The organism is Arthrobacter sp. Hor0625 (assembly GCF_052567525.1).
Genome location: NZ_CP199586.1, coordinates 2,318,304 through 2,547,379, shown reverse-complemented (window position 1 = coordinate 2,547,379; position 229,076 = coordinate 2,318,304). Strand labels below are relative to the sequence as shown.

Sequence of the window (229,076 nt, the reverse complement as noted above, 5' to 3'; positions counted from 1 at the left end):
CCGGCGGCCGGCGCCGGCGCCTGAGGGCAACGGCGGCGGCGGGTCAGGCAGTTCGGGTCCGGGTATACAAATTGCCACAGCTGGCCGCGGCCCGGGGGGCAGCTTTAAGCAGAGTGGCCAGCGATTCCTGAACTGATTGCCCACCGTGCAAACCGTGACTAGGGTCACAGCCATGGATACACTTCCCCTTGCGGTCTCCGGCGGGGACGCCGGGCCGCTCAGCGCCGCGGAGCTCCGCCGGCTGTACTCCTTGATGGTTGCCGTGCGGCACCTGGACACCTCGGCGATCGCCTGGCAGCGCCAGGGCATCATCCCCGGCTACGCCCCGGAACTGGGCCAGGAAGCGGCGCAGGTCGGCAGCGCCTACGCCGTGGACACCACCCGCGACTTTGTCTTCCCGACCTACCGCGAGATGGGCGTCGCCCGGACCATGGGTGTGGACATGGTGGGCTACATGTCCACGCACAAGGCCACCTGGCACGGCGGGCTCTACGACCCGGCGGCGTCCCGGCTCGCCCCGATCCAGGCCGTGGTCGGCGGCTCCGTACTGCATGCCGTCGGCTGGGCGCACGGCCAGACCCTGGCCGGCGCCGCCGACGGCAAGCTCGGGGTCGCCTTGACCTACTTCGGGGACGGCGCCTCCTCCCAGGGCGACGTTCACGAGGCGATGAACTTCGCCGCCGTGATGAAGGCCCCCGTGGTCTTCTTCGTCCAGAACAACGGCTGGGCCATCTCGGTCCCCACCGAACGGCAGGTCGCCGGCGGCTCGGTCGCCGCACGCGCCGCCGGCTACGGCATGCCGGCGCTGCAGGTGGACGGCAACGACGTCGTCGCCGTCGTCGATGCCACCCGCCGCGCCTTTGCCCACGCCCGCGCCGGACACGGCCCCGTGCTGATCGAAGCCATGACCTACCGCCGCGGCCCGCACTCAACCTCGGACGATCCAGGCCGCTACCGCTCGCTCGACGAGGAGCGCGACGGCGCCGGCGTTGACCCGCTGGAGCGGCTCAAGCAGCGGCTGCTGGCGGACGGCACCGCAGACGAAGCCTTCTTCGCCGAGGCCCTTGCCGCCGCCAAGGCCGAGGAGGAGCAGATCCGTACCGGCATCCAGGCCCTGGGACCCCGGCCCGGTGCCGAAATGTTTGACCTGGTCTTCCAGGAAACCACCCCTGCCCTGCAGGCCCAGGCCGCCCACTGGCGCGAGGAGTCCGAACATGTCTAACTCAATCCTGGAAAGCGGCACGGCCGGCACCGAGGCCGCGGCCACCGTGATGTCCATGCAGCAGGCCCTCAACCGGGCCCTGGACGAGGTCCTCGCGGAGAACCCGAAAACCGTCATCTTCGGCGAGGACTGCGGCCGGCTCGGCGGGGTCTTTCGGATCACGGACGGGCTGCAGGCCAAGCACGGCGCGCAGCGGGTCTTCGACACCCCGCTGGCGGAGTCCGGCATCCTGGGCATGTCGGTGGGCCTGGCCATGGCCGGGTTCCACCCCATCCCCGAGGTCCAGTTCGACGGCTTCGCGTACCCGGCGGTCAACCAGATCGTCTGCCAGATCGCCCGGATGAATTACCGCAGCCGTGGCACCCTGCCGATGCCGATCACCCTGCGCGTGCCCAGCTTCGGCGGCATCCGCGCTCCCGAACACCACGGCGAAAGCCTCGAGGCGCTCTTTGCGCACGTTCCCGGGCTGAAGGTTGTCTCGCCGTCGAACCCGCACGAGGCGTACCACCTGCTCAAGTACGCGGCCACCCGGCAGGATCCGGTGATCTTCATGGAACCGAAGTCCCGCTACTGGCAAAAGGGCGAGGTCGACACGGACAGTGCCGACGCCGGCGGCGGCGCCCCGACCGGAGCCAAGGTCATGCGCGAGGGCCGGCACCTGACGCTCGTGGCGTGGGGCGCCATGGTGGCCCGCTGCCTGCAGGTGGCCGAGCTCGCCGCCGAGGACGGCATCGAGCTCGAAGTCCTGGACCTGCGCTGGCTCAAGCCGATCGACGCCGCGTCGCTGGCCGCCTCCGTGCGCAAGACGCGCCGCGCCGTCGTCGTCCATGAAGCGCCGCTGACCTCGGGACTGGGCGCCGAGGTGGCACAGCTCATCACCCAGGCATGCTTCGACACGCTCAGGGCGCCGGTGGAGCGCGTCACCGGCTTCGACGTCCCGTATCCCTCGGGCGACCTCGAGGACGAATACATCCCGAACATTGACCGGATCCTCTTCGGCATCCAGCGAGTATTGGAGTACAAGCGTGGCTGAAATTTCCTTCCCGCTGCCCGACCTTGGCGAGGGCCTGATCGAGGCGACCGTGCTGGAATGGCTCGTCGCCCCCGGCGACCAGGTGGAGCGGAACCAGCCGCTCGTGGAGGTCGAAACCACGAAATCGGCGGTGGAATTGCCCAGCCCGCAGGCAGGTAAGGTAGTGCGTATCCACGGCGGGCCCGGCGACAAGATCAATGTCGGCGAGCCCCTGATCGTGTTCGAGGTGCCGGACAACACCGCCGGCATCGTGGGCACGGTCCCGACGGAAGAGGCACCGAAGCGCCGGGTCCGCCTGAGCGCCGTACTTGATGAGGACTGACACCATGAGCGGCAGGCATACCGGCGAGCAGCATTCCCACACGGTCGAGGGCACCGACCCGCAGCTGTATGTGGCGGTGCACGAACCCAAGACCGACGCCGGGCTGCGACCGGTGCTGCTGCTGCACGGTTTTTCCTCCTCCTCCAAGCTCAACTGGGAGGACACCGGCTGGATTACCGCCCTCACCGAGGCCGGCCGCCGCGTCATCACCGTGGACTTGCCCGGCCACGGCCGCAGCGGTGCGCCGGAGGACCGGGACTCCTACTCCCCCAGCCGGATCCGTGCGGACCTGCTGCAGATCGCGTTCGACGCCGGCGCGCGCCCGCTGCGCGACGGCGACCCGGCGACCGGCCTGGACGTGATCGGCTACTCCCTGGGGTCGCGGCTGGCCTGGGAGTTCGGCGCGACCCAGCACGAGCTGGTCCACCGCCTGGTGCTGGGCGGCCCGAACGTGGCGGACCCGCTGGCGGAGTTCGACCTGGTCGCGGCGCAGCGCTATCTCGCCGACGGTACGCCGATCGCCGATGCCTCCACCGCGGGGCTGCTGAGGATGGCGCAGCTGCTGCCGAGCAACAACATCTTTGCCCTGTTGTCCCTGGTTGAGGCGATCAAGGACGAACCTTTCGACCCGGCCGAGGCCATCCCGCCGATGCCGATGTTGCTGGTCGCCGGCGAGAAGGATGAGCGGGCCGCCTCCATGCCCGACCTGGCTGCGCTCGGCGCGAAGGCCGGAGCCATGGTGGAACAGCTCATCCTGCCGGCCCGGAACCACACCAACGCCGTCACCAGCCGGGCCTTCAAGCAGGGGGCCATCGACTTCCTGGCCGTCTAGGCGGCGGCAGCCGAACCGGTAGAACGCAGAAGAGGCACGGACGAGCGTCCGTGCCTCTTCTGCGTTCTGGCCTTGCCGGCCGGCAGCCGCCTAGTGGTGGCTGCTGACGCCCAGCGGGCGGCCCTTGGTTTCCTTGGCCAGCACCACGCCGACGGCGGAGATGACGCAGAGGATCATGATGTAGATGCCGATCGAACCGGTCCACTTGGTGCTCTGCAGCAGGGCCTCAGCGATGGTCGCCGCGAAGGCTCCGCCAAGGATGGCGCCGAAGGCGTAGCCGATCGAGATGCCGGAGTAGCGGACGTTTGCCGGGAACATCTCGGCGTACATCGCGGACATCGGGCCGTAGGACAGGCCGAGGCCGACGGTGAGGACGAACAGCGCCACGCCGTAGAGCAGGATGTTCTTGGTGTCGATCAGGGCGAACATCGGGATCATCCAGGCAAAGACGATCGCGTAACCCAGCAGGAAGGTCTTGACCCGGCCGATCTTGTCGGAGAGCCAGCCGCCGACGAGGGTGAAGATGAGCCAGCCGAAGGACGCCAGCGTGGTGGCCAGCAGGATCTGCGGGGTGGGCATCTTCAGGGTCTTGGTGGCGTAGGAGATGAAGAAGGCGATCAGCAGGTAGCCGGCGGCGTTGTTGCCGATGAAGATCAGCGTCGAGTAGAGGACGGCCTTCTTGTGCTTGCGGATCAGCTCGCCGAGCGGGGCCTTGCTTTCTTCCTTGCGCTCCTGCATCTCCTTGAAGACCGGGCTCTCGGCCACGGCACGTCGGATGAGGTAACCGACGACGATCAGCACGATCGAGAGCAGGAACGGCACCCGCCAGCCCCACGCGCCGAAGTCTTCCTTGGACATGGACGTGTTCAGGAAGTACAGCAGGCCGGTGGCCAGGATCATGCCGACCGGAACACCGATCTGCGGGTAGGCGCCGAACAGGCCGCGGCGGCCCACGGGAGCGTGCTCCACGGCCATCAGGGCAGCGCCGCCCCATTCGCCACCGGCAGAGAAGCCCTGGATGACGCGCAGCAGGATGAGCAGGACCGGGGCCCAGAAACCGATCTGGGCGTAGGTCGGCAGCATGCCGATCAGCGCCGTCGCGGCACCCATCATGACAAGGGTGAAGACCAGCATGGCCTTGCGGCCCAGGCGGTCGCCGAGGTGGCCGGCGATGATGGCACCGAGCGGGCGGAACAGGAAGCTGATGCCGATCAGGGCGAAGGACAGGATCTGCGCCAGGCCGGGGTTGGACGCGTTCAGCGGGGCCAGGAACAGCGGCGAAAGCAGGGTCGCCGTCAGCTGCGCGAAGATGAAGAAGTCGTACCACTCGATGGTGGTGCCGACCAGCGTCCCGGCGAGGACCTTTCGTTCCTCGTGCTTGCTGCTGGGGCCCGCCGCTGAATCGACGGTTGAACTTGCGGTCATTGGAACTCCATGGCTGGGGGCAGTGGTCCTGCCCGGTGGGTGCGAAGGTAAAACTTGATGCCTCGTGAATTACTGATCGAACGGTCAGTTAGTACCGGTGATCTTACTACGGAACGTGGGATAAATCACACACCCCGGGGAAATCGCCACGCCGCCGCGCCGGGCGGGGGCTGGCCTGCGGTAAGCGGACAACGACTATCCCGGCCTGGGTGGCGCCGGATGCCGGGGGCTGCCGCTCTTGCCGGCCGCCTCCTTGTGTTCTATAATCGAACACACCGTTCCCATATAGAACGCTACTGTACTGTGAGCCGGAACACAAGACTCCGGCCGCGGTCGCAGGCCGCGCCGTGCGGCCCCGGCCTGGCCCCAGGAGGGACCCCATGACCCCGAACACCGGCACCCAGGCGTCGCCGTCGCAAACGCTATCCCGCGGCATCCGGGCCCTCGAAATCCTGGCCGACGCCGCCGAACCACTCACCATTGCCGAACTGGCGGACGCCATGGGCGTGCACCGCTCGGTCGCCTACCGCATCCTGCGCACGCTCGAGGACCACTCGCTCCTGGTGCGCGACGACGGCGGCCGGGTCCAGCCAGGTCCGGGCCTGGCCGTGCTGGCCCGGGGCGTGGCCCGCAATCTGCAGACCGCGGCCCTGCCGGAACTGACCCAGCTGGCGAACACCCTGGCCATGAGCGCCTTCATCGCCGTCTGGGACCGCGAGGACTGCGTCACCCTGGTTACCGTCGATCCGCGCCACACGGGCGCCGCCGTGGTCCAGCATCCAGGCTCCCGGCACCCCGTCAGCGCCGGCGCCCCCGGCATCGCGATCCAGTCCGCGCACTCGGAACAGGACTGGCACCGGCTGGCCCCGGGCATCCCCTACCGGCCGGAGGCCGCCGAGGCCCGCCGCCTCGGCTTCGCAGCAAGCCACGACGAGGTAATACCGGGCGTGTCGTCGCTGGCGGTACCGGTCCGGGTGCCCGGCGGCCGTCCCGCGGCCCTGGCCGTGGTCTACATCCGGGCCGCCCAGGACCCGGACGAAGTCGCGGCGGCCCTGGTGGCGGCCGCGGCCCGGATCGAAGCCCAGCTGGGCTGACCGGCCCCTGGCCCGCGGCTCAGGCGGCGGCCCGGGCCGCCCGGCGGCGAAGGACGACGGCGGCTGCCGCGCCGAGCAGGAACAGCGCCCCCGCGGCGCATACCGGAACCAGGAACGCCGTCGAATACCCCTGGTCCTGGGCGAGCCGGCCGGCCAGGGACGAGCCCACCGCGGTGCCCGCGACAATGCCGCTGGCCAGCGCCGTCATGACGGTGCCAAGCTTGCCCTCCGGCGCCACCATGCCGCCGATCGCGAAGACGGTGACCATGAGCGGCCCCACCGGAAGACCCAGCACCAGCAGCACCAGGATCATCGGCAGCGCCGTCGCCGGCAGGAGCAGCAGGGCCGCGAGTCCGGCCATCAGCGCGGCGCACGCCAGCCAGCGGACGTGGACGCTGACCGAGGCGGGCCAGTAGGCCACCGACAGGGCCGCCGCGGCCGAGCTCAGGCCCATCACCGCGTACAGCAGCCCGGCGAGTTCCGCCGTGGCGAAGCCCGCGGCGAACGAACTCAGCGAGGTCTGGGTCGAGCCGAAGAAGGTGCCCATGCAGACCATCGCCAGGACCGGAAGCCCCACGGCGGCGAAGCCGGCCACGCGCTGCCCTGGTGCCGGCCGCTGCCTCGCCGGCGCGGCGCGGCGGTCACGGGCCGGGGTCCGCGGCACCGAGCGGTGCGTGGGGTGGACAGCAAAGGCCGGGACCAGTGTGAGGGTGAGGGCGCCGGCGAGGGCGAGCGGGAGCCAGGGGCTGACCAGGCTGGCGAGGATCCCCACCAGCGCCGGGCCGAGGACGAACGTAATTTCGTCGGCGGTGCTCTCGTAGGACAGGGCCGTGTCCAGGTCACCGGGGCGTCCGGCTCCTCCGCCGTCCGAGCTCAGGGCCATCCAGCGCACCCGGGCGAGCGGGCCGACCTGCGGGCAGCTCGCCCCGGCGGCGAACGCCGCGGCGAGGACGGGAACGGCGTCGGCCAGGTCCGGTCCGCCCGGCACCAGATAGGCCGCGAGGATCAGCGCGGCCACGGCCGCCGTGTTGAGCAGCGCGGAGACGAGCAGGACCGGACGCTGGCCCAGCCGGTCGGCCAGCGCACCGAGCACCGGGGCGCCCAGCGCGGAGCCGATGCCGACGGCACCGGCGGCGGCACCGCCCACGGCGTAGGAGCCGCTGACCGCGGTGACGAGGGTCAGGGCACCGACCGTAAGCATGGCCAGCGGGAGCCGGGCGAAGAGGCCCAAGGGGATGAAACCGCGGCCGGCCAGCGCCGGCAGCCGGGCGAAGCGGCCGCCGCGTGGTGCGGGGGGTGCCGGCGCGGGGGCCGGAGAAACGGGGGATGTCGTCGACGACGGGAAAGGGTTCATGGTTCCGGGTTCGCTCAGTGGTGCGCATCGTCCCTCCTCCCGATGCGCGCGACCCGGTAACCCTTCGATTGTACCCGAGCCTGCCCCGCTCAGGCCGGGACGTCGTCGGAGATGTGGAGGGTCGAACCGTTGCGTCCCTTGACCACCTGCAGCTGCGTGGTGATCCGCTGCTTCATCTCGGCCACGTGGCTGACCAGGCCCACCACCCGGCCGCCGTCGCGCAGGCCCTCGAGCGCGTCCATGACCTGTTCGAGGGACTGTTCATCGAGGCTGCCGAAACCCTCGTCCACGAAGAGGGTTTCGATGTCCACCCCGCCGGACTCCATCTGCACGACGTCCGCGAGGCCCAGCGCCAGCGCGAGCGAGGCCATGAAGGATTCGCCGCCGGAGAGGGTAGCGGTGTCGCGCCGCTGCCCGGTCCATTGGTCCACCACCTCCAGGCCGAGGCCGGACTTCTGGTTGCGGGCCGCCCTGGCGTCGGTGTGCTGCAGGGTGTACCGGCCGTCGCTCATCCCGATCAGCCGCTCGGTGGCGGCCGCCGCGACCTGTTCCAGCCGCGCGGCCAGCACGTAGCTGTTCAGGCTCATGCGGTAGGTGTTCTCCCCGCCGCCGCGGGCGGACTCGGCGACGGCGGTCCACAACTCCGCACGCTCCCGCGGTTCCCGTCCGGCCGCGGCCTGCCCGGCGTATTCGGCGCTGATCCGGTCCAGGGCCAGGACTGACTTAGCGGCGAGTCCGGCGGCCAGGGCGGCCTCCCGGGCGGAGCGGTCGGCGCCGGCTGACTCGGCCCGGAGCTGATCCAGGCCCGCCTCGTCCACGGCGCCGCCGTCGGCGAGTTCCTGCGCCGCCAGGACCAGGTCCTCGCTGGCGAAGAGCTCCTCCAGCCGCGCAATTTCGTCGCGGCCGGCCCGGACCGCGGCCTCCAGCTGCGCGGCTTCCGGTGCCGGGAGCAGCACCGCGCGCGCCGCGGCGGCTGACTCGAAGCCGGACTCGGGCAGGGCCAGCTCCAGCCGGGTGCGGGCCTCGGCGGCGCGTTCCCGTGCCTGTTCCAGGCTGCCGGCGGCCGCGTCGGCACGCTCCAGCAGCGCCGTCGTGCCGCGGACCGAATCCAGCCGCGCGGCGAGGCTTTCATGGCCGGCGCGCAGGGCGGCCAGCGCCGCATCGAGTCCGTCAGCCTGGCCGGTGACCTCGATGAGGCTGGACTCGGCCTGGGCCAGTTGTTCACCGGCTTGCGCGCGTTCCCGCTCCGCGGCGGAGATTTCCTCCTCCAGGGCGGCGCGGCGGGCGCGGTTGCTGTCCAGGTCCGCGGCCGCCAGGGCGGCTTCGGCAGCGCGTTCCTGCGCCCGGTCGGCGTCGCTGCGCGCCACGCCGGGATCGGTGTCGCCGCCCTGGGCGGCAAGGACGGCGAGGTTCTGCTCCGCCTCGCGCAGCACGCGCTCGAGGTCCGCCAGCTCGGCTTCGGCCGCTTCGGCGGCTTCCTGCGCGGCCTGTTCGGCATCGGCGATGGCCAGGGCGGAGGCCGCGGCCTGCGCCGGGGCCGGATGCTCGGCGCTGCCGCAGACCGGGCACGGTTCATCGGTCCGGAGCTGGGCGGCCAGTTCGGCCGCGGCGTTGGCCAGGCGCTCCTCGCGCAGGTCCAGCCAGTGCTGGCGGCGGTCCTGGTAGCTGTCCCGGGCCACCCGGTGGCGTTCGGTGATCCGCGCGCAGTCGGCGGCGGCGGCAGTGTGGCGGCCCACAACGGCGACCAGCTCCTCGGCGGCTGCGGCTTCCTTGGCGCGCAGCTGGGCCTCGGCAGCCATCGCCTCGAGCGGCCCCACGGCGGAGGCAAGCGCGAGCGACTCGGACCGGAGAGCGTCGAGCACCGCGGACCCGGCGCGCCGGGTCTCCTGCAGCGTTGCGACGCCGGTCCGCAGCGCGGCGCAGCGCGCGGTGAGCGCGGCCAGCTTTTCCTCGTCCGGGAGCCGTTCCTCCAGGACGGCCCGGAGGGAGCGCAGCCGTGCGAGTTCACCGCGCAGGGCCGTCCCGTCGACCAGGCCGGCGTCCGGACCGGCTCCCCCGGCCGCCGGCGGCAGCGCGGCCAGCTCCGGATCGGTGAGCGCTGCTGCCAGCAGTTCCGCGGCCGCGCCGGCGGCATCCGCGGCAGCGCGCTCGGCCGCTGCGTCCGCGCTGTCCAGGGCCTGCAACTGGCCACCGAGCACCTCGGCTTTGCGGTGCCGCTGCAGCCGGGCAGCCGTGGCGTCCAGCTCCGGGGCTGCGGCCTCGGCGCCGGCCCGGCGCTGATGGGCCGCGGCGAGTTTGGCCTGCCGCGCGGCGCGGGCGGCGAGGTCCTCCAGCCGGCCCGCGAGCACGGCGGCCCGCTGCTCCGCCTCGCCCGCCGCCGCCTGGCGTTCGGCCGCGGCCGCCTGCGTGCCGGCTCCCAGCCAGGCCAGCAAGGCATCGGCGTCGTCCCGGTCGGGGGCGCCGTCGAGGTCCAGGCCGAGGCCGGCGGCTTCCGCCTCGGCCTGGGCCAGCAGCAGGCCCAGGCTGCCGTTCAGGGTCTCCACCTCGGCGCGGGCGGCAGCCGCCCGGCGGCCAAGTTCCTGTTCCACCGCCTCAAAGCGCTGGGTGCCGAACAGGCTTTGCAGCAGCACGAGCCGGTCGGAGGCCTTGGAGCGGAGGAACGCCGCAAAGTCGCCCTGGGGCAGCATCACGACCCGGGTGAACTGGTCCCGATCCATGCCCAGCAGGGCGGTGATCTCCGCGCCTGCCTCGTCGTTGCGGCCGGACTTTTCCAGCCACTGCCCGTCCACCCGTTCCCGCAGCAGGGTGTTGGCCTTCTGCTCGGTGAATCCGTTCTTGCCCCGCGCGCTGGGCTTGTTCCACGCGGGCGACCGCGAGACCTCGAAGTGCCGGCCCTGGGCGGAGAACTCACAGGTGACGCGCGGCTCCGTGCCGGCGTCGGCGTGGTCGCTCCGCAGCCGCTTGCCCTCCTGGCGGGCGCCGGGCACCGACCCGTAGAGGGCAAAGCAGATGGCGTCCAGGACGCTGGTCTTGCCGGCTCCGGTGGCGCCGTTGAGCAGGAACAGCCCGTGGGCGCTGAGCCGGTCGAAGTCGATCCGCTCGGTGCCCGCGAACGGGCCAAAGGCGGTAATTTCCAGGCGGTGGATCCTCACCGGGACACCCCTTCCAGCCGGACGGCTTCCAGTGCTTCGGCCAGGATGCCGGATTCCGCCTCGTCGGCGCCGCGGCCGCGGACGTGTTCGAGGAAACCGCAGCAGACCGACAGGTCGTCCACGGCCTCGGCCAGCCTGCTGCTGTAGCTGGTCCTGGCGGCGGCCTCGGCCCCTTCGGGGTCAAAGCCCAGGACCAGGGTGTCCGGGAACCTGGCGCGCAGCCGTTCCATGGCCTGGTTCGGCCGCTGCGGGTCGGTCAGCGTGACCTGGCAGTAGGCGCCTTCGGCCCAGGCCAGGCCGGCGTCGTCGAGGAGTTCGTCCAGTTTCCCGCGGAGCACGGCGAGGCGGCGCGGGGCCTCCCAGTGCACCTCGGTGACCGCCGTAACCCCGGAGGCATCCACGTCCACAAGCCAGCCGCCCTTTTGGTGCTTTGCTTCGGAGAAGGAATAGGCCAGCGGTGAGCCGGAATAACGGACGGCTTCAGAAAGCGACTGCCGGCCGTGCAGGTGCCCCAGTGCGGTGTAGCTGAACCCGTCGAAGAGGTCCAGCGGGACGGCACCGACGCCGCCGATGCTCAGGTCCCGTTCGCTGTCCGAGCTGATGCCGCCGCTGGCAAAGGTGTGGGCGAGCACCACGGAGTGGACGGTCCGGTCCCTGGACCGGACCGCGAGGTCGGCACGGATGCGTTCCGTGGCGGCGCGCGTCACCTCGAAGTGGCTTGCCGTCTCAACGCCGAGCTGAGCAGCGACCAGCCGCGGTTCCAGCCACGGGATGCCGTAAATCGCCAGCACGGGCCCGTCGTCGGCGTGCCCGCCGCCGGGCGCTCCGGCGTCGGAGAGCGGCAGGAGCAGCGGCGCATCCAGGCTGTTCAGCCGGGTGCGCAGGTGTACTCCCCCGCGCTCCAGCAGCCGGGACGCGAAGCCCAGCCTGATGGCCGAATCATGGTTGCCGCTGGTCAGCACGACCTTCGCCCCGGCGCTGCTGAGCCGAACCAGGGCGTCATCGAGCAGGCCCACGACGTCGACGCCGGGCAGCGCGCGGTCGTAAACATCGCCGGCGATGAGGACGACGTCGACCGCCTGGTCGCGGACGACGGCGACGAGCTGGTCGATGAACGAACGCTGCGCGTCGAGCATCCCGACGCCGTGGAACGACCGGCCCAGGTGCCAGTCCGAGGTGTGCAATAACCGCATGCCTCTACGCTATCGGCTGCCACCGACACTCTTGTGCAGCGCCCCGGGGCGCCGGGGTGACGGGCGTTACGGGGTGCGCTTGTCGAAGAAGTCCCGCGCTTCATCGGCCGGTGCCGCGGCTGCCCGGCCGGCGGCCGCCGGACGGCCGGCATCCTGCTCCGGTCCCGCGCCGGCGGCTTCGGTTTCGGCCTCCGCCGTAACGGTTTCGGTGGCTGCAGCTTCGGTGCCTGCCGCTTCGGTGCCAGTCCGGGCGAAGCCGCGGAAGACCAGCCCGGCGACCGCCGCGCCGGCCAGCGGCGCCACCCAGAACAGCCAGAGCTGGCCGAGCGCCTCGGGGCTGCTGAAGAGCGCGGAGGCCGTGGCGCGGGCGGGGTTGAAGGGGGCGTTGCCGATGCTTTGGCCAAGTTGCAGCAGCACGGCCATGCTCAGTCCCACGGCAAACGGCGCGGCAGCGCGGAGCGGGTTCCGGCGCGCGGTGGTGCCCAGGTAGACGGCCACAAGCAGGGCGGCGCCGAGCACCTCGACCAGCAGCACGCCGGCCACCGGCGCCTGGATGACGGAGCGGGCGTCGAAGCCCGCGGCGACGGTATCGAACGCCGCCCGGGTGCCGTTGAGCTTGGGCACGGTGCGCAGCACCCCGAACAGGGTCAGCCCGCCCAGCAGGGCCCCTGCCAGCTGTGCCCCGAGGTAGGCTGCCGCAGCCGCCGGGGTGATCCTGCCCGCAATCGCATTGCCCACCGTGACGGCGGGGTTGAAGTGCCCGCCGGAGAGGTACCCGAAGGCCAGCATGGCTGCGGTGAGGGCCAGTCCGGCCGCCAGCGACGCCGGCAGCGGGTTGTACTGCGGCACGGCGAACAGCGGCACACCCAGTCCTGCCACCACCACAAAGAGAGTGCCCAGCGCCTCGGCGGCAAGCCGGGCCGGAAGGGCCGGCTGCCGGTCGGCCGGGTATATGGACGGCCGGGCGCCCTCGGTCCCCGGGGTGGTCGCTGGCGTGGTCATGGCGCGGTACATCCTTCGTTTTGGGTGCAGGGTCTTTCTGGAGTCTTCCAGCGGAGTCTGGGCGTTCGCTGGGGTTCGGCCGTCAGCCGCCGAGCGCGATCGCGGCCACGGTGCTTCCGGCGAGCGCGACGACGGCCGCGGTCGCCGCGAGCATCAGCGCCGCCGGGGCAGGCGCGGTGGAGCCGCGCAGCTGCCGCGCCCGCAGCCGGACACAGATAAAGAGGACGACGGTGGACCCGGCGGCTGCCGCCGAGCACAGTCCGAGGAAGTCGAAGCCGCCCGCCGGGGACTCCCCCGCCCCGGAGCCGTTCAACGCCCAGGTCCGCCAGATGAACAGGTCGGCGACCAGCAGGGCCAGCAGCGTCCGCCCCCAGGCCAGGGTGGTGCGTTCCGGCTGCAGCCCCGGGTCCCGGGCCGGCATGCTCACCGGGCCAGGAAGATCAGCAGGGCGATGGTCAGCGCGGCAATGGCAACGCCGACGGTCATGACGAGCATCAGCCCCGAGTACGGCAGTTCCTGGTTGTTGCGCATCGCCGCCTCCATCCTGGCCCAGCGGCGGTAGGACAGCGAGGCGAGTCCGGCCCCGATGATCGCCAGCACCACGCAGATCGCGATCCGGACCGGGGCAGGTGCGATGTTCGGCGCCAGCTGGTCGATCGCCAGGGCGCCGGCGATCAGCGCGAGCGAGGTCCGCACCCAGGCAAGGAAGGTCCGTTCGTTGGCCATGGAAAACCTGTAGTCGGGGGTGCTGCCCGTCTTCCGCCACGCAGGTTCGCGCATCCGTCTCCCTCTCGTGCTGTGTTCGTGCCGACGGCCCCTTCTTTGGCCCCGTCTGCGGACCCGTCATCGTCCCGCTCGCGGCATGCGGATCCACGGTAGCGCCAACAGCACCCTACCGGGCACCGCCCCGACCGTCCCGCCGGCGGGGCGGCGGGGCGGCGGGCCGGGGTAAATTTGAAGGCATGAGCATTGATCCTGCGACGTCCCCTGCGGCGGCCCCCGCCCCGTCCCATGCCTCCCGCATCCATGGTTGTCTGCTTGGCGGCGCGCTCGGCGATTCGCTGGGCTACGCCGTCGAGTTCGAGACGATCGAATCGATCCGGGCAACGTACGGACCCGGCGGCCTGCGGGACTTCGCCGCGCTCGGAGACGGCAGCCACTTCTCCGACGACACGCAGATGACCCTGTACACCGTGGACGGCCTGCTGGAAGCGCTCGAGTGGGCCAACTCCGGCGTGGCGGCGGACACGAACGCCTGCCTCTGGCTCGCCTACCTGCGGTGGCTCGGCAGCCAGGGCGTCGCCCTGCCGGAGTCGGCGCCGTTCCAGCCACCGCGCTGGATCGACGGCCACGACGTGCTCCGGGCCCGGCGCGCCCCGGGTAACGCCTGCCTCAGTGGACTCGCGACCGGAGAGATGGGAACCGTACAGCGGCCGGTCAACCCGGATTCGAAGGGCTGCGGCACGGTGATGCGGTCCGCTCCCTTTGGCCTGATCCCCCACATCGACGCCGACGCGGTCTACAAGCTGAGCGCGGACGCGGCATCCCTGACCCACGGCCATCCTTCGGCCCGGCAAAGCGCGGCGGCGTTCAGCCTGGTCATCCATGCCGTGGCCGGCGGCCGGAGCCTCGCCGCAGCGGCCGGCACTGCGCTCTCCCGGCTGCAGGATGGCCCGCTGCCCAAGGGCGAGGAAGCCGATCCGGCCCTGCTGGAGCGGCTGGCGACGGCGCTGCGGCATGCCGAGGCGGCCGCGGCGGGCAGCGCGGACCTGCTGGGCGCGGAGGACCTGGTGCGTGAACTTGGCGAAGGCTGGGTGGCCGAGGAGGCACTCGCCGTCGGGCTGTACGCGGTGCTCGCCACCGCGCCGGCGGCGGCCGCGGCACCAATGCCAGCAGCGGAAACGACGACGCCGGGCCCAGCCGGCGCGCAGGAGCACTTCCGGGCGGCGATGGCGGTGGCGGTGAACCACAGTGGCGACAGCGATTCCACGGCCTCCATCGCCGGGAACATCCTGGGCGCGTACTACGGTGAGGACTGCCTGCCGGCGGACTGGCTGGCAGCGCTGGAGGCGCCGGGCGTGATCCGGGGCATGGCCGAACGGCTGGCGGAGCTTACGGGCGCCTGAGCGAAATGTTGTTGCACGCTTCGCAGACATCCTCCGGGATGATGCCGCGGCGCTGCAGCAGCCCGAAGACAGCACAGCCCAGGCAGAAGCCGGCAAAGGCTTCCAGCGATGCCGCGACAATCAGGACCGCGAGCAGGGTCCAGGCGGCCGGTGCGAGCCCGGCGGCGGACAGGACGGCGGCGGTCGTGGAAAGCGCCGCGCCGATGCCCTGGGCGAAGCGCTTCGGCGGGCCGGGAACCAGCCGCGTCCTGCCGAGCAGCGGCGTGAGGACCTTGACCGAGAGCAGGCCGAACGGCGAAATCCGCGGGCCGAACAGCACGCGCAGCCAGAAACCGGCGGCAATCACCGCCAGCCCCCAGCCAAAGCCGGTCAGGAGCGTCGCTGCCGAGAGCAGCACCACCAGCGCGGCGGTGATCCGGGCGGAGTACTCGTTGACCGGGTTCGGGAAGGCGAACACCCGGGCCCAGTCGATGCCGTGCCGCGCGCCGGCGGCCGGGGCCTGCACCGGAGCCTCCACCGGTGCCTCCGGGCGGACGGGCGGGGAGATCAGTTTGCTCATCGGTTAAGGCTAGGAGCGGCCGGACGCCGGACGAAATGATTGTTGCGCCGTATGACCGCGGGCGGACTACCCCGCCTGGGCCGCGGCCACGTGGCCGCCCACCATTTGCAGGAACTCCCCCTCGGAGAGGACCTCGATCCGCTGGCCGCGTTCATGCAGTTCCAGGACCCGCCGGGCTTTCCCGGTCAACCGGCCCGAGCGGAGGTCCGCCGCGACGAACCCGTTGCCGACCACCAGGACGGTGGTCCGTGCCGTGACGCGGCTCTCGGGCCGCGCGCCGAGCTCGGCGGAACGCAGTTTGGCCTCCGGCCGCGGAATGGCCAGTTCGCCGGTGAAGACGACGGTCTGCCCGAAGAGCGGGTGGCCAGGTTCGGCGCCGGGGTTCGGGTCCGGATTGGCCCCTTCCTCCGGCCAGCCCGGGCGGAACGGGCGGGTCACCGCGGCGGGGCCGTTGCCGCCGGCGAGGGCCTCGAGCGCGGCGCGGGTGGCCTTGGACAGCGGGTCGCGGCGCGGGTCGAAGGCCGGCTGGCGGGACACCGCGAGCCCCAGCGACAGGTACAGTTCGGCGATGCTCGCAGCTCCGTTGCGCGCCGCGATGTCGATCAGAATGCCGGCGCAGGCCCGGGCGTCTTCGGCGGCGTCGTGGTGGTTGACCAGCGGCACCCCGGCCTCCTCCGCGGCGTAGGGCAGCGAGTTGGACACCAGCGAATAGCAGCGGCGGGAGAGCATGACCGTGCAGACGTAGTCGTAGGCCGGCCCGGGCAGGCCGGAGACCTCGAGGCCGGAACGGATCACGCCCAGGTCGAATGCGGCATTGTGCGCGGCCAGCACGTCCCCGCCGATGAACGCGCCGATCTCGGGAAACAGTTCGCCGAAGCGCGGCAGGCCGGCGACCTGTTCGGGCCGGATCCCGTGGATCCGGACGTTGTGGTGGTCGAAGGCGTCGTGGTTCGCGGGCGGACGCATCAGCCAGGAGGCCTCTTCGACGACGACGCCGTTACGGACCTTGCTCAGGCCCACGGCGCACGGCGATCCACGGAAGCCGTTGGCCGTCTCAAAGTCGATCGCCGTAAAGTCCAAACCCACGCCCCAACTTTACCGCCGGATCCGGCCGCGGCCGGTCAAGTACCCTTTAAGGGTGAACCCTTACACCTTGCACGACTTTGCCGTGTCCACTTTCGGCGGCGCCGGACCGGTCCAGCCGCACCTGGCCTCGTTCCTGCCCGACTGGCTCAATCCCCAGGTCTTCCTGGCCGATCCGGCCCTGGCACCCTGGGTTGTCGTGCTGGTCTGCGGCATCATCTTCGCCGAAACGGGCCTGCTGGTCGGATTCTTCCTGCCCGGGGATTCGATGCTGTTCACCGCCGGCCTGCTGGTCGCGACGGGGACCATCCAGTTCAACATCTGGGCGTTCGCGGCGCTGATCATCGCCTCCGCGATCGTGGGCAACCAGACCGGCTACCTGATCGGCTCCAAGGCCGGTCCGGCGATCTTCAACAAGCCGGATTCAAAGCTGTTCAAGCGGGAAAACGTCGAAAGCGCCCACGCCTTCTTCGAAAAGCACGGCGGCAAGGCGCTGATCCTCGCCCGCTTCGTCCCGATCATCCGCACCTTCGTCCCGGTGATCGTCGGCGTGGCGCAGATGAGCAAGCGGAAGTTCTTCCTCTACAACGTCGTCGGTGCCGTGCTCTGGGGCGGCGGCGTCACCCTGCTCGGCTACCTGCTCGGCGACACGGTGCCGTGGGTGCGCGACAACCTGGACATCATCTTCATCGCGATCGTGCTCGTCTCGGTCATCCCGATCGGCATCGAGGTCATCCGCGGCCTCATTGCCAAGCGCCAGTCCGAGAAGTACGGCACCGGCCTGGTCGAGGAGTTCATCGAGGAGCACGAGCCGGAGGAAGAGCGCAAGACGCCCTGACCCCGCGCCGCGGTTACTAGGTCATCACGCCCAAAAGGATGGCGCCCCACACAGATGGGGCGCCATCCTTTTTTGAGCCGTCGGCTACCTGGCCGCCAGTGCCTCCACGATCGCCGGCAGCAGCGCACGGAAGGCGTGCCCGCGGTGGCTGATCGCGTTCTTTTCCGCCTGGCTGAGTTCGGCGCAGCTGCGGTCCAGGCCGCTCGGCTGCAGCACCGGGTCGTAGCCGAAACCGCCCGCCCCGCGTGGTTCCCGCAGCAGCGTGCCCTCCAGCTGGCCGTACTCCACCACTTCGCGCGCCTCCCCGCCGGCGGTGGCGGGAACAGCCAGGGCCGCGGCGCACACGAATGCCGCGCCGCGGTATTCGTCGGGCACGTCGGAGAGCTGGTCCAGCAGCAGCTGCAGGTTTGCCGCGTCGTCGCCGTGCCGGCCCGCCCAGCGGGCAGAGAAGATCCCGGGCGCACCGCCCAGGACGTCCACGGCGAGGCCGGAGTCGTCGGCGATCGCGACCAGCCCGGTGGCCTCTGCAACCGCCCGGGCCTTGAGCAGTGAGTTCTCGGCGAAGGTGACACCGGATTCGACGACGTCGGGCGCGCCGACCGCGCCGGCATCCACCACCTGGGTGTCGACGTCGAGGCCGGGCAGCTGCCCGCGCAGCAGCTCGCGGAGTTCCTTCAGCTTGCCCTGGTTGTGGGTGGCTAGGACGAGGACCGGCCCGCCGTGCCCGACGGCCGGATTCCCGGCGGGGTTGCCGCTCACGGGGCCTCGGCCAGGGTGTCGCGCTGGATCGCGGCGAGCTGCCCGGTGCCGATCAGGGCCAGGTCCAGGAGCTTGTTCAGTTCATCACGGTCGAACGGGGCCCCCTCGGCCGTGCCCTGGACCTCGACGAACTTGCCCGAACCGGTCACGACGACGTTCATGTCGGTCTCGGCGCGGACGTCTTCGACGTAGGGCAGGTCCAGCATCGGAACGCCGTCGATGATGCCGACCGAGACGGCCGCGATGGTGTCCACGAGGGGCTCGGCGTTGCGCGCGATCAGTTTGTTGTCCCGGGCGAAGCGGATCGCCTCGGCGAGCGCGACGTAGGCGCCGGTGATCGCGGCGGTGCGGGTGCCGCCGTCGGCCTGCAGCACATCGCAGTCCAGCACAATGGTGTTCTCGCCCAGGGCCTTGGTGTCGATGATGGAGCGCAGCGAGCGGCCGATCAGCCGGGAGATCTCGTGGGTGCGGCCGCCGATCTTGCCCTTGACCGATTCCCGTGCCGAGCGGGTGTTGGTGGCCCGCGGCAGCATCGCGTACTCGGCGGTGACCCAGCCGCGGCCTTCGCCCTTGAGCCAGCGCGGAACCCCTTCGGTCAGCGACGCCGTGCACAGCACCCGGGTGTTGCCGAACTCGATCAGGGCCGAACCCTCGGCCTGCTTGGACCAGCCGCGGGTAATGCTGATCGGGCGGAGCTGGTCGGGCGTGCGGCCGTCGGCACGGAGAACGGGGGCGGTAAGGGCTTCGGAAGTCATGCCTTCCAGCATATCGATCCCGGGCGCCGCCGGCCTCCCGCGGGGCACAGCACCGGGGACCGTGGGGCCGCGGCGCGGCTCAGACGGTGTAGTGCACGCCGGCGACGGCGACGGCCACCTGCGGGCCAAAGACCTCGCGGGCCTCCGCCATCACGGTGGTCGGGGACGTCCAGACCGGGATGTGAGTGAGCAGGAGCCGCCGGGCGCCGGCGGCCACGGCCGCTTCGGCGGCCCGTTTGCCGGTCAGGTGCACGTCCTTGATGCCGTCGTCGCGGCCTTCCTCGAACGCGGCCTCGCAGAGGAACAGGTCCGCGTCCCGGGCGGCGTCCTCAAGCCCGGTGCAGGAGTCGGTGTCGCCCGAGTAGCTCAGTACCCGGGTGGCGGGGACCCCGTCCTTGTCCGGTTCGGTGACCTCCACCCGGAGGGCGTAGGCCTCCTCCACCGGGTGGTTCACCGCGTAGGGGGTGACGGTGAACGGACCCATGGTGACCGGCTTACGCTCGGACCAGTTGCTGAAGTCGAATTCCTCGTGCATGCCCGGGTCCAGCTCCAGCCCGTAGGCGGTCGCCATCCGGTCCGCCGTGGCCGCCGGTCCCCAGACCGGGATCCGGCCCCGACCCCAGCCACCCGGCTTCCAGCGCACCGCGACGTGCAGGCCGCACAGGTCCATGCAGTGGTCCGGGTGCAGGTGCGTGAGGAAAATCGCGTCGATGTCCTCGAGGTCGGTGTAGCGCTGGATGGCGCCCAGGGCGCCGCTGCCCAGGTCCAGCACGATCTTCCAGCTCCGCTCGCCGTCGTGTGCGGTCAGCAGGTAGCAGGACGCCGGCGAGCCCGGGCCCGGGAAGGACCCGGTGCAGCCCACGATGGTCAGCTTCACAGGCCGGACCCCCGGAGGCCGGCCGCAGGCACGGCAATTTCCTGAGGCGCATTGTCCGGGGCGTCAAAAGCGGAGACGAAGTTGGAGGTCCGCGGCCGCCGCGAACCGGCCTGCGCGGCGGCGATCATCTCCGGGGTGATCCGGGCCAGGCTCCCGGTGGGGTACTGCGCGGCGACGTGGTCCACGTGCCGGACGCTGAGGACCTCGGGCCCGAGGAACCGCCGGGCCAGGTGCTCGAACTGCGCGGCGTCGCCGGTGGCGATGAAGTGGTGTTCCGGTGCGGTCGCACCGCTGCGCTCCAGGCCGCGGGATGCGAGCGCACGGTAGACGTCCTTGGCGGTTTCCTCCGCGCTGGAGACGAGGGTGACGTCCTCCCCCATGACATAGGAGATCACTCCGGTCAGCAGCGGGTAGTGGGTGCAGCCCAGCACCACGGTGTCCACGCCGGCGGCTTTCAGCGGGGCCAGGTAGTCGCGGGCCACGGCGAGCAGCTCCGGCCCGGTGGTGATGCCGGCCTCGACATAGGACACGAACGCCGGGCAGGCCGCGGAGGTGATCTGCAGGTCCGGGGCGGCTGCGAAGGTGTCCTCGTAGGCGCGGGAGCCGACGGTCGCGGACGTGCCGATCACCCCGATCCGGCCGCTGCGGGTGGCCGAGACGGCACGCCGGACGGCGGGCTGGATCACCTCGATCACCGGAATCCCGTACCGCGCGGTATAGCGTTCCCGGGCGTCCCGCAGCACGGCAGCCGACGCGGAGTTGCAGGCGATCGTCAGCAGCTTGACCCCGGAATCCACCAGTTCATCCATCACGCCGAGCGCGTTGGCGCGGACCTCGGCGATGGGCAGCGGCCCGTATGGCCCGTTGGCGGTGTCGCCCACGTAGAGGATGGACTCGTTGGGAAGCTGGTCGATGATCGACCGTGCCACCGTGAGGCCGCCGACGCCGGAGTCGAACACGCCGATCGGGCGCTCCCCCGGCAGCGCATTTCCGGCGCCGCCCGTTGCGGTCTCCGCCGGGGCCTGGGCTGACGGATCCGTGCTGGATGCTGAAGTCATGATTATTCGAGGATAGGGCAACGCCCAGTCCCGGCCAGCACATTGTGTCCGAGACCTCGTGTCTGATGGGTCACAGGAAAACGGGAGGTCTACGCCTCGAGCGAGGCGAGCATGGCCTGGACCAGGGATTCCTGCAGCCACGTCGTGAAGTTGTACACCAGCGCCAGGTAGCTCTCGACGTCCTCGGCCTGGGACCAGTCCTGCATCCGGTGCACGTGCTCGGCGTCGGCGTCGTCGCGGATGTCGAGCCGTTCGGCCAGCACCAGCCGGACGTCGTTGAGCGCGGTGGACCAGTGCCGGGCGTCCGCGGCGGTGAGCACCAGCTCGTCCTTGTCCAGGCCCAGCGACGCCGCCTTCAACGCCCCGATCTTGTTCTCCCGCAGGGAGCGCTCGGTGTAGCGGCGGAACTCCAGGGACGCCTCGTCGTCGTCACGCGAGACGTTCGGCAGCAGGCGCCGCACGGCACGGTCCGACGGTTCGCGCGCCTCGCTGTCCAGCCCGACGAGGGCAGCCAACGGGTCCTGGCTGGCGGCCTCGGCGGGCTCCAGCATGGAGATGACGTCGTCGAACAGGCTGCGCAGCAGTTCCCGCTCGGCCGGTTCCAGGTAACCGGTGATGCCCTTGAGCCCGTACTTGAATGCCTTAGCCACGTTTTCCTTTGCCCTTGCCGGAACCGGCGCCGCCCTCGGCCTTCTCCACCGTGGCCCACAGCCCGAAGCCGTGCATCGCCACCGCGTGCTGTTCCACCTGCTCCTTGCTTCCGTGCGCCACGATCGACCGGCCCTTCTTGTGGACCTCCAGCATCAGCTTGTTGGCCTTGGCCTCGGAGTAGCCGAAGTAGCTGCGGAAGACGTAGCTGACGTAGCTCATCAGGTTCACCGGATCATTCCAGATCACGAGGTTCCACGGGATGTCCGGGGCGGTAAGCACGTCGGTCGACGCCGCCGTTCCGGTCTGGGTGCCGGCCTGGGTGTCAGGGCCGAGCGCAACGCTGAGAGTCATCTGTCCATTCTAGGGCGAGGGTGGGGCCCCGAAGCGAGACGAGGGAGCCGGTGGGTGGGCCCACACCGGCGAGGGCCCCGCGGCGAAGCGAAGCGAGACGAGGGAGCCGGTGGGTGGGCCCACACCGGCGAGGGCCCCGCGGCGAAGCGAAGCGAGACGAGGGAGCCGGTGGGGACTAGAGTAAATTTCGTGAGTACCTCAGCTGGCTGGGACCATCCCCGCACGTCCCTGTACACCGACCACTACGAGCTGACCATGCTGCAGGCCGCGCTGCACTCCGGCGCCGCCCACCGGAAGTCGGTATTCGAGGCCTTCGCCCGGCGGCTGCCGGACGGCCGCCGGTACGGCATCGTTGCCGGCACCGGCCGGCTGCTGGAGGGTATCGCCGCCTTCCGCTTCGGCGACGAGGAGATCGAGTTCCTGCGCCGGACCCAGGTGGTTAACGACGAAACCCTGGAGTACCTGGCCAACTTCTCGTTCTCGGGTGACATCTGGGGCTACGCGGAGGGCGAGGCCTACTTCCCCAACTCCCCCATCCTGATCGTCGAATCCACCTTCGCCGAGGCCTGCATCCTCGAGACGTACATCCTCTCGATCCTGAACCACGACAGCGCGATCGCCTCCGCCGCGTCCCGGATGATCTCCGCCGCCGGCACCCGCCCGTGCGTGGAAATGGGTTCCCGCCGGACCCAGGAGGAATCCGCCGTCGCCGCGGCCCGGGCCGCCGTGATCGCCGGCTTCGCCAGCACCTCGAACCTTGAGGCCGGCCGGCGCTACGGGATCAAGACGGTCGGGACCGCCGCCCACTCATTCACCCTTTTGCATGACACCGAGCGGGACGCCTTCGAGGCGCAGCTCGCCTCGATGGGCGCCTCCACCGCACTGCTGGTGGATACCTACGACGTCGAGGCGGCGGTCCGCACCGCCGTCGAACTGGCTGGCGACAAGCTCGGGGCGGTGCGCCTGGACTCCGGGGACCTCGTGGCGCAGGCGCAGTGGGTCCGCCAACTGCTGGATGACCTGGGCAACGTCAACACCCGGATCATCGTCACCTCCGACCTGGACGAGTTCGCCATCGCCGCCCTGCAGTCGGCGCCGGTGGACTCCTACGGGGTCGGGACCTCGCTCGTCACCGGCTCCGGGGCGCCCACGGCCAGCATGGTCTACAAGCTGGTCAGCCGCACCAACGACGACGGCGAATTCGTCGCCGTAGCCAAGGCTGCCAAGAACAAGGCCAGCAAGGGCGGCCGGAAGTACGCCCTCCGCCGGCTCAACGAGCGCGGCACGGCGACCCAGGAAATCGTCGGCATCGGGCACCGGCCGGAGGACGACGGCAATGACCGGCCGCTACTGCACCAGTTCATCAAGAACGGCGAACTGCTGCCCGGCTGGACCGGCCCCGAGGGCGTGGTCCGGGCCCGGCAGCGGCACGCGGACAGCATGACGGAACTGCCCGCGGTGGTCAACCGGCTGCAGCGCGGCGAAGCGGCCATCCCCACCATCTACGAGGAGGACTGAATGTCACGCGCCCTGATCATCGTTGACGTGCAGAACGATTTCTGCGAGGGCGGCGCGCTCCCGGTGGAGGGCGGGGCCGCGCTGGCTGCCGAAATCAGCGAGTACGTCGACGCCCACCACGGGCAGTTCGACCACGTCGTGGCCACCCAGGACTGGCACATCGAACCCGGGGCCCATTTCTCCGACGAGCCCGACTTCGTCGACAGCTGGCCGCCGCACTGCGTCGCCGGCACCCGCGGCGCCGAACTGCACCCGGACCTGGACACCGAATACATCCAGGCGTATTTCCGCAAAGGCCAGTTCACCGCGGCCTACTCCGGCTTCGAGGGGCTGCTCGCCCCGGACGACGCTGTGCCCACCGGCGACCGCGCCCCCGGTTCGCTGCCGGTTGCCGGCCCGGCCGGCAGCCAGGAGGCGGACGACGACGCCATCGGCCTGGACGACTGGCTGCAGAGCCACGACGTCGAGGAGGTGGTGGTCGTGGGCATCGCCACCGACCACTGCGTGAAGGCGACCGCCCTGGACGCGGTGCAGGCCGGGTATTCCGTGACCGTCCCTCGCGGGCTGACGGTGGGGATCGCCGAAGATCTCGACGACGCCTTCGCCGAGATGGAACTCGGCGGCGTCGACATCGTCTGAGCCCGCCGGCCCGAACCACAGTAGACTCGGAATCCTTGCCAGTAACGCCTGACCGTATAACCCGGAGTACACCATGAAAAAGACCCTGTCCGTCCTGATCGCTGCCGGGACCCTGCTCGGCGCAGCCGCCTGCTCGGCTCCGCAGATGACCAGCGAGGAGACCTGCTCCCGCGTCAAGGCGATCACCACCTCGCCGACCTCCAGCTCGGACAAGTTCGGCATGACGCGGCTGGCCAACCAGATCCGTCCGATTGAGGCGACCGCTTCGGAAGAGCTGCAGGATCCGCTGCAGTCGATCGTGGACTATCTGGACGAGGCCGCCAAGAAGGAACCGGACACGGCCAAGCTCGATGAACTGAAGGCCGGGTACACCGCGGCGGGCCAGAAGCTCTCGCAGACCTGCGGCGCCGCCCAGTAGCGGCAGGCGCCAGCCGACGAAAAAGGGACCGGTCACCCGGTCCCTTTTTCGTGCCCATTACTATTTCCGGCCGATAAACCAGTCTTGGAGTTTGCGGAGCCGGCTCTGCAGCTGCTCCTCGTTCGCCTGGGCCACGGGCGGGCCGCCGCAGACCGTGCGGAGCTTGGTGTGGATGACCCCGTGCGGGGTGCCGGTGCGCGCGGACCAGGCGGCGACGTTCTTGGCCAGTTCGGTCCGCAGGTCCATCAGCATCCGGTGGTCCGGCACCGCGGGCGCCGGCTCGGCTGCCGCTGCAGACTGCGGGGAGCGCTTGTTCTTGCGGCTGAGCTGTTCGTGCTGGCGCTGGCGCAACAGGGTGCCGACCTGTTCGGCGTCGAGCAGGCCGGGGATGCCGAGGAAGTCCAGCTCGTCCTCGGAGCCGACCTCGCCGCCGGTGCCGAATTCGCCGCCGTCGAACAGTACCCGGTCAAAGGACGCCTGGGAGTCCAGGGCTTCGAACTTACCCTTCATCAGGGTGTCGGAGGCCTTCTCCTCCCGGTTGGCCTCGTCCATCAGCGAGTCCTCCGGGTTAAACAGCCCGTCGGCGTCCTCCTTTTCCGGGCGGTCCAAGGCGTGGTCGCGTTCGGCCTCCATCGAGTTGGCCAGCGCCATCAGCTGCGGCACGGAGGGCAGGAACACCGACGCCGTCTCGCCGCGCTTGCGGGCACGCACGAAGCGGCCGACGGCCTGGGCGAAGAACAGCGGGGTCGAGGTGGACGTCGCGTAGACGCCGACGGAGAGACGCGGAACGTCCACGCCTTCGGAGACCATCCGGACGGCGACCATCCAGCGCTTGTCGCCGGCGGAGAACTCCTCGATCTTGGACGAGGCCTTGGCGTCGTCGGAGAGGATCACGGTCGGTGATTCACCGGTGATCCTCTTCAACTGCCCGGCGTAGGCGCGCGCGTCCTCGTGGTCGGTGGCGATGACCAGGCCACCGGCGTCGGGCACGGTGCGCCGGACCTCGCTCAGGCGCTTGTCGGCCCCGGCCAGCACCGCCGGGATCCACTCCCCCGCCGGGTTCAGCGCGGTGCGCCAGGCCTGGGACGTAATGTCCTTGGTGACGGCGGCCTCGCCCAGGGAGGCGGCCATCTCATCCCCGGCGCTGGTCCGCCAGCGCATCTGGCCGGAGTAGGCCATGAACATCACCGGGCGGACCACGTGGTCCCGCAGGGCCTTGCCGTAGCCGTAGGTGTAGTCGGCCTTGGAGCGGCGGATGCCGTCGCGGTCCTCGGCGTATTCGACGAACGGGATCGGGGAGGTGTCCGAGCGGAAGGGCGTTCCGGTCAGCGCGAGCCGGCGCGCCGCGGGGTCGAAGGCCTCGCGGAGCCCATCGCCCCAGGACAGGGCCTCGCCTCCGTGGTGGATCTCATCCAGGATCACCAGCGTGCGGGCGGCCTCGGTCTTGGCCCGGTGCAGCATGGGCTTGCTGGCCACCTGGGCGTAGGTGACCGCGACGCCGATGAAGCCCCGGCCGTGCTGGCCGTCGGCGTTCTTGAAGTTGGGGTCGATGGCAATGCCCACACGCGCCGCAGCATCCGCCCACTGGCGCTTGAGGTGGTCTGTCGGGGCCACGATCGTCACCCGGTTGACCGTGCCGGCCTCGATCAGCATCGAGGCGACCCGCAGCGCGAAGGTGGTCTTACCGGCACCCGGCGTCGCGACCGCCAGGAAGTCCCTGGGGTGGGTGCTGAAGTAGCTGTCCAGCGCCTCCTGCTGCCAGGCGCGCAGCTTCGGCGCCGTGCCCCAGGCGGCCCGCTCGGGGTACGCCGGGGGCAGGACGGGTCCGCCAAAGAGTGTCTCTGTCACCTAGGGGCCCTCCGTCCCGCGCACCGCAGCCGGTCCCGGAGAAACCCAAATAAGCACAAAAACACCAATCTTCGTCGGATGAACGGGTCATCAGGAATGCAGGACCGCCGCCGGCCAGGGCCGCGGGCGCTACTGCAGAAAAACGTGGCCGGGCGTGCCCGGCTGCGGGCTACTCGCCGCCGTCGCCGCCCGGGCGGAGGCCCTCGTAGACCTCTTTGCACTCAGGGCAGACGGGGAACTTCTTCGGATCCCGGCCGGGCGTCCAGACCTTGCCGCACAGGGCGATGACGGGTTCGCCGGAGAGGGCCGATTCCATGATCTTTTCCTTGCGCACGTAGTGCGCGAAGCGCTCCCGGTCGCCCGGTTCCACTTCCTGGCGCAGCTCCTCGCGCTCGATCGTGGCCGTCGATGTGCCTGCTCCGGAGAGCTCGCGCATCGGGTCGGTGTCCGGGTTGTTGTCCAGGCTGTTTCGCATGTTGTTCTCCGGGTTGTTTCCCAGGGCGCTTTCCGGTGCTTCTTCCGGTGTCGTTTCCGGGGCGCTCATCACGGGATGCGTCTTGCTGGTCATGACACCCATCTTAGCCGCTGGCGCGGACAGAATCTCGACGCCGGACGCCGGCGCCGCCGCTAAAGCCCCTGCCAGCTGGGCTTGTGCTCGTAACTGTGCCGGTAGTAGTCGGCGAGTCGCAGGGAGGAAGCCGCCGCCTCGTCCAGCAGCACGGTGACGTGCGGATGCAGCTGCAGCACCGACGCCGGGCAGAGCGCCGCCACCGGGCCCTCGGCGAGATCGTGGACCGGCTGGGCCTTCCGCGCCCCGGTGGCCAGGAGGACAAGGTGCCGGGCCTCCAAAATGGTGCCGAGGCCCTGGGTGAGCACGTGCTGCGGGACCTCGGCCAGGGACCCGAAGAAGCGCGCATTGTCCCGGCGGGTCTGCTCGACGAGGGTCTTGATCCGGGTCCGGGACGCCAGCGAGGAACCGGGCTCGTTGAAGCCGACATGGCCGTCGGTGCCGAGCCCGAGCAGCTGCAGGTCCACTCCCCCGGCGTCCCGGATGGCGTCCTCGTAGGCGCTGCACGCCGCCGGTATGTCCGCCGCCTGGCCGTCGGGGCCGTGCACGTTCGCCGGGTCGATGTTCACGCGGGCGGTGAATTCCCGGCCGATCACGGACCTGAAGGATCCGGGATGTCCGGCGGGGAGCCCGGCATATTCATCCAGGATGAACGCCGTCGCCCGGCTGAAATCCAGGCCGCTGCCGGCGTGCCGCCGCCCGAGTTCCGCGTAGACCGGCAGCGGCGAGGTTCCGGCGGCAAGGCCCAGCACGGCGTCGGGCTTGCGCCGGAGCAGGGACTCGACGGCGTCCGCGGCGAGGTCGGCGACGGCTTTGGCGCCCGGAAGGATGACGACTTCCATGCAGAGCAGGCTACCCCCGGACCGGCCGGGCGGCCCGGGCCCTCGGACCCGGTCAGCGGTTGATGGCCAGCTGCGCCAGCAGTTCCGGGCTGCGGGCATCAAACCATCTGCCGCCCAGCCGCACGCCCACCGCGAAGAGGGCCAGGCCCAGGACCGGTCCCAGGATCAGGCAGGCCCAGCCGAAGACAGGGCCGCCGCCGGCCAGCTGCAACGCCACCAGCACCACCTCGGGGCTTACCAGCAGCAGCAGGACGGCCATGCCGCCGAACTGCACCGCCAGGGTCTGGGCCACGTTGCCCGGAGGCTTCTTGAACGGGCTGTCGCCGGGCAGCGGCACCGGCACGGTGTAGCGGGCGGACACCACCGAGGACAGCCCCAGCCCGCTGAACAGCACGCCCAGGGACAGGCCCACCAGGCCGGGCAGCAACTGCCACTGCCCGGTCAGGAACATCGGCGCGACGCTGAAGAGCAGCACGACGGGGAGGGCAAAGACCAGGCAGGCAGCGGCCCGTCCCAGCCGGTCGTCGACCCCGCGCACGCCGGTGGAGACGTGCAGCGCGAACGCGGTGCTGTCGTAGGAGACGTCCGAGGCGATCGACCACGCCAGCAGGAAGGCCGTCAACGGCCCGACAGCCTGCAGGATCCCGTAGAACCCGGTCTGGCTGGCTTGGAAGAACAGCAGGACCGGAAGCAGCGGCACCACCACCAGCGCGCCGGCGTAGCGCGGGTCCCGCAGCCAGTAGCTGAGGGAACGAGCCGCGACGGCGCCGGCCGGAGTGGCCGGGACCAGCCCGAAAACCCCCAGGCCGGAAGACTTTTTCTTCGCAGTGCCGGCGTAGGGCGGGGTCACGAGGGCCCGCAGCAGCAGCAGCTTCCACACCCAGGCCAGGGCGGCCAGGGTGGCGGCGGCGATCAGGAACTTCAGCGCCGCCTGCCAGTAGTTGCCGGCCGCGAGGTCGCCGCCGAGGGCCCAGGCGGCGCCGGCGGGGGTCCAGGCCAGGATCCGGGCCAGTTCAGCCAGGAAACCGGTGGAGGCAGCGATCTCCCGGCTGAGTCCGGCCAGGATCGGCCCCATCAGCACCAGCGGGATCAGGAAGGCGATCGCACTGGCGTCCTTGAACCGCCGCGAGCTCGCCAGGCCCGCCGTGCCGGCAGTGGCGACCTTGGAGACCACCACGCAGGTCAGCACGCCGAGCACCGCGCCGGCGAGGGCGCCGGCCGCAGCCGGAACGCCCCGCGACCAGGTGGCCACCGTGGCCAGGGCGACCAGCGACGTCGCGGCCCCCGGGATGCCGATCAGCCCGGCGAGTGCCAGGCCGGCCAGCAACTGCGGCATTGGCACCGCAAAGGTCGTGAAACGGGCCGGATCCAGGGTCATGTCGGCCGCGGAGGCAATGATCGGAACGATGGCCCAGCCCAGGACCGCGGCCGCGCCGCCCAGCACCACCACCGTCTGGGCGGTGGCGGCGTCGGCGGAGCGCAGCAGCACCAGCCCGGCGATGCCGGTTCCCACCAGCCCCAGGGCATAGAGCGTGCCGATCGCCAGGCCCACCAGCTGCCAGGGGCTGCGCCGCAGGCCGTTGCGCAGCAGGGTGAGCTTGAGCCTTAGAAGGTGCGCAACCATTCCAGCCCTTCCGCGTGGCTGCGGCCGCCCACCAGCTGGACGAAGCGGTCCTCCAGGGTTGCCCCGGCGCGCACCTCGTCGACGGTGCCGGCGGCCAGCACCCGCCCGTTGGCGACGACGGCGACGTGGTCGCACATGCGCTGCACCAGGTCCATGACGTGGCTGGAGACAATGACCGTGCCGCCCGAGGCCACGTAGCGGTCCAGGATGTCCCGGATGTTGGCGGCCGAGACCGGGTCGACGGACTCGAACGGCTCGTCCAGCACCAGGAGCCGGGGCGCGTGGATGAGTGCGGAGGCGAGGGCAATTTTCTTGGTCATGCCGGCGGAGTAGTCCACCACGAGGGTTCCGGCGTCCTGGCTGAGGTCCAGGGCCGCGAGCAGTTCCGCCACCCGGGACGCCACAATCTCCCGGTCCATGCCGCGCAGCAGGCCCGCATAGCTCACCAGCTGGGCGCCGGTCAGGCGGTCGAAGAGCCGGACGCCGTCGGGAAGGACACCCATCAGCTTCTTGGCCTCCAGCGGCCGGCGCCACACGTCCACCCCGTGGACCAGGGCGGTGCCGAAGTCCGGCCGGAGCAGCCCGGTGGCCATCGACAGGGTCGTCGTCTTGCCGGCGCCATTCGGTCCGACAATGCCGTAGAAGGAGCCCGCCGGAACGTCGAGGCTGATGCCGTCAACGGCGATCTTCGGGCCGAAGCGCTTGGCCAGTCCGCGCAGCGCCAATGCCGGGACCGGCCCGGACGGTTGATCGAAAGTCATGACGTTAGACTAACTGCCCACCGCCGCGAAACGGGTCGTCCGGAAGGGGTACTTCAGGCGTTCATCCCAGCGGACTACCCCGGCCCGGCCGGACCGCTAATACACGTGCCGCGGGATGGCGCGCTCGTACTGCGGCGGCCAGGCCAGCTCGTGCCCCAGTTCGAAGGCGGCGCGCAGCCACCAGTGCGGGTCCCGGAGCGCGGCCCGGGCGATGAACACCCCGTCCGCCTGTCCGGTGGCGACGGCGTGCTCGGCCTGCCCGGCCGAGGTCAGCAGGCCAACGGTGCCGGTCCGGACGCCGGCCTCGCGCCGGATCCGGGCACTGAAACCGGTCTGGTACCCCGGGCCCACCGGGATCGACTGGTGGGCCACGGCCCCGCCGCTGGACACGTCCACGAGGTCCACCCCGTGTTCCCCGGCGGCGCGTGCCAGCCGGACCGAGGTCTCGGCATCGATGCCCCCTTCGGCCCAGTCCGAGGCGGAGATACGCAGCAGCAGCGGCATGGAGTCGGGCATGACGTCCCGCACGGCGTCGACCACGGCGAGGGTCAGCCGGTTCCGGCCCGCCTCGCTGCCGCCCCAGCCATCCGTGCGGTCGTTGACGAGCGGGCTCTGGAACTGGTGTAGCAGGTACCCGTGCGCACCGTGGATCTCGATGGTGTCGAAGCCGGCGTCGACCGCCCGGACCGCGGCGGCGGCGAAGTCGGCGATCACGCCGTCGATCTCGGCCTCGGTCATCGCCGACGGCGGCGCGTAGCCGTCGAAAGCCCCGGTGCCCGGGCCCACGGTTTCCCAGCCGCCCTCGTCGGCCGGGACGGTGCCGGCTTTGCCGGAGAACGGCCAATAGGACGAGGCCTTGCGGCCGGCGTGCGCGAGCTGGGTGCCGATCTTGGCGCCGGCGCTGCCGTGCCGGTGCACGAAGGCGACGATCCGCTGCCAGGCTTCGGCCTGGCTGTCGTTGTACAGGCCGGCGTCGCGCGGGCTGATCCGACCGGCGGCGTTGACGGCGGCGGCCTCGGTCAGGATCAGGGCGGCGCCGCCGGTGGCGAAGGACCCGAGGTGCATCAGGTGCCAGTCGTTGGGTACGCCCTCACCGGTCTCCGGTTCGCAGCTGTACTGGCACATCGGCGACACCCAGCCGCGGTGCTCCAGCCGGAGCGAACGCAGCTCGAGGGGGCTGAAGAGAGCCGACCCCATCAGAACAGCACCCGCGCGAGGTTCTGGCGGGCCTTGGCGACCCGCGGATCGGAGGTGCCGACGACGTCGAACAGCTCAAGCAGGCGCACCCGGGCGGTTTCGCGTTCGGGGCCGAAGTTCCGGCCGATGAAGGCCACGATCCGGCCCAGGCCGTCCTCCACGTGGCCGCCGGCGACGTCCAGGTCGGCGACGGCGAGCTGTGCCTCCAGGTTGTCCGGTTCCTGCGCAGCGCGGCTGCGCACTGCCTCCGTCTCGGCGGCGGAGAGCGATTCCAGGCGGCCCATGAGCTCCACCTGCGCAAGCCCCGCCTTGGCTTCGGCGTCCGAGGGCATTTCGGTGAGCGCCTGGCGGTAGGCTGCCGCCGCGCCGGCATAGTCGCCGGCCTCGATGGCGTCGAAGGCTTTCTGGTGCAGCGGCGGCAGCGGCGGGGCCTCGGGCTCGGCGGTACCGGGGCCGCCCGCGCCGATCCGGCCGGTCACCCCGTTGGCCGCGGCGACCTTGAGCAGTTCATCGAACAGGCTGCGCACCTGCTGTTCGTCGGCGCCGCCCTGGAACAGCGGCACGGGCTGCCCCTTGACCACGGCGACGGCGGTGGGAACCGCCTGGACCTGGAAGGCCTGCGCGAGTGCGGGGAATGCTTCGATGTCGGCGGCGCCCAGGACGAGGCGCCCGGCGTAGCCTTCGACGATCTGTTCCAGCGCGTCCACCAGCTGCGCGGAGCCCGGGGAGTAACCGGCCCACAGCGCGATGACGACGGGGACCTGGGCGGAGAGGTCGACAAGTTCCTGGAAGTTGCCCTCGGTGACGTCGACCCGCAGCGGCGTGCCGGCGCTTCCCTCCGACGGGCCACCCTGGCCGCCGGGGCCGCCGGGGCCACCGGGGCCGGGCTGGCCCGGGGCGGCCGGCGCCGGCGGCGCGGGCCGCTGTTTGAGCGAGGAAAGGTCGACGGCGCCCCGCAGGTTCAGCGGGTTTGCGGCAGCTGGCGGGACCGGGCGGGAGGCTGGCGAAGTCATGACTCCACTCTATCCACTACGCCTGACGCGGCAACGACCGGGCCGCGGTTGCGGCCCGGTCGTTGGGGTGCTGTCCTATGCTGCGGTGCCGGTGCGGTACCGGCCCTGTCCTACGTGAACCGGTGCTACTTGAACTTGGCTCCCACCAGCCCGCGGGTGGCGGCAACCAGCTTCATCGGATCCTGGGAGCCGGCCGGCGGGACGTACACGGCCACGGACTCGGCGAAGCTCAGGACCATGCCGGTGCTGGTTTCCTTGCCCCCGGCCAGGGCCGCCGCGTCGCTGCCGATGGTGAGCTTGTCCCCGGAGTTCTTCGGCGTGCCGTCCAGCGCGAAGTTCAGCCGGCCCAGGACCAGTGCGCCGCCGTCGGCGGTCCGGAACACCACGGTGCTGGCCGGATCAACCTTGTGGCTGAAGGCGAACTTGCCGTTCTTGCCGGACGCCACGACGTCCTTCTGGTAGGCCAGGGTGTCCGCAATGTAGGGCGAGGACTTGCCCTCGGCCAGCTTGTCCTTGAAGCTCGAATCCGCCTTGGTGAGCCGGTCGGCGAGGCCGGACAGGGCCTCCTCGCCGCTGTACAGCAGACCGGACTTATCCGAGGCGGCCGGCGTTTCGGTGCCGCCGCGGTTGATGCCGGGGAAGGTGGTGCCCGGCTGCAGCGGTGTGGCGCCGACGAGCTTATAGTTCTCGCGGGCGGAGGCCTGGACCAGGGTCAGCAGCTGCGGCACGACGTTGCCGTCGCCCTGGGTGACGGCCATGACCTGGCGCGGCCATTCGCGGTTGTTGCTGACGACCGTGGTGAGCAGCTTCGTGGCGCGGACCGGCATGCGGGGTTCATAGCTGCCCACGCTGGACCGGATCTTATAGTTCTGCTTGCGCACCTCAAGCTCGGTCGAGCCGACGCGCGGCGCCAGCTTGGCGGCGTCCTTGGCCGCGTCGCCGGCGTTCACGGCGCTGGCAACCTGTTCGAGGATGCGGCGGAACTGGGCGTCGACCAGGACCGGCGTACCGGACTCCTGTGCGGCGGCGGAGGTTGCAGACGGCGAGGGTGCCGGGCTCTGGCTCGCCTGGGCGGCGACGCCGGTGCCGCCGACCGCGGCAGCGGTCAGCAGGGCGACCGCCGCTCCGGCACTGCCGGCCCGGGTGCGCTGGCTGGTGTGCCCGGTCTTGGCCTCGGGCCCCTCAGGAGCCGGGCTGGCGGGCAGGCCGTCCTTGGCCCCGCCGGCGGCCGTGCCGCCGCCCTTGCCGTTGCGCGCCTTGGGCTTGAGGACCAGCAGGGCAACCCCGGCCAGCACCAGCAGTCCGCCGAGCACCATCAGGGGGATGGCCCAGGGGGTGGCCGTGTCATTGGGGAACGTCATCGAGATGGAGGCGGGGGCGGGCTTCTTACCGTCCGCCGCCAGGAGGAGCGACCAGTCGCCGTCTGCTGGGGCGGTCCACGAGTAGTCGAGCTCACCGTTGGCGTTTTCCGTGGTCACCCACAGGTCCGAGCCGGCGGGCGAGGGCGCGCTGTCCTCTCCGTCAGTGTGGTCGAGCTGCAGTGACTTACCGTCCTCGGAGACGCCGGAGACCGTGTTGTGGGCGGTCTTGCCGACCCAGGCGTCGACGTCGTCCGGCCGGCCGGAGGCCAGCATGAAGCTGCCTTCGCCCTTGATGTGGATCTTCACCGTGCCGCCATGCAGGGTGCGCAGTTTCTCGTCAAAGACGGTCAGCGGGGCGGCGCTGCCGCCCGAGGGCGCGGTGGCGATGACGGTCTCGGCCGGAGCCCAGAACGTCTTCTGCCCGATCCCGGCCAGCAGTGTCAGGAGGCCGAGCAGCACAAGTGCAACTGCAGTCTTGAAACGCAAAATATTACCTATCATCAGCGGACACGTAGGTTTAAGAGTAACCGTTTTGTTACCTGCGAGTCAGATCGGGGCTGCCGCCTGTCGCCGGCGCGTGCCGTCAAAGACCCCGCCAACCCGCCAGTTCACGGGGCTGCTGATAGTGTTTGCGGTGATCATCACACCCTGCCCGCAACCGCGGTTCCGCAGGGAAACCGCAGACCAAAAAGGCATTCAACGCAGTGACTGAACCCACGGATTCCTCCCCCGCCGGACCAGCAGCCAGTCGGGAATCCGGTGGCCAGCCGCGCAGCCCGCAGGCGTCCGCCGCTCCGCTTCCCGCTCCGGGTGTTTCCGCCCCGGCTGTTTCCGCCCCGCGTGTGTCCCATCCGCGGGCGGCGGCGGCCGGGTTCCTGGTCTCCCTCGCCCGCCGGCTGCGGCAGCCGTTGCCCGGTGCCCAGCCGCGGCTGCGCTTCGAGATGCCCCCCGAGCATGAGGAGGAGCCCGGAACCGGGTCGGAGACCGGGGACACGGCGAAATTCGGCAACCCGGGCCCGCGGATGTCCGCCCAGCATCCGCTGTACGTCGGTTTCATGGGGACGGTCGGCGTCGGCGCCGCCCTGCTGGTGTACTGGATCGGTTCGAACACCACGCAGCTGCTGCTCTGGATCGTGACCGCCCTGTTCATCGCGCTGGGCCTTGATCCTGTGGTGCGCTGGCTCGAGGCCAAAAAGGTGCCCCGGCCCGCGGGCATCGTGGTCTCCGTGGCGGTCCTGGCCCTCGCGGTCACCGGATTCTTCGCCACCCTGATCCCCACCATCGTGCAGCAGGTCACCCAGATCGTGCGGGAGGCGCCGCACTGGATCCAGGACTTCATCGACTCCGATTTCTTCCGCTCGCTGGACAGCCAGTTCGGGGTCCGGGAGCGGATTACCCAGGAGCTGGAGAAGTTCGTCAACAACCCGGAGGCCATGGGCGGGATCTTCGGCGGCGTCGTCGGCTTCGGCTCGACCGTGGCCAACGGCCTGTTCGGTGCGCTGATTGTGCTGGTCCTCAGCCTGTACTTCCTCTCGGCCATGCCGTCCATGAAGAAGTGGGGCTACCGGCTGGCGCCGCGTTCGCGCCGGGCCAGGGTCGAGGCCCTGTCCGAGGAGATCACCGGCTCGGTCGGCAACTACGTCATCGGCCAGGTGTGCGTGGCGCTGCTCAACGCCACCTTCGCCTTCATCGTGATGTCGATCGTCGGCGTCCCGTTCGCGGTCCTGCTCGCCTTCGTCGTGGCCCTGCTGGCTTTCATTCCGCTGGTGGGCGGGATGATCGCCGGCGTCCTGGTGACGCTGATTTCGCTGACCGCCGGTTGGCAGACGGCCGTGGTGTACGCGATCTGCTACTTCGCCTACCTGCAGTTCGAGGCGTACTTCATCTCCCCGCGCATCATGCAGAAGGCCGTCGCGGTGCCCGGGGCGGTGGCCGTGATCTCGGTCATCGCCGGCGGCAGCGTGCTCGGCGTGCTGGGCGCCCTGATCGCCATTCCGACGGCGGCTGCCGTGATGCTGCTGGTGAAGGAAATCTTCATCGTCCGCCAGGACAAGCACTAGCGTTTCCGCGCCGGAAACGGACAGCCGCTGCGTGGGCCCACGCAGCGGCTGTCTGTTTTCCCCGCGGTTGTCCGGAACGGGTGCGCTCAGGCGTGCGCCGTGGCCACCGGTCCGCTCCAGTGCCCCGGCAGCTCGGCCGCGCTGCCGCCCGGAAGCACCTCGGCGACGATCTCGTTGAGCACCCGGCCGGCGTACTTCTCCCCCACCCAGAGGTGCTTGGCGCCGTCGACGCCCACGACGTCGGCGTGCGGCACCAGGGCGAAGCGCTCAGCGGCGGCTGCCGGCTGCAGGTAATCGTCGTGTTCCGGGACCAGGACCTTCAGCGGTTTGCCGAACGCCGCCCATTCCTTCAAATGGACGTCCGTGGCGCGGTGCAGCGGGGGTGAGAGGAGGATGGCGCCCTCGATCGCCCCGGCCACCGCCCCGGTGGCGCCGTACATCAGCGCCAGTTCCGTTCCGAACGACCAGCCGACCAGCCAGCGGTTGGGCAGCCCGCGGTCGACGGCGAACTGTACCGCTGCCTCGACGTCGTAGCGTTCCCCGATGCCCTCCTCGAAGGAGCCCTGGCTGGTGCCTCGCGGCGAGGAGGTGCCGCGGGTATTGAAGCGCAGCACCGCGATGCCGGCGAGCGCCGGCAGCCGGTAGGAGGCCTTGCGGTAGACGTGGGAATCCATGAAACCGCCGTGCGTCGGCAGCGGGTGCAGCGTGATGAGGGTGGCCTTGATCTCGCCCGATTCCGGCAGCGCCAGCTCACCGACCAGCCGGTGCCCGTCCGCGGTGCGGAGCTCCACGTTCTCGCGGTGCGCCGGAAGCACGGTCGAGGCCCGGATCGCGGTGGGCTCGGTGGGCTGGCTGAATACGTAGGACGCCGGGTCGAAAGTCATGCCCTCCAGCTTAGCGACCGGGTTGCCTGCGGGCGTTCAGCGGTACCGGTAGCGCCGGGAGGTCCAGCAGTTGGAGTGCCAGTGCCGCCGCTCGGCAAGGCCGGCGGCCGCACCGAAGAGGTGGTCCTCGGCCCAGACCACCAGGTGCGCGGTGCCCGGGGGGACCGCCGTGGAGCAGCCGGGGCAGACATAGGTCTTGCCGGCCCGGTCGGCGGAGATCAGGCGGACCATCCATTCGCCGTCGGGCGCGCTCTCCCGCCGGGCAATCCCGGTGCGCGCACGCTCCAGGTCCAGTTCGGGGGCCGGGCCGGCGGCGTGCTTGCCGCCGCCCGTCCTGCCGGATCCCCGCCCGGAGGGGGCTTTGCCCGCGGCACGGCGGGGTCGGTTGGAACGCGGCATGCTTCCATTCTGCCCCAGCCGCCGGCGGCCGGGGACGAACGCGACGGCACCCTGGCATCAGACGGTAGTGTTGACCGGGTGCGTTTAGTCATAGCCCGTTGCTCCGTTGATTATGTCGGCCGGCTCAAGGCCCACCTCCCGCTCGCCACCCGGCTGCTGCTCGTCAAAGCCGACGGCTCCGTACTGGTCCACTCGGACGGCGGATCCTACAAGCCGCTGAACTGGATGAGTCCCCCCGCCCGCCTGCGCATCTCCACCCCGGAGGAGGTCGACGTCGAGGCCGGCGTGATCGAGCAGTGGACCGTGCAGTCCACCAAGACCGATGACCGCCTGATCATCAACATCCACGAGCAACTGCACGACACCTCGCACGAACTGGGCCAGGACCCCGGACTGATCAAGGACGGAGTCGAGGCGGACCTGCAGCGGCTGCTGGCGGACCAGATCGAAACCCTCGGCACCGGCTTCTCACTGATCCGCCGCGAGTACTTCACCGCGATCGGCCCGGTGGACATCCTGGCGCGGGACGCCAGCGGCGGCACCGTCGCCATCGAGCTCAAGCGCCGCGGCGACATCGACGGCGTCGAACAGCTCACCCGCTACCTCGAACTGCTCAACCGGGATCCCCTGCTGGCCCCGGTACGCGGCATCTTCGCCGCCCAGCAGATCAAGCCCCAGGCCAGGGTGCTGGCCAACGACCGCGGCATCGATTGCGTCACCCTGGACTACGACGCCATGCGCGGCGTCGATGACAGCGAATCCCGGCTCTTCTAACCGCACAGGCCGCGGCTCCCGCCTAGACTCGGCACATGGACCCCGCCGCTAACGCCCGCCAGCTGCTCACCGGCACGCTGGTCAGCGGCGGCACCGTCGTTGAGGACGGAGTGCTGGCCGTGGCGGAAGGCCGGATTGCCTACGCCGGGCCCGCAGCCGGATTCGACCGCGCCGGGTTCGACAGCGCCGGGTTCGATAAAGCCGTGTTCGATAGAACAGCGCCTGCCGCCGATTCCGGACCGGTACGCGAGCTGCACCTGCCGCCCGGCGCGCTGATCCTTCCCGGACTCGTGGACCTGCACTGCCACGGGTCGGCCGGCGGCGATTTCACCGCCGGCGACGAGGCGGGCTCCCGCCGCGCCCTCGACTTCCTGCACCGCTCCGGCACCACCACCGTGCTCGCCGGCCTCGTCACCGCCCCGCGCGGGACGCTGCTGCGCGGACTCCGGCTGCATGCCCGGCTCTGCGACGAGGGTCTGCTGGCCGGCATGCTGCTGGAAGGGCCCTTCCTGGCCGCGGCCCGCTGCGGAGCCCAGGACCCGGCATTCCTGTGCGACCCGGACCCCGGGCTGCTGGCCGAGCTGCTGGCGGCTGCCGGCGGTGCGCTCGCTTCAATGACCTTCGCGCCGGAGCTGCCGGGCGCGGGGGCGCTGGTGCGGGAACTGGCCCGGCACGGCGTGATCCCCTCGCTTGGCCACACCGACTGCGACGACGCGACCGCCGCCGCAGCGCTGCTGGAGGCCGGGGCTGCGCTCACCGCTGAGGCCCCCGGCCGCGGCGGCCGGCCCACCGTAACGCACCTCTTCAACGGCATGCCCCCGCTGCACCACCGGAACCCGGGGCCGGTTGCCGCCTGCCTGCGCAGCGCTGCGGCCGGGCACACCGTGCTTGAGCTGGTGGCTGACGGCGTCCACCTGGACCCGGCCGTCGTCGCCACCGTCTTCGCGTTGGCCGGCGCCGCCAACATCGCCCTGGTCACCGACTCCATGGCCGCCGCCGGGCTGCCCGACGGCGGCTACGCCCTGGGCCGCGCCGCTGTCACCGTCGCGGACGGCGTCGCCCGCTTGGCCGACGGCGGTGCCCTGGCCGGCGGGACCGCCACCTTGCTGGAGGTCGTGCGCCGCACCGTGGCTGCCGGGGTTCCGCTGCCCGACGCCGTCCGATCGGCCTCCGAGGTTCCGGCGGCGGTCCTCGGCCTCGGCGCCGAGCTCGGGGCACTGCGGCCGGGGTTGTCCGCGGACGCCGTCGTGGTCAATTCCGGGCTGGAACTGCACCGGGTAATGCGGCGCGGAGAATGGCTTGAGCCGCTTTCCTAATGCTGCCTTTTGCGCGCGCCGCTATTCTCCACCGGACGTCTCCCGCGGCCTCTTTGACCGGGTTCCGGCCGTTCATCAACGCTTTAGCTAAAATTTCTGCCAATTCTGCGCGGACCCGTTGACCAGACGCGGGCGGCATGGAATTCTGGTATCAGTCTTTGTGTAGGTGTTTTTCATGCTCGCAAGACATGTTGCGAGCGCGAAGCGCCTGCCGCCGAAATTCCGGCCCGTCCGGTAGAAGCCAGGGTTCTTCTCGCAGAGTGACCAAGCCCGGTGCACAGTGCACCGGACTTCTTCAAGATCCATCAATGAGGAGAATTAAATGGCACAGGGAACCGTCAAGTGGTTCAACGCTGAAAAGGGCTTCGGCTTTATCACCCCGGACGACTCCGAGGGTGACGTCTTCGTTCACTACTCCGAGATCCAGACCGGCGGCTTCAAGACCCTCGACGAGAACCAGCGCGTTCAGTTCGAGATCGGTCAGGGCGCCAAGGGCCCGCAGGCCACCGGCGTCACCGTCGTCTAGTTTGATCTGCCGGCTGCCTCGGCAGCCTGTCAGGAAATGGTCCCCGGCATTTATGCCGGGGGCCATTTCTTTGTCCGGCGCAGCAATTGTCCGGTCTATTTATGCCGACCAGGAATGCGCGTGCCGTGTCGAATTAGCGCACCAGTGTCCGCAGCAGCCGTGCGCTCTGGCGGACCGAAAGATCGGGCAGGTACGCCCGGCTCAGGGCCCGGCCAATCGCGGGCAGCTGGAGGGGGTCCTGGTAGTACAGGTAGAGGGTGCGGTATTCCGGCTTGAAGCGGGACTTGAAGGCCGCCAGGGAACGGAAGCCGTAGACGGGCTCCAGCGCCCGTCCCACCACGTCCAGAATTCCTGCCAGGCCCTCCCTCTCCCCGTCCGCTCCGGCAGGGCGCTCCTCCGGGGCCGCCGCCCCAGCCTCTTCCCGGGCCAGCGGGGAACCCGACAGCGAGATGACCTCCACGCTGCGGCGCAGCTCCTGGACCGCGGAGGCGATCAGGAACTCCATCACGCCGGGGAAGGCGTCGCCGCGGCGGCGCATGAAATCCAGGGTCCAGCTCACCAGTTTCCCGTCCTCGTGGACCGGCAGCCAGCTGGTCACGCCGAGGACGCGGTCCGCCGGGTCGACAGCCAGGCAGCACAGGACGTCCTCGTCGTCGAGTTCATCGAGTCCGCCCAGTGTGAATCCCATCTCCGGCACGGGCTTCCGGGCCGCCCACTCTTCGGAGATCTCGCTCAGTTGCGCCCGCAGCGGGGCGGGGATGTCGCGGTAGCGGGCCCAGACCGCCCGGACGCCGGTACGGGCGGCGCGGTTCAGCGCCGTGCGGACGTTCTGCCACTCCTTGCCTTTGAAGTCCAGCTCGCGGACCGCCAGACGGGTTTCCAGCGCGACGGCGACGCGCCGGAATCCCCGGCTCCGGAGCAACGGCCACAGCTCGTCCGTGCAGGAGTAGAGGGCCGGGATCAGGGCGTGTTCGGTGCAGTAGGCCAGAAACTGCACTGCGGTGTCCCCGCGGTGCGCGGCCGGCCCGAACGGTCCGGCGACCGTCAGCGCGACGTTCCCGTGTTGCTGGTAGGCCACTCCCCCACGGCCGCCGGGAGCAAACCAGTAGCTGTTCGGCTCCCACAGCGCCATCCAGGACAGGGAATCCCCGCCCTGCCGGATCAGCCGCCGCGCCACATCGCGGTCTCCGGTCCCGGCGTCCGAGCCGTGGTGGCGGCGGAGCAGGACCAGCCAGACGCCCGCCAGTGCCACAACCCAGAACACGATGCCGGAATAGCCGAACAGGAAGCCCTCCACCGCGTTCCGGTCCTGGAAGACGCGGCTGTAGGTGCCGGGAATCGGCAGCGGTAGGTACTGCCGCGCAAGCTCGGCCGCGAGCCCGAACCAGCCGCCGTCGCGCACCAGGCCGCCCGCGGCGAACCAGGCCACCGTGTAGGCCCCTGCCAGCACCAGGAACGTTCCCGCCACGCTCAGCCCCAGGGCGCGCCGGGCGTTCCGGGTGGTTTCCACCCGGAACAGCCGCCGGTTGGCGAGCAGCAGGAGCACCAGGGCCAGCGGCACGGCCACCAGCGGCAGCACATGGACCAGGCCGGACCCCAGCACCGCGGTGTGCGGCCTGCCGGGGAAGTGCGGGATCCGCGCCAGCAGGGCCAGGTACACCGCGGCCAGGGCCGTCACACCCAACTGCACCAGGACAGCGATCCGCAACGCGAGCCGGCGGCCGTGCCGCATACCGTCGGCGCAGATCAGCAGCAACACCACGGGGACCACTGCCAGGGCGACGCCGAGCGGTCCGGCGTAGCCCTCCCGGCCGGCACCGAGGCAGCTGATATCGACGCCGCCGCTGCAGTTCTGCTCCAGCTCGCTCAGCGTGGGCAGCGGGTTCAGCACCACGTCCCGCAGCAGCGCAAGCGGTCCGACCGGGCTGCGCACCGCCGCGGTGATGATCGGGCCGACGGCGAAGATGGCCACCGTCAGCGCGAGGAGGTTGCGGGTTTCCCGGCCGGTGGAGCGGTGCCGGTGCAGGGTTCCGGACCCGCCCTGCAGCCACCAGCCTGCCAACAGCCCAACTGCGGCTCCGGCCAGGCCGACGACCGTTTCGGGGTGTCCGACATACAGCACCAGCAGCAGCGAGGCGGACAGCACCGCCGTCCTCAGCCGCCGCTGCCACAGCGCCGGCAGCAGGGCGGATGCGGCCAGGACAACGGCCAGGACCGCCGCGTAGGGACCGATCAGCCGCGCGTCCACCATGGCCCCGAGCCAGGTGTCGCCGGCAAACTGGGCGAGCTGGGCGGCCAGGAGGAACAGGGTGACCGCGGCGAACTGTCCGGCGAAAAAGAACACGGCCGTCCGCAGCGGCCCGAGCAGCCGCTCGGCCAGGCCCACCAGGCCCAGGATCATCAGGGAAGCGGCAAAGTACGCGAGTGGGTTGGTGGCGAAGAACAGCGAGCTGAACAGCGTCCACCACAGGCCGCCCTGCAGCCCGGGGGCGCTGACCGAGGCGGCCTCCAGCAGGGCCGCGGGCGGCCCGCCCAGGAAGCTTCCGGTCACCGCCCCGACCACCAGGAACACCGTCAGGAACGCCAGGGAGAACGGGATCCTGCGCAGGTGCCGGGCGATCCGGCGCAGCCAGCCGGTCACGGCGCGATCCCCCACCGGGCCGCCAAGAAGTCAAGGCCCGACGGCAGCGCGCGGGCCGCGACTTCCCAGGAGTGGCCCACGCCGGGGACGAGCTGCCGGCGGACGGAGAAACCGGCCCGCTGTGCGGCGGCGGAGAGCACGTCCAGGTAGCGGACGAACTGGGTGTCCCGTTCACCGGCGGCGAAGTAGGCCGCGCCGTCGTACCGGCGTTCCTCCAGCAGCCGCAGCGGTATCTGGCGTTCGAACGCCGCGGTGTCGCCGCCGAATGCCGCCTCGATGGTCCGGTGCCGCTCCTTGGCGAGGGCCGGTTCCTCCTCGCTTGAGAAAGCCAGCGCCGCGCTGTAGATGTCGGGGTGGCGGGTCGCCAGCTGTACGGCACAGGTGGCGCCGAAGGAGAACCCGCCGGCAGCCCACTGCCGCGGGTTCGGATCGACGTCGAGCGTGCCGCGGATCCAGGCGGGCACATCCGTGGCCAGGAAGGTGTCGGCGCGCGCGAGCCTGCTGTCCATGCAGAGCGTGTTCGCCTCGGGGGCGCCGTTGGGGTCGACCACCACCACGACGGGCGCAACCCCGTGGTGGGCCCTGGCGAAGGCGTCCATCCGGCTGCGCAGGGCGCCGCCGGTGAGCCAGTCGGACGGCCCGCCGGGCTGGCCCGAAACCAGCACCAGCACCGGCAGCGCGGGCCGGGGACTGGCCTGATAGGCCGGCGGCAGGTAGACGTACGCATCGCGGCTCCGGAAGCCGGAGGCGGTCCCGGGGATCGCGGCCTTCCGGACCAGGCCCGCTGCGGGCAGCCCCGGCGGCGGTGTCCACCCGGCAAGGCCGACGGGCCGCTCCCCCGGACGGCGCTGCAGCTCCTGTTCGAGCGGCTGGACCCGGGCAACCGCGGTGCCGGCCAGGTCGCCGAGCGTGTGGTTCAGGCCGAAGTAGGCGTTGATCTGCACCGCGCTCAGGCCCAGAAGGCAGGCGACGGCGGCCGCCGATGCCGCGGCCGGAACCCAGCGGCGCGACGGCTGCGGCCGGCGGCGGGCGGACCGGATCCGGAAGAGGGCCAGCAGCAGCGCGCCGACGGCGGCGACGCTCCAGGCGAGCACCTCGGGCGGGAGCACGTCGGGGAAGGCGTAGAGGGCGTACACCAGGAGCCAGTGCGCGGCCAATACGACGGCGGCCGCCAGGAGCACCGCGGCAAGGGCGGGGAGGCAGGCGGCCAGGAGGGTGGCGGGCGTGCGCCGGCGCCGCCAGCCGCCCGGCGGCAGGAGCAGGTAGAACGCCCCCGCGAGGCCGGCGGCCCAGGCTGCCCAGAGGACGGGCCCGTCCACGATCCGGAGGTCTTCGGCAAATCCCACCGGGATTAGCGCCAGGTGCCGACGCCGATGACCGGGCCGGCTTCCAGCCAGGAGGACAGGCCGGTGTACGCATCGAACCGCATCGCCAGCAGGACGTCCCGGCCTTCATAGCGCAGTTCGACGATCACGGTCTCGGGCTGCACCTTGACCAGTTCGGATTCGGTGGGTTCCCGGCGGCCGGTCAGTTCCAGCGAGCTGCGCCGGAAGGTGTGCTTGGGCCGCACGCTGAGCGAGGCCAGCCGGAACCACTCGAGGTCATTGTCCTGATAACGACAAACCCCCATCTGCCAGCTGTTTCCAGCCACGCAGATGGAGGCGTCCACCGTGCCCAGGGCGCGCCGCAAGTTGAAACGGCGCACCCCGGAGAGGCACAGTGCAAAAACCAGCAACGCAAAGACAGTTGCCAGGATGATGAACGGAAGACCAATAGCGTTCATCAAGGTAGGGCTAGCGGATCCCCGCAGTAGCTGAGTCGCCCAGCTGGGCGTTGTCAGCAACAATGACGACCCGGTTGTTGTCGACGGAGAAGAACCCGCCGTCGACAACTACGGCAATACGGTCACCGGACACCGGCTCGATCGCGAGTTCACCTTCGGCCAGAATCGCCAGCAGGGGCGAGTGGCCGGGCAGGATTCCGATCTCACCATCGCTGGTGCGGGCCTTGACCATCTTGGCCGCTCCGGACCACACGAAGTGGTCCGCTGCGACAATCTCAACCTCAAGCTCAGCCATATTACTTGGTCTGTTCCTGGATCTTGGCCCACTGGCGCTCAACGTCATCCAGGCCGCCGACGTTGAAGAACGCCTGCTCTGCGATGTGGTCGAGGTCGCCGTCGCAGATAGCGGTGAAGCCTTCAACGGTGTCCTTGATGGACACGGTGGAGCCCTCGACGCCGGTGAACTGCTTGGCGGTGTAGGTGTTCTGCGAGAGGAACTGCTGGATGCGGCGTGCACGCGACACGACGATCTTGTCCTCTTCGGAGAGTTCATCGACACCGAGGATGGCGATGATGTCCTGGAGTTCCTTGTTCTTCTGCAGGATCTGTTTGACGCGCACGGCCGTGTTGTAGTGGTCGTGGCCGATGTACTGCGGATCCAGGATGCGCGAGGTCGACGTCAGCGGGTCAACGGCCGGGTACAGACCACGGGAAGCGATTTCACGGGACAGTTCCGTGGTCGCGTCGAGGTGTGCGAAGGTCGTTGCCGGGGCCGGGTCGGTGTAGTCATCGGCGGGAACGTAGATGGCCTGCATCGAGGTGATGGAGTGGCCCTTGGTCGAGGTGATGCGCTCTTGCAGCAGGCCCATCTCGTCAGCCAGGTTGGGCTGGTAGCCCACAGCAGACGGCATGCGGCCGAGCAGGGTGGAAACCTCGGAACCGGCCTGGGTGAACCGGAAGATGTTGTCGATGAACAGCAGCACGTCCTGGTTCTGCACGTCGCGGAAGTACTCCGCCATGGTCAGCGCGGACAGGGCCACGCGCAGACGCGTTCCCGGCGGCTCATCCATCTGGCCGAACACCAGGGCCGTGTCCTTGAGGACGCCGGCCTCTTCCATTTCAACCCAGAGGTCGTTGCCCTCACGGGTACGCTCGCCCACGCCAGCGAACACCGAGGTGCCGCCGAAGTTGCGGGCAACACGGGTGATCATTTCCTGGATCAGCACGGTCTTGCCGACGCCGGCGCCGCCGAACAGGCCGATCTTGCCGCCCTTGATGTACGGGGTGAGGAGGTCGATCACCTTGATGCCGGTTTCCAGCATCTCGGTGGAGCCTTCCAAGGTCGCGAAGGCGGGTGCCTTGCGGTGGATCGGCCAGCGTTCGCTGACCTGCAGCTCGGACTCGGCCACGTCCAGCGGCTGGCCCAGCACGTTGAAGATGTGGCCCTTGACGCCGTCGCCGACGGGGACGGAGATCGGGGCACCGGTGTCGACGACGGTGGTGCCGCGGACCAGGCCGTCGGTCGCCTGCAGGGAGATGGCGCGGATGAGGTTGTCGCCAAGGTGCAGCGCAACTTCGAAGGTGATGGTCTTGGTCTCACCGTTGAGAGTAATCTCCGTGGTGAGTGCGTTGTAAATCGAGGGGATTGCGTCAGCCGGGAATTCGACGTCGACAACCGGGCCAATAACACGTGCAATACGGCCGGTGGCACCGGACGTTGCGGCTACGTGTTCGGTAGCAGTGGCAGTCATCTCTCTCACTTCACTCAGTAGATGGCGTGGGCGGTTACGTTTGTTCTTTGGTGCAGGTACAGCTGGGTCCGCAACGGACCGGCTAGGACGCGCTCAGGGCGTCGGCGCCGGCCACGATTTCGGAAAGCTCCTGCGTAATCTCAGCCTGGCGGGCAGTGTTGCGCAGACGCGTGTACTTCTTGATGAGTTCCGTGGCGTTGTCGCCGGCGGATTTCATCGCCCGCTGGCGGGCGGCGAGCTCGGAAGCCGCTGCCTGGAGCATCGCGGCGAAGATCCGGGACTCGATGTAGCGCGGCAGCAGCGCATCCAGGACCCGCTCCGCCTCCGGTTCGAACTCGTACAGCGGCAGCAGCTCCGACTCGGAGGCAGCCTGCTCTTCGACGACCTCAAGCGGGAGCAGGCGGATAACCGTCGGCTCCTGGGTCACCATCGACTTGAAGCGGGTGTACACGACGTGGATTTCGTCGACGCCGCCCTCTTCGTAGGCGGTGGCGAAGTCTTCCAGCAGTGCCTCGCCGATTTCGCGCGCCGTCTCGAAGCGGGGTGAGTCCGTGTTGCCGGTCCACACACGCTCGTAGGGACGGTTCCGGAAGTCGAAGTAGGCCTGTGCCTTGCGGCCCACGACATACGTCTTGACTTCCTTGCCCTCCTCATGGAGCAGCTCGGTGATGCCTTCCGCCTGCTTGAGCACGGTTGCCGAGTAGGACCCTGCAAGGCCGCGGTCGGAGGTGATCACCAGCACGGCGGCCCGGCGGATCTGCTCCGGCTCGGTCACCAGCGGGTGGTCGATTTCGCTCTGGCTTGCGACAGCAGAAACGGCACGCGTGATCGCGTTTGCGTAAGGCAGTGAAGCCGCTACGCGGGCGCGGGCCTTGCCGATGCGCGAGGTAGCGATCAGTTCCATCGCCTTGAAGATCTTGCGCATCGACGTCGTCGAGCTGATCTTCTGGCGGTAGACCCGAATCTGGGCTCCCATACTTATCCTTTCCTAAGATCCCGGTGGCCGGGACTGCCGGAACCCGCGGGGGTCCCGGCAGTCCCTGCCATCGGAACTAGCGCTTCTGCTTGACGATTTTTTCCTGGTCGACCTGGTCCTCGTCGATCGGGGCGTACTCCTCGTGCCCCGCACCGACCAGGAGGTTGTCGCCCTCGCCGAAGAAGCCCTTCTTGAAGTCCACGATCGCGGTCTTCAGCGCCTCAGCGGTGTCGTCGTCCATCACGTTGGTCTGCGCCAGCGTGGTCAGGATCGAGGACTTGTGCTTGAGGTGCTCCAGGAACTCGGTCTCGAAGCGGCTGATGTCCTCAACCGGAACGTCGTCGAGGTAGCCGTTGGTGCCGGCCCAGATCGAAACAACCTGGTCCTCGACCGGGAACGGCGCGTACTGGCCCTGCTTGAGCAGTTCCATCAGGCGTGCACCGCGGGTCAGCTGCTGGCGGGATGCCGCATCCAGGTCGGAGGCGAACATCGCGAAGGCCTGCATGTCGCGGTACTGGGCCAGTTCCAGCTTCAACGTGCCGGAGACCTTCTTCATCGACTTCACCTGTGCGGCACCACCGACGCGGGACACGGAGACACCCACGTCGACGGCGGGACGCTGGTTGGCGTTGAAGAGGTCCGACTGCAGGAAGATCTGGCCGTCGGTGATGGAGATGACGTTGGTCGGGATGTAGGCGGACACGTCGTTCGCCTTGGTCTCGATCAGCGGCAGGCCCGTCATCGAGCCGGCACCGAGCTCGTCGGAGAGCTTGGCACAACGCTCCAGCAGGCGGGAGTGCAAGTAGAACACGTCGCCCGGGTAGGCTTCGCGGCCCGGCGGGCGGCGCAGCAGCAGCGATACGGCACGGTAGGCTTCGGCCTGCTTGGACAGGTCATCGAACACGATCAGGACGTGCTTGCCGCCGTACATCCAGTGCTGGCCGATGGCCGAGCCGGCGTACGGTGCCAGGTACTTGAAGCCTGCCGGGTCGGATGCCGGGGACGCCACGATGGTGGTGTACTCCAGCGCGCCGTTGTCCTCAAGGGTCTGGCGCACGGCCGCGATCGTGGACGCCTTCTGGCCGATGGCGACGTAGATGCAGCGGACCTGCTTGTTCACATCGCCCGAAGCCCAGTTGGCCTTCTGGTTGATGATCGTGTCGATCGCGATGGCAGACTTGCCGGTCTGGCGGTCGCCGATGATCAGCTGGCGCTGGCCGCGGCCGATCGGAATCATCGCGTCGATGGCCTTGAGGCCGGTCTGCATCGGCTCGTGGACCGACTTGCGCTGGGTCACGCCGGGCGCCTGGAGTTCCAGGGCACGGGTGGTCTCGGCCTTGATCTCGCCGAGGTCGTCGATGGGCTGGCCCAGCGGGTCAACCACGCGGCCGAGGAAGGCGTCGCCGACCGGAACAGACAGAACCTGTCCGGTGCGGTGCACTTCCTGGCCTTCTTCGATGCCGTTGAAGTCACCGAGGATGATGACGCCGATCTCGCGGACGTCAAGGTTCTGGGCCAGGCCCAGCGTGCCGTCTTCGAAGCGAAGCAGCTCGTTCGCCATGACCGAGGGAAGGCCCTCAACACGGGCGATGCCGTCACCTGCGGTCGTTACACGGCCAACCTCTACGCGCTCAGCGTTTCCGGGTTCGTAGGACGCCGCGAACTCGTTCAACGCATTACGGACGTCGTCGGCGTTGATGGTCAATTCGGCCATCTGCAGTCCCTGCTCTCCTGTTTCGTGATCATCGTTGCTCACGATGACCGGGGTTTCTTGTCGTTAAGTTGTGCTTGTCCGGCAGCCTAGGCAAGCTGACGCTGCAGCTGGCCCAGCCGGGCGAGGACCGAAGCGTCGAGCACTTCGTCGCCCACCTGGATCCGGATACCGCCGATCAGCGCCGGATCAACGTTCATGTTGATCTTCAGCTCGCGGCCGTAGAGGGCGTTCAGGCCCGCCTGCAGGCGGTCGGCCTGCGCCGCCGTCAGCGGACGGGTGACGCCGACCGTGGCGATCCAGCGCTGCTGGCGCTTCGCCGCAAGTTCGGCGAAGCGGCCGACGAGCCGGGTGACCTTGAGCCCGCGCGGCTGCGACACTGCCTGGTTGATCAGGACCTTCGCTTCCTCGCTGGCACCGGGAACGAGCTTGTCGGCGAGGGCGGCCTTGGCCGCCGGGCTCGCCTGCGGCTCGGACAGTGCACGCTGTACCTCGTGGCTGGAGTCCACGGCCTGGTTGAAGGAGAACAGGTCGTTCTCCAGCGCTTCCAGTCCGGTGATCCCTGAGGCAGAGACGGCCGACTTGTTTTCAGCAACGGCAATTACCACCGAAGCGGCAAGAGTCTCGAGTGCATCGCCGATGTCACGGGCAGATGCCCAGCGCGAGCTGGCCAGTCCCGCCGCGATTTCCACAGCGTCGGCGGAGACTTTCCCGCCGAAGAGCTGCTTCATCAGCGCCGACTTTTCGTCACCGTTGCGGGAGGGGTCGGTCAGCGCCCGGCGCAAGCCGGCCGAGCTGTCAACCGTTCCCAGGATCCCGAAGAGTTCCTTTGCCAACTGCAGCGAGGCGTTGGGAAGCTTGGCTTCCAACGCGGCCAGTGCCGCCGTCAGCGATTCGCTCGATACACCTGCCATTACTTAGCTGCACCTGCGTTCTGGTTCTCCAGATCTGCCAGGAAGCGGTCAACCACACGGGCAGCCCGCGCGTCGTCGCTCAGCGATTCGCCGACAATGCGGCTCGCCAGCGTGGTCGCCAGCGTGCCGACCTCCGAGCGGAGGGACACGACGGCGGCCTGGCGCTCGGATTCGATCTGCGCGTGGGCCTGGGCGGTGATGCGTGCCGACTCTGCGGCCGCCTTCTCCTTCAGGTCCGCGAGGATCTGGGCGCCTTCGGCCCGGGCTTCCTCGCGGATGCGGTTGGCCTCGGTGCGGGCATCGGTGAGCTGCTGCTTGTACTCTTCGAGGGCGGCGGACGCCTCGGCCTGGGCCTGCTCGGCCTTGGCAATGCCGCCTTCGATGGCCTCGGCACGCTCAGCGAAGGTCTTCTCGAACATCGGGACCACAAGCTTGATCACGATGCCCATGAGGACAGCAAAGCTGATGATGACAACGAGCATTTCCCAGACATTGGGGACCAGAGGGTTAGCCTCTGTGGCGGCTGAGACAATCAGCTGCTTCATAATTCCCGTCCTTATCTACTAGGTTCTGGATGTTCGCTTGTTCTGAAGCTCAGACTAGAGAACGAAAGCGAAGACCAGGCCCAGGATGGCGAGGGCTTCAGTCAGCGCGAGGCCAAGGAATGCGATCGGCTGCAGGACGCGCTGGGCCTCCGGCTGGCGTGCCACACCGTTGATGTAAGCGGCGAACACGAGACCAACACCGATACCACCGCCGATTGCGGACAGACCGTAACCTACGAGGTTGAGATTGCCTTCCATTTTTTTCCTTTCAAGATGCCACCGTTGTGGCAGGTTGTTTGGTTTGCTACATCCCCGCGGGGGGAAGATTTGGGAGCCTAGTGGCTGTCCGCGTGCAGAGCGCCTTCGATGTAGATGGCGGTCAGCAGGGTAAAGACGTAAGCCTGCAGCGCCATGATCAGCGCTTCGAGCATGTACATGGCGATCGCACCGACCAGCACGAGCACGGAGGTGCCCTTCAGGAGCACGCTCTCCTGCATGACCAGGTATTCGATACCCGATCCGGCGATCATGACGATGAGGTGGCCGGCCAGCATGGTGGCGAACAGACGGAGGCTGTGCGTGACCGGGCGGACCAGGAAGTTGGAGATGATCTCGATCGGGATGACGATCGGAAGGATGTAGACCGGAACGCCGCTCGGCACGGTGGCCAGCTTGAAGTAGCGCAGGCCGTTCTTCTTGATGCCGATCGCAATCCAGGTGACGTAGACAATGCCGGCGAGCACGTAGGCGCCGCCGACGTGCGAGAAGCTCGGCAGCTGGATCAGCGGGATGGCGCCGTAGATGTTGTTCACGAGGATGAAGAAGAACAGGCTGAACAGCAGCGGGACGTACTTCATGAAGTCTTTGCCGCCGATGATGTCCTTGGCGATGCCGTTGCGGACGAAGCCGTAGGCGGCCTCACCAGCGAACTGCAGCTTGCCGGGAACCAGCTGCTGCTTCCGCGCAGCGAGCACAAAGAAGGTGGCAATAATGACGACCGAGAGGATCACCAGCAGCATCTGCTTGGAGAACCCTTCGGCCTCGCCCCAGGGCAGGATAGCCGGCAGGTGCATTTCTTCGATTCCAGGGGGCGTGAAAGTTCCTGAATCTTGGGCCGGGAGCGCAAGCGCGATCAACGCGTTTCCTCTCTGCAGTGTCCATCATTGGGCGTCGGTCGGGGACCGGCGACACGTACGTCGGCCTGTCCCCCTGTGAAATTATTTGGCATTACTGTTCCTCGTCCTGGGACGGGCCACCTGCAGGATTGTCTCCGCCAGTCGATGTTCCGTTACTGGTGAGGCCGTGCATATGAGAAAGATAGAACCCGCCCGCAGCTCCAAGCAGGGCGCCTGCGAGCACAATCCAGCGGGTTCCCCACAGATTATCCAGACCCCACCCTATCAAACTCCAGACGATGATTCCGCCAACGATGTAGCTGAAGACGGCGATCCCGGCGTTGTATCCGCCGTCCTCGCCGCCGCTCGATACACCGGGTGCGCCGTCGCTGGTTTTGGGGGTGCGGGCGGACTTTTTGGGCGTGTTCCCGCGTCCGTTGTCGCGGCTAGGCATGGGTGCCGCCTCCGGGGGTCTCGGGGTCGTTGTAGATCTGCAGCCGCGCCTTGGCGAAGCCGTACAGTTCGGCAGCCTGCCAGAGCACCACGGCCACGACGGCTCCGATCAGGAACCACCGGCCCGAGAGCCAGGCCGGGGCGCCGATGGCGAACAGCACCACGGCGAACCCGACGACTTTGATGAAGTAGGTGGCCACGAAGAGCCCGATCGCGCCGGAGGAATGGTTCCGGCCGCCGAAGTGCCCGACGAGGAGGCTGATGGCGAAGAATGCCATCACCAGGGCCCCGCCAAAGAGGGCCGAGAAGGCAGCCGCCGGGCCGTCGAGCAGGCCGGCCGCGAGGCAAACCAGCGCCAGTCCCGCGCCGGCGGCTGCGGAGCTGAGGGCCAGCAGCCTCAGCCACAGCGACGTGGTGGGGCCGGAGCCGCCAACGGATCCGCTGCCGGAACGGTGTCCGGAGTCGGCGCTGGAGGTCATGGGAACCCGATCGTCGAGGATGGCAAGGGTGGAGGGCGCGGCGACAGGCCGCCCCTGAATTCTACACGAGATAGAACACGCTTAGGCCACCGGGATCCTCGTGACCTTGCTGCGCCGACGGAAGCGGCGGATCAGGTCAGGGGATGCCAGGTACAGCCCGAGTACCAGCAGACTGCCGGCCACGCACAGCGCGACCACCGGCAACGTGGCCGTCGCCGCGGTGAAGCCGAGGACAATGACTGCGGCGGTGCAGACCGTAACCGCGACTGCCGACTGCAGGTGGGAGAACCCGACGTCGGTGAGCCGCTGGTAGACGTGCTCGCGGTGCGAGGCGTACCACCGCTCCCCCGCCTTGATCCGGCGCAGCAGCGTGTACCCGGTGTCCGCGACATAAACCAGGATCGGCGAGAGGACGTATTCGACGTAGACCCCGCTCAGGAAGCCCGCCACGGCCAGGGCCGCAATCGAGGCACCGAGCAGGTAGCTGCCCACGTCGCCGAGGAAGACCGAGCCGCGGCCGAGGTTCCAGGGCAGGAAGCCGAGGAAGGCCATCGCCAGCACGGCACCGCCCGCGGTCAGCCAGGGCTGCCCGGACAAGGATCCGGCCACGGCGTAGGCCGCCCCCGCGGTCACGCCGTGGAGGCCGGAAATGCCGTTGACGCCGTCCATAAAGTTGGCGATGTTGACGTAGGCGGCGATAGCGACCGCGCCCAGTGGCAGCCACCAGAAGGACTGCCCTGTGAGCACGATCAGCGCCGCGGTTCCGGCTGCCCCGATGCCCAGCTGGGCGGCGGCGCGCCCGCGGATGGACATGCCGCGCAGGTCTTCAGTCCAGCCGACCGCGGCGCAGGCCGCGATGATGGCGAGCACGACGGCGAACACCGAGCGGTCCACGGTGACCAGGCCCGTGAGCACCGCGGCCAGGTAGCCGACCGCGGTGGCCAGGGCGGCGGCGAGGCCCATCCCGCGGATAGTGGCCTTCCGGTGTGAGGAGCGGGCCGAAGGGATATCCACGACACCCAGCCGGACCAGCCACGGCTTCACCGCAAACGGCAGCAGCAGGCTCGCCAGCAGGGTGGTGCCGGTCACCAGGACCAGGGGCGTCACAGCGCCACCCGGAGCGCGGACGCTTCGTCCGCTTCGTCGTCGGGGATTTCGGCGATGTTGGCGCCCTGTTCGGCCTCGCAGCGGGCCAGCCAGACGTTAAGGTCCAGCTTCTCCGGGTCCTGCTGGTTGGCCTTGGTGTGCGAGATCTTCGGGTGCAGGGGCCGCTGGTCCAGCTCGCCGGTGCCCACGAGTTCCTCGTGCAGCTTCTCCCCCGGGCGCAGGCCCGTGTAGATGATTTCGATGTCCTTGCCGGACATGGCGATCATCCGCTGGGCGACGTCCAGGATCTTCACCGGTTCGCCCATGTCCAGGATCATCACATCGCCGCCGGCGCCGATGGCTCCGGCCTGGATCACCAGCTGGCAGGCCTCGGGAATCGTCATGAAGAAGCGGGTGACCTCGGGGTCGGTGACCGTGACCGGGCCGCCCACCCGGATCTGCTCGGTGAACAGCGGCAGCATCGAGCCGCGGCTGCCCATGACGTTGCCGAAGCGGACGGAGACATAGGTGTCCCCGGTCTGGCCGGCCATCCAGGCGGTGAGCTTTTCCGCGACGCGCTTGGAGTGGCCCAGGGCCGTGGTGGGGTTGGCGGCTTTGTCGGTGGAAATGTTCACGAAGTGCGAGACGCCGGCAATCCGGGCGGCGCGGAGTACATTCAGGGTGCCGCAGACGTTGGTCTTCCACGCCTCCACGGGGTACTGCTGCAACAGCGGCGCGTGTTTCAGGGCGGCCGCGTGGAAGACCACCTCGGGCTTCCGGTCCGCGAAGATCTCCTGCAGGGCTTCGCCGTCGCGGATGTTGGCCAGCACGGTGTCCCGCCCGGCCAGCAGGCCGCGGCCGGTGATGGAAATCTGGGTCTGCTGCAGACCGGTTTCGTCATGGTCGAGCATGATCAGTTCGGCCGGGTTGTACTGCACGATCTGTCGGCACAGTTCCGAGCCGATGGACCCGCCGGCGCCGGTCACCAGCACCCGTTTGCCCTTGATGTACCCGGCAATCTCGTCGACCTTGATGTCGACCGGCCGGCGGCCGATCAGGTCCTCGACCGCGACGTCGCGGAAATCCGAGAACCCCTCGGGCGCCCCGCCGCCCAGCATGTCGCGCAACGGCGGGAGCACCAGCACGCGGATGTTCAGCCCCGCCACGGCGTCGGAGATGCGACGCACGACGGCGGCCTCGACGTTGGCGAAGGCCAACACCAGGACCCTCGCCCGGGTCCGGCGGATGACGGCGGGAAGATCCTCGCCCTTGCCCATGACCTGGACGCCGGAGAGCCGGAGGTGCTTCTTGGCGGGGTCGTCGTCGATCAGGCCGACCGGGAAGTACGGGGAATCCTGGTCCTGCAGCATGCGGGTGAGCAGCGAGTTGCCGAGGAAGCCGGCGCCGTAGATCAGCGTGTTCTGGGCCTCGTCGCCGGGCCGGGTCCGGCTTTCGACGTAGAGTCGCTTGGCGTAGCGTGCCGCGCCCATGAAGAGGCAGGCGAACGGGAACGCGATCAGGCCGACGCTGCGCCCGATGTTGATGGCGCCGTAGAGCACCAGCAGGGTCCCGGTGATGGAGGCCGCCACGATAACGGTGACGAAGACCAGCGCGCGGGCCTCCTGGAAACTGCCGAAGGGGTACCGCCCCCGGTAGAGGGCCAGGGCGTAGCCGGCCAGGATCTGGACCACGACGGCGATCGCGGCGATGAAGAAGGCGCCGAGGAACTGCTCGGCGCGGATGCCCATCTCGTAGCGGAGCAGCAGCGCCAGGACGATCGCCACGATCCAGGACATGGAGTCCAGGAACAGCTGGATCCAGATCCAGAGGGCGGGCTTCTCCTCCCGTGCTGCGCCGGATGCGCTCGCTTCAGATTTCGTAGTCAACAGAGATTGCAACCGACTTCCACTACCACGGCGGCCAGGCGCCTGTTTCAAAAAATATCCCCGCCGCACAACCGTCGGACAGTGGCGGGGCCTAAAACGATACTAATCTCTTTCGCTTTCAGCGCCGGGGTTTGACGTCCACGGCCGGCATCGGCCGCCAGCCGCGGTCCGCCAGGATGGCCCGCGATTCCCGCCAGCCCCGCCAGAGCTGGCCGGTGCCTTTGAGGGTGCGTTCGACGGCGATAAGCCGGAAAAGTTCCTTCAGGAACGTCAGGGCGGTCCCGGCGCCGAAACCAATGCGGTGGTACTTGCCGTGCGCCCGGAGGTACTGCGCAACGTGCCCGCGGTTGCGCATGACGTAGCGGCGGCTGAGGTCTGACGAGTCGTTGAGGTGGCGCAGGACCAGGTCCACCTGCCGCTGTTCGCGGACCTTTTTGATCACGAAGGCGTTGACGTAGACGACCGGTGTCTGCTGCGCGGCCAGCCAGCCGTAGATTAGGTCGTCCCAGGTGATGAAGAACCGCGGGTCCGGCAGTCCGATGCTGCGGGCCACGGAAGCCTTGATCAGCATGCCTTCGAAGTTGCCCACGTTGGTCCGGAACACGTCCGAGTGCCGGAATACATCGCGGGAGACCGGCAGGAACACGCCGAGGGCCTCGACGAAGTGGTGCTGCCAGAAGAAGGGCTTGCCGTTGGCGTCGTAGCGGCGGCCGATCAGGCAGGAGTACTCCGGCGTGAATTTTGCCAGCGCGTCCACTGCCCCGGGCAGCACTTCGACGTCGTCGTCCATCAGCCACAGCCATTCGGCGCCCGCGGCCAGGGCGAGCTCCACGCCGCGGGAGAAGCCCCCGGCGCCGCCGACGTTCTCCGGCAGCCGCTCGTACTGGATCGGCGTGCTGCCCGCGGCGGCGGCCCGGGTGACGACGTCGGCGGTGTGGTCCGTGCTGGCGTTATCCACCACGATGATCCGCGCCGGGCGGGTGCCGAGCCGGTCGAAGGAGTCCAGCAGGTTTTGCAGGAAGCCGGCCCGGTTGAAGGTGACAACGACGGCGTACAGGTTTTCCACGGCGGCCTAGCTGTTGGTGGACATCAGCTGCGCCGGCGAGCCGAAGCCCTTGCCGCGGAAGCCGGTGGAGTAGGCGTTGAACCAGTGGGCCAGGCCCTTGAGGTCGCCGGTTTTCAGGAAGTAGTAGGGGAAGCCGACGATGTCCGCCCCGAACCAGCGCAGGTTCCGGTACTTCCGGGTCAGGTAGCCCCGGTTGCGGAAGTAGCAGTAGCGCTTGAAGTCGCCCTCCGGGATGACCGGGGTGATGAAGCCGCCGAAGACGGGTTTCATCTCGGTCCAGGTGGCGGGGTGCTGCACGGCGACGGTGGCCAGGGTCCCGTATTTGAGCCCGGCCTTCTTGACCCGGGAGAGGAAGTCGACTTCGTCGCCGCGGATGAAGAACTTCACGTCGGGGATGCCGATTTTGTAGAAGACCTCGGTGCGGATCAGGGCACCGTTGAAGAAGTGCACCATGTCCGGCAGGTAGCCCATCGGCGCCAGCCGGGAGCGGTCGTTGGTCAGCAGCCCGTTGATCCTGAAGTTGAACGAGAGCCGGTTGGGGTCCGCCGTGGCGGCGACGAGCGGGCTGACGATGTCCAGCCCGTGCTCCTCCGCGGCCGCCAGCAGCGCGGCCAGGCAGTCCGCGTCCTCCGGGTGGCCGTCGTCGTCCATCAGCCAGATCCACTCCGCGCCGCTGGCCATGGCCGCCAGGATGGCGTAGGCGAAGCCTCCCGCTCCCCCGAGGTTCGCCTCGGAGCGCAGGTAGTTGATGTTGGTTCCGCCCGCGGCCACGACGTCGGTGGCCGGAACGGTGCCGGAGTCCACGAGCGCGATGGAGTGGATGGGTGCGGTCTGCGCGGCGAGGCCCTTCAGGAGCAGGCCAAGTTCTTCGTGGCGGTCGAAGGTGACGGCGGCGACGGCGACTTTCGGCTGCATCTTCAGTTCCTCGGGGAGTCGTCGTCGGAGGGGTCCGCGGCGGGCGCGGGGGGTTCCTGGGGCGCTTCGGCGGGTTCCTCGGCGGCGGGTTCCTCGGCGGCGGCTTCCTCACCCAGGCCCAGCACGTCCGGGACGACGCCGCGCAGGCGTTCGAGGCTGATGGCGCCCTGACGCACGACGCGCAGCGGCACCGCGGTGGCGTCGACGATCGTGGACGGCTCGGAGCCTTCCCCCTCGGACGGGCGGTGGCCGCCCTCCAGGTAGACCTCGACGGACTCCGCCAGCTGCGCCTGGGCGCTGGCGGCGGTCTGCGCGGCCGCCTGGCCGGTGCGGTTGGCGGAGGACACCGCCAGCGGACCGGTGAGGGTGAGCAGATCCTGTGCGATGTCGTCGGCCGGGATGCGCAGGGCCACCGTGCCCTTGGTTTCGCCCAGGTCCCAGTCGAGCGAGGGCTGGGCGTGCAGGATGAGGGTCAGGCCGCCGGGCCAGAAGGCCTCGGCCAGCCGGCGGGCTTCTGCCGGGACGTCCGTGGCGAGTCCGTCCAGGGCGTTCAGCCGCGGGATCAGCACCGGCGGGGGCATCTGCCGGCTGCGCCCCTTGGCGGCGAGCAGGAGCGTCACGGCCTGCGGCGAGAACGCATCCGCGCCGATCCCGTAGACGGTGTCGGTGGGAAGGACCACGCACTGGTGGGCCCGGATGGCCCGCTGGGCGTGTTCAAGTCCTGCGGCACGCTGGTCCGCGTCCGCGCAATCGTAGCTAGTCGTCACTGGCCTATCCTTTCATTGCTGCCGGCCTCCGGCTTACGGAAGGCGCTCGTGGCGCGCTCCCGGCCGTTGAGGTCCAGGTGGGTGGCGATCCCGGTCCAGAGGCCGGAGCGCTCCAGCATCGCGGCGATCCAGCCGGCCTGCACCTCGGCGTGCTCCATGACAAAGTAGCCCCCGGGAACCAGCAGCCGGGCCGCGGAGGCCGCGGCCGCCGTCGGCAGTTCCATGCCGTCCGCTCCACCGCCGTAGAGCGCTTCGGGCGGATCGTGCAGCGCCACCTCGGGTTCGTTGGGCACGGCTTCGGCGGGGATGTACGGCGGGTTGGACACGACGACGTCGAAGCTGCCGTCCTGGTCGGCCAGCGCGGTCCGCAGGTCGCCGCGGACCAGCCGGACGCCCAGGGGCAGGAGGTTTTTCGCAGCCCAGGCATGTGCGAATTCGCTGTACTCGACGGCGTGGACCTCGGCGTCCGGGACCTCGTGGGCGATCGACCCGGCGATGGCTCCCGAGCCGGTACCAAGGTCCGCGACCTTGGGTCCGCGCCCGGTGCGTGGCAGGTCCCGCAGGTGGTCGATCACCAGTTGCACGACGGATTCGGTCTCCGGCCGCGGGATGAACACCCCGGGGCCGACGGCGAGGTCGAGGTAGCGGAAGTGCGCGACGCCGGTGATGTGCTGCAGCGGGATCCGCCGGGCACGCTCGGCCACGAGCTCGGCATAGTCCGCCGGCGCCGGTGTGTCGCCGAGGACCAGGGCACGGAGCCGGCCGGGGCCGACGCCGAGCAGGTGCCCGGCGAGGAGTTCAGCGTCGAGCCTGGGGCTGGGCACGCCCGCTGCGGCGAGCACTCCCGTGGCCTCGCGGACGGCGTCGGCCAGGCTCAGGCCGGTCTCAGGTGTCATCAACGCGCAGGGTCCGAACTAGTCGCCGATGGCGTCGAGGCGGGCCTGCTCGTCCATCTCGATGGCGGACTGGATCACCGGCTCCAGGTCGCCGTTCATGACCTGGTCCAGGTTGTAGGCCTTGTAGCCCGTCCGGTGGTCGGCGATCCGGTTTTCCGGGTAGTTATATGTGCGGATGCGCTCGGAGCGGTCCATGGTGCGGATCTGCGACTTGCGCTGGGCCGAGTTCTCAGCGTCGATCTGCTCCTGCTGGTGCGCAAGGATCCGGGCACGCAGCACGCGCATGCCGGCCTCGCGGTTCTGCAGCTGCGACTTCTCGTTCTGCATCGCCACGACGATGCCGGTGGGAAGGTGCGTGATGCGCACGGCCGAGTCGGTGGTGTTGACCGACTGCCCGCCCGGACCGGACGAGCGGTAGACGTCGATCTTGAGGTCGTTCTGGTTGATTTCCAGTTCCTCGGGCTCGTCGACCTCGGGAAGCACCAGCACGCCGGCGGCCGAGGTGTGGATGCGGCCCTGGGACTCGGTCACCGGGACGCGCTGGACCCGGTGGACGCCGCCTTCGAACTTGAGCCGGGCGTAGACGCCCTCCGCAGGGTCGTTGGAGTTGCCCTTGACGGCAACCTGGACGTCCTTGTAACCGCCCAGGTCAGACTCGGTGGCGGAGATGATCTCGGTCTTCCAGCCGCGGGATTCCGCGTAACGGGTGTACATGCGCAGCAGGTCGCCCGCGAACAGGGCTGCCTCGTCGCCGCCTTCGCCGCCCTTGACCTCAAGGATCACGTTGCGGGCGTCGTCCGGGTCGCGCGGGATGAGCAGCCGGCGCAGCTTGGCCGCCGACGTCTCCAGCGCGGCCTCCAGCTCGGGCACCTCGGCAGCGAACTCCGGGTCCTCGGCCGCCATTTCCTTCGCGGCCGCCAGGTCGTCGCGGATGCCCTCCCAGCGGTGGTAGGCCTCCACAATGCCATTCAACTGAGCCGAACGCCGCCCCAGCTTCCGGGCCAGCTTCTGATCAGCATAAACAGCAGGATCCCCAAGCTGCGCCTGAATAGCAGCATGCTCATCCAACAGCCCCTGTACGGACTCAAACATTTCAAAACCTCTTTCGACTTCTACAAGTCTAGTGACTGCGGGCAGGTCCCTTTAAACCAACAGCCGCTCAAAATATGCCGGCCAGGGAGTGGCTTCGGGCCTGCCGGAGCCGGGTGGCTGACGATCGTAGATCGTCAGCCACCCGGCGTAGGGGCGGGGCCGGCATATTTTGAGCGGCTAAACCCAGCTACTTGTCGTTATCGGACTTCGCACCAAGCGTCGTCTTCTGCACCTGCATGAGGAACTCGACGTTGCTCTGGGTCTCCCGGATCTTGTTGGTCAGGAGCTCAAGGCTCTGCTGCGTTTCGAGACCGGAAAGGACGCGGCGCAGCTTCCACATGATCTTGACTTCCTCGGGCGAGAGCAGGTTCTCTTCGCGGCGGGTGCCGGACGCGTTGACGTCCACGGCCGGGAAGATGCGCTTGTCCGCGAGCTGGCGGGACAGGCGCAGTTCCATGTTGCCGGTGCCCTTGAACTCTTCGAAGATGACCTCGTCCATCTTGGAGCCGGTCTCGACGAGAGCGGTGGCCAGGATGGTGAGCGAGCCGCCGTTTTCAATGTTGCGGGCTGCACCAAAGAAGCGCTTCGGCGGGTACAGGGCAGCGGAGTCGACGCCACCGGACAGGATGCGGCCCGAGGCCGGTGCTGCCAGGTTGTAGGCACGGCCCAGGCGGGTCATCGAGTCCAGCAGGACCACAACGTCCATGCCCATTTCCACGAGGCGCTTGGCACGCTCGATGGAGAGTTCGGCCACGGTGGTGTGGTCATCGGCGGGACGGTCGAAGGTGGAGGCAATGACCTCGCCCTTGACGGTGCGCTGCATGTCCGTGACTTCTTCGGGGCGTTCGTCAACGAGCACCATCATGAGGTGGACCTCAGGATTGTTGGTGGTGATGGCGTTGGCGATGGACTGCAGGATGAGCGTCTTGCCGGCCTTCGGCGGCGAGACGATCAGGCCGCGCTGGCCCTTGCCGATCGGGGCGACCAGGTCGATGACACGGGGGCCGATCTTCTTGGGGTCCGTCTCGAGGCGCAGGCGCTCGGAGGGGTACAGCGGGACGAGCTTCGCGAACTCGACGCGGTCCTTGAGCTCCTCCGGAGTCTTGCCGTTGACCGAGGTGACGCGGACCAGGGCGTTGAACTTCTGGCGGGTGGACTGCTGGCTGCGGTCCTCGCCCTCGCGGGGAGCGCGGATGGCGCCGACGACGGCGTCGCCCTTGCGCAGGTTGTACTTCTTGACCTGGGCCAGGGAGACATAGACGTCGTTCGGGCCGGGCAGGTAACCGGAGGTGCGGATGAAGGCGTAGTTCTCCAGCACGTCAAGGATGCCGGCGACCGGGAGCAGGACGTCGTCCTCGGTGACCTCGACGTCGTCGACGTCCGGTCCCTGGGAGCGGCCGCGGCGGCGTTCGTTGCGGTCGCGGAACCGGTCGTTGCGCGCGTTGTCGCGGTTGTCCTGGCCGCCGGAGCGGTCGTTGCGGTCACGGCGGTTGCGGCGGTTGCGGCGGCTGCCGCCCTCGTTGTCGTCATTGTCGCGGTTGTCGCGGTTGTCCTCACGGCCGCCGCGGCCACGGCCGGACTCGCGGCGCTGGCCGTCTTCGCGGCGCTGGCCCTCGTCGTTGCCCTGCTCCGCCTGGCGCGGCTCTGCCTGGCGTTCCTGGCGCTGCTCGGCGGGGGCCTCGGCGGTCTCGGCGCCCTGCGCGGCGGCTTCGCCGCGGCGGCGGTTGCGGGTCCGCGGCTGGCGGGTCCGGTCGCTGCCTTCGGTCGCGGCTTCGGCCGGGGCCTGCTCGGCGGGAGCGGCGACAGCCTCGGCCGGGGCGGCGGGCGCCTCGGCGGCGGGGGTGCTGACGACGCCGTCGCTGCCGGCGCGGCGGCTGCGGCCGCGGCGGGCGCGCGGGTTTTCCTGGCCTTCGGCCGGGGGCGCGGCGGGCGCGGCTTCGGTAGCCGGAGCCGGGGCAGCCTGGGCCACGGTGCCGTTATCGCTGGCCTTGTCGGCGCGCGCCGGGGCTTTGCTGACCGGGGTGCCGGCGCGGTGGGCGGAGATGGCGGACACCAGGTCGCCCTTGCGCATCCGGGAACCCCCGGAGATCCCCAGCTGGCTGGCCAGGGCCTGGAGCTGGGCGAGCTTCAGGCCGGCGAGGCCGCTGCTCTTGGCGGGCGCTGCCGTATCGGCAGCAGAAGATGATGTTTCCACAGCTGGAGACAGCTCAGTGGTTTCGGTCACGAAGGATCCTTCCCCCTCGACGGCACCCAGGCTAGGAGCTGGGCGCGGTGATTTGATCTGGGCTGCAGTTCAGATCTGCAGCCGGGATTTCGGCCCCGCCGGTTGGATTTCGGCCGGCACGGCCGGTTACTGCTACACCGCAACACGCCCCGCTGATGGGGGGACGGCCGGCTGACGGTTCAGGGGCGCAGAGGAACTCTGCAGAATCCTGCGTCAGACCGAAAGCAGGTGGCACCGGAAAATATTGCGCAGTGAAAGATGAGAGAGGGCAACTGGGCCAACATCGCGGTCTTAGAAAAAACTTGCGTGATTACCGCCGGTGCACTTCCACTTTAGCACCCTCCGTGTCCACAGCCAGCTTCATCACGCGCCAGCCGGTCTCCGGCGTGTTGGCCGCGGTGAACGCCTCGATGAATCCGACGACGTCGGCCGCCTCCTGTTCACCGGCGGCCAGCACCAGCACAGTGGGTCCGGCGCCGGACACCACGGCGGCGTGCCCGGCCCGCCGGAGCGCTGCGATCAGTTCGGCGCTGGGCCGCATGGCCTGCGCGCGGTAGCTCTGGTGCAGGTAGTCCTCGGTTCCTGCGAGCAGGAAGTCGGGCTGCTGCGTGAGGGCATGGATCAGCAGGGCCGCCCGGCCGGAGTTCATCGCGGCAGCATGGTGGCCGACGGAGGCCGGCAGCAGCGCCCGGGCCGCTTCGGTGGAGAGTTCGAAGTCAGGCACCGCGACGACCGGGATGATCGCGCCGTGCACGGTCGCGCAGGTGCTGCTGTACTGGTCACTGTCCTGCCAGGACAGCGCCAGTCCGCCGAAAATCGCGGGTGCGACGTTGTCCGGGTGGCCTTCGAGCCGGGACGTGAACTGCAGGACCCAGTCCCTGCCGCGGCGCGATTCTTCGGGCACCAGGGCGTTGGCTGCGGTCGCAGCGGCCACCACGGCCGCCGCCGAGGAGCCGAGTCCGCGGCCGTGCGGGTTGACGTTGTCCGCGGTGATCCGCAGCCCCTCGTGCCGGAAGCCCAGCGCGTGCAGGGCCTCGGTCAGCGCCCTCGCCACGAGGTGGCTGGCGTCGCGGGGCAGCGTGTCCGCACCTTCCCCGCTCAGCTCGAACTCGAGTTCGCCGCTGTCGAGGGTCTCGACCGTCAGGGTGTCGTACAGGGACAGGGCCAGGCCCAGGCTGTCGTAGCCGGGGCCGAGGTTGGCGCTCGTGGCGGGGACCCGGACGGTGACCGTCTGGCCGGCCGCGACCGCCGGTGCGCCGGCAGCGGATTCGGCCGGCACGGTGAGGGTGGTTTCCACGGCTATTTTTCTTCCAGTCCCAGTTCCGCGGCCACGGTGACGACGTCGTTGGCCACCTTGACGGGCTGCACGTCGCTACCGTCCTCGGTGCGCAGGGCCCACTGCGGGTCCTTGAGTCCGTGGCCAGTGACCGTGATGACGATGGTCTTGCCCGCCGGGACCTGGCCGGCGGCGTGCTTCTTGATCAGCCCGGCGACCCCGGCGGCGGAGCCGGGTTCGACGAACACGCCTTCACGGGCGGAGAGCCAGCGGTGCGCGGAGAGGATTTCCTCGTCGGTGACGGCCTCGATCACGCCGCCGGATTCGTCCCGGGCCGCGACGGCGGTGTCCCAGGACGCCGGGTTGCCGATCCGGATGGCGGTGGCGATGGTGTCCGGCTCCGTGATCGGGTGGCCGGCGACGAACGGCGCGGCTCCGGCGGCCTGGAAGCCCCACATCACCGGGGTCTTCGTGGCCACGGCGGGCAATTCGCCGGCGGTGGCGGACGCGTAGGGCGCAGCGTACTCCTTGTAGCCCTTCCAGTAGGCGCTGATGTTGCCGGCGTTGCCGACCGGGAGCACGTGGATGTCCGGGGCGTCGCCGAGGGCGTCAACGACTTCGAACGCGCCGGTCTTCTGGCCCTCGATGCGTGCCGGGTTGACCGAGTTGACCAGGAACACCGGGTAGGACTCCCCCAGCTTCCGGGCGATGTCCAGGCAGTCGTCGAAGTTGCCGTCGACCTGCAGCAAGGTGGCGCCGTGGGCGATCGCCTGGCTGAGCTTGCCCATCGAGATCTTGCCTTCGGGCACCAGGACCGCGCACTGCAGCCCGGCCGAGGTGGCGTAGGCCGCGGCGGAGGCGGAAGTGTTGCCGGTGGACGCGCAGACCACGGCCTTCGCTCCGGAGGCGACGGCGGCGGTCATGGCCATGGTCATGCCGCGGTCCTTGAACGAACCGGTCGGGTTCATCCCTTCGACCTTGAGGTAGACGGTGCTGCCGGTGAGCTCGGAGAGCTTCTGCGCGTGCACGAGCGGGGTGCCGCCCTCGCCCAGGGTGATGACCTTGGTGGCCTCGGTGACCGGCAGGCGTTCAGCGTATTCGCGGATGACCCCGCGCCATTGGTGAGCCACTTAGACCCCTTCTACCCGCAGTACGGATGTGACGGAATTGATGACGTCCAGGCCCTTGACGGCCTGGACGGTTGCCGACAGGGCGGCTTCGCTCGCGCGGTGCGTGACGATCCGCAGCTCCGCGGACTCCGAGTCGGAGGCCGGGTCGCGGTGGACGGTCTGCCGCATGGTTTCGATGGAGACGCCGTGCTCGGCGAAGAGCTGCGCGATCCGGGCCAGGACACCGGGCTGGTCCGCGACGTCGAGGCCGATGTAGTAGCTCGTGACGGCGGCGTCGATGGGCAGCGCGGGGACGTGCCCGGTGGTGGTTTCGGTGCGTCCGGGGCCGCCCAGGACGATCCGGCGGGCAGCCGACACCAGGTCGCCCAGCACGGCCGAGGCCGTCGGAGTGCCGCCGGCTCCCTGGCCGTAGAACATCAGCTCGCCGGCGTTTTCGGCCTCGATGAACACGGCGTTGAACGCCCCGTGCACCGCGGCCAGCGGGTGCTCGCGGGGCAGCAGGGTGGGGTGGACGCGGACGGAGACGCCTTCTTTGCCTTCGGAATCACTGAGCTTCTCGGCGATCGCCAGCAGCTTGATGACGAACCCGGCGTCCTTGGCCGCGGCGATGTCGGCCGCGGTGACGGAGCTGATGCCCTCGCAGTAGACGTCTTCCAGGGCGAACCGCGTGTGGAAGGACAGCGAGGCAAGGATGGCCGCCTTCGCAGCGGCGTCGTGGCCCTCGACGTCGGCGGTGGGGTCCGCCTCCGCGTAGCCGAGCCGCTGGGCTTCGGCGAGGGCGTCGGCAAACTGCGCACCCGTGGTGTCCATCTGGTCCAGGATGAAGTTGGTGGTGCCGTTGACGATCCCCAGCACGCGGGTTATCCGGTCCCCGGAGAGGCTGTCGCGGATCGGGCGCAGGATGGGGATGGCGCCGGCGACGGCGGCCTCGTAGGAGAGCTGCACCCGGGCCTTGTCCGCCTCTTCGTAGAGGGTGGGCCCGTCCTGGGCGAGGAGGGCCTTGTTGCCGGTGACGACGGACGCGCCGTTCCGGATGGCGGTGAGGATCAGGGTGCGAGCCGGTTCGATCCCGCCCATCAGCTCGATGACGAGGTCGGCGTCCTTGGCCAGGGCCTCGGCGTCGGTGGTGAACAGGCCAGCGGGGAGCTCGACGTCGCGTTCGGCGTCGGGGTTGCGCACGGCGATGCCGCTGAGCTCCAGGCGGGCGCCGGTCCGGGCAGCCAGCGCGTCGGCGTCGTCAATGAGGATCCGCGCAACCTGGGCTCCGACGTTGCCACAGCCCAGCAGGGCCACTTTCAAGGTTCGCATTTCGCTCATTCAGGCTCCCATGTCGCGGTTCAGCAGGTCTTCTTCGGTCTCCCCGCGGACGATGAGCCGGGCAGATCCGTCGCGCACCGCGACAACGCCCGGCCGGGCCAGATAGTTGTAGTTGCTTGACAGGGCCCAGCAGTAGGCGCCGGTCCCCGGTACAGCGAGCAGATCACCGGCTGCCACGTCCTCGGGCAGATATACATCTCTAACAACTATGTCGCCGCTCTCGCAATGTTTGCCCACCACGCGGGACAGCTGCGGCGCCGCGGTGGAACTGCGGGAGGCCAGAACCGCCGAATAATCCGCGTCGTACAGCACCGGGCGGGCGTTATCGCTCATCCCGCCGTCCACCGACACATACCGGCGCGGGTACGTAACGTTTTCCGCACCCATTTCCGGGGAGTCCACCCGCACGGTCTTCAGGGTTCCCACCTCGTAGAGGGTGAAGGTGCTGCTGCCCACGATCGCCCGTCCCGGCTCGATCGAGATCCGGGGCGCGGTGATGCCGAGTTCGGCCACCTTGGCGCGGACGACGGCGGCCATCGCCTGGGCGATTTCGGCCGGCGGGCGCGGCGTGTCGACGGGCGTGTAGGCGATGCCGTAGCCGCCGCCAAGGTCCAGCTCGGGCAGCACGATCGAGTACTTCGCCTGCATGGCGGCCAGGAAGTCGAGGAGCTTTTCCGCGGCGAGGGCGAAGCCGTCGGGTTCGAAAATCTGCGAGCCGATGTGGCAGTGCAGGCCCAGCAGTTCGATGCTGTCGTGCCCGGCGGCGGCGGCGACGGCTTCCTCCGCGGCGGAGAGCCCGGCCTGGTCGGTGGAGTCCCCGGCCATGGAGAGGCCGAACTTCTGGTCCTCGTGTGCGGTGGCAATGAATTCGTGGGTGTGCGCGTGCACGCCCGGGGTCAGCCGCAGCATGACCTTCGCCGTCTCGCCGCGGTTCTGTGCGATCGCGGCGACCCGTTCGAGTTCGGCGAGGCTGTCCACGACGATGCGGCCCAGCTTCATGTCCAGGGCGCGGTGGATCTCGGCGTCGGATTTGTTGTTCCCGTGCAGCGCGACGGCAGCGCCGGGGATGCCGGCGCGGGCCGCGACGGCGAGCTCCCCGCCGGAGGCGGTGTCCAGGCGCAGGCCTTCCTCCTCGACCCAGCGGACGACGGCGGTGCACAGGAACGACTTGCCGGCGTAGTAGACGTCGACTCCCCCGCAGATGTCCGCGAACGCTTCGTTGAACGCGTCCTGGAACGCCCGGGCGCGGGCCCGGAAGTCGGTCTCGCTCATGACGAACAGCGGCGTGCCGAACTGGCGCTGGAGTTCACTGACGGGGATGCCGTCGATGGCGAGTTCGCCGGCGTCGTTGCGCGCCACCCCGGCGGCCCACATCGGGGCGTGCAGGGCGTTCAGGTCCGCCGGGACGGCGAGCCAGTCCGGGGCGAGCGGGGACGCCGGGGCGCTGGCGTTCGGGTTCGCGGTCATGGCGGTCACATCCGTTCCGGCGCCGAGACGCCCAGCAGTTCCAGTCCGTTGGCGAGCACCTGGCTGGTGGCATCGTTGAGCCAGAGCCGGGTGCGGTTCAGGTCCGTGATCGCTTCCTCGCCGAGCGGCGCGACGCGGCAGGCGTCGTACCAGCGGTGGTAGGCGCCGGCGATGACCTCCAGGTGGCGGGCCACCCGGTGCGGTTCGCGCAGCTCGGCGGCCTTGGCCACGATCGAGGGGTAGCTGCCCAGGTGCGAGAGCAGCTCGTTTTCGGTCGCGTGGTCCAGCAGGGCGGCGTCGAAAGCGTCCCGGCCGTCCACGTGGCGTTCGACGCCGGCGGCCACCGCGTTGCGGGCGGCGCCGCGGGAGCGGGCGTGCGCGTACTGGACGTAGAAGACCGGGTTTTCGTTGCTGTGCTTCTTCAGCAGCTCCGGGTCCAGGGTCAGCGGCGAGTCGGCCGGGAAGCGCGCCAGCGAGTAGCGGACGGCGTCCTTGCCCAGCCAGGAGATCAGGTCCTTGAGCTCGATGATGTTGCCGGCGCGTTTGGACAGCTTGGCGCCGTTGACCGAGACGAGCTGGCCGATGAGCACCTCGATGTTGACCTCGGGATCGTCGCCGGCCGCGGCGGCGATCGCCTTGAGCCGGTTGATGTAGCCGTGGTGGTCGGCGCCCAGCAGGTAGATCTTCTCGGTGAAGCCGCGGTCCTTCTTGGAGAGGTAGTAGGCGGCGTCGGCGGCGAAGTAGGTCGGCTCGCCGTTCGCGCGGATCAGCACGCGGTCCTTGTCGTCGCCGAAGTCGGTGGTGCGCAGCCAGACGGCGCCGCCGTCGTCGTACACGTGGCCCTGCTCGCGGAGCCGGGCGACGGCGTCGGCGATCGCGCCGGCGTCGTGCAGCTCCTGCTCGGAGAAGAAGACGTCGAACGCGACGCCGAACTCCGCGAGGGTCTGCTTGATGTCGTGCAGCTGCGCCCGGTAGGCCGCGCCGCGGATCACCGGCAGGGCAGCGACGTCGGTGAGTTCCCGGATGTCGGGGTGGTCGGCGAGGACCTCATGGCCGAGGTCGGCAATGTACTCGCCCGGGTAGCCGCCCTCCGGCACGTCGCGGCCGTGCAGCCGGGACAGGACCGAGTTGGCGAAGACGTCCATCTGCGACCCGGCGTCGTTGATGTAGTACTCGGCCGTGACATCCGCCCCGGAGGCCCGCAGCACCCGGGCAATCGAGTCGCCCAGGGCGGCCCAGCGGGTGTGGCCGATGTGCAGCGGCCCGGTGGGGTTGGCGGAGACGAACTCCATGTTGACCGTCCGGCCCGCGAGCGCCGCGTTGGTGCCGTACGCGGTTCCGGCCTCGACGATGGCCTTGGCGAGCGCCCCGGCGGCGGCGGCGTCCACGGTGATGTTCAGGAACCCCGGGCCGGCGATGTCCACGCCGGACACGCCGCTGATCGCCGCGAGGCGATCGCTGAGCACGCCGGCGAGCTGCCGCGGGTTGGTGCCGGCCGCTTTGGCCAGCTGCAGCGCAATGTTGGTGGCCCAGTCGCCGTGGTCCCGGTTCTTGGGCCGCTCCACCCGCACCGCGTCGGGAATGTCGGCGGGGGCAAGGGCGATCTCACCGGCGGAGACGGCGTCCTTGAGGCAGGCGGATATGGCGAGGGACAGTTCTTCTGGGGTCACGCTTCCAGCCTACCGGGGGGCCTGCAGCAGCGCGGAATTCTGACGCCCCGGTGACCGGCCGGGGGCGTGACCGCCGGCCTGCGGTGGCCCGCTTCGGCGGCCGGATCGGCGGCGCCCGCCGGGCTGCGGGGCGGCGGTTTTTCTTTGCGGCCCATCTTCCTGCTAAGCTCTAGGACGTCCCGCCGGTAACGGCAGGATCCCTGAATGCCCTCGTAGCTCAGGGGATAGAGCGTCTGCCTCCGGAGCAGAAGGCCGTAGGTTCGAATCCTACCGAGGGCACCGAAAAAACCCCGCAGCTTCCCAGGAAGCGGCGGGGTTTTTGCGTTGTCCGGGTCACGCGCCGGCGGGAGCGTCCGCGGCGCCGAAGGCCAGGGCCTTCTCATCCGGCGTCGCCAGGGTCAGGACGGCTTCCTCCACGGTCTCGTGGTCCTCGAGCTCGCGTTCGATCCGGCGCAGCACCACGGCCACCTCGTGCTCCGGATGGTCACCCTCCAGGTCCACGGCCGCGACCAGATAGAGCTTGCGCGGGCCGACGAATTCCAGGTGCAGGTACGTCAGCCGGGCGATCTCCGCGTGCTCCAGCACCCGCCGGCCCATCGAGCGTTCAATGTCGGGGGTGACGCCCTGGCCCACCAGGAACCTCCGGTTGCGGTCGATCAGCACAACGGCGACCACGGCCAGCAGCACACCCACGATGATTGAGCCGACCGCATCGGGCAGCGGCGATCCCGTGACCTGGTGCAGGAAGACGCCGGCGAAGGCGACCACCAGGCCGATCAGCGCCGCGGCGTCCTCGGCAAAGACGGCCCGCAGGGTCGGATCTGAGCTGATCAGCACCTGCTCCAGGGTGTGCCGTTCCAGCTGGTGCGCCGCCTTGCGGGTCTGCCGGAACGCCTGGACGAAGGAGATGCCCTCGAAGACGAAGGCGGCGGCCAGGACAATGTAGGCCACCGCAAAGTCGGCGGCCGGCTCCGGGGCGATGATCTGCTGGATGCCGTGCATGATGGACACCACGGCGCCGGCGGTGAAGAGCCCGAAGGCCGCGAACATGGACCAAACATAGGCTTCCCGGCCGTACCCCATGGGGTGGCTCTTGTCCCGTGGCCGGGCCGACCTGCGCTCGGCGAAGAACAGGAACACCTGGTTCCCGGTGTCCGCCCAGGAGTGCGCCGCCTCCGCGGTCATCGATGCGGACCCAGTGAGGAACGCCGCCACCGACTTCGCCGCGGCCACCAGGATATTCGCCGCGAAGGCGATGATCACGGTCAGGAGGGTGGAGCCGGGTTTCTTTCGCTTGCTGGTTTCAGCCATGGGGCTACCGTATCGGGCCGGCGCCACAGGCGCGCACCTTCCTGCTCCCCTGCCAATTGTCGGCACCCGCTCGTAGGCTGTTCGCATCGGCAGAAAGAAGGGGTCTCTCATGTACTGCTCCATCATTCCTCCCTACCTGTTGCGCCGGCTGGCCGCGCAGCACCACGAACCGCGGCTGCTGGTCGCCGCCCGGGCCGCAAAGGAGGCCCTCCAGCACGTCAAGAGCTTCCAGGCCTCGCGGGCGCAGCCGGCCCCCGCCGCCCCTCCCGGGGTGCGGCAGCTGCAGCCGGGGCCGCCGCAGCGGACCGTCTACGACGCTAAGTCCTCCGAGAACCTGCCCGGCGTGCTGGTTCGCAAGGAGGGCGAACCCGCCACCGGGGACCCCGGCTCGGACGAGGGCTATGACGGCCTGGGCCACACGCACCGGCTGTACGCCGAGGTCTTCGGCCGGAACTCGATCGACGGCAATGGCCTGGCTTTGGACGCCACCGTGCACTTCGGGCAGCGCTACGACAACGCCTTCTGGGACGGCCGGCAGATGGTCTTCGGCGACGGCGACGGCCAGGTGTTCACCCGCTTTACCGCGTCGCTGAGCGTCATCGGCCACGAGCTGGCACACGGCGTCACCCAGTTCTCCGCCGGACTCGCCTACCGCAACCAGGCCGGCGCCCTGAACGAATCGCTCTCCGATGTCTTCGGCGCGCTGGTGGAGCAGTACGTCAAGCAGCAGGACGCGGCGGACGCCAGCTGGCTGATCGGTGAGGGCCTCTTCACCGACCAGGTGCAGGGCACGGCGCTGCGCTCCATGAAGGCCCCCGGCACCGCGTACGACGACGACGTCCTCGGCAAGGACCCGCAGCCGGACTCCATGGACTCGTACGTGCATACCAGCTCGGACAACGGCGGCGTGCACCTGAACTCGGGCATTCCCAACCGCGCCTTCTACCTGGTCGCCGCGGCGCTGGGCGGCAAGGCCTGGGAGGCGCCCGGGCGGATCTGGTACGACACCCTGACCGGCGGTTCCCTGCCGACGGCCGCCACCTTCAGCGCCTTCGCCAAGGCCACCGCGGCGTCGGCGAAGGAGCTCTACGGCGCCGACTCGGCGGAGCATGACGCCGTCCGGCAGGCATGGGAAACTGTGAAGGTGAGGCTGTAGGCCCCGCCGTCCCGGAGGATCACCGATGAAAATTACCGTCCAGCGCAGCGGCGGCATTGCCGGAATGGACCGCGTCTGGAGCGTGCAGGCGCTCACGGCGGACGACCGGAACCAGTGGGACCCCCTGGTGGAGGCCTGTCCCTGGGATGAGCTGCCCGGCCGGGAAGGCACCGGATCCGCTCCCCAGCCGGACCGCTTCATCTACCGCATAAGGGCCGGCCAGCGCCGCGCCACCCTGCCGGAGCGGGAGCTGGTGGGGCCGTGGCGGACCCTGGTGGACTGCACCCGGGCCGCGGCCGAGAACCGTCCCGGCTAGACCGCCGCGAGGTGCCCGCGGAACGTCCGGCGGTAGGACTGCGGGCTGGTGTCGAGCACTTTCGCGAAGTGGTGCCGCAGCAGCACCGAGTGGCCGAATCCGGCTTCCCGGGCGATCTCGTCGATATTGAGGTCGGTCGTCTCCAGCAGCTCCTGCGCGCGGAGCACCCGCTGGGAGTTCAGCCAGGCGGCCGGCGTCGCACCGGTCTCGGCCCGGAAGCGCCGCGCGAAGGTCCGCGGGGACATGTGTACGCGCGCGGCCAGGTCGTTGACCGAGTGCTCCTCCTCGAGGTTCCGCACCATCCAGCGCAGCAGCTCCTCCATGGGCTGCGATCCGCACCGCGGCACGGGCCGGTCGATGAACTGCGCCTGGCCGCCGTCGCGGTGCGGCGGAACCACCATGTCCCGGGCGATGCTCGCCGCCACGTTGGCCCCGAGCTCCACGCGGACCAGGTGCAGGCTGGCATCGATCCCCGCGGCGGTTCCGGCGCTGGTGATGATGCGGCCGTCCTGGACGTACAGCACGTTTTCGTCCACCTGCGCGGCCGGGTAGCGGCTGGCGAGTTCCTGGGAGTAGTGCCAGTGCGTGGTGCAGCGGCGGCCGTCGAGCAGCCCCGCCCGGGCCAGCGCGAACGCCCCGGAACAAATGGACATGACCCAGGCCCCGCGCTCGTGCGCCGCTCGCAGCGCCTCCAGCACCGATTCGGGCACATCCGCGTCCTTGCCGAACGGAACCATGATGACCAGGTCCGCGTCCGCGGCCGCCTCCAGCCCCAGGCCCACGTGCAGGGACAGCCCCGACTTCATCGGCACGTTCCCCGGCACCGGCGTGCAGACCCGGAAATCGAAGGCGGGGACTCCGGTCCCCCGGTCCGAGCGGTCCACGCCGAACACTTCGAAGGCGGTGCCGAATTCGAAGACCGAGAAGTTGGGAACGACGATCATGGCTACTGATTTGAGCATGTCTCCAGTGTGGCAGAAATTTTAGGTTTTTGGTCGTTTCTGCCACTTTTTTCGATGCCGCTCCGGGAGAACCATGGAGGTATGGAACTTCTCGGAATCACCCTCATCGTCCTGGTCCTCGCCACCGTCGCCGCCACCCTGCGCGTCCTTCGCAAGGACGGCCTCGGCCACAACCCGCCCGTCCGCTCGGACGAGTACTGGATGGCCCACGACCTGCCCAGCACCGGCTACAACCTGCGGTTCTTCTAGACCCCTCCCCTCCCACCGCTGCCCGGCCCCGCCCAGGGACCGGGCAACCCTATGTCCGGCAGGGGGCCAGTAGACTGTCTCCAGCCATGACAATGCATATTTCCTATCCCGCCGAGCTGCCGGTCTCCGAGCGCCGCGAGGACCTGATGGCCGCCATCGCCGCGAACCAGGTGACGATCATCGCCGGCGAGACCGGCTCCGGCAAGACCACCCAGATCCCCAAGATGTGCCTGGAACTCGGCCTGGGAGAGAACGGCCTGATCGGCCACACCCAGCCGCGCCGGCTCGCAGCGCGCACGGTGGCCGAACGCATCGCCGAGGAACTCGGCGTCGAGATCGGCCAGGAGGTCGGCTTCCAGGTCCGCTTCACCGGCGAGGTCAGCCGCGCCACCAAGGTCAAGCTGATGACCGACGGCATCCTGCTGGCGGAAATCCAGCGCGACAAGCTGCTGCGCAAATACAACGCGATCATCATCGACGAGGCGCACGAACGCAGCCTCAACATCGACTTCATCCTCGGCTACCTCAAGCGGATCCTGCCGCAGCGGCCGGACCTGAAGGTCATCATCACCTCGGCCACCATCGATCCCGAGCGGTTCGCGAAGCACTTCGGCAGCGAGGAGGAGCCTGCCCCGATCATCGAGGTCTCCGGCCGGACCTACCCCGTCGAGATCCGGTACCGGCCCCTGTCGGCTCCCGCCGGCGGCGGCTCCGAAGGCGACGACGCCGGCGGCTCCGACGACGAACTCGAGGAGGACCGGGATCCGCTGGACGCGGTGTGCGACGCCGTCGACGAACTGGCCCTTGAAGCCCCCGGCGACATCCTGGTCTTCTTCTCCGGCGAGCGCGAGATCCGCGACGCGGCCGAAGCCCTCAATGCGCGGATCCAGGCGAACCGGCGGCTGGCCGGCACCGAAGTGCTGCCGCTCTTCGCCCGCCTGAGCCTGCAGGAACAGCACAAGGTGTTCCACCCCGGCAGCAAGCGCCGGATCGTGCTGGCCACCAACGTCGCCGAGACCTCGCTGACCGTGCCCGGCATCAAATACGTGATCGACACCGGCACCGCCCGCATCTCGCGCTATTCGCACCGCACCAAGGTCCAGCGCCTGCCGATCGAGCGGGTCTCCCAGGCCTCGGCCAACCAGCGCTCCGGCCGCTGCGGCCGCGTCTCCGACGGCATCGCCATCCGGCTGTACTCGGAAGAGGACTTCGAGTCCCGGCCGCCGTTCACCGACCCGGAAATCCTGCGCACCAACCTCGCCGCGGTCATCCTCCAGATGACCGCGATGGGCGTCGCGCGGGGGCCCAAGGACGTGGAGAACTTCCCGTTCGTGGAGCCGCCGGACTCCCGCGCCATCAACGACGGCGTCACCCTGCTGCGAGAACTCGGCGCCCTGAGCGCGGCGCGGCAGGAACCGGCCGACGACGGCGGCCAGCGCGGCGGTCCGGCAGGCGGCCGCCGGGGCGGCCGGCGGCCGGCAGGGGCCGGACGGAACGGCGGCGGGCTCACCGCCGTCGGACAGCAACTGGCGCAGCTTCCGGTGGATCCGCGGCTGGGCCGGATGATTGTTGAATCGGGCAAGCGCGGCTGCGTCCGCGAGGTCATGATCCTCGCCGCGGCGCTGACCATCCAGGATCCGCGCGAGCGCCCCACGGACAAGCAGCAGCTCGCCGCGGAGAAGCACGCCCGGTTCCGGGATGAGAACTCGGACTTCACGGGCTACCTGAACCTCTGGAACTACCTGCAGGAGAAGCAGCAGGAACTCTCCTCGACCGCGTTCCGCCGGCTGTGCCGCAACGAGTTCATCAACTACCTGCGCGTCCGCGAGTGGCAGGACCTGTTCGCGCAGCTGCGGCAGCTGGCCCGGCCGCTCGGAATCAGCCTGGACAACAAACGCCTCACGGATCCGGTGGGCAACCATGAGGGCATCCACATCAGTCTGCTCTCGGGCCTGCTGAGCCACATCGGCATCCTCGACGAACGCAAGCGCGAGTACGCCGGCGCCCGGGGCAGCCGTTTTGCGATTTTCCCCGGCTCCGCGCTGTTCAAGAAGTCACCCACCTTCGTGATGGCCGCCGAACTGGTCGAAACCAGCCGGCTCTGGGCACGCGTGGCCGCCAAGTTCGATCCGCTCTGGGCCGAGCAGGTGGCGCCGGACCTGGTCAAGCGCAGCTACAGCGAACCGCACTGGTCCAAGAAGATGGGCTCGGTGATGGCCCACGAGAAGGTCACGCTCTACGGCGTACCGATCATCCCCAACCGGCGGGTCAACTACGGCCGGGTGGACCCGGAGCTGTCCCGGGAACTCTTCATCCGGCATGCGCTGGTGGAAGGCGACTGGCAGACCCACCACAAGTTCTTCCACCGCAACCGCGCCCTGCTACAGGAGATCGAAGAGCTCGAGGCCCGCATGCGGCGCCGCGACATCCTGGTGGACGACCAGACACTGTTTGAGTTCTACGACGCCCGGGTGGGACCGGACGTCGTCTCCGAACGCCACTTCGACAAGTGGTGGAAGGAGGCCCGGCAACAGGATCCGGCGCTGCTGGACTTCGAAAAGTCGCTGCTGATCAGCGAGGACGCCGACGCCCTGGATGACTCCGCCTACCCGAAAACGTGGCGGCACAAGGGGTTCGACCTGCCGCTGAGCTACGAGTTCCATCCGGTGGCGCCCGGCTCCCCGCCCAACCCCTCCGACGGCGTCACGGCCGAGGTCCCGGTGCTGTTCCTGAACCAGCTCGACGACGCGGCCTTCCGCTGGCTGATCCCGGGCCAGCGGGTCGAACTCGTCACGGCCCTGATCAAGTCCCTGCCCAAGCAGGTGCGGAAGAACTTTGTCCCGGCGCCCGACGTCGCGCGCCAGGCCGTGGCCGCGCTGGAAGCGGACTTCGATCCGGCGACGGACGACCTGGAGCCCTCACTGGAGCTCGTGCTGCGGCGGCTGCGCGGCCAGGTCATCCCGCCCGGGTCCTGGAACTGGAACGCCGTTCCGGCGCACCTGCGGGTCAGCTTCCGTGTCATTGACTCCCGCGGCAAGGTGCTGGACGAGGGCAAGGACCTGGCGGCGCTGCAGGAGAAACTTGCCCCGGCAACCCGCCGGGCCATCGCCGAGTCGCTCGGTGCCACGCCCTCGACGACGGCGCCCAAGACCGGCGGCAAAGCAGCCGGTAAGGGCGGCGGCAAGGCGGCCGCCAAGACCGGCGGCCCCGCCCCCGCCCCGGGCGCCCCGGCCCCCGGCGGGTTCACCGAGCTCTCCGGCCTCAAGGACTGGACATTCGGCACCGTCCAGCGCCAGGTCCAGGGCACCGTCGAGGGCCACACCGTCACCGGCTACCCGGCGCTGGTCGATGAGGGCACGTCGGTGGCGCTGCGGCTCTTCCAGACCTCCGCCGAGCAGGAACAGGCCATGCGCGGCGGGGTTATCCGCCTGCTCGCGCTGAAGGTCCCGCCCCCGGACCGGTACGTGCTGGAGCACCTGAACAACACCGAGAAACTGACGTTCAGCCAGAACCCGCACGGCTCGGTATCGGCCCTGATCGCGGACTGCGCGCTGGCCGCCATCGACAAGCTCACGCCCGCCGCGCTGCCGTGGGACGAACCGGCCTTCAAGGCGCTCTACGAGCAGGTGCGGGCCGAGCTGATCGACACGGTCTTCACGGTGACCGCCGTCGTCGAGCGCATCCTGGCCAGCACCCGGCGGATCGAGAAGCAACTCAAGGGCAGCACCAGCCTGGCCCTGATCAGTGCCCTCAATGACGTCAAGAGCCAGCTCGAGCAGCTGGTGTTCCCGGGTTTTGTGGCGCGCACGGGCTACGCCCAGCTGAGCCAGCTGCCGCGCTACCTTGCCGCGATCGAGAAGCGGCTGGAGAAGCTTCCCGGGAATGTCCAGCGGGATGCCCAGCACATGGCGGTCATCCAGGGCCTCGAGGACGACTACGACGACGCCGTTTCCGCTCTGCTTCCCGGCCGGCGCATCGGCCCGGAGTTAACCCAGGTCCGCTGGATGATCGAGGAACTGCGGGTGAGCCTGTTCGCCGTCGAGCTCGGGACCGCGTACTCGGTGTCGGAGAAGCGGATCCGGACCGTGCTGAACAAGGCGCTGGCCCCGGCCTAGGAGGCCGGGGCCAGCGCGGGCAGCCTAGGCGTCCGGGACGTGGTTGCCGTGCCCTGCGGCCCGCAGGCCCTCGCGCAGCTTCTCCGCGTTAGCGTCCAGCCGGGCCGGGTCCGGGTGCTGGTCCACCGTGCCGAAGTCGAAATCTGCCATCGACGTCGACGGCCAGACGTGCACGTGCAGGTGGTTGATCTCGTAGCCGGCCACGGTAAGGCCGGCCCGGGCGGCGTCGAACACGTCAACCTGCACTGCCCCGATCTTCCGGGCCACCTCCATCACCCGGCCGAGGACCTCCGGCGGCGCGTCGGTCCACCGGTCCACCTCCTGGGTGGGAACCACCAGGGTGTGCCCGTCGGCGAGCGGACCCACGGTGAGGAATGCGACGACGTCGTCCTCGCGCCAGACGAACCGGCCCGGGATCTCGCCGTTGATGATCTTGGTAAACAGGGTGCTCATGCATCCGCCTTTTCCGCCGGGGACCCCAGGGTGCTGGCGTCCAGAACAAATCGGTACTTCACGTCGCCGGCGACCATCCGGTCGTAGGCCTCGTTGAGCTGGTCGGCGCCGACCACCTCGACGTCGGAGACCACGCCGTGCCCGGCGCAGAAATCGAGCATTTCCTGGGTTTCGGCGATCCCGCCGATCAGCGAGCCGGCGTAGGCGATTCGGCGCCGGATCAGGGCCCCGGGGTTCACCGGTGGCATGGCTTCGGAGGGTAGACCGAGCTGGAAGAGCGCCCCGTCGACGCGGAGGGTCCGGAAGTAGGGGTTGAGGTCGTGGGGCGCGGCGACGGTGTCGATGATGACGTCGAGGCTGCGGTCGGCGGCGTCCATGGCTGAGGGGTCGGTGGACAGGACGACATGGTCCGCCCCGAGCTCGCGCGCCGCCGCGAACTTCCGCTCCGACGTCGTGAAGACTGTGACCTCCGCACCCATGGCCTTGGCGATTTTGACGGCCATGTGGCCGAGTCCGCCGAGGCCCACGACGCCGACTGCGTCGCCCTCCTCCACCTCGAAGTGGTTCAGCGGGGAGTAGGTCGTGATGCCGGCGCAGAGCAGCGGCGCCGCCGCGGCCGGGTCCATGCCGTCCGGGATCCGCAGGACGTAGTTGCGGTCCACGACGATCGACGTGGCGTAGCCGCCCTGGGTGGTGGCGCCACCGTTGCGCTTGTCCTTGGCGCCGTAGGTGCCGGTGTTGCCGTTCTCGCAGTACTGCTCGAGGCCGTCGAGGCAGCTCTCGCACTCGCGGCAGGAGTCGACCATGCAGCCGACGCCGACGCGCTCACCGAGCGCGAAGTCGTCCACCGCGGAGCCGACGCGGGTGACCCTGCCGACGATTTCGTGTCCCGGAACCAGGGGGTAGTCGGGGCTGCCCCACTCCCCGCGGGTGGCGTGCACGTCCGAGTGGCATAGACCGCAGAACTCGATGGCGATCTCGACGTCGTCGTCCTTGGGTGCGCGCCGGGCGACGGTCAGCGGCACCAGTCCGCTGTCCGGGGAGGTGGCGCCGTACGCGGCGGCGAGGGTGCCGCCTCCTGTGGTGCCGGCGTCTTTGGGGTCTGCGGTGAGGTCGGGCAGCGGTTTGCCGAGTGGCGGCGGTACGGGGCGTCCTGGAGTCATGGTTTGACGCTACCCCCGGGTCGGTTCCCGTGCCACTTTGGCCGGCACCGCACCGGCGCGCGGGTCATCCTGTAGCCTCGGGGCAACGAGCATGAGCCTGAGGGGGCAGCGTAATGAATCGTCGGTGGTCAGCAGTTGTTGCGGCGTTCGGCCTTGCCCTCCTGCTGGGAGGCTGCTCCGCTCCCGCCGGGCTGGCTGTCTTCCAGCGTGAGGCGTCAGCGCAGGACCGGCTGCCGGCGGGCATCGAAGAGCCACAAGATCCCCCGCTGGTGAACAGCCGGTTCCTTGCAGAGGCCGACGGGGTCCGGCACTTTGCCGCGCAGGCCGAAGAAGGGGCGCTGGCCTGCCTGGTGGCGGTCCCGGGCGGCAGCAAGGATTACGTCGCCGGCTGCGGCCGCTCGATGACCGCAGGGCCCATCGTGTCCGTTTCCGGGCGCGGCGTCTCTGCGGCGACGCTGGTGCCCGATGGCTTCGACACGACGGAACAACAGGTCCAGGGCTGGCGGAAACTCCAGGGCAACCTCCTGATCGGCCCACGCTAACTCGTCGCCCTGCCGCTGTCCGGTCTTAGGCTGCCCCGTCTCATTCTTGGACGGTGACCGTTTCCCAGGCTTTGCTGTCCTTTGGTGTGGCCGCCGCGGTGGGAGTTTCCGCGCTGCTGGCGGCCTCCGACGTCGCCTACCGGTTGCTCACACTCGCCGGCGCCGGCTACATGATCTGGCTGGGTTTGTACCTGATCTGGAAGACGCTGCGCGATGGCCCGGAAGAGCCCACGGCAGTTGCGGATCCCCTGCCGGCGGTGGCGCCGGGCCGGCAAGTGGTGCGCGGCTGGTTGACGGGCGCCGGTACCAACCTGCTCAATCCCAAGGTCGGCGTCTTCTACATCGCCACGATCCCGCAATTCATTCCGGCCGGCACCCCTCCCCTACTGATGGGCGTGCTGCTGGCCGGAGTCCACTGCCTTTTCAGCATGGTCTGGTTCACGCTGCTGATCTTTGCCACGGGGTTCGCATCCCGGTGGCTGAAGAACGCCCGCAGTATCCGGGTGATTGACCGGATCACCGGAACGGTGCTGGTCGGCTTCGGGCTCAAACTTGCGCTGGAGCCCGGCCGCTGACCTAGCAGTCCGTGAAGCCGACCGGCTTCCCGGCAGCACGCGCGTAGGAGATTTCGCCGGCCGTTGAGTCGCCGATGTAGCCACCGGGGTTCACCACCAGCACCCGGTCGGCGAGGTCGATCTTATGGCGGTGGACGGCACCCAGGGTTGCCCTCTGCTCGTCGGTAAGCTGTTTCCCTCCCTCGGACGGCCCGACGACGATGACACCTGCCAGGGTGAGCTGGCGGTTGGCCGCTCGCATCTCGTCCACGAAGCGGGCCGAGCCGCACAGGCAGACGATTTCCGGTCGATCTGGCACGACTGTGGCCTTTCGGGTTGTTGGCGGTGGGAGTCACGAGACTACTCCACGACCTTGTCGCTTTAATGTCGGACCCCTTCGGTTGAATTGGTCTATGGAAGGCAGTCGGAAGCTTTTCGAGGATTCAGTCGACGCTGCGGACCCAATGGTGGGAGACGCGGCGGCGATTGTCGATGAGCTCCGTGCACTGGAGGACCGGAAGTCCGCGATCGCGGCCCGGCAGGCCCGGCTCGCCGTCGCCTTGGACCTGGTGCGACGGCGGGAGCAGGCTGCCGCCGGGATGCCCGCGGACCAGCTCGGTGCCGGGGTCAGTGCCGAGATCGCCCTGGCCCGGCGGGAATCCCCGGCCAAAGGCTCCCGCCTCCTGGGCCTGGCCAAAGCGCTGGTCACCGAGATGCCGCGCGCCCTCACCGCCCTGGAAACCGGGCACCTGAACGAATGGCGCGCCACCTTGCTGGTCCGGGAAACCGCAGGCCTCACCGCCGCGGACCGGGCCGCTGTCGATGAAGAACTCGCCGCCGACACAGGAACCTTTGACGGCGCCGGCGACCGGACCATCACCGCCGCCGCGAGGGCGGCTGCCTACCGCCGCGACCCGCGCACGGTTACTGAGCGGGCCGCCCACGCCGCGACCGAACGGTACGTCAGCGTCCGCCCGGCGCCGGACACCATGTGCTACCTCACCGCCCTGCTCCCGGCACCCCAGGCCGTCGCGGTCTACGCCGCACTGAGCAGGACTGCGGACGCCGCCCGCTCCGACGGCGACCCCCGCTCGCGCGGCCAGCTGATGGCCGACACCCTCGTCGACCGCACCACCGGCACCCCCGGCGGAATCAGCGGCATCGGCATCCAGCTCGTCATGACCGACCGCACCCTGTTCCAGGCCGACAGCGAACCCGCGCGGCTCCAGGGCTACGGCATCGTCCCCGCCGGCTGGGCGCGGCAACTCCTCACCACCGGGCCCGACAACGCCACCAACAGCCCCTGCACAGGCGGTCCCGGAGGCGTGGCCGGCGGGAACCCGTCCTTCCCCGTCTGGATCCGGCGGCTCTACACCGCCCCGACCACCGGCGACCTCACCGCGATGGATTCCCGCGCCCGACTCTTCCCCGCCGGACTCCGCCGCCTCATCCAAACCCGCGACGACACCTGCCGCACCCCCTACTGCGACGCCCCCATCCGCCACCTGGATCACATCATCCCCTGGCACACCGGCGGACCCACCATCGCCAGCAACGGCGCCGGGCTCTGCGAACACTGCAACCACACCAAAGAAACCCCCGGCTGGAACGCCCGGCCCCGGCCCGGACCAGGCCGCCACACCCTCCAAGTCACCACCCCAACCGGCCACACCTACCACTCCACCGCGCCGCCCCTTCCCGGCACCAGCATCGCGGGGCCGGCCGGGCAGCTGCCCCGGAACGCAGGTGTGCCGATAGCGCCACCGGGTCCGCGCCGCAGCCGGGACCGCAGGCACCGGGCCAAAATCACGATCAGCGCCCGGGCGGCCCGGCAGCCGGCGGCCTAAATGGCCGCGTGGGAACGGGACAGCGTCGTCAGCCCGCCGCGGTGCCGTCGCCGCCGGGGACCGCGCCTGTCACCACGTCGTTGGAAGGATTAGTGGACCACTCCGAGAACGACCCCGGGTAGAGGGCCGCAGGGAAGCCGGCGATCTCCAGCGCCGCGATCTCGTGCGCGGCCGTGACGCCGGACCCGCAATACACGGCCGTGGGCAGGTCGACCCTGACACCCAGGGAGGTGAACCGGTCGCGCAGCTCATCGGCGGGCAGGAAGCGCCCGTCCGGACCCAGGTTGGCGGTCGTCGGGGCGCTGACCGCCCCGGGAATGTGCCCGGCGCGGGGGTCGACCGGTTCGATTTCGCCGCGGTACCGCTCGCCGGCACGCGCATCGAGCAGCAGGCCCCGCCCGGACCACATGGCCGCCTCGGCCGCCCCGATCGCCGGCATCACCCCGTCGGAAAGCACCACGTCGCCGGGCTCGACGTCCGGTTCGCCGCTTTCGACGTCGAATCCGGCCGCCTGCCAGGCGCCCAGGCCGCCGTCGAGCAGGCACACTCCGGCGAAGCCCGCATTGCGCAGCATCCACCAAAGCCTGGCAGCGGCGAGGTTGCCGCTGTCGTCGTACGCCACCACCACGTCCCCGTCCCGGAGGCCCCAGGAACGCGCCGAACGCTCGAACTCTTCCACCGAGGGGAGCGGATGGCGGCCGCGGGTGGGATCGGCGGGGCCGGCAAGTTCGGCGGGCAGATCCACGAAGACTGCGCCGGGAAGGTGTGTCTCCAGGTAATGGGCATGGCCGTGAGGATCACCCAGCGCCCAGCGCACATCCAGCAGTACGGTCCGTGCGCCGGCATTCATCCGGTCCTTCAGTTCGGCCACAGTCATCAGGGTCTCCATGCGCCCACTCTAACGGCGGCCCCGCACACCCGCGGGTAGGCTGGGGCGGTGAGCACAGCGCGCGAGAACGACCGGACCTGGGCCGACGAAGCCATCCGCCGGATCAACGCCGAGAACAACCGATCCGCCGACACCCACCTCTATTCAGTCCCCCTCCCGGAGCACTGGGGCGTCCGGCTGTACCTCAAGGACGAATCGACCCACCGGACGGGCAGCCTCAAGCACCGGCTGGCCCGCTCGCTGTTTCTCTTCGGCCTGGTCAACGGCTGGATCCGGGAGGGCACCACCATCGTGGAAGCCTCCAGCGGCAGCACCGCCGTCTCCGAGGCCTACTTTGCCCAGCTGCTGGGCCTGCCGTTCATCGCCGTGATGACGCGGACCACCAGCCGCGAGAAGATCGCACTGATCGAGCAGTTCGGCGGCTCCTGCCACCTGGTGGACCACGCCTCCGAGGTCTATGCCGCCGCCGAGGACCTCGCCCGCCGCACCGGCGGCCACTACATGGACCAGTTCACCTACGCCGAACGGGCCACCGACTGGCGCGGGAACAACAACATCGCCGAATCCATCTTCGGGCAGCTGGCGCTGGAGGAGTTCCCGGTCCCCCGCTGGATCGTCGTCGGCTCAGGCACCGGCGGGACCAGCGCCACCGTCGGGCGCTACCTGCGCTACCAGCGGCACGAGACCCGGCTCGCCGTCGTCGACCCGGAGAACTCCGCGTTCTTCCCCGGCTGGCTGGCCAGCCGCGACGGCGGTGCCGTGGCGGAGGCCGCCGGCCTGCCGTCCCGGATCGAGGGCATCGGCCGCCCGCGGCTGGAGCCGAGCTTCGTCCCGGCCGTGATCGACCACATGATCCAGGTGCCCGACGCCGCCTCGGTCGCGGCGATGCGCCACCTGCGCGACCATGCCGGGCTGCACGCCGGCCCGTCCACCGGCACGAACCTCTGGGGTGTCTGGCAGCTGGTCGCCGGAATGATCGCCGAAGGCCGCCGGGGCAGCATCGTGTCGCTCATGTGCGACGGCGGGGACCGCTACGCCGGGAACTACTACAACCCCGGGTGGCTGCGGTCCCAAGGCCTGGACCCGGCACCGCACGAGGCCACGATCCGGGAATTCTTCGCTACCGGCGCCTGGCCCGCGTGACCGGCGAAAGAACCTAGACCTCCACCGTATCGCCGCTGGAGAGGTGCCGGTACTCGGTGCCGTACTTGGCGCCGATGCGGGTCACGTGCCCTTCAACCAGGCCCCGGCCGGCGTCGTTAAGCAGCGCGTCATGGATGGGGAACGCCCGCGGGGCACGGACGCCGATCACAAAGTCCACGACCTCGCCGACCTTGTTCCAGGGTGCGTGGATCGGCACCAGCAGGGTCTGCACCTCGACGCCGTCCGGGACCGCAAAGGAATCCCCCGGGTGGTAGACGTTGGAGTCCACCAGGAAACCGACATTCGCCACCACCGGAATCTGCGGGTGGATCAGGGCGTGCTGGCCGCCAAAGCTGCGGATCTCAAAGCCGGCCGCGTCGAACTGTTCCCCCGGCCCCACGGTGTGGATCCGGTCCGCGGCGCCGGCCGCCTTCTGGCGCAGCTGGGCGGCGACGCCGTCGGGCGCGAAGAGCTGCAGCTTCGGCGCTGCGAGCAGGGCCCCGGACACGGCGTCGACGTCGATGTGGTCCGCATGCTCGTGCGTGATCAGCACGGCATCGGCGCCGGCGAGCGCCTGCTCCGTCTCCGAAAATGTGCCGGGGTCCAGCACCAGGACCCGCCCGTCCTTCTCGAGGCGGACGCAGGCATGGGTGAATTTGGTCAGCTTCATCCGGCCAGCCTAGGGCGCACTCCGCCGCAGTGTCCACGATGCCCGGCTGGTAATCTGGAACCCCTCCCACGTCCAGCCTGACCCCAGCGAAGCGAGTTCCACATGTCTCACGGCGCCACCTCCGACGCCAGCCGGGCGCCGTCCGCCGCCGGCACCAAGGACCAGCCCGCCGGCAAGGAACAGCGCGTCACGAAGCAGCGGCTGGCTGTCAGCGCGGCCCTGGACGAACTGGCCGATTTCGTCAGTACCCAGGAGCTTCACCGGATCCTGCAGGAGCGCGGCACCTCGGTGTCGCTGGCCACGTCCTACCGGATCCTGCAGTCGCTGGCCGACGAGGGCCTGGTCGATGTGTTGCGGAACGCCGACGGCGAGGTGGTGTACCGGCGCTGCGCTGTCACCGGGCACCACCACCACCTGCTCTGCCGCAACTGCGGCAAAGCCGTCGAGGTCGAGGCGCCCGCGGTCGAGGCGTGGGCCGCAAGGATCGCCGCCGAACACGGCTTCACCGCCGTCGAGCACACGGTTGAGATCTTCGGGCTCTGCCCGGAGTGTACCGCCCTCAATCCTGCCTGAAGCGGATCTGGCCCCGCTCGTTGGTTAGCACGAGCCCGGCGGAGTCGAGCCGGTAGACCATCGGCTGTATAAAGAACGACGTCGCCCAGCGCCGCTGCTCCGACGCCGGCCCGGCGCAGCCGTCGGCCGATTCGGCCATCCGGGAAGCGTCGGGAACGACACCATAGTCATCCACGGCGACCGGCACATTCAGCACCCCGCACGGCATCCGGACCACCAGGGTCACCCCGCCCCCTTGGTCGAACGCCGCGTGCACCGGGGTGGACGTCAGCCAGGCCAGGTTTTGACCGCGTGCGTAGCCCGACGTCGAGGTGAAGGAGTGGCAGGTCAGGCCGGCTCCCGCGCACGCGGCGGCCGGTGGCGGAGCCTGGGGCGGCGTCAGGGAAGGCTGGGCCGTGACGGATGTGCCGGCGGTGGGGTGCGCGCCCGGGCTGATGGGCTTGGCGGCACTGCTCGCGCTGCCGCCCGGCCCGTACGTCGGCTCCCCCAGCACCAGGGTCCAGTGGTCCTCGCTCCAGGAGATCAGGTAGCGGACGGTGTCCGTCCCGCCCCGGGTGGCCGTCACATTGGCGACTTCGGGGAAGTCATTGCTGATCCCGAGCTGCCAGGAGTCCGGCGCCCAGCCCCGGGTCGTGTCCACCAGCTGCTGGGCCTCGGGCCGCGGGTTGGACATCACCGGGTCCACCAGGGCTTGAACCCGTTCCACGGACCCGGAGGTGGCGGCGGCCATGACGCTGCGGGCAAAGTCCTCACGGCCGGACAGGTCCGGCTGCCGGGGCTCTGCCAGGCACCCGGAGACGGTCACGGACAGCAGCAGCGCCAGCGCCGCGGCGCGGCCGAAGCGCTCCGGCCTGCACAGAAACGAATCCCCCATGCCTGCACTGTAGGGTCCGGCGCTGCCGCTGCCTAGGCTGGCGCCCGCCCGGGCTGTAGCGTCCGTCCGTTGTAGCCGCGCTTGTCCCGGATGCCGCCGATGATCCGGCAGATGACGTAGATCAGGAAGGACAGCGTGGTCACGTAGGGGCTGATCGGCAGCCGGCCGCCGAGGGCGAGCAGGATGCCGCCCACGGTCGCCGTCACCGCGAACACCACGCTCAGGGCCACCACCAGCCGGGGCGACGAGCTGACCCGCAGGGCTGCGGCAGCCGGCGTGATCAGCAGGGCCAGGACCAGCAGGGCTCCGACAATCTGGATCGACAGGGCCACGCTCACGCCGAGCAGGAGCATGAAGCCCAGGGCCAGGCCCCGGACCGGGACCCCGCGCGCGGCGGCGACCCGGGGGTCGACGCTGGCGAAGGTCAGCGGCCGCCAGATCGCGATCAGGGCAAGCATGACGACGAGGGCGGCAACGGCCAGCACCTGCAGCTGCACGGTGCCGACGGAGACGATCTGGCCGGTCAGCAGGCCGAACTTGTTCGCGGCGCGTCCTTCGTAGAGGGAGAGGAAGAGGATTCCCAGGCCCAGGCCGAAAGGCATCAGCACGCCGATGGTCGAGTTCTTGTCCCGGGCCCGGACCCCCATCAGGCCCAGCAGCAGGGCCGCCACCACCGAACCGGCGAGCGAGCCGAGGACGACGTCGGCGCCGACCAGCAGCGCGAAGGCGGCACCGGCGAAGGACAGCTCGGAGATGCCGTGCACGGCGAAAGCAAGGTCGCGTTTCATCACGAAGGTGCCGACCAGACCGCCGAGCAGCCCCAGCACGGCGCCGGCCCAGATGGAGTTCTGGACCAGGGCGAGCAACTCGCCGTAGTTTTCGAAGTTGAAGATTGCGCGGAGCAGGCTGTCCAGGTCCATTTAGCCCACTTCCCCGGCGATTGCGTGTGCGTCTTCATGGTGGTGCGTCGTGGCGTCCGGCAGTCCGACGACGATCAGCCGACCGTTCGCCCGGATGACTTCCACGTGGCTGCCGTAAAGCTCGGACAACACTTCCGTGGTCATGACTTCCTCGGGTGTGCCCAGCCGGAAGCGGCCGCCGGCAAGATAGAGCACCCGGTCCACGTAGTCCATGATCGGGTTGATCTCATGGGTCACGAAGACCACGGCACTGTCCTGTTCGTGGCACTGCTGGTGGATCAGCGCGCTCACCGCCTGCTGGTGGTGCAGGTCAAGGGAGAGCAGCGGCTCATCGCAGAGCAGCACCTTGGGATCGGTGGCGAGGGCCTGGGCGACCCGCAGCCGTTGCTGTTCGCCGCCGGAGAGCTTGCCCACCGGGACCTTGGCGTAGTCCTGCGCCCCCACCTCGGCGAGCAGGCCGTCGATCCGGCGGCGCACCGCGCCTCCGCCGAGCCGGATCCCCCAGCGGTGCCCGTCCACGCCCAGGCCCACCAGGTCCCGGGCCCGCAGGGGCGTGTCCGGGTCAAAGGATTCCTGCTGCGGCACGTAACCGATGCGCCGGCTGCCGCGCGCAATCGGCCGGCCGTCCAGGACGGCGGTTCCGGCGCTCAGGTCCTGCAGCCCGAGCAGGACCTTGAGGAAGGTGGTCTTCCCGCTACCGTTGGGCCCGAGCACGGCAAGGAACTCCCCCGGATTGATATCCAGGTCAAGGTCCTCCCACAGCGTCCGGTTGCCGAACTTCAGGGCGGCGCCGCGCAGGCTCACTACGGGTGTCAACTGGGTCTTCCTCAATTCCCGGGGGCCGTTGCGGCCACGCCGATGCGATTATCTTAGGCCCGGTCAGCCCAGGGCCTTGGCCAGGTTGTCGACATTGCCGGTCATCCACGCCAGGTAGCCCTTGCCCTCGGGCAGGGTTTCGCTGAAGTCCACCACGGGCACGCCCGCGGCGACGGCGGCGTCCTTCAGCGCCCGGGTCTGCGGCCCCTCGGTCTGCAGGTTGTAGGCCAGCAGCCTGATCTTCCCCGACTTGACGACGTCGACGGCGGAGCGCAGGACCGCGGGCGGCACGTCCGAGCCCGCCTCGATGGCCGAGGTGTATTCGGCCGGGGTCCGGTTCTGCAGGCCGGCCGCTTCGAGCAGGTAGAGCGGCACCGGTTCGGTGACCGCCACGCCGCCGTGGGCGGCGGCCGTTTCCAGCCCGGCCAGCCTGGTTTCCAGGCCGCCGAGCTCCTTTTTCAGGGCGTCGGCGTTGGTCCGGAATTGATCGGCCGCGGACGGCTCCAGGGCGCCCAGCTTGGCGGCCAGGACATCGGCCAGCCGGATCATCGCGGCCGGGCTGTACCAGACGTGTTCGTTGAACCCGGCCGGAGCGGTCGCCAGCCCCGATGCGTCCACAGCGTTGACCAGGTTTCGCGGCTCCACTCCGGTGTCCTCGGCGAGCTTATGCAGGAAGTCGTCGTAGCCGCCGCCGTTTTCGACCACCAGCTCGGCCTTGGACACGGACAGCTTGTCCTGGGTGGTGGCCTCGTAGGAGTGCGGGTCCTGGCTGGTGCGGTTGATGATCGAGGTGACCTTGACCTTGTCGCCGCCGATGCTGCTCACGAGGTCACCGTAGACGCTGGTGGAGGCCACCACCTCAACGGTGCCGTCACCGGCACCGGGTCGGTCTCCGCCGGGCCCCGTGCCGCAGGCGGTCAGGAGCAGGCTGCTGAGCCCGGCCAGGAGAACGGCGGTGGCGGATCGGCGCACGGGAACCTCGGATCTGTTATTGAGAAGCATTAGCAATACAACGAGTCTAACCCTAAATAGGAATCATTCCTTTTTAGGGTCAGACCGGTGTCGCCGTTTAGCTAGTCCTGTCCGAGCCGGCGGTAGCCGGTGGCCTGGGTGGCGTCCCGGATTTCGCCGACCAACTGCTCGATCACGTCCTCCAGGAACAAGACCCCCTGGGTGTGACCATCGGGCCCGATCACCCGGGCCAGGTGCGAGCCGGTGCGCTGCATGACGGACATGGCCTTCTCGATCTCGTCGTCCATGGCCAGGTTGGCCAGCGAACGGATCCGGCTCTCCGCGATCGGATGCTGGTAGCCGGCCTCGGAGATCGAGAGCACATCCTTGATGTGCAGGTAGCCGGAGAGCATCCCCTCGTCGTCGAGCATCGGAAAACGGGAGAACCCGGTCCGGCTCACCGCCTTCTCGAACTCCTCCGGCGTCGTGGCGGCCTTGAGCATCACGAGCTTGTCCAGTGGAACCATCACCTGCGAGGCGGTGTGTTCGGAGAACTCGAGCGCACCGGTGATGAGCCCGGCGTCGTCGTCCACCAGCCCGTGCCGCGTGGACTCCTGCACGATCGACTGCACTTCCTCCAGTGTGAAGGAGGAGGTGACCTCGTCCTTCGGCTCGATCCGCATCAGTTTCAGGATGTGGTTCGCGGACCAGTTGAGGGCCACGATCGCCGGCCTGACCGCCCGGGCGATCAGCATCAGCGGCGGCGCCAGCAGCAGGGCCGCCTTGTCCGCGACCGACACCGAGATGTTCTTGGGCACCATCTCGCCGAAGGTGACATGCAGGAATGTGACCACCAGCAGAGCGATGGCGAACGCGGCGACGTCGGCCATTTCCAGCGGCACGCCGAGCGCCTCCAGCGGCACCGCCAGCAGGTGGTGGATCGCCGGTTCGGCGACTTGGAGGATCAGCAGCGAGCACACCGTAATGCCCAGCTGGGCGCAGGCCAGCATGAGCGAGACGTTCTCCATGGCGCGCAGCGTGGTCTGGGCCCGCTTGGAACCCGCCTCCGCAAGCGGCTCGATCTGGCTGCGGCGGGCGGACATGACGGCGAATTCCGCCGCCACGAAGAAGGCGTTGCCGACCAGGAGGATTGCTAACCAGAGGATTCCCATCCAGTCGCTCATGCCGCACCGGCCTTTCCGGCAGCGTCGATGCGCCCGTTCGTGCCGGCCGGGGGTTCGTGCTCCGGCGGGGCTGGCTTGAAGCAGATCCGGTCGACCCGCCGCCCGTCCATCCTCGTCACGCTGAGTTGTCCGCCCCCGACGTCGACCGTGTCGCCGACCGCGGCGATGCGCCCGAGCTGGCTCATGACGTAGCCGCCGACCGTTTCATAAGCGGCTTCGTCGGGCACGGTCAGCCCCGGGATCTGTTCGGAGAGCTCATCCGGCCGGAGCAGGCCGGGGAAATACCAGTCCCCCGAGGCGCTCTGCAGCAGCCCGGGCCGGACCTTGTCGTGTTCGTCCGCGACTTCCCCGACGATTTCCTCCACCAGGTCCTCCAGCGTCGCGATCCCTGCGGTTCCGCCGTACTCATCGAGCACGACGGCGAGCTGCAGGTTTCCCTCGCGCAGTTCTGCCAGCAGTCCGTCCAGGTGGATGGTTTCGGGCACACGGAGCACCTCGGTCATGATCGCCCCGGCTTCGAGGTTGGCGCGGCGGTCGGACGGGACGGCGATGGCTTTCTTGACGTGCACGACGCCGCGGATGTCGTCCGAGGATTCGCCGATCACCGGGAACCGGGAGTAGCCGGTGCGCTTGGCGGCTTCGACGATGTCCGAGACCGGCTGGTGGCTGTCAATCGTTTCGACCCGGATCCGGGGCGTCATCACGTCGGCCGCGGTCTGGCCGGAGAACTTCAGGGTCCGGGAGATGAAGTTGGCGGTCCGTTCGTCCAGGGTTCCCATCGCGGCCGACCGGCGGACCAGCGAGGCGAGCTCGGCCGGGGTGCGGGCCCCGGAGATCTCTTCCTTGGCTTCGAGGCCGAAGACGTTCAGGACCTTGTTGGAGAAGCCGTTCAGGACGATGATGGCCGGCTTGAAGACGGCGGTGAAGACCAGCTGCGGCCTCGCGAGCGCCTTGCCCACCGGGAAGGACAGGGCGATCGCCATGTTCTTCGGGACCAGCTCGCCGATCAGCATCGACAGCAGGGTCGCCAAGGCCATCGCCACGACCAGCGAGACCGAGGTCGCCGCCGCGTCGGGCAGGCCCAGGGCCGTCAGCGGGCCTTCGAGCAGCCGGCCGACCGAGGGTTCCATGACGTAGCCGGTCAGCAGCGTGGTCAGGGTGATGCCCAGCTGGCAGCTGGAGAGCTGCGTGGAGAGGGACTTGAGGCATTTCAGCAGCGGCGCGGCGGCGGCGTCGCCGTTGTCCACCGCGCGCTGGACGGTGGCCTGGTCAAGGGCGACCAGGGAGAACTCGACGGCGACGAAGAAGCCGGTGCCGAGGATGAGGAGCAGGCCGGCTCCAAGTAACAGCCATTCCATTTAGCGGCCCGCCTTGCAGTGGCGAAGGGCGCGGGGCCGGAGCGGCTGCCGGGCGAAACGTCCCGGCGGAGGATGGTCAGCTGCGGCCGACCCTGATTCCTGTCGGGCACTCTGTCCGTGGAACGATGCGTTCCGGACTGCGGAGCGGTGATGGGCGCGTGAACGGGGTTTGCCGGCTCTGCGGGTGGACTGGGCGGGAACTTCCGTTCCGCGCTGACAGCCCCCAGGCCGGCACCTAGATTTACTGTCCATAAGGATTTCAGTCTACAGGCAGAGCCTGCCCGCCACGGCGGGTACTCACCAGCTTTGCGGGACCGGCCGGCCCTCCTCATAGCCCGCGGCGGACTGGATGCCGGCCACGGCCCGCTCCCGGAACGCGGCCAGGTCGGCGGCGCCGGCGTAGCTCATGGAACTGCGCAGCCCGGCCGTGATCATGTCCAGCAGGTCCTCGACCCCGGGCCGGGCGGCGTCCAGGTACATCCGGGAGGTGGAGATACCTTCCTCAAAGAGGGCCTTGCGGTCCTTCTCGAACGCCCCCTCGCGCTGGTTGCGGTTCTGCACCGCGCGCGCCGAGGCCATCCCGAAGCTTTCCTTGTACTGCCGTCCGCCGGCGTCCTGCTGCAGGTCGCCGGGGCTCTCGTGCGTCCCGGCGAACCAGGAACCGATCATCACCTGGCTCGCCCCGGCCGCCAGGGCCAAGGCCACGTCGCGGGGGTAGCGGACCCCGCCGTCGGCCCAGACCCGGCCGCCGGCGTCGCGCGCAGCGGCGGAGCATTCCAGCACGGCGGAGAACTGCGGCCGGCCGACCGCGGTCATCATCCGGGTGGTGCACATGGCGCCCGGACCGACGCCGACCTTCACGATGTCCGCCCCGGCGTCGATGAGCTCGCGGGTGGCCTCGGCCGTCACTACGTTGCCGGCCACCACGGGAACGCCGGGGTCCAGGCTGCGGACCGCTGCCAGGGCATCGAACATTTTCTGCTGGTGGCCGTGCGCGGTGTCCAGCACCAGCACATCCACGCCGGCGGCGAGCAGTTCCGCCGCCCGGCCGGCGACGTCGCCGTTAATGCCGACGGCGGCCGCCACCTTCAGCGCGCCGGCGGCGTCCAGGGACGGCCGGTACAGGGTGGAGCGCAGGGCGCCCTTGCGGGTCAGCACACCGGCCAGGGCGCCGGCCTGCTGCACCGGGGCGAAATCGGTCCCCGCGGCGTCCATGGCATCGAAGGCCCGGCGCAGGGCGGCCGCCCCGGCCTCCGGGCCGGCGCCGGCATCGAAATCGGCGGCGTCCAGCACCAGCGGCTGATGGCGCATGACCGAGGCCAGCGAGGCGAACCGGTCCTGGCCCTCGAAGTCGGCGGCCCGGACGATCCCGGCTACTGCGCCGCCGTCGTCGAGCACCACCACGGCCCCGTGCGGCCGCTTGCCCATCAGGTGCAGGGCGTCGATCACCGTGTTGGACGCGTGCAGGCTGACCGGCGTCTCGAAGACCGTGTGGCGGGCCTTGACCCAGGACGTCACCTCGCGCAGGACGTCCAGCGGCACATCCTGCGGCAGCACCGCCAGGCCGCCGCGGCGCGCCATGGTCTCCGCCATCCGCTTTCCGGTTACCGCGGTCATGTTCGCGACCACCAGCGGGATGGTCGAGCCGGTGCCGTCATCCGCCGACAGGTCGACATCAAGCCGGGAGGTCACTTCGGAGCGGGAGGGCACCAGGAAGATGTCCGAGTAGGTCAGGTCGGTGGTCGGTTCGCTCAGGAAACGCAAGGCTGCTCCTCTTAAAGGGGTTCTCAAATGCGATTCTAGGGCAGTCCCCGGCAGCGCCGGCAGCGCCTCCCGGAGCCGCGGCAGAGGGCCTGCGCGGCTCCCGGATGATTTGAGTCACGCTTATTGGCGGTTTAGCCGGAATCGTCACTAGACTGGCAAAGGTCTGGGTTCACTGGACGCGGAGAACTGGTTCGATTGACGTGCTGCGGCACCGTGGAAACCAGCGGGATTCAAACTCATGGAAGAGGCGTATTTCAAGTGCCAGAGCAGCCTAGCCACCGTCTACCCGATGAATTTGGCGGAAACGAGTGGCTCGTTGACGAACTGTACGAGCGTTACCAGCACGACAAGAACACGGTAGACGCCAAGTGGTGGCCGCTCTTCGAATCCTTCGATGCCGGCGACAGTTCTTCCAGCAACGGATCCTCGGCAACGGCCGCCAACCCTTCCACCCGCGAACTCCCCGTCGTCGCGCCGGCACCCGCCGCCCCGGCCGCGCCCGCCGCTGCGGCCCCCGCAGCACCGGCAGCCGCGCCCGCCCCTGCCGCGCCCGCCGCGCAGCAGAAGGCTCCGGCCACCGTCGCCCGCGACGGTTCCAAGGCCGTCGAGCCCGGCGCCGGCACCCAGCCGATCCCGGCCCAGCTGCCCAAGAACGTCAAGGCCCCCACGGCGCCGGAGGAGGACGTCGTCTCCGTGCTCCGCGGCCCGGCCAAGGCCATCGCCGCGAATATGGTGACCAGCCTTGAGGTGCCCACAGCGACCAGCGTCCGGGCCATCCCGGCCAAGCTGCTGATCGACAACCGCGTGGTGATCAACTCCAACCTGGCCCGCGCCCGCGGCGGCAAGGTCTCCTTCACCCACCTGATCGGCTACGCCGTCATCCGGGCGCTCGCCCAGTTCCCCTCGATGAACGTCTACTACGACGAGGTCGACGGCAAGCCGGTCGCAGTCCAGCCCGCGCACGTTAACTTCGGCATCGCCATCGACATGCCCAAGCCGGACGGCACCCGCCTGCTCATGGTCCCGAACATCAAGAAGGCGGAGACCCTCAACTTCTCCGAGTTCTGGCACACCTACGAGGACCTGATCAAGCGAGCCCGCAACGGCAAGCTGACCGCGGACGACCACTCGGGCACCACCGTCTCGCTGACCAACCCCGGCGGCATCGGCACCGTCCACTCGGTCCCCCGCCTCTCCAAGGGCCAGGCGGCCATCATCGGCGTCGGCGCGCTGGATTACCCGGCCGAGTTCCAGGGTGCCAGCGAGAAGATCATCGCCCACAACGCCATCAGCAAGGTCCTCACGCTGACCTCCACCTATGACCACCGCGTCATCCAGGGTGCAGGCAGCGGCGAGTTCCTCAAGCTCGTGCACCAGCTCCTGCTCGGCGCCCAGAACTTCTACGACGAGATCTTCGAATCCCTGCGCATCCCCTACGAGCCCGTGCGCTGGAGCCCGGACCTGCAGGTCGACCCGGCCGACGAGATCAACAAGGTCGCCCGGATCCAGCAGCTCATCCACTCCTACCGCGTCCGCGGCCACCTCATGGCGGACACCGATCCGCTGGAGTACGTCCAGCGCAAGCACCCGGACCTCGACGTCCTGACCTACGGCCTCACGCTGTGGGACCTGGACCGCGAATGGCCCACCGGCGGTTTCGGCGGCAAGCCGATGCTGAAGTTCCGCGACATCCTCGGCGTGCTCCGCGACGCGTACTGCCGCACCACGGGCATCGAGTACATGCACATCCAGGATCCGGAGGAGCGCAAGTGGTTCCAGGACCAGCTCGAGCACCCCTACTCCAAGCCCAGCCGCGACGAACAGCTCCGGATCGTCTCCCGGCTCAACGCCGCCGAGGCCTTTGAAACGTTCCTGCAGACGAAGTTCGTCGGCCAGAAGCGCTTCTCGCTCGAGGGCGGCGAATCGCTGATCCCGCTGCTGGACGCCATCATCTCCGACGCCGCCGACGATGGCCTGGACGAGGTCGCGATCGGCATGGCGCACCGCGGCCGCCTGAACGTGCTCACCAACATTGCCGGCAAGACCTACGCCCAGGTCTTCCGCGAATTCGAAGGCACCCAGGACCCCCGATCCGTGCAGGGCTCCGGCGACGTGAAGTACCACCTGGGCACCGAAGGCACCTTCACCTCGGACAACGGCAAGCAGACCAAGGTCTACCTCGCCGCGAACCCGTCCCACCTGGAAGCCGTCGACTCCGTGCTTGAGGGCATCGTCCGCGCCAAGCAGGACCGCCTGGACCAGGGCGAGGCCTTCCCCGTGCTGCCGATCATGGTGCACGGCGACGCGGCCTTCGCCGGACAGGGCGTGGTGGCGGAAACGCTGAACCTTTCCCAGCTGCGCGGTTACCGCACCGGCGGCACCATCCACGTCGTCGTCAACAACCAGGTCGGTTTCACCACCGCCCCGTCCTCCTCGCGTTCGTCCACGTACTCCACCGACGTCGCCAAGATGATCCAGGCGCCGGTCTTCCACGTGAACGGCGACGACCCGGAAGCCGTGGTTCGGATCGGCCAGCTGGCCTACGAGTTCCGCCAGCGGTTCCACAAGGACGTCGTGGTCGACATGGTCTGCTACCGCCGCCGCGGACACAACGAGGGCGATGACCCCTCGATGACGCAGCCGCTGATGTACAACCTCATCGAGGCCAAGCGCTCGGTCCGCAAGCTCTACACCGAAGCCCTGATCGGCCGCGGCGACATCACCGAGGAAGAAGCCGAGCAGCTGCTCCGCGACTACCAGGAACGCCTCGAGCGGGTCTTCGCCGAGACGCACGCCGCCCAGACCTCCCCGATCCCGGTCATCACCGCCGACTCCGGCGCTGTCTCCGACCTGGAACTGCCGTCCGCCCAGCAGTCCGACACCGGCACCGGTGCGCCCGAATCCACCGCGATCTCGGCCGAAACCCTGGCCCGGATCGGCAAGGCGCACGTTGAATTCCCGGAGGGCTTCACGGTCCACGCCAAGCTCAAGCAGCTGCTGGAGAAGCGTGAAGTGATGTCCCGCGAAGGCGGCATCGACTGGGGCTTCGGCGAACTGGCGGCCTTCGGCTCACTGACCATGGAGGGTATCCCGGTCCGGCTTGCCGGCCAGGACTCCCGCCGCGGCACCTTCGTGCAGCGCCACGCCGTCTTCCACGACCGCGCCAACGGCGAGGAGTGGACGCCGCTGGCGAACCTCACCGAGGACCAGGCGAAGCTCTGGATCTACGATTCGCTGTTGTCCGAATACGCGGCCATGGGCTTCGAATACGGCTATTCGGTGGAACGCCCGGACGCCTTGGTGCTGTGGGAGGCGCAGTTCGGCGACTTCGTCAACGGCGCGCAGACAATCATCGATGAGTTCATCTCGTCCGCGGAACAGAAGTGGGGCCAGCGGTCCTCGCTCGTGCTCATGCTGCCGCACGGCTACGAGGGCCAGGGTCCGGACCACTCCTCCGCCCGGATCGAGCGCTTCCTGCAGCTGTGCGCCGAGGAGAACATGATCGTGGCCAACCCCACGACGCCGGCCTCGCACTTCCACCTGCTGCGCCGCCAGGCGTACAGCCGGCCGCGGAAGCCGCTGATCATCTTTACCCCGAAGCAGCTCCTGCGTCTGAAGGCCGCGGCCTCCTCGGTCGAGGACTTCACCACGGGCACCTTCCGGCCGGTCATCCCGGAGCACGAGCAGCTGCAGGCCGACGCCGTCGACCGTGTGCTGCTGGTCTCCGGCCGGCTGTACTACGATCTGCTCTCCACCCGGCAGAAGACCGGCAACACCACGACGGCGATCGTCCGCGTCGAGCAGCTGTACCCGCTGCCTGCCGAGGAAATCGCTACCGAGCTGGCCAAGTACCCGAACGCCGAGGTTGTCTGGGCCCAGGACGAACCGGCCAACCAGGGACCGTGGCCGTTCATCGGCCTGAACCTGCCGGACGCCCTGGACCGCCGCGTGCGGCTGGTTTCGCGGCCCGCTTCCGCGTCCACCGCGGCCGGGTCGATGAAGCGCCACGCCGCCGAGCAGGACGCCCTGCTCAAGCAGGCATTCGCACGTAAGTAGGGTCAGGCTGCCCGGCCGGAAGTGGTACTCCACGACTCCGGCCGGGCAGCGTTGTTTTAAACCGGTGGCCCGCCCCGAAGGCGGGGGCGGCCTGCCGGTACCGGGAGTGAAGAGGTAGTCGTGGAAGATCGGAAGCTGCGGATCGCGGCCGTTGGGGATGAGCTGCTGGCAGGGCTGGGAGACCCTCGGGCGCTGGGCTGGCTGGGGCGTGTGCTGGCCCGCACCCCGCGGGACGGGCGGTCCCTGGAGAGCTATCCGCTGCCCTGCCCGGAGGAAGGCACCGAGGGCCTGGCCGAACGTTGGCTGGAAGAAGCCGGCCGGCGCTTCGACCCCCGGCACGACAACCGGCTGGTGATCGGCCTGTCCGGACGCGACATCGAGTACGGGCTCTCCACCGCCCGCAGCCGGCTCAACCTCGCCAACATCCTGGACTCGGCGTCCCAGCACAAGATCGAGGTGTTCGTGGTCGGGCCGCCGCCAACGCTGGACCCGGCCCAGAACCGGCGGCTCGGCGAACTGAACACCGCCTTCGCCGATGTCACCACGCGGCGCAAGCACCTCTACGTGGACACGTTTTCGCCGCTGCTGAACCACGAGCAGTGGCGCCAGGACCTCGCCGCCAACGGCGGGACCCCGGGACAGGCCGGCTACGGTCTGATGGCCTGGCTTGTGCTCCACAGGGGCTGGTTCCAGTGGCTTGGCATGGAGGCGCCGGAGTAGGTCATGGGCCTGCCGGGGCGGACAAGCCGGCGCGGCAAAAAATCGACTCGCGATATATCTTGATCTTCGCCCGGCGGGACCCTATGGTGGGACCATAAACGCGATATATCGCAAGCGATGGCGCAGCGATTCCGCGTCCCGTCCGCAATCCGGAGGAACCATGGAACAGAACGCGTGGACCGTCAGCGGTCCCCAGACCATCGACGTCGACGGCGTCCGCTCGCTCAAGCTCGGCATCGTCCGCGGCCGCTTCGACATCGTCACCCACGACGAGGCGGTGGTCCGGGTGGAGGTCTCCGAGGTCGACGGCGATCCGCTGGCGGTCAGCCTCACGGACGGCCGGCTGGAACTGCGGCACCAGCTGCACGGCCCGCAGGGCTGGTTCAAGAACCTGATGGGCACGGTCAACAACAACTCCAGCAACTCGGTGGTGGTCAGCATCGCCCTGCCCGCCGGCGTCGACGTCGAGGCCGGCACGGTCAGCGGCGACGGCATGGTCTCCGGGCTCAGCGGCCACACCAGGCTCAACACCGTCTCCGGCTCCGTCCTGGCCGACGGCACCACCGGCGAGCTCGGCGTCGGCACGGTCAGCGGGGACGTCATCGTCCGTAACCACCACGGCGTGCTGACGGCCAAGAGCGTCTCCGGCGAAGTCACCGCCTCGGGCGAGTTCAGCAACATCCGGGCCAACACCGTCAGCGGCGACCTGAACTTCGACCTGCACGGCTTCACCCAGGATTTTGGCGCCAACTCCGTCTCCGGCGACGTGACCATCCGGCTGCCGCACGACGTGGGCGTGGACATCATCGCGAAGTCGGCCAGCGGCGCCGTCGTCATTGATGACCAGCGGTACGCCCAGCCGGCCGGCAACGTCCAGACCATCGCCGGCCCGGATGCCAAGCTGATGCTGGTCAGGACGAATTCGGTCTCGGGCAAGACCTCCATCTTCCACAGCGAGCCGAACCCGGGCGCAGAAGCGGGGCTCTGATGCCCCCGGTCTTCGCCCACGGCGCGCTGCGGCTGTACCTGCTGGCCCTGCTGGAATCCGGCCCCAAACACGGCTACGAACTGATCAAGGCCCTCAGCGACCGCTTCGGCGGCACCTACTCCCCCAGCGCCGGTACCATCTACCCCCGGCTGGCGAAGCTGGAGGAGGAAGGGCTCGTGGCCACCCATACGGAGGGCCGGCGCACGAACTACAGCATTACCCCGGCGGGCCTGGTGGAGCTCGAGGCGCGGCGCGGGGAACTCGCCGATGTGGAGAACGACATTTCCGCCTCGGTCCGGCGGCTCGCGGATAAGCTGCGCCAGGACATCCGGGTCAACATGCAGGGCCTGCGCGCCGACCTGGCCGCCACGGCCGAGGCGGCCCGCGCCACCGCCCGCAGCGCCGCACCGGCGGCCGTGCGCTACTCCAAGGAAGGCGACCGCCGCCTGCGCGAGGCCGAGATGCTGGTGCAGTCCTTCCGGGATGACATCAGGATCGAGCTGCGGCGGCACGCCGGGGCCAGGCCCGTCAGCCCGGTGACCCTCGAAACGGTCCGCACCGTGCTGGACCAGGCCCGGATCTCCATCCGCAACTCGCTGGAGGACTAACGGGCGACGGCCGCGTCCCGGTTCGCGGCGGCTGCGCCGATGTGGGAGACTTGAGGGCAGCTCTTTTGAGTATCAAGATTAAGGAGGCCAGCTATGAGCAAGCGTGCACGTAAACGTCGTGACCGTAAGCGTGGCGGCGCGAACCACGGTAAGCGCCCCAACACCTAAGCCACGGCTTGGATAGACAGCTTTAAACGGAAGACCCCGGGAACCGCACGGTTCCCGGGGTCTTTCGTTATGCAGCCGGCAGCGGCCCGCTGCGCCTAGGCCTCGGCGTCGACCGGCCGGATCGAATGGATCCGGTCGAGGATGGAATTCTTGAGGTTCTCCGGCGCGGCCTCCGTGCAGGAGCGCTTGACCATGACGCGGATGACGCACTCAAGGTCGTACTGCTCGTGGCACTCCGGGCACTCGTCCAGGTGCTGCTTGATCTCGGCAATGTCATCGTGCGTCAGGGCGCCGTCGAGGTATTCGTAGATGCGCTGCATCCGGGTGTCGTCGCAGTCGCCCAGTCCCTGGCAGTCGCTCATTTCCTGTTCTCCTGATTGTTGCCGTCGGCCGCCGCGGCAGTCCCGCCCGCGGCCCTGAATCCCCGCTCCGCCGCGTAGTCGGCCAGCATGTCCCGCAGCATCCTCCGGCCGCGGTGCAGGCGGGACATGACGGTCCCGATGGGGGTATTCATGATGTCTGAAATTTCCTTGTACGCGAAGCCCTCCACGTCGGCGAAGTAGACCGCCAGGCGGAACTCCTCCGGGATCGACTGCAAGGCCCGCTTCACGTCCGAGTCGGGCAGGTGGTCCAGCGCCTCTGCCTCCGCCGAGCGAAGCCCGGTTGAGGTGTGCGACTCGGCCCGCGCCAGCTGCCAGTCCTCGATGGTGTCCGAGTTCGACTGCAGCGGTTCGCGCTGCCGTTTGCGGTACAGGTTGATGTACGTGTTGGTGAGGATCCGGTACAGCCAGGCCTTAAGGTTTGTTCCCGGCTTGTACTGGTGGAACGCGGAGAACGCCTTGGTATAGGCCTCCTGGACGAGGTCCTCGGCGTCGGCCGGATTGCGGGCCATCCGCATGGCAGCGGAATACAGCTGGTCCACGTACAGCATCGCATCGCGCTCGAACCGCAGGCGGCGCTCTTCGGAGCTCTCGACGGAGGTGTCCAGCGGCTGGCCGGTGCCATCCGCCGCAACGGTCTCTCCGGCGGCCGCCTCGGCGGCGGTGTCGGCGGGCTTGGCGTTGTCGTTTCCGGCTACCTCGTGCGTGGCCGCAACGGCCGGATCCATGGTGCTCATTGCCTTCAAGTCTACTGTCACCTTCCGGCGGGCGCCCGGGACACCCGTGAAGGCCTCGGCCCACGGGTTCACGGGGACCGCGTCAAGCAGTCCTGCGTCGTTCACCAGCACCAAAGCTCCGCCTTCCTGTTTGCGTCCAAAGCTGTCATGCACAACCCGGGAGGACGGGCAAATATTCCACAAAAGTGCAAGACTAGAACCGGTTCCCCCGCACAACGTCCGCGGTTCGTCCACCCAGGAGGAAATTCATGTCGTTTGTCCGCTTTCTTGCCCGCCCCATGCTCGCCTCCAGCTTCGTCCTCGCAGGCATGGACAAGCTCCGGAATGCGGATGACACGGCCACCCAGCTCTCCCCCCTGCTGCGCCGCGCGGCCGAGACGCTGCCGTTCCAGACCAACGAGAAGGTCCTGGCCCGCGTCATCGGCGGCACCCAGGTCGGCGCCGGCGTCTGCCTGGCGCTCGGCAAGTCCGCCCGCCTCGCCGCCACCGTCCTGGCGGCAATTTCCGCACTGAACGCGTACGTCGAATGGCGCAGCGCCGATATCACGTCCAAGGAAGGCCGTGACGCCCGCCGCAAGCAGCTGCTGAAGAACGTCACACTCACCGGCGGGGTCCTGCTGGCCTCCGTCGACACCGCCGGCAAGCCCAGCCTGGCCTGGCGCGCCGAACACCTGGCGGCCGATGCCCGCAAGAGCACCGCACACCTGGCCGCCGATGCCCGTAAGAGCACCGAAAAGAAGTTCAAGAAGGCGGACAAGGCGGTCCGCAAGGCCGTGGACCACGCAGTCGGAGCCTAACCCCGCATGACTGGCAGCACCCCCTCCGCAGCAGCCCCCTCCCTGCCGGCCGCGGGCGGTCCACACTGGCGCGCGCCGTTCGCGCAGCGTCCGGTCGATGCGACCGTCACCGTACCCGGCTCCAAGTCGCTGACCAACAGGTACCTGGTGCTCGCGGCCCTGGCCGACGGGCCGTCCCGGCTCCGAGCCCCGCTGCACTCCCGGGACTCCGCCCTCATGATCGGTGCGCTGCGGCAGCTCGGCGCCACCATTACCGAAGTCCCCGGCGACGGCGCCTATGGCCCGGACCTGGAGATCACCCCGATCGCCCCGGACGCCGCCGCGGCGGACGCGGCCATCGACTGCGGCCTGGCTGGAACGGTCATGCGTTTCGTGCCGCCGCTGGCGGCGCTGCACCGCGGCACGACGGTGTTCGACGGCGACCCGCATGCCCGTAAACGGCCGATGGGCACCATCATCGAGGCCCTCGCCGGCCTCGGCGTGGCCGTGGGCGCACCCGAGGGTGGGCCCGCCTCGTCGCTGCCGTTCGCGGTGCAGGGAACCGGGCAGGTCCGCGGCGGGCATCTGGTGATCGATGCCGGCGCCTCGTCGCAGTTCGTCTCCGCCCTGCTGCTGGTGGGGGCCCGGTTCCGCGACGGACTCCACCTGGAGCACCGCAGCGCCGAGCACCCCGGCGCCCCGGTCCCCAGCCTGGACCACATCAAGATGACCGTCGCCGTGCTGCGCAGCGTCGGCGTCAGCGTTGACGATTCGGTCCCCAACCACTGGAGCGTTGCCCCGGGACCGATCCGGGCCTTCGACCGGCGGATTGAACAGGACCTCTCCAACGCCGGGCCGTTCCTGGCCGCCGCCCTGGCCACCGGCGGCACCGTGCGCATTCCCAACTGGCCCGTCGGCACCACCCAGGTGGGCGACCTGTGGCGCAGCATCCTGCCGGCCATGGGCGCCACCGTCACGCTGGCCGACGGCACCCTCACCGTCACCGGCGGCCCCGAGATCACCGGCGGCCGGTTCGCCGACACCAGCGAACTCGCGCCGACCGTCGCGGCCCTGTGCGCCCTGGCCACCGGCCCCTCGACGCTGACCGGCATCGCGCACCTGCGCGGCCACGAAACGGACCGGCTCGCCGCCCTCGTCACCGAGATCAACCGGCTTGGCGGCGACGCGGAGGAAACCGCTGACGGTTTGGTGATCCGGCCGGCGAAGCTGCACGGCGGCGTCGTGCACAGCTACGCCGACCACCGGATGGCCACCGCCGGCGCCATCTGGGGCCTTGCGGTCCCCGGGGTGGAGGTCGAGGACATCGGCACCACGGCCAAGACCATGCCTGACTTTCCGCAGCTCTGGGAGGCCATGCTCGGCCCGGACACCACCGCAGACAAGGACGCCGCCGGTGGCACGCAGCACTGACTCCTGGGACGAATCCGACGTCCGGATCCGTCCCAACAAGAAAGGCTCCCGACCGCGCACCAAGGACCGGCCCAGCTACGACGACGCCGTCACCGGCCGGATCATCACCGTCGACCGCGGGCGCTACACCGCCGTCGTCGACGAGGGCACAGCCGACGAACGCAAGATCATCGCCGCCCGGGCCCGGGAGCTGCGCCGCAATCCGGTGGTGGCCGGGGACTTCGTCTCGCTGGTCGGGGACGTCAGCGGCGAACCCGACACCCTGGCCCGGCTGGTCAAGATTCAGGACCGCCGGACGCTGCTGCGCCGCAGCGCGGATGACACCGACCCGATCGAACGTGCCGTCGTCGCCAACGCCGACCAGCTGGTCGTCGTCGTTGCCGCGGCCAACCCGGAGCCGCGCACCGGGTTCATCGACCGCGCCCTCGTCGCCGCCTACGACGCCGGCATCGAGCCGCTGCTGCTGGTCACCAAGGCCGACGTGAAGGACCCCGCCGAGCTGCTCGCCAACTACCGGCACCTGGATTTCCCGGTGATCATCTCCAAAACGGCGGACACCGCCGCCTCCGGCATCGACGCGCGCTCCGACGACGGCCTGTCCGCCCGGCTGGACCGGGACGCCGTCTCCCAGCTCCGGGCGCACCTCGACGGTAAGGTCACCGTCATGCTCGGCCACTCCGGCGTCGGCAAATCCACCATGGTGAACGCGCTCACCGGCGCCGAACGGGCCACCGGCGGCGTCAACGCCGTCACCGGCCGCGGCCGGCACACTTCCTCCTCCGCGCTGGCGCTGAAAGTCAGCGACGCCCCGGCCGGCAGCTGGATCATCGACACCCCCGGCATCCGCTCCTTCGGCCTGGCCCACGTGGACCCGGACCGGATCCTGCACTCCTTCCCGGACCTCGAACCGGGCACCGAGGACTGCGAACGCGGCTGCAAGCACGACGCCACTGCGGTCAACTGCGGCGTGGACGCGTGGGTACAGGCCGGACACGCCGGCCCGTCCGGCCCGGCCCGCCTGGCCTCCCTGCGCCGCCTGCTCGGCACCGACCCGCGGATGGAAGCCCAGGAGACCAAGGAGCTTGGCAGCGTCTCCTGAGCCGGCGCCCGGGCCGCCGAACAGCCCGCTGTGCGGCCCGCGGGGACGTGGCTTCCCGGCCCGCCCGGCACTTAGGCGGTAGTTTGGAGGCATGAGCCAACCAGCTTCGAGCTACAACGATGACCTGCGCCTTGCCCACGTACTGGCCGATTCCGTCGACTCCCAGACGATGAGCCGCTTCAAGGCGCTCGACCTTCGGATCGAGACGAAGCCGGACCTCACCCCCGTCACCGACGCCGACAAGGCCGCCGAGGAAGCCATCCGCGGCCAGCTCTCCCGCTCCCGCCCGCGCGACGCCGTGCTCGGCGAGGAATTCGGCAGCTCCGGCCACGGCGCGCGGCGCTGGATCATCGACCCGATCGACGGGACCAAGAACTTCGTCCGCGGCGTCCCGGTCTGGGCCACCCTGATCGCCCTCGTCGACGAGGGCGAGCCGGTGGTCGGCGTCGTCAGCGCCCCGGCCCTGGGCAAGCGCTGGTGGGCGGCCAAGGGCGCCGGGGCGTACACCGGCCGCTCGCTGGCCGCCGCCACTCGGCTGAAGGTCTCCAACGTCTCGCGGCTCGCGGACGCCTCCCTCTCCTACTCCAGCCTGGGCGGCTGGAAGCAGCGCGGCAACCTCGACGAGTTCATCGGCCTCACCGAGGAAGTCTGGCGCACCCGCGCCTACGGGGATTTCTGGTCCTACTGCCTCGTGGCCGAGGGAGCCGTCGACATCGCCTGCGAACCCGAACTGAACCTCTACGACATGGCCGCGCTGGTCCCGATCGTCACCGAAGCCGGCGGCCGCTTCACCTCGCTCGAGGGCGAAGACGGGCCGTTCGGCGGCAACGCCCTGGCCACCAACTCGATCCTGCACTCCGAAGTCCTCAAGCGCCTGAACCCCAACCTCGACGACCTGCTCTAGCAGCCCGGCAGCGGCCCGGCGGCGTAACACTCTGCTTCACATTGCGGCCCTCCTTTCCGGTGCGCGGGGGCCATGTCCTAGGCTCGAACCAGGTCACGAGTGCCAGCGCTAAACCCCGGTTTGCTGGCCGGCAACCCTCCTTTCGCGGCGGGGTGCCCCGGGTGACGACCTGGCCGGTCCGGAGCGGACCCGGCAAGCGCGGATCCCCCTGTGTGCGGGGTCCTTTTCGAGCGAGGTCCCATGTCGACTGCCACCATTCCCACCCCCACCGCCGGGCGCTGCGATGCCCGCCCGGCCACGGCCCGCCGGCCGCTGTCCGCCGTTTCCGGCGCCGAGATCCAGGCACCGCTGATCCAGGGCGGCCAGGTCCGCTACGCGAACCTCGACTACGGCGCCTCCGCCCCGGCGCTGTCGGTGGTCTCGGCCTACCTGAACGAGATCCTGCCGTATTACGCCAGCGTCCACCGCGGCGCCGGCTATGCGTCCCAGCTCAGCACCTCGGTGTACGAAAACGCCCGGAACATCATCCGCCGCTTCGTCGGCGGCCGGGACGACGACGCAGTGATCTTCACGCGCAACACCACCGACTCGCTGAACCTGCTGGCCGGCTGCCTGCCCGCGGCGGACGGATCGCCGGCCGGGGAAGTCCTCTACCTGGACATCGAGCACCACGCCAACCTGCTGCCCTGGCAGAACGTCCCGCACCGCAGCGTCGTCGCCGCGCCCACGCTGGCCGGGACCGTGGCACGGCTCCGCGCCGAACTGGCCTGCGGCGGGATCAGCCTGCTCGCCGTCACCGGTGCCTCGAACGTCACCGGCGAAATCCTGCCCATCCGCGAGCTGGCGGCCCTGGCCCATGAATTCGGCGCGCGGATCGCCGTGGATGCCGCCCAGCTGGCGCCGCACCGGCGGATCGACCTCACCGCCGACGACGTAGACTACCTCGCCTTTTCCGGGCACAAGCTCTACGCCCCCTTCGGGGCCGGGGTGCTGGTGGGACGACCGGACTGGCTCGACGCCGGCGCCCCGCACCTGGCCGGCGGCGGCGCGGTGCGCGACGCGAGGCTGGACAGCGTCAGCTGGACCACCGGCCCGGCACGGCACGAGGGCGGCTCCCCCAACGTCCTGGGCGCAGCCGCGCTGGCCCGTGCCACGCAGGTACTCGAGGCCCTGGACGAGCAGGAATGGCACGCCCACGAGGACGCCATCCGGTCCTTCCTGGTCGAGGGGCTGCAGGAGCTCGACGGCGTGAGCGTGCACCACATCTTCGAGGAGACGGCGCGCGGAGAGGGGCCCGGCACGATCGGCGTCGTGAACTTCTCGGTAGCAGGGTACGACGCCGGCCTGGTGGCCGCGTACCTGTCCGCAGAGCACGGCGTCGGGCTGCGGGACGGCAGGTTCTGTGCCCATCCGCTGCTCAAACGGCTGGGCCTGCCCGCGGGTTCACTGCGCGCCAGCTTCGGCCTCGGTTCCCGGATCGAGGACGCCGAACGGCTGCTCGCCGGGCTGCGGGACCTGCGCCGGCAGGGCCTGGGCTGGGACTACGTCGTGGACGCCGGACGCTGGGTCCCCGCCAACGACACCCGCAGCTACCCGCACTGGGCGCCCAACACCCCGGGCACCGCCGGCGCCGCCCCCTGCACGGTGGAGTAGGCGCAGTCCGGCCTCCGGCCGTGCGGTAAATTCTTCAGGTACCCACCAGAGCTGCCGAAGGAGATCGCACGTGGCACGCGGCGGCCCCAAACTTCACCATTCACGCCGGCAGGAGCTGGGCCGGAGCTTCCAGGACGGCGGAGAGCACTACGACCGCGTCCGTCCGGGCTATCCGGCGGATTCGGCCGACTGGCTGGTCCCGGCCGGGGCCCGGGATGCCGCGGACCTGGGCGCCGGAACCGGCAAGTACACGGCGCTGCTGGTCGAACGCGGCCTGGCAACCGTGGCCGTCGACCCGTCGCTGGACATGCTGGCGCAACTGCGCCGTTCCCTGCCGGGCGTCACCGCCGTCGAGGGCACTGCCGAGCACACCGGCCTGCCGGCGGCGGCCTTCGACCTGGTCACGGTCGCGCAGGCGTGGCACTGGTGCGACCCGCTGGCCGCCAGCGCCGAGGCAGCCCGCATCCTGCGGCCGCACGGGGTCCTGGGCCTGGTCTGGAACCAGCTCGACACCTCCGTCCCGTGGGTGCACCGACTGTCCCGGATCATGCACGCCGGCGATGTCCACAAACCGGACTTCAGGCCAACGGTCGGCCCGGAGTTCACCGGCTTGGAGAGCCACCTCACCCGCTGGGAAGACCCGGTCAGCACCGGGGACCTCGTGGAACTGGCCAAGTCCCGCAGCTACTACCTGCGGGCCGGCGAGGCCACCCGCGCCAAGGTGCTGGGGAACCTCGACTGGTACCTGCACGAGCACCTTGGCCACAGTGACGGCGAACTCCTGACCCTGCCCTACCTGACGCAGAGCTGGCGGGCCACCAGGACCTGAGGATTGCACGCATCCCGCCGCACCCCTAGAATTTCGGTGTGCCTAACTTTTATATGTAGGCAGTCAAGAACTTCAGGGAGACCACAGTGCTGCATGTCGCCGGACCCGAACAGCAGCCCGCGCCGCTGCCGCCCGCCCGCGGGGTGCGCGGCCGCCGTCGTGCGCTGCTGGGGCTGCTCGGCCCTGCCTTCGTGGCCGCCATCGCCTATGTGGACCCCGGCAACGTGGCCGCAAACCTCACCGCCGGCGCGCAGTATGGCTACCTGCTGGTCTGGGTGCTCGTCGCGGCGAACGTCATGGCGGTCCTGGTCCAGTACCAGTCCGCGAAGCTCGGCATCGTCACGGGCAAGAGCCTGCCGGAGATCCTCGGCGAGCGGCTGCGGCCGCTGTGGCGCCGCGCCTTCTGGGTCCAGGCCGAAATCGTCGCCGCCGCGACCGACCTGGCCGAGGTGGTGGGCGGGGCGCTGGCCCTGTACCTCCTCTTCGGCCTGCCGCTCCCCCTCGGGGCGGTGATTGTGGGAGGCATTTCCATGGCCTTGCTTGCCGTGCAGAGCCGCAACCGGCAGCGCCCGTTCGAGTTCGTCATCATCTTCCTGCTGGCCATCATCACGGTGGGCTTCCTGGCCGGGCTGTTCATCAGTCCGCCGGACCCGCGCGGCGTCGCGGCCGGGCTGGTGCCCGGCTTCAAGGGCCCGGACACTGTGCTGCTGGCTGCCAGCATGCTCGGCGCGACGGTGATGCCGCACGCCATCTATGTCCACTCCGCGCTCTCCCGCGACCGGCACCGGCCGAACCCCCACGTGCACGTCCCCGCCCACGCCGTCTCCCGGCTGGTCAGGGCCACCCGCTGGGACGTGGTCGCGGCCCTGGCCGTCGCCGGGATCGTCAACATCGGGATGCTGCTGCTGGCCGCGTCCACCCTCGGCGGAGAGGAGGGCACGGACACCATCGAAGGCGCCCACGGCGCCATCACGGCCAACCTCGGCCCGGTGCTGGGCGCGGTGTTCGCCGTCGGACTGCTCGCCTCCGGCCTGGCCTCCACCTCGGTGGGCTGCTACGCCGGCGGCACCATCATGCAGGGCCTGCTGAAGATCCGCATCCCGCTGATGCTGCGGCGGGTCCTCACCCTGATCCCCGCCGTCGTCCTGCTGGGCGTCGGCTTCGACCCCACCTGGGGGCTGGTGCTCAGCCAGGTCGTGCTCAGCTTCGGCATCCCGTTCGTCCTGGTGCCGCTTGTCGTGCTGACCAGTAGCAAGTCCCTGATGGGCGGTTTCGCCGACGGGATGGCGCTGCGGGTCGCCGCAATCGTCAGCGTAGTCCTGGTGGTGGCCCTGAACCTGGTGCTGCTGTGGCTTACGTTCACCGGCGCCGCCGGACGGTAGGCTTGGGACTGTGAAGACCAGTCCCCCATCCTCCTCGATCGAGGACTACGTCAAGGTCATTTACTCGTTCACCGAGTGGCAGGACAAGCCCATCACCTCCACGCAGCTGGCGCAGCGGCTCGGCGTGGCCAACTCCTCGGTATCGGAGATGGTCCGCAAGCTCAAGGACCAGGGCCTGGTGGACCACAAGCCCTACAGCGCCGTCACCCTGACCGCCGACGGGCTACAGCTGGCGCTCTCCATGGTCCGGCGGCACCGGTTGATCGAGACGTTCCTGGTCCAGGAACTCGGTTACCGCTGGGACGAGGTCCATGACGAGGCGGAACTGCTCGAACACGCTGTCTCCGACACCTTCATCGAACGGATGGCCGCCAAGCTCGGCAACCCGGTCCGCGATCCGCACGGCGACCCGATTCCGGCGGCAGACGGCTCGGTGCTGATGCCGCCGGCGCACCGGCTGAGCGAACTCGACGACGGCCACAGCGGCCGGATCACCCGGATCAGCGACGAGAACCCCGAGCTGCTGCGCTACCTCGCCGCCGAGCAGATCGACCTGGACTCCGCCGTCGAGGTCCTGGGCCGCAAGCCGTTCGGCGGGCCGCTGGTGGTCCGGATCGGCGCCGGCGGGGCTCCGCGCGAGATCGATCTTGCCGACGAGGTGGCCGCCGCGCTCTGGGTGCACAGCGACGCCGCGCACGCCGGCTGCAGCGTCACCCCTTAGGCCCCGCGCCCGCCCGCGCCCGGATCTGTTCCGCTTGGGCTTGTCCCGCCCGGGTCTGGCGCCGGCGGAGGGTTCCGGATGCCGACGGCGGACGCCGCGGCGCCCGCGATGAAGAGGCCTGCGGTGACCGCCGCCGTGCCGTGCAGGCCCGCCGTCGTAATCACCGGGCCGGTGATGAGCCCGGCGAAGGCGATGGTCACCAGGCCTGCGATACGGGCGACGGCGTTGTTGACCGCCGATCCGATCCCCGATTCCTCCGGATCCACGGCCCCGAGGATCGCGGCGGTCAGCGGCGCGACCGTCACGGCCAGGCCGACGCCGAACACCACCAGCCCGGGCAGCACCTGGCCGAAGTAGTCCAGCGGCAGGTCGATGCCCAGCATCATCAAGAATCCAGCCGCGCACAGCAGCGGCCCGGCCGTCATGAACCAGCGCGGACCGTACCGGCCCGATAGCGTTCCGACCCGGGCGGAGAGCAGCAGCAGCAGGAGGGTGGAGGGCAGCAGGGCAAGGCCGGCGGCGGTGGCGCCCAGCCCGGCCACCTGCTGCAGGTAGAGCCCGAGGACGAAGAAGCCCAGGTTCAGCGCCCCGTAGATCACCAAGGTGGCGGCGTTGCCCCAGCCGAAGTTGCGGATCGTAAAGAGCCGCAGCGGCATCATCGGCGCCGGCGTGCGATGCTCGTGCAGCAGGAAGGCGCCCAGTGCGGCCAGGCCAAGCACCAGCGGCAGCCAGACCTGCGGAGAACCCCAGCCCCGGGTGCCGCGTTCGATGAAGGCGTAGACGACACCGCCGAGGCCAATGACCGCAAGGGCGGTCCCGGCGGCGTCGATCCGGGCGCCGGGGGCCCGGCCCCGGTCCAGGGCACGCAGCCGCCGGAGCGCGGGCCAGACGGCCGCGGCCGGGATGATGTTGAAGAAGAAGATCACCCGCCAGGTGAAGACGTCCACGGAGACGCCGCCCAGCACCGGCGCGGCCACGATCGCACCGGAGGTCCAGGCGGACCACTTGCCGATCGCCGCGGACTGCGCCGGTCCGCTGAAGACCGTGACGATCAGGGCCAGCGAACTGGGCACCAGCAGGGCACCGGCGATGCCCTGCAGGCCGCGGGCCACGATCAGCGACTCACCGTTCCACGCCAAGCCGCAAAGCACGGACGTGGCGGTGAACCCGGCCAGGCCCCACTGCAGGACGCGCACCCGGCCGAACTGGTCGGAGAGCGAACCCGCGACCAGGATCAGCGCGCCGAGTGTGAGCAGGTAGGCGTCCACCACCCATTGCTGGACGACCAGGCCGCCGCCGAGTTCCCGGCTGATGGCGGGCAGGGCGAGGTTGACCACGGAACCGTCGAGGAACGCCATGAAGGACGCGACGATCGCCACGTACAGCACGCGTTTTTCGACGGTCGTTAACGCTGCGGCGGGACTGCCGGACATGGCTGCTGCCTTCCTCCGGCACCGGGATGCCGGGTGTGGCTTGAGCCTAGCACCGGGCGCCGCCGGGCCGCAGGCCCGCCCGGATCCCGTAAAGTTGAAGGATGGTTACCAGACGTGAAGCTGCCCAAATCCTTGATATCCCGCTGGAAATGGCCAACCGTCACGGCATACCGTCCCGCCTGTCCGACGCCGAACTGGACGAACTGCTGGACACTCCGCCCGCCTGGCTGCAGCAGTCCCGCGCCAACCGCACGGGCAAACGGCCGGTCTGGGTGCAGCTGACCTGCACGGTCTGCGGCTTCTCCGAAAACGCCCGTCCGAAGAAATGGTGGCCGGAGTTCACCCACCTTTGCTGCGCCCACCACGTGCCGTACGAACTGCCCGGCCCGGACGCCGGCCTGGTGCGCAGCGAGTACGAAGGCGTCGGGAGCCGGTTCATCGGCATCGTGGACGTCGCCGTACCCGAGGCGTAGCCTTAAAAGCACGGGCTCATCCCGGGCCCCCACCTTTTAGGGAGCGCGCCATGCCTGACAAGTCGCCGCACCGGCACCTGAGCAAAAAGCCGGTCAAAACCATCAAGGAAAAACGGGCCGAGAAGAAGGCCAAGCACATCGTCGACGAGCACACGGACCCGGTGGCGCACATCAAGAAGCGCTGACCGGCACCCGCCGTTACCACCGCCGTCGAGCTTTCAAGGAGCCGGCGGGCACAGCAAAAAGGCCGGAAGCTGATGCTTCCGGCCTTTTGCTACGGGGTGGAGCTCCGTTGCCGGGCTCCGTCTGTGGAGATGGGGGGAATTGAACCCCCGTCCGATGTCGTGTTGTCAGGGCTTCTCCGGGCGCAGTTTGCGTCGGATTTTCTCGGCCCCAGCCATCCTGCAAACAGGTGGCTGATCCGGGCCCAGTCATCAAAGAGTCCCGTTCACACCGATGACGGGGGTAAACAGCAGTGGCTATCTAAATGACGCCAGGATCCGGGGCGATAGCAACCCCGGGCTGACGGACTGTCTTACTGCTTAGGCAGCGAGAGCGAAGTCAGTGCGTTTTGATTCGGCACTTATTGGTTTGCAGACAGCGTTTACGAGATAATTCTGCATCCTCGGCCCGCTTCACCTGTCGCGACTAACATCGTCGAAACCGATCATCCCCGTATTTTGTTATCAAGGTTCAATAACTGCCGGTCGGAATCTTGACGATCCTTCCCGGACTACCCATCATAACGCACCCTGCGCCGGAATCATTCCCGGCCGCTTCGCGGGAGCCGGACGGGCGCGTCAGGCCCGGTTGCGTCAGGCCCGGTTGCGTTCGCGCATGACGCGCAGCGCCTCGCGCTTGTCCTGCTGCTCGCGCAGCGTCTGGCGCTTGTCGTATTCCTTCTTGCCGCGGGCGACGCCGATTTCCACCTTCGCGCGGCCGTCCACGAAATACAGCTGCAGCGGCACGATCGTGAACCCGGACTCGCGGATCTTGTGCGAGATCTTGGTCAGTTCCTCGCGGTGCAGGAGCAGCTTGCGACGCCGGCGGGCGGCGTGGTTGGTCCAGCTGCCCTGGTGGTACTCGGGAATGTGGATTCCCTCCATCCACAACTCGTCGTTGTAGAAGGTGCAGAAGCCGTCGACCATGGACGCGTGGCCCTCGCGCAGGGACTTCACCTCGGTGCCCATCAGCGCGATGCCTGCCTCGTAGGTATCCAGGATGTGGTAGTCGTGCCGGGCCTTGCGGTTGGTGGCCACTACCTTCCGGCCACTTTCTTTGGGCACGGTAAAACTCCTCAGTCGTTGGATCCGGTCAGTTCCAGTTTAGAGCAGGCCCATCGGGTCCACGGCCTGGCCGTTGACCCAGGTCTCGAAGTGCGAGTGGCAGCCGGTGGAATTTCCGGTAGTGCCGGAGTAGGCGATCAGCTGGCCCTGGCTGACCTGCTGGCCGGGAGAGACCACGACGGAGGTGTTGTGGTAGAAGATCGTGGTCAGCGAGTTGCCCTGCACGACGCCGTGGGAGATCTTGACGTTGTTCCCGCCGCCGTCGTTCGCCCAGCCTGCCGAGAACACCGTGCCGGCCGCGGGTGCGTACACCGGCGTGCCGCAGGCGGCACCGAAGTCGATGCCGGTGTGCATGTAGCCGCCCTGGCCGTAGAAGTCGATGGTGCCCGGCGGCGTCGCGCGCCAGCCGAACCCGGACGTGATCGGCACGCCGTTGAACGGGCTGCGCAGGCCGAAGGCCGAGACCGGTCCCGGCGCCGGCGGAACGTAGGGTGCGGGCCGGGGCGGCGCCTGGCCCTGGGCGCGGGCCGCCGCGGCGGCGGCTGCGGCGGCAGCCGCGGCGATGCGCCGCTGCTCGGCTAGCCACGCCTCGCGCAGCTTGCGGTCGCGTTCGACGATCTCCGCGGCAACAGCGTCCTGCCGGGCCTTGACCTGGGCAAGCTGGTTCTGGATGCCGGGCTTGGCGGCCTTGAGCTGCTTGTTCAGGCGCGTGGTGTCCGCGATCAGCTTGTCGACCTTGGCCTTCTTGGCCTCGGCTTCGTCGCGGGCCGCCTTCTCCCGGGCCAGCGCCGCGTCGGCCTTGGCCTTGAGGTCCTGGATTTCGGCTTCCACGGCCTGCAGCCGCGCCTGGGAGTTGACGTTGGTGGCGTTCTGCTGGTTCAGCTTGTCCATCGCGGAGTTCTGGCTGCGCAGGGCCTGGTCGGCCAGGTCGATGGTGTCGGTGAGGCTGCCGCCGTTGTTGGAACCGAAGAACAGCGAAAGGTTCGAGGGCACGCCGCCGAATTTGTACGCCTGGGTGGCGATCTGGCCGATCAGCTTCTTGGTGTCCGCGATCTTCTTCTTGTCGGTGTCCAGCTGCTGGGTGATCTTGGCTTTGTTCTGCTGCGCCAGGTCCACCCGGGCCGCGAGGGACTCCACCTCCCGCACCGCGGTGGCCACCCGGCCCTGCGCGTCCAGGAGCGCCTGCTGGGCTCCGGGCAGCTGGCCCTGGTAGACCACCAGGTCGCCGGCGGCCTTGGCGATCTTGGCGTCGACGAATTCCAGTGACTGCTGGACGCGGGCCGCCTCGGCCCGGAGGTCGGCCTGCTGGTCCTCGAGGGTGTCGGCGAAGGCGACCGGCGTCGACGCGCCCAGGTTGGCGGCCAGCAGCAGCACCACTGCGGCGCTGACGGCGCGTGCACGGAACGGTTTCATGGGCAGTCCTCTTCGTTGCACAAGATCAGACCCTCAGGTAGCGGCGGAGGGTCAGGAGGGACGATGTTCCGGCCAGCAGGACGCCGAGTCCCACGAGGGCCGGGGCCAGCAACAGCGTCTGGGCCGGGGAGATGAAGGCGGTGTCGGGGTACTGCTTGGCCAGGACCTCGCCCAGGAAGAAGTGCGCCACGGCCCAGAGCGTGCCGGAGGCCAGGGCGGCGCCGATCACGGCTGCGATCACGCCTTCGAGGATGAACGGCAGCTGGATCACCGTCTTCGAGGCGCCCACCAGGCGCATGATGCCGGTCTCGCGGCGGCGGCTGAACGCGGAGAGACGGATGGTCGTGGCGATCAGCAGGATGGCGCAGACGATCATGACGCCGGCGACGCTGACCGCCACCAGGGAGGCGGCGTTCATCGCGGAGAACAACCGTTCCAGCAGCTGGCGCTGGTCAATGACGGATTCCACCCCGGCCTGCGAGGAGAAGTTTTCGCTGATGACCTCGTACTTCTCCGGGTCCTTGAGGTTGATCCGGAAGGAGGCCGGGAGCTGGTCCGGCGTCACCGAATCCACGATCGGCGAGTTGGAGAACTGGTCCTTGAAGTGCTTGTAGGCATCCTGTTTGGACTCGAACTGGAAGTCGTTGACGTACTGGGCCACGGCCGGGGACTGCAGCAGCTTGCGCAGGTTTTCCTGCTGCTCCGGCGTGGCCGGGCCGGCGGCGCAGCCCGGCGCCGTCGATCCGTCGCTGCAGAGGAAGACGGCGACCTGGACCTTGTCGTACCAGTAGCCCTTCATCTGGTTGATCTGCAGCTGCAGCATGCCGGCGGCGCCGACGAAGGTCAGGGACACGAAGGTCACCAGGATGACGGAGACGACCATGGACAGGTTGCGCCGCAGGCCGCTGCCGATCTCGCCGAGGATGAATGCGAGCCTCATCGCTGCCCCTCCCCTGCGTGCAGGGTCGAAGCCGTGCTTTCGGGCTCGCCGGCGCGGGGGCTTTCGGCCGGGCGGGGGCTTTCGCCGGCGTCGCGGGCGCGGCGGGCCTGGCCCACGGCGGGGATCATCGACGTGTACAGGGCCTTGGCCTCGTCGCGGATCACGACGCCGTTGCGCAGTTCCACCACGCGCCGGCGCATCTCGTTGACGATGTCGTCGTCATGCGTGGCCATCACGACGGTGGTGCCGTTCTGGTTGATCTTGTCCAGCACGGCCATGATGCCCATGGAGGTGGTGGGGTCCAGGTTGCCGGTGGGTTCGTCCGCGAGCAGGATGCCGGGACGGTTGACGACGGCGCGGGCGATCGCCACGCGCTGCTGCTCGCCGCCGGAGAGCTCGTGCGGCAGGCGGTTTTCCTTGCCCTCGAGTCCGACGGTCTTGAGGACCTCGGGGACGGTCTCGCGGATCACGCTGCGGCTGCGGCCGATGACCTGCATTGCGAAGGCGACGTTGGCGAAGACGGTTTTCTGCGGCAGCAGGCGGAAGTCCTGAAAGACGACGCCGATCCCCCGGCGCAGCCGCGGGACCCGCCAGCTGGAAATCTTGGCCACGTTCTGGCCGGCGACGTAGACGGCGCCGGAGGAGGCGCGGTCCTCTTTCAGGACCAGGCGCAGGAAGGTCGATTTGCCGGAGCCGGAGGCGCCGACGAGGAAAGCGAACTCGCCGCGGTCGATCTCAAGGTTGACCGAGTCCAGCGCCGGCCGCGCCTTCTGGTCGTAGACCTTGGTGACATTTTCGAAACGGATCATGACCCTATACACCCTGCAGGAGCCGGGCATCTTTCAGACCAGTTCTGCTGCCGGGGCGCGGGCTTTCTTTTGGGGGAAGTTAGGGCACCGGCCCTCCGACTATACGCAGGGGTAACAGCCCCCGGCCCGGAGCCCGGGGGCGTGTCGCGGGATTGGGCGGGCGCGGACCCGTGTCCGGCTACTTCTCCGCGTTGCGGTTGTCGGCCCGCCAGCGGATGCCGGCGTCGATGAAATCGTCGATCTCGCCGTCGAGGACCGCGGAGGTATTGCCTACCTCGTGCTCGGTGCGGAGGTCCTTGACCATTTGGTACGGGTTGAGCACGTAGGAGCGCATCTGGTCGCCCCACGAGGCCTTAACGTCGCCGGCGAACGCCTTCTTCTCGGCGTCCTCCTGCTCCTTCTTCAGCAGTAGCAGGCGGGACTGGAGCACGCGCATGGCGGCGGCGCGGTTCTGCAGCTGGGACTTTTCGTTCTGCATGGACACCACGGTGCCGGTGGGCAGGTGGGTCAGCCGGACGGCGGAGTCCGTGGTGTTGACCGACTGGCCGCCCGGACCGGAGGAGCGGAAAACGTCGACGCGGATCTCGTTGTCCGGGATGTCGATGGAGTCGGTCTGCTCGATCAGCGGGATGACCTCGACGGCGGCGAAGGAGGTCTGGCGGCGGCCCTGGTTGTCGAACGGGCTGATCCGCACCAGCCGGTGGGTGCCGGCCTCGACGCTGAGCGTGCCGAAGGCGTACGGGGCCTTGACTTCGAAGGTGGCGGATTTCAGCCCGGCCTCTTCGGCGTAGGAGGTGTCCATGACGGTGGTCGGGTAGCCGTGGCGTTCGGCCCAGCGCAGGTACATCCGCAGCAGCATCTCCGCGAAATCCGCGGCGTCGACGCCGCCGGCGCCGGCGCGGATGGTCACCACGGCTTCCCGCTCGTCGTACTCGCCGGAGAGCAGGGTGACCACCTCGAGGTCCTTGAGCGACTTGCGGATGGATTCCAGCTCCGCCGCGGCCTCGCCCATCGAGTCGGCGTCGCCCTCGTCCTGGCCCAGCTCGACGAGGACCTCCAGGTCGTCGATCCGGGCGGCGAGCTTGTTCAGCCGCTCCAGCTCGGACTGCTTGTGCGAGAGCTTGGAGGTGATGACCTGCGCCGCGGCGGGGTCGTCCCAGAGGTTGGGCTCGCCGGCGCGCTCGCTGAGTTCGGCGATGTCTTCCTTCAGCGCCTCGACGTCCGAAACGTTCTCGATCGAGTCGTACGTGGCGCGCAGCGCGCGGATTTCTGCGGGAAAATCGATGTTTGCCATGGTTTTTCAAGCCTACGCTATCCGCCGCGGCCGCCCCCGCCGCCCGCGGACGGGCTGGCGGCCATAAGTGAAAGAGCAACGCGGGCATCAGCGGGTCAGGCGGGCCCGCGCCGTCGACTCCGCCTCGATCCGGATGCCGTCCGGGACCAGGAAGTTGACCACCGGCGGGTGCACGGAGGCGCTGAGCACGACGACGGCGGTGGTCCCGTCCGGACTGCCCGTGGCCGGGCCGACGGCGAGTCCGCTGAACCTTGCGAATGCCCCGTTGCGGTTCAAGTAGTCGGCCGCGGTGCTGCGTACGCGGGCCGACCCCAGGACGGCGGCCGGACGGCCGGAGCTGGTGTCGAGTTGTCCCAGCGTGAAGCTGTCGGCGGCAGCCAGGGACGCTCCGTCGGCCAGGGACAGCAGCTTTTTGTGCTCGAGGTAAACGCTGGACGCCGCGGCCACGACGGTCGCCACCAGCAGCCCGAGCAGGACAAACCCGATGATCAGGACCATCAGCTGACCGTCCTCGCCGTCGCCACGGTCGTTTGCACGGCGGCCTGGGCCCGGCCGCCGGACGGTCACCGGAACCTCCCGACCATCTGGGTGGCCGTAGCGCTGAGGTGGCCGGCGTCGAGCCGCAGCGTGTCGTTGAAGGGGATGAACGGCAGCGGCACCGTGAGCCGGACGGTGGCGGTGACGGCGGATCCGGCGGCGGCGCAGTCGGCGGGGACGCAACTGGTTTCGAGGCTGGCATTTTCCGCCGGCTGGCCGTAGTCGGCGAGCGCGAGCCGGACGGCCTGTTCGGCGGCGGCGCGGCCGGCAGCCGCGTCGGGCTGGGCGACATAGACCTTGGCGGCCTGGTCGGCGGCCCCGACCACGGCGAAGGACCCGGCCTGGAGCTGGCCCACGGTAATGATGAAGTACACGACCGGAACCATCAGCAGCAGCGACAGGAAGGTGAACTCGACGACGGCGCTCCCCCGTTCGGCGTTGGTGTCAGCTTCCGCACTGTCCGGGGCGGGGCTAGGGCTGAACAGCAGCATGGCCGCTCACCTCCAGCAACTCGCGAGGTCCGATCAGGCCGATCACGGGCAGCGGCGCCCTCACGGTCACCTCCAGAGTGCGAATGCCGGCGTAGCTGGTCTCCCTGGCGCTGACGTCCTGGGCAAACTCAGGTGTGAGCGCCACCCCGATCAATTCGGCGGTGCGCTCGGTGGCGTCCACGGCGCTGCGGTCGGCCAACGTGCCGTACCGGGCGCCGGACGCCGCGGCGTCGATCAGGGTGTTCCGTACGTGCAGCACGAGCGCCAGCTGCACGATTGCCAGAAAGAACAGCGTGAGCAGCCCGCCGACCAGGACAAAATCGACTACCGCCGATCCGCGTTCCCGGTCCGCCGCGCCGCGCATATTGCTGCCGGCCGCAGCCACCGCCTACTGCCCGACTTTTTGCATCGCCTGGTTGAAGAGCCCTTCCAGTGCCGGTCCCGCGAGCGCGAGCAAGGCTGCGACCAGCACGGCGGACATCAAGGTGATCATTACCCAGCCGGGCACATCTCCACGCTCGCTGTCATCCTGTCCCTCCGGCGGCGCCACCCGCCGGCCTACGGACCGGTTGCGGTGGCCCGCCCGGGGCGGAACCTGCCTGCGGACAAGCAGGCCTATTGCCGGAATGAGCAGTGCCGCCCTGATGAGTAACCAGGCGGAGATACATAGACTTTTCACGATGTCCCCTTTGTCGTTGTGCGGTTTTACTCCTGTGTGGTGCCGGTACAGCAATTTGCGTGTTGCGTCGGGACTGCGGGTCAGAGACCCAAGCTGATGGCCGCCAGCCCCGGGAAGACGGCGAACACCACTGTCAGCGGCAGCACACCGAACACGAGCGGCACCATCATCCCGATCTCCTTCCTGCCCGCCGACTCCATCAGGTCCCGTTTGGCGGTGTCCCGGACATCCTGGGCCTGCGCCCGCAGAACGTCGGCCAGTGGGGTCCCCCGTTCCACGGCCACCAGGATGCCGTCCACGAAGCGGACCAATGGACCCAACTCGGTCCGCGCGGAGAAATCCTGCAGGGCCTCGGCCAACGGTTTACCGGCCCGGGTGTCGGCCAGCACCCGGGAGAACTCGTGCGCGAGTTCACCCTGCGCCCGGCGGCCCACCCGGTCCAGAGCGCCGGCCGCGCTCTCCCCTGCGCTGACTGCAAGAGCCATGAGTTCAGCCACGCTGGGAAATTCAGCCATCATCCGGGCTTCTCGCTTTTTCACCTGCGCGCCAAGGGCATAGTCCCGGAAAAGGAAGCCGGCCAGCCCGGCACCCAGCACGATCAGCGCGGCGAAGAGCGGGTTTAGACGGCCAGCCACCCCGAACAACAGCACGACTCCGGTGGCCGCGACAAAGCCGCCCGCGGCCCACAACAGCTGCTCAGCGCGGAACTCCACCGGAGTCTTGCCGCTCCCGGCGCGTGCCAGCCTGCGGTTCAGCGCGGTCGACCCCGGGTTGAGCCTGCCGAGGGCGTGGAGGCCGTCGCGGATCACCGGACGCAGAATCCGCCCCAGCGGGCCGAACGGAGTGACGGTTCCACGGAGCGGCCGCAACAAGCGGGATTCGACGCTGTGGGACCTCAGCTGTGGGCCGATCCGCTCGGTGAAGCTGACCGGCCGCAGAAACGGGAGCCTGGTGACGGCCAGCCAGAGTCCCCCGCCCAGGACGAGCCCGAGGACCACGGCGCCCGTCGTCAGCGGGTTCACCGAAGCACCCGCTCGTCCCGGGGCAGGGCACCGATGCGCAGCATGACGGCATAGGAGAACAGTGAGACCAGCAGCCCGCCAACCAGCACGGCGGCCCCGACCGGGGAGTTGTAGGCCGCCACCGCCTCAGGCCGGCCCGCCATCAGCACCAGCACGATCCACGGTGCGGCCACAGCGAGCCGGGCGGCGTTGACGGTCCACGACTGCCGCGCCTCCAGTTCGCTCCTGGTCCGGGCGTTGTCCCGGAGGAATTCGGCGAGGGTCCCCAGCAGCCTGCCAAGGTCCGAGCCGCCCACTTCTCGGGTCAGCCGGAGCGCCTCAACGATCCGGTCCGCCACGGGATCGGCCAGACGGTCCTTGAGCCGGCCCAGGGCCGTGTCGAACTGGCCGCCGGACCTGTAATCCGCCCCGAAATCGGTAAACGCCGCACGGAGCTCGGCCGGCCCCTTCTCCCCCAGCTGGATCAGCGCCTCGGGAAGCGACAGCCCGGCCCGGATCGCCGAGCGCAGGTGGTCCACGACGTCGGGCCACAGCTCACGGAGCACGACGGTCCGTTTCCTGGCCCGCCAACTGACAAGTCCCAAGGGCAGCCAGCCGCCGAACAATCCGAAACAGCCGGAAATGGGCCAGGATCGGGTGCCCGCGTAGAAGGCAAGTGTCACGAGGGCTCCGACGCCGAGGCACGTCGCCAGCAGCCCGAGCCGGCTTACCCTGTCGATGCCGGCAGCGCGTAGCAGATCCTCGAGCCTGCTGGTGCGGCGCCGCGGCACGGCCGCCGGTGGCTGCTCCCACATCGACCACCAGACCAGCAACAGTCCGGCTCCGCCGAGGACCCCCAACAGCGGCGCCATCAGTGCGCCCCCAGCAGCGCCGCGACGTCGAATCCGGCCCGGGCGAATTTTTCTGCCGCCGGCATGGAGTTGGCCTGCGCTTCGAGAGTCCCGGCGCGGAGCTCGAAGACCGTGGACGACTCGATGATGCCGTTCTCCACCCTGCGGCCGAGGGAAAGAATCTCGGTGACCTGCCGGCGGCCGCCGGTCAGCCGGCTGCAGTGGACCACCAGGTCGATGCAGGAGGCGACCGTGGGGACGACAAAGGCGCTGGAGATGTTGTCGCCGGCGAGCAGGGGAAGGGTGCAGAGCTTGGTCACGGCGTCGTGTGCCGAGTTCGCGTGAATGGTGCACATGCCGGGAAGTCCGGAATTCAGGGCGATCAGCATGTCGAGGCTTTCGGCTTCCCGGACCTCACCTACTACCAGCCGGTCCGGCCGCATCCGGAGCGCCTCCTTGACGAGCCGCCGCATCGGGATCTCGCCCTCACCTTCGAGGTTCGGTTGCCGGCACTGCAGGCCGACGACGTCGCGAAGCGGAAACTGGAGTTCGAAGATTTCCTCGACCGTCACCACCCGCTCGCGCGTGCCGATGCTGGCAGCCAGGCAGTTCAGCATGGTGGTCTTGCCCGCCTGGGTCGCGCCGGAGACGAGGATGTTGAGCCCGCTGGCCACGGCGGCGCCCAGGAACCGGGCCGCCTGCGGGGTCAGGGTTCCCAGCTCCACCAGGTGTTCGAGCCGGCTCGCTTTGACCACGAACTTGCGGATGTTGACCGCCCAGTGCCGCCGCGTCACGTCGGGGATCACCACGTGCAGCCGTGATCCGTCGGGCAGGGCCGCATCAACGAACGGCGAGGAGATATCCAGCCGCCGCCCGGAACTCTTGAGCATCCGTTCGACCAGGTTTCGCACCTGCTGGTCCGTCAAGGCGATGGAGGTGAGCTCCGATTCGCCATTGCGGGCCACGAAGATTTCGTCGGGGGCGTTGAGCCAGATCTCTTCGATGGCCGGGTCGTCCAGGAGCGGCTGCAGCGCACCGAAGCCGGCCACGGCGTCGAATACGAATCTCCGCGCCTGGTCCAGGGGCCCGATCGGTGGGAGCGGCGCCAGTAGCGCCCGTTCGTCGTAGTCGCTGATGGCCTCGTCCACGAGGCGGCGGACTTCACTGCCCTGACGCAGCGGGTCGAGCCCACGGCGACGGATCAGCTCACGAACCTCATCCTCGACGATGCGCACGGCTTCCACGGTGCCCCCAAGATGGCCGCTGCCCCTTCCCCCTGGGGCAGTACAACTGGGGTTAAAGCTAAGCGAGAGGGGGCTTTCAGACAAGAGCAGGGGCGGCCCGGTGTGGATAACCGTGCCGCGGCTGCGAACAGCTCTTATTCGGCACCGGCTCCGGCGTTTTCGGCCACCGGAGCGTAGCCCTGCGGATTCCGGCTTTGCCAACGCCAGTGGTCCTCGCACATCTGCGCCAGGTTCCGGTGCGCGGACCAGCCCAGGTCGGCGAGCGCGGCGGAGGGATCAGCGTAGCTAACGGCGGCATCCCCCGGACGGCGGGGCGCGAACTCGTACGGCACCGGGTGGCCGGCGGCCTCGCCGAACGCTTCGATGACCTCCAGCACGGAGGAGCCGCGGCCGGTACCCAAGTTCCACCGGTACACCCCAGGGCGCCCTGCTATGTAGCCCAGAGCCGCCAGGTGGCCGGCGGCGAGGTCCATCACGTGGATATAGTCGCGCACCCCGGTGCCATCCGGCGTCGGGTAGTCGTTGCCGAAGACGCGCACCTTGTCGCGGCGGCCCACAGCCACCTGGGCGACGAACGGCAGCAGGTTGTTGGGGATTCCGCTGGGGTCCTCGCCGATCAGGCCGGACTCGTGCGCGCCAACCGGGTTGAAGTAGCGCAGCAGGGCGATGCTCCAGCGCGGATCAGCCTCGCCGAGGTCGGAGAGGATGTCTTCAATCTGTTCCTTAGTGCGGCCGTAGGGGTTCGTGGCGTCCAGCGGCGCCTTCTCGACCAACGGCACTTCCTCCGAGGCGCCGTAGACCGTGGCGGAGGAACTGAAGACGAGGCGGCGCACGCCTGCCGCCTCCATGCTGTGCAGCAGGTTCAGGGTCCCGGCAACGTTATTCGTGTAGTACATGAGCGGCTTTGCCACGGACTCCCCGACGGCCTTGAGCCCGGCGAAGTGGATCACGGCTTCGAAGCCACCCTCGGCGAAGACGGCGTCCAACGCGGACGCGTCCAGCAGGTCCACCTTCCGGAAGTCCACGCTCCTGCCGGTGAGTTGCTCCACCCGGCGCAGCGACTCCGCGCTCGAATTCATCAGGTTGTCGAGCACGACGACGTCGTGCCCCTCCTCAAGGAGGGAGAGCGTCGTGTGGGATCCGATGTAGCCGGCGCCGCCGGTAACCAATACCTTCATGGGTTCCAGTCTAGGTTGCCCCGCACATCCGGGGAGGCGACCTGGGGAGCGCCGCGATAAAGTTGTTCGTTGTGATGTCCAACCAAGCCACCGCCGCGCCCAGAGAGCGGGCTGTCCCTGTCCGCTCTCCAAAGCCGAGCCAGTTCCAGCCGGAAATCCAGGGCCTGCGGGCTGTTGCCGTTCTCGCCGTCGTTGTCTACCACCTGTGGCCCCAACGCGTGACGGGCGGTTACGTCGGCGTCGACGTGTTCTTCGTGATCTCGGGCTACCTGATCACCTCTCATATGTACCGAGAGGTATCCAAGAGCGGACGGGTGGGCCTCCTGCAGTTTTGGGCGAGGAGGATTCGGCGCCTGCTGCCGGCGTCCATCTGCGTGCTGGCCGTTTCCCTGCTCGGGGCCCTGCTGTGGCTTCCATCAACCGTGTGGGAAGTAGCTGCCCGGCAAATCGGCGCGAGCGCGCTTTATGTCCAAAATTGGGCCCTCGCCGTTGACGCCGTCGACTATTCGGCCATGCACAACGACGCCACCCCGGTTCAGCACTATTGGTCGCTGTCGGTGGAGGAGCAGTTCTACGTCGTCTGGCCGCTGCTGCTCACGGGCCTGCTGTACGTTTCCCGCCATTTGACCGCGCGTCGTCAGCAGTCGGGCACGCTGCCGCATGGTCTTCCCTTGCGCACCACCATGGCAGCAGGCATTGCGGTTGTCGGCGCCGCTTCCCTCGTCTACTCCATCGTTCTGACCGCGCAGAGCCAGTCCACGGCCTATTTCGTCACCCCGACGCGAGTCTGGGAATTTGCAGTAGGCGGATTGGTGGCCCTCGTTTTCGCAGATCGCCAGTTCAACGGCCGCTGGGCGTCCGTGGCGGCGTGGACCGGCCTGGCCCTGATCGCCGTGACGTCGCTGGCATACGACGGCGCTACGCCTTTTCCAGGCTGGACCGCTGCGCTGCCTGTCGTAGGCACGGCGCTTGTGCTGGTGTGTTCCGGCAGCACGACGGCGTTTGCCCCGCGCCGCTGGCTGTCCCGACGGCCCATGACATTCCTGGGTGACGTGTCGTACGGTCTCTACCTTTGGCACTGGCCGCTTATCATCTTCGCGCCGTACGTCCTGGGACACACTCTCACCGGCCTGGAGAAGGTACTGCTCCTGCTGCTCTCGGTAGCTCTGGCCTGGGTGACCAAGGTGTCCATCGAGGATCCGCTGCGCCGCGGCTGGTTGTTGCGGGCGCCGTGGCGGGCCTATGCCTTCACCGCCGCGAGCATGGCGGCCATTGTTGCCCTGTGCTTTGGTCTCACGGCAGCTGCCTACGCTTCACCGGGCGACGGAGAAGCCGCCGCGAAGCTCGGCCCCTGCTACGGACCCGGAGCCCTCGCCCCGGCCAACAATTGCGGCCCGGTGCCCGGCAAGGAAGCTCCTAGGCCCGGCCCGGCCCTAGTGGCCAAGCAGAACACGGATCCGCTCTATGAGGGCTGCCAGGCCGGAATCACAGCAAGCGACGTCGTCAGCTGCGACCTGGGCGTCAGCGCGGACCAGGCCAAAGCCACGGTGGCCATTGTCGGTGACTCGCATGCGACGGCGTGGTTCCCGGCCCTCGACCAGTTGGCGGCCGCCAAGAAGTGGCACGTGAAGACCTACACAAAGAGCTCCTGCCCGGCCACGACAGCCCGTCGGATCGTCCCTTCCGAGACGAACGAGGACAGCCAGCGCAGTTGCCTGAACTGGAACCAAAAGGTGGATGACGCCCTCACTGCCGACAAGAGCATCTCCATTGTTTTCACCGCCGCGTATTCAACCGCCTACACCTTTGCTTCTCCGGAGGGCCGCACGCTGAAGAACCCCGCCGTGGGCGGCTTCGAAGAAACCTGGCGCAGCTGGATGGCAGCGGGCAAACACGTCGTGGCCTTCGATGACGTACCTAGGACAAACGGAGAGTATGTGCCAACTTGCCTTGCAAAACACCAGGACGACAGCCTCGCCTGCGCCATGCCGCGGGCCAAGGCCTACCCGGACAACACGGCTATCGGCCGCGCCGGAGCAGCCATGTCCAGGGAAGGCGTCAAACAGGTCACTCTGCGCGAACAGTTCTGCGACGAGAAACTCTGTTATCCGGTAGTCGGCTCCGTCATTGTCTACCGGGATTACTCGCACATCAGTGCCGAGTACTCAAGGGCACTGGTCCCGTACATCTCTAAGCAGCTCTGAGCCGGCCGGCCCTCCCCGCGCACGGCGCCCCTCCCGGCGATTATCGGCAACCACACACGTAACAGCGGTCACTCTGGTATCGCAGACGATGCGATGCTATCGTTTCGGCGTCAAGACCAAGCGAATTGACAAATCGGTTTCCCGACTCGAGGACGACCGGTCATGGTGAACTAGGCAGCGTGTTTTGCGGAGCACGTTCGCGCTCCGGAGAGACACATGAAGCCGTACCCGACCCTGTCAAATCTAAGTACTCCGTTGGTGAAGAGCCTTTCAGCCCTTGTGGTCACCGCAGTGGCGACCCTCGGCCTGCCTGGACAAGCTGGTGCCGTAGTGCCGGATCCCTCACCCTCACCGAGTTCCACGGCTTCCCCGACAGCGAGCCAGAGTCCGGCGCCAACCCCGGCCCAGACGGCCAGTGGCGTCCCGGAAGCCACACCGGGTCCAAGCCCGTCCGAGACGGCAACTGCCCCAGATTCGGCGCCCGGCACCATCGACATGGCAGCGCTCCAAGCCGAAATCGGCCAGGACGGTGCCTCCATGGGCCAGGGCCTGAAGACACGGCAGTCCGGCTCGCCGCGCTCCGGCGGCGCCGCCGCCGTCGCGGAATCTCTGGAGACTGAGAGCACCTGGAAGGCCCCCGGCATTCAGGGACTGGACGTCAGCAGCCACCAACCGTCGGTGGCGTGGGCCACGCAGTATTCCATGGGTGCCCGCTTTGCCTACATCAAGGCCAGCGAGGGTACGACCTACCTCAGCCCGGCATTCCCTTCCCAGTACTCCGGCGCCCGGAGCGTGGGCATGATGCGAGGCGCCTACCATTTCGCCCTCCCTAGCGTCTCCACAGGGGCGGTCCAGGCCGACTACTTCGTCAACAACGGCGGCGGCTGGAGCCCTGACGGAAGAACGATGCCGCCGCTGCTGGACATCGAGTACAACCCTTACACGAGTCTTGGCAACACTTGCTACAACATGAGCGCGGCTTCCATGGTCAAATGGATCCGGGACTTCTCCAGCCGCGTGCTGTCCCGGACCGGCCGCCTGCCGATGATCTACACCACCGCCGACTGGTGGTCCCGATGCACCGGCAATTCGGGCGCCTTCGGTAACCAGCCCCTCCACCTCGCCTCCTACTCAACGTATGTCGGCAACATTCCTAACGGCTGGGGAACCTACAGCGTGTGGCAGTACAGCAGCACGGGCCCCTTTGCCGGCGACTCGAACGCGTGGAACGGCAGCTACGCCAGCCTGCAGAAGTTCGCTTCCACGGCAGACGGCGCCATCCCGAAACCCTCAATTATGTCCACCGGCGATGTCGTCGCGGCCGATGCGGCCGGCGCCCTTTGGGATTACCCGGCGACAGGTTCAGGCAGTTTCGGCGCGCGCAAACAGATCGGCCATGGATGGACAGGGCTGCGCTCGATTAACGTTATCGATTGGAACGCCGACGGCGTTCTCGACATAGTTGCCCAGTGGACTTCGGGCCGCGTCAACGTATACCTCGGTGTCGCTGCCGGCGGCTTCTCGACCGGACCTGTGCTGGCGCCCTCCGGCTGGGCCGGCTACCAGCTCACCATCGGCTACTGGCTGAGTAGCAGCTACTTTCCGCAGATCCTCTCTAGGGACGACGCTGGCAACTTGAACTTCTGGCGAAACAGTTCCGGAGGGGCTGTAGGGGCGGCCAGCAGGATTGGCGTCGGCTGGTCCAATCTCAACCTGACCATGGTCGACTTTGATGGGGATGGAAGGGAAGATCTCATAGCACAGGACGCGGCGGGCAAGCTGCGGCAGTATCGTTCGAACGGTGCGGGTGGGTTCATTTCCGAAGCCCGCCCCACCATCGGCTCCGGCTGGAACACGATGACAAGCGTGACTGTCACGTTCGCTTTCAAGGGCTACGCCGCTACCGGGCTTGTGGCACGGACCTTGGATGGCACGCTGAAGTATTTCCCCGTGCCGGGCAATTCATCTTGGGGCCTCTCCTCGGTTATCGGATCTGGATGGGCTGGCTTCCTTATAGCGGGCGGCGAGACCGTCAACGCTGCCGGCTCGCCCCCCACGGCCGGCGGCCCATCCATCGCGGCCGCCACTGACGTCGTCACGACCGACTCCAATGGAGGACTTTACCGACGGTCTGCCGGCACGGGAACGTTAGGAACAGCCACCAAGATCGGATCAGGATTCACCGGAATCGCGTCCCTGCACGTTGCAGACTGGAACGCCGACGGGGTCCAGGACCTAGTGACGCTGAGCACAGGGGGTGTACTCGGTGTTCAGCCTGGACTCAGGGCTGGGGGCTTTTCTTCAAAAGTTCCTCTGGCCTCAGGACTTGCCGGAGCGACGGTTACGATCGGAAGGTGGATCAATGCCGGGAAGTATCCCGGAGTCGTCGTCCGCAGAGCTGACGGCATGCTTCTGCTGTATCCCAACGAGTCGGGCACCGCACTCGGCCCGGCCAGCAAAATCGGTGCCGGTTTCGTCCGAATGCACATTCTCATGACGGATGCCGACGGAGACGGCAACCAGGACATTGCTGCAGTTGACTATCTAGGCCAGATGTCTCTCTACCGTTCCAATGGAAGGGGTGCGTTTGTCTTCGAGGCCCGCACGAGCCTCGGCAACGGTTGGAGCGCAATGGACAGCATCAGTCCCGCACCCGGAATTTTGGCCCCCTCTTCGAACGGCATCTTGGCCCGTGACCGCAGAGGAACATTACGCTACTATCCTCTGGATCATGGCGCGCTTGGAACGCCACTCATACTTGCATCAGGGTGGTCCGGTGTGCTGATTTCCGGAAGCCCTCTCCGGCCCTCCTTGCCTGCAATTACAAGCATGGCCGATGTCCTCACCGTCGACTCGTCCGGCGCATTGTGGAACCACGCGGCCGGCGGAACATCCACCGTCTCCGATCCATACCGTATCGGCGTCGGCTGGTCAAGCATGAAGTCCATAAATGTAGTGGACTGGAACCGCGACGATGTTCCGGACATCATCGCGGTGAAGGCAACTGGAGCCGTCACAGCGTACTTGGGTTTAAACGCAGGTGGTTTCAGAGCGGCAACCGTGGCCACCACGGGCTTCGCGGACAAGACGATCGTCGCTGGCAACTGGGTGAATGGATCCCGATTTCCGGGACTATTGGGTTACGGGCCAAACGGCGATCTAAACTACTGGGCGAATCCATCCGGAGGGAGCCTCAGCGTGCCTGTGCGCATAGGCTCAGGCTGGAAGGGTCTCAAGCTCGCCATGGTGGATTTTGATTCTGATGGTAAGCCCGACCTGCTAGCTGTCAGCCCTACTGGCGCCATGAAGTTGTACCGGTCCACTGGACAGAATGGTTTTATTTCTGAGTCCCGAAAAGTGGTCGGATCCGGCTGGTATACTTTCCGCCAGTTCTCCGCGAATGCAGGTTTTGCGGGGGCAGGAAGCAAGGGTGTCCTTGCGGTACAGGTCGATGGCCAACTCCGGTACTACCCCATCGCCCCCGGCGGTGTTTGGGGCGCTCCCCGATTCGCGGGAGCCCTCGGGGCTTCTGCCCGGGTATCGGTTTCCGTTGCAGGGAGCTAGGTCTAGGCCCCGGATCACCGAACGCATTCCACTCAAGTTTTTCTGCCGCGCTCAACGGTGAGTCCACCATGGCTCCTACAAGCAGTCGTCGTCGACGGTCCTTCTCGCGAGCCCCGAAAGGGGCTGTATGCTGAATGCTTTGGTCAAATCTAGGAGATGCACCTGATGAGCTGGACGGACATCATCCCCACACTCGCCGTGTGTGTGGTCCTGCTACTTGGTCCTGGCGCCGCCTTGGCTAGAGTAATGGGAGCGCGAGGACTGACGTTATGGGCGTCAGCGGCCCCACTAACCGTATTTTTGACAGCCACTGGAGCGATAATCCTTCAGTTGCTGCACATCGGGTGGTCGGTTGGCTCCTCGTTAGGTGTGGCCGCCATCGCCGTTGCCCTGGCCGCAGCGGTGAGACTGGGGTGGAGTCGGCTGCGCGCCGGCGAATGGCGCACGATCAGCGTGGATTCCCGCAGTCTTAGAGTTCCGGGTTTGCGGACTGCGGGGTACTTTCTTGCTCTCGGCATCCCCGCCGGGATTGTCTTCTATAGATTCAGCAAGATAATCGGGAGCCCAGATCATATCTCGCAGACCTACGACAACGTTTTCCATCTAAACGCCATCAGGACCATCCTGGACTCCGGCAGGGCTTCTTCCCTGACCATGGCTGCCCTGGACCCCAATTCAAGTCGAGTGAGCTTTTACCCCGGTGCGTGGCATGATGTAGTCGCACTGGTTATTGAGGCAAGCGGCAGTGCGATCCCTGTTGGCATAACGGCAACCAACATCGTTGTAGCAGGTCTAGTTTGGCCCTTGTCCGCAATCTTCCTAGTTTCGACGCTCACGGGTAAACGGCTTATGCCAGCGCTCATCACCGGGACCCTGGCGGCAGGATTTAGCTCTTTTCCTTACCTGATGATCGATTTCGGCGTCCTTTATCCGAACCTGCTATCTATCGCCATTCTCCCCTTGTGCCTGGGCGCCGTGGTCAGATTCTTGGGACTAGGACGGGACACGAAAGCATCTCGCCGGTTAAACCTCTCGCTTGTTGCTTTGTCAGCGGTGGGGCTGACGCTCGCCCATCCGAGCACCACCATGGCTCTCATCGCACTCTCTGCGGCACCTATGGGGTTCTGGTTCGTCGAACGTCTTCGCTCTCTTCAGGGGCGAGCCCACAGAATCCGTATATTGGCGACCTCGGTGGGGTGCGTCGTCGCTTACACACTGATTGCGATCTGGCTCTGGACAGTAGTCCGGCCGAGCGAGGCTGCCTCCTCATGGCCCCCAAAGACCACGCTTCCGCGCGCAATCGGCGAAGCGCTCACGAGCTCGCCTCTGAGCCGCGACATCCCTTGGCTGATATTCGCCTTCACCATCGTCGGAGTCGTAGTCCTATCCACCCAGCGTCGACTATGGGTTGTTGGATCTTTCGCGGTGTCGGTGGCGCTATACGGGATCGTTAGCGGTTATCCCGCGGGTCCCGTTCGCAGCTTTTGGACAGGCATTTGGTACAACGATAGCTACCGCCTCGCGGCGCTGCTACCCGTAACGACGATCGCGATAGCAGCGGTCGGGGGAAGTTGGCTAATTGAGAGGGCTGTGCAATACGTGCGCCGAAACGGCCAGCCGCACCAAGTGAAGTTACACGCCGTTCGGACCGCGAGCTCTCTCCTGTTGATTTGCCTAGCAGCAGCGTTGGTGCAGGGACGCACTATCAGCATTGCACAGGCCAATGCGTCGCACGCGTACTCTTCCTCGTTGGCATCACCGCTGTTATCGAACGATGAAGAGGCACTACTCAAGCGTTTAGATCGCCATGTTCCCGCAGACGCAGTGGTCATCGGCAATCCGTGGACGGGCGCAGCTCTCGTCTACGCCTTCAGCGGCCGCCAAGCAATGCTCCCGGCCATAAGCAGTTCGCCGACGTCGTCGGAGAGATCCTTGCTGAGCCACCTCGGCCAGATAACAGAGGACCCGAACGTGTGCGAGATCGTACGCCGAGAGAAGACGAATTTTGTGCTCGACTTCGGTCCCCGCGAAGTCCACAATGGCAACCATCCCTTCCCAAGCTCAGAAGAACTGGCGCAAAACACGGGTCTCAAGCTCGTGGATGAAGAGGGTGACGCAAAGCTCTACGAAATCGTCGCCTGCCAGTGAAACCATCGCTTTCGCCAGAATAAGACCTTATCCGCCGCGTGGCAGGCCAGGCCCACTGCTAGAATTTCCTTGTGGGCCTGGCAACGACCGTCGCGTTCTCGCCATGGACAGTGTGGACGTCATCCCCCAAACGGCCACCTGTGCTGTGATATACAGCCGGGTGACGACCGAACTACGAAGGTGCTCATTGCGGATTTATCCTACCGGGGTGGCGTATTTGCGCGCCTGTCGCCATAGGCTCCGGGGACCCTCAGTTCCGCTGGGCCCACTCCCCTCACGGACGCACGCGGTATCCCACGAAGAACTCGCTAGCTTCACTGCCGACCAGGCAGATTGCGGAGAGCTGCCCGCGCCACACGTCGTAATACCCGTGCTCATAGCGAGCATGCGGGCCATCGGTAAAACGCCGGACCAGGCGAGCAGAGACCATCGGTTTGCAGCCCTCCATTGCCTCGTCGCTCCGTCATCAGCACCGGGGACATGTCGGGACGCAAGGAAGCTGGCGACCCCTCGAACAACTAGAGTCATCGGTTGGACGGAGGGTGAGACCAGATCGTTAAACGTTCCGTGCGGGCAATGTCCCGTTCTGGGAGCCGACCTCATAGTGGGTCAACCTTCCCTTTTGCTAACGAGGCGCGGCGGGGAAGAAGTATAGCGAATCCCCTAAATGAGACGCCCCGGTTCCACCGCGCCGCGAAACCTCCGGCTCGATTGCCCTGGCAAATGCTTGTATGAACCTACTAGAAGTGAAAGCGGAGCTGTGAAACCTAGAATACTCTGTATATCGTTTTCCGACATCAACGCCGATTCCCGAGTGCTGCGGCAGATCAAGGTACTGGCCGAATTTGGCGCCGTAACAACGGTAAGTTATGGGTCCTGCCCACCACATGCGCTGGACCATCTCGAAGTCGACGGCTCGCTCCCGTCCCTCCCCCAGACTCCCGCGGGAGTTCTAGCACTCGCCCTCCGCAAATTCCGGGCCCTGTACCTTCAGGCGCCCGCGGTCAAGGCCGCGGCGGAACTAGTGGGGTCAGAAGAGTTCGATCTCATTGTGGCTAATGAGGCACGGGCGTTACCTCTAGCTCACTACCTGGCGAACAAGATGTCCATCACTCCGCCGGTATGGGGTGATATGCACGAATGGGCTCCCGAAGAACGAGCACATGTGCTCTCCTGGCGACTTCTTGTAAAGCCTTACATGACCCACGTCTGCGCAGCCTTTCTGCCGCGAACCCGCGCCGTCAGCGCCGTAAACGCGTCTATAGCAAAGTTGTACGATGAACGTTTTGGTACCCGGTCAGTCGTCATCAGAAACGCCGGCCCTCTGCAGGATCTTGAGCCGTCCCAGATGGAATCTGGTCGTGTGCGTCTGGTTCACTCCGGCGCCGCCGTACCCGGTAGAAATCTGGAAGGACTTATTGAGGCTGTACTTCTGTTGGATGACCGGTACAGTCTGGATTTATACCTTGTTGAAGCCCGAGATGGCGGCAAGTATTGGCGGAAGTTGAGAGATCTATCGGCGGGCTCACCTAGAATTGTTTTCCACGATGCGGTCGCCCCCGATGCGCTCGCTCGAACTTTAAACGCTTATGATCTTGGGATATTCAGCTTACCGCCGCGCACAACCAACCATGCATTGATGCTGCCGAACAAGTTTTTTGACTTTGTGCAAGCGAGGCTCGGAATTGTGTTTAGCCCTTCGCCGGAGACTTCGGCCCTCATCAACACGCATAATCTTGGGGCGATTACGACTGATTATTCTCCGGAGTCATTGGCGACGGCCATCCGATCACTGTCGGAGAGCGACATAGCTCAGTATAAAGCAAATGCACACTTAGCTGCCTCTGAACTCAGTTCGTCTCGCGATGAAGAAGTCCAGCGAGGCCTACTCCGTCGTTTGCTTATTACCGTGGCCGAATGAATACAACCGCTCTGGGAGCGTGAGTTGTGGTCACCAGCGACCCGAAGAGATAGATGGCCCGGCTCTGGCAAAAGAAATCGTCGCTACCCTTGTGCCAGACCCCTGCGTAACATCTGAACTCTGGTCAGAATTCGATCCGGCCAATCAATTTCGGTCTCGTCGAGACACTCCTTGGAGGAAGCCCTGTCAGTCGTCCTCCCAGCAGCGCCGAGTCCTGAGGTAAGAACGGGGCTGCGTGGCTGCGGGCCGTTCTCATCAACCAAGCGAACCCCCGCGGTCCTGACATGAACTCGACGGTCCGGACGGTAGTCGCAGAAGGGAAGGCCGATCCCCGTCCCGGCGCTCGGTCGAAAAGAGAGCGAGGGCGCGCCTGCACTTGGCCGATTCCGCTCCCGGCCGTGACACGCCCAGAGACGCTCTCCGGCGCGTACTTGTGTTTCCCAAGGCACAGTACCGTTGGGGCCGTCTCCACCGGAGTGTCCCCTTGCGGACTCTGCTGATGCCGACGCAAGCAGGACCGTCCAACCAAGTTGGATGGCTCTTAGTCGGAAACCCGTCGCGAGGTGAATGCCGGGTCCAGACTTCCGAGCAGCACGCTGTTGCGGACTTCGCTGAAGAAGGCGACGGCGGGCAGGTTCGCAATCGTGCGCTACTGTGCGGCCGGGTTGATGGTCGAAGCTGACCTTTACCGTTGGCCCAAGGCCGGTACCCCCGGGACCACGTAGGCGGCCCGTGGATCTGATCAGCGCGACCGCATTCCAAGAGTTTCCCAACCACTTCGCCGTGTAACTCTTCAACTCACTCCGGCACGGTGCGAACGCCGAATGCCTGCTCCCCTCCTCCAGAAGTACCGCCCCACGTCTTTCGGCACCCAGGGCTCAGTCTCCAACACTCGCAGCGGCTTAGAGAGCTTCGAACCGCCCCCAACAGGATCGGCTGCTGCTGCGACTCGATGAACCCGCATGCGATCGGCCTGATCCCCGTCGGAAAAGACACTGCGATCCTGCCATTCCGTTTCATGTTTCGCCACCATGACCTGGCGGATGTCCTCGCGGCCGCTTAGTCGCCTCCGCGTTAACCGACCGAGAGAGTGGTTGGCCCCGCGGAGGTGAACAGGCTCGGCGCCGGAGAGCGGGAGTCGCCCTTACCCGAAGCCATCGGGCCCGTTGTGCCGCGCTCGAGAATGCCCTGGACTCCGAAAGCCAGGCCCCTTCTGTGCACAGATTGCAGTCCAGAGACCCGCCAATTCCGCCCCACAGTCACGGCTGAAGACAGAAGATTTCAGCCGATGCCGCGCAAGTAAGTTAAGGGCGCGGGCGCCGTAGATCTCGCGCTCGGCCCTTGGTGGGGAAGGGCCCGAACCGAGCGCGATGTCTCCGACGCGTAATCATTCACTGCTCCACAGAACAAGTTCTAGGGCGAGCCCGCCTATCAAGAACAGCTCGTCCACCCTGTAATCAAGGAATTATCCGTTCATCGAGCTGCCGACTGACGGGTCTATCTCCGGTGCTCCCGCCCGGGCCGCTCTCAGTCGCCGAATGTCGCCCCAGCAGACAATCGACCAAACCGACACAAACCCGATTGCAAGAGGGACACCCGCCCAGTCCGGCGGTGACGCTAGGTATGTAAAAAGAACGCCGCAGGCGATGATAGAGATACCCAATGCGAGCCTAAGGAACAGACCTCGCCAAACGTGGCCATCCATTCGCCAGCACCGAAATATCGCCATAGCTGCCGCACTCAGGGTGCCTAGCAAGTACCCGACAGCAACCCCAGCGAGCCCAAGCCAGGCGGTCAGGGGGAACCACAGAGTGCAAGCTAGGATCAAGCCCCCCATAGCGTTCAGAGACACGAAGCGGGCTCCGCGGGTTCCAGTGGAATTCAGACGATTAATGCAGGCGATCGGCAAAGTGGTAAACATGACCGCTATGAGCAGGAGTGCTAGGAGTCGCTTCGCTTCCATGTATCGAGAGCCGAAGAAAAAGTCGATGATGATCGGACTGGCCATGGCCAGGGCACCAAATATGGCCACCATTCCGACGACTAGCCCCCGAGTCATAATGTCAGTCTGGCGACGCAAGGAGTCGGAATCGTCTCGCCCCCCCGCCTCAACCATCGAAGGAAACAACACTTGACTCACCGTACGCGCCAACATCGTCGCCGGCGTGGCTAGGCTCAGGGCGGCAGCGTAAAACCCAGCCTCGATTTCCGTTCCGAACAGATGCGCCGCAATCATTGAAAACTGAAGCAGCCCGGTGTTGGACAAAGTCCCTATCACTCCGTACCGGACGAACCGATTTATCTCACGGGTCTTTTGCGGGTCAGTCTCAAGGGGGGATCTGCTCGGCCAGCAGATAACTCCGTAAAGCCCATAGGCCAAGGCCATTGGCAGAAGGAGAATCTCGTTCCAGCCTACGAGAAGGACTACGACTAGCAGCCCTATCGCAAGGGCAGAGCCTGCCACGTCCCATAGCGCGGCGCGCACAACCTGGCCAGCTCCATATTGGACGCTGCGTGCAAAATACCATGAAGCGTAGCCGAGCAGTAGCAAGCCACAACATACAGCAGTAGAGAGATCTGTCTTAAGTAGGGTGAGACAAGAGCCGAAGGCTACCGCGGCCAAAAGAACGCTACTAAAAAGCATTTTGCGTCCCAAGTAGTTGGCAACACGCTGTGCTCGGTCGAAATGCCCGGCGCCTCTCATCTCTGCTACGAATCGCGTAGCGCCCTGGCCCGCCGCGGTGGGCCACAAAAGGCTAAGTACCAAAGCGAGAGAAATCGCTGAATTCATAGATCCCAAGGCAGCGACACCCACAAAACGGCCGACTAAAACGCTGTAGAGGAACCTCACCAGCCCCTGCGACACGCTCCCCGCCAATGCAAAAAGCCATCTCACAGATAGACTCCCGCTGTCGGCGGAACCTACATGTGTTCTCCTGATGATCCGCACCCTTGAAGTCAACCCCTCTATTTACCTTGGCAAATGGGCTAGCGCTTGTTCCGCTTGCTTTCGTCCCACGCGGCCGATGTCCAGACATCCTGAGATCGGGTTGCCAGCACCAGCGGCGGCTTGCGTGCGCGTTTACCGGTGCTGCGAAGGGTCGGCTACTTGATCGAGCCAGGGCCGGCTGGCCTCATCTAGAGCGATGCGCCGGGCTAATTTGGTGAAAGTCGTCTCGAGATGCCGGAATCGCTGATACGTGGTGGCCATAAAGACTAGGAAGCTAACGATTAGCGCATAAAGCACCAAGTCGGTCCCTCGTCCGATGCCAAAGAATTTGGCCACTTGAGTTAGCGCTTCTGGAAAGAAAACCGAGACGACGGCGACGCAGGCAAAAAGGACGATCATGATACGTCGGATAGCCAGATGTCTGGCATTAGAACCACCGCGCATCAGCACCAAAGATACGAGGACAACGGAAAGAAACAAAACTATCTGTACGATAATCTGCACGATTTCACCTAAGAAATAGATCCGCAACAATGTTGACGGAGTTCAGGAGAGATTGCCCCTTGGAGCGCGAATAGTCGGTGTATATAATTTCAACGGGATGTTCAACCCATTTGGGCTTGAATTCGGCGATCTGATGTATGAGCTCCGATGCATGGGCCATCCGATTTTGAGTCAAATGAATCTTGGCCGCCGCATCAGGGCTAAACGCCCTCAGACCGTTGTGCGCATCGGACAAGTTGAGCCCCGTTGACACTCTAAATTGCAGAGCTGCAGTCCTTAAGACAAGTCGCTTAGCAGGCGACAGCTGTGTACGTGCGTCCAAGAATCTCGATCCGAGGACGACCTCGGCCTCCCCAGATCGGATTCGTGCAGTCATTGCCTTCGCGTCCTGGACCCGGTGTTGTCCGTCCGCGTCAAAGGTAACTACACAGTCCAAATCTGGGTCTGTCAGTGCGAACTCGATCCCTGTCTGCAACGCGGCTCCCTGGCCTAGGTTCACAGGGTGCTGGACCACTACAGCCCCGGCTGCCCGGGCAATTGATTGGGACCCGTCGGTACTGCCGTCATCGACGCACACGATGTGGGGAAAATCCGGCAGCAACCCCTCGATGACACTTCCAACAACGGCTGCCTCGTTGAATACAGGCATGACTATCCAAGTACGACTCACTGATTTAGTATCCCATAGCTAGCAGCCAACACAGTAAACGAGACGCAGGCTGCGCTTCTCCGCCGCCGCGATGCGCCGTGGCGTCGCGCAGTCAGCGCGCGCCGGGAACCAATGACAGAACACGGCTAGCGGCTCTCCTGGCGACAGATTGAAGCGAAAAATTTTCATCCGCCCAGGCAGAGAGTCTCGCGCGTTCCGCGCTGCTAACGGGGCTGGCAATCATCTCTTCAAGCGCTTCGGCTACGCCTTCAGGGGTCCAGTCGCAGGACCTTCCGAGTTGGTTTTCATCGATCAGCTGGCCCATCGGTCCCACCCCGGCATATATCGCCGGCGAACCGGCGGCAAGGCCTGCCAAGGCTTTGGTAGCAAATGCAAAGTCGTATCCCTTGCCGGGGCGGACTGAAGCCAAGTTCGCCAAGGAACTCCTGAACCAACTTGCCACTTCCACGCCAGACGTGGGCGGCCTGAATTCTACCTGAGACCCGAGCGGACGGGCCAATTCCTTTAGGGCTGGCAGCTCGACGCCCTGCCCGAACATTATGAGTCGGGTGTCTTGGTGCCTCTCAGCGATGAGGCTGAAGGCTTCGATGAATACCCGCGCACCTTGGATCTCTGACATCGTGCCGGCGTAGACAAAATATAGACCTTCTTGTGCTTTGTTAGGGCCTTCCGATGAGAACGTGGTGGTATCCACTCCAGTTCCGACCACGCAGACGTCTCGCTGGCCACCGCATAGTGTTTGGATTTCCTGCCGAACCCCCTCTGAAACCGCCAGAACCGCAGCAGCCGAGGAAAGCACCGAACGTTCCATCCAAGTGAGCAGTCGAAGAGCGGGCCCCTTCAAGCCGATGCCTTTCGCTGCGGCAGAAGAAACGTCCGCAGAGAAATAGACGTAGGGGATCTTGCGCAGGCGACAGACCAGCTTCACCACAAATCCGGTCGTCGGGGGCGGCTCGACGACAACCACGTGCGGTCTTGGCAAAAGAAGAAGCCGAAAGAACAGGGGAAGATCGAAGCTGAGATACTGCAGATATCCCCTGACATTGCCGCCGGCGTCCCGAAGCACTGGCCATCTTCTGACGTCGTAGTTACCCGAGAGTTGGCTCAGGCCCCGCGGCGGCCGAGAAGTGATCACTCGAACTTCCGCCCCCTGGCAAGCCAAAGCGTTGGCAAGGGCCTCCAGCCGATATGCCGCTGCGCCAACTTCCGGAGCGAAAATGCGACTTGCTATCGCGACCGTGGGCGCCTCGTGGGAGGTCACGGCACTTTGACCATCTGCCCGCTGCGGGCGGACTCCAGCACGGCCTCGGCGACGATGAGGGTGTCCAGGCCTTCGCGCATCGTCACGACGTCATTGCGCAGCCCCAGGACGGCGTCGCGGAATGCCTCGTGTTCGGTGCGCAGCGGTTCCGGCTTGGCGATCGCGAGCCGCGTCATGTTGCCTTCCGAAACGCCGCGGAACGCCGCCATCGACTCCCATTCGGTCGCCACCGTGCCGTTCTCGAAGAACGTCAGGTCTGCGGTGACGGTGTCGGCGACGAAGGCACCCTTCTCGCCGGTGACGATGGTCAGGCGTTCCTTCATCGGGGAGAGCCAGTTCACCAGGTGGTTGGTGATGACACCGTTTTCGAGCTGCCCGGTCGCGGCGACCATATCCTCATGCGGACGGCCGCTGCGGGTGGTGACGTGCGCGAAGATCGATTCGAACCGGCTTTGCGCCAGCCACGCGGTGAGGTCGATATCGTGCGTGCCGAGATCCTTCACCACGCCGACGTCGGCGATCCGGGACGGGAACGGCCCCTGCCGGCGGGTGGCGATCTGGTACACTTCGCCGAGCTCTCCCGCTTCGATGCGCTTGCGCAGTGACTGCAGCGCCGGGTTGAACCGTTCGATGTGGCCGACAGCGCCGACCAGGTTCCGGCTTTCGAAGGCCTCGACGAGCCGCCGCCCGGCGTCGGCGCTGGCGGCTATCGGCTTCTCCACCAGAGTGTGGACGCCGGCCTCGGCGAGGGCCAGGCCGACTTCCTCATGCATGCCGGTGGGGACGGCGGCCACGGCCATGTCCAGGCCTTTACTGATGAGTTCCTCGACAGAGCCGAGGACCGGCAGCTGGCCGGCGACGCCGTGCGGGTCGCCGTAGGCGTCCGCCACCGCAATGAGGTCCACCCCGGGAAGTTCCCGCAGGACCCGGGCGTGGTGCCGGCCCATCATGCCGAGCCCGATCAGCCCTACGCGCAGGTTTGCCATCTCAGGCACCGGCCTTGGCGAGCTTGTTGACCGCGGTGACGATGCGCTCGAGGTCAGCCTGGCTCAGCGAGGGGTGGACCGGAAGGGACAGGACTTCCTTCGCTGCCGTCTCGGTGTTGGGCAGGTCTTCGGTGCGGTTGAACGAAGGCAGCCGGTGGTTCGGAACAGGGTAGTAGACGCCCGTGCCGATGTTGAACTCCTCGCGGAGTGCCCTGGCCAGCCCGTCACGGTCCTCGGAGACCCGGATCGTGTACTGGTGGTACACGTGGGAAGCACCTTCGGCAACCTTCGGGGTGCCCACAACCTCGAGGTTGGCGGTCAGGAAGGCTGCGTTCTGTTGGCGCTGCGCGGTCCAGCCCATGACCTTCTTGAGCTGCACCCGACCGATGGAAGCGTGCAGGTCGGTCATGCGGGCATTGAAGCCGACGATTTCGTTCTCGTACTGCTTCTCCATGCCCTGGTTGCGGAGCAGGCGGAGGTTGCGCTCCACGGTGGCGTCAGGGGTGGAGACCATGCCGCCCTCGCCCGACGTCATGTTCTTGGTCGGGTAGAGGCTGAACATGGCGAACTTGCCGAAGGTACCGACCATTTGCCCGTTGAAGCTGGCCCCGTGTGCCTGGGCAGCGTCTTCGTAGAGGTCGATCCCCCGCTCCGCGGCGAGCTTCGAGAAGCCTTCCACGTTGAACGGGTGCCCGTAGAGGTGCACGGGCATGATGCCCTTGGTCTTGTCCGTGATGAGCGAGGCGACGTGGTCCACGTCCAGCGTGTAGTGGTCCAGTTCGATATCCGCGAAGACCGGCGTCGCGCCGGTCAGTGCGACGGAGTTTCCGGTGGCTGCGAACGTGAAGGACGGAACGATGACCTCGTCGCCGGGACCGACGCCGGAGGCCAGGAGGCCCAGGTGCAGGCCGGAGGTGCCGGAGTTCACCGCGACCGAGGCGCGCCCGTCGAGGAGGACATCAGAGAATTCCTTCTCGAATTCCGCGACCTGGGTGCCCTGCGCGAGCATGCCCGTTGCCAGGACAGCGTCGACAGCAGCCCGCTCGTCGTCGCCGATGATCGGCTTCGCAGCCGGAATAAAGTCGTAGCTCATACGTTCTCCTCAGATTCCTTCAGGGAATTTCCGTCTTCAATGTATTTGGCGCCGGTCGCAGGGCAGACCCAGAAGCCGTCTTCTTGACGCAGCGGCTCGCCCGCCTTGCCGACCCAGCCGAGGCGCTTGGCAGGAACCCCCGCCACCAGGGCGAACGGCGGCACGTCCTTGGTGACGACGGCGCCTGCGGCGACAGTGGCCCACCGTCCGATCGTCACGGGTGCCACGCACACAGCCCGGGCTCCGATCGACGCCCCGTCTTCGATCGTGACGCCCACCGGCGTCCAGTCGTGGGCGCTCTTGAGCGAACCATCGGGGCTGACCGAGCGGGGGTAGGTATCGTTGGTCAGCACGACTGCAGGACCAATGAAGACACCCTTGCCAAGCTTCGCCGGCTCGTAGACCAGGGCGTAGTTCTGGATCTTGGTGTTGTCACCGATCTGCACCCCGGTTCCGACGTAGGCGCCGCGGCCAACGATGCAGTTCTCCCCCAGGGTGGCCTGCTCGCGGACCTGGGCCAGGTGCCAGATTTTAGTTCCGGCGCCGAGGACTGCCTGGTCCGAAACGTCGGCGCTGGGCGCAATAGTCGTCGTCATAGTTAATTCCTCTCAAGGGTGCCGATGCTGCAGCCACCGGCCGCAACGTGCGCGGCTGTGTCAGGCCTTGCCGATGACGCGGTATGCGACGCCGTCCCAGGCATCGGGGCTGCTGACCCTGCGGCCGTCGATGAAGACCTGGATACCGGGAAGCTGCTGCGGACCGAGCGTGCGGTACTCGGCGTGGTCGGCCTGGACCACGGCTGCGTCGGCGGGCTCGCCGAGGTGGTACGGGGTGAAGCCGAGTTTCTCCAGCTCCTCGTCGGTGTACAGCGGGTCGTGGACGGACACGGCGGCGCCGCGCTGCTCCAGGGACTTCACGGCGTCGAACACGCCGGAGAACGCCGTCTCCTTTACGCCGCCGCGGTAGGCGGCGCCGAGCACGACGACGCGCGCTCCGGTGAGGTCGCCGTAGGCTCCCTCGAGCAGGCCCACGGTGTAGGCGGGCATGTCGGCGTTGGCCTCCCGGGCCGCCCGCACGACGGTGGCGTCGGGGTCGTTCCAGAGGTAGAGGCGCGGGTAGACCGGGATGCAGTGGCCGCCGACGGCGATGCCGGGCATGTGGATGTGGCTGTACGGCTGCGAGTTGGACGCCTCGATGACCTGGTAGATGTCGATGCCCGCGGTGGCGGCGTAGCGGGCGAACTGGTTGGCGAGGCCGATGTTGACGTCGCGGTAGGTGGTCTCCGCGAGTTTCGCCATCTCGGAGGCCTCGGCGGACCCGAGATCCCAGACGCCGTTGGCGCGGGCCAGATCGGTGCGCTCGTCGAAGTCCAGCACGGCCTGGTAGAACTCAACGGCCTTGGCCGCGCCGGCCTCGGAGAGTCCGCCCACCAGTTTGGGGTACTTGCGCAGGTCGGCGAAAACGCGGCCGGTCAGGACGCGTTCCGGGGAAAACACAAGGTGGAAGTCCTGGCCTTCGACCAGGCCGGACGCCGCTTCGAGGGCTGGCTTCCAACGGTTGCGGGTGGTGCCTACCGGCAGGGTGGTCTCGTAGGAGACCAGGGTCCCGGGCGTCAGATGCTTGCCCAGTTCGGCGGTGGCGGCGTCCATCCAGCCGAAGTCCGGCTTCGCGTCCGCGTCGACGAACAGCGGGACAACAAGGACGACGGCGTCGGCGCCGGGAACGGCGTCGGCGTACTCGGTGGTGGCCCGAAGTTTGCCTGCCGGCACCAGCTCGGAGAGCTTTTCCTGAAGCTGGGCTTCGCCGGGGAACGGCTCCGTCCCGGCGTTGATCAGGTCGACGACCTGCCGGTTGACGTCAACGCCGACAACGTCGTGGCCCTTGGAGGCGAACTGGACGGCCAGGGGCAGGCCGATCTTTCCCAACGCAATTACAGCAATCTTCACGATTTTCGTGCCTTTTCTCTCATACCTGATGGCGGGGATAAACCTGCCAGACCGACTCCACACTAGCCGCACCCTCAGCGCGCCGACGGCGGCGCGATCTGCCAGTCATCCGCGCAACTTGCTCACGGCCTCGACGATCGGGCCATCAAACACTACATTTCCATGCTCCAGAACCACACCCCGGCCGCAAATACGGGCCACGAGGTCGAGGTCGTGACTGACCACAACTAGGGTCTTCCCAGCAACGGCCAGCTCGTTTATCTTCTCAAGGCATTTACGCTGGAAAGGCTCGTCCCCCACAGCTAGGATCTCGTCCACAAGGAAAATATCCGGATCCGTGTGCACCGCCACGGAGAAGGCCAGACGCAGATACATACCCGAGGAATAGAACCTGACTTCAGTGTCGATGAACTCGCCGATCTCGGCGAACTCGACGATCGAGTCGAACTGCTCGTCGATCTGGGCCTCGGTCATGCCCAGGATCGCGCCGTTCAGGTAGACGTTATCCCGGCCGGACAGGTCATGGTGAAAGCCGGCACCGACCTCGATGAGTCCGGCCACCTTGCCCCGGGTCCTGACCGTCCCGCTGTCGGGGAGCATCACGCCGGAAATGTGCTTGAGCAGAGTTGACTTGCCCGAACCGTTCAGGCCGAGCAGTGCCACGGTTTCGCCCTGTTGGACCTCGAGGTCAACGTTGTAGAGCGCATGGAACTTCTTCGAGAGGTCGCCCTTACGGCCCGTGAAGAGCCACACGATGGTCTCTTTGAGGGACCGGGTGTGCCGCAGCACAAACTGCTTGTTGATCTTCTTTACTTCGATTGCCAGCGGCATAGCTACAGCTCCTGCGCGAAACGGCCCTCGAGCCGACGGAATGTCCACTGGCCCAGGATGAGGAGCAGGAACGAAACTACAAGCCCCACAGGGATCCACAGCGACAGCAGACCCGGCGGGATAGGGGCAGCGCCGTCGGTGGTGGGCAGCCAGAACGCATAGTGGAAGGCCTCGACGCCGATGGTAATAGGGTTGACCTGATAGACCGAGTACCAACCTTCGCCGAGCTTGTCCCGTACCATCGTCCACGCGTACATGACGGGAGAAGTCCAGGTGGCCACCATCAGCAGCATGTCCACGATGTTCTCGAAGTCACGGAAGTAGACGTTGGCCGAGCCGAACAACAGCCCCAGCCCGGTGGCGAGCATTGCGACAATGATGAATCCCGCCGCTGCGGCCGCCAGCTGGAGCAGCGAGGGCTGCCAGCCGACCACTAGGCAGGCCGCCACCAGAACAGCGAGCTGCGGCACGAAATGCACTGCCGACACCCAGACTGAGGCCACAGGAAACAGTTCCCGGGGCAGGTATATTTTCTTGATCAGCCCGCCGTTGCCGACGATCGACCGGGCGGCGTTGCTCAGCGCTTCCGAGAAGAAATTGATCAAGACAATGCCCGAGAACAGGTAGATCGCGTAGTTCGCGAGGCCGTCGGGGTTGCGGGGGCTCCGCTCCAGACCCAGGAAAACGCCCAGCGCAATATAGAACACGACAAACTGCACACCGGGCTTAACGTAGGACCAGAGCAGGCCCAGCACGGAACCGCGGTAGCGGATCTGCAATTCCTTGCGCACCAGCAGCTTCAGCAGGAAGCGCTGCCTGAAAACATCGGCGAGGCCGCCGCCCACGCCGGGACGGACGAGGGCGTCGGACCCGCCGTCGGTAGCGGCTGAGGTCACTTCTGCTCCGGCGTCTCTGCGGCGGGCTTCTCCGTCATGGCTTCGAAGGTCTGCTTCCAGGCTTGCGGCGAGGTGAATTCCGGCAGTGCCTCGGCGTAGACCTTGGACAGCTTCTCCCAGTCGCGCAGGAGCTGCCGGTGCAGCTTGATGCTGCGCGCCATCATGGTCCGGAACTGTTCGGGCTGGCGCTTGTACCAGGACGCGCCGGAACCGTCAGCCGAGGACACGATCGCGGAATCCAGCTGCGACAGCCGCCACCAGCGGGCGTCCATGGCGGGGACCAGAGCCTCGGGGTGTTCCAGGGCTCCGGGGCGGACGCCCTGGACCTGACGTATACCCGCGGTCGCGGCGGTGGCCAGGGCAGTCAGGATCGACTTCGGCGCCCTGGGCTTCTTGCCCCGACGGGGCGGTTTGACGCGCTTGACCTGCGGGAATCCGGCGACTTCCTTGGTGATTCGGGCGTCGTCGAAGTCGGCGCGGCGGGCGCGGATTTCAGGGAGTTTCGTCTTGATCGTCTCATGCAGGTGGGACGGGCCCTTCAGCAGGTCCTCCAGCGCGTCGAGACGGAGCTCAACGGCGGAATATTGCATCGAGAGCAGGTGCTTGACGTCGACCATAAAGCTCATCCGGGGCAGGATGCCGCCCTTTTTGTAGGGCGAGTAGACGAGCGCCGCGAGCCACCGGTTGCGCTGGTGGAAGTAAGCCTGCCAGTCGATGGTGTCATCCTTTTCCGTCCAAGGCATGTGCCAGACCGCTGCCCCGGGGAGGGTGACGGTCTGGTAGCCGTGGCGGCTTGCGCGGATGCCGTATTCGGCGTCGTCCCACTTGATGAAGACGGGCAGCGCCAGGCCGATTTCACGCACGATGCTCGTCGGCACCAGGCACATCCACCATCCATTGAAGTCGACATCGATCCGGCGATGCATCCACGGGGTGGTACGCAGGTTGCTTGCCGAGAAGTCGTGCGCCTCCCTGGTGCTCTCGACGGCGCCCCAGAAGAACTTGTACTCATTCACTTCCTCGCCGAAGGTGTGCATCACGGAGCGCTCGTAAAGGTTGAACATGTGGCCGCCGACGATGGTCGGCTTCCGGGTGAAGTCGGCGAAGTTGATCGCGCGGAGCACGCCCTCGGTCTCGATGATGACGTCGTCGTCCAGCAGCAGCACATATTTGCTGCGGCCGTCCTCGACGGTCTCGTGCATGCCGCGGGCGAAGCCGCCCGAGCCGCCCAGGTTGCCCTGTTCGATGACGGCGAATTTGTCCCCGAGCCGCGCCGCAGCCTCGGTGAAGCCTTCCTGTTCGCGCACCTTTTGCGTGCCCTGATCGGTGATCAGCAGCCGGTCAACGACCTCGAGGAGTTCGGGTGACTCGGCAAAGGTCGTGAGGTGCTTCACGCAGTAGTCGGGACGGTTGAAGGTGGTCACGGCCACCGTTGCGGTTCCGGGAACGAAGCCCTCAGGCTTGCGGACCGACCATTCGGCGCCGAGCAGCTTGACCTTCTCGGAACCGGCGACGAGGTCGAACCAGTACCAGCCGCCGTCGCCGAAATTGGCCAGCGGGAGCTCGACCTCGGCCGGGGTATCGGCGTCGACGGTGATGCTTTCCACCCGGTTGGACGTGCCCCGGGCGGTGGAACGGGAGATGACGACGGTCGCCGGCGCGTCGACGGCAACGGTCAGGCGGACGCCGGTGACGTCTGTGTGGGCCCGCCAGTAACTCGCCGGGAACGCATTGAAGTAAGTCCCGAAGGACACCCGGCGGAACGCCGGCAGGTGGAGCTGGCGGCGGTTCTCAAGGAAGTCGGTGCGGACCTTGGCACCGGCCGAAGATACGGCAGTGATACCGGACCCGGACTTGGAGTTTTGGGAGTCTTCGGACACCACGCGCTGCGCGGCGTTGAAGTCCAGGTACAGGGGAAGGGTGTCAGTGTCGCCGTCGGTGGGGAAGACTACCCGGTGGACGGTCTGCCATTCCTGGTTCACGCGGGCAGCGTTCCCCTCGTTCAAAACTTCGGTTGCAACGCTCATGCGTCCACTCCCCCGCTTTCGATCTTGGCGCCGGCTTCGAAGTGCGGGCGGATCTTGTTGTCGAACATGGTCAGGGCGGAGCCGATGGCCATGTGCATGTCCAGGTACTTGTAGGTGCCGAGGCGTCCGCCGAAGAGGACGTCCCGCTCGGCGGCGGCGAGGTCGCGGTATTTGAGCAGGCGTTCGCGGTCCGCAGAGGTGTTGATCGGGTAGTAGGGCTCGTCGCCCTTCTGGGCTGCGCGGGAGAACTCGCGCATGATGACGGTCTTTTCCGTCTGGTAGTCGCGCTCCGGGTGGAAGTGGCGTGGCTCGATGATGCGGGTGTAGGCGACGTCATCGTCGTTGTAGTTCACCACGGACGTGCCCTGGAAGTCGCCGACGTCGAGCACTTCTTCCTCGAAGTCGATGGTGCGCCAGGAGAGGTCGCCCTCGGCGTAGTCGAAGTACCGGTCAACCGGTCCGGTGTAGACGACCGGAATGTTGCCGACGACCTTGTTCTTGCTGTACTCGTGGGACTCGTCGAAGAAGTCCGTGTTGAGCCGGACCTCGATGTTCGGGTGCTCGGCCATCTTCTCGATCCACGCGGTGTAGCCGTTCGTCGGCAGACCCTCGTATTTGTCGTTGAAGTAGCGGTTGTCGTAGTTGTAGCGCACCGGGAGCCTTGAAATGATGCCGGCGGGCAGGTCCTTCGGATCCGTCTGCCACTGCTTTCCGGTGTAGTGCTTGATGAAAGCCTCGTAGAGCGGCCGGCCGATGAGCTGGATGCCCTTGTCGTTCAGGTTCTGCGGGTCAGTGCCGGCGAGTTCCCCGGCCTGTTCCTTGATCAGGTCCTGAGCCTGGCCCGGGGTCAGGTTCGCACGGAAGAACTGGTTGATGGTGGCGAGGTTGATGGGCAGTGAGTAGACCTCGCCCTTGTGCACCCCGTAGACCTTGTGAACGTAGTTCGTGAACGTCGTGAAACGGTTGACGTACTCCCAGACCCGCTCGTTGGAGGTGTGGAAGAGGTGGGCGCCGTAGCGGTGGACTTCGATCCCGGTCTGCTCCTCCTTCTCACTGTAGGCATTGCCGCCGATGTGGTGGCGGCGGTCGAGGACGACGACCTTCAAGCCCAGCTCGGTGGCGGCCTGTTCTGCGATTGTCAGGCCGAAAAAGCCCGACCCTACGATGACGAGGTCAGCGGTCACGAATTCTCCTGGTTCGAATGTGGGCAGCCCAATGTTGTGCATTGTCTGCTGCTCTAGAGTACCGAGCGATACGCCCGAGCCACGAATCGAGGCATCGCACGCCTTGTTCCGCCGGGGGTATCGGCGGCCCTTCACAGCACACATCGGGCAACTCTCCACATAGCCCAATCGCTTGTCGGCTACGTCCCATCTTTGTTCTAGCGTGAGTGGGGAGCCAGCCCGGAGAAAGGAGTCTTCCGGTGTTACTGCACTGCACCCTGGTCGGCGGACCCGAAGGGCGGCACGCGGGTTGGGTCGTGGAACTCTCGATCGACCTCCCAAGCGCGTGCCCCGGCGCGGAACTGGAGAAGGCCCTGACCCAGCGATTCGGCACCGGCGCCCTCTGCGTCGCCGGCTTTCCGCTGCGCGCACTCACGGTCGGGGAACGCCCGCTGGTCGCCGGTGCTGTGCTGGTCGATAGCAGGATGAGCCCGGGCGGGCCGATGCCGGCAGGCGGCGGGCCGGGCCTGCTGCTCGCGGTCCACGGCGGTCCCGGCGCCGGGATGGTGTTTCCGCTGAGCCGGGGACGGTACCGGGTGGGCCGCGGGCAAGTGGAGGCGGAGATCCCGGATCCAGAGTTGTCCCGCGAGCACGCCGCCCTGGAGATCGGGGACGCAGGGGTCGTTCTGGTCGACCGTGGCAGCGCTAACGGCACCACGGTGGACGGCCGGCGGGTGGGCCGGACCCGGGTCGGCAGCGCGAGCACCATCGTCTGCGGCCGGTCCACGATGGCCCTGCTGTTCCGTGGCGGGTCCTTTCCCGGGGACTGCGCCAGGGAGGACGGCTGGATCGATGCCGGCAGCGATGTCACGACACCGCTGCGGATCCCGAACCCGGGATCCGGCGGAAACCGCCTGGCCCTGGTCCTCATGGCGGTCCTCCCCCTGGCTGTCGGCGCCGCACTCGCCGCCGTTACCGGGCTCTGGATGTTTTTGGCCTTCTCGGCCCTCTCCGCGGTCTCGGTTCTGGTGCCCGCGCTTTTGGGCGGGCGGCGGCGCCGCGGGCTCAAGGCCGCGGTCGGTGCCGCGGCGGGACGGGACCTCGAGCGCCGCCGGCGGGCTGCTCCGTCCGCCGCGGATCTGGTTCTGGGCGTACGTTCCGCAGGGAGCATGCCTGAAGGAAACGGGGCCGGTCCGGTCTGGCTGCGGCTCGGCCTCGCCCCGGCCGCGGCGCGGATCCGTCTGGACCCAGACAGCCCAGGCCATCGCGTCCCAAGACTGGGCCCGGTGCCGGTGTGCCTTGACCCGGCCGCCCCGGCGCGGCTCAGCGGTTCCGCGGACGACGTGGCCGGCCTGGTCCGGTTCATCATCATGCAGCTGGCGGCTTTTCCCCGGTCATGGTGCACTCCCGTCGTGGTGCACGGGCCGGCTTCGTCCTTGCCGCTCCCGGCTCGGTTCCTGGCGCGGGTGACCCTGTCCGCAAGCGCTGCGGGGACGACCGCGGCGCTGGCTGCCCTCGCCGCCCCTGCCGGGCCCCACCCCGGGGCGGACGGGACGCCGCGCACAGGGCGCGGCGTGCTGATCCTCATGCCCGGCGCTGCCGAGGCCCCGGCGCTCTGCGCGACGGGGCTAAAAGCGGGCTGGCAGCTGCTGGATTGCTCCGGAGGCGGACCACCTGAGATCCGACAGGAGATCCGCCTTGGTCCCCGCGGCGGCATCCTGACCACCGCCGACGGCGACACCGGGTTCGTCCCGGATCTGGTGCCGGCGGAGGTCTTCGACTCTTTCTGCCGGAGACTAGGCGCGGAGCGTGCGGAGCAGGACGGGGACCTCGGAACTATCCCGGACGCCTGCACGCTTAGCGACCTGCTCCCCCTCGACGCCGGGGAGGTCGCCCGGCGCTGGGCGACCTCGGGGCGGCGGCCCGTCGATCGGGGGCGGCGGCCCGTCGGTCGGGATCGGCCGCCGGGGCCGGCCGGAGCCGAACCCGACCGGGTGGGCCTGTCCAATCCGGCGGGTCGGTCCGTCCCTGCAAGCCTGTCCGTCCCGGTGGGGATGTCGGCGTCGGGTCCGTTGCTGCTGGACCTGCTGGCGGATGGCCCGCACCTGCTCGTCGCCGGGACCACCGGATCCGGGAAGTCGGAGTTTCTGCGCACGCTGGTCGCCGGACTGGCCGCAAGCTATCCGCCGGATACCGTCAACCTGCTCTTCATCGATTTCAAGGGCGGCTCCGGGCTTGGGCCGCTTGCCACCCTGCCGCACTGCGTCGGCATCCTTACCGATCTGTCGGCTGGGGAGCTTGCGCGCGGCCTCGCATCCCTGCGGGCCGAGGTGCGCTACAGGGAGGGGCGGCTGGCCGAGGCCGGCGTAGCGGACCTGACCGCCTACCAGGTCCAGGGTACTGGTCTGCCGCCGCTGCCCTGGCTGGTCCTCGTGATTGACGAGTTTCGCGTGCTGGTGGAGGAAGCCCCGGACGCCCTGCGGGAACTGCTGCGGGTGGCCACCATCGGCCGGTCCCTCGGCATTCACCTGGTGATGGCCACCCAACGGCCGCAGGGCGCGTTGTCGGCGGATATCCGGGCGAACGTCACCAGCAGCGTCGTCCTGCGCGTCCAGTCCGAGGCGGAATCCAGCGACGTCATGCGCTCCGGGCTCGCGGCGACCATTCCGCTGGAGCTGCCCGGGCGGGCGTATCTGGTGCGGGGCGGCGGGAATCCGGAGCCATTCCAGACCGCCTCCCTCGACGGTGCCGCGCCCGCGGTCGGACCGGCCCTGACCGTCCGTTACGCCCGGGACCTGTTGGAGCCGCACTCCGCGGGCCCGTTTCCCGGACCGGCGCCGACGGGCCCGGCCCCTGCCCCGCCGTGCGATTCCACGCTGGCGGCAGCTGACCTGGCGCGCACACTGTCGGCTCTCTGGGCCGGGCAGGCAGGGGCGCGTCCCCGGCGCCCGGTCGCTGAGCCCTTAGCCCGCTCGCTGCCCCTGCCGCGCGGCCCCGCAGGCGCTAAAGCCCCGCCGGGGGTGCCGCTGGGCATGGTGGATGTACCGGATGAGCAGCAGCTCGCTCCCCTGCACTGGTCCCCCGGCGACGGCCACCTGGCATTGCTCGGCGGGCCTCCGGCCGGTCCGGCGCCGGGTCCGGTCGAGGTGCTCAGCGACGTGGTGGACCGGCTTCTGGATGCTGCCGTGGAAAGGCATCTGTATCTACTCGATGGTGGTGGTTCGCTGCGCGGCGCGGCCGCCTGTTCCAGGGTCGGGGCTTGGGCAGGCACCCACGAGCTCCGCCGCGCTGTCCGGATTCTTGAACGTCTGGTTGGCGAGGGCAGCCGCCGGCGCGCCTCAAGCACGCCCCCGGAATCCCCGCCGCTGGTCCTGGTGATGAGCAACTGGGGCACGTGGATGTCAGCCTTCCGGGCCGGCCCTTTGGCCTGGGCTGAGGACTTGGTCGGCGACATCATCCGTGACGGACCCGCCGCGGGCATCACGGCCGTCATCTCGGGAGCGCGGGAACTCGTGACGGCCCGGTTTTATGCAGCGCTCCCCAACCGCATCTACTTCCCCTCCGGGTCCACGGAGGAAAGCCGGTACGGCTGGCCACGGCTTCCGGACCTTCCCGACGTCCCGCGCCGTGTGGCCGCTTCCGGTCCCTTCGCCCGGACCGCTCCGCTGGCGGCACAGCTCTTTGAGCCGCCAGGGCCGGAGGCCCTGCCCACGGCCGCCGCGGCCCCGCAGGTCAGGCCCTTCCGCGTGGAACCCCTCCCGGCAAGGGTGACGGTGGCCGAGGTCCGCGCGTTGCTTGACCGGCAGGCCGCCGTGGTACCCGCATCGGCCCCCGCCGTCCTGCCTGGCCGTCAACCTGTTGGCCAGGCACTGAAGGGACCGGGGCAGTCGCTGTGGATCGGGGTCGGTGGGGACGAACCCGTCCCTGTCTGCGTCCCACTGCCTCCCGGCCGCGTCCTGGCGGTCCTGGGTGGGCCCGGCTCCGGAAAGAGCTCACTACTGGCGGCGCTGCCCGGACTGAACCCCGCAGCGGACTGGCTCTCTCCGGCGGGCCGGTCGACGGGCGGCTACTGGGAGGCAGTGTTGGCCCGGGCGCGGGACGGCCGCCTGGATCCGGCCGCCGTCGCGCTCGCCGACGACCTCGACCTGCTGGGAGCGGAGGTCAACCTGCACCTTCTGGAGCTCACCGCCCTGGGCTGGCCGGTGGTGTTGTCGGCGTCCTTTAGCCCCCTGCTCACCCAGCGGGTGCCCCTGGCGCTGCAGGCCCGCGGGGCAGGTACCGGGATCCTGATCCGACCGCAGTCACCCGGCGACGGCGACCTTCTCGGAGTCCGCTTCGAGGCGGAAGACAACCCGCCGCCGGGACGCGCCGTCGTCGTGGTCGGCGGCCAGGTTTCGGCCGTCCAGCTGGCCGTCGCGGACCCGGTCCGGCTACAGGGCCCGGCTGGAACCGCCGGGCCTGGACGCGAACGCGATGACGCGCTTGTCGAAGAGGAGCATGATGGCCAGGGCCGCCGGTATCAGCATGGCCAGGCCGGCCACGGGATACCCGCCGGTCAGGGTGGGGAAACCGATGGTGAGCACGAAGAGCTGGGCCACCAGCGCCCCGGCCCGGGGCCAGCGGTACCCGCGGAACAGGAAATATCCGACCGCATAGAGCCAGGCGGAGAACGCCAGCAGGAGTCCGAGGGTGAAGACTGCCCCCCAGAAGGAGAGGACCGGCGCACCGGACACTAGCTGGAAGCCGTACCAGCCCGCGGCGACCAGCAGGGCCGTGACCTCCAGGGCGGTGACAATCGCTATGACGGTAATCCCGGCGGGCCGCGGCCCGGGGTCCGCCGGGCCGGTCCCGGGCAAGGAATCAGCAGGATCGGAGGGGTTCACGGGGGGTCTTGACACACTGGCACCCTACCGGACATAGTCGGACAGAAGTGGGGGCTAGGCCAGCTAATGTGACGCATCGCTCACGATCTGGCCGCATTTCAACGGCAAATACCCCTTGTTTACACAGCGTTAACATGACACGCTTAATCCAGATGACCGAGGGGGCCCTGAGGGCCCCTTTCTTATGAAGCCTCTAGTGAATAATTTCACAAGGGCATTTAACGTATTCCCAGGAATGGAGTTACTGATCAGCATGGATTGGCGTAACCGCGCAGCGTGCCTTGACAAGGACCCGGAGCTGTTTTTCCCCGTCGGAAACACCGGCCCCGCCCTCCTGCAGATCGAGGAAGCGAAAAGCGTCTGCCGGCGTTGCCCCGTCGTCGACACCTGCCTCCAGTGGGCCCTCGAGTCCGGCCAGGATGCCGGCGTCTGGGGCGGCATGAGCGAGGATGAGCGCCGGGCCCTCAAGCGCCGCGCAGCCCGCGCCCGCCGCGCCTCCTGACTGGCCGCCGGGTCCCCCGGCAGCGAAGGCCCCGGACCGTATGGTCCGGGGCCTTCGTACGTTCAGGGTCCGCCGCAGGGCCGCCGCGGCGGAGCGGGCGTCAGCGCGTGGCCAGGCTGAGGACAATCTGCACCGCGGTGCCGCCGCCCTCACGGGGCTTCCACTGGATACTGCCGCCGAGTTCGCTCGTGACCAGGGTGCGCACGATCTGGAGGCCGAGGCCCTCGGTGTAGGACCCGGCCGGCAGGCCCACGCCGTCGTCCGCCACCGTGACGGTAAGCAGCTCGTCCCCCTCCTCGCTTTCGGAGCGGTCCGCGAGCAGCCACACCGTCCCCGCGCGGCCCTCAAGGCCGTGCTCGACGGCGTTGGTCACGAGCTCGTTGATGACCAGGGCCAGCGGCGTGGCGAGGTCGCTCGGCAGCTCGCCGAACTGGCCGGAGCGCTGGGTCTTGACCTGCTGGGAGGGCGAAGCGACCTCGGCCGAGAGCCGGAACTGCCGCCCGATCAGCTCATCGAAGTCCACGCTCTGGGTCAGGCCCTGGGACAGGGTCTCGTGGACCAGGGCGATCGTTGCCACCCGGCGCATTGCCTGTTCGAGTCCCTGCTTGGCCTCGTCGCTGACCATGCGGCGCGACTGCATGCGCAGCAGGGCGGCCACGGTTTGCAGGTTGTTCTTGACCCGGTGGTGGATTTCGCGGATGGTGGCGTCCTTGGTGACGAGTTCCATCTCACGGCGGCGCAGCTCCGAGACGTCGCGGCACAGCACCAGCGCGCCGAAGCGCTGCTGCTCGTCCCGCAGCGGAATCGCCCGCAGCGACAGGCTGACGCCGCGGGATTCGATCTCGCTGCGCCACGGCATGCGCCCGGTGACCACCAACGGCAGGGTTTCGTCCACCATCCGGCGGTCCCGGAGCAGGCCCGCCGTGACTTCGGCCAGCGACCGGCCCTCGAGCGACTCGCCGTCCCCGAGCCGGCGGAAGGCGGAAACGCCGTTCGGGCTGGCGTACTGCACGATCCCCTCGGCGTCGAGGCGGATCAGCCCGTCGCCGACGCGCGGCGCTCCGCGCCGCGACCCGGTCGGCGAGGCGAAGTCGGGCCAGAGGCCCAGGGTGCCCATCCGCAGCAGGTCATAGGCGCATTGCCGGTAGGTCAGTTCCAGCCTCGAGGGCATCCGCGAGCTGGAGAGGTCCATGTGCGAGGTGACGATCGCCAGGGTCCGGCCGTTGCGCACCATCGGAACCGCCTCGACCCGCATGGCCATGTCGCTGCTCCAGTTGGTCTCGTTGGAGCGTTCAATGGTCCGGCTCTCCCAGGCCTTGTCCACGAGCCGCTTCAGGTCCGACCGGATGCCCTCCCCCACGAAGTCGGCGTGGAACACCGTATGCGTGGTGGAGGGCCGGACGTGGGCCAGGGCCACGTACCCCAGCTCGGGGTGCGGGAACCACAGCGCAAGGTCGGCGAAGGCGAGGTCGGCGACCATCTGCCAGTCCCCCACGAGCAGATGCAGCCACTCGGCATCCCCCGGCCCGAAATCAGCATGCTCCCTGATAGGGTCCGTAAAGATTGCCACAGCACCTCCATTTGCGACGCGGGGGCCGGCAGCCCTAGCGTCGGACGATTGACCTCAAGAGCCTCAATGCTACCGAGAGCGAGGCCATGTCGTCGGCCTCGAGGGCGTTGACCTCGTCGAACATGCTCTTCGCCCGGTCCAGTTGCTCGACGTTCTGGCTCTCCCACGCCGCCAGCCGCTCTTCGGCCGAGAGGTCAGCGGGCGTCGATGCCAGGACCGCCGTCGTCATGTCCGTGACGGTCGAGTACAGATCGTCGCGCAGCGCGGCGCGGGCCAGTGCCTGCCACCGGTCCTTCCGCGGCAGCTTGGTGATCCGTTCGAGCAGCGAATCGACGTGGAAGCGGTCGAACACCGTGTAGTAGACGTGCGCGATGTTCTCCACCGGCTCGTTCCCGGCGTGCACGATCTTGGCGATGTCCAGGAGGACGAAGCTCTCGAACAGCTCGGCCCAGCGGTGCGCCAGATCCTCCGGCAGTTCCCAGCTCCGGGCCTTTTCCAGCCACTGGGAGACGCGTTCGCGGTCGCCGCCGCGCAGGTAGTCCAGCAGCCGGGCCCGCATCGGGTCCATCAGGGGTTTGAATTCGGCGACGATCTCGGCGATCGGCCGTGCAGCACTGCCCTGTCCGAGAACCCAGCGGACCGCCCGGTCCAGCAGCCGGCGGATGTCCAGGTGGACGGTGCTCCAGTGCTCGGTCGGGAACGACGCCGGCAGCTCGTTGAGCTCGGCCACCATGATGTCCAGCTCGTAGACCTCGCGCAGCGCGACGAACGCCTTCGCGACGGCGGCCTCGGGGGCCGAGGTTTCCTCCATGGCGCGGAACGCGAACGTGATGCCGCCCAGGTTGATCATGTCGTTGGCGACGACGGTGGCGATGATTTCCCGGCGCAGCGGGTGGCTCTCCAGTTCCGCGTCGAAGCGCTCACGCAACTGCTTCGGGAAGTAGGCCCGCAGCGTTTCGCGGAACCACGGGTCCTCGGCCAGGTCGCTGTCCCGCAGGGCGGTGGCGAGCTCGATCTTGGCGTAGGCCGCCAGCACGGACAGTTCCGGCGAGGTCAGGCCCTGGCCCTGTTCGAGGCGCTCCCGCAGGGTCTCCGTGGTCGGCAGTGCCTCCAGATCGCGCTTGAGGTCGGCGGACTTCTCCAGCCAGTCCATCAGCCGCTCGTAGCTGGGGCTCCATTCGGCCACCCGCATCCGGTCGTTGAGCAGCAGGATGTTCTGGTCGATGTTGTCCTCAAGCACCAGGCGGCCGACCTCGTCGGTCATGGATGCCAGGAACCCGGCGCGCTCGGCGGGGTCGAGCTTACCGGCGGCCACCATGCGGTCCACGAAGATCTTGATGTTGACCTCGTGGTCGGAGCAGTCGACGCCGGCCGAGTTGTCGATCGCGTCGGTGTTCAGGATGACGCCCTGCAGCGCGGCCTCGATCCGGCCGCGCTGGGTCATGCCCAGGTTGCCGCCCTCGCCGACCACCTTGACGCGCAGCTCGCGGCCGTCGACGCGGATGGCGTCGTTGGCCTTGTCGCCGACCTCGCCGTTGGTCTCGGTCGAGGCCTTGACGTAGGTGCCGATGCCGCCGTTGTAGAGCAGGTCCGCCGGGGCGAGGAGGACCGCCCGGAGCAGCTCCGGCGGGCTCAGCCGGGTGGTACCCTCCGGCAGGCCCAGCGCAACCCGCACCTGCGGGGAGACCGGAATCGACTTGGCCTGCCGGCCGAAGACGCCGCCGCCCTCGCTGATCAGGCTCTTGTCGTAGTCGTCCCAGGAGGAACGGGGCAGCTCGAACAGGCGCTGCCGCTCGGCGAAGGAGGCTGCCTCGTCCGGGTTGGGATCGAGGAAGATGTGCCGGTGGTCGAACGCGGCGAGCAGCCGGATGTGCCGGGAGAGCAGCATGCCGTTACCGAAGACGTCCCCGGACATGTCGCCGACGCCGACGACGGTGAACGGTTCCGCCTGCGTGTCCAGGCCCAGCTCGCTGAAGTGGCGTTTGACCGACTCCCACGCGCCGCGGGCGGTGATGCCCATGGCCTTGTGGTCGTAGCCCACCGAACCGCCGGAGGCGAAGGCGTCCCCGAGCCAGAAGCCGTACTCGGCGGCGAGGCCGTTGGCGATGTCGGAGAACGATGCCGTCCCCTTGTCCGCCGCGACGACGAGGTAGGAATCGTCGCTGTCGTGGCGCACGACGTCGGCAGGCGGCACCACGGTCTCCCCGTCCGCCGTCGTCACGAGATTGTCAGTGACGTCCAGCAGGCCGCGGATGAACGTCTTGTAGCTCTCCACGCCCTCGGCCATCCAGGCGCTGCGGTCAGCGGCGGGATCAGGCAGCTGCTTGGCATAGAACCCGCCCTTGGCGCCGGTCGGGACGATGACCGCGTTCTTGACCGTCTGGGCCTTGACCAGGCCGAGGATTTCGGTGCGGAAGTCCTCGCGGCGGTCGGACCAGCGAAGGCCGCCGCGGGCCACCTTGCCGAAGCGCAGGTGCACCCCTTCCACCCGGGGCGAGTAGACCCAGATCTCGAACACCGGGCGCGGGAACGGCAGGCCGTCGATGCCGGAGGGGTCGAGCTTGAAGCTGACGTGCGTCTTGTTCTGGTAGAAGTTGGTCCGGACCGTGGCCTGGATCAGGTTCTTGAGGGTACGCAGCACGCGGTCGGCGTCGAGGGTGGCAACCTGTTCGATCGCCGCGTCCAGCGCGGCGCGGACCTCCTCCTGGCGTGCCTCGCGGTCCGTCTCGGGCAGCGAGGGGTCGAAGCGGGCCTCGAACAGGGCGTTCAGTCCGCGGGTGACGTCCGGGTTGGCCAGCAATGTGTCGGCCATGAACTCGAAGGAGTTGGTGTTGCCCATCTGCCGCATGTACTTGGCGTAGGCGCGCAGGACGACGACCTGCCGCCAGTGCATGCCTTCGCGCAGGACGAGGCGGTCGAAGCTGTCGGACTCGACCGCGCCGGAGACGGCCGCGCCGAAGGACTCGCCGAGCAGGGCGCCGGTGCGCTCCGGGTCCACGCCGGCGGGGTACTTCAGGCCGAGGTCGTAGAGGAAGAAGTCGCGGTGGTCGGCCGTCTCGATCTCGAAGGGGCGCTCGTCGAGGACCTCGAGGCCCAGGTTGTGGAAGTAGGGCAGGATCTGGCTCAGGCTCTTGGGCTCGAGCATGTAGAGCTTGACGCGGGCGTCCTCCTCCAGCGTGGCACCGGCGCCCTCGGGCAGGTAGACATGCACGCCGGGCCGTTCCCCGCCGGGCTGCCCCGCTTCCGTCCGGGCGGCAGCGCCGTACTGTTCGAACCGGGCGATGTCCTCCAGCGCGTCCTCGACTTCGTAGTCGACGCGGTAGCTGGCGGGGAAGGCCTCGGCCCACAGCGCGGCGAGTTCCTTGGCACCGTTTTCGCCGTCGGCGCCGGCCCTGGCGCGCAGCACCTCGGCGATGCCCTCGCTCCACGAGCGGGCCGCGCGGACCAGCCGCTTCTCGAGTTCCTCGGCGTTGACGCCGCTGGGATCGGCGTCCTTGGGCAGCCGGATCCGGAAGAACAGGCGGGCGAGCGCCGATTCGGTCATCCGCGCCTCGTAGTCGATCGAGACGGCGTCGAACGTCTCGCGCAGTTCCTGCTCGATGCGCAACCGGACGTTGGTGGTGTAGCGGTCACGGGGAAGGTAAACCAGGGCCGACATGAAGCGGCCGTAAATGTCCGGCCGGAGGAACAGCCGGGTGCGGCGGCGCTCCTGCAGGCGCTGGATCCCGGTGGCGATGGCTTCCAGGTCGGAGACCTCGATCTGGAAGAGCTCATCGCGCGGATAGGTTTCAAGGATGCCGAGGAGGTCCTTGCCGGAGTGTGAGTCCGGCGGGAAGCCGGCGTCCCGCAGCACGGCGTCGACCTTTTCGCGCACCACCGGAATCTCGCGCACGGAGCCGGCGTAGGCGGTGGTCGCGAACAGGCCGATAAAGCGCCGTTCGCCGTTGACGTTGCCGGCCGCGTCGAAGCTCTTCACGCCGATGTAGTCGAGATAGGCCGGGCGGTGCACCGTCGAGCGCGAGTTCGCCTTGGTGATCACCAGGGCGCTCTTCTCGCGGGCCTTCCGCCGGCCGGTTTCGGTCAGGTGCTGGATCTGGTGCTGCATGTCGGCGCTGTTGCGCAGCAGGCCCAGGCCGCTGTCCTCCCGCAGTTCCAGCACGTCTTCGCCGGATTCCGTCTTCAGGTCGTATTCGCGGTAGCCCAGGAAGGTGAAGTTCCCGTCGTCCAGCCAGCGCAGCAGCTCCTGGGCCTGCCGGAGCCCGGCGATCTGGCCGGCATTGGCCACCTGGTCCAGCCCGTCGGAAACCTCGTGGGCCTTGTTGCGCATTTTCGGCCAGTCCTCGACGGCGGCGCGCACGTCACCGAGTACACGGGAGAGGCCCTCGATGAGCTCCGCGCGCTTGGCGTCGCCGACCGGGTCGATCTCGACGGCGATCCAGGACTCCATGTGGGAGGCGTTGTCGCCTGCGGCGATCAGGTGCGAGAGGTTCGGCATCGCGGCCGTGTCGCCGCTGGAGATGCCCAGGTGCGAGGGCACCCGCGACACCTTGACCAGACGGCCGGTCTCGCGGTTGCGGGTGACGACGAAGAGCGGGTGGATCACGAGGCGGATGGCGGTCTTCTGCCGGACCAGTTCCGCATTGACCGAGTCGACCAGGAAGGGCATGTCGTCGGTGACGATGTAGACGACGCTCGATTCGGCCTCGTCGGCAATCGAGATGTTCGGTACGCCTGGACGCCGCACCGCGGCCGCCTGCAGGTGAGCCTGGGACCGGGCGGCCAGGACATCCTCGCCGTAGGCGCGGGCGTCCTCCTCTGCGAGGTGCTCGTAGTAGTCCGCGAAGTAGCCTTCACCGGCACCAATCGAAACGGGTTGATCCTCCACGCTGGACCCAGACGACATCGACAAACGCCTCCATCACAAAGTTTCTGGCCGCACCGTTGCGGCCCTCATGGCGAGCCTAGCCCTTTACCCGGCGCATTGCTGTGGAAGAAAAGACAGAGGATTTACGCTTTCGCTGGACGGTTGCACAAACCAGTCCGGCGATGGCCGTCCGCAGCGGTGACTCCGGGGCGGATTCGAGCAGCAGCGAGCCGGAGAGCAGGGCGGCGTCGCAGGCCGCGGGGTCGGCGGGGAGGAAGGCCTCCAGCGGCGCGGCGGGGCCATACCGGGCCCAGGCCTCGCGCAGCTGCCGCTCGGGGGACCGTCCGACGGCGGCGGCCCGCACTTTGTTCAGGACCACGCGCGGCGAGGCCTGCGGGACGGCCGCCTCCAGTTCGGCCAGCCCGCGGACCAGCCGGGGCACGCCGACCGGGTCGGCGGCGCCGACGGCGTACACCGTGTCGGCCAGTTCCAGGCTGCGCAGCGTTGCGGCGTTCCGGCGCGGTGCCATCGAGTCGAAACTCAGCTCCTCGTCGGCCTCCAGGCAGAACCCGGCGTCAATGACGGTGACCTCGGCGGCTTCCCGGGCCCGTTCGTAGACCAAGGCCAGCGCGGCGGCCCGAAGCTCGGTCCAGCGGTCTGCGCGGGTGATGCCGGTCAGCACCCGGAAGGTGCCGGCGCGGGTGGAGACCGGCACGGCAAGCTTGAGCAGGGCGGCGCAGTCCAGCAGGCCCTGGTCCGCCAACCGGCAGGCCTGCGCCAGACCTGCCGACTCATCAAGCAGCCCCAGGACCGCGGCCACGCTGGCGCCGTAGCTGTCGGCGTCGACCAGCAGCACGGACCGGCCCTCCGCTGCCAGCTCCGCCGCCATGTTGGCGGCGATGAGGGTGCGGCCGGGGGCGCCCGCCGGGCCCCACACTGCGATGATCATCCCCGTGCCCGGACCGGCGGCTCCGGCCTGTCCCGCGTCCGGGGCGGGATGTTCCGCACCGGGCCGCTCGGCCGACCGGCCGCGGCCGGCGGCAACGGGCGGCACTGTCCCGTGGTCGGCGGAGGCACGCGGAAACGACGGCGGCAGGCCCGTCGAGAGCTGTGCCACCGCGTCCGCGATCACGGAGGCCAGGTTGCCAGGCGCGACGCCCGGGGCCTCGGCGGTGACGCCGATGCCCCGCAGCCGGGCGGACTCCTCCGGGCTGTCGGTGAGTGCCACGACGGCAACGCCCACGGCGGAAAGCCGGTCGACGAGCGAGGCGGTCAGTTCGGCGGACCCGTCGGCGACGACGGCGGCGCGGGCCAGGCCCGTCTGGCAGGCGGCCAGCAGCTCCGCCAGTTCGCTGCAGCGGCGGACCACTGAGACCGGCCCGTGCAGCCGTTCCAGCCCGTCCACCAGGGCGTCCCCCGACCGGCCGACCGTGACCACGGGGATGCCCATCAGCCCGCCCCGCCGGGGTTCCAGACGACCGAGATGCGCGCCTTGTTGGCCTGCGCGCCGAGCAGCTTGGGCATCTGCCCGTCCGGGACCAGGACCATCACCACCGTGGCCCGCTGGGAGCCCAGGGCCGTGCTCCCGGGCGTGAGCTGGGCGATTTCGGCTCCCGGCAGCACCAGAGTCGGCTCGGCGTAGCCGTTGCGCGCGTCGGGCAGTGCGACCCAGACATCCACCCGGGAACCCGGGACGGCCTGCGGCGGCAGCGCCTCCTCGACGGTGATGGCGAGGGGTTTGCGGTCCAGCCCGTCCGGCCGGCCGAAGCTCTCCCGCGGCAGCAGCTGGTCCTTGCCGATGCGCTGGACGGCGACAAGGTCCCCTGGTACACCCGATTCCGGGGTGAGGTAGTGCGGCTCGACGTCGTTCAGCCGCACCCGGACGCGGTGGAGCTTGTCCGCGTCCAGCCGTTCGCCGACGGCAATGGGCTCGCTGGCGGCGTAGGCCTCGGTGGTCTGGTCGGCCGCCGCCACCAGCGAGACAACCCCGGCGACGGAGGCGAGCACCAGCAGGATGCCCACGAGTAGCCGCGGGTCCTTCCACGAAGGCTTTTTCAGCCGTGCGCCGCCTGCCACTGTGCCCACACCCATGCGTCCCCGCTCCCCCTGTAGCCGCGGTCCGGGCTGCGGCGCCGGACACCCCTGTCGTCCCGCCTATTGTGACGAATCAGCCCGCCTGCGGGAAGATGCGGCGGCAAACCGGCCCATCGTGTGGATAACGGCCCCAAACGGCGCCAACGGTGGCAAAATGTACACATGCCCCGCTTCCTGACCCTCGCCGACGTGGCCGAGCAGCTGCAGATCAACTCTCCGGCCGCCTACGCACTGGTCCGCAGCGGGCAACTCAAAGCCATCCAGGTGGGCGGGCGCGGCCAGTGGCGGGTTGAGGAAGCCATGCTGGAGCAGTACATCCAGGAGCGCTATGCCGAGGCGAGCCGCATGATCGAGGAAGCCAAGGCCAAGGGCAACTAGGCCGGGCCTCATCCCTCGGCGCCGCGGACCGACCGCAGTCCGGCGAGGGCGGCGAAGGGGATGGTCGCCGTCCCGTTGACGTTCGCCGGGCGCCGTTCCTCCCCGGGGCCGGTGACCGCCAGGTCCAGGAAGTCCCGGCCCACCCGGTCAATCACGCCGTGCAGTACGGATTCGCCCGCAGCGCCCCGCGACACGATCACGGCCACCCGGGCGCGGTCGCGGGCAAGCTCACGCAGCGCAGTCGACAGGCCCAGCCGCTGGCGGACGGTCGAGCCGGCGGCGACGGCAAGCCGGGAGAGACCCGTAAAGCGGAGGACCGCGGCGTGGGGAACCAGCAGCTGGTGCCGCTCCTCGTCGAGCACCAGCCACTCGCTGCCCGCGTGGCTCAGGGTGCCCTCGTAGGCCGTGCCTGAGGCGAGATGGACGGCGACCCGCAGGCCTATGGAGCCGCGGAGCCGGTCGGCAAGTTCGACGGTTGCGGCGTCCACCCGTGCGCGTTCCCCGATTTCTGTTTCGAGCTCCAGGCGGACTCCCGCGGCGAGCTGTGCCTCCAGGTCGGCAAACAGGGCGTCCCAACGCATGGCGCCAGCGTAAGCGCGCGCCGGGAGCCGGTCAACGCTTAATCCACAGGTCTGCGCCTGGCCCTAGACAGACCGGGCACCCCAGGACCAGACTCAGCTAACAGCATCAAACGGCATCAAAGTGCATCAAACTCAGATTGCGGGCGGTGTGGCGCTCCGCTGATAGGGAAAGAGGCGGGCATGGGCAATACCAAGGGATCCGGCGGACGCCGGCGCCAGCTGCGGGCGGACGCCGCCACTGCTGCGCTGATCATGATGGCCGGGATTTTCCTCGCCGGCGCCGGCGCCCAGCTGGCCCGGCGCCTGCAGTCCTCGGCGGCGCGGCGCCAGGGCCTGAGCTACGAGGAACACATCGGTCTCGCCGCGAACGCAGCGGGCCTGATCCTGGTGGTCTGGTGGGCGCTGTCCTTCACGATCGCCGTGGCCGCGGCGATGCTCGACCGCCGCGGCAGCACCACAGCCGCAGCAGCGACGGCCAGGTTCACCCCGGCGTTCATGCGCCGGCTGGCGCTCACCGCCGTTGGCCTCCAGCTGGCCACGGCACCGCTGGCGCACGCCGGAACCAGAACGGCCGGCCCTGCCGCCGCTCCCCCGCCCGCCATTGCGGCCCTTCGGATACCCGGCACCGGTCCGGCCGCGGCGGGGGCTCCCGGCCCGCAGCCGGCCCCTTCGGCGCCCGGTACCGCAGGGCCGGGCATCGGAGTGGACCCGCATTGGATTCCCGCTCGGCTCCCGGTCGACCCGGGGGGCCTGGCACCGACGCCGCTGCGCGATCCCCTGCCGGCGCATGGAACGGCGGAGGTCGCCGTGCGGGAGGGGGATTCACTCTGGAGCATCAGCGCTGCCGCACTGGGTCCGCTGGCGTCCGACGTCGACATCGCCTTGGCCTGGCCCCGGCTGTACGCCGCAAACCGGGACATCATCGGCAGCGACCCTTCGCTGCTGATGCCCGGCCAAATCCTTCGGGTGCCCTTTCGCCCCTGATCCACCCCGTCCCCGGGTCCGCCAGGACCCTCAGCCCGACAACAGCGAGGAAATCCCATGAGCGTCACTCCCGGCCTCCATGCAGCTGCAGCCGTTCCCGTGTATCCGGCGGCGCCCCGCCTCCAGGTGGTGGACCTGGACCGGGAGGTCTGTGCAATCTCGCGGTCCACGGTGCAGGCCGCCGTCGAGGTCCTCGCCGGCACCCGCCCGGTCCAGCAGCTTGCCCGCAGGCTCGACGAGCGCTGCCTGGCGGCCCTGCAGCACCGGGCGGCGCTGACCCGTCGGGTCGCTTCCGGTACCTCGCCGACGGCGGGGCGGCTGCACCGGAACCCGACGGTCCGCTCGGTCCGCGCCTGCCGGGTGTCCGAGGATGTCTACGAGGCGAGCGCGGTGGTGGCGGACGAACTCCGGGTCCGGGCGGTGGCGCTGCGGCTTGAGCGCAGCCGGCAGGTCTGGCGGGTGACCGTGCTCGAGATCGGGTGACCGGCGGCACGCGGCAATGGCTGCACGCCGCATTCGCTGACACGAACCGCGAGGAAGGGAGGAAGACGCAAACAGGCAGGGCCGGAACTGAGGTTCCGGCCCTGCCTGGTGTAACCGATTGCTAGCGGCGCTTCTTCTTGGCGGCCCGCCGCGGCTGTTCCTGCGCGGCCTTGGCCGGGTTGCCGGACCGGCCCGAGGACTTGGCCTCGACCCGGGTCTGGGCCGCACCGTCCTCGCCCGGTGCCGTGTACTGCAGCTGGGCGGGCTTCTCCGGTGCTTCCAGCCCGGCGGCGTGGACCTGCGGTTCGTGGTGTTCGGTGTGCCCGCCCTCGGCGTCGGCCACCACGACGTCCTCCGCCGGGGTCACCTCCACCTCGAGGTTGTACAGGAAGCCGACGCTCTCCTCCCGGATCGCTTCCATCATGGCCTGGAACATGATGAAGCCCTCGCGCTGGTATTCGACCAGGGGGTCGCGCTGGGCCATCGCGCGCAGGCCGATGCCCTCCTTGAGGTAGTCCATCTCGTAGAGGTGTTCCTGCCACTTGCGTCCGATCACGGACAGGACCACACGGCGTTCCAGCTCCCGCATGCTCTCGGAGCCGATCATCTCCTCCCGGGCCTGGTAGGCCAGGCGGGCGTCGGAAAGGATCTCCTCCTTCAGGAACTCGGCCGTGATCCGGGACTTGCCGCCGGCCTCGTCGATCACGTCGCGGGGCGAGAAGCTCACGGGGTACAGCGTCTTGAGGTTGGTCCAGAGCAGGTTGAAGTCCCAGTCGTCGCCGGTGCCCTCGGCCGTGGCCTCGTCGATGAACGCGGTGATCGTGTCCTCGATGAAGTATTGGACCTTCTCGTGCAGGTCATCGCCTTCGAGGATCCGGCGGCGGTCGCCGTAGATCGCCTCGCGCTGGCGGTTCAGGACGTCGTCGTACTTCAGGACGTTCTTGCGCTGTTCGGCGTTGCGGCCCTCGACCTGGCCCTGCGCCGAGGCAATGGCGCGGGAGACCAGCTTCGATTCCAGCGCGACGTCGTCCGGCACCGAGCTGTTCATCAGCCGTTCGGCAGCACCGGAGTTGAACAGGCGCATCAGGTCATCGGTCAGCGAGAGGTAGAAGCGGGACTCGCCCGGGTCGCCCTGGCGGCCCGAGCGGCCGCGCAGCTGGTTGTCGATCCGGCGGGACTCGTGCCGCTCGGTGCCGAGGACGTACAGGCCGCCGAGGCCCAGGACTTCCTCGTGCTCGTCCTTGACGGACTGCTTGGCCGCCTCGAAGGCGTCGGGCCAGGCGGCCTCGTATTCCTCGGAGTTCTCCTCCGGGTCGAGGCCGCGCTTGGCGAGTTCGGCGACGGCGGTGAACTCGGCGTTGCCGCCGAGCATGATGTCGGTACCGCGGCCGGCCATGTTGGTCGCGACCGTCACGGCGCCCTTCCGGCCGGCCTGCGCCACGATGGACGCTTCACGGGCGTGGTTCTTGGCGTTCAGGACCTCGTGGCGGATGCCTTCCTTGGCCAGCAGCCGGGACAGGTACTCGCTCTTCTCGACGCTGGTGGTGCCGACCAGGACCGGCTGGCCCTTTTCGTGCCGCTCGGCGATGTCCCGCACGACGGCGTCGAACTTGACCGTCTCGTTCTTGTAGACGAGGTCCGGCTGGTCGATACGCTGCATGTCCCGGTTGGTCGGGATGGCGACGACGCCGAGCTTGTAGGTGCTCATGAACTCGGCGGCTTCGGTCTCGGCGGTACCGGTCATGCCCGCCAGCTTGTCGTACATGCGGAAGTAGTTCTGCAGCGTGACGGTGGCGAGGGTCTGGTTCTCGGCCTTGATCTCGACGCCTTCCTTGGCCTCGATCGCCTGGTGCATGCCCTCGTTGTAGCGCCGGCCGCCGAGGATGCGGCCGGTGTGCTCGTCCACGATCAGCACCTCGCCGTCGAGGATGACGTAGTCCTTGTCCCGCTTGAAGAGCTCCTTGGCCTTGATGGCATTGTTCAGGAAGCCGATCAGCGGCGTGTTCGCGGACTCGTAGAGGTTGTGGATGCCGAGGTAGTCCTCGACCTTCTCGATGCCGGCTTCGAGGACGCCGACGGTGCGCTTCTTCTCGTCGACCTCGTAGTCCGTCTCGGGCTGCAGGCGCAGCACCACCTTGGCGAACTCGCTGTACCAGCGGTTGGTGTCGCCCTGCGCGGGGCCGGAAATGATCAGCGGGGTGCGGGCCTCGTCGATCAGGATGGAGTCGACTTCATCGACGATGGCGAAGTTGTGGCCGCGCTGGACCAGCTCGGACTTGTCCCACGCCATGTTGTCGCGCAGGTAGTCGAAGCCGAATTCGTTGTTCGTGCCGTAGGTGATGTCCGAGGCGTATTGTTCGCGCCGGACGGCCGGGTCCTGGTTGGAGAGGATGCACCCGCTGCTCAGGCCCAGGAAGCGGTAGACACGGCCCATCAGGTCGGACTGGTATTCGGCCAGGTAGTCGTTGACCGTGATGACGTGGACGCCCTTTCCGGTGAGGGCGTTGAGGTAGGCCGGAGCGGTGGCCACGAGGGTCTTGCCTTCACCGGTTTTCATTTCGGCGATGTTGCCCAGGTGCAGGGCGGCCCCGCCCATCAGCTGGACATCGAAGTGCCGCATCCCGAGGGTGCGGGAGGACGCCTCGCGCACGGCGGCAAACGCCTCGGGCAGCAGGTCGTCGAGCTTCTCGCCGTCGCTGTGCCGGGCACGCAGCCGGTCGGTTTCTTCCCGCAGCTCGGCGTCGGTGAAGGTCTTGAAGGAGCTTTCAAGGGCATTGATGGAATCGGCGTAGTTCCGCAGTCGCCGCAGGGTCTTTTTGTCACCCGTACGGAGAAGTTTTTCAATAAGTGATGCCACGTGAAATTGCTCCCAGTCTCCAGCTGCCGAATTCCGGCGTGTTTAGTCTACGGGAGAGACACACGGCCGGCTGCGCCCGTTCCCTCAGAGCGGAGGCAGCCCTGCCACGGCCTGCCCCAGCGCCGGAGCCAGGTCGCCGGCCGGTGCCACGATGACCCGTTCCAGCTCCAACCACTCTGCCATGAGCTGCAGTTCCGCGGCGAGTTCGACGGCGGTATCCGCCGGCGCGCCGGGCTCGGCGTGGCTCGCCCTGACCAGCAGGGTGCCGGCTGCCCGGTCCGCTTTCAGGTCCACGCGCGCCACGATGTCCTCGCGCAGCAGGAACGGCAACACGTAGTAGCCGTAGCGGCGCTTGGCTTCGGGGGTGTAGATCTCGATCCGGTAGTGGAAGCCGAACAGTTCTTCCAGCCGGCGGCGTTCGAAGACCAGCGAGTCGAACGGGCTCAGCAGCGCCCGGCCGTTGGCGGTTCGCGGCATCCTCGCCTCGGCGTGGCGGTACAGCGGCCGGTTCCAGCCGGCCACCGTCACCGGTTCGAGCCGGCCGCCGGCCACGAGCTCGTCCACCGCGGCGGCAGCGGCCCGCACCGGGGTACGGAAATAGTCCGCGAAGCAGCGCACGGTGCCGATTCCGTGGGCCTGCGCGGCCGCGTCGATGAGCCGGACCATTGCTGCCTCGGCGTCCGGCTCCCGGGAGGCAGGGTCCGGTAAGGCTGGGTCCGGGGCGGCCAGCACCCGGGAGGTCAGCGTGTAGCGGCGTTCGAACGAACTTGTGCGGGAAGCGGCCGTCACGAGCCCCTCTTCGAAGAGGTGCTCCAGCACGCGTTTGACGGCGTTCCAGTTCCACCCCCAGTTGTCCGTCGTCCGGGCCTCGACGTGGCCGAGGCGGGCCGTGAGTTCGGAGGCGGTCAGCGGCCGGCCGGCAGCTAGCGCTTCCAGCAGCCGGCGCGCCACGTCGCCGCGCAGCTCCGGGTCCATCGCGTGGGCGCCGACCCAGGTGCGGTTCTGCCACAGCAGCAGGTCCTGGAAGTGTTCGGGCCGGATGAAGCTGGCCTCATGGGCCCAGTACTCCATCATGCGCCGGGGGTGGGTCCCCGCCATCCGGTGCAGGATATTGCGGTCGTAGTTGCCGAGCCGTGAAAAGAACGGCAGGTAGTGGCTGCGAGAGAGCACGTTGACGGAGTCGATCTGGACCAGCTGGAGGCGGGCAAAGGTCCGGCCCACCGCCCGTGCGCTCACGGGTGCGGCAGGCCGGACTTTGTCCAATCCCTGGGCTGCCAGTGCGATCCGCCGCGCCTGCCGGAGGCTCAGCGATGCGGGCACTTCATTCCCTTCTTCGGGCGGTCGCCAGCTCAGGCGCTGGCGGGCTCATCCTCAGAACGATAGGCGATGATCTTCTCTTCCAGCGGAGCCGCGCCCGGCTCGCAGGTCTGGTCCAGGCTGATCACGCCGTAGGTCCAGCCTTCGCGGCGGTAGACGACCGAGGGCGCCTTCGTTTCCTTGTCCACGAACAGGTAGAAGTCGTGGCCGACGAGTTCCATGTTGTCCACGGCGTCGTCGAGCGTGAGGGACGACGCCGGGAACACCTTCCGGCGGATCAGCACCGGCGAGTCTCCGGCCGGGATATCGTTCTCCACCTCATACGGCGACTTGGCCGCCGGCTCCGGCTGCGGCGGGTGGCTCGCTTCCTCGTAGATAGGCTCGCTGGTGCTGGCAGGCTCCAGCGTTGCGGTCGCCTCCGTGACGGACTTGGGTGTGTGCCGGCCGTGGTGGACCTTCTTGCGGTCCTTGGCCCGGCGGAGCCGTTCAAGAAGTTTGTTGTAGGCCAGGTCGAACGCGGCGAACTTGTCCGCGGCACTGGCTTCGGCACGGATCACGGGGCCGCGTCCAAGGACCGTCAACTCGACTGTGAGCAGTTCTGCGGTCTGCCGGGCCTTGGTCTCCTTCGTGACCTTGGCGTCCACCCTCTGGACCTTGTCCCCCAGTGATGCGATCTTCGAGATCTTTTCGTCGGCGTATTCGCGGAACCGGTCTGAGACCGTCAGGTTACGACCGCTGATCATGAACTCCATGGTGCCCTCCAAATGACTTCGGTGACACGACGGCGGCACTTCCGGGGGCTGGTCTGACGGACAGTCGAGCCCCTTTCCGAGCCGCTATCGACAGGTACATCTGTTCTTGGTACCCATGTTCGACGTTAGTTCATCGCCCCCCGTTATTCACCTTTTTTTGGTTTATTTTTTTCTCCCCGGCCGGGCCGTCCCGCAGTGGCGGGGCAGCGTCGGGCGGGCCTGAGCGGTCGGTCGGGCGTGTCGCGGCGAGTACCGCCGCCCCGCGGACCACGCCGCCTCCGGCGCGTATGGCCCGGGCCGCCTCCGCCAGGGTGGCACCGGTTGTCAGCACGTCGTCCACGACGAGGCACGGCACCCCGGCCAGGGCCGCCCGCCCGGCGCTGGTGAGCCGCATCGAACCCCGAACCCTCCGGGCCCGGGCGGCCCGGCCAAGGCCCTTCTGCCCGCCGGGCCAGCCCGTCGCCGACCTGCCGCGGAACCGTGCCGCCGGCCCGGCCAGGCGCAGCACGTCGGCGAAGTCGGTGCCCGGGAGGACACCGCTCCGGCGCGCCCGGGACAGGAGCAGGTGCACCGGGCTGAACCCGCGGCGGCGGAAGGCGGCGCCGCTCGTGGGCACCGGCACCAGGACCAGCGCCTTGTCGCGGCCGCCGGCAGCAGCGATGGCCCGGGCCAGCGCCGGGGCGAGTTCAGCGGCCAGCCTTCCCTGGCCGTGGGCTTTGAAGGAAAGCAGTGACTGGGCCAGCTCCTCGCGGTAGACGCCGGCAGCCACCACCGGCAGCAGCACCGCGCCGTCCATGTCCACGAGCGCCGGGGCCCGGGATCCGGCGCGGAAGGGGCTGGCGGTCAGGCGGCGGACCCGGCTGGCACACCCGTGGCAGAGGGCCGTGTCCTCCGCCCCGCAGCAGACGCAGTCCACCGGCACGGCGAGGGTGAGCAGTTCCGCCACGGCGGCGGCCACCCGGTCCGCGGCGCGGTCCTGCCAGCAGCGGAAGTCTCCGCGGTGTTTCGCCGTCGCCGGGGCGCTGCCGGTGTCCGGGGTTGGCCGGCCGCCGCCGGACCCTGTCTGGCCGCTGGAATCCATCCTCCAAGGCTGGCCGTCGCGGGCCCGTCCCGGTAGGCGCGCCGGCCGCTATGTGGACAAGCCAGCAGGCTAAGGCGGTGGCACCCTGCGAAGGCGCTGGCGGGGCGCTGTCAGCCGGGGAAGGCCGGGTCGACGGCGCCCTTCAGCTGCTGCGACCAGCCGTTTCCGACCCGCTGGAAGATTCCCTCGGCGGATTGTCCGTAGATCTCCAGCGGCCCGTTGCCGGCGCTCAACGCCGTCAGCCCCGGCCAGGGGGCCAGCTGCTGCGGCTGGCCAGCGGTCAGGGACAGCAGTTCGGGAGTCACGTTGCCGTTCTCGGAGGCTTTCATCACCGCCACGGTGGTGTCGTTGACCCAGACACCCCGGTCCGGGGCGCGGGCCGGCAGCAGGGTGATCGGTGCGGTGAGGTCCCGGGGGGTGCCGTCGGCGGTACGGACGATGCCGGTAACCTGCACGCTGGTCTCGCCGTTGCGTTCGGAAATGACCAGGGCCCGGGTCCCCTCGCGCGAAACCCTGAACTCCTTCACGGTCCGGCCGGCAAGCCAGGACGGCGCGAGGGTCACCGCCGGGACAGTCGCGCCCGGGGCGGCGCCGGAGGGCCGGTAGGCCAGCACCTGGGTGGCTCCGTTGCTGCCCGGCCCGGCGGTCCAGACCCAGTCGTAGCGCCCGAATGAGGGCCTCGACAGGGCGGCCCGCGTGGTGAGGGCGCGGGCCGGCTGGCCTGGCACGATCGAATACAGCGTGGTGCGGTTGCCGCTGAGGAACGCTGCCGCCTGGGAGACCGGGGATTCGGCGGGCAGCCGGGGCACGAGGGCCTTGACGGACCGCATGTCCGGCAGCGGGCCGACCTTGTTGTTCTCCACGCGGACCAGGTCATTGTCACTGACGGCGATCTGGTGGGCGGGCACGTCCTCATCCCGCACCGGCGGCAGCACCGACCCGTCGTCCTCCACCCGCACCAGGTCCTGGTTGGCCCGCAGTTCGACGTTGATCACGTCGGGCTGGCTCCGGAAGGTCAGGGCCAGCTGGGTCTGCATCCGCAGCCGGTCCTTGTTCGAGGCCTCCACGAGGTCCTTGGCCGTGAGGTCCACCTGCGCGGCGCCGGAGACCACGGGCACCGATTCGCGGGCCAGCTTCATCCCCGACGGGAAAGCGCTCACGACGGCGCCCTTCAGGTAGGGGGCCGGGCCGCCGAGCAGGGCGCTGGCCATGGCCTTGACCGTCTTCTTCTTGATGAACCAGCGCATGTCCGGCACCGCGTAGGTGAAGGTCGGATCGTAGAAATAGATCGGGTAGGCGCCGTAAATGACCTTGAACGTCTCCTCCGGGATCGCTGTCCCGTCCGGGATTTCGGCGATCCGCCACTCCCCGTCGACCTTGGTCAGCGTGGCCGGTATGTTTTCCTTCGATCCCGGCGGCATCGGGGTGGCGATGCCGTCGGCGTCGACGGAGTAGGCGAGATCGAGTTCGTAGTTGTAAACGTTCTCGACGGCGGTGCGGACCACCCGGGCGGAGCGGAAGACCAGCACCCGCTGGTCGGGCTTCCACTTCACCGAGGACGCCTGGGTGAGGTACTGGCGGGCCACCGCGTAGTCGTCCTCGTAGCCGCTGCCGGCAAGGTAGAAGTCCTCGATAACCGCCTCCGGCCCCGCCCCGGCACGCGGCGCCACCGGGAAGAAGACCGGGGCGTTGTTGGGCTTTCCGGCGCTCTCGTCGGTGCTTTTGCCGACCGGCCCGGAACGCGGGATCTGAGCGCAGGAGGCCAGCAGCAGCACCAGCGCCAGGAGCGCGGCGGTCACCGCTGCCAGCTTCGGGGTCCGGCTCATGGCTGCTCCTTAAGGCCCGCGGCGGACGCGGGGCGGGGGTCGGTCGCAGGCTGGTTCACCAGCAGCGTGGTGCGCTCCATCAGGACCCCTCCGGGCCCGACGTCGGCCGGTTCCAGCTGCAGCGGCGACCGGGTGATCGTCTCGCCCCGGCGCAGCGGGAGGGTCAGGCGGAAGTTCGAGCCACTGCCCTTCTCCCCCCAGGCCTGGAGCCAGCCGTTGTGCAGTTTGGTGTCCTCGGTGGCGATGGAAAGCCCCAGGCCGCTGCCGCCGGTGGTGCGGGCACGGGCCGGATCGGCCCGCCAGAAGCGGTCAAAGACCCGGGCTGCTTCCGCGGCGCTCATGCCGATGCCGTGGTCCCTGACGGCAACGGCCACGGCGTTGTCGTTCGCCGCCACGGAGATGTTCACCGGACGGCCTTCGCCGTGTTCGAGCGCGTTCAGGACCAGGTTCCGCAGGATCCTGTCGATCCTCCGGTCATCCATTTCAACGACGATGCTGCCGGCGGGGGCATTGAGGGTCACCTCCGAACCGTATTCGGCGGCCACCGGGGCAACCCCCTCGATCACGTGCGAGATGAGCTGGACGATATCGGTCGGTTCCGCGTCGAGCATCGCCGCGCCCGCGTCGAACCGGGAAATCTCCAGCAGGTCGGCGAGCAGCGACTGGAACCGTTCCACTTGGTTGTAGAGCAGCTCGGCGGACCGTTTGTTGATCGGGTCGAACTCGTCGCGGGCGTCGTAAAGCACCTCGGCGGCCATCCGGACCGTGGTCAGCGGCGTGCGCAGCTCATGCGAGACGTCGGAGACGAACCGCTGCTGCATCTGGGACAGCGTGGCCAGCTGGGTGATCTGCTCCTGCAGGCTGGCTGCCATGTGGTTGAAGGAGGCACCGAGCCGGGCCACTTCGTCCTCCCCCTTGACCACCATGCGCTCCTGCAGCTGGCCTGCCGCCAGCTTTTCGGACACGACGGCGGCGTGGCTGACCGGGCTGACGACGTTGCGGGTGACATACCAGGCGACGGCACCGATCATCAGCGCCAGCGCGGCGGCGCCGGCGAAGAGGACGTTCTGGATCTCGTCCAGCGTCTTCTGCGCCGTGTTCAGGTCGTAAATCAGGTAGAGCTCGTAGACCGTGCCGTTGAAGGTCACCTTGTTGCCGACCGCGATCCCGGGCCGGTCCTCGGTGCCCACCGGGAACTCGGTGGAGGCCCAGAACTGGTCCTTGCCCGAGTCCTGCACCGCTTTGCGCAGCTCGGGCGGAATGACGCTGATGGTGAGCTGGTCGGAGGCCCGCGATTCGACCCACCGGTTGCGCGGCTTGGTCTGCTCCGGCATGGCTTCAAAGACGTAGCGGCGCTGGATCACCGAACCGCGTCCCTCGACAGCGTTCAGCGTGTCGTAGACGAGGGTGATGACGCTGGACTGGTCGGTGACCTGGGCGCCGTCGAACGTGTCCTGGACCTGTTTGACGTTGTAGCGGGTCTCGGACTCGGCCTGGGCCAGGCGTTCCTGGAACAGGTTGTGCGCGATCTGGTTCGACAGGTAGGCGCCCACCACAGCGAACGAGCCGACGGCCAGCATCAGGGTGGTCAGGACGGTGCGGAACTGCAGGGAGCGCCGCCAGCGCCGGTGCACGGCACGCAGCAGGTACTTGATTCCGGGCAGCAGCCGGGTGGCCCCGGTGCGGACCAGCCGCAGCACGCGGGCGGTGACGATCCGGGCCCGGCGGCTCCAGATACGGGCGCGGAACAGCGGAGACTGGCGCGGCTCCGGGCCGGGCCGGCCGGGGTCGTCCGCCGGTTCAGGAACCTGCTTTATAGCCGACACCACGGACCGTCAATACAACTTCGGGGGCTTCCGGGTCGCGTTCGATCTTCGAGCGCAGCCGCTGGACGTGGACGTTGACCAGCCGGGTGTCGGCGGCGTGGCGGTAGCCCCACACCTGTTCCAGGAGCAGTTCCCGGGTGAAGACCTGCCACGGCTTGCGCGCCAGGGCGACCAGCAGGTCGAACTCCAGCGGTGTCAGCGAAATCCGTTCGCTGTTGCGGCTCACCACGTGGCCGGCGACGTCGATCGTGACGTCGGCGATGCGGAGCGTTTCGGGGGCTTTCTGGTCGCCGGGGCGCAGCCGCGCCCGGACCCGGGCCACGAGTTCGGCCGGTTTGAAGGGCTTCGGCACGTAGTCATCGGCGCCGGATTCAAGGCCGCGCACGACGTCGGAGGTGTCGGATTTAGCGGTCAGCATCACGATCGGGACATCGGACTCCCCGCGGATCTGGCGGCATACCTCGATGCCGTCCATGCCCGGGAGCATCAGGTCCAGCAGCACCAGGTCCGGTTTGGCGGAACGGAAGATGTCCAGGGCCTGGCTGCCGTCGGCGCAAAAGACGGGGTCGAAGCCGTCGTTGCGCAGCACAATACCGATCATCTCGGCCAGCGCCTCGTCATCGTCCACAACCAAAATCCGTGCCTTCATAGCTTATATATTCCCCTATTGAAATGGCTTTGTCGTATTCGGGCACTCCCCGGCATGGCGCCGACGGCGGAGGCGGGCCCCGGGGTGCTTGCGGCGGGCGGCCGAAACTATAGGCTGGGGGCAAGCTTGCCGAGGGCCCGCGCGGGCGGGGCGCGCAGGGAGGAAACGGGGCCGGCCGCGGCGTCCGCAGGGCACTTTCTTTGGGGAGGAAAAGTTTGTCTGATCAGGAGCCGGGCGGTCCGCCGCCGTGGGGCCGACCTCCGGGACCGCAGCCGACGTGGGGGCAGGCGCCCCAATGGGGGCAGCAGCCCCAAGGGGGACAACCACAGCGGGGGCAGCCCGCGGGCAGCCAGCCGCAGTGGGGACAGCCGGCGGGCAGCCAGCCGCAGTGGGGGCAGCCGCCCCAGTGGGCCGCCCACCCTGGGCCGGGCTGGCCCGGGCCGCCGCGCTACGCGGCCCCGCCGAAGCCCGGTATCGTGCCGCTGCGCCCGCTCCTGTTCGGTGAGATCGTCGACGGCGCGTTCCAGGCCGTGCGGCGCAATCCGGCGGCCATGCTGGGCGCCGGGGTCATCGCCCAGGCCCTGGGCTCGGTCACGACTGCCGTGGTCGGTTCCGGCGTCGTCTCCACCGGCTCGCTCGGCCCGTGGCTGGAGTCCCTCGCCCCCACCGAGGCCCTAACCCTCATTCTCGGGGTTGCCGGGGCCGCCGTGCTGTTGTCGCTGCTGGCAGTCCTGCTCTCGATCGTCATGCAGGGCTTCATGGCGGTCCCCGTCGCCCGGTCGCTGCTGAACCGTCCCACCGGGTTCCGCCAGATGTGGACCCTGGCGCGATCGCGCACCGGCGCCCTTCTGGGCCTGGCCGCCGTGCTGATGCTGGGCGCGGCGGCGGCCGTCGCCCTCGCCGTGGCCGCCACTGTCGCGGTGGTGGGCCTGCCGGGCCGATCGGCCGGGGTGCTGCTGGTCGTCCTGTTCCCGCTGCTGGCCGTGGTCCTGCTGTGGCTGGCCATCCGCTTCCAGGTGGCGCCCTCGGCGATCGCCGTGGAGGAGATCGGCGCGTTCGCGGGGCTGCGCCGCTCCTGGCACCTGACCGGGGGCCACTGGTGGCGCATCTTCGGAATCACCCTGGTGGTGGGCCTGCTCGTCGGGGTGATCACCCAGGTCATCCTGATTCCCGTGAATCTCCTCGGCCAGGGGCTGGGCGGGACAGTCTTCGCCCAGGGCGGCGACGCCGGGGACCAGACCGTCAACGCCGCCGTCGTCGTCCTGGGCACCGTCGTCGCCGCCGTGGTGGCCGCCGTCGGCTTCGCGTTCCAGGCATCGACGGTCTCGCTGGTGTACCTGGATCTGCGGATGCGCAAGGACGGCCTGGACCTGGCCCTGATGCGGCAGCTCGAGACCGGCGCCGACCCCGCCGGGGTTCCGGGCCGGGCAGCCGCTGCCGACGGCGGCTCCCGGCCGTGGCCGCCACCCGCCGGGTGGCCCCCGGTCCGCGGATGACGGCCGGTCCAGCGGTGCGCGTGACGGCGGGATGGACCGCCGGCCAGCCGGAACCGCCGGTGCTTCCCGGCAGGGAAGAAGCCGCCCGCTGGGCGGCGGAGGAGCTCGCGAAAGCGCCCTACCGGGAGGCCCGGCCCAGCTGGCTCGAGAATGCCCTTGCCGACTTCGCCCGCTGGCTGGATTCCCTGTCTCCTGCCGGCGCGGACGCGCCCGGGTCCGGCTTCGCGGTGGCGCTGCTGCTGATCGCCGCCGCCGCCGTCGTTCTCGTCGCCGTCCGGGTGGCGCGGCCCCGGCTCAACGCCCGTCGGCCGGACGCCAAGGCCGTTTTCGAGGCCGGCACGGACCTTACCCCGGAGGCCCACCGCGGCCGGGCGGCCGCGGCGGCCGCGGCCGGGGACTGGTCCACCGCCGTCGTGGAGCAATTCCGCGCCCTCGTCCGCGCGGCTGAAGACCGGGCCGTACTCGACGCACAGCCCGGCCGGACGGCCGCCGAGGTCGCGGCCCGGCTGGGCCGGGCCTTTGGCACCCATACCGCGGAACTGGACACCGCCGCAGCCCGCTTCGACGCCGTCCGTTACGGCGGCGCCAGCGCCGGACCCGCCGACCACGCCGCCCTGGCCGCGCTGGACGCGGCGCTGGCGGCCACTGCCCCGGACTACCGCCAGGGCACGCCCGGTGCCCTCGCCAGGCCGCTATGACGGAGCAGGCCACCATGACGGACCGACCCGCCGCCATCCGCCCGGCCGCGGCGGGGAGCACCCCGGCCCTGCGCCGGGCGTTCCGGCGGCACCGCACCTGGGCCATCCTCGCCGCCGTCTTTGTCGCCGCCCTGGTCCTCACGGCGGTCCTGCAACTGCAACCCCGCGGGGACCGGGCTGCCCTCTCCACCCGGAACGCCGCCCCAGAGGGGGCGCGCGCCGCCGCGGAGATCCTCGGCCGGCACGGCGTCGCCGTGGAGCAGCAGGACTCTTTCGAGGGAACCGCCAAGGCCCTGGGGGCCGCCCGGCGCGCCGGATCCGGCACGACCCTCCTGCTCTACGACCGCAACGGCTACCTCGGCCGCGAGCAGCTGCAGCAACTGCGCGGCGCTGCGGACCGCCTGGTCGTGGTCACCCCGCGACTGACCACCCTGCAAGGTATGGGCGGCGGGTTGGCGCAGGCCGGCGTGGTGCAGGACGGCACGGACGACCTCGCCCCGGCGTGCGCGGATGCCGACCCCGCCGCAGCCGGCACGGTGTCCGCCGCGGACGGCTTCCTGTACCTCGGGGACACGGTCTGCTACCCGGCACCGGGGAGCCGGGGAGGCCTGTACGCCAGCAGCGCGGACGGCCGGACCGTGGTCCTGGGCAGCACCGGCATCCTCAGCAACCGGGCCCTGGCCGAGCACGGCAATGCCGCCCTCGTGCTGCGTGCCCTGGGCAAGGAGCAACGGCTGATCTGGTACCTGCCCGGACTGACCGATGTGCCCGCCGCGGCGCATCCGGCCACCCTGGACGAGCTCACCCCGCCGTGGACCCGCGTCATCGGGCCGTGGCTGGCATTCGTGGCGGTGCTCGCGATGCTCTGGCGCGGCCGCAGGCTCGGGCCGCTGGTCGTCGAGCCCATCCCGGTGGTGGTCAAGGCGGTGGAGACGGCCGAGGGCCGTGCCCGCCTCTACCATGACGCAGGGGCGGTGGACCAGGCCGCGGACGTGCTCCGGGCCGGCTCGCTGGTGCGGCTCGCCAAGGCGCTGCGGCTGGGCCCGGAAGCGGGCGCCGGCATCATCGCTGAGGCCGTTGCCCGGCACCTGGACCGCACCCCGGAAAGCGTCGCCGCCATCGTTGACGCCTTTCCCCACACCGAAACCGGACTCGTGCACTACGCGGAGCGCCTGGACAGACTAGAGAAAGAGGTACACGGCCGATGAACGATCTCCCCGGTGTCACCGGCGGCGCTGCCGCCACGGAGGCCTCCGCGCCCTGGCCCGCGCCGCGCCCGGCCCCGCAACCGGCCCCGCAACAGCCGGCGGGCAGCCCCGGCCCCCGGGATGACCGGGACCCAGACCCCGTCCGGCAGGCGCTGCTGGCGGTGCGCCGGGAGGTAGCCAAGGCCGTCGTCGGGCAGGACGCCACTGTCACCGGAATGCTCATCGCCCTGCTGTCCCGCGGCCATGTACTGATCGAAGGGGTGCCGGGCGTAGCCAAGACGCTGCTGGTGCGGAGCCTCTCGGCCGCCCTGAGCCTGGATACGAAGCGGATCCAGTTCACCCCGGACCTGATGCCCGGCGATGTCACCGGCTCGCTCGTCTACGATTCGCACACCTCCGAATTCAGCTTCCGCGAAGGTCCTGTCTTCACCAATATCCTGCTTGCGGACGAGATCAACCGGACCCCGCCCAAGACGCAGGCTTCGCTGCTGGAGGCCATGGAGGAGCGTCAGGTTTCGGTCGATGGCGCCTCCCGCCCGCTTCCGGCCCCCTTCATCGTCGCGGCGACGCAGAACCCGGTCGAGTACGAGGGCACCTATCCCCTGCCGGAGGCACAACTCGACCGCTTCCTGCTCAAGCTGACCATGCCGCTGCCCGGCCGGGACGACGAGATCGAGGTGATCCGGCGGCATGCGGCCGGCTTCGACCCGCGCGACCTCGCCGCGGCCGGGGTGCGTCCCGTGGCCGGCCCGGCCGAGCTGGAACTGGCCCGCCAGGCTGTGGCGGCCGTCGAGATCGGTCCCGAAGTCCTCGCGTACATCGTCGACGTCGTCCGCGCCACGCGGGCCGCGCCGTCGTTCCAACTGGGCGTCTCGCCGCGCGGCGCTGCGGCCCTGCTGAACGGGGCCCGGGCCTGGGCGTGGCTCTCCGGCCGGCGCTTCGTCACCCCCGACGACGTCAAGGCCCTCGCACTCCCCTGCCTGCGGCACCGGGTGGCGCTGCATCCCGAAGCGGAGATGGACGGCGTCCAGGTCGACGGGGTGCTCGGCAGCATCCTCGCGTCCGTGCCGGTCCCGCGCTAGGCCATGGCGGTTTCGGGACGCTTCGTGCTGCTTGCCCTACTGGGCCTGGTCCCCGTCCTGCTCGTTCCCGGCTGGCAGTCCGCCACGGTCACAGTACTGCTGCTCGCCGCGGCCGCGTTCCTCGACCTGGCCCTCGCCGCCCGGCCCCAGGACCTCTCGGTCCACCGGGCGGACCCCGGCAACGTCCCGCTCGGCGGCTCGGCGGAGTCCGTGCTCACGGTGGCCAATGCCGGCCGCCGCACCCTGCACGCTGTGGTCCGCGACGCCTGGCAGCCCTCGGCCGGCGCCCGGGAGCCGGTCCAGCGGCTGCTCGTCCCGGCGGGCGAACACCGCCGGATGAGGGTTGCGCTCCGTCCCACCCGGCGCGGGGAACTGGCGGCCGCCCACGTCACGGTTCGTTCTTTTGGCCCGCTGGGCCTCGCCGCACGGCAACGGACGCTGCCTTGCCCCGGGTCGCTGCGCGTGCTGCCGCCGTTCCGCTCCCGGCGGCACCTTCCGTCCAAGCTGCGCCAGCTGCGGGAACTCGACGGCAAGGCCGCGGTCCAGATCCGCGGCGCCGGCACCGAATTCGACTCGCTGCGCGACTACGTCCGCGGCGACGACGTGCGCTCCATCGACTGGCGTGCCACGGCCCGCCGCTCCGCCGTCGTGGTCCGCACGTGGCGGCCGGAGCGCGACCGCCGGGTGGTGATCCTGTTGGATACCTCGCGCACTGCCGCCGCCCGGATCGCCGACGAACCGCGGCTGGATACCGGCATCGAAGCCGCGCTGCTGCTGGCGGTACTCGCCGAACGGGGCGGTGACCGGGTCGATTTCCTGGCCTACGACCGCAGGCTCCGGGCCCGCGCCGGCTCGGCGGAGAAAGGATCACTGTTGAACCGGCTCGTCCAGGCGATGGTCCCGCTGGAGGCGGAACTGATCGAATTGGACTGGCCCGGGATTCCCGCGCAGGTCGGGGCGGTCTCGAGCCACCGGTCGCTGGTCGTGCTGCTCACCGCGCTCGACGGCGGAGCCCCCGAGGAGGGACTGCTGCCGATGGCCGCCCGGCTGGCCCGGGAGCATGTGGTGGTGGTCGCTTCGGTCCGCGACCCGGCGCTGGGCCGGATGCAGCAGGACCGCTCGAGCGCCGCCGCGGTCTTCCGTGCCGCGGCGGCCGAACATGCCCTGCTCGAACGCGAGGCGGTCAGTGCCCAGCTGCGCCGCGCCGGGGTGGAGGTGGTCGACGCCGAACCGCAGCAGCTGCCGCCGGCGCTCGCGGACGCGTACATTCGTTTGAAAGCCGCCGGACGGCTGTGACCCCCAGGAGGATGCCGTGACCAGCTACGACCCCATCTACCGGACCGGCCTCGGGCCCGACTTTGCCCGGCTGCAGCCGGAGCTCCAGGAGTACTTCTCGCTCGCGCCGGGATCCGGGCACTTCGGCGTCGGCGAGGGCATCTTCGACGTCGTCGGCTGCCGGCAGCGCTGGCTGCGCCCGTTGCTGCGGCTGGCGACCGGCGAGGAGGCGTTCTTCCCGGAGTACGGCGAAGGCATCAGGTTCCGGATTGAGAACCACGCCCACCTTGACCCGTTCGGACGGTCCAGCCTGACCGCCCGGCGGGAGATCTTCTTTCCGGGCACCACCAGGATCTTCTCCGACACCACCAGCCTGGATGCCACCGGTGGCGCTCCGCGGCTGGTCGACTATGTCGGCAGGTACCGCCGGCTGGTCACCGACCTGAACCTGGCCGTGACACCGGAAGGCAGGCTGCGCGGGGTGTCCGAGGCGTCGCGGCTGCTCCTGGGGCCCTTGCGGATTCCGTTGCCGGGACCGTTGGATGCCAAGGCGTATGCGGAGCAGTGGTGGGTCCCGGAGGAAGGCCGGCACCGGATCCAGGTCAAGGTGATCCAGCCGCAGCTCGGCCTCGTGCTGGTCTACGCGGGACACTTCGACTACCGCCTGGAGCCGTACCCGGGCGGGACGACGGCGCCGGGGCACCTGCCCGCCGCGGCCCGGCCGGACCGCTGGGAGGCCCGGGTCTAGCCGAGCGCGAGCTGGTTCAGCCCGTCCGCCACCTGTGTCAGCCGGCCCAGCACCGCCGTCGCCGATGCCGGGGTGTACCCCGCGAGGCCGCCGGCGGGGGTGACGCGGACCGCGCCGAGCGCGGTGGCCGGAAGTCCAAGCTGGCGCCACGGGCGCCAGAGAGCCTCGACCGCTTCGGGCACCCGCGGCAGCGCCGCGGCGGGTTCGTCGACCGGCAGCACCCCTGCCCAGAGGCGCTTACCGGCTTCCACCGCGGCGGCGAGGTGTTCCCACTGGCGTGAGGTCAGCGCCCGCAGCGGGACCGCGATCCCGTCCGCTCCGGCGGCGAGGATCCGCTCGAAGGGTGCTTCCACCTCGGGCACGGCAATGACAATCTCCGCCGCGCCCGCCGCACGCAGGGCGTCGACGACGAGCCGCCAGGACTCGGTGGCCTCCGACCCTGCCACCGCGCGCAGGGTGCGGTAGCCGCTGGAGGTGGGGATGGTCCCGGCCAGGACGGCGGCGATGTCGGGTTCGTCGAGCTGCACCGTGATCCGGGCCCCCGGCGCCGCGCCGGACACCCGGCGGAGGAAGTCATCCATCCCGGCGGCAAGCGATGCCGCGAGGTCCCGGCGGGCGCCGTGGTCGATCAGCGCGCGTTCGCCGTGATGCAGGTGCAGTCCGGCGGCGAGGCTGAGCGGTCCGCGCAGCTGGACCTTGATCTCCGGGGCCGGGGCCTCCTCCGCTCCGATCAGATCGGCCAGGATGTTCAGGTCTGTGGAGAGCGCGGAGCGGGCGCGCAGGTAGTCCTTGCCCGGCCGGTCCACGAGCCGCCAGCCGTAGGGCTGGACGTCGGCGGCGAGGCCTTCGAGCAGCGAAGCCGTGCGGCCCAGGGCGTCCGAGCCGACGCCCCGGCCCGGGAGCTCGGCCAGGAAGGGCAGGTGCGGGCTGCCGAGCTCACCGCGGATGATGCGGCCGGCCTCCACCGGGTCCTCGCCGGGCCACGGGCCCAGCGCGGTGGCGGTGACCTGGCCGGGCAGATCAGGCACGGCTAGGCCTCGGCGGCGACGGCCGGGTCCGCGGCAGCCGTGGCAGCCGTGGTCCGCTGCGCGGACGCTTCGTGGTCTTCGGCGATCGCCTCGTGGTGGCGGATGACCTCGCCGATGATGAAGTTCAGGAACTTTTCGGCGAACGCCGGGTCCAGGTGGGCTTCGGCCGCGAGCCGGCGGAGGCGGGCGATCTGGGCGGTTTCCCGGCCGGGGTCACCGGCGGGCAGCTTGTGCGCGGCCTTGAGGAACCCGACCTTCTGCGTCGCCTTGAACCGCTCGGCGAGGAGGAAGACCAGGGTGGCGTCGATGTTGTCGATGCTGGACCGGATCGAGAGCAGTTCCGCCATCACCGCGGGATCAACCTGCCCGGCCAGGGAACTGGCGGTGGGGTCGTAGCTGTCGGCGTCGGGGAGGTTCTGGCTCTGCTCGGTCATTGGTCCAGTTTAGGGGTCCGGGGCCGAAATCCCCCGGGTGTTAAGCGGCCGGGCCCGCCGTCCGCTGCGAGTGGTTCGCAGCGGACGGCGGGCCCAGCCACCGGGTTCGTGCCGGTGCGGCGGCTACGCGCCAAGCACCGCGCGGAACGCCTCTCGGCGTTTGGCCTGCTCGTCCGGGTCGGGAACCGGCAGGGAGGCGATGAGCTTCTTCGTGTAGTCGTGCTGCGGGTTTCCCATGACCTGGTTGCCCAGGCCCTGCTCGACCATCCTGCCCTTGTACAGGACGCCCACCCAGTGCGAGAGGATGTCCACCACGGCCAGGTCGTGGCTGATGAAGAGGCACGCGAACCCGAACTCGGCCTGGATCTCCTTGAACAGCTCCAGCACCTTGGCCTGCACCGAAACGTCCAGCGCCGACGTCGGTTCGTCGGCGATCAGCAGCTTCGGGTTCAGGATCAGGGCCCGGGCCAGCGAGGCGCGCTGGCGCTGACCGCCGGAGAGTTCGTGCGGGAAGCGCTCGGCGTACGACGCCGGCAGCTGCACCGATTCGAGCAGCTCCCGGGTCCGCTGGCGCGCCTGCGCCGGGGTCGGGTTGCCGTGGATGACCAGGGGTTCGGCGATGCATTCACCGATGGTCAGCTGCGGGTTGAACGACGCCGCCGGGTCCTGGAACACGAAGCCGATCTGCTTGCGCAGCGGCTTGAAGGTGCGCTCCTTGAGGTTGAGCATCTCGTAGTCGAGCACCTTCAGGCTGCCGCCGGTGGTCTTGTTCAGGCCCGCGATGGCGCGGCCGATCGTGGTCTTGCCGGACCCCGATTCGCCGACCAGGCCGAACACCTCGCCCTCGGAGAGGGTGAAGCTGACCCCGTCGACGGCCTTGAACGCCGGGCTGCCCAGCCGGCCGGGGTACTCGATGGTGAGGTTCTTCGCCTCGACCAGCACCTTCCCGCCCTGGTGGGCGCGTTCGGCCATGCCCGCCGAAGCCGAGTTCCGTCCCAGGTGCGGGACCGCGGCGAGGAGTTTCTTCGTGTAGTCCTGTTTCGGTTCGGCGAACAGCACCTTGGCGCTGGCCTCCTCGACGACGTCGCCCTGGTACATCACAACGACGCGGTCGGCGAGGTCGGCCACGACGCCCATGTTGTGCGTGATCAGCACGATCGAGGTGCCGAACTGGTCCCGCAGGCCGCGGAGCAGGTCCAGGATCTCCGCCTGCACAGTGACGTCCAGGGCGGTGGTCGGCTCGTCGGCGACAATCAGCCCTGGGTTCAGCGCCAGCGCGGCCGCGATGACGACGCGCTGCTTCTGCCCGCCGGAGAACTGGTGCGGGTAGTAGTTGACCCGCGTTTCCGGGTCCGGGATGCCGACCTTGCGGAGGGCCTCCACCGCACGGGCCTTGGCTTCCTTGGCGCTGACCTTGCCGGCGCCGCCGTGCGCGGCGTGGGCGCGGATGCCCTCGGCGATCTGCCAGCCCACGGTGAAGACCGGGTTGAGCGCCGTGGACGGTTCCTGGAAGACCATGGCCACGTCGCGGCCGCGGATTTCCCGGAGCTTCGAGGCGCTGACGCTGATCACGTTGTTGCCGTTGATCAGCACCGCCCCGGAGCTGATGGCCGTCTCGGGCAGCAGGCCCAGGATGGTCTTGGCGGTCACGGTCTTGCCGGAGCCGGATTCGCCGACGATCGCGACGACCTCGCCGGGATTGACCTCCAGGCTGACGTCCTTGACCGCGTAGACGTCCCCGGCGTCGGTGGCGAAGGTGACTTTCAGGTGGTCGATGTCCAGCACAGGCCCGGCGCTGCGGGGCTGCTGGTCGGAAACTGAACCGATATTGGTGCTCATGAACTGCTCACTTCTGCTGAGACCGGCGCCTGGCTGCCGGCGGTGCCGGGCCCGGTTTTGCCGGGGGCCGCTTTCTTGCGGCCGCGCAGCCGCGGGTCGTTGAGGTCGTTGATGCTCTCGCCGACCAGGGTCAGGCCCACGACGGTGAGGACGATGGCCAGGCCCGGGAACACGCCGGTCCACCAGATGCCGGAGGTGGTGTCCGCCAGCGCCTTGTTCAGGTCGAAGCCCCACTCGGCGGCCGACGTCGGCTCGATGCCGAAGCCGAGGAAGCCCAGTCCCGCGAGGGTGAGGATCGCCTCGGAGGCGTTCAGCGTGAAGATCAGCGGCAGCGTGCGGGTGGCGTTCCGGTAGATGTGCCGGGTCATGATCCGGATGTTGGACGCGCCCACCACCTTGGCCGACTCGACGAACGGCTCGGCCTTGAGCCGGATGGTTTCGGCGCGGATGACGCGGAAGTACTGCGGGATGAAGACCACCGTGATGGAGATCGCCGCGGCCAGGATGCCGCCCCACAGGGAGGAACGGCCGCCGCTGATGACGATGGCCATCACGATGGCCACCAGCAGGGACGGGAACGCGTACACGGCGTCGGCGACGACCACGAGGATCCGGTCCAGCCAGCCGCCGATGTAGCCGCTGACCAGGCCCAGGATGACGCCGATGAAGATCGACATGATCACGGCCACGATGATCACCAGGACGGCGGTCTGCGCACCCCACACCACGCGGGAGAACACGTCGTAACCGCCCACGGTGGTGCCCAGCAGGTGCTTGCCGCCGGGTGCCTGCTGCGCCGGGAAGTTGCCGTCGGCGTCGGAGATCTGGGAGAACCCGAACGGCGCGATCAGCGGAGCGAAAATCGCGGTGAGCAGGAACAGGCCGGTGAGGACCAGCCCGGTGACGAGCATGCCGCGCTGGAGCCCGACGCTCTTGTTGAAGTGGGAAATGACCGGGAGCCTGCGGAACCACGGGTCCCGGCGGCTCTCGGCGGCGATGGTTGGTTCGATGCTCATGTCAGTACCTCACGCGGGGGTCGATCAGCGCGGCGACGATGTCCACGATGAAGTTGGTCACGGCCACGATGACGGCGAGGAGCACGACGATGCCCTGCACGGCCACGAAGTCGCGGGCCGTCAGGTAGGTCGCCAGCTGGAAGCCGAGGCCTTTCCATTCAAAGGTGGTCTCGGTCAGCACGGCGCCGCCGAGCATGACCGCGATCTGCAGCCCCATGACGGTGATGATGGGGATGAGGGCCGGCTTGTAGGCGTGCTTGGTGACCAGGCGGAATTCGCTGACGCCGCGGGAGCGTCCTGCCTCCACGTAGTCCTTGCCGAGGGTGCCAATCACGTTGGTGCGGACCAGGCGCAGGAAGATACCGGCGGTCAGCAGGCCCAGGGCGACCGCGGGAAGCACCGCGTGCGCGAAGACGTCGCCGAGTGCGGCCATGTTGCCGCTGCGCAGGGAGTCCAGCCAGTAAATGCCGGTGGGTGCCTGCAGCGCGGTGAGGGCCAGTTCCGTGGAGGTCTTGGCCCGGCCGGCAACCGGCAGCCAGCCCAGCCAGACGGCGAAGGTCAGCTTCAGCAGCAGGCCGGCGAAGAAGACGGGCGTGGCGTAGCAGAGGATCGCGAAGATCCGCAGCACGGCGTCGGCGGCCTTGTCGCGGCGGTGCGCGGCGATCATGCCCAGCGGGATGCCCACCAGCAGTGCCACGATCAGCGCATTGATGGACAGTTCCAGGGTGGCCGCACCGTAGGTGGTGAGCATTTCGGAGACCGGGCGGTTGTCCGAGAGCGTGGTGCCGAAATTGCCGGTGATGAGCTGCCCGAGGTACTCGAAGTACTGCACGAAGATCGGCCGGTCGTAGCCGGCGGCGTGGATGCGTTCGGCCAGCTGCTCCGGAGGGAGCCGGCCGCCGAGGGCCGCGGTGATGGGGTCGCCGGTGATCCGCATCAGGAAGAACACGAGCGTGACCAGGATGAAGATGGTCGGGAAGATCAGCAGGAACCTGATCAGGATGTACTGGCCCAGTCCCCCACCGGACGCCTTTTTCTTGGTCGGCAATAGGCCGTCGGCGTCGCTGGGCGGCGCCTCAATAAGTGTTGTCATTGGTACCTAAAGTTGTGCTTCCGTCGGCTTCGTGGGCTTCCGGAATCGGTTGTCCCGCTACCCGCAAGAAAGGCGGGACGCCGCGCGGGCGCCCCGCCTCCTTGGCTGGTCAGGACCGGATGGGGATTGGACCTACTTGGAAATCACACCAAGACGGGTCTTGAAGGACGCGTCGAGGGTCTTTTCGACACCCTGGACGTCCTTGCCGGCGACCATGAGCTGGGCGCCCTGCAACAGCGGCAGCGTGGAGAGGTCCTTGGCGACGGCGGTCTGGGCCTCGCCAAGCAGCTTCTCGCGCTCGGTCTTGTCCACCGTGGTGAGCTGCTTCTTGATCAGGTCGGTCACGGTGGGGTTCTCGTAGTGGTTCTTCAGGAAGTTGCCCGGGATGAAGAACGGGGTCAGGTAGTTGTCGGCGTCGGAGTAATCCGGGAACCAGCCGAGCTGGTAGACGGGGTAGACGTCGGCGGTGCGGTCCTTGGAGTAGGTGACCCACTCGGTGGACTGCAGGTCGACTTTGAACAGGCCGGACTTTTCGAGCTGTTCCTTGATCATGGCGTACTCGTCGCCGGAGGACTTGCCGTAGTGGTCCGGGTTGTACTGCAGCTTCAGGGTGACGGGGGCGGTGACGCCGGCGTCGCTGAAGGCCTTCTTGGCCTTGTCGAGGCTGGGCTTGCCGCTGCCGTCGCCGTACATTTCCTTCAGCGGCGTGATGGCGCCGACGAAGCCGTCGGGGACCACGGAGTAGGCGGGCAGGTAGGTGCCCTTGTAGACCTGGCTGGCGATCGCGTCACGGTCGACGACGTTGGCCATGGCCTGGCGGACGGCGAGCGCCTTCTTCGCGTCGGCGTCGGCAGTCTTGGCGCCGAACGGCATCGTGTCGAAGTTGAAGACGATGTAGCGCAGCTCGCCGCCCGGGCCCTTGTGGACCTTGACCTTGGAGTCCTTCTCGAGATCGGCGGCGTCGGTGGCGGTGAGGCTGCGGCCGGCGACGTCGATGTTGCCCTGCTGGACGTCCAGCTTCAGGTTGTTCGAGTCCGCGTAGTACTTGATCGTGGCGCTGTCGTTGGCCGGCTTGCCGAGCAGGCCCTGGTAGTCAGGGTTGGCCTTGAGGCTGACGAGCTCGTTCTTCTTGTAGCTCTCGATCGTGTACTGGCCGGCGAAGGGCTTGCCCTTGACGATGTCGTCGTCGCTCATCAGCTTGTCCGCGGCGAAGACCTCTTCGTCGATGATCGGACCGGCGTTGGCGGCGAGCACGCCAGGGAAGACCTGGTCGTTGCCTTCCTTGAGCTTGAAGACCACGGTGGAGTCGTCCTTGACTTCCACGGAGGCGAGGTTGCCCAGCAGGGAGGCCGGGCCGTTGTCATCGTTGATCTTGACGATGCGGTCGATCGAGAACTTCACGTCGGAGGACGTCAGCGCGTGGCCGTTGGCGAACTTCAGGCCGGGCTTGAGCTTGACGGTGTATTCCGTCGGGCTGGTGAACGATGCGGACTCGGCGATGTCCGGGGTGGAGTCGGCCGTTCCGGGCTTCGAGTTCATCAGGAACGGGTAGATCTGGTTCATCACCATGAACGAGCCGGCATCGTAGGAGCCGGCCGGGTCAAGGGTGACAACCTTGTCCGTGGTGCCGTAGGTGATGGTGCCTCCGCCTGCGGCGCTGCCGGAAGCGGTTCCGCCGCCGGAAGGGCCGGTGCAGGCCGTCAATGCAAAGGCGGAAACCCCGGCGAGCGCGATGGCGCTCCGCAGGGCCTTGTTGTTCATTGCCATCTGTGAACTTTCTGTTCGATGAGTACTAGTGCGCAGCCCGAAGTAGCTTGACTCGTTGGGAGCCCACTGTCCTGATTCCTAGATTCAACCAGAAGACCCGGGGCAGAATCGTCGAATCCTGTGAGTTGAGACACAAAATTTACACGACGCGGAGGAAGTTATCGCATTCTTCGGCAGCAGGGGCCGTTCTCCGGCGTTTTAACCCGGGGCTGGCGGGTCCGCCGACTGCGTCCGGGGGTGGCCGCACGGCATCTCAGAGCGGACGTGCCCACCCCCGGCATCGGCGACGGACATGCCCGTCCCCCGGACCGGCCAGTGGGCATGATCCTGAAATGCCCAGCCGTGGCCCTCAGGAACGGGCATGCTCAGCGGCAGGGCGGGCCGAGGAATGGGCATGTCCGCCGCCGGCCTTCAAGGACGGGCATGTCCGGCGGCGGTGATGGTTTTGCCGCGGCGGCCCTGGCTTCCGCGCGGCCACCGGGCCAACAGGCAGGAACAGCCCCCGGCGCGCTTCGGGGCCCTACGGAACCCGCATCTTCGCCCCGACTGTAAACGGACATGTCCATCCCCCAGCTCAGCCACTGGGCACAATCCTGAAATGCCCAGCCGCGGCCCTCAAGAAAGCGCATGCTCAACGGCCGGGCTGGCCGCGGAATGGGCATGTCCGGTGCAGGCCTCCAATGACGGGCATGTCCGGTGCGGGCGCCTAGGGATGGGCATGTCCGGTGGCCTCGGGTGGCTCGGGGGCCTCCTGCGCGCGACGGACACCGGCGCAGGGACGTCGGCGCAGGGACGTCGGCGCAGGGACGCAGTCCGGGCGCGGCGCAGTTAGAGCGCGGCGCGCTTAGGGCTTCGGTTAGAGCGCGGCGCGCTGCAGCGAGCGTGCGGCGTCGATGGTGGCCTGGCCCAGGACCCGGCTGCCCTGGTAGAGCACCACGGTCTGGCCCGGGGCGACCCCGCGCAGCGGCTCCACCAGCGTGACCACAAGCTCGCCCGAACCCGCGGCGTGATCCATGCGGGCGGTCGCCGGCACCGGGTCGCCGTGGGCGCGGACCTGGGCATGGCAGTCGAACTCGGCGCCGGTGGCAATCTCCGCGATCGGGAGCCCGGCCCAAGAGACCTTAATGCCGCGGATCTCGTCGATGGCCAGCAGCGCCTCCGGGCCCACCACGACCTTGTTTTCCTTGGGCCGGATTTCCAGCACGAAGCGCGGCTTGCCGTCGGCCGCCGGGGTGCCCAGCTTCAGCCCGCGGCGCTGGCCGACGGTGAAGGCGTTGGCTCCCGGGTGCTCGCCGACCTTGGCACCGGACTCGTCCACGATGTCGCCGGTGGTCATCTCGATCTTCTCGGCCAGCCAGCCGGCGGTGTCGCCGTCGGGGATGAAGCAGATGTCGTGGCTGTCCGGCTTGTTGGCCACGGACAGGCCGCGGCGCTCGGCCTCGGCCCGGACCTCGGCCTTGGACGGGGTGTCCGCGAGCGGGAACATCGAGTGGCGGAGCTGTTCGTGCGTGAGGACCCCGAGCACGTAGCTCTGGTCCTTGGCCCAGTCGGCGGCGCGGTGCAGCTCCGGGTTGCCGTCGGCGTCGGTAATGACCTTGGCATAGTGGCCGGTGCAGACGGCGTCGAACCCGAGCGCGATCGCCTTCTCCAGCAGGGCAGCGAACTTGATCCGCTCGTTGCAGCGCATGCAGGGGTTCGGCGTGCGGCCGGCGGCGTACTCGTCGATGAAGTCCTGGACGACGTCTTCCTTGAACCGCTCGGAGAAGTCCCAGACGTAGTACGGGATGCCGAGCACATCGCACGCACGCCAGGCGTCGCGCGAGTCCTCGATGGTGCAGCAGCCGCGGCTGCCGGTCCGGAGCGTGCCGGGCATGCGGGACAGGGCCAAGTGGACCCCGACGACGTCGTGGCCCGCCTCGACGGCGCGTGCTGCGGCGACGGCGGAATCGACGCCGCCGCTCATGGCTGCTAGAACTCGCATGCTGGCTTTCTCCAGGGAACGGGGGGACGCGGGCGGCGGCTAGCACACGCCCGCCGTACCAGTCTATCGCCGCGCCGAATGCTACCCCAAAAAAGCGCCGGCCCGCGGCGGCGGGATGCCTAGCCCCGGGCGGACTGGCGGGCCACGGTGCCTGCGGTCTGGATGCTGGATTCGTGACCGGCCATGCCGGCCTGGCGGGCCCGGGCGTAGGCGCCCGGCAGGGCCGCCAGCAGCGCGTCGACGTCGCCCTCGGTGGACGCGTGGCCGAGGGTGAAGCGCTGGGCACCCCTGGCCGTGTCCTCGTCCAGGCCCATGGCGAGCAGCACGTGCGAGGGGCGCGGCACGCCGGCGGTGCAGGCGGATCCGGTAGAGGACTCCACCCCGGTGAGGTCCAGCAGGAACAGCAGCGAGTCGCCCTCGCAGCCGGGGAAGGTGAAGTGCGCGTTGCCGGGCAGCCGGCCGGCGCCGGGGGCGCCGCGGAGCACGGCTTCCGGGACGGCGGCGCGGACGCCGTCGATCAGCCGGTCCCGCAGCGCGGAAAGGCGCGCGGATTCCGCCGCCAGGTTGGCGGTGGCGGCCTGCGCAGCCGCGGCGAAGGCGGCGATCGAGGCGGTATCCAGGGTGCCGGAGCGCACGTCGCGTTCCTGTCCCCCGCCGTGCAGGACCGGGGTCAGCGCCACGGCACGGCCCAGCAGGAGCGCCCCCACACCGACCGGCCCGCCGATCTTGTGGCCCGAGACGGACATGGCGTCCAGGCCGGTTCCGCGGAAGTCCACCGGCACGGAGCCGAAGGCCTGGACCGCGTCGGAGTGCACCGGCACCCCTGCGGCGTGCGCCAGCGCCACGACGTCGGCGACCGGCTGGATGGTGCCGACTTCGTTGTTGGCCCACATGACGGTGACCAGGGCGATCGACTCGGGATCGTCGGCGAGTTCGGCCTTCAGGGCGGCGAGGTCCAGCAGGCCGTCGGCGTCCACGGGCAGCCAGCGGACCTCCGCGCCTTCGTGCCGTTCCAGCCATTCGACGGTGTCCAGCACGGCATGGTGTTCGACGGCGGTGCACAGGATGCGGGTCCGGCGCGGATCGGCTGCCCGGCGGGCCCAGTACAGGCCCTTGACGGCCAGGTTGTCCGCCTCCGTGCCGCCGGACGTGAAAATGACCTCCGAGGGATGCGCCCCGGCGGCCGCCGCAAGCGTCTCCCGGGCATCCTCGACCGTCCGGCGGGCCCGGCGTCCGGACCCGTGCAGCGAGGACGGGTTGCCGGTGCGGGACAGTTCCCGGGTCAGGGCTGCCAGCGCCTCCGCGGCGAGCGGCGTGGTCGCGGCATGGTCAAGGTATACAGGCACGGACCAATTCTACCGTGGCGGCACGGACCTCCGCCCTGCCGCAGCAGGCGGAAGCAGCCGCATGCTGGTGTACATTCGAGCGGTGAAAGCGCCCCTGTACCTTGTTCTGGCGACCTTGTTCTGGTCCGGAAATTTCGTCGTCGGCCAGGCCGCAGTGGCCTCGATGACGCCGCTGGACCTGACGTTCTGGCGCTGGACGCTGGCGGCGGTGCCGCTGCTTGTACTGGCCCACTTCGTCGAGAAGCCGGACTGGCGGGCGGTCCTGCGCCGCTGGCCGGTGCTGCTGCTGCTCAGCGCACTGGGAATGAGCGGCTACACCCTGCTCCTCTACTCGGCGCTGGGGTACACCTCCGCCATGAACGCCTCGCTGATCACGGCGGCCAACCCTGCCCTGATCGTGGTGATGGCCATCGTCCTGCTCGGCGAACGAACGACGCGGCTGGGCTGGCTGGGCATCGGCCTGGGCCTGTTGGGCGTCCTGCTGGTCCTGACCCGCGGCGACCTGCAGCGGGTGGCCACCCTTTCGATCAACACCGGCGAGCTGCTGATGATCGGCGCGATCATCGTCTGGGGCGGCTATACGATCATTGCCCGACGGCTGGGGGTCCCGCCGATTGCCGCCACCGCGGTGCAGGTGGCCATGGCCACCGTGACATTGGCACCCCTCGCGCTCGTCCAGCATGCGCGGCTTCCCGACACCCCGGCCGAGGCCTGGTCACTGGGCTACATCGCCTTGTTCCCCTCGCTGGGTGCCTACCTGTTCTGGAACCTGGCACTCAAGACCACACCGCCGGGGACCGCGGGGAACTACCTGAACCTGATGGTGGTCTTCACGGCGGCGATCACGCTGGCGCTGGGCACGCCGCTGACTCCGGTGCAGGTGGTGGGCGGGATCCTGGTGGTCGCCGGGGTCCTGCTGACCGGCCTCAGGGGGCAGCCGAGACCTGCGCCGGCCTGATCCGCGCGCAGCACTGAGCCGGGCCGGCTTCCCCCCGGGACCGCAGGGCGGCGATGTCGAGCGCCTGCACCCGGCCGGTGTCCTCGCCGCAGCCCTCGGCGGCGCCGGCCAGGAAGGCGCCGTTCATGGCGCACACGGTTCCGGCATGGCCCTGGGCCACCCGGTGGAACGGGCAATTGAGCAGCGCCAGCCCGCCCTCGCCGTCGTCCACCGGCCGGTATCCCTCGGCGGTAAGCAGACCGGCGAACCCGGTTCCGCCGGCGGCTTCCGCGGCGTCCCGGCCCCGCGCGCGGGCCACCCGCAGCAGCGCGTCCCCCACCGGGCCGCCGCCGGCGGCGCTTTCTTCCACGGCAGCGACCAGCAACTCCGCGGCGAGGTCGTAACTGCGTTCCGGTACCGACGCCGAGACCTCCTGGACGGCCGCCCGGTAGAGCTTGGCCGGCCGCCCCGAGCCGGGACCGGAACGGTCGCCGAGTTTGCGGAAGTCCGCTGTCAGCAACCCGTCCGCCACCAGGCGGTCCAGGTGGAACGACGCCGTGCTGCGCGCCAGCCCCAGGGCCTCGGCGGTATCGTCACGGCCGACCGCCCGGTCCGCGGCGGCCACGAAGTCAAAGATCCTGCGGCGGTTCTGGTCGGCCAGGGAGGCGACGGCGGACACCCTGCGGCTCCACGGGAAACGGCTCATGAAACAAGCCTAGCTCTAAAACCAAGATCCGTTGCTTTAGTCCTGCTGCGGTTCTAAAATCGGGGTATCCATTTTTAGAAGTTAGGAGTGCACGATGAAAACCTCACCCTTGCCGGCGGCAGCGGCCCCGGCGGTTGCGGCCGCGGCGCAGGCGCAGGCCTTCCTGCTGCTGCGGACCGTCTTCACGGTGGCGCCCATCCTGTTCGGGCTGGACAAGTTCACCAATCTGCTCACCGACTGGACGATGTACCTGGCGCCGGCGGCCACTGCCGTCGTTCCGCTGCCGGCGCAGAACTTCATGTACATCGTGGGCGTCGTTGAGATTGTTGCGGGCATCGCGGTGGCGGTGCGGCCGCGCTTCGGGTCGCTGCTGGTTGCCGCGTGGCTGCTCGGCATCATCGTCAACCTGCTGGTTCTGGGCAGCTTCTACGACGTGGCCCTGCGGGACTTCGGCCTGATGGTCGGTGCACTGGCCCTCAACAGGCTCTCCCCGCGGCACCGTCCGTAGCCGGCCGTCGCGGCCGGCCCGCGCCGCCGGTGGCGCCCGGCGAAGCAGGCTGGCCGCGCCGCCGTCGCACGGTCGGCGGATCAGGCCGACGGCGGCAGGACCGCCAGCCGGTCCGCGACATCGGCCCGGGCGGCGGCGAGCGCCGCGGCGTTGGGGCACGAGACCGAGATGTAGACCGATGAGCCCGCCTTCGCAAAGACCCTCGCGTAGCTGGCCGTGGCCCGGGCGCCGGCCCTCTTGCCGCCGTCGAGCACCAGGACCTGGACCCGCGGGCCGGGTTTGCCCGGTTCTCCGCCCCAGCGCAGCTTGGCGGGTTTGAGGTAGGACGGCAGGATGCTGGCGTCCAGGTAATGGAACAGCGCTTCGGTGGAGGCCTTGTCGTCCCCGGCCACGGCGAGCGGCCACTGGTTTTCGCGGACCTTGGCGGCGACCAGGCAGCCGGCGCCGTTGCGGTACTCGCTCGCCCCGGCCACGTCCTGCTTGCCCCGCTTCCAGCCCGGCGCGTCGCCCAGCCCGTCGGAGAGCCGCACCGGCACGCCGGCCGCGAGGGACCCGCCTGCGCTGAACGGCAGGTCCCGCGCCGCGACCGCCTCGGCGTCGTGGCCCGGCGTGATGCTGGGGGTGGCGATGCCGGCCGGGCTGCTGGCCGGCATGGCTGCCCCGGGGTCGGGGACTCCGATGCTGCACCCCGCCAGCACCGGAAGGAGCGCCGCCAGCACCCACGCCCCGGCCGGCCCGCCGGTACCCCGGGGTCCCGTGCCTGCAGCTTTCCGGTCCCTCCCCATCATGTTCCGCCTTTCCTACGCCAGGACCCGGACCGCGGCCGGGACGACGTCGATCACCAGGGGCAGCGGTCCGATCCGCTCCCCGTCCGCGTACGCGACCACGCCGCGCGCCTCCAGCTCAACCCGCCGGACGCGGCGGAGCTGCACGGCCGGATGGTCCACGTGCCGTCCGGAAAACACCTTGGGGAACACGGCGAGGAAACGGGCGCGCGAGAGCGGCGTGACGATGAACAGGTCGAGGAAGCCGTCGTCGAGCGCGGCGTCCGGGGCCACCTTCATGCCGCCGCCGATCGACTGGCCGTTGGCCACCGAGATCAGCATCGCTCCCTGCTCCCAGCGCTCGCCGTCGGCCGTGACGGTGTACTCGATGGCGCGGAAGGTGGCCAGTTCCCGCAGCATGGCCAGGTTGTACCGGGCCTGTCCCCGCGGCCTGCGCCAGGCATTGGCGCGCTCGTTGACCGCGGCGTCAAAGCCCGCGGACACGACCCCGGCAAACCAGTGGGTGCGGCCGCCGGAACTGATCCGGCCGGCGTCGATCAGCCGCCCGCCCGATCCCAGGCCGGCCAGGACGCGTGCCGCGGCGGCGTCGGTGTCGTGCCGCGGCAGGCCGAGCGTGCGGGCCACGTCATTGCCGGTTCCGCTCGGGATGATGCCCAGGGGCGTGGCGCCGTACGGCGCGCCCGAGCCGGCGAGCGCGTTCACGCCCAGGTGGACCATGCCGTCGCCGCCGGCCACCACGAGCGCGTCAACCCCGTCGGCGAGTGACTTGTCCACGGCCCGGGCCAGGGCCTCGTAGCTGTCCTCGCACAGCAGCACGACCTCAGCCCCGGCGGCACGGAAGCAGTCCGCGGCGTCCCGGCCGGCCTGCGGGCCGCGGCCGAAGGAGGCGCGCGGGTTGACGGCCAGGGCGATCTTCATGGGCTGAATTATGCCAGCCGGCGGGAACCATCGGCGGCCACACGCTCGTTGTCCAGCCAGCCGGTTAAACTGTCCAGGCCGGAGGTTCAGGCCGGACCGGCTCCACCGAGGCAAAGGAATCGTCCTTGACGCAGGGCAACAGCTCGCACTACCAGGTCCTGAGGATCCCCGTCACGGCGACGGATAGGGACATCAAGGTGGCCTACCGCAAGGCTGCCCGCCGCGCCCACCCGGACCACGGGGGCGACGCCGCCACCTTCCGCCGCGTCACGCTCGCCTATGAGACCCTCATCGATGCCAGGCGCCGCGCCGCGTACGACCGTTCCTACGGCAGCGGCACCGCTTTCTCCAGCCGCACCGCCCCGGCCGAGGAGACTGCCCACTTTGATGCACCCGCCGCGGGCAGCCGGTCGTCCGCCCACATCCGCCGGCCGAATACGCCGCGCAACACCGCCGCCGACGCCCCGGTCTACGTGCCGTCCTTCGAGGAACTGGCGGCAGCCGGCGGGGTTCCGTTGATCCCGGCGCCGGTGGCGGCGCAGCAGGTCCACGGCATGCCGCGGCGGCGCGGGATTTTCGGTGCCGAGGCGCGCATCCAGCGCGAACTGCGGACGGTGCAGCTAATCACCCGCCAGGTGCTCCCGGCCATCCCGGCCGCCCGGCTGGTCAACGGGCTGCAGTCCCCCGCCGATAACAGCCACATCGACCACGTGCTGCTGTCCGGCTACCGGCTGGCAGTCATCGGGTCCATGCTGCTGCCCCCGGGAGCCTATGCCTGGAACGGCAGCACGCTGAACCATGGCGGCCGGTCCATCGCCCCGCCCCAGCTGGCCCATGTGGTCCGGCGGATGCAGGACATCTTCCCGGAACTGAACGTCACGGGCTGGACGGTCGTCCACAGCACCGACGGCAACCTGCACGAACCCGTGATTGACCGGCACCCCCGCTCCCGGGACCGCGCCGCCGGGCACGAGACCGTGCAGGTAGTCAACGCCGCCGGGCTGGTCCGCGGGCTCAAGGAATTCCTCAGCTCCGGGCCGGCCCCGAACACGGTGAACGTCCCGGTGCTCGCCCGGCTGCTGCGCGGAATGCACTAGCCCCCGGCACCGCTGGCTAGGATGGAAGGGTGTTCCGCATCCTCTTCCACAGCCCTGAAATTCCCGGCAATACCGGCAACGCCATCCGCCTGGCCGCAATCACCGGGGCGGAGCTGCACCTGGTGGAACCGCTGGGTTTCGATTTCTCCGATGCGAAGCTGCGCCGCGCCGGGCTGGACTACCACGACCTCGCCGTCGTGACCGTGCACCCGGACCTCGACGCCGCGTGGGAAGCGCTGCGCCCGGAGCGGGTCTTCGCTTTCACCTCCGACGGCGAACGGTCCTACACCGAGATCGACTACCGGCCCGGCGACGTGCTGATGTTCGGCCGCGAATCGGTGGGGCTGTCGGAGGAAACCAAGCACGACCCGCATGTCACCGCCCGGGTCCGGCTGCCGATGCTGCCGGCGCTGCGCTCGCTGAACCTGGCCAATGCCGCCTCCATCGCCGTCTACGAGGCCTGGCGCCAACAGGGTTTCGCCGGCGCCAAGCTGTAACTCCGGTTCCGAAGTCCGGCCCATCCGCCGGACGCTCCGCGCCGAATTACCGGTGAGAAATCATCGATGCGGAGCGAGGAGCGAGGAACAGCAGGTGAGTACTTTGCAGGCGGACCGCCGGCCGGCGGCCGCGGCCGGACACCACGCGGCCGAAGCCCGCCTTGGCCCCCGGGCCGCGGACGGCACCTTATGCTTGAAGGTGATGGAAACTCCGAACGCCCCGAATCCCGAGGCCGCAGCTCCCCCCAACGCCGCAGCCGAGCTAAACCGCCGGCTCGGAGCGCTCCTGGGCCGGGTTGCCGCCGGGGACCAGGCCGCCTTCGCCGAGTTCTACCAGCTCACCTCGCGCCGTGTTTATGGCATGGCCCGCCGCGTGCTGATCGACGCCGAGCTCAGCGAGGACACCACCCAGGAAGTCTTCCTCCAGGTCTGGCAGAACGCGTCAAAGTTCAACGCCGACGCCGGCAGCCCGCTCGCGTGGCTGATGACCATCTCTCACCGCCGGGCGGTGGACAAGGTCCGGTCCTCGCAGTCCGCCTCCGACCGCGAAGCCAGGTACGGCGCGACCAGCCAGGAGATCGACCACGATTCGGTCTCCGACGAGGTCGGCAGCCGGCTCGAAGCCGAGGCGGTGGTCCGTTGCCTGGACACGCTCACGGACACGCAGCAGGAATCGGTCCGGCTCGCCTACTACGGCGGCCTGACCTACCGGGAGGTCGCCGAGAAACTCAACGCGGCCGTGCCCACCATCAAGTCCCGCATCCGCGACGGACTGATCCGCCTGAAGACCTGCCTGGGGGTGAGTTGAGATGAACGAGCAGAACGCACAGCCCGGCCCGACGCCCGCAGGCTTCACCGCCGACATCGCCGGTGACCTCAGCGCCGGGCGGGCCGCGGACCTCGCCGAAATCTACGCCCTGAACGCACTCGACGACGCCGAACGCACCGCCGTCGAACGCCATCTGGCGGACGCCGCCCCGGCCGAGCGCGCCGCATTCGACGAGCGCGTCCGGCAGGCCAGGGAAACCCTGGCCGTGAGTTTCAGCGCGGAGGAGGAACCCCCGGCCGGGCTCTTCGACCGTATCGTCGCCGCACTGCCGGCCCAGGCCGGGACGGCCGCCGGCCCGGAAGCCGCCTCCCCCGGGGCAGTCCCCGTGGTGGCACGCCCGGTCCGGGAGGGCTCCGCCGCCCCGGTCACCGATGAGCTCGGCGCCGCCCGGCAGCGCCGTGAGGAACGCCGCCGCCCCCAGGGCATGCGCAACTGGCTGGTGGGAGTCGCCGCGGCGGCCGCCATCGCGCTCGGCGGCGTCGGGGTGGGCGCCTACGTGGCCAACCAGAACGACCCGCTCGCCCAGGTCCGGCAGGCGTCCGACGTGCGCAAGGCGACCGTCGAGGTCGTCGGCGGCGGTACGGCGTCGCTGACCCTGTCGTCTTCCAAGGACGCCGCGGTTGTGGAAATGAATGGGGTACCCGCCCCGCCGGCCGGCAAGGTCTACCAGATGTGGCTGATCCCCAAGGACGGGTCCGCCCCGGTGTCCAAGGGGCTGATGGATGCCGCCGCACTGTCCAAACCCGCGATGGTCACCGGCATCGGCTCCGCGGCGGCGCTGGGCATTACGGTCGAACCCGCCGGCGGGTCGACGACCCCCACCATGCCGACGGTGGCGGCCGCCCCGCTGGGCGCCTAGCCGCCGTACGCGCGTAGCCGCACGTAGGCCACCCGCACGAAAAAGCCGCGCCGGCCCCGGAGATCCGGGGCCGGCGCGGCTTTTTCGTGGGCGGCCTGCCCGCCGCTCAGATGACCAGGGACAGCAGCATCACGAACCCGAAGCCCACCACGGAGATCAGGGTTTCCATGACGGACCAGGTCTTGAACGTCTGGCCGACGCTGAGGCCGAAGAGCTCCTTCACCAGCCAGAAGCCCGCATCGTTGACGTGCGAGAGGAAGAGCGAGCCGGCGCCGATCGCCAGGGCCAGCAGCGCCGCGTGGGTCGGGGACAGCGAGCCGGCCAGCGGCGCCACGATGCCGGCAGCGGTCACCGTGGCCACGGTGGCGGAACCGGTGGCCAGGCGCAGCGCGACGGCCACGATGAAGCCCAGGACCAGCACCGACATGTTCGCGCCCTCGGCCCACTTCTTGACGGCGTCCCCCACTCCGGCGCCGATCAGGGTTTGCTTGAAGCCGCCGCCGGCACCGACGATCAGCAGGATCGCCGCGATCGGTCCGAGGCTGGCGCCGATCCGGGTGGTGATCCCGTTGCCGGTGAACCCGACCGCGTAGCCGAAGGTGACGATGGCGAGCAGGACGGCGAGGGTCATGGCCACCAGCGGCTGGCCGACGAAGTCGAAGAAGACCCTGATCCAGGGTGCCGTGGCGGCGTCGGGCCACATGATGTCGACCACGGCTTTGAGCAGCATCAGCACGACCGGGAAGATGATCGTCAGCAGCGTCACGAGGAAGCTCGGCTGGCGCTTGACGCTGTCCGGCCCGCTGCCGGAGCCGTCGGCGGTGGCACCGGCGTCGGCCTGCCGGGTGTCGATGCCGCCGGCGACGGCGGGAGCACCCACGGGGACCCACCGGGCGGCGAGCCGGGAGAACAGCGGGCCGCAGATGATGACGGTCGGGACGGCGACCAGCAGCCCGAGCGCCAGCGTGGTCCCGAGTTCGGCCTTGACCGCACTGATCGCGATCAGCGGGCCCGGGTGCGGGGGCACGAGGCCGTGCAGCACGGAGAGCCCGGCCAGGGCGGGGATGGCGACGCGCATCAGCGGCATCCGGGACCGCTGGGTGACCAGGACGATGACCGGGAGCAGCAGCACGAGGCCGATCTCGAAGAACATGGGCAGGCCGATGATGACCGCGACCAGCGTGATGGACCAGACCACCTTGTTGCCAGTCGCCTTGGCGAGCAGGGTGTCAACCACCCGGTTGGCTCCGCCGGAGTCCGCCAGGAGCTTGCCGAGCATGGCGCCAAGCGCGATCAGCAGGCCGACCTCCTTCAGGACGCCGCCGACGCCGTCTTCGAAGTTGCTGACGACCTTGGCCAGTTCGACGCCGGAGGCCAGGCCGACGAAGGCCGAACCGAGCACGAGGGCGAGGAAGGGGTGGAGCTTGAACTTGGCGATCAAAACGACAATCAGGGCGATGCCGAGGGCGGCGACCACCAGGAGCTGGGTGTCGTGGCCGGTCCAGGCCTCGACAGCAGCCGGAAGCTGCAGTGCTGCAAGAGATTTCACAAGGGTTCCTAGCTAAGAAAGGGGGAAGGCGGACGGTACGCTCAGCGCGCTGCCGCGCCGGCACCGTCGAGGTTGAGCCGGTCGATGATTTCCTGGGCCTCGTCGGCCGGGGTTGCCCCGACCGAGAGGGTGATGGCGTTTTCGTCCGCCCCGGGGGCCTCCAGCGCTTCGAACTGCGACTCGAGCAGGGCCGGGGGCATGAAGTGGCCGTGCCGGGAGGCGAGCCGGTCCGAGATCCGGTCCTTGCTGCCCTCAAGGAAGACAAACACCACGCCCTCGCCCCGCAGGATGTCCCGGTAGCGTTTCTTCAGCGCGGAGCAGGTTACGACGCCGGGGGTGCCGGCGTCGGTGTGCGCCTGGATCCAGGCGGCGATGCGCTCCAGCCAGGGCCAGCGGTCTTCGTCCGTCAGGGGCTGCCCGGCATGCATTTTGGCCACGTTGGAGGCCGGGTGCAGGTCGTCGCCTTCGGCGAGGTCCCAGCCGAGCCGGCCGGCCAGCAGGCCGGCCACCGTGGACTTGCCCGATCCCGAGACACCCATGATCACGAGCACGGGGCGCTGCGCAGTCTTCGCCATTAAAGTCTGCCTTCCATCAATAAATATGATTTAAACAATGGCAAGCATATGGCAGCGGTCACGCTCGGGCAACACTAGAAGCCGGCGATGGTTCCCGGGCCGTTGACGGCGACGACGTGGAAGGCCTCGGCGCTGCTCCCGTCGGGCAATCCGGCCCGCTCCCCGTTCGCGGCGAGCTGTCCACGGACGGTGCGTTCCATCGCCCCGGCGTCGGGATGCTGGCTGACATGGATGTGGATGGCGGCCAGCTTCTGCTCCACGTGGGCGGTGACGTCCGCGAAGTGGTTTTCCCGTTCCGCGGGTCCGGCGTACAGCCACAGCCAGGGCAGCTTGTAGGCCTCGAGTCCGGCGGCGGCGAGTTCGGGATAGGCGAAGGGGTTTTCCAGCGCCGGGTAGACCGCCCGGGTGACGGCCTCCCCCACGGCCAGGTGGTCCGGGTGGCTCTTCTGGATCCGGGTCCAGTTCCGCTCCGGGTGCATGGCGAGCACGACGTCGGGGCGGAGCCGGCGGATCAGGCGGACGACCTCGCGGATGACCTCGTGGGACGGTTCGAGGTAGCCGTCGCGCTGGTGGAGGTAGTGGATATCGGTGACGCCGACGAGTGCCGCGGCGCGCTCCTGTTCCTCGGTGCGCAGCCGGACGATCTCCTCCCGCTGCTCCGGGTCGAAGCCGCCGGCATCGCCGTCGGTCATGATGCAGTAGCTGACCTCTACGCCGGCGGCGGTCCAGGCCGCGATGGTTCCGGCTGCCCCGAAGTCGATGTCGTCGGGGTGGGCGGCGAAACAAAGCACCCGCCCGACCCGGTTGCGGTCCGGATCGAACGGGCTTTGTGCCGCGGGGGCGATCGTGCTCAATAGTCAGCCTTTGCGCTTGAGGATTTCTTCGGTGGCCTGCGGCAGCACCTCGAACAGGTCGCCGACGATGCCGAAGTCCGCGATCTCGAACACCGGCGATTCGGCGTCCTTGTTGACCGCCACAATCACCTGGGCGGTCTGCATGCCGGCCTTCTGCTGGATCGCCCCGGAGATGCCGGCGGAGATGTAGAGCTGCGGGGAGACGGTCTTGCCGGTCTGGCCGATCTGCGCGTCGTGGCCGATCCAGCCTGCGTCCGTGGCTGCCCGGGACGCGCCGATGGCGGCACCCAGGGCATCCGCGAGGTCCTCGAGCGGGCCGAAGTTGCCGTCCACGCCGCGGCCGCCGGCGACCACGATCCGCGCTTCGGACAGCTCGGGGCGGCCGCTGGCGGGCTTTTCACTGCGCGCCGTGACCCGCGCCGACGCGGCCGTGGCCGTCTCGGGGACCTTGACGGTGGCCGGCTGCGGGGCCGTGCCGGTCACCGCAGGCTCGGGGGTGACGCTGTTGGGTTTGACGGTCAGGACGGCCACCGGGGTGGTGGCCCGGGCCGTGGTCATGTAAGCGCCGGCAAGTACGGACTTGTGGGCGGTGCCGTCCGGGTCGACGGCGACGACGTCCGTGATGACTCCGGCGCCGAGCTTGATGCCCATCCGGGCCGCGACTTCCTTGCCCTCGGCGGAGTTCTCGACCAGCACGATGGACGCTCCGGAGTCCTGCACGGCGGCCGCCAGGTAGGAAGCCTTCGGTCCGACGAGGTAGTCGTCCAGGTCCGCGGCGGACGGCCGGTACAGGGCCTGCGCGCCGTATTCGCCCAGGGCAGCGACGACGCCGTCCTGCAGTTCGCCGTTGAACGCCACCGCCGGCTCGCCCAGCGACCGGGCGATGGTGAGCAGCTCGAGGCTGGACTTTTTCAGGGCCTCGCCCGGGGTATCGATGAATACCAGTACTTTTGCCATGTCTCGGTCTCCCCTTAGAGCAGCTTCTGCGCGGCCAGGAACTCGACCAGCCTGATGCCGGCGTCGCCCTCATCGGTGATGATGGTCCCTGCGGTCCGCGGCGGCCGGGGCTCGGCGGCGTCGACGGCGGTCCAGGACCCGGCCAGTCCCACGTGGGCCGGATCGACGCCGATGTCGGCCAGCGTGAGAGTGGTGATGGTCTTCTTCTTTGCCGCCATGATCCCCTTGAAGTTCGGGTAGCGCGGCTCATTGATCTGGTCCGTGACCGAGACAACGGCCGGCAGGTCCGCCTCGACGGTGTCGGCATGCGTGCCGCCGTCGCGGCGGGCGGTGAGCTTGCCGCCGTCGAGGGTGAGGGAGGAGGCGAACGTCACCTGGGGCAGGCCCAGGCGTTCCGCGAGCTGGGCCGGGACCAGCGAGGTCTCCCCGTCGGTGGACGCCATGCCGGTCAGGACCAGGTCCGCCGGGGTGTCGGCGCCGAGGTGGCGGATCGCCGCGGCCAGCGCGAGGGAGGTGGCTGCGGCGTCGGAGCCCGCGAGCGCGTCGTCGCTCAGGTGCACGCCCTCGGTGGCGCCGATCTGCAGGGACTTCTTCACCGCGTTGACGGCTCCGGCCGGGCCCATGCTCAGGGCGATGACCTTGTTTCCGGCGGCTTCCCCGCCGCGGGTCTCGATCAGTTGGAGGGCCGCTTCCAGGGCGTATTCGTCCAGTTCGGACAGGATGCTTTCGGACCGGTCGGTGGTGTTGGCGGCGCCGCCGAGGTGCCGGTCGAACTGTGCGTCCGGTACGTGCTTGACCAGCACAATGATCTTCAAAGTCTCTTCCACTGTGTCTACAGCAGCCTTCCGTGCGGTGGGCAGCCGGCCGGGCGGGGCCGTGGCCTGGGATCGCCCCGGGAGTGCCGGGATGCTCCTAGCTAACCATATAGCGCGGGGCCGGGGCCGCCCCGGTTAACCCCTGTGGCGGCGGGCGGCCGGGCGGGGCGTGGAGCGCACCGGGCGCAACGCCGGCCGGCGCCCCGTGGGGCACCGGCCGGCGTTGGCGGCCCGGGGGCCGGGATGGGTGGTTACTGCTCGGCGGCGGCGCCGAGGGTGACCTCGAGTTCCTTCTCCTGGCCGCCCCGCAGGACCGTGACCTTCACGGTGGCCCCGGCGGCCTGTTCGCGGACCGCAGCCGTCAGCTGGTTCGGGTCGCTGATGGTCCGGTCCTGGAACTTGGTGATCACGTCCCCGACCTTGATCCCGGCCTTGTCGGCGGCGGAGCCGGATTCGACCGTGGCGACGTCGGCGCCGACCGAGAAGCCGGAGGACGCCGAACCTGCCGCCTTGGACTTCACGCTCACGCCGAGCTGGCCGTGGGTGGCCTTCCCGTTGCTGATGATCTCCTGCGCGACGCGCTTGGCGTGGTTGATCGGGATGCTGAACCCGACACCAATGTTGCCGTTGCTGCCGCCGGCCCCGCTGCCGCCCGCCGAGGCGATCGCGACGTTGACGCCGATGATTTCGCCCTTGCTGTTCACCAGCGCGCCGCCGGAGTTGCCGGGGTTGATCGCCGCGTCGGTCTGGATGACGTTGATCGAGATGCTGCCCTGGTCCGCCGCGTTCGGGGCCTGCCCGCCGCCCGGAGGGGCGAACTGGAAGCCCTGGTCACCGCCCTGGGAGTTGTCGGCGCCGTCCTTGGGCGCCGCGGAGGAGGCCACGCTGATCGTGCGGTTCAGGGTGGAGACGATGCCGTCGGTTACGGTTCCGGTCAGGCCCAGCGGGGAGCCGATGGCCACCGCCGTGTCACCGACGTTGAGTTTGCTCGAATCGCCCAGCGTGGCCGGGACCAGGCCCTCGGGGTTGTCCACCTTGATCACGGCCAGGTCCGAGAGGGGGTCCGTGCCGACGATTTTCGCGGTCAGCACCTTGCCCTCGCTGGTGCGGACCTCGACGGCGGCGTTGGCCGTCTTGCCGTCCAGGGTGACCACGTGCGTGTTGGTCAGAATGTGGCCGTCCCCATCGAGGATGATGCCCGAGCCGGTGCCGCCGTCGCTGCCGCTGGTGGCCTTGATGGTGACGACGCTCGGAGAGGCTTTCAGGGCCGCCGCCGTAATGGCGTTGACATCGTCCTTGTTGTTGACGATCACCGTGCCGGCCTGGCTGCTGCCGCCGGCCGACGCCACGGGACGGGTGCCCAGCAGCGCATTGCTGCCGGCGACGACGCCGCCGCCCACCAGGCCGGCGGCCAGGATGCTGGCGACGAGCGTCGGGACCCCGAACGCCGCCTTGCGCTTGGGGGCGTTGCTGGGGTGGTTGAACGCGCTGCCCTGGCCGTACCCGCCCGCCGGGGGCTGGTGCGGGGGCTGGTGCTGGCCCGCGTAGCTTCCGTACGGGCTCTGGTTCTGCGCGTAAGCGGCGCCGGGCTGCTGGGCCGGGGCACCGAACTGCTCGGTGGCGGGTGCGGAGTGCTGGCCGTAGCCGGGCTGGTGCTGCGGGTAGACGGGCCGCGGCGCGTCGCCGGCCGGCCGGTCCAGCCGCATCGTGGGATTTTCCGGAGCTGAGCCCTCAGCCGCAGCGGCGTGCGGGGCCCCGGCCGCGTCGGCCGGTTCCCGGTTCTTCGCAGCGGGATCCGGCGACGGGCCCTGCGTTGGGTTCTCAGTCATGGGACTTCCTTTCATCCTTGTCTGCAGACAATTATGGTCGTCCCGGCTGGAACAAGAGCGGACGTTCGCTGGGAGGTTCCTGAACGGCGGGCCCTCCCCCGGCGGCTTCCGGAGCCGCTCCCGCGCAGGCTTCAGCGCGTTTCGCTGGTGGCATATTCCCGCCGGTGGACGGCCTCCGGGGTGCACCATAGAATCAAATGGAATTGCCACAGCGACCTGCGGCTTTACACCTGCGTGGGGGCGCTGTTGCGTTCTGTGACGACCGGCTCGGCCCGATCCGGTCACAGACGTGCTGAAGGGTTGCACATGCGGTCAATGATGAAACGAATCCTCGCCGTCCTGGGCGTCGCCGGGCTGCTGGTGCTTCCCGCGGCCCCCGCGCTGGCCGAGGACCCTGTGACGCTGGACCCTGCGAGCAAGGTTGTCGACTCGGCCGGAGTGCTGGGCGGCAAGAAGCCGGACGTCGAAGCCGCCATCAAAAAGCTCGGAACCGACCACCAGATGAATCTCTACGTGGTCTACGTCAAGACGTTCCAGAATCCCACCGACAGCGGCCAGTGGGCAGAGACCGTGGCGGAGAAAGCCAACCTCGGCCCCAATTCGCTGCTGCTCGCCGTGGCCACCGAGGCCCGCAAGTACCAGCTGAGCAAGCCGGTCAACAGCAAGATCACCAACGCCCAGCGCGAGAACATCATCAAGAACGCTGTCGACCCCCAGCTGCGTAACGGCGACTACGCCCAGGCCGCGATCGACACGGCCGCGGCCATCGGTGACGCGGCCGGCGGCGGCAGCGGTTCGGTGCCCTCCGGAGCCGGGAACGGCGTCCTAGTCGGGGTCGGTGTGGTGGCAGCCGGCGGCGTCGGCACCTACCTGTACCTGCGCAACCGGCGCAGGAAGGCGGCCGCGGCAGGCGGCGCCGGACAGGGTACGGAAGCCGCCCTGGACCCGCTGGCCGGCCTCAGCATCGAGGAGCTCCGCCGCCGGAGCGGTTCGCTGCTGATCGAAGCGGATGACGCGATTAAGTCCAGCGAGCAGGAGCTTGGCTTCGCGCAGGCGCAGTACGGCGACGCCGCCGTCGGGAACTTCACCAAGGCACTCCAGGATGCCAAGGCGCACATGTCCGAGTCCTTCAAACTGCAGCAGCAGCTCGACGACCACATCCCGGACACCGAGGAGCAGCAGCGCTCGTGGCTTGGCGAAATCATCCGCCGTTCCGAGGCCGCGCTGTCCTCCCTGCAGGAGCAGAAGGCGGACTTCGATTCGCTGCGGGAACTTGAGAAGAACGCCCCGCAGGCGCTGGCTGCCGTCGGCACCGGCGCCGCCGAGGCGGAGGCGAAGATCGCCGCCGCGGAGGTGTCCCTGACGGACCTCCGCGCCCGGTACGCGGAGAGTGCCCTGGTCCAGGTGGCGGACAACATCACCCAGGCCAAGGAGCGGCTGGCCTTCGTCCAGAACGCCTCCGCCACGGCGCGGGAGAAGCTCGACGCCGGCGAGGGCAGCCTCGCCGCCGTCGCCGTCCGGGCCGCCGAGGAAAGCCTGCACCAGACGAACGTGCTGCTCGGGGCCATCACCAAGGTTGCCGGCAACCTGGACGAGGCCCGCAACGGGCTCGAGTCCGCCGTCGTCGACACCGCCCAGGACCTCGCCCAGGCCCGGGCCATGATCCAGTCCGGGGCACACCCGGAGCTGGCCGGCCCGGTAGCCGGCGTCGAGGCGGCCCTGGCCCAGGTCAAGGCCGAGATCCAGGGCGGCAAGATCGACCCGGTCGCCACCCTGGAACGGGTGGAGAACGCCCACCAGTCCCTGGACCAGGCCCTCACCGGCATCCGCGACCAGCAGGAACAGGCCCGCCGCGCGCAGGCCTCGCTGCAGCAAAGCATCATGTCGGCGCAGGCGCAGATCAGTGCCACGTCCGACTACATCACGGCCCGCCGGGGCGGCGTCGGCACGGAGGCCCGGACCCGGCTCGCCGAGGCCCAGCGCAACCTGGACTACGCCCTGTCCATCTCCCGCACCGACCCGGTCACGGCCCTGCAGTACGCGCAGCAGGCCCATGCCCTCGCCGCGCAGGCCGCGCAGCAGGCGCAGGCGGACGTGGACCACTTCGGCGGTTACGCCAACCAGGGCTACGGCCGCGGCGGCATGTTCGGCGGCGGGGGCGGAGGCGGCCTCGGCGGCGCCATCCTCGGCGGCATCCTGATTAACTCGATCCTGCACGGCGGCGGCAACGGCGGAGGCGGCTGGGGCGGCGGAGGCGGCTGGGGCGGCGGCGGAGGCTGGGGCGGCGGGGACTCCGGCGGCGGCTGGGGCGGAGATTTTGGCGGCGGCGGCGACTTTTAGCCGGCCGGCCAGAGGCTAGGCGCCGGCGGAAGCGTTCCGCCCGGCGGGTAGAAGCGGTACATTTCACTGTTCACCGGATCCAGTGGGCTCCACTGGATAGGACGAAAGGTAACACCATGGTTAAGCAGTCCATTTTCGGCCGCATGGCGCAGCTGGCGAAGGCGAACATCAACTCCCTCCTGGACCAGGCGGAGGACCCGCAGAAGATGCTGGACCAGATGGTCCGCGACTACACGAACAACATTGCCGAAGCCGAGTCGGCGGTTGCCCAGACCATCGGCAATCTGCGGATGCTCCAGGACGACTACAACGAGGATGTCAAGAACGCCCAGGACTGGGGCAACAAGGCCCTCGCCGCCTCGCGCAAGGCCGATGAGTACCGCGCCAAGGGCGACATCGTGGATGCCGAGAAGTTCGACAACCTCGCCAAGGTGGCCCTGCAGCGGCAGATCACCTCGGAGAACGAGGCGAAGTCCGCCGAGCCGAGCATCGCTTCCCAGACCGAGGTCGTGGACAAACTCAAGCACGGCCTGGACCAGATGAAGGGCAAGCTCAACGAGCTCACCAGCAAGCGCAACGAGCTGGTTGCGCGCTCCAAGACGGCCGCGGCGCAGTCGCAGGTCCACGATGCGCTCAAGAGCATCGACATCATGGACCCGACCTCCGAGGTGGGCCGTTTCGAAGAGAAGATCCGCCGCGAAGAGGCCAAGGTCCGGGGCCAGCAGGAGCTGGCCGCGTCCAGCCTCGATGCGCAGTTCAATTCCCTGGAGGACCTGGGCGAGCAGACCGAGATTGAGGCCCGGCTGGCGGCCCTGAAGTCCGGCGGCACGACCCAGGCCCTCGGCGCCGGCAACGGCTCGGCCGCCCGCAGCACCGTTGATGAGGCGGACTTCGACAAGCTCTAGGCCGGACGTTGCCGGCACAGCCGGCACCCGGCGGGCAGGGGCCGGGCCCCGCGGACTTTTCCGCAGGCCCGGCCCCTGCTGTGTCCGCCGCCCGCGGCGCCGGGACCGCGGCGATCCAGTAGCGTGGAGCCATGTCTTCGACCCTTGTCTGGCTCCGCGACGATCTCCGCCTGGACGACAACCCTGCCCTGGCGGAGGCAGCGGCTGCCGGCAGTCCGCTGACCGTCGTGTACGTCCTGGACGAGGAATCCCCCGGCGTCCGGCCTCTGGGCGGCGCGGCCCGGTGGTGGCTGCACCACTCGCTCGAGGCGCTGGCGGCAGACCTCACGGCGGCAGGGTCGCGGCTGCTCCTGCGTCGCGGGCCGGCGGGACAGGTGATCCGGGAGCTCGCCGAGGAGACCGGCGCCGACCGTTTGCTCTGGAACCGCCGCTACGGCGGCCCGGAGCGGACCATAGACGCCGGCCTCAAGGAATGGGCCGGCGGCCACGGGATCAGCGCCGAAAGTTTCCAGGCCAGCCTCATGTTCGAGCCGTGGACGGTCCGCACCGGCTCCGGCGGACCCTATAAGGTCTTCACCCCGTTCTGGCGCGCCTGCCTCGACGCGGCCGAGCCCCGGCAGCCCCTTGAGGCCCCGGACCGGCTCCCGGGCCCGGCGAAAGCCGGCGGCGGGAAACTGCCGGCAAGCGAGGTGCTGGCCGGCTGGGGCCTGCTCCCCCGGCGCCCGGACTGGAGCGCCGGGCTCGCCGAAGAGTGGACCCCGGGCGAAGCGGGCGCACACGCCCGGCTGGAGGACTTCCTGGACGGGCCGGTGTCCGACTACGGCACCGGCAGGAACATCCCCGGCGAGGAGGGCACCAGCAGGCTTTCCCCGCACCTGCGGTTCGGCGAGATCAGCCCGTTCCGGGTCTGGCAGGCGCTCCGGGAGCGGTTCCCGCACCGTGCGCCGGCCGACGTCGGGATCTTCCGTTCCGAGCTCGGCTGGCGGGAATTCTGCTGGCAACTGCTCTACGAAAATCCGGAGCTGGCGACCCGCAACTATCGGCCCGAGTTTGACCGCTTCGGCTGGCGGACGCCGTCGGACGACGAATTGCAGGCCTGGCACCAGGGCCGCACCGGGTATCCTCTCGTGGACGCCGGCATGCGCCAGCTCTGGCAGACCGGGTGGATGCACAACCGGGTGCGGATGGCGGCGGCGTCGTTCCTGGTCAAGAACCTGCTGGCGGACTGGCGCAGCGGTGAGGCGTGGTTCTGGGACACGCTGGTGGATGCGGATGCCGCCAGCAACCCGGCGAATTGGCAGTGGGTCGCCGGGTCCGGGGCGGATGCCTCCCCCTACTTCCGGATCTTCAACCCCGTCACCCAAAGCAAGAAGTTCGATCCGGCCGGCCGGTACCTGCGCCGCTTCATTCCCGAGCTTGCCGGGCTGGAGGACAAGGCAGTGCACGAACCCTGGAAGGCCGCCCCGGAAGGCTACCCGGAGCCGCTGGTGGGGCTGCCGGAGTCCAGGGCGCGGGCGCTGGAGACCTACCAGCGGCTCAAGGACGGGTAGGAACCAACAAAGGCCCGGATCCGTAGATCCGGGCCTTTGCCGTGTACTGCATTGGTTGCGGGGACAGGATTTGAACCTGTGACCTCTGGGTTATGAGCCCAGCGAGCTACCGAACTGCTCCACCCCGCGTCGCTTGTTCAACACTACCCTACTTTCGGCGGCCCCACGACCAGGGCCGTCGCATGCCCCCTGGAACGCCCCGCCTCCTCCCCAAGGGTGCCCGCTCCGGCGGCAGCGGGACCGGTGAGGCGTGGACCGCGCCGGACGGGACCGGTAAGCTCCGAAGAACCGGCCCGACAGCTGGTCTGCGTCAGTTCGACGGCCAACGGCCGGCGGGCCGTGTCCTACGCCCGTGGCGCCGGCATTCCAGGCGCAGCCGCAGCCGCGGCAATCCTCGGGAACGCTAAGAGGAACCAGCATGAGCACAGTGATGTCGACCAGGCCCGCGCCTCACGCCGCGGCCCGGGACCGCTATCTGGACCTGCTTCGCGCGATCGCCCTGGTCCGGGTGGCGGCCTACCATACCTTCGCCGGCGCGGTCTGGCTGAGCTTGGTCTTCCCGTCGATGGGTGTCATGTTTGCCCTCGCAGGTTCGCTCATGGCCCGCTCCCTTGAACGCCCCGCCCTCGGCGTGCTGAGAAGCCGCACCCGCCGGCTGCTGATCCCCCTGGCGGTGTACAGCGCCACCGTCCTGGTCCTCCTCCTGTGGGAGGGGTGGACGCCTGACCAGGAGGCGGGAGGGTCCTGGCTTCAAACGGTCTTCTGGTTCGTCCCCGTGGCGGACCCGCCCTTTCCGCAGGACATCGGCACCGATGAAGGCCTCGTGGAAGCGTCCTGGGCGGCCCAGGCCGAAGAGATCCTGTGGTACATCCGGGCGTACTTCTGGTTCATGCTGCTCTCGCCGCTGCTGCTCACATCCTTCCGCCGGTTTCCGTGGGCCACCCTGCTGGCCCCGCTGGCTCTCATGGCTGTCCTCGGCACGACAGCCGTCACACTGCCGGGCTGGGCATCGACCGGAATCACGGACTTCGCCACCTACGGCTTCTGCTGGGTCCTTGGATTCGCCCACTACCAGGGGCTCCTGCGCGAACTGCCGCTGCGGCTGGTCTACACCGTGGGGCCGGTTCTCATGGCCTTGGGCTTCCTCTGGGCCATGACCCACCTGGAAGACTCGGCCTGGGACCTTAACGACATTCCGCTCGCACAGGCGCTGTGGTCAGCGGGCTTCTGTGCAATGCTGCTGCGGATCTCACCGGCGTGGCAGGCACTGCCCCGCCCCCTGCGCTTCCTGGACGGTGCCGTCACGCTGATGAACAGCCGGGCCATGACCATCTATCTCTGGCACAACCTGTTGCTGGTGGTCACCGTGGTGATCACCGACAGGCTCGACGAGATTGACGCACTCACCGCGGCCGCGTCATGGGCGCTGGACAGCGAGTGGATCCAGTTCGCCGCGGTCTGGCTCCTCCTGGCTCTGGTGTTCGTCACCATCGGCTGGGTGGAAGATGTCGCAGCGAGGCGTCCCCCGCAACTGTGGCCAACCGGCCCGGCCCGGCCGGCCGCCGGACCGAAGGCTGGACCGGCCCCGCAGGCCGTCGGACCGAAGGCTGGACCGGCCCGGCCTGAACCCGCGGCGGAACCCGCCGGACGGGAGGGACTGACTGTCCTGCCCCTTACCGGCCGGACCGGCCCGGTCCGCGCCTTCAAGTGTTCCCTCCCGGCCGGATCCGGCGGGCTTCGGCCCGAACCGCTGGCACACGCGGGCGAGGAATCGGTCTATGTCCTGAGCGGCCGCCTCAGCCTGGTGCTGGGCGAAAGGACGTTGGTCCTGCGCCCCGGCGAGAGCGAGGGCTTCGATCCCCGGCTTCCTCATGCCTTCGGGCGCGCCGGCACCGAAGCCGTGGAGTTTCTCATCTTCTCCGGCCAGCCCCGCGAACGGGTCGGGATGCCCGACGCCGGGGACGCGCCGGCGCTGTGCGTCACCTCGCAGGCCTGAGTCGTCGACGGCCGGGGCGGGATGCGCCGTCGGCGCGGGAGCGCGGAAAGCAGAAAGTCCGGAACACCGTTCAGTGTTCCGGACTTTCTCTCAGTTGCGGGGACAGGATTTGAACCTGTGACCTCTGGGTTATGAGCCCAGCGAGCTACCGAACTGCTCCACCCCGCGTCGCAAGAATTACTTTACCGGGCGGTGAACGCAGGGCCAAATCGGGACGGCGTGATGTGCGTCGCAGGGTCCCCCGGACCGTGCACGGCGAAGGCCGGGCCCCGCGCCCCGGAGAGCGTGGAACCCGGCCTTCGGCGGGAGACTGCCCGCGGCAGCCTAGCCGCTCGGCGTCGGCGACGGCGAGGCCGACGGCGACGGGCTGGCGGACGGTGCCGGGCTGGCGGGTGCGGCGCCGATCTTGGCCTCCGCATCGATCGCCCGCTGGAGGGCCGCCGACAGCTTCTTCTGCTGCTCGCCGTAGGCCGCGAAGTCGCCCTTGGCCAGCGCCTCCTGGCCGGCCTTGATCGCGGCGTTCGCCTCATCGAGGGCCGCCTTGAGCGCCGCCTTGGCGTCGGTCGAGCCTCCGGTGGCCGGGGGCGTTGCCCCCGGGGCCGGGCTGGCAGGGGTCTTGCCGTTGTTCGGGGCGTCGCCGGCCGTGGCTCCGGACCGGCCGCCGAACAGCTGGTTCAGCGCCTCGTCCAGGGTCGGCGCGAACCCGATCTTGTCGCCGAAGGCCACGAGCACGCGCTGCAGCGTCGGGTAGGACGTTTCGCCGGTGGACTTCAGGTAGACCGGCTGGACGTAGAGCAGGCCGCCACCCACAGGAAGGGTCAGCAGGTTGCCGTTGAGCACCGCCGAGGCACCCTGCCGCAGCAGGTTCAGGGCCTGCGACACGGTGGGATCGGAGTTGAACTTGTTCTGCGCCTGTCCGGGGCCGGGGACCTGGGTCTCCGGCGGGATCTGCAGCAGCCGCAACTGGCCGTAGCTCTCGGCCTTGACGCCCTTCTTGTTGCCGGCGTCGGAGTCAGCGGCCAGGAAGCCGTAGAGCACGTTGCGGGCGCTGCCGTTGACCACCTGCGGGATGAACGAGGAGGTCAGCTGGAAGGCCGGCTTTTCCTGGTCGGGCATCTGCAGCGACATGTAGAACGGCGGCTGCTTGACGCCCTCCTCCTTGACGGTCGGATCGTTCGGCACGCTCCAGGCGTCGTTGTTGGTGAAGAAGCTGTCCGGGTTCGTCACGTGGTAGCGGCCCAGAAGTTCCCGCTGGACCTTGAACAGGTCCTCCGGGTACCGCACGTGGCTCATGAGCGCCCCGGACATCTCCGAATAGGGCTTCAGCGAGGACGGGAAGACGTTCTGCCAGGACTTCAGGACCGGGTCCTGGTCGTCCCAGGCGTAGAGCGTGACGGAACCGTCGTACGCGTCCACCGTGGCCTTGACCGAGTTGCGGATGTAGTTCACCGAGTTGCTCGGCAGCGCCGCGGTGCGGCCGGCGGACGTCTGCGAATCGCGGGTGGCGTCCGAGAGCTGCTCCTGCTGCGAGTACGGGAAGTACGGGCTCGTGGTGTAGCCGTCCACGATCCACTTGACGCGGCCGTCGACGACGGCCGGGTAGGCGTTGCCGTCCACGGTCAGGTACGGGGCGACCTTCTCCACCCGGTCCTTGGGGTTGCGGTCGTAGAGGATCTGCGACTCGGCGTTCACGCCGTCGGACAGCAGCAGGTCCGAGGACTGGAACTTGATCGCGTAGAGGATCTTGTTGAAGAAGCTGCCCACGTTGGGGCCGCCGTTGCCGGTGAAGGTGTACTGCGTACCGGCGTCGCCCTCCTTCGCGGCGGGGCGGTCCTGCTCGCGGTGCGGGGCACCCTCGGGGGCGCCGACGATCGAGTAGTCCGGCGAGTTTTCGCCGAAGTAGATCCGCGGCTGGTAGCTGGTGTCGGTGCCCAGCACGCCCGTGGACGGGATGCCGGACTGCAGGAATTCGGGCTTGCCGTCCGCGGTGAACTTGTTGCCCTTGGCCGCGACCACGCCGTAGCCGTGCGTGTAGACCACGTGCTTGTTCAGCCAGGACTGCTGGTTGGTGGCCAGGCCCGCGGGGTTCAGTTCACGCACCGCAATCACCGTGTCCTGGATCTTGCCGTTCACCTCGTAGCGGTCCACATTCAGGGTGCTCGGGAACTGGTAGTACGGCCGGTACTGCTCGAGCTGGGAGAACGCGTCGGAGATGAGGTTCGGATCCAGCAGCCGGATGTTGGCGGTGGTCTGCGCGTCCGGGGCGAGCGCGCCGGTGGTCGCATTCGTGGTGGCCTCGTAGCGTTTCTCCTGGATCTTATCCAGGCCGTACGCAGCGCGGGTCATGGTGATGTTGCGCTTGATGAACTCGTTTTCCAGCGTCTGCTCGGAGGGGCGGACCTGGAACTGCTGGATGACCCAGGGGTAGACGCCGCCGGCCAGGATGGAGGTGATGACCAGCATCGCGGTGCCGATCACCGGCAGCCGCCATTTGCCGATCACGGCCGCCACGATGAAGAGCACCGCCACGATGGCCGCCGCCACGGCGAGGATCGCCTTGGTCGGGATCACCGCGTTTACGTCGGTGTAGAGCGCACCGGCCCAGCGGCCGCCGTTGTTCAGCACCGCGGAATAGCGGTCCAGCCAGAAATTGACGCCCAGCAGCAGCAGGAAGGAGGCGCCGGTGACGGCGATGTGGATCTGCGCGGCGCGGCTGGTGAACACCCCGCGCTCCATCAGCCGGATGCTGCCGTAGAGGTAGTGCGTGAGGATGCCCGCGACGCCGGCGACGACGGCGACGCTGATCAGGAACCCGGTGACGAAGCCCAGGAACGGCAGCGTCATCAGGTAGAAGCTGATGTCCAGGTTGAACTGCGGGTCGTTGCGGCCGAAGGGCTCCTGGTTCAGGAACAGCAGCACCTTCTGCCACTGGCTCGCTGCGGCGCTGCCGGCAAAGAGGCCGAAGAGGACCGGCAGGCCGATCATGACCACGCGGCGGATCGGCTCCAGCTGGGCCTGGTAGCGGTTGAGGTTGTCCCGGACGTCCGCGTCCGGGGCGTAGACCGGCCGGGCGGTGTAGGCGATGCGGATCGCGAAGAACACGGCGGCGAACATCACCGCGAAGCCGGCCAGGAAGATGGCGATCCGCGCGAGGTTCTCGGTCAGGAAGACTTCGAAGAAGCCCAGCTGCTGGTACCAGAGGACGTCCGTCCAGACATTGGCAAAGAATATGAAGCCGACCACGATGAGGGCGACGACAATCAGCGTGGGCGTCAGGGCGCCTCGCCGTTGGTGGGGCCTTCCGGGTGGGACGGTGCTGGGACGGGACAAACTCGGTACCTCATCGCTGGTCTCAGTGCTGCTGGTTTTCAGTTGTCAGGCTTCGCTGGCGCGGGCGGCCTTCATTTAGTGCCACGACTGGCGCCCGGGCTTAGTTCCGGGGCCAGTCTAGTTGCTGGTGCAGGCCGGAAGGCCCGATGTGTCGCCGCCGCCCGCGGCGAGCTCCACGGCGCGGCGCGCCCCGGCCAGGTTCTCGACTTTCACGACCTGCAGCCCGTCCGGGATGTGGCCGACGACGTCGTCGCAGTTGGCTGCCGGGGCGAGGAACAGGGTCGCCCCGCCGGCGCGGGCGCCGACCATCTTCTGGCCGATCCCGCCGATCGCACCCACAGCGCCGTCGGGCGTGATCGTCCCGGTGCCGGCGATGTGTTTCCCCGCGGTGAGGTCGCCGGGGGTGACCGTGTCCACGATGCCAAGGGCGAACATCATCCCTGCGCTGGGACCGCCGACCTTGTCCAGCGAGATCTTCACGTCGAAGGGGAATTTGAACTTGTACTGCAGGACCACGCCGAGCAGGTACCGGCCGGTCCCGGATTTGCCGGGTGTGACCGTCACGGGCAACCGCTTGCCGTTCCGGTCGACGACGACGGCGACCGGCTTCCCCTCCCCGGCGGCGAGTTGCGCCTGGATGACGCTCAGGGCGCTGATGGGTTTGCCGTCGATCGAGACGAGCACGTCGCCTTTTTCGATCTTGCCAAGGGAGGCCGAATCGTCGGACAGGTCAGCCACCTGCAGCTTCTGCTCGAACGGGATGCCCAGTTCCTGCAGCGCAGCGGCGACGGCGTTCTCCTGCGATGTCGTCATGGCGACGGCACTTTCCTGCTGCGACTGCTCCCGGGTGACGCCGCTCGGGAAGATCAGTTCCTCGGGGTAGACCGCTTTGGCCGAGTTGAACCAGGCGCTGAGCGCTTCAAAGGCTGTGACCGGACCGTTGGGGCCGCCGTCGACGTAGACCGTGGTGAGGTCCAGGCTGCCCTTGGCCGGGTAGGTCTGGTGCCCGGAAACAGCGATGACGGGTTTGCCGTTGTCCGAGCCCAGCGTGTTGAACGTGGGCCCGGGAGACTCAACGACGTAGGGAACGGGCAGGCTCATCGCGGCCAGGCCCAGGCCGAAGGCGAGCAGCCCGGACACCAGCATGGCCGAGGAGCGGTTGTCCGCCCGGGGGGCCGGTCCTGCGCCCCCGGACCGGCGCTCCCGGAAACCGGCGCGGAAGCGCGGGCGGACACCGGAGTCAGCGCCATCACGGGACGCGGCGCCGCCGGGAGGCTCTTCGCCCTGGGTAAACGTCAATGCAAGACCTCTCCATACCGGGCGCCCCCGGCCGGACGAGCCGGCCCGGGGCGCTGCGGCTGCCGCCGGACCCCGGCCTGCAGCGTGCAATTAATCCAGCCTCTAACACTACGCGTTCGGCCGCCCCGGGGCGCTTTGCCGACAGCGAACGTAGCCGGATTTCGGAGGACAGCGGCGCGGCCGGACGGTAGCGTGAAGATGAGCACCAGTCACACCGACGATCGGCGGGATCATGACCTCTAACCCACTCAATCCGTCCAACGGGGACGACGAGCCCAAGGACCCGCTGGCGGAAATGCTGCAGAACCTCATGGGCGGCAAAGGCATGGGGGACATCGATCCGGCGGAGCTGGCCAAGGCCGCCGGCCTGCCGGATGATCCGAACCTGCTGGCCCAGATGTTTTCCCAGGTCCAGGCGATGATGAGTGCGCCATCGGAGGGCCCGGTCAACTGGGAACTGGCCCACGAGAACGCCCGCCGCGTCGCCGCAAGCGGTTCCGACCCGTCCGTGACCGCGGCGCAGTCCCGCGAAGTGGATGAAGCCCTGCGCCTTGCCGAGCTGTGGCTGGACCAGGTCACCGAGCTTCCTTCCACCGGGCTGATCGGCCGGGCCTGGTCCCGCGCCGAGTGGGTCGAGGAGACCCTGGGAACGTGGAAGCGGCTGACCGAGCCGGTGGCCAACAGCATCGCCAACGCGCTGTCCTCTGCCATGACCGAGCAGATGCCGGAAGAGATGAAGGCGATGATGGGCGGCGCCTCCTCGATGCTGCAAAACATGGGCGGCGCGATCTTCGGCATGCAGCTGGGCCAGGCGATCGGCGCCCTGTCGGCCGAAGTTGTCAGCTCCACGGACATCGGTGTCCCGCTCGCCGATCTCGAGATGGCGCTGTTGCCGGCCAACGTGGCCAAATTCGGCGAGGGCCTGAGCCTGCCGGAAAACGACATCCGGCTCTTCCTCGCCGTGCGCGAGGCCGCCCACGCCCGCCTCTTCGTGCAGGTGCCCTGGCTGCGGGGCCACCTGCTGGGCGCGATCGAAGCCTACGCCCGCGGAATCCACATCGATACCTCCAAGATCGAGGAGCTGGCCCGGGACCTGGACCCCAGCAACCCCGAGGGCATCCAGGAGGCCCTGTCCCAAGGGGTCTTCATGCCGCAGCGCACCCCCGCCCAGGAACAGGCCCTCGAAAAGCTCGAAACCGCGCTGGCCCTGGTGGAAGGGTGGGTCGATGAACTCACCGCTGCCGCCACCGCGAACCTGCTGCCCTCCGCCGGGGCCCTGCGGGAGACCGTCAGGCGGCGCCGTGCCACCGGCGGTCCGGCCGAGCACGCGTTTTCTTCCCTGGTGGGGCTGGAGCTTCGGCCGCGGAGGTTGCGGGAGGCCGCCACCCTCTGGGCCCAGCTCAAGGAGGAACGCGGGGTGGAGGGCCGGGATGCGATCTGGCAGCACCCCGACCTGCTGCCCACAGCCGAGGACCTGGACGACCCGAAGGGCTTCAGCGAACGCCGCAAACTCGCCGAGGCCAGCGATACCGAGGTGGACGACGCCCTGCAGAAGCTGCTCAGTGGCGGCTTTGACACCGAGGCGCCGGACGCCGGCGAGGACAGCGGCGACGCCGCCGGCGGGCCTGCGGACGGCTCCGGCGACACGGACGGGGACGGCAGCCCCAAGGCCTGAGCGTATCGTCAGGACACAACGGGAAGCCCCGGCAGGATTTCGATCCGGCCGGGGCTTTCGCGTGTCCCGCAGGGCCGGTGCTTCCTGCGTGGAGGCCTCAGCAGGCGGCGGTCCCGGCCTCGTCGGCCTCGGCGTCCATGTCGCCACCGGCGTCGAGGACGTCATCGGCGTCGCTGTTGTCGGCCGCAAGTCCGCGTGCGGTGGCGAAGGAAACGCCTTCCAGGAACGCCTTGGCACGCTCGGTCTCCGGATAGGCCGCCAGCAGCCGCCAGAACGCGGCGTTGTGCGCTGCGACCAGCAGGTGCGCCAGTTCATGGAGCAGCACGTAATCGATGACCCACTGCGGCATCTGCTGCAGCTTGTGGGAGAGCCGGATGGTCCCCTCCGACGGCGTCGCGGAGCCCCACCGGGAGTTCTGGTTGGTCACCCAGCGGACCGACGCGGGAACGGCCCGTCCGCCGAGGTAGGTGGCGGAAAGTTCGGCGGCCCGGGCCGCGAGCGCCGCGTCGGTCCGGCCCTTCCTGGCTCCGGCGCGGCGCCTGGTCCCCTGCCGGCGGAGCTTCTCCAGCATCCGGTCCACCCATTCGCGCTCCTGCGCGCCGCTGAAGTGCGCGGGGATGGCGACCACGGCGGTGCCGTTTTCCCAGAACGCGGCCACGGTCCGGCGGCGGCGCGCCGACCGGCGCACCTCCACCGGGGCCCCGTCCGCCGTCGTCAGCGGGACGCTGCCGGCGCCCATCAGGAGGCCGAGCTTCCGGCCAGGACGGCGAGGACGTCCTCGCCGTATTTCTCCAGCTTTGAGGCGCCGACGCCGGGAAGCTTGGCCAGTTCCTCCAGCGTCCCCGGCCTGGCCTCGGCGATCGCCGTCAGGGTCGCGTCCGTGAAGACCACAAAGGCCGGGACGTCCGCCTCCAGGGCGGTCTCCTTGCGCCACTGCCGCAGCGCATCGAAGGTTTGCTCCTCGTAGGTGGGCGGACACTGGTTGCAGCGGCCGACCTTGCGCTCCGCGCCAGTGGAGAGCATGCTGCCGCAGACCCGGCACGACGCCGGCACGGCCGCCTTGCGGCGCGGCGCCGCGCCCTTGCCCCGGATGGACGAGCCGGCCACGGAGTCCGGCCGCAAGCCGTCCAGGAAGCGGGAGGGCTTGCGGTTGGCCCGGCCGCCGGGGGTCCGGGCCGTGGACCAGGACAGGTGGAGATACTCCTTGGCACGGGTGATCCCGACATACAGCAGGCGGCGCTCCTCGTCCACAGCCTCGGGAGTGTCCGCAAAGGAGATCGGCACCAGCCCCTCGCTCAGGCCGACGAGGAAGACCGCCTCCCATTCGAGGCCCTTGGCGGCGTGCAGCGAGGCCAGGGTGACTCCCTGGACGGTGGGCGCGTGCTGCGCCAGCGACCGCTCCTGCAGTTCGTTGACGAAGTCGGCGAGGCTGAACTGCGCTCCCCTGCTGGCCACCAGCTCGTCGGCGAGGGCTACCAGGGCAGCGAGCGATTCCCAGCGTTCGCGCAGGGCCCCGCCGCTGTGCGGGGCCTTGTCGGTGTAGCCGAGCGAGGAGACGATGTCCCGGACCAGCTGGCCGAGGGGTTCGGGCGCTTCGGTTTCCGCGGCGGCCCGGGTGGCCGCCCGCAGCTGCAGGATCGCGTCCCGGACCTCCTTGCGGGCAAAGAAGCGTTCGCCGCCGCGCAGCTGGTAGCCGATGCCGGCCGCAGCGAGGGCCTGTTCGTAGGCCTCGGACTGGCCGTTGGTGCGGAACAGCACCGCGATCTGGCTTGCGGGCGTGCCGGCGTCGAGCAGGGTGCGGATCCTGACGGCCACCGTGGCGGCCTCCGCCTCGTCATCGGAACATTCGGTGAACTGCGGCGCCGGCCCGGCCGGGCGCTGTGCCACGAGCTGCAGCGGGGTGGCCCAGGCGGCGTCGGCGGCGGGGCCGCCGCTGCGCCGGCCGGCCAGCAGTTCGTTGGCCAGCTTCACCACCTGCGGGGTGGAGCGGTAGTCGCGGACCAGCTTGACCACGGTCGCGTCCGGGTACTGCGCCTTGAAGCCGAGCAGGTGCTTGGGCGATGCCCCGGTGAAGGAGTAGATCGTCTGGCTCGCATCGCCGACGACGCAGAGATCGTCCCGGCCGCCCAGCCACAGTTCAAGCAGCCGCTGCTGCAACGGCGAGACGTCCTGGTATTCGTCGACCACGAAGTGCCGGTACTGCTCCCGGACGGTCGCCGCGACCTTGGGGTCCTCCTGCAGGATGCCGACGGTGATCAGCAGGACGTCTTCGAAGTCGATGACGTTGCGGTCGGTCTTGACGTCCTCATAGGACTGGAAGACCCGCGCGACGGCGGTCAGGTCGAAGCCGCCGGGGGTGCCGCGCCCCTGGGCCTTCTCCAGGTAGTTCGCGGGCGTCAGCATGGACACCTTGGCCCATTCGATCTCGGAGGCGAGGTCACGGATGGAGGCCCGGTCGGTGCTCAGCCGCAGCCGCCGGGCCGCCTCGGCGATCATCTGGGCCTTGTGGTCCAGCAGGTTCGGCAGCGCCCCGCCGATGGCCTGCGGCCAGAAGAACTGCAGCTGGCGCAGCGCGGCGGCGTGGAAGGTGCGGGCCTGGACGTTGCCGACGCCCAGGTCCCGGAGCCGGCTGCGCATTTCGGCCGCGGCACGGGCGGTGAAGGTGACCGCCAGCAGCCGCTGCGGGCTGTAGACGCCGGAGTGCACGCCGTAGGCGATGCGGTGCGTGATGGCGCGGGTCTTGCCGGTCCCGGCGCCGGCGAGCACACACATGGGACCGTTGAGGGTGCTGGCCACCTCGCGCTGCTCGGCGTCCAGGCCGCCGAGGACGCGCTCCTCAAGTGAGCGGTCGTCCGGTGCCGGGGTCGCGGCTGGTCCCGGGCCGTCCTGGGAGGGTCCGGTCGGGAAGGCGCTGGTCTGGAAAATGTCTGTGTTCACTTCTGCTGCTCAGTCGTTAGCGGGTGGGCGGGAGGTGCGCCGCGGCGGGCGCCCGGGGCAGCGGTGCGCTCAGGGACTGTCGGGACGGTCCTCGATGGTGCCCCCGTACCAGTGTTCGATCAGGGCGCGGGCAATCGAGAGCCTGCTGGAGATGACGATTTCGCCGCTCAGCACGGCTTCCTGCAGTTCGGTGCGGCTGAACCACCGTGCCCGGGTGACCTCGACGCCGTCAGGCTTGGCCTCGGTGTCCGGGGTCACGGCGGTGAAACCGAGCATGAGTGAGGCCGGGAAGGGCCACGACTGCGAACCGAGGTACTGGGAGGCGGTGACCTTGACCCCCACTTCCTCGCCGATTTCACGGACGACTGCCTGCTCGAGGGACTCGCCGGGTTCGACGAAGCCGGCGAGCGTCGAGTAATTCCTGGCATCGAGCGGGCCACCGCCGCCCAGCAGCAACCGGTCGTCCGGTCCCACCACGGTGACAATGATCGCCGGATCGGTGCGCGGGTAGTGTTCGGAGTTGTCGGCGGGGCAACGCCGCACCCAGCCTCCGGCTTCCGGGACAGTGGCGGCGCCGCAGCGCGGGCAGTGGGTGTGCGTGGCGTGCCAGTTGGCAATCGCGCTGGCCTCGATGAACAGGGCGGTGTCCGTGGCGTCCAACTGCCCGGCCACTTCACGGAAGCCGGCCCACCGCGCTCCCGCAGGGATACCCTCGACATGCTGCTCGAACGGCTCGGCGTGGACCTCGAACTGCTCCGGCAGGACGAACAGGACAAACCGGGTGCCTTCGGCGGCGCCCGTTCCGGGCAGGCCGGTGCCGAGGTAGATGACGTGCTCGGGCTCGTACGCGGTGCCCTTGAGGCGCGCTGCGAGGGCGGTCGCGTCCAGGAAGACCAGTCCGTTGCCGCTGACCAGCGCCTCCCGCCGGGAGAGGACCATGGCACTCGCGCCGCCGGAACGCAACAGGTCCGCCAGCATGCCGGGTTGCAGCCGGGCGGCGGAGCCGCGGTCGATCAACGCCGGGCGGACCGGGAGGACGGTTTCCCGCAGGTGGTTGGCCGCCTGACCTGCGCGCGGGTTTTGTCCAATAATTTGCCCCGACCCGGGCTCCGGTGACTCCGCAAGACTCATGTACCCACCGTACCGACCCCCACGGACAAATGACATTTAGCGGGCCGGGCGGCCGCTGCCGGTGCGGCGGCCGCCGGGCGCTAATTCGGGCCGAACTTTCAGACTCGCCGTGGTGCATCGCCGTCTTGGGCGCGGCTCAATCTACCGTGGAAGCGTGAGAAGAAAAGCAATCGAACTGGCAGCGGTGGCAACTGCGGCGGTCCCCGGACTGACCCCGACCGCCGTGAGCTCTGCGCCCGACGATCCGGCCGACTTCGATTCCGCCCTTCTCCTGGACTCCGAAGGCAAGCGCTGGCGGGTGCGTTCGCCCCGGCATGCCGAAGCCAGCACCCGCCTCGAAACCGAATTCCTTGTGCTGCGTGCCTTCACCCCGGGGATCCGCGCCGAGCTTCCTTTCCTGATGCCGACGGTGGCCGGCACGGTCAGGCAGGGCACCCTGAGCACCTTCGTGTATTCGCACCTGTCCGGCGCCACCCGCTCGGTGGAGGATCTGGGCGCCGGCTCTGCCGCGCTGGCCCGTGAGATCGGCGCCGCTTTGGCCGCCATCCACGACCTGCCGCACGCCTTGGTCAGCAACGCGGACCTGCCCAGCTACACGCCCAACGAGTTCCGCCAGCGCCGGCTCAACGAGCTGGACCAGGCCGCCACCACCGGAAAGATCCCGCCGCTGCTGTTGCGGCGCTGGGAGCACGCGCTTGAGGACGTGTCCCTGTGGCGCTTCAATCCCAGCGTCGTCCACGGGGACCTGCACGAGGACAACCTGCTGGTCGACGGCGACCGGGTCACGGCCGTGACCGGCTGGACCGATCTGCGGATCGGGGATCCGGCCGACGACATGGCCTGGCTGGTCGCATCCAATGACCAGGACTTCGTAGACGCGGTCCTGGCCCACTACAGCTCCAGCCGCCGCGACGCTCCGGACGCCCACCTGCTGCGCCGTGCCGCATTGTCCGCCGAGTTTGCCCTGGCCCAGTACCTGGTCAAGGGCCTGGCCGCCGACGACGCCGAGATGATCGGCGAGGCCGAGTCGATGCTGGCAGTGCTCGCAGCGGACGTCGCCGAGCACGGCGGCCAGCCGATCAGCGTCGAACCCCTGCCGCAGCCCGCCGTGACCGTCCAGCCCATCAGCCCCGACGCCGAGGCTCCGTCCAGCGTGCCGGACGCCGGCGAAATGCGCCCGGCGGTCCACGTGACCCCTATCCCGTCCGACGAGGCCGCCGCCACCGGATCCACCGGCGGGGGGCCGGCCGACGGGAAGCCCGACGCCGTCGAGCCCGAAAACAGCACACCCGACGACGGCGAGCCCGCGCCGGGCGATGCGCCCGCGAATCCCGTGTCCGGTGCCCCCGGCTCCGGCAACGCCGACTCCGGCAACGCCGCGGAGGGCGCAGCACCGGAAGACAGCGCACCGGACGACAGCGCAACGGACGACGCCGCGGCGGACGGGAACCCGGACGACGCCGGCGGCAGGACTCCTGCGGACCGCGATACGGCGACCACGGCCCTGACGGTTGTGCCCGCGCCCGGCGGCAGCGCCGGCCGCTAGCCCGCCGGCCGGCCCAGGGCTTCCGCGACAATCGCCTCCAGCCGTTCAGCGGAGCCCAGGTCATGCGGACGGACCACCTGGTCCTCAGCCACGTAGTAAAACGCGGCCCGGACCTGATCGAGCGGCACGCCCTTGAGCCGGGACCAGGCGAGGCGGTAGACGGCGAGCTGCACGGACTTGGTTCCCAGCTGCCCTGCTGAAGGGCGGCGCCCGGTCTTCCAGTCCACCAGGTCCCAGCCGCCGTCGGCGTCGCGGAACACCGCATCGATCCTGCCGCGGACCACCACGTCGCCGATCCGGGTCTCCACCGGGACCTCCACGTGGGCTGGCGCGCGGTGCGCCCATTCGGACTGACGGAAGGTCTCGACCATGGCGTCCAGGCCATACGCCGCGTCGATGTGGTCGTCCGATCCGGGGGCGTCACCGAGGTCGAGCATGCCGGTGGTCCCGAAGTATTCCTCGACCCACGCATGGAACGCCGTGCCCTTGCGGGCGGACATCCCCGGTTCGCGCGGCACCGGCCGCCGCAGCCGGGCCACGACGCCGGCCGCGTCGTCGTCGAGGTCCACCAGGGTGGACGCGGAGATGTGCCCGGGAAGGTGAACATCCTGGACCGCGGAGCGCCGCGAACGCCGTTCCAGCAGCCTCGCAGCTTCCTGCGCCCAGCCGGCCGCCGGACCGCGCAGGGTTCCCGGCCGTGGCGCCGAAGGCGCCGCGCCCGGGGAGGGCAGCGCCGGTGGGCCGGCTTGTTCCAGCCGTTCGCGCACCCGCGCCGCCGCCGCATCCATGGCGGCGCGCCGGCCGGGGACGAGCCTCAGCCGGGTCCCGGTGTGCGGGTGCACCGGGCCCTCCAGGGGGTCGTAGGGCCAGAGCGCTAGCTCCAGCTCGGAGGTCAGCGGACTCTCTTCCGGCAGGGCCTCCTCCGCGACCGATCGCGGGTGGATCTCCGCCGCTCCGGATGCGGTCAGCGACTCCAGCTCGGCCAGGAACGGTGACATTTCGGCCAGGCCGGCCCGGGAGCCGACCCAGGCGGCGCTGGAGACCCAGAGCACGTGCTTGGCCCGGGTGTAGGCCACGTAGGCGAGCCGCCGTTCCTCGGCTTCGCCGTGCACCTGGACCGCGGATTTGAACTCCTTCTCGGCGTCGAGCCAGCCCTTTTGGTCCGGGTGGTCCAGATCCCACTGGGGCAGGTCATGGCGGTCCCCGCGCAGCGGCCAGGGCAGCGCCGCGGAACCGCTGCTCCACCGCGAATCCCGGCTGGACGGGAAGGCGCCCGCGTTGAGGCCCGGCACGAACACCACGTCCCATTCCAGGCCCTTGGAGGCATGCACGGTCAGAAGTTGGACGGCCTCGTGGTTGACCTCGGCTGCGGCTGCGTCGAGGCCGTTCTCCTCGGCCGCGGCTGCTTCCAGCCAGGCCAGGAACGCGAGGACGTCGACCCGCTGCGAGGTGTGCAGGAAGCCCGCGGCGGCATCCTGGAAGGCGTCGAGGTTGCGCCGGGCCTGATGGATGCTGATGCCGGGGCGGGCCGCGACTTCAATGTCCAGGAGCATGGCGCGTTCCACCTCGCCCAGGAGGGTGCCCAGGTCATCACCCATGAAGCTGCGCAGCTGCCGCAGCTCGGCGGAGAGCCGCTGCAGACGCTCCAGCGCCGGCGCGCTCAGCCGGCGCCCGTGCGCTGAGGTCCAGTCGGGCCGAGGCAGCCAGTCCAGTGCCTCGACCAGGCTCGCGGCGTCGGTCAGGTCACCTTCGATGAGCGGCCCGGCGTCCTCCGGTGAGGCATCGTCCGGCGACTGCAGGTCCAGGGCGCCGGGGCGGCCGCGGCGGCGGGCGAGGAAGGCGGACCAGTCCCGGAAGGCCATCAGGTCTGCGGGCCCGATCCGCCACCGGGCACCGGCCAGCAGGCGCATCAGGGAGTCCGACCGGCCCGGATCGGCCAGAACCCGGAGGGTTGCCACCAGGTCAACGATTTCCGGGGTGTCGAGCAGGCCGCCAAGGCCGACGATTTCGTACGGGATGCCCTTGGCCTCGAATTCGCGGCGGATGCATTCCATCTGCGCGCGCCTGCGGCACAACACGGCCATGGCCGGCGGTTCGGGGTTCTCCACCGCGCCGGCGTCGAAATCGGTGCGGCGGAACTTCAGCACGTCGGCGGCGATCGCCGCAGCCTCGTCCTCGTCGGTGCCGAAGCGTCCCATCACGACCCGGCCCTGCACCGCGGCCGGGCTGGGCTGCAGCGGCGGGACCTCCACGCTCCCGGCGCTGTCGCGGGCTCCCGCGGCCCCTCCGGCGGCCTTGTTGAGCGGAGCGGAGATGACATTGGCGGCGTCGAGGATGTTGCGGCCGTTGCGCCAGGCAGTGGTCAGGTACGACGTCGGCGCGACCGCGAGCCGCGCTTCGCCGTCGGCGGCTGCGTCGTCGACCCGTACGGGGAACTCCCGGACGAAGTGGAACAACTGGCCCGCCGAGGCGCCGCGGAAGCCGTAGATGGACTGGTTCGGGTCACCCACGGCGGTGACGGCGTGGCCGCCGCCGAAGAGCCGGGAGAACAGCACCAGCTGGGCGTGGGACGTGTCCTGGAACTCGTCCAGCAGGACGACCTTGTAGCGTTGGCGTTCGGTCTGCGCCGCGACCGGGATCTCGCTGGCGACCCGGGCGGCCAGGGCCACCAGGTCACCGAAGTCGAGGGCACCCCTGGCCCGTTTGGCCTCCGCGTAGCGGCCCACCATGTCCGCGACGCTGGCGCGCGTGCGCAGCAGGGCGGCGAGGTCTGCGGCGGCCTGGCTGGGGTTCTTTTTGGCCGTGGCGAGGTAGGGAAGCGCCTCGAATTCGGCCACCCGGTCCAGCAGCCAGCCGCGCACCGCGGCGGGGTCCTGCAGGTGTTCGGCGCACTCCCCCGCGAGCTGGATGACGGCCTTGACCAGGGTCGATTTGGCGGACCGGAAGTGCTCGTAGTCGCCGTCGAAGGCCTCCACCACCTCGCTCGCGAGCTGGAAGGACTGGGCGCCGCCAAGGAGCACGACGTCGCGTTCCACGCCGAGCCGGAGGCCGTAGTCGGAGACGATGCCGCTGGCGTACGAATGGTAGGTGGAGACTTTCGGTTCCAGCGCGTCGGTGCTGAGCAGCCCGGCGGGGAAGATCCCGTGCGCGGTGTCGGCCGCGGCGATCCGGTCCAGCGCTGCGAGCTTGGCCCGGATCCGGGTGGCCAGCTCGCCGGCGGCTTTCCGGGTGAAGGTCACGCCGAGGACTTCCTCCGGCCGGACCCAGCCGTTCGCGACCAGCCACACGACCCGGTCGGCCATGGTGGCAGTCTTGCCGGAGCCTGCCCCGGCGATCACCAGCCGGGGCGACAGCGGCGAGGCGATGATCTGGGCCTGCTCCGTCGTGGGGGTGTTCTTCTCCCCCAGCATGGCCGACAGTTCGGCCGGGCTGAACCGCGGCTCCGGCAGCCCGTCCGGCCGGAGACCGGCCGGGGGCGCGCCCTCGGTGGCGGTGGTGCTGTTCATTCGGTGACCTGCTTTCCCCGTGCGCAGAGCGGACAGACTTCCGGCAGCCGGCAGCCGTGGCCGCCGTGGCCGCCCTTGGCCGGGTCGTGGCGGCTCTCAAAGGTGCTGCCCGCCATGACGCGGGCCGCGTCCTGGACCATCTCCAGGGCCCAGTTCGCCTCCGGGCCCAGCGGCGGCTGGCTCTGTACGCCCGGGCTCTTGGTCCCGGTGCCGAGCTGGGCCAGCACCGCCCCGCCGGGCCGGGGCGGCGGGCCGTCGTCGTCGCCGGAAAAGCCGCCGGCCAGGACGGCGGCCTGGTAGGCGCCCAGCTGGGGGTGGCGTTCCAGCTCCGCCTTGCCGGGCTGGCGCTTGCCGGTTTTGAGGTCCACGATCACCAGCCGCCCCTCAGCGTCGATCTCCAGCCGGTCCACCTGGCCGCGCAGCACCGCCGGGCGCGCCGGCCAGGGGTCATCCCCGGAGACGGCCGGCGGGTCCACATCGGCCAGCTTCACCTCGAAATCCTGCTCCACGCCGAGCAGGCTGCGCCCTTCGCTGCGCATGACCAGCACGTACTGGGCGAGCTTGCGCACCATGGCCTCCGCGCGCTGGAAATCCAGCTTGCCTTCCCAGTTGTCCTTCATGCCCAGCGTCGGCCAGCGTTTTGCCAGTTCGGCGACGTATTCGCTGCCGGAGGCGTCCGGAAGATCCTGAGCGATGGCATGCACGAGAGTTCCAAGGCTGCGGGCAAAGTCCGTGGCGGCCTCGCCGCCGGCGGCCTGGACGAACCAGTCCAGTGGCGACTTCTGTACCGTCTCGACCTTGGAGGGCGAAACGAAGACCGTCCCGCCCGGCGGGACCACGGGGTCGGTCGAGGACAGCGGCGCCAGTCCCCACCAGGTGTCGGGGTGGGCCCCGGGAACCGGCGGCTCGGCAGCGGCCAGGGCACCGAGCACGGCGGTGGCCTCGGCCGCTTCGGCGGTTCCGCCGTCGAGCTGGGCGTACTGGCGCAGCTCGGCCACGAGGGCTCGCAGCGTCAGCGGCCGCTCCACCGCGGTGTAGGGCCGCCGGTCCTGGTCCGGGTGCAGCGGCGCGACGTAGTCCAGGAAGGAGGAGGGCTGGTCGTCTTCGGAGGACACGGCGGTGCAGATCAGCACCTCCTGGGCGCGGGAGACGGCCGTGGAGAAGCTGCGCAGTTCGTCGTAGCGGATTTCGCGCAGCCGGCTCAGCGGGTCCAGCTGCAATGCGTACTCGACGCCGTGTTCGACGGCGTCCGCGAACAGGGTGCTGCCGAGCAGTTCGCCCCGGAGCCGGGTGTTGGGCCAGACGCCTTCCTGCAGGCCGGGCACGATCACGACCGGCCACTCGCGGCCGGCCGCGCTGGCCGGCGTCATCAGCTCCACCGCGTCCTCCAGCTGGGCCCGGGCCGCGAGCGTGTCCATCGGCAGTTCCTGGCTGAGCAGGTATTCGAGGAATTGCTCCGGGCCGGAGCCGGGCAGCTGGTCCACGTACCGTTCGGCGGTGTGGAACAGCGCCATCATGGCGTCCAGGTCCCGGTCCGCCCGGGCCCCCGCTGCCCCGCCGGCCAGTGCGGCCTCGGTCCAGCGGCCGGCCAGTCCGGTGGCGTGCCACAGCGCCCAGAGCACGGTTTCGGCGTTGCCGCCGGGCGCCTCCGCCGCTTCCCGCCCGGCCTTGATCATCCGGGCGACACGGCGCGCCGCGTGGCCCTCGATGCCCAGTGTCGCCAGCGCGCCGGGCTCCAGCAGCGCCTCGACGAGGAGCGCGTCGCTGGAGCGGCCGCCGCCGCCGAGCAGTTCTTCGCGCCGCAGCGACTGGCGCAGCCGGCGGAGCTCGATCGACGTTGCCCCGCCGATCCGTGAGGTCAGGAGCGAGACCGCGGCCTCGGGGGTGAGCGCGGCGGGATCCAGCGCCACCGCGTAGGCGTCCAGCAGCGGGCGGACCGCCACTTCGTCCCGAACCGCGGATTCGGCGACCGGGATCCGCACCGGGATGCCCTGGCCGGCGAGGTGGCGCTGGACCTGGCTGAGCTGTCCGCCGTTGCGCACGATCACGGCGATGTCGCCCAGGTCCCGGCCGTCGTTGAGCTGGGCTTCGAGGATCCGCTGGGCCACATACCGCAGTTCGTGGACCGGTGATGGCAGCAGGTGGGCCTCCACCGCCCCGGCGGCCGGAGGCTGGGTGCCGGAGGGCTGCGGGGGTTCGAGTCGGCGGGCCGAGGTGCCGCCGGCTCGAAGCGAAATGCGCCCGGCGACTCTCTGCCAGGCCTCGGCCACGGCGGGCGCGTGGCGGTGGGCGGTCCACAGCGGCAGTTCCAGGACGGTGCCGCCGGCGGGGGCGAGCAGCCGGGGCAGTTCCGCGACGAGGTCCGGCCGCGCGCCGCGGAATCCCTGGACCACGGTGTCCGGGGAGGACGTGACGACGGCGTCCTTGCCGGCGGCGATGTCGGCGAGGAGTTCGAAGACCGCCGGGTTCGCTTCCTGGATGTCATCGACCAGGACCAGCTGCAGCCGGTCCCGTTCCGCGGCCAGGAAGTCCGGGGCGTCCTGGAAGATCTGCCGCGCGGCCGTGATGATCCCGGCCGGGTCGAAGGATTCGGGCATGCGCAGGTCCAGGACGTCACGGTATTCGGCGTACAGCGCGGCCGCGGCCGTCCAGTCGGGACGTCCGCAACGCTGCGCGAGGGCGGCGAGGTCTTCGGCGGTGCGCCCGGATTCGATGATGCGGTCGAACAGCTGGCGCACCTCCTGCCGGAAGCCCCGGGTCTGCAGGGCGGCGTCGAGGTCCGCGGGCCAGGGCAGTTCCAGCCCGGGACTGGCGTGCCCTTCGAGGAGTTCCTTGATGA

General features: G+C 69.0%; 193 protein-coding genes, 3 tRNA genes, 1 other RNA gene, 1 pseudogene and 1 riboswitch (1 of these 199 only partly in view). Of the genes and pseudogenes, 66 read left to right on the top strand and 132 right to left on the bottom strand.

Annotated features, from left to right (window positions below; all coding sequences use genetic code 11):
- The first annotated feature begins 172 nt into the window (after positions 1-172).
- From ACTWLI_RS11745 to ACTWLI_RS11730, 4 genes are read left to right on the top strand one after another with little or no spacing between them, the layout of a single operon-like run.
- The gene (locus tag ACTWLI_RS11745; protein ID WP_445154016.1) at positions 173-1,222 is read left to right on the top strand and encodes a thiamine pyrophosphate-dependent enzyme; all 1,050 of its coding nucleotides are present in this window, start codon (positions 173-175) and stop codon (positions 1,220-1,222) included.
- Entirely contained in the window at positions 1,215-2,255 is a 1,041-nt protein-coding gene (locus tag ACTWLI_RS11740; protein ID WP_445154015.1) for an alpha-ketoacid dehydrogenase subunit beta, read from the top strand. Before ACTWLI_RS11745 ends, ACTWLI_RS11740 begins: the two co-directional genes overlap by 8 nt.
- A complete protein-coding gene (locus tag ACTWLI_RS11735; RefSeq protein WP_445154014.1) occupies positions 2,248-2,577 on the top strand; it encodes a biotin/lipoyl-containing protein in 330 nt (109 codons plus the stop codon). The genes ACTWLI_RS11740 and ACTWLI_RS11735 overlap by 8 nt, the downstream gene beginning before the upstream one ends.
- Positions 2,578-2,581: 4 nt before the next feature.
- A complete protein-coding gene (locus tag ACTWLI_RS11730) occupies positions 2,582-3,409 on the top strand; it encodes an alpha/beta fold hydrolase (protein ID WP_445154013.1) in 828 nt (275 codons plus the stop codon).
- Between the two features lie 90 nt (positions 3,410-3,499).
- Here ACTWLI_RS11730 and ACTWLI_RS11725 read toward each other — a convergent pair whose 3' ends face one another.
- Positions 3,500-4,834, bottom strand: a complete 1,335-nt coding sequence (locus tag ACTWLI_RS11725; protein WP_445154012.1) for an MFS transporter — start codon at positions 4,832-4,834, stop codon at positions 3,500-3,502.
- Positions 4,835-5,214: 380 nt separating this feature from the next.
- Here ACTWLI_RS11725 and ACTWLI_RS11720 point away from each other — a divergent pair, with 380 nt between their 5' ends.
- Entirely contained in the window at positions 5,215-5,928 is a 714-nt protein-coding gene (locus ACTWLI_RS11720) for an IclR family transcriptional regulator (RefSeq protein ID WP_445154011.1), read from the top strand.
- A 19-nt stretch (positions 5,929-5,947) separates the two neighbouring features.
- On the opposite strand, the gene ACTWLI_RS11715 is transcribed toward ACTWLI_RS11720, so the two are convergent.
- The 6 genes from ACTWLI_RS11715 to ACTWLI_RS11690 all read right to left on the bottom strand — a co-directional run bounded on the left by ACTWLI_RS11715 (position 5,948) and on the right by ACTWLI_RS11690 (position 13,355).
- Positions 5,948-7,282: an MFS transporter gene (locus ACTWLI_RS11715; RefSeq protein WP_445154010.1), complete on the bottom strand. Its 1,335-nt coding sequence runs from the start codon at positions 7,280-7,282 to the stop codon at positions 5,948-5,950.
- 89 nt (positions 7,283-7,371) lie between these two features.
- Complete coding sequence (locus ACTWLI_RS11710; RefSeq protein WP_445154009.1) at positions 7,372-10,434, bottom strand: AAA family ATPase; 3,063 nt, start codon at positions 10,432-10,434, stop codon at positions 7,372-7,374.
- On the bottom strand, positions 10,431-11,627 hold the full coding sequence (locus ACTWLI_RS11705; protein ID WP_445154008.1) for an exonuclease SbcCD subunit D: 1,197 nt from the start codon (positions 11,625-11,627) through the stop codon (positions 10,431-10,433). The genes ACTWLI_RS11710 and ACTWLI_RS11705 overlap by 4 nt, the downstream gene beginning before the upstream one ends.
- Before the next feature lie 66 nt (positions 11,628-11,693).
- Positions 11,694-12,629 (bottom strand): MIP/aquaporin family protein, encoded by a 936-nt coding sequence (locus tag ACTWLI_RS11700; protein ID WP_445154007.1) that lies wholly within the window; start codon positions 12,627-12,629, stop codon positions 11,694-11,696.
- An 82-nt stretch (positions 12,630-12,711) separates the two neighbouring features.
- The gene (locus ACTWLI_RS11695; protein WP_445156171.1) at positions 12,712-13,050 is read right to left on the bottom strand and encodes a DUF202 domain-containing protein; all 339 of its coding nucleotides are present in this window, start codon (positions 13,048-13,050) and stop codon (positions 12,712-12,714) included.
- Positions 13,051-13,052: 2 nt separating this feature from the next.
- Positions 13,053-13,355, bottom strand: a complete 303-nt coding sequence (locus ACTWLI_RS11690) for a YidH family protein (protein ID WP_445154006.1) — start codon at positions 13,353-13,355, stop codon at positions 13,053-13,055.
- Between the two features lie 236 nt (positions 13,356-13,591).
- Here ACTWLI_RS11690 and ACTWLI_RS11685 point away from each other — a divergent pair, with 236 nt between their 5' ends.
- Positions 13,592-14,755: an ADP-ribosylglycohydrolase family protein gene (locus ACTWLI_RS11685; protein WP_445154005.1), complete on the top strand. Its 1,164-nt coding sequence runs from the start codon at positions 13,592-13,594 to the stop codon at positions 14,753-14,755.
- Here the strand turns inward: ACTWLI_RS11685 and ACTWLI_RS11680 are convergent.
- The gene (locus tag ACTWLI_RS11680; RefSeq protein ID WP_445154004.1) at positions 14,742-15,314 is read right to left on the bottom strand and encodes a DUF4395 domain-containing protein; all 573 of its coding nucleotides are present in this window, start codon (positions 15,312-15,314) and stop codon (positions 14,742-14,744) included. The two genes, ACTWLI_RS11685 and ACTWLI_RS11680, sit on opposite strands and share 14 nt — an antisense overlap.
- Before the next feature lie 66 nt (positions 15,315-15,380).
- The gene (locus ACTWLI_RS11675; RefSeq protein ID WP_445154003.1) at positions 15,381-16,400 is read right to left on the bottom strand and encodes an exonuclease domain-containing protein; all 1,020 of its coding nucleotides are present in this window, start codon (positions 16,398-16,400) and stop codon (positions 15,381-15,383) included.
- 67 nt (positions 16,401-16,467) lie between these two features.
- Here ACTWLI_RS11675 and ACTWLI_RS11670 point away from each other — a divergent pair, with 67 nt between their 5' ends.
- Positions 16,468-17,235, top strand: a complete 768-nt coding sequence (locus ACTWLI_RS11670; protein WP_445156170.1) for a VTT domain-containing protein — start codon at positions 16,468-16,470, stop codon at positions 17,233-17,235.
- An 84-nt stretch (positions 17,236-17,319) separates the two neighbouring features.
- Here the strand turns inward: ACTWLI_RS11670 and rdgB are convergent, their stop codons facing one another.
- The 6 genes from rdgB to clpS all read right to left on the bottom strand — a co-directional run bounded on the left by rdgB (position 17,320) and on the right by clpS (position 21,686).
- Entirely contained in the window at positions 17,320-17,994 is a 675-nt protein-coding gene (rdgB, locus tag ACTWLI_RS11665) for an RdgB/HAM1 family non-canonical purine NTP pyrophosphatase (protein WP_445154002.1), read from the bottom strand.
- Positions 17,991-18,749 carry a ribonuclease PH gene (gene rph, locus ACTWLI_RS11660; protein WP_056738652.1) on the bottom strand — a complete coding sequence of 253 codons (759 nt, stop codon included), beginning with the start codon at positions 18,747-18,749 and terminating at the stop codon, positions 17,991-17,993. The genes rdgB and rph overlap by 4 nt, the downstream gene beginning before the upstream one ends.
- 79 nt (positions 18,750-18,828) lie before the next feature.
- Positions 18,829-19,626 carry an MBL fold metallo-hydrolase gene (locus ACTWLI_RS11655; RefSeq protein ID WP_445154001.1) on the bottom strand — a complete coding sequence of 266 codons (798 nt, stop codon included), beginning with the start codon at positions 19,624-19,626 and terminating at the stop codon, positions 18,829-18,831.
- Positions 19,623-20,684: a glutamate racemase gene (gene murI / locus ACTWLI_RS11650; protein WP_445154000.1), complete on the bottom strand. Its 1,062-nt coding sequence runs from the start codon at positions 20,682-20,684 to the stop codon at positions 19,623-19,625. The genes ACTWLI_RS11655 and murI overlap by 4 nt, the downstream gene beginning before the upstream one ends.
- Before the next feature lie 89 nt (positions 20,685-20,773).
- Positions 20,774-21,334: a DUF2017 domain-containing protein gene (locus ACTWLI_RS11645; protein ID WP_445153999.1), complete on the bottom strand. Its 561-nt coding sequence runs from the start codon at positions 21,332-21,334 to the stop codon at positions 20,774-20,776.
- Positions 21,327-21,686, bottom strand: coding sequence for an ATP-dependent Clp protease adapter ClpS (clpS, locus tag ACTWLI_RS11640; RefSeq protein WP_056738201.1), 360 nt, complete (start codon positions 21,684-21,686; stop codon positions 21,327-21,329). Before clpS ends, ACTWLI_RS11645 begins: the two co-directional genes overlap by 8 nt.
- Before the next feature lie 189 nt (positions 21,687-21,875).
- Here clpS and ACTWLI_RS11635 point away from each other — a divergent pair, with 189 nt between their 5' ends.
- The 3 genes from ACTWLI_RS11635 (at position 21,876) to ACTWLI_RS11625 (ending at position 24,261) form a co-directional block, all read left to right on the top strand.
- On the top strand, positions 21,876-23,204 hold the full coding sequence (locus ACTWLI_RS11635; protein ID WP_445153998.1) for a nicotinate phosphoribosyltransferase: 1,329 nt from the start codon (positions 21,876-21,878) through the stop codon (positions 23,202-23,204).
- Positions 23,205-23,843, top strand: a complete 639-nt coding sequence (locus tag ACTWLI_RS11630; protein ID WP_445153997.1) for an isochorismatase family protein — start codon at positions 23,205-23,207, stop codon at positions 23,841-23,843.
- A 73-nt stretch (positions 23,844-23,916) separates the two neighbouring features.
- Positions 23,917-24,261: a hypothetical protein gene (locus tag ACTWLI_RS11625; RefSeq protein WP_445153996.1), complete on the top strand. Its 345-nt coding sequence runs from the start codon at positions 23,917-23,919 to the stop codon at positions 24,259-24,261.
- Between the two features lie 60 nt (positions 24,262-24,321).
- On the opposite strand, the gene ACTWLI_RS11620 is transcribed toward ACTWLI_RS11625, so the two are convergent.
- The 8 genes from ACTWLI_RS11620 to ACTWLI_RS11585 form a co-directional block, all read right to left on the bottom strand.
- Positions 24,322-26,109: a DEAD/DEAH box helicase gene (locus tag ACTWLI_RS11620; protein WP_056738198.1), complete on the bottom strand. Its 1,788-nt coding sequence runs from the start codon at positions 26,107-26,109 to the stop codon at positions 24,322-24,324.
- Positions 26,110-26,278: 169 nt separating this feature from the next.
- Positions 26,279-26,584, bottom strand: coding sequence for a DUF3039 domain-containing protein (locus ACTWLI_RS11615; protein ID WP_056738648.1), 306 nt, complete (start codon positions 26,582-26,584; stop codon positions 26,279-26,281).
- Between the two features lie 152 nt (positions 26,585-26,736).
- Complete coding sequence (gene nagB, locus ACTWLI_RS11610) at positions 26,737-27,519, bottom strand: glucosamine-6-phosphate deaminase (RefSeq protein ID WP_445153995.1); 783 nt, start codon at positions 27,517-27,519, stop codon at positions 26,737-26,739.
- Between the two features lie 52 nt (positions 27,520-27,571).
- On the bottom strand, positions 27,572-29,143 hold the full coding sequence (locus tag ACTWLI_RS11605) for a transporter (protein ID WP_445153994.1): 1,572 nt from the start codon (positions 29,141-29,143) through the stop codon (positions 27,572-27,574).
- Positions 29,125-29,904 carry an ABC transporter ATP-binding protein gene (locus ACTWLI_RS11600; protein ID WP_445153993.1) on the bottom strand — a complete coding sequence of 260 codons (780 nt, stop codon included), beginning with the start codon at positions 29,902-29,904 and terminating at the stop codon, positions 29,125-29,127. The genes ACTWLI_RS11605 and ACTWLI_RS11600 overlap by 19 nt, the downstream gene beginning before the upstream one ends.
- Before the next feature lie 96 nt (positions 29,905-30,000).
- Positions 30,001-31,101 carry an NADH:flavin oxidoreductase/NADH oxidase gene (locus ACTWLI_RS11595; protein ID WP_445153992.1) on the bottom strand — a complete coding sequence of 367 codons (1,101 nt, stop codon included), beginning with the start codon at positions 31,099-31,101 and terminating at the stop codon, positions 30,001-30,003.
- Entirely contained in the window at positions 31,101-32,114 is a 1,014-nt protein-coding gene (locus ACTWLI_RS11590; protein ID WP_445153991.1) for a co-chaperone YbbN, read from the bottom strand. The genes ACTWLI_RS11595 and ACTWLI_RS11590 overlap by 1 nt, the downstream gene beginning before the upstream one ends.
- Positions 32,115-32,239: 125 nt before the next feature.
- Positions 32,240-33,976 (bottom strand): hypothetical protein, encoded by a 1,737-nt coding sequence (locus ACTWLI_RS11585; RefSeq protein ID WP_445153990.1) that lies wholly within the window; start codon positions 33,974-33,976, stop codon positions 32,240-32,242.
- Positions 33,977-34,179: 203 nt separating this feature from the next.
- On the opposite strand from ACTWLI_RS11585, the gene ACTWLI_RS11580 reads away from it, so the two are divergent.
- Positions 34,180-35,535 carry an AI-2E family transporter gene (locus ACTWLI_RS11580; protein WP_445153989.1) on the top strand — a complete coding sequence of 452 codons (1,356 nt, stop codon included), beginning with the start codon at positions 34,180-34,182 and terminating at the stop codon, positions 35,533-35,535.
- A gap of 86 nt (positions 35,536-35,621) precedes the next feature.
- Here ACTWLI_RS11580 and ACTWLI_RS11575 read toward each other — a convergent pair whose 3' ends face one another.
- Together ACTWLI_RS11575 and ACTWLI_RS11570 are read right to left on the bottom strand one after the other, a co-directional pair.
- Positions 35,622-36,419, bottom strand: a complete 798-nt coding sequence (locus ACTWLI_RS11575; RefSeq protein ID WP_445153988.1) for an alpha/beta hydrolase — start codon at positions 36,417-36,419, stop codon at positions 35,622-35,624.
- A 36-nt stretch (positions 36,420-36,455) separates the two neighbouring features.
- Positions 36,456-36,818, bottom strand: coding sequence for an ATP/GTP-binding protein (locus ACTWLI_RS11570; protein ID WP_445153987.1), 363 nt, complete (start codon positions 36,816-36,818; stop codon positions 36,456-36,458).
- 78 nt (positions 36,819-36,896) lie between these two features.
- Between ACTWLI_RS11570 and nucS the strand changes: the two genes are divergently transcribed.
- The 3 genes from nucS to ACTWLI_RS11555 all read left to right on the top strand — a co-directional run bounded on the left by nucS (position 36,897) and on the right by ACTWLI_RS11555 (position 39,434).
- The gene (gene nucS, locus ACTWLI_RS11565) at positions 36,897-37,592 is read left to right on the top strand and encodes an endonuclease NucS (protein WP_445153986.1); all 696 of its coding nucleotides are present in this window, start codon (positions 36,897-36,899) and stop codon (positions 37,590-37,592) included.
- Between the two features lie 35 nt (positions 37,593-37,627).
- Positions 37,628-38,908: an N-acetylglucosamine-6-phosphate deacetylase gene (locus ACTWLI_RS11560; protein ID WP_445153985.1), complete on the top strand. Its 1,281-nt coding sequence runs from the start codon at positions 37,628-37,630 to the stop codon at positions 38,906-38,908.
- A 322-nt stretch (positions 38,909-39,230) separates the two neighbouring features.
- Positions 39,231-39,434: a cold-shock protein gene (locus ACTWLI_RS11555; RefSeq protein WP_056738186.1), complete on the top strand. Its 204-nt coding sequence runs from the start codon at positions 39,231-39,233 to the stop codon at positions 39,432-39,434.
- 133 nt (positions 39,435-39,567) lie between these two features.
- Here the strand turns inward: ACTWLI_RS11555 and ACTWLI_RS11550 are convergent, their stop codons facing one another.
- The 26 genes from ACTWLI_RS11550 to argS all read right to left on the bottom strand — a co-directional run bounded on the left by ACTWLI_RS11550 (position 39,568) and on the right by argS (position 68,594).
- Positions 39,568-42,075, bottom strand: a complete 2,508-nt coding sequence (locus ACTWLI_RS11550; RefSeq protein WP_445153984.1) for a bifunctional lysylphosphatidylglycerol flippase/synthetase MprF — start codon at positions 42,073-42,075, stop codon at positions 39,568-39,570.
- Positions 42,072-43,394, bottom strand: a complete 1,323-nt coding sequence (locus tag ACTWLI_RS11545) for an alpha/beta hydrolase (RefSeq protein ID WP_445153983.1) — start codon at positions 43,392-43,394, stop codon at positions 42,072-42,074. The genes ACTWLI_RS11550 and ACTWLI_RS11545 overlap by 4 nt, the downstream gene beginning before the upstream one ends.
- A 32-nt stretch (positions 43,395-43,426) precedes the next feature.
- Positions 43,427-43,858 carry a DUF2550 domain-containing protein gene (locus ACTWLI_RS11540; RefSeq protein ID WP_445153982.1) on the bottom strand — a complete coding sequence of 144 codons (432 nt, stop codon included), beginning with the start codon at positions 43,856-43,858 and terminating at the stop codon, positions 43,427-43,429.
- A gap of 10 nt (positions 43,859-43,868) precedes the next feature.
- A complete protein-coding gene (locus tag ACTWLI_RS11535) occupies positions 43,869-44,153 on the bottom strand; it encodes a F0F1 ATP synthase subunit epsilon (protein WP_445153981.1) in 285 nt (94 codons plus the stop codon).
- Between the two features lies 1 nt (position 44,154).
- Positions 44,155-45,609, bottom strand: a complete 1,455-nt coding sequence (atpD, locus tag ACTWLI_RS11530; RefSeq protein ID WP_056738181.1) for a F0F1 ATP synthase subunit beta — start codon at positions 45,607-45,609, stop codon at positions 44,155-44,157.
- Between the two features lie 82 nt (positions 45,610-45,691).
- The gene (locus tag ACTWLI_RS11525; protein WP_445153980.1) at positions 45,692-46,585 is read right to left on the bottom strand and encodes a F0F1 ATP synthase subunit gamma; all 894 of its coding nucleotides are present in this window, start codon (positions 46,583-46,585) and stop codon (positions 45,692-45,694) included.
- A 76-nt stretch (positions 46,586-46,661) separates the two neighbouring features.
- Positions 46,662-48,299, bottom strand: a complete 1,638-nt coding sequence (atpA, locus tag ACTWLI_RS11520; RefSeq protein WP_445156169.1) for a F0F1 ATP synthase subunit alpha — start codon at positions 48,297-48,299, stop codon at positions 46,662-46,664.
- A gap of 86 nt (positions 48,300-48,385) precedes the next feature.
- Positions 48,386-49,210, bottom strand: coding sequence for a F0F1 ATP synthase subunit delta (locus ACTWLI_RS11515; protein ID WP_445153979.1), 825 nt, complete (start codon positions 49,208-49,210; stop codon positions 48,386-48,388).
- Entirely contained in the window at positions 49,210-49,755 is a 546-nt protein-coding gene (locus ACTWLI_RS11510) for a F0F1 ATP synthase subunit B (protein WP_056738177.1), read from the bottom strand. Before ACTWLI_RS11510 ends, ACTWLI_RS11515 begins: the two co-directional genes overlap by 1 nt.
- A gap of 54 nt (positions 49,756-49,809) precedes the next feature.
- Positions 49,810-50,013, bottom strand: coding sequence for an ATP synthase F0 subunit C (atpE, locus tag ACTWLI_RS11505; protein WP_009356484.1), 204 nt, complete (start codon positions 50,011-50,013; stop codon positions 49,810-49,812).
- Between the two features lie 77 nt (positions 50,014-50,090).
- Complete coding sequence (atpB, locus tag ACTWLI_RS11500) at positions 50,091-50,891, bottom strand: F0F1 ATP synthase subunit A (RefSeq protein WP_056738176.1); 801 nt, start codon at positions 50,889-50,891, stop codon at positions 50,091-50,093.
- A 91-nt stretch (positions 50,892-50,982) separates the two neighbouring features.
- The gene (locus ACTWLI_RS11495) at positions 50,983-51,324 is read right to left on the bottom strand and encodes a hypothetical protein (protein WP_082574966.1); all 342 of its coding nucleotides are present in this window, start codon (positions 51,322-51,324) and stop codon (positions 50,983-50,985) included.
- Entirely contained in the window at positions 51,317-51,802 is a 486-nt protein-coding gene (locus ACTWLI_RS11490; RefSeq protein ID WP_445153978.1) for a hypothetical protein, read from the bottom strand. The genes ACTWLI_RS11495 and ACTWLI_RS11490 overlap by 8 nt, the downstream gene beginning before the upstream one ends.
- Positions 51,803-51,883: 81 nt before the next feature.
- Positions 51,884-52,909 (bottom strand): MraY family glycosyltransferase, encoded by a 1,026-nt coding sequence (locus ACTWLI_RS11485; RefSeq protein WP_445153977.1) that lies wholly within the window; start codon positions 52,907-52,909, stop codon positions 51,884-51,886.
- Positions 52,906-54,774: a polysaccharide biosynthesis protein gene (locus ACTWLI_RS11480; protein ID WP_445153976.1), complete on the bottom strand. Its 1,869-nt coding sequence runs from the start codon at positions 54,772-54,774 to the stop codon at positions 52,906-52,908. The genes ACTWLI_RS11485 and ACTWLI_RS11480 overlap by 4 nt, the downstream gene beginning before the upstream one ends.
- A 118-nt stretch (positions 54,775-54,892) precedes the next feature.
- A complete protein-coding gene (locus tag ACTWLI_RS11475) occupies positions 54,893-55,840 on the bottom strand; it encodes a glycosyltransferase (RefSeq protein ID WP_445153975.1) in 948 nt (315 codons plus the stop codon).
- Between the two features lie 6 nt (positions 55,841-55,846).
- Entirely contained in the window at positions 55,847-56,755 is a 909-nt protein-coding gene (locus ACTWLI_RS11470; protein WP_445153974.1) for a glycosyltransferase, read from the bottom strand.
- Positions 56,756-56,757: 2 nt separating this feature from the next.
- Entirely contained in the window at positions 56,758-57,522 is a 765-nt protein-coding gene (locus tag ACTWLI_RS11465; protein ID WP_445153973.1) for an L-threonylcarbamoyladenylate synthase, read from the bottom strand.
- Positions 57,519-58,418: a peptide chain release factor N(5)-glutamine methyltransferase gene (gene prmC, locus ACTWLI_RS11460; protein ID WP_445153972.1), complete on the bottom strand. Its 900-nt coding sequence runs from the start codon at positions 58,416-58,418 to the stop codon at positions 57,519-57,521. Before prmC ends, ACTWLI_RS11465 begins: the two co-directional genes overlap by 4 nt.
- A gap of 18 nt (positions 58,419-58,436) precedes the next feature.
- The gene (prfA, locus tag ACTWLI_RS11455; RefSeq protein WP_056738168.1) at positions 58,437-59,510 is read right to left on the bottom strand and encodes a peptide chain release factor 1; all 1,074 of its coding nucleotides are present in this window, start codon (positions 59,508-59,510) and stop codon (positions 58,437-58,439) included.
- Positions 59,511-59,697: 187 nt separating this feature from the next.
- Positions 59,698-61,734, bottom strand: a complete 2,037-nt coding sequence (rho, locus tag ACTWLI_RS11450; RefSeq protein ID WP_445153971.1) for a transcription termination factor Rho — start codon at positions 61,732-61,734, stop codon at positions 59,698-59,700.
- Positions 61,735-62,044: 310 nt separating this feature from the next.
- On the bottom strand, positions 62,045-63,031 hold the full coding sequence (gene thrB / locus ACTWLI_RS11445) for a homoserine kinase (protein ID WP_445153970.1): 987 nt from the start codon (positions 63,029-63,031) through the stop codon (positions 62,045-62,047).
- A 2-nt stretch (positions 63,032-63,033) separates the two neighbouring features.
- Positions 63,034-64,140, bottom strand: a complete 1,107-nt coding sequence (gene thrC, locus ACTWLI_RS11440; protein WP_445153969.1) for a threonine synthase — start codon at positions 64,138-64,140, stop codon at positions 63,034-63,036.
- A complete protein-coding gene (locus ACTWLI_RS11435; protein WP_445153968.1) occupies positions 64,141-65,457 on the bottom strand; it encodes a homoserine dehydrogenase in 1,317 nt (438 codons plus the stop codon). It lies immediately after the preceding gene.
- On the bottom strand, positions 65,458-66,924 hold the full coding sequence (lysA, locus tag ACTWLI_RS11430) for a diaminopimelate decarboxylase (RefSeq protein ID WP_445153967.1): 1,467 nt from the start codon (positions 66,922-66,924) through the stop codon (positions 65,458-65,460).
- Between the two features lie 5 nt (positions 66,925-66,929).
- Positions 66,930-68,594 (bottom strand): arginine--tRNA ligase, encoded by a 1,665-nt coding sequence (argS, locus tag ACTWLI_RS11425; protein ID WP_445153966.1) that lies wholly within the window; start codon positions 68,592-68,594, stop codon positions 66,930-66,932.
- A gap of 206 nt (positions 68,595-68,800) precedes the next feature.
- Between argS and ACTWLI_RS11420 the strand changes: the two genes are divergently transcribed.
- Positions 68,801-68,873: transfer RNA gene (locus ACTWLI_RS11420), tRNA-Arg, on the top strand.
- 54 nt (positions 68,874-68,927) lie between these two features.
- On the opposite strand, the gene ACTWLI_RS11415 is transcribed toward ACTWLI_RS11420, so the two are convergent.
- Complete coding sequence (locus tag ACTWLI_RS11415) at positions 68,928-69,905, bottom strand: cation diffusion facilitator family transporter (RefSeq protein ID WP_445153965.1); 978 nt, start codon at positions 69,903-69,905, stop codon at positions 68,928-68,930.
- Positions 69,906-70,014: 109 nt separating this feature from the next.
- Here ACTWLI_RS11415 and ACTWLI_RS11410 point away from each other — a divergent pair, with 109 nt between their 5' ends.
- Positions 70,015-71,061: a M4 family metallopeptidase gene (locus ACTWLI_RS11410; protein WP_445153964.1), complete on the top strand. Its 1,047-nt coding sequence runs from the start codon at positions 70,015-70,017 to the stop codon at positions 71,059-71,061.
- 25 nt (positions 71,062-71,086) lie between these two features.
- Positions 71,087-71,377: a protealysin inhibitor emfourin gene (locus ACTWLI_RS11405; protein WP_445153963.1), complete on the top strand. Its 291-nt coding sequence runs from the start codon at positions 71,087-71,089 to the stop codon at positions 71,375-71,377.
- On the opposite strand, the gene ACTWLI_RS11400 is transcribed toward ACTWLI_RS11405, so the two are convergent.
- Complete coding sequence (locus ACTWLI_RS11400) at positions 71,374-72,339, bottom strand: GlxA family transcriptional regulator (RefSeq protein ID WP_445153962.1); 966 nt, start codon at positions 72,337-72,339, stop codon at positions 71,374-71,376. The genes ACTWLI_RS11405 and ACTWLI_RS11400 overlap by 4 nt on opposite strands.
- 81 nt (positions 72,340-72,420) lie before the next feature.
- On the opposite strand from ACTWLI_RS11400, the gene ACTWLI_RS11395 reads away from it, so the two are divergent.
- Positions 72,421-72,588: a hypothetical protein gene (locus ACTWLI_RS11395; protein ID WP_445153961.1), complete on the top strand. Its 168-nt coding sequence runs from the start codon at positions 72,421-72,423 to the stop codon at positions 72,586-72,588.
- 86 nt (positions 72,589-72,674) lie between these two features.
- Complete coding sequence (gene hrpA, locus ACTWLI_RS11390; protein WP_445153960.1) at positions 72,675-76,703, top strand: ATP-dependent RNA helicase HrpA; 4,029 nt, start codon at positions 72,675-72,677, stop codon at positions 76,701-76,703.
- Positions 76,704-76,727: 24 nt separating this feature from the next.
- Here the strand turns inward: hrpA and ACTWLI_RS11385 are convergent, their stop codons facing one another.
- Both ACTWLI_RS11385 and ACTWLI_RS11380 read right to left on the bottom strand, forming a co-directional pair.
- Complete coding sequence (locus ACTWLI_RS11385) at positions 76,728-77,156, bottom strand: HIT family protein (protein ID WP_445153959.1); 429 nt, start codon at positions 77,154-77,156, stop codon at positions 76,728-76,730.
- A complete protein-coding gene (locus ACTWLI_RS11380; protein WP_445153958.1) occupies positions 77,153-78,319 on the bottom strand; it encodes an NAD(P)-dependent alcohol dehydrogenase in 1,167 nt (388 codons plus the stop codon). The genes ACTWLI_RS11385 and ACTWLI_RS11380 overlap by 4 nt, the downstream gene beginning before the upstream one ends.
- Before the next feature lie 113 nt (positions 78,320-78,432).
- Between ACTWLI_RS11380 and ACTWLI_RS11375 the strand changes: the two genes are divergently transcribed.
- Both ACTWLI_RS11375 and ACTWLI_RS11370 read left to right on the top strand, forming a co-directional pair.
- Positions 78,433-78,861 (top strand): hypothetical protein, encoded by a 429-nt coding sequence (locus ACTWLI_RS11375; RefSeq protein WP_445153957.1) that lies wholly within the window; start codon positions 78,433-78,435, stop codon positions 78,859-78,861.
- 53 nt (positions 78,862-78,914) lie between these two features.
- Positions 78,915-79,436, top strand: coding sequence for a LysE family translocator (locus tag ACTWLI_RS11370; RefSeq protein WP_445153956.1), 522 nt, complete (start codon positions 78,915-78,917; stop codon positions 79,434-79,436).
- 1 nt (position 79,437) lies between these two features.
- Here the strand turns inward: ACTWLI_RS11370 and ACTWLI_RS11365 are convergent, their stop codons facing one another.
- Entirely contained in the window at positions 79,438-79,734 is a 297-nt protein-coding gene (locus tag ACTWLI_RS11365; protein WP_445153955.1) for a hypothetical protein, read from the bottom strand.
- A gap of 145 nt (positions 79,735-79,879) precedes the next feature.
- On the opposite strand from ACTWLI_RS11365, the gene ACTWLI_RS11360 reads away from it, so the two are divergent.
- Positions 79,880-81,262 (top strand): HNH endonuclease, encoded by a 1,383-nt coding sequence (locus tag ACTWLI_RS11360; RefSeq protein WP_445156168.1) that lies wholly within the window; start codon positions 79,880-79,882, stop codon positions 81,260-81,262.
- 28 nt (positions 81,263-81,290) lie between these two features.
- Here the strand turns inward: ACTWLI_RS11360 and ACTWLI_RS11355 are convergent, their stop codons facing one another.
- Positions 81,291-82,151, bottom strand: coding sequence for a sulfurtransferase (locus tag ACTWLI_RS11355; RefSeq protein ID WP_445153954.1), 861 nt, complete (start codon positions 82,149-82,151; stop codon positions 81,291-81,293).
- Between the two features lie 48 nt (positions 82,152-82,199).
- On the opposite strand from ACTWLI_RS11355, the gene ACTWLI_RS11350 reads away from it, so the two are divergent.
- On the top strand, positions 82,200-83,294 hold the full coding sequence (locus tag ACTWLI_RS11350; protein ID WP_445153953.1) for a PLP-dependent cysteine synthase family protein: 1,095 nt from the start codon (positions 82,200-82,202) through the stop codon (positions 83,292-83,294).
- A gap of 13 nt (positions 83,295-83,307) precedes the next feature.
- On the opposite strand, the gene ACTWLI_RS11345 is transcribed toward ACTWLI_RS11350, so the two are convergent.
- Positions 83,308-83,964 carry an MBL fold metallo-hydrolase gene (locus ACTWLI_RS11345; protein WP_445153952.1) on the bottom strand — a complete coding sequence of 219 codons (657 nt, stop codon included), beginning with the start codon at positions 83,962-83,964 and terminating at the stop codon, positions 83,308-83,310.
- Positions 83,965-84,066: 102 nt separating this feature from the next.
- Here ACTWLI_RS11345 and ACTWLI_RS11340 point away from each other — a divergent pair, with 102 nt between their 5' ends.
- Complete coding sequence (locus ACTWLI_RS11340; protein ID WP_445153951.1) at positions 84,067-84,537, top strand: Fur family transcriptional regulator; 471 nt, start codon at positions 84,067-84,069, stop codon at positions 84,535-84,537.
- On the opposite strand, the gene ACTWLI_RS11335 is transcribed toward ACTWLI_RS11340, so the two are convergent.
- The 7 genes from ACTWLI_RS11335 to ACTWLI_RS11305 form a co-directional block, all read right to left on the bottom strand.
- A complete protein-coding gene (locus tag ACTWLI_RS11335) occupies positions 84,524-85,411 on the bottom strand; it encodes a hypothetical protein (RefSeq protein ID WP_445153950.1) in 888 nt (295 codons plus the stop codon). The two genes, ACTWLI_RS11340 and ACTWLI_RS11335, sit on opposite strands and share 14 nt — an antisense overlap.
- Before the next feature lie 32 nt (positions 85,412-85,443).
- Positions 85,444-86,331: a metal ABC transporter permease gene (locus ACTWLI_RS11330; RefSeq protein WP_445153949.1), complete on the bottom strand. Its 888-nt coding sequence runs from the start codon at positions 86,329-86,331 to the stop codon at positions 85,444-85,446.
- On the bottom strand, positions 86,332-87,147 hold the full coding sequence (locus ACTWLI_RS11325; protein WP_445153948.1) for a metal ABC transporter ATP-binding protein: 816 nt from the start codon (positions 87,145-87,147) through the stop codon (positions 86,332-86,334). It lies immediately after the preceding gene.
- 63 nt (positions 87,148-87,210) lie between these two features.
- A complete protein-coding gene (locus tag ACTWLI_RS11320) occupies positions 87,211-88,149 on the bottom strand; it encodes a metal ABC transporter solute-binding protein, Zn/Mn family (RefSeq protein ID WP_445153947.1) in 939 nt (312 codons plus the stop codon).
- 71 nt (positions 88,150-88,220) lie between these two features.
- Complete coding sequence (locus tag ACTWLI_RS11315) at positions 88,221-89,282, bottom strand: hemolysin family protein (protein ID WP_445153946.1); 1,062 nt, start codon at positions 89,280-89,282, stop codon at positions 88,221-88,223.
- On the bottom strand, positions 89,279-90,640 hold the full coding sequence (locus ACTWLI_RS11310) for a hemolysin family protein (RefSeq protein ID WP_445153945.1): 1,362 nt from the start codon (positions 90,638-90,640) through the stop codon (positions 89,279-89,281). The genes ACTWLI_RS11315 and ACTWLI_RS11310 overlap by 4 nt, the downstream gene beginning before the upstream one ends.
- A 297-nt stretch (positions 90,641-90,937) precedes the next feature.
- The gene (locus tag ACTWLI_RS11305; protein ID WP_445153944.1) at positions 90,938-92,404 is read right to left on the bottom strand and encodes a GuaB1 family IMP dehydrogenase-related protein; all 1,467 of its coding nucleotides are present in this window, start codon (positions 92,402-92,404) and stop codon (positions 90,938-90,940) included.
- Between the two features lie 258 nt (positions 92,405-92,662).
- Between ACTWLI_RS11305 and ACTWLI_RS11300 the strand changes: the two genes are divergently transcribed.
- The 5 genes from ACTWLI_RS11300 (at position 92,663) to ACTWLI_RS11280 (ending at position 98,944) form a co-directional block, all read left to right on the top strand.
- Positions 92,663-96,460: a multifunctional oxoglutarate decarboxylase/oxoglutarate dehydrogenase thiamine pyrophosphate-binding subunit/dihydrolipoyllysine-residue succinyltransferase subunit gene (locus tag ACTWLI_RS11300; RefSeq protein ID WP_445153943.1), complete on the top strand. Its 3,798-nt coding sequence runs from the start codon at positions 92,663-92,665 to the stop codon at positions 96,458-96,460.
- 120 nt (positions 96,461-96,580) lie between these two features.
- A complete protein-coding gene (locus ACTWLI_RS11295; protein WP_445153942.1) occupies positions 96,581-97,180 on the top strand; it encodes a GDSL-type esterase/lipase family protein in 600 nt (199 codons plus the stop codon).
- Positions 97,181-97,340: 160 nt separating this feature from the next.
- Complete coding sequence (locus ACTWLI_RS11290) at positions 97,341-98,168, top strand: DUF4097 family beta strand repeat-containing protein (RefSeq protein ID WP_445153941.1); 828 nt, start codon at positions 97,341-97,343, stop codon at positions 98,166-98,168.
- Positions 98,168-98,776 carry a PadR family transcriptional regulator gene (locus ACTWLI_RS11285; protein WP_445153940.1) on the top strand — a complete coding sequence of 203 codons (609 nt, stop codon included), beginning with the start codon at positions 98,168-98,170 and terminating at the stop codon, positions 98,774-98,776. The genes ACTWLI_RS11290 and ACTWLI_RS11285 overlap by 1 nt, the downstream gene beginning before the upstream one ends.
- A gap of 93 nt (positions 98,777-98,869) precedes the next feature.
- Positions 98,870-98,944 (top strand): 50S ribosomal protein bL37, encoded by a 75-nt coding sequence (locus ACTWLI_RS11280; RefSeq protein ID WP_369299106.1) that lies wholly within the window; start codon positions 98,870-98,872, stop codon positions 98,942-98,944.
- A gap of 95 nt (positions 98,945-99,039) precedes the next feature.
- Here ACTWLI_RS11280 and rsrA read toward each other — a convergent pair whose 3' ends face one another.
- Complete coding sequence (gene rsrA / locus ACTWLI_RS11275; protein WP_056738136.1) at positions 99,040-99,306, bottom strand: mycothiol system anti-sigma-R factor; 267 nt, start codon at positions 99,304-99,306, stop codon at positions 99,040-99,042.
- Positions 99,303-100,061: a sigma-70 family RNA polymerase sigma factor gene (locus tag ACTWLI_RS11270; protein ID WP_445153939.1), complete on the bottom strand. Its 759-nt coding sequence runs from the start codon at positions 100,059-100,061 to the stop codon at positions 99,303-99,305. Before ACTWLI_RS11270 ends, rsrA begins: the two co-directional genes overlap by 4 nt.
- A gap of 248 nt (positions 100,062-100,309) precedes the next feature.
- Between ACTWLI_RS11270 and ACTWLI_RS11265 the strand changes: the two genes are divergently transcribed.
- The 8 genes from ACTWLI_RS11265 (at position 100,310) to ACTWLI_RS11230 (ending at position 108,856) form a co-directional block, all read left to right on the top strand.
- Positions 100,310-100,858: a DoxX family protein gene (locus ACTWLI_RS11265; protein ID WP_445153938.1), complete on the top strand. Its 549-nt coding sequence runs from the start codon at positions 100,310-100,312 to the stop codon at positions 100,856-100,858.
- 6 nt (positions 100,859-100,864) lie between these two features.
- Entirely contained in the window at positions 100,865-102,268 is a 1,404-nt protein-coding gene (gene aroA / locus ACTWLI_RS11260; protein ID WP_445153937.1) for a 3-phosphoshikimate 1-carboxyvinyltransferase, read from the top strand.
- The gene (gene rsgA, locus ACTWLI_RS11255; RefSeq protein WP_445153936.1) at positions 102,252-103,367 is read left to right on the top strand and encodes a ribosome small subunit-dependent GTPase A; all 1,116 of its coding nucleotides are present in this window, start codon (positions 102,252-102,254) and stop codon (positions 103,365-103,367) included. Before aroA ends, rsgA begins: the two co-directional genes overlap by 17 nt.
- A gap of 91 nt (positions 103,368-103,458) precedes the next feature.
- Entirely contained in the window at positions 103,459-104,271 is an 813-nt protein-coding gene (hisN, locus tag ACTWLI_RS11250) for a histidinol-phosphatase (RefSeq protein WP_056738132.1), read from the top strand.
- A gap of 91 nt (positions 104,272-104,362) precedes the next feature.
- A riboswitch (SAM riboswitch) is annotated at positions 104,363-104,476 on the top strand.
- Between the two features lie 35 nt (positions 104,477-104,511).
- Positions 104,512-105,924 carry an aminotransferase class V-fold PLP-dependent enzyme gene (locus ACTWLI_RS11245; protein WP_445153935.1) on the top strand — a complete coding sequence of 471 codons (1,413 nt, stop codon included), beginning with the start codon at positions 104,512-104,514 and terminating at the stop codon, positions 105,922-105,924.
- 70 nt (positions 105,925-105,994) lie between these two features.
- Entirely contained in the window at positions 105,995-106,753 is a 759-nt protein-coding gene (locus tag ACTWLI_RS11240; RefSeq protein ID WP_445153934.1) for a class I SAM-dependent methyltransferase, read from the top strand.
- 86 nt (positions 106,754-106,839) lie between these two features.
- Positions 106,840-108,135 (top strand): Nramp family divalent metal transporter, encoded by a 1,296-nt coding sequence (locus ACTWLI_RS11235; protein ID WP_445153933.1) that lies wholly within the window; start codon positions 106,840-106,842, stop codon positions 108,133-108,135.
- A gap of 10 nt (positions 108,136-108,145) precedes the next feature.
- The gene (locus ACTWLI_RS11230; protein WP_445153932.1) at positions 108,146-108,856 is read left to right on the top strand and encodes a metal-dependent transcriptional regulator; all 711 of its coding nucleotides are present in this window, start codon (positions 108,146-108,148) and stop codon (positions 108,854-108,856) included.
- Here the strand turns inward: ACTWLI_RS11230 and ACTWLI_RS11225 are convergent.
- Positions 108,853-110,289, bottom strand: a complete 1,437-nt coding sequence (locus ACTWLI_RS11225; RefSeq protein ID WP_445153931.1) for an MFS transporter — start codon at positions 110,287-110,289, stop codon at positions 108,853-108,855. The genes ACTWLI_RS11230 and ACTWLI_RS11225 overlap by 4 nt on opposite strands.
- 101 nt (positions 110,290-110,390) lie before the next feature.
- Between ACTWLI_RS11225 and ACTWLI_RS11220 the strand changes: the two genes are divergently transcribed.
- Entirely contained in the window at positions 110,391-110,762 is a 372-nt protein-coding gene (locus tag ACTWLI_RS11220; protein WP_445153930.1) for a hypothetical protein, read from the top strand.
- Positions 110,763-110,812: 50 nt separating this feature from the next.
- Complete coding sequence (locus ACTWLI_RS11215) at positions 110,813-110,947, top strand: hypothetical protein (RefSeq protein ID WP_268760372.1); 135 nt, start codon at positions 110,813-110,815, stop codon at positions 110,945-110,947.
- A gap of 121 nt (positions 110,948-111,068) precedes the next feature.
- Here ACTWLI_RS11215 and ssrA read toward each other — a convergent pair.
- From ssrA to galE, 14 genes are all read right to left on the bottom strand, one after another.
- Positions 111,069-111,437, bottom strand: a transfer-messenger RNA (tmRNA) gene (gene ssrA / locus ACTWLI_RS11210).
- A 140-nt stretch (positions 111,438-111,577) separates the two neighbouring features.
- Positions 111,578-112,048 carry an SsrA-binding protein SmpB gene (gene smpB / locus ACTWLI_RS11205; RefSeq protein ID WP_056738075.1) on the bottom strand — a complete coding sequence of 157 codons (471 nt, stop codon included), beginning with the start codon at positions 112,046-112,048 and terminating at the stop codon, positions 111,578-111,580.
- Between the two features lie 39 nt (positions 112,049-112,087).
- Positions 112,088-113,461 carry a peptidoglycan DD-metalloendopeptidase family protein gene (locus ACTWLI_RS11200; RefSeq protein WP_445153929.1) on the bottom strand — a complete coding sequence of 458 codons (1,374 nt, stop codon included), beginning with the start codon at positions 113,459-113,461 and terminating at the stop codon, positions 112,088-112,090.
- Between the two features lie 25 nt (positions 113,462-113,486).
- Positions 113,487-114,401: a permease-like cell division protein FtsX gene (gene ftsX, locus ACTWLI_RS11195; RefSeq protein ID WP_445153928.1), complete on the bottom strand. Its 915-nt coding sequence runs from the start codon at positions 114,399-114,401 to the stop codon at positions 113,487-113,489.
- Positions 114,398-115,210 (bottom strand): cell division ATP-binding protein FtsE, encoded by an 813-nt coding sequence (ftsE, locus tag ACTWLI_RS11190; protein WP_445153927.1) that lies wholly within the window; start codon positions 115,208-115,210, stop codon positions 114,398-114,400. Before ftsE ends, ftsX begins: the two co-directional genes overlap by 4 nt.
- 178 nt (positions 115,211-115,388) lie before the next feature.
- Positions 115,389-116,504, bottom strand: a complete 1,116-nt coding sequence (gene prfB / locus ACTWLI_RS11185) for a peptide chain release factor 2 (RefSeq protein WP_445153926.1) — start codon at positions 116,502-116,504, stop codon at positions 115,389-115,391.
- A gap of 87 nt (positions 116,505-116,591) precedes the next feature.
- Positions 116,592-117,002 (bottom strand): pilus assembly protein TadG-related protein, encoded by a 411-nt coding sequence (locus ACTWLI_RS11180; protein WP_445153925.1) that lies wholly within the window; start codon positions 117,000-117,002, stop codon positions 116,592-116,594.
- 65 nt (positions 117,003-117,067) lie between these two features.
- Positions 117,068-117,532, bottom strand: a complete 465-nt coding sequence (locus ACTWLI_RS11175) for a hypothetical protein (protein WP_445153924.1) — start codon at positions 117,530-117,532, stop codon at positions 117,068-117,070.
- Entirely contained in the window at positions 117,513-117,896 is a 384-nt protein-coding gene (locus tag ACTWLI_RS11170) for a TadE/TadG family type IV pilus assembly protein (RefSeq protein ID WP_445156167.1), read from the bottom strand. Before ACTWLI_RS11170 ends, ACTWLI_RS11175 begins: the two co-directional genes overlap by 20 nt.
- A 24-nt stretch (positions 117,897-117,920) precedes the next feature.
- Positions 117,921-118,151, bottom strand: coding sequence for a hypothetical protein (locus ACTWLI_RS11165; RefSeq protein WP_445156166.1), 231 nt, complete (start codon positions 118,149-118,151; stop codon positions 117,921-117,923).
- 140 nt (positions 118,152-118,291) lie between these two features.
- A complete protein-coding gene (locus ACTWLI_RS11160) occupies positions 118,292-119,233 on the bottom strand; it encodes a type II secretion system F family protein (RefSeq protein WP_445153923.1) in 942 nt (313 codons plus the stop codon).
- Positions 119,230-120,084, bottom strand: coding sequence for a type II secretion system F family protein (locus ACTWLI_RS11155; RefSeq protein WP_445153922.1), 855 nt, complete (start codon positions 120,082-120,084; stop codon positions 119,230-119,232). Before ACTWLI_RS11155 ends, ACTWLI_RS11160 begins: the two co-directional genes overlap by 4 nt.
- Entirely contained in the window at positions 120,084-121,307 is a 1,224-nt protein-coding gene (locus ACTWLI_RS11150; protein WP_445153921.1) for a CpaF family protein, read from the bottom strand. Before ACTWLI_RS11150 ends, ACTWLI_RS11155 begins: the two co-directional genes overlap by 1 nt.
- A gap of 134 nt (positions 121,308-121,441) precedes the next feature.
- Positions 121,442-122,485: a UDP-glucose 4-epimerase GalE gene (galE, locus tag ACTWLI_RS11145; RefSeq protein ID WP_445153920.1), complete on the bottom strand. Its 1,044-nt coding sequence runs from the start codon at positions 122,483-122,485 to the stop codon at positions 121,442-121,444.
- Positions 122,486-122,559: 74 nt separating this feature from the next.
- Here galE and ACTWLI_RS11140 point away from each other — a divergent pair, with 74 nt between their 5' ends.
- The 4 genes from ACTWLI_RS11140 (at position 122,560) to ACTWLI_RS11125 (ending at position 132,322) form a co-directional block, all read left to right on the top strand.
- On the top strand, positions 122,560-124,689 hold the full coding sequence (locus ACTWLI_RS11140) for an acyltransferase family protein (RefSeq protein ID WP_445153919.1): 2,130 nt from the start codon (positions 122,560-122,562) through the stop codon (positions 124,687-124,689).
- A 495-nt stretch (positions 124,690-125,184) separates the two neighbouring features.
- Positions 125,185-128,253, top strand: coding sequence for a GH25 family lysozyme (locus ACTWLI_RS11135; protein ID WP_445153918.1), 3,069 nt, complete (start codon positions 125,185-125,187; stop codon positions 128,251-128,253).
- 156 nt (positions 128,254-128,409) lie between these two features.
- Positions 128,410-130,401 (top strand): DUF6541 family protein, encoded by a 1,992-nt coding sequence (locus ACTWLI_RS11130; RefSeq protein ID WP_445153917.1) that lies wholly within the window; start codon positions 128,410-128,412, stop codon positions 130,399-130,401.
- A gap of 814 nt (positions 130,402-131,215) precedes the next feature.
- Positions 131,216-132,322, top strand: a complete 1,107-nt coding sequence (locus tag ACTWLI_RS11125) for a hypothetical protein (protein ID WP_445153916.1) — start codon at positions 131,216-131,218, stop codon at positions 132,320-132,322.
- 3,082 nt (positions 132,323-135,404) lie between these two features.
- Here the strand turns inward: ACTWLI_RS11125 and ACTWLI_RS11120 are convergent.
- From ACTWLI_RS11120 to glf, 11 genes are all read right to left on the bottom strand, one after another.
- Positions 135,405-135,776, bottom strand: coding sequence for a DUF2304 domain-containing protein (locus ACTWLI_RS11120; RefSeq protein ID WP_445153915.1), 372 nt, complete (start codon positions 135,774-135,776; stop codon positions 135,405-135,407).
- A 4-nt stretch (positions 135,777-135,780) separates the two neighbouring features.
- Entirely contained in the window at positions 135,781-136,425 is a 645-nt protein-coding gene (locus tag ACTWLI_RS11115; RefSeq protein ID WP_445153914.1) for a glycosyltransferase family 2 protein, read from the bottom strand.
- 112 nt (positions 136,426-136,537) lie between these two features.
- The gene (locus tag ACTWLI_RS11110) at positions 136,538-137,707 is read right to left on the bottom strand and encodes a glycosyltransferase (RefSeq protein ID WP_445153913.1); all 1,170 of its coding nucleotides are present in this window, start codon (positions 137,705-137,707) and stop codon (positions 136,538-136,540) included.
- On the bottom strand, positions 137,704-138,693 hold the full coding sequence (locus ACTWLI_RS11105; RefSeq protein ID WP_445153912.1) for a Gfo/Idh/MocA family protein: 990 nt from the start codon (positions 138,691-138,693) through the stop codon (positions 137,704-137,706). The genes ACTWLI_RS11110 and ACTWLI_RS11105 overlap by 4 nt, the downstream gene beginning before the upstream one ends.
- Before the next feature lies 1 nt (position 138,694).
- Positions 138,695-139,786, bottom strand: coding sequence for a DegT/DnrJ/EryC1/StrS family aminotransferase (locus tag ACTWLI_RS11100; RefSeq protein WP_445153911.1), 1,092 nt, complete (start codon positions 139,784-139,786; stop codon positions 138,695-138,697).
- On the bottom strand, positions 139,783-140,382 hold the full coding sequence (locus ACTWLI_RS11095) for an acyltransferase (RefSeq protein ID WP_056738042.1): 600 nt from the start codon (positions 140,380-140,382) through the stop codon (positions 139,783-139,785). The genes ACTWLI_RS11100 and ACTWLI_RS11095 overlap by 4 nt, the downstream gene beginning before the upstream one ends.
- A 60-nt stretch (positions 140,383-140,442) precedes the next feature.
- The gene (locus ACTWLI_RS11090) at positions 140,443-141,732 is read right to left on the bottom strand and encodes a nucleotide sugar dehydrogenase (RefSeq protein ID WP_445153910.1); all 1,290 of its coding nucleotides are present in this window, start codon (positions 141,730-141,732) and stop codon (positions 140,443-140,445) included.
- Positions 141,733-141,837: 105 nt separating this feature from the next.
- Complete coding sequence (locus tag ACTWLI_RS11085; RefSeq protein ID WP_445153909.1) at positions 141,838-142,563, bottom strand: ABC transporter ATP-binding protein; 726 nt, start codon at positions 142,561-142,563, stop codon at positions 141,838-141,840.
- 2 nt (positions 142,564-142,565) lie between these two features.
- Entirely contained in the window at positions 142,566-143,459 is an 894-nt protein-coding gene (locus ACTWLI_RS11080) for an ABC transporter permease (protein ID WP_445153908.1), read from the bottom strand.
- Positions 143,456-145,486, bottom strand: a complete 2,031-nt coding sequence (locus ACTWLI_RS11075) for a glycosyltransferase (RefSeq protein ID WP_445153907.1) — start codon at positions 145,484-145,486, stop codon at positions 143,456-143,458. Before ACTWLI_RS11075 ends, ACTWLI_RS11080 begins: the two co-directional genes overlap by 4 nt.
- Positions 145,483-146,670: a UDP-galactopyranose mutase gene (gene glf / locus ACTWLI_RS11070; RefSeq protein WP_445153906.1), complete on the bottom strand. Its 1,188-nt coding sequence runs from the start codon at positions 146,668-146,670 to the stop codon at positions 145,483-145,485. Before glf ends, ACTWLI_RS11075 begins: the two co-directional genes overlap by 4 nt.
- A 464-nt stretch (positions 146,671-147,134) precedes the next feature.
- On the opposite strand from glf, the pseudogene ACTWLI_RS11065 reads away from it, so the two are divergent.
- Positions 147,135-149,192, top strand: a pseudogene (locus ACTWLI_RS11065) (FtsK/SpoIIIE domain-containing protein); the annotation flags it as partial.
- Between the two features lie 1,887 nt (positions 149,193-151,079).
- Here the strand turns inward: ACTWLI_RS11065 and ACTWLI_RS11060 are convergent.
- The gene (locus ACTWLI_RS11060) at positions 151,080-151,547 is read right to left on the bottom strand and encodes a hypothetical protein (protein ID WP_445153905.1); all 468 of its coding nucleotides are present in this window, start codon (positions 151,545-151,547) and stop codon (positions 151,080-151,082) included.
- Between the two features lie 238 nt (positions 151,548-151,785).
- On the opposite strand from ACTWLI_RS11060, the gene ACTWLI_RS11055 reads away from it, so the two are divergent.
- Positions 151,786-152,034 carry a WhiB family transcriptional regulator gene (locus ACTWLI_RS11055; RefSeq protein ID WP_003804966.1) on the top strand — a complete coding sequence of 83 codons (249 nt, stop codon included), beginning with the start codon at positions 151,786-151,788 and terminating at the stop codon, positions 152,032-152,034.
- 100 nt (positions 152,035-152,134) lie between these two features.
- Here ACTWLI_RS11055 and ACTWLI_RS11050 read toward each other — a convergent pair whose 3' ends face one another.
- From ACTWLI_RS11050 to ACTWLI_RS11035, 4 genes are read right to left on the bottom strand one after another with little or no spacing between them, the layout of a single operon-like run.
- Entirely contained in the window at positions 152,135-153,604 is a 1,470-nt protein-coding gene (locus ACTWLI_RS11050; protein WP_445153904.1) for a sensor histidine kinase, read from the bottom strand.
- A 34-nt stretch (positions 153,605-153,638) separates the two neighbouring features.
- The gene (locus ACTWLI_RS11045) at positions 153,639-158,507 is read right to left on the bottom strand and encodes an NAD-glutamate dehydrogenase (protein WP_445153903.1); all 4,869 of its coding nucleotides are present in this window, start codon (positions 158,505-158,507) and stop codon (positions 153,639-153,641) included.
- Between the two features lie 58 nt (positions 158,508-158,565).
- Positions 158,566-159,918, bottom strand: coding sequence for a nucleotide-binding protein (locus ACTWLI_RS11040; RefSeq protein ID WP_445153902.1), 1,353 nt, complete (start codon positions 159,916-159,918; stop codon positions 158,566-158,568).
- Complete coding sequence (locus ACTWLI_RS11035) at positions 159,918-160,559, bottom strand: hypothetical protein (RefSeq protein ID WP_445153901.1); 642 nt, start codon at positions 160,557-160,559, stop codon at positions 159,918-159,920. The genes ACTWLI_RS11040 and ACTWLI_RS11035 overlap by 1 nt, the downstream gene beginning before the upstream one ends.
- A gap of 165 nt (positions 160,560-160,724) precedes the next feature.
- Between ACTWLI_RS11035 and ACTWLI_RS11030 the strand changes: the two genes are divergently transcribed.
- On the top strand, positions 160,725-160,940 hold the full coding sequence (locus ACTWLI_RS11030; protein WP_445153900.1) for a helix-turn-helix domain-containing protein: 216 nt from the start codon (positions 160,725-160,727) through the stop codon (positions 160,938-160,940).
- A gap of 8 nt (positions 160,941-160,948) precedes the next feature.
- Here ACTWLI_RS11030 and ACTWLI_RS11025 read toward each other — a convergent pair whose 3' ends face one another.
- Complete coding sequence (locus ACTWLI_RS11025; RefSeq protein WP_445153899.1) at positions 160,949-161,521, bottom strand: hypothetical protein; 573 nt, start codon at positions 161,519-161,521, stop codon at positions 160,949-160,951.
- A 180-nt stretch (positions 161,522-161,701) separates the two neighbouring features.
- Here ACTWLI_RS11025 and ACTWLI_RS11020 point away from each other — a divergent pair, with 180 nt between their 5' ends.
- On the top strand, positions 161,702-162,505 hold the full coding sequence (locus ACTWLI_RS11020) for a LysM peptidoglycan-binding domain-containing protein (RefSeq protein ID WP_445153898.1): 804 nt from the start codon (positions 161,702-161,704) through the stop codon (positions 162,503-162,505).
- A 57-nt stretch (positions 162,506-162,562) separates the two neighbouring features.
- The gene (locus ACTWLI_RS11015; protein ID WP_445153897.1) at positions 162,563-162,988 is read left to right on the top strand and encodes an Rv3235 family protein; all 426 of its coding nucleotides are present in this window, start codon (positions 162,563-162,565) and stop codon (positions 162,986-162,988) included.
- Positions 162,989-163,109: 121 nt separating this feature from the next.
- On the opposite strand, the gene secA is transcribed toward ACTWLI_RS11015, so the two are convergent.
- The 7 genes from secA to mtrA all read right to left on the bottom strand — a co-directional run bounded on the left by secA (position 163,110) and on the right by mtrA (position 173,296).
- A complete protein-coding gene (gene secA, locus ACTWLI_RS11010) occupies positions 163,110-165,845 on the bottom strand; it encodes a preprotein translocase subunit SecA (RefSeq protein ID WP_445153896.1) in 2,736 nt (911 codons plus the stop codon).
- A gap of 84 nt (positions 165,846-165,929) precedes the next feature.
- Positions 165,930-167,165 carry a winged helix-turn-helix domain-containing protein gene (locus ACTWLI_RS11005; protein WP_445153895.1) on the bottom strand — a complete coding sequence of 412 codons (1,236 nt, stop codon included), beginning with the start codon at positions 167,163-167,165 and terminating at the stop codon, positions 165,930-165,932.
- Positions 167,166-167,194: 29 nt separating this feature from the next.
- Positions 167,195-167,914: a ribosome hibernation-promoting factor, HPF/YfiA family gene (gene hpf, locus ACTWLI_RS11000; protein ID WP_056738025.1), complete on the bottom strand. Its 720-nt coding sequence runs from the start codon at positions 167,912-167,914 to the stop codon at positions 167,195-167,197.
- A 130-nt stretch (positions 167,915-168,044) separates the two neighbouring features.
- Positions 168,045-168,995, bottom strand: a complete 951-nt coding sequence (locus ACTWLI_RS10995) for a ComF family protein (protein WP_445153894.1) — start codon at positions 168,993-168,995, stop codon at positions 168,045-168,047.
- Between the two features lie 110 nt (positions 168,996-169,105).
- On the bottom strand, positions 169,106-170,821 hold the full coding sequence (locus ACTWLI_RS10990) for an LpqB family beta-propeller domain-containing protein (RefSeq protein ID WP_445153893.1): 1,716 nt from the start codon (positions 170,819-170,821) through the stop codon (positions 169,106-169,108).
- The gene (mtrB, locus tag ACTWLI_RS10985) at positions 170,818-172,647 is read right to left on the bottom strand and encodes an MtrAB system histidine kinase MtrB (RefSeq protein ID WP_445156165.1); all 1,830 of its coding nucleotides are present in this window, start codon (positions 172,645-172,647) and stop codon (positions 170,818-170,820) included. The genes ACTWLI_RS10990 and mtrB overlap by 4 nt, the downstream gene beginning before the upstream one ends.
- Positions 172,622-173,296 (bottom strand): MtrAB system response regulator MtrA, encoded by a 675-nt coding sequence (mtrA, locus tag ACTWLI_RS10980; protein ID WP_056738023.1) that lies wholly within the window; start codon positions 173,294-173,296, stop codon positions 172,622-172,624. Before mtrA ends, mtrB begins: the two co-directional genes overlap by 26 nt.
- Before the next feature lie 476 nt (positions 173,297-173,772).
- Between mtrA and ACTWLI_RS10975 the strand changes: the two genes are divergently transcribed.
- The 6 genes from ACTWLI_RS10975 to ACTWLI_RS10950 are packed head-to-tail and all read left to right on the top strand — an operon-like array spanning position 173,773 to position 179,803.
- Complete coding sequence (locus ACTWLI_RS10975) at positions 173,773-174,792, top strand: hypothetical protein (RefSeq protein WP_445153892.1); 1,020 nt, start codon at positions 173,773-173,775, stop codon at positions 174,790-174,792.
- Positions 174,789-175,490, top strand: a complete 702-nt coding sequence (locus ACTWLI_RS10970; RefSeq protein WP_445153891.1) for a DUF4129 domain-containing protein — start codon at positions 174,789-174,791, stop codon at positions 175,488-175,490. Before ACTWLI_RS10975 ends, ACTWLI_RS10970 begins: the two co-directional genes overlap by 4 nt.
- A 14-nt stretch (positions 175,491-175,504) precedes the next feature.
- Positions 175,505-176,698, top strand: coding sequence for a DUF4350 domain-containing protein (locus ACTWLI_RS10965; RefSeq protein ID WP_445153890.1), 1,194 nt, complete (start codon positions 175,505-175,507; stop codon positions 176,696-176,698).
- Positions 176,695-177,780 (top strand): AAA family ATPase, encoded by a 1,086-nt coding sequence (locus ACTWLI_RS10960; RefSeq protein ID WP_445153889.1) that lies wholly within the window; start codon positions 176,695-176,697, stop codon positions 177,778-177,780. Before ACTWLI_RS10965 ends, ACTWLI_RS10960 begins: the two co-directional genes overlap by 4 nt.
- A gap of 3 nt (positions 177,781-177,783) precedes the next feature.
- The gene (locus ACTWLI_RS10955; protein WP_445153888.1) at positions 177,784-179,076 is read left to right on the top strand and encodes a DUF58 domain-containing protein; all 1,293 of its coding nucleotides are present in this window, start codon (positions 177,784-177,786) and stop codon (positions 179,074-179,076) included.
- Positions 179,077-179,092: 16 nt separating this feature from the next.
- Complete coding sequence (locus tag ACTWLI_RS10950; protein WP_445153887.1) at positions 179,093-179,803, top strand: DUF4166 domain-containing protein; 711 nt, start codon at positions 179,093-179,095, stop codon at positions 179,801-179,803.
- On the opposite strand, the gene ACTWLI_RS10945 is transcribed toward ACTWLI_RS10950, so the two are convergent.
- The 8 genes from ACTWLI_RS10945 to ACTWLI_RS10910 all read right to left on the bottom strand — a co-directional run bounded on the left by ACTWLI_RS10945 (position 179,800) and on the right by ACTWLI_RS10910 (position 190,307).
- Entirely contained in the window at positions 179,800-180,831 is a 1,032-nt protein-coding gene (locus tag ACTWLI_RS10945) for a hypothetical protein (protein ID WP_445153886.1), read from the bottom strand. The two genes, ACTWLI_RS10950 and ACTWLI_RS10945, sit on opposite strands and share 4 nt — an antisense overlap.
- A gap of 2 nt (positions 180,832-180,833) precedes the next feature.
- Positions 180,834-181,265 (bottom strand): chorismate mutase, encoded by a 432-nt coding sequence (locus ACTWLI_RS10940; protein ID WP_445153885.1) that lies wholly within the window; start codon positions 181,263-181,265, stop codon positions 180,834-180,836.
- Positions 181,266-181,388: 123 nt separating this feature from the next.
- Positions 181,389-183,104, bottom strand: coding sequence for an ABC transporter ATP-binding protein (locus ACTWLI_RS10935; protein ID WP_445153884.1), 1,716 nt, complete (start codon positions 183,102-183,104; stop codon positions 181,389-181,391).
- On the bottom strand, positions 183,101-184,120 hold the full coding sequence (locus tag ACTWLI_RS10930) for an ABC transporter permease (RefSeq protein ID WP_445153883.1): 1,020 nt from the start codon (positions 184,118-184,120) through the stop codon (positions 183,101-183,103). Before ACTWLI_RS10930 ends, ACTWLI_RS10935 begins: the two co-directional genes overlap by 4 nt.
- A 1-nt stretch (position 184,121) precedes the next feature.
- Complete coding sequence (locus tag ACTWLI_RS10925) at positions 184,122-185,213, bottom strand: ABC transporter permease (RefSeq protein ID WP_445153882.1); 1,092 nt, start codon at positions 185,211-185,213, stop codon at positions 184,122-184,124.
- A 132-nt stretch (positions 185,214-185,345) separates the two neighbouring features.
- Positions 185,346-186,980, bottom strand: coding sequence for an ABC transporter substrate-binding protein (locus ACTWLI_RS10920; RefSeq protein ID WP_445153881.1), 1,635 nt, complete (start codon positions 186,978-186,980; stop codon positions 185,346-185,348).
- Positions 186,981-187,836: 856 nt separating this feature from the next.
- A complete protein-coding gene (gene mnmA / locus ACTWLI_RS10915) occupies positions 187,837-188,961 on the bottom strand; it encodes a tRNA 2-thiouridine(34) synthase MnmA (RefSeq protein WP_445153880.1) in 1,125 nt (374 codons plus the stop codon).
- Positions 188,962-189,080: 119 nt separating this feature from the next.
- A complete protein-coding gene (locus ACTWLI_RS10910) occupies positions 189,081-190,307 on the bottom strand; it encodes a cysteine desulfurase family protein (protein WP_445153879.1) in 1,227 nt (408 codons plus the stop codon).
- 82 nt (positions 190,308-190,389) lie between these two features.
- Between ACTWLI_RS10910 and ACTWLI_RS10905 the strand changes: the two genes are divergently transcribed.
- Complete coding sequence (locus tag ACTWLI_RS10905) at positions 190,390-191,265, top strand: DMT family transporter (RefSeq protein ID WP_445153878.1); 876 nt, start codon at positions 190,390-190,392, stop codon at positions 191,263-191,265.
- On the opposite strand, the gene ACTWLI_RS10900 is transcribed toward ACTWLI_RS10905, so the two are convergent.
- Positions 191,234-191,950, bottom strand: a complete 717-nt coding sequence (locus ACTWLI_RS10900; RefSeq protein WP_445153877.1) for a helix-turn-helix transcriptional regulator — start codon at positions 191,948-191,950, stop codon at positions 191,234-191,236. The genes ACTWLI_RS10905 and ACTWLI_RS10900 overlap by 32 nt on opposite strands.
- A gap of 94 nt (positions 191,951-192,044) precedes the next feature.
- Between ACTWLI_RS10900 and ACTWLI_RS10895 the strand changes: the two genes are divergently transcribed.
- A complete protein-coding gene (locus ACTWLI_RS10895; protein ID WP_445153876.1) occupies positions 192,045-192,458 on the top strand; it encodes a hypothetical protein in 414 nt (137 codons plus the stop codon).
- Between the two features lie 80 nt (positions 192,459-192,538).
- On the opposite strand, the gene ACTWLI_RS10890 is transcribed toward ACTWLI_RS10895, so the two are convergent.
- Positions 192,539-193,111 (bottom strand): hypothetical protein, encoded by a 573-nt coding sequence (locus ACTWLI_RS10890; protein ID WP_445153875.1) that lies wholly within the window; start codon positions 193,109-193,111, stop codon positions 192,539-192,541.
- 147 nt (positions 193,112-193,258) lie between these two features.
- On the bottom strand, positions 193,259-194,161 hold the full coding sequence (locus tag ACTWLI_RS10885; protein WP_445153874.1) for a diacylglycerol/lipid kinase family protein: 903 nt from the start codon (positions 194,159-194,161) through the stop codon (positions 193,259-193,261).
- Positions 194,162-194,286: 125 nt separating this feature from the next.
- Between ACTWLI_RS10885 and ACTWLI_RS10880 the strand changes: the two genes are divergently transcribed.
- From ACTWLI_RS10880 to ACTWLI_RS10865, 4 genes are all read left to right on the top strand, one after another.
- The gene (locus tag ACTWLI_RS10880) at positions 194,287-195,258 is read left to right on the top strand and encodes a J domain-containing protein (protein WP_445153873.1); all 972 of its coding nucleotides are present in this window, start codon (positions 194,287-194,289) and stop codon (positions 195,256-195,258) included.
- A 29-nt stretch (positions 195,259-195,287) separates the two neighbouring features.
- Positions 195,288-195,755, top strand: a complete 468-nt coding sequence (locus ACTWLI_RS10875) for a tRNA (cytidine(34)-2'-O)-methyltransferase (RefSeq protein WP_445153872.1) — start codon at positions 195,288-195,290, stop codon at positions 195,753-195,755.
- Between the two features lie 202 nt (positions 195,756-195,957).
- A complete protein-coding gene (gene sigK, locus ACTWLI_RS10870; RefSeq protein ID WP_445156164.1) occupies positions 195,958-196,563 on the top strand; it encodes an ECF RNA polymerase sigma factor SigK in 606 nt (201 codons plus the stop codon).
- A 1-nt stretch (position 196,564) separates the two neighbouring features.
- Positions 196,565-197,443, top strand: coding sequence for an anti-sigma factor (locus ACTWLI_RS10865; protein WP_445153871.1), 879 nt, complete (start codon positions 196,565-196,567; stop codon positions 197,441-197,443).
- Positions 197,444-197,549: 106 nt separating this feature from the next.
- Here the strand turns inward: ACTWLI_RS10865 and ACTWLI_RS10860 are convergent, their stop codons facing one another.
- The 6 genes from ACTWLI_RS10860 to ACTWLI_RS10835 all read right to left on the bottom strand — a co-directional run bounded on the left by ACTWLI_RS10860 (position 197,550) and on the right by ACTWLI_RS10835 (position 204,022).
- Positions 197,550-198,992, bottom strand: coding sequence for a GntT/GntP/DsdX family permease (locus ACTWLI_RS10860; protein WP_445153870.1), 1,443 nt, complete (start codon positions 198,990-198,992; stop codon positions 197,550-197,552).
- A 41-nt stretch (positions 198,993-199,033) separates the two neighbouring features.
- On the bottom strand, positions 199,034-199,567 hold the full coding sequence (locus tag ACTWLI_RS10855) for a gluconokinase (RefSeq protein WP_445153869.1): 534 nt from the start codon (positions 199,565-199,567) through the stop codon (positions 199,034-199,036).
- Between the two features lie 74 nt (positions 199,568-199,641).
- Positions 199,642-200,421 (bottom strand): PIG-L deacetylase family protein, encoded by a 780-nt coding sequence (locus tag ACTWLI_RS10850; RefSeq protein WP_445153868.1) that lies wholly within the window; start codon positions 200,419-200,421, stop codon positions 199,642-199,644.
- Positions 200,422-200,424: 3 nt separating this feature from the next.
- Positions 200,425-201,378 carry an electron transfer flavoprotein subunit alpha/FixB family protein gene (locus ACTWLI_RS10845; protein WP_445153867.1) on the bottom strand — a complete coding sequence of 318 codons (954 nt, stop codon included), beginning with the start codon at positions 201,376-201,378 and terminating at the stop codon, positions 200,425-200,427.
- Positions 201,379-201,392: 14 nt separating this feature from the next.
- Entirely contained in the window at positions 201,393-202,205 is an 813-nt protein-coding gene (locus tag ACTWLI_RS10840) for an electron transfer flavoprotein subunit beta/FixA family protein (protein ID WP_445153866.1), read from the bottom strand.
- 239 nt (positions 202,206-202,444) lie between these two features.
- Positions 202,445-204,022, bottom strand: coding sequence for a trypsin-like peptidase domain-containing protein (locus ACTWLI_RS10835; protein WP_445153865.1), 1,578 nt, complete (start codon positions 204,020-204,022; stop codon positions 202,445-202,447).
- A 306-nt stretch (positions 204,023-204,328) separates the two neighbouring features.
- Here ACTWLI_RS10835 and ACTWLI_RS10830 point away from each other — a divergent pair, with 306 nt between their 5' ends.
- The 3 genes from ACTWLI_RS10830 (at position 204,329) to ACTWLI_RS10820 (ending at position 208,817) form a co-directional block, all read left to right on the top strand.
- On the top strand, positions 204,329-206,362 hold the full coding sequence (locus tag ACTWLI_RS10830) for a TPM domain-containing protein (protein ID WP_445153864.1): 2,034 nt from the start codon (positions 204,329-204,331) through the stop codon (positions 206,360-206,362).
- A gap of 116 nt (positions 206,363-206,478) precedes the next feature.
- The gene (locus ACTWLI_RS10825; RefSeq protein ID WP_445153863.1) at positions 206,479-207,267 is read left to right on the top strand and encodes a PspA/IM30 family protein; all 789 of its coding nucleotides are present in this window, start codon (positions 206,479-206,481) and stop codon (positions 207,265-207,267) included.
- Between the two features lie 131 nt (positions 207,268-207,398).
- Complete coding sequence (locus ACTWLI_RS10820) at positions 207,399-208,817, top strand: cryptochrome/photolyase family protein (protein WP_445153862.1); 1,419 nt, start codon at positions 207,399-207,401, stop codon at positions 208,815-208,817.
- 52 nt (positions 208,818-208,869) lie between these two features.
- Here ACTWLI_RS10820 and ACTWLI_RS10815 read toward each other — a convergent pair.
- Positions 208,870-208,946 (bottom strand) — tRNA-Met (locus tag ACTWLI_RS10815).
- Positions 208,947-209,235: 289 nt separating this feature from the next.
- Here ACTWLI_RS10815 and ACTWLI_RS10810 point away from each other — a divergent pair.
- A complete protein-coding gene (locus tag ACTWLI_RS10810; protein ID WP_445153861.1) occupies positions 209,236-210,813 on the top strand; it encodes an acyltransferase family protein in 1,578 nt (525 codons plus the stop codon).
- Between the two features lie 94 nt (positions 210,814-210,907).
- Here ACTWLI_RS10810 and ACTWLI_RS10805 read toward each other — a convergent pair.
- From ACTWLI_RS10805 to ACTWLI_RS10795, 3 genes are all read right to left on the bottom strand, one after another.
- A tRNA-Met gene (locus tag ACTWLI_RS10805) sits at positions 210,908-210,981 on the bottom strand.
- 156 nt (positions 210,982-211,137) lie between these two features.
- A complete protein-coding gene (locus tag ACTWLI_RS10800) occupies positions 211,138-214,143 on the bottom strand; it encodes a UPF0182 family membrane protein (protein ID WP_445153860.1) in 3,006 nt (1,001 codons plus the stop codon).
- A gap of 117 nt (positions 214,144-214,260) precedes the next feature.
- On the bottom strand, positions 214,261-215,289 hold the full coding sequence (locus ACTWLI_RS10795) for a YlbL family protein (protein WP_445156163.1): 1,029 nt from the start codon (positions 215,287-215,289) through the stop codon (positions 214,261-214,263).
- Positions 215,290-215,674: 385 nt separating this feature from the next.
- Between ACTWLI_RS10795 and ACTWLI_RS10790 the strand changes: the two genes are divergently transcribed.
- The gene (locus tag ACTWLI_RS10790) at positions 215,675-217,117 is read left to right on the top strand and encodes a zinc-dependent metalloprotease (protein ID WP_445153859.1); all 1,443 of its coding nucleotides are present in this window, start codon (positions 215,675-215,677) and stop codon (positions 217,115-217,117) included.
- 97 nt (positions 217,118-217,214) lie between these two features.
- Here ACTWLI_RS10790 and ACTWLI_RS10785 read toward each other — a convergent pair whose 3' ends face one another.
- The 3 genes from ACTWLI_RS10785 to nudC form a co-directional block, all read right to left on the bottom strand.
- Positions 217,215-217,856: a M48 metallopeptidase family protein gene (locus ACTWLI_RS10785; protein ID WP_445153858.1), complete on the bottom strand. Its 642-nt coding sequence runs from the start codon at positions 217,854-217,856 to the stop codon at positions 217,215-217,217.
- Positions 217,856-219,934, bottom strand: coding sequence for an ATP-dependent DNA helicase UvrD2 (locus ACTWLI_RS10780; RefSeq protein ID WP_445156162.1), 2,079 nt, complete (start codon positions 219,932-219,934; stop codon positions 217,856-217,858). The genes ACTWLI_RS10785 and ACTWLI_RS10780 overlap by 1 nt, the downstream gene beginning before the upstream one ends.
- Before the next feature lie 189 nt (positions 219,935-220,123).
- The gene (gene nudC, locus ACTWLI_RS10775) at positions 220,124-221,185 is read right to left on the bottom strand and encodes an NAD(+) diphosphatase (protein ID WP_445153857.1); all 1,062 of its coding nucleotides are present in this window, start codon (positions 221,183-221,185) and stop codon (positions 220,124-220,126) included.
- 154 nt (positions 221,186-221,339) lie between these two features.
- Here nudC and ACTWLI_RS10770 point away from each other — a divergent pair, with 154 nt between their 5' ends.
- Entirely contained in the window at positions 221,340-222,731 is a 1,392-nt protein-coding gene (locus ACTWLI_RS10770) for a phosphotransferase (protein ID WP_445153856.1), read from the top strand.
- Here ACTWLI_RS10770 and ACTWLI_RS10765 read toward each other — a convergent pair.
- A complete protein-coding gene (locus tag ACTWLI_RS10765) occupies positions 222,728-226,237 on the bottom strand; it encodes an ATP-dependent helicase (RefSeq protein WP_445153855.1) in 3,510 nt (1,169 codons plus the stop codon). The genes ACTWLI_RS10770 and ACTWLI_RS10765 overlap by 4 nt on opposite strands.
- Positions 226,234-229,076, bottom strand: partial view of an ATP-dependent helicase gene (locus ACTWLI_RS10760; protein WP_445153854.1) — the 3' portion only. Its footprint extends 394 nt past the window's final position; the window shows 2,843 of its 3,237 coding nt (coding positions 395-3,237); its start codon lies beyond the right edge, outside the window; the stop codon is at positions 226,234-226,236. The genes ACTWLI_RS10765 and ACTWLI_RS10760 overlap by 4 nt, the downstream gene beginning before the upstream one ends.

What these genes read in the sequence shown, in the direction of transcription:
- ACTWLI_RS11745 (WP_445154016.1), top strand. Translation starts at nt 173, where the DNA reads ATGGATACACTTCCCCTTGCGGTCTCCGGCGGGGACGCCGGGCCGCTC.
- ACTWLI_RS11740 (WP_445154015.1), top strand. Translation starts at nt 1,215, where the DNA reads ATGTCTAACTCAATCCTGGAAAGCGGCACGGCCGGCACCGAGGCCGCG.
- ACTWLI_RS11730 (WP_445154013.1), top strand. Translation starts at nt 2,582, where the DNA reads ATGAGCGGCAGGCATACCGGCGAGCAGCATTCCCACACGGTCGAGGGC.
- ACTWLI_RS11725 (WP_445154012.1), bottom strand. Translation starts at nt 4,834, where the DNA reads ATGACCGCAAGTTCAACCGTCGATTCAGCGGCGGGCCCCAGCAGCAAG.
- ACTWLI_RS11720 (WP_445154011.1), top strand. Translation starts at nt 5,215, where the DNA reads ATGACCCCGAACACCGGCACCCAGGCGTCGCCGTCGCAAACGCTATCC.
- ACTWLI_RS11715 (WP_445154010.1), bottom strand. Translation starts at nt 7,282, where the DNA reads ATGAACCCTTTCCCGTCGTCGACGACATCCCCCGTTTCTCCGGCCCCC.
- ACTWLI_RS11705 (WP_445154008.1), bottom strand. Translation starts at nt 11,627, where the DNA reads ATGCGGTTATTGCACACCTCGGACTGGCACCTGGGCCGGTCGTTCCAC.
- ACTWLI_RS11700 (WP_445154007.1), bottom strand. Translation starts at nt 12,629, where the DNA reads ATGACCACGCCAGCGACCACCCCGGGGACCGAGGGCGCCCGGCCGTCC.
- ACTWLI_RS11695 (WP_445156171.1), bottom strand. Translation starts at nt 13,050, where the DNA reads ATGCCGGCCCGGGACCCGGGGCTGCAGCCGGAACGCACCACCCTGGCC.
- ACTWLI_RS11690 (WP_445154006.1), bottom strand. Translation starts at nt 13,355, where the DNA reads ATGGCCAACGAACGGACCTTCCTTGCCTGGGTGCGGACCTCGCTCGCG.
- ACTWLI_RS11685 (WP_445154005.1), top strand. Translation starts at nt 13,592, where the DNA reads ATGAGCATTGATCCTGCGACGTCCCCTGCGGCGGCCCCCGCCCCGTCC.
- ACTWLI_RS11680 (WP_445154004.1), bottom strand. Translation starts at nt 15,314, where the DNA reads ATGAGCAAACTGATCTCCCCGCCCGTCCGCCCGGAGGCACCGGTGGAG.
- rph (WP_056738652.1), bottom strand. Translation starts at nt 18,749, where the DNA reads ATGACTTCCGAAGCCCTTACCGCCCCCGTTCTCCGTGCCGACGGCCGC.
- murI (WP_445154000.1), bottom strand. Translation starts at nt 20,684, where the DNA reads ATGACTTCAGCATCCAGCACGGATCCGTCAGCCCAGGCCCCGGCGGAG.
- clpS (WP_056738201.1), bottom strand. Translation starts at nt 21,686, where the DNA reads ATGACTCTCAGCGTTGCGCTCGGCCCTGACACCCAGGCCGGCACCCAG.
- ACTWLI_RS11630 (WP_445153997.1), top strand. Translation starts at nt 23,205, where the DNA reads ATGTCACGCGCCCTGATCATCGTTGACGTGCAGAACGATTTCTGCGAG.
- ACTWLI_RS11625 (WP_445153996.1), top strand. Translation starts at nt 23,917, where the DNA reads ATGAAAAAGACCCTGTCCGTCCTGATCGCTGCCGGGACCCTGCTCGGC.
- ACTWLI_RS11615 (WP_056738648.1), bottom strand. Translation starts at nt 26,584, where the DNA reads ATGCGAAACAGCCTGGACAACAACCCGGACACCGACCCGATGCGCGAG.
- nagB (WP_445153995.1), bottom strand. Translation starts at nt 27,519, where the DNA reads ATGGAAGTCGTCATCCTTCCGGGCGCCAAAGCCGTCGCCGACCTCGCC.
- ACTWLI_RS11605 (WP_445153994.1), bottom strand. Translation starts at nt 29,143, where the DNA reads ATGGTTGCGCACCTTCTAAGGCTCAAGCTCACCCTGCTGCGCAACGGC.
- ACTWLI_RS11600 (WP_445153993.1), bottom strand. Translation starts at nt 29,904, where the DNA reads ATGACTTTCGATCAACCGTCCGGGCCGGTCCCGGCATTGGCGCTGCGC.
- ACTWLI_RS11595 (WP_445153992.1), bottom strand. Translation starts at nt 31,101, where the DNA reads ATGGGGTCGGCTCTCTTCAGCCCCCTCGAGCTGCGTTCGCTCCGGCTG.
- ACTWLI_RS11590 (WP_445153991.1), bottom strand. Translation starts at nt 32,114, where the DNA reads ATGACTTCGCCAGCCTCCCGCCCGGTCCCGCCAGCTGCCGCAAACCCG.
- ACTWLI_RS11585 (WP_445153990.1), bottom strand. Translation starts at nt 33,976, where the DNA reads ATGATAGGTAATATTTTGCGTTTCAAGACTGCAGTTGCACTTGTGCTG.
- ACTWLI_RS11575 (WP_445153988.1), bottom strand. Translation starts at nt 36,419, where the DNA reads ATGACTTTCGACCCGGCGTCCTACGTATTCAGCCAGCCCACCGAGCCC.
- ACTWLI_RS11570 (WP_445153987.1), bottom strand. Translation starts at nt 36,818, where the DNA reads ATGCCGCGTTCCAACCGACCCCGCCGTGCCGCGGGCAAAGCCCCCTCC.
- ACTWLI_RS11560 (WP_445153985.1), top strand. Translation starts at nt 37,628, where the DNA reads ATGGACCCCGCCGCTAACGCCCGCCAGCTGCTCACCGGCACGCTGGTC.
- ACTWLI_RS11555 (WP_056738186.1), top strand. Translation starts at nt 39,231, where the DNA reads ATGGCACAGGGAACCGTCAAGTGGTTCAACGCTGAAAAGGGCTTCGGC.
- ACTWLI_RS11540 (WP_445153982.1), bottom strand. Translation starts at nt 43,858, where the DNA reads ATGAACGCTATTGGTCTTCCGTTCATCATCCTGGCAACTGTCTTTGCG.
- ACTWLI_RS11535 (WP_445153981.1), bottom strand. Translation starts at nt 44,153, where the DNA reads ATGGCTGAGCTTGAGGTTGAGATTGTCGCAGCGGACCACTTCGTGTGG.
- atpD (WP_056738181.1), bottom strand. Translation starts at nt 45,609, where the DNA reads ATGACTGCCACTGCTACCGAACACGTAGCCGCAACGTCCGGTGCCACC.
- ACTWLI_RS11525 (WP_445153980.1), bottom strand. Translation starts at nt 46,585, where the DNA reads ATGGGAGCCCAGATTCGGGTCTACCGCCAGAAGATCAGCTCGACGACG.
- atpA (WP_445156169.1), bottom strand. Translation starts at nt 48,299, where the DNA reads ATGGCCGAATTGACCATCAACGCCGACGACGTCCGTAATGCGTTGAAC.
- ACTWLI_RS11515 (WP_445153979.1), bottom strand. Translation starts at nt 49,210, where the DNA reads ATGGCAGGTGTATCGAGCGAATCGCTGACGGCGGCACTGGCCGCGTTG.
- ACTWLI_RS11510 (WP_056738177.1), bottom strand. Translation starts at nt 49,755, where the DNA reads ATGAAGCAGCTGATTGTCTCAGCCGCCACAGAGGCTAACCCTCTGGTC.
- atpE (WP_009356484.1), bottom strand. Translation starts at nt 50,013, where the DNA reads ATGGAAGGCAATCTCAACCTCGTAGGTTACGGTCTGTCCGCAATCGGC.
- ACTWLI_RS11495 (WP_082574966.1), bottom strand. Translation starts at nt 51,324, where the DNA reads ATGCCTAGCCGCGACAACGGACGCGGGAACACGCCCAAAAAGTCCGCC.
- ACTWLI_RS11490 (WP_445153978.1), bottom strand. Translation starts at nt 51,802, where the DNA reads ATGACCTCCAGCGCCGACTCCGGACACCGTTCCGGCAGCGGATCCGTT.
- ACTWLI_RS11470 (WP_445153974.1), bottom strand. Translation starts at nt 56,755, where the DNA reads ATGCAGCCGAAAGTCGCCGTCGCCGCCGTCACCTTCGACCGCCACGAA.
- prmC (WP_445153972.1), bottom strand. Translation starts at nt 58,418, where the DNA reads ATGACACCTGAGACCGGCCTGAGCCTGGCCGACGCCGTCCGCGAGGCC.
- prfA (WP_056738168.1), bottom strand. Translation starts at nt 59,510, where the DNA reads ATGTTTGAGTCCGTACAGGGGCTGTTGGATGAGCATGCTGCTATTCAG.
- ACTWLI_RS11435 (WP_445153968.1), bottom strand. Translation starts at nt 65,457, where the DNA reads ATGAGCGAAATGCGAACCTTGAAAGTGGCCCTGCTGGGCTGTGGCAAC.
- lysA (WP_445153967.1), bottom strand. Translation starts at nt 66,924, where the DNA reads ATGACCGCGAACCCGAACGCCAGCGCCCCGGCGTCCCCGCTCGCCCCG.
- ACTWLI_RS11415 (WP_445153965.1), bottom strand. Translation starts at nt 69,905, where the DNA reads ATGGCTGAAACCAGCAAGCGAAAGAAACCCGGCTCCACCCTCCTGACC.
- ACTWLI_RS11410 (WP_445153964.1), top strand. Translation starts at nt 70,015, where the DNA reads ATGTACTGCTCCATCATTCCTCCCTACCTGTTGCGCCGGCTGGCCGCG.
- ACTWLI_RS11405 (WP_445153963.1), top strand. Translation starts at nt 71,087, where the DNA reads ATGAAAATTACCGTCCAGCGCAGCGGCGGCATTGCCGGAATGGACCGC.
- ACTWLI_RS11400 (WP_445153962.1), bottom strand. Translation starts at nt 72,339, where the DNA reads ATGCTCAAATCAGTAGCCATGATCGTCGTTCCCAACTTCTCGGTCTTC.
- ACTWLI_RS11395 (WP_445153961.1), top strand. Translation starts at nt 72,421, where the DNA reads ATGGAACTTCTCGGAATCACCCTCATCGTCCTGGTCCTCGCCACCGTC.
- hrpA (WP_445153960.1), top strand. Translation starts at nt 72,675, where the DNA reads ATGACAATGCATATTTCCTATCCCGCCGAGCTGCCGGTCTCCGAGCGC.
- ACTWLI_RS11385 (WP_445153959.1), bottom strand. Translation starts at nt 77,156, where the DNA reads ATGAGCACCCTGTTTACCAAGATCATCAACGGCGAGATCCCGGGCCGG.
- ACTWLI_RS11380 (WP_445153958.1), bottom strand. Translation starts at nt 78,319, where the DNA reads ATGACTCCAGGACGCCCCGTACCGCCGCCACTCGGCAAACCGCTGCCC.
- ACTWLI_RS11375 (WP_445153957.1), top strand. Translation starts at nt 78,433, where the DNA reads ATGAATCGTCGGTGGTCAGCAGTTGTTGCGGCGTTCGGCCTTGCCCTC.
- ACTWLI_RS11360 (WP_445156168.1), top strand. Translation starts at nt 79,880, where the DNA reads ATGGTGGGAGACGCGGCGGCGATTGTCGATGAGCTCCGTGCACTGGAG.
- ACTWLI_RS11355 (WP_445153954.1), bottom strand. Translation starts at nt 82,151, where the DNA reads ATGGAGACCCTGATGACTGTGGCCGAACTGAAGGACCGGATGAATGCC.
- ACTWLI_RS11345 (WP_445153952.1), bottom strand. Translation starts at nt 83,964, where the DNA reads ATGAAGCTGACCAAATTCACCCATGCCTGCGTCCGCCTCGAGAAGGAC.
- ACTWLI_RS11340 (WP_445153951.1), top strand. Translation starts at nt 84,067, where the DNA reads ATGTCTCACGGCGCCACCTCCGACGCCAGCCGGGCGCCGTCCGCCGCC.
- ACTWLI_RS11335 (WP_445153950.1), bottom strand. Translation starts at nt 85,411, where the DNA reads ATGGGGGATTCGTTTCTGTGCAGGCCGGAGCGCTTCGGCCGCGCCGCG.
- ACTWLI_RS11330 (WP_445153949.1), bottom strand. Translation starts at nt 86,331, where the DNA reads ATGGACCTGGACAGCCTGCTCCGCGCAATCTTCAACTTCGAAAACTAC.
- ACTWLI_RS11320 (WP_445153947.1), bottom strand. Translation starts at nt 88,149, where the DNA reads ATGCTTCTCAATAACAGATCCGAGGTTCCCGTGCGCCGATCCGCCACC.
- ACTWLI_RS11315 (WP_445153946.1), bottom strand. Translation starts at nt 89,282, where the DNA reads ATGAGCGACTGGATGGGAATCCTCTGGTTAGCAATCCTCCTGGTCGGC.
- ACTWLI_RS11310 (WP_445153945.1), bottom strand. Translation starts at nt 90,640, where the DNA reads ATGGAATGGCTGTTACTTGGAGCCGGCCTGCTCCTCATCCTCGGCACC.
- ACTWLI_RS11290 (WP_445153941.1), top strand. Translation starts at nt 97,341, where the DNA reads ATGGAACAGAACGCGTGGACCGTCAGCGGTCCCCAGACCATCGACGTC.
- ACTWLI_RS11285 (WP_445153940.1), top strand. Translation starts at nt 98,168, where the DNA reads ATGCCCCCGGTCTTCGCCCACGGCGCGCTGCGGCTGTACCTGCTGGCC.
- rsrA (WP_056738136.1), bottom strand. Translation starts at nt 99,306, where the DNA reads ATGAGCGACTGCCAGGGACTGGGCGACTGCGACGACACCCGGATGCAG.
- ACTWLI_RS11270 (WP_445153939.1), bottom strand. Translation starts at nt 100,061, where the DNA reads ATGAGCACCATGGATCCGGCCGTTGCGGCCACGCACGAGGTAGCCGGA.
- ACTWLI_RS11265 (WP_445153938.1), top strand. Translation starts at nt 100,310, where the DNA reads ATGTCGTTTGTCCGCTTTCTTGCCCGCCCCATGCTCGCCTCCAGCTTC.
- aroA (WP_445153937.1), top strand. Translation starts at nt 100,865, where the DNA reads ATGACTGGCAGCACCCCCTCCGCAGCAGCCCCCTCCCTGCCGGCCGCG.
- hisN (WP_056738132.1), top strand. Translation starts at nt 103,459, where the DNA reads ATGAGCCAACCAGCTTCGAGCTACAACGATGACCTGCGCCTTGCCCAC.
- ACTWLI_RS11245 (WP_445153935.1), top strand. Translation starts at nt 104,512, where the DNA reads ATGTCGACTGCCACCATTCCCACCCCCACCGCCGGGCGCTGCGATGCC.
- ACTWLI_RS11225 (WP_445153931.1), bottom strand. Translation starts at nt 110,289, where the DNA reads ATGTCCGGCAGTCCCGCCGCAGCGTTAACGACCGTCGAAAAACGCGTG.
- ACTWLI_RS11220 (WP_445153930.1), top strand. Translation starts at nt 110,391, where the DNA reads ATGGTTACCAGACGTGAAGCTGCCCAAATCCTTGATATCCCGCTGGAA.
- ACTWLI_RS11215 (WP_268760372.1), top strand. Translation starts at nt 110,813, where the DNA reads ATGCCTGACAAGTCGCCGCACCGGCACCTGAGCAAAAAGCCGGTCAAA.
- ACTWLI_RS11200 (WP_445153929.1), bottom strand. Translation starts at nt 113,461, where the DNA reads ATGAAACCGTTCCGTGCACGCGCCGTCAGCGCCGCAGTGGTGCTGCTG.
- ftsX (WP_445153928.1), bottom strand. Translation starts at nt 114,401, where the DNA reads ATGAGGCTCGCATTCATCCTCGGCGAGATCGGCAGCGGCCTGCGGCGC.
- ftsE (WP_445153927.1), bottom strand. Translation starts at nt 115,210, where the DNA reads ATGATCCGTTTCGAAAATGTCACCAAGGTCTACGACCAGAAGGCGCGG.
- prfB (WP_445153926.1), bottom strand. Translation starts at nt 116,504, where the DNA reads ATGGCAAACATCGATTTTCCCGCAGAAATCCGCGCGCTGCGCGCCACG.
- ACTWLI_RS11180 (WP_445153925.1), bottom strand. Translation starts at nt 117,002, where the DNA reads ATGGTCCTGATCATCGGGTTTGTCCTGCTCGGGCTGCTGGTGGCGACC.
- ACTWLI_RS11175 (WP_445153924.1), bottom strand. Translation starts at nt 117,532, where the DNA reads ATGCTGCTGTTCAGCCCTAGCCCCGCCCCGGACAGTGCGGAAGCTGAC.
- ACTWLI_RS11170 (WP_445156167.1), bottom strand. Translation starts at nt 117,896, where the DNA reads ATGCGCGGCGCGGCGGACCGGGAACGCGGATCGGCGGTAGTCGATTTT.
- ACTWLI_RS11155 (WP_445153922.1), bottom strand. Translation starts at nt 120,084, where the DNA reads ATGGCGCCGCTGTTGGGGGTCCTCGGCGGAGCCGGACTGTTGCTGGTC.
- galE (WP_445153920.1), bottom strand. Translation starts at nt 122,485, where the DNA reads ATGAAGGTATTGGTTACCGGCGGCGCCGGCTACATCGGATCCCACACG.
- ACTWLI_RS11140 (WP_445153919.1), top strand. Translation starts at nt 122,560, where the DNA reads ATGTCCAACCAAGCCACCGCCGCGCCCAGAGAGCGGGCTGTCCCTGTC.
- ACTWLI_RS11135 (WP_445153918.1), top strand. Translation starts at nt 125,185, where the DNA reads ATGGCAGCGCTCCAAGCCGAAATCGGCCAGGACGGTGCCTCCATGGGC.
- ACTWLI_RS11130 (WP_445153917.1), top strand. Translation starts at nt 128,410, where the DNA reads ATGCACCTGATGAGCTGGACGGACATCATCCCCACACTCGCCGTGTGT.
- ACTWLI_RS11115 (WP_445153914.1), bottom strand. Translation starts at nt 136,425, where the DNA reads ATGCCTGTATTCAACGAGGCAGCCGTTGTTGGAAGTGTCATCGAGGGG.
- ACTWLI_RS11105 (WP_445153912.1), bottom strand. Translation starts at nt 138,693, where the DNA reads ATGGCAAACCTGCGCGTAGGGCTGATCGGGCTCGGCATGATGGGCCGG.
- ACTWLI_RS11100 (WP_445153911.1), bottom strand. Translation starts at nt 139,786, where the DNA reads ATGAGCTACGACTTTATTCCGGCTGCGAAGCCGATCATCGGCGACGAC.
- ACTWLI_RS11095 (WP_056738042.1), bottom strand. Translation starts at nt 140,382, where the DNA reads ATGACGACGACTATTGCGCCCAGCGCCGACGTTTCGGACCAGGCAGTC.
- ACTWLI_RS11085 (WP_445153909.1), bottom strand. Translation starts at nt 142,563, where the DNA reads ATGCCGCTGGCAATCGAAGTAAAGAAGATCAACAAGCAGTTTGTGCTG.
- ACTWLI_RS11075 (WP_445153907.1), bottom strand. Translation starts at nt 145,486, where the DNA reads ATGAGCGTTGCAACCGAAGTTTTGAACGAGGGGAACGCTGCCCGCGTG.
- ACTWLI_RS11055 (WP_003804966.1), top strand. Translation starts at nt 151,786, where the DNA reads ATGGATTGGCGTAACCGCGCAGCGTGCCTTGACAAGGACCCGGAGCTG.
- ACTWLI_RS11045 (WP_445153903.1), bottom strand. Translation starts at nt 158,507, where the DNA reads ATGTCGTCTGGGTCCAGCGTGGAGGATCAACCCGTTTCGATTGGTGCC.
- ACTWLI_RS11040 (WP_445153902.1), bottom strand. Translation starts at nt 159,918, where the DNA reads ATGGGCATCCCCGTGGTCACGGTCGGCCGGTCGGGGGACGCCCTGGTG.
- ACTWLI_RS11035 (WP_445153901.1), bottom strand. Translation starts at nt 160,559, where the DNA reads ATGGGTGTGGGCACAGTGGCAGGCGGCGCACGGCTGAAAAAGCCTTCG.
- ACTWLI_RS11030 (WP_445153900.1), top strand. Translation starts at nt 160,725, where the DNA reads ATGCCCCGCTTCCTGACCCTCGCCGACGTGGCCGAGCAGCTGCAGATC.
- ACTWLI_RS11025 (WP_445153899.1), bottom strand. Translation starts at nt 161,521, where the DNA reads ATGCGTTGGGACGCCCTGTTTGCCGACCTGGAGGCACAGCTCGCCGCG.
- ACTWLI_RS11020 (WP_445153898.1), top strand. Translation starts at nt 161,702, where the DNA reads ATGGGCAATACCAAGGGATCCGGCGGACGCCGGCGCCAGCTGCGGGCG.
- ACTWLI_RS11015 (WP_445153897.1), top strand. Translation starts at nt 162,563, where the DNA reads ATGAGCGTCACTCCCGGCCTCCATGCAGCTGCAGCCGTTCCCGTGTAT.
- hpf (WP_056738025.1), bottom strand. Translation starts at nt 167,914, where the DNA reads ATGGAGTTCATGATCAGCGGTCGTAACCTGACGGTCTCAGACCGGTTC.
- ACTWLI_RS10995 (WP_445153894.1), bottom strand. Translation starts at nt 168,995, where the DNA reads ATGGATTCCAGCGGCCAGACAGGGTCCGGCGGCGGCCGGCCAACCCCG.
- ACTWLI_RS10990 (WP_445153893.1), bottom strand. Translation starts at nt 170,821, where the DNA reads ATGAGCCGGACCCCGAAGCTGGCAGCGGTGACCGCCGCGCTCCTGGCG.
- mtrA (WP_056738023.1), bottom strand. Translation starts at nt 173,296, where the DNA reads ATGAAGGCACGGATTTTGGTTGTGGACGATGACGAGGCGCTGGCCGAG.
- ACTWLI_RS10970 (WP_445153891.1), top strand. Translation starts at nt 174,789, where the DNA reads ATGACGGCCGGTCCAGCGGTGCGCGTGACGGCGGGATGGACCGCCGGC.
- ACTWLI_RS10965 (WP_445153890.1), top strand. Translation starts at nt 175,505, where the DNA reads ATGACGGACCGACCCGCCGCCATCCGCCCGGCCGCGGCGGGGAGCACC.
- ACTWLI_RS10960 (WP_445153889.1), top strand. Translation starts at nt 176,695, where the DNA reads ATGAACGATCTCCCCGGTGTCACCGGCGGCGCTGCCGCCACGGAGGCC.
- ACTWLI_RS10955 (WP_445153888.1), top strand. Translation starts at nt 177,784, where the DNA reads ATGGCGGTTTCGGGACGCTTCGTGCTGCTTGCCCTACTGGGCCTGGTC.
- ACTWLI_RS10940 (WP_445153885.1), bottom strand. Translation starts at nt 181,265, where the DNA reads ATGACCGAGCAGAGCCAGAACCTCCCCGACGCCGACAGCTACGACCCC.
- ACTWLI_RS10935 (WP_445153884.1), bottom strand. Translation starts at nt 183,104, where the DNA reads ATGAGCACCAATATCGGTTCAGTTTCCGACCAGCAGCCCCGCAGCGCC.
- ACTWLI_RS10930 (WP_445153883.1), bottom strand. Translation starts at nt 184,120, where the DNA reads ATGAGCATCGAACCAACCATCGCCGCCGAGAGCCGCCGGGACCCGTGG.
- ACTWLI_RS10925 (WP_445153882.1), bottom strand. Translation starts at nt 185,213, where the DNA reads ATGACAACACTTATTGAGGCGCCGCCCAGCGACGCCGACGGCCTATTG.
- ACTWLI_RS10920 (WP_445153881.1), bottom strand. Translation starts at nt 186,980, where the DNA reads ATGGCAATGAACAACAAGGCCCTGCGGAGCGCCATCGCGCTCGCCGGG.
- mnmA (WP_445153880.1), bottom strand. Translation starts at nt 188,961, where the DNA reads ATGCGAGTTCTAGCAGCCATGAGCGGCGGCGTCGATTCCGCCGTCGCC.
- ACTWLI_RS10900 (WP_445153877.1), bottom strand. Translation starts at nt 191,950, where the DNA reads ATGAGCCGTTTCCCGTGGAGCCGCAGGGTGTCCGCCGTCGCCTCCCTG.
- ACTWLI_RS10895 (WP_445153876.1), top strand. Translation starts at nt 192,045, where the DNA reads ATGAAAACCTCACCCTTGCCGGCGGCAGCGGCCCCGGCGGTTGCGGCC.
- ACTWLI_RS10890 (WP_445153875.1), bottom strand. Translation starts at nt 193,111, where the DNA reads ATGCCGGCCAGCAGCCCGGCCGGCATCGCCACCCCCAGCATCACGCCG.
- ACTWLI_RS10885 (WP_445153874.1), bottom strand. Translation starts at nt 194,161, where the DNA reads ATGAAGATCGCCCTGGCCGTCAACCCGCGCGCCTCCTTCGGCCGCGGC.
- sigK (WP_445156164.1), top strand. Translation starts at nt 195,958, where the DNA reads ATGGAAACTCCGAACGCCCCGAATCCCGAGGCCGCAGCTCCCCCCAAC.
- ACTWLI_RS10865 (WP_445153871.1), top strand. Translation starts at nt 196,565, where the DNA reads ATGAACGAGCAGAACGCACAGCCCGGCCCGACGCCCGCAGGCTTCACC.
- ACTWLI_RS10855 (WP_445153869.1), bottom strand. Translation starts at nt 199,567, where the DNA reads ATGGCGAAGACTGCGCAGCGCCCCGTGCTCGTGATCATGGGTGTCTCG.
- ACTWLI_RS10845 (WP_445153867.1), bottom strand. Translation starts at nt 201,378, where the DNA reads ATGGCAAAAGTACTGGTATTCATCGATACCCCGGGCGAGGCCCTGAAA.
- ACTWLI_RS10835 (WP_445153865.1), bottom strand. Translation starts at nt 204,022, where the DNA reads ATGACTGAGAACCCAACGCAGGGCCCGTCGCCGGATCCCGCTGCGAAG.
- ACTWLI_RS10830 (WP_445153864.1), top strand. Translation starts at nt 204,329, where the DNA reads ATGCGGTCAATGATGAAACGAATCCTCGCCGTCCTGGGCGTCGCCGGG.
- ACTWLI_RS10825 (WP_445153863.1), top strand. Translation starts at nt 206,479, where the DNA reads ATGGTTAAGCAGTCCATTTTCGGCCGCATGGCGCAGCTGGCGAAGGCG.
- ACTWLI_RS10820 (WP_445153862.1), top strand. Translation starts at nt 207,399, where the DNA reads ATGTCTTCGACCCTTGTCTGGCTCCGCGACGATCTCCGCCTGGACGAC.
- ACTWLI_RS10810 (WP_445153861.1), top strand. Translation starts at nt 209,236, where the DNA reads ATGAGCACAGTGATGTCGACCAGGCCCGCGCCTCACGCCGCGGCCCGG.
- ACTWLI_RS10795 (WP_445156163.1), bottom strand. Translation starts at nt 215,289, where the DNA reads ATGCTGGTGTCCGGGCTGCTCGCCTTCGGCCTGGGCCTGGCCGCGATG.
- ACTWLI_RS10790 (WP_445153859.1), top strand. Translation starts at nt 215,675, where the DNA reads ATGACCTCTAACCCACTCAATCCGTCCAACGGGGACGACGAGCCCAAG.
- ACTWLI_RS10785 (WP_445153858.1), bottom strand. Translation starts at nt 217,856, where the DNA reads ATGGGCGCCGGCAGCGTCCCGCTGACGACGGCGGACGGGGCCCCGGTG.
- nudC (WP_445153857.1), bottom strand. Translation starts at nt 221,185, where the DNA reads ATGAGTCTTGCGGAGTCACCGGAGCCCGGGTCGGGGCAAATTATTGGA.
- ACTWLI_RS10765 (WP_445153855.1), bottom strand. Translation starts at nt 226,237, where the DNA reads ATGAACAGCACCACCGCCACCGAGGGCGCGCCCCCGGCCGGTCTCCGG.